This is a genomic window from Streptomyces sp. NPDC054834, assembly GCF_053611185.1.
The window spans coordinates 53,962-216,507 of sequence record NZ_JBSGZV010000015.1 but is presented as its reverse complement, the minus strand read 5'-3'; the positions used below and the strand labels follow the sequence as shown (position 1 = coordinate 216,507).

The following is a 162,546-nucleotide window of genomic DNA, read 5'->3' as shown; positions in this document are numbered from 1 at the left end:
GCCCCACTCCGCCCGCCGCCCCCCGGTGCGAGATCGCGAGGTCCCCGGGACAATGGTCCGCACTCCCCAGCAGCGGGCCTGTACCGGCGGTCGCGGGGACCGGCGATCCCGGTCCTCAGAACGCGAAGACGGACCCGTAGGTGTCCTTCACGCACGCGTTGCCGAAGGTGTGCTCGTAGGAGACTCGCTTGCCCTGCCAGACGCCCTCGACCGTGACGACGACGGGGTCGTAGAGCTTGGTGCAGAACACGTCGTCGCGGCTCTTGAGGCTGTTCAGGTCACCGCCGGCACCGCGCAGATCGGCGCATGCCTGGGGGGCGGCCGGGTGCGTGCCGGAGGCCGTCGGGGCACAGGAGAGGGTGACGGCGCGCTCGGGCGTCGCGGTCAGGGCGCTCTCGCCGTGGCCGATGGTGAGCACCAGGGCCGAGGGGGCGTAGAGCGACGACGGGGCGCTGCCCGGTGCGGCGACGGCAGCCCCGGTCAGGGGTCCGCAGACGGTTACGGCCGTGAGGCCGAGGGTCGCTGCCCAGCGCGCGGTGGTCCGCATTGTGTGCATCCTTCCGCTCGAATAGACGGGTCGCCGGCCCGGACCGGTGGGTGCCGGGGCGGCGTGCGCCACTCTGCCGAGTCCGCCGCCGAATCTCACATCGAACCCATAGGTTTCAGTAACCTTGCGTGTTGAAGCAGTGGCGTGAAGTCACGGAGTTCGAACGTTCCAACCCCGGAACTGAGCGGTTCTTGATCGCCTCAAGCAGCCAAGTGGCCGAATTCCATCAGTTCGTTAATAGGCCTGAAACATTCCGGTTCAGCCGTCGGCGCACCTCCCCGTGGCGCCTTGTGTTCATGCTGAAGTCGAGTAATCGTCATTACATGATTACTTCAGAACAGCGAGAGAAGCTGCGCGGCTGGTTCACCGGCCGGCTGCCCGATGACCTCTTCCAGGAACTGGTCGAGGTCACCGCCGACCGCGAGGAGATCACCGTGATCGGCCGCATCCCCGCGCCCCGGCTCAGCGAGGGCGCCTCGGAGGCGGAGCGGGAGGCGGCCGTCCAGGGCCGCGTCCAGGAGTTCCGGGAACGCACACGGGAGGCCCGGATCGCCGTGGCCCGCGAGGCCGAGCACCGGTTCCGCAGGAAGGTGTCCTGGGGAGTGGAGTGCGACGGCGAACGCGCCCTGTTCACGCACGTGGCCGCGCCCGTCATGACCCGTCTGCGCCAGCCCGAGCGCCAGGTCCTCGACACCCTGATCGCGGCCGGCGTCGCACGCAGCCGCAGCGACGCCCTCGCCTGGTGCGTACGGCTGGTCCAGCGGCACACCGACGACTGGCTCACCGAACTGCGGGAGTCGCTCGAGCACGTCCAGCGGGTACGAGCGCAGGGACCGGACGCCGAGGGGGTGGCCGATTCATCCACTGATGACGAAGAAGAAGGATGAATCATCCTCTGGAGCGGATGCCGCCGCTCGGCTTACCGTCGGCAGACCCCTTGAGGGCGGCATCCGTTCCCCGCACACCCCGGCGGCAGCCAACGGCCCGTCCGGACCGCCGCCGCGCCACCCCGCGCTCCACCGCCGTCCCCCGTTGGAGCCCCGTTGTCCTCCCTGCCCGAGCAGTCCCCCACCGCCACGCCCCCGTCCCTCACTGAGGTCGAGCCCTACGGCGTCGAACGCATCCCCGACGCCGACCGCAGCGCGACCCCGCTCGACCTGTTCCGGGTCGCTTTCGGCGGTGCCAACACCTTCTCCACCTGCGTTCTCGGCGCGTTCCCGATCCTGTTCGGGCTCTCCTTCTGGCAGGGGCTCGCGGCCACCCTTCTCGGTGTCGTCGCGGGCGCGCTGATCCTGTGCCCGATGGCCGTGTTCGGCCCGGTCAACGGCACCAACAACGCGGTCTCGTCGTCCGCGCACCTGGGCGTGCACGGCCGGGTGGTCGGCTCGTTCCTGTCGCTGCTGACCGCCGTCGCGTTCTTCTCCATCTCGGTGTGGAGCTCCGGCGACGCACTGGTCGGCGGCGCGCACCGGCTGTTCGGCCTGGAGCGCAGCACGCTGTCGTACGTCGTCGCCTACGCACTGTTCGCCGGGCTGGTCCTCGCCGTGTGCGTCTACGGCTTCCGGTTCATGCTGTTCGTCAACAAGATCGCGGTCACCTCGGCGACGGTCCTGTTCCTGCTCGGCGCGATCGCCTTCGCCGGTGACTTCGACCCGTCGTACGCCGGTGTCTTCACGGCCTCGGCGGACGCCTCGACGCAGTCGCTGTTCTGGCCGTCGTTCATCGGCGCGGCGCTGATCGTGCTCTCCAACCCGGTGTCGTTCGGCGCGTTCCTCGGCGACTGGTCTCGCTACATCCCGGCGGACACCCCGCGCCGCAAGGTCGTGGGCGCCGCGTTCCTCTCGCAGATCGCGACTCTGCTGCCGTTCGTCTTCGGTCTGGCGACCGCGAGCATCATCGCGACGAAGGCACCGAAGTACGTCGACCCGGCCGCGCCCGACTTCGTGGGCGGGCTGCTGGCGATCTCGCCGAGCTGGTTCTTCCTGCCGGTGTGTCTGCTCGCCCTGATCGGCGGCATGTCGACGGGCACCACCTCGCTGTACGGCACCGGACTGGACTTCTCCTCCGTGTTCCCCAGGCTGTCCCGGGTGCGGGCCACGCTGCTGGTCGGCGTGCTGTCCACCGCGTTCATCTTCGTCGGCCGGTTCTGCCTGGACCTCGTGCAGTCCATCTCGACCTTCGCCACGATGATCATCACCTGCACCACGCCGTGGATGGTCGTGATGATGCTGGGCTTCCACACCCGCCGCGGCTGGTACGACCCTGACGCCCTTCAGGTCTTCAACCGCCGTCAGCGCGGCGGCCGTTACTGGTTCGCGCACGGATGGAACTGGCGGGGCATGACCGCCTGGTGGGTGGCGGCGGTGGTCGGCGTGCTGTTCACCGACATCCCGGGCCAGTTCGTCGGTCCGTTCGGCGATCTGGCGAACGGCGTCGACATCAGCCTGCCGCTCTCGCTCGCGGTGGCCGCCGTGCTGTTCCTCGCGTTGCTGCGGTTGTTCCCCGAGCCCAGGGCGGCGTACGGACCCGAGGGCGCGCGCCTGGCCCGTACGGTCGAGGCGCCGGTGCCGCCGATCACCGGTCCCGGCGCTCCGGCGGACGACGTGCCCGCGGACGACGTGCCGGCGGACGACGTGCCGGCGGCGCTCACGGCCGAGGGCGGCCGATGACCGGCTGGCTCGATCTGTCGGTGCCCGTGGTCACCGGGATGCCCGTGTATCCCGGTGACCCGGAGGTCACGGTCTCCCCCGCCCTGCGGGCCCCGGCCGACGGCGTCAACGTCCTGGCCCTGCACCTCGGTTCGCAGTCCGGCACCCACGTCGACGCGCCCTACCACGTGGACGACGCCTGGCCCCGGCTGGACGAGCTGCCGCTGGACCGGTTCGCCGGGCCCGCGGTCGTGGCCGACGTCCGGGGGCTGCCCGCCCGGTCGCCGGTCACACCGGCCCTGCTGGCCCCCGCGCTCGACGCCCTCGCGGCGGCGCCCGGCGCACTGCTGCTGCTCGTCACGGGCTGGTCGGCGCACTGGGGCACGGACGCGTACCTGGCTCACCCCTATCTGACCCCCGAGGCCGCCGAAGCCGTCGCGGCGGGTGGCGCGCGCACTGTGGCCGTGGACGCGCTCAGCGTGGATCCGACTCCCTGGCCGGGCGATCCGCACGCCGGCTTCGGCCTGCCGGCCCATCGGGTGCTGTGCGGGGCGGGCGGGGTGATCGCCGAGAACCTCACCGGTCTGGACCGGCTGGTGGGCGCGGAGGCGGTCGAGGTGTTCCTCTTCCCGCTGCGGCTGCCCGGGGCCGACGGCGCTCCGGTACGGGCGGTCGCCCGAGCCGGCTGACGGCCGACCCGACCGGACCGGACCGGACCGTGAACGGAATCGCCAACTCCGCTGTCTTGACGCGAAGTTGACGATTTCCTCCGGTACGTTGCCCTCCATGACCAATTTCGTACTGGTGGCGGGTGCCTGGCTCGGGGCGTGGGCGTGGGACGAGGTGGCGGTCGAACTGCGCGCCGCCGGCCATGAGGTGCACGCCCTGACCCTGTCCGGACTGGCCGAGAAGAAGGACCTGCCCGCGGGGCAGCAGATCCACGTCCAGGACATCGTCGACGAGGTCGAGCGGCTGGACCTGCGGGACGTCGTCCTGGTGGGGCACAGCTACTCCGGCGTACCCGTCGGGCAGGCCGCCGAGCGGATCGGCGAGCGGCTGCGGCGCGTGGTGTTCGTGGACTCCAACGTGCCGGCCGACGGGGAGTCGTTCCTCGGCGGCTTCCCCAGTGACCACATACGGCAGGCCCTCGACGCGCACGACGGCGTCTGGCCGCCCCTGCCCCCGGCCGCCTACGCGGGCCAGGACCTGACCGACGAGCAGATCCGGCGCATGATCACCGAGGGCACCCCGCACCCGGGCACCACGCTGACCGAACCGGCCGTTCTCAAGCGCCCGTTGGGCGAACTGCCGGCGACGTACATCAAGTGCGTCCGCGACGGACGCGCGCCGCTGCCCGCGGTGGCCGAGCTGCTGAAGAGCGGGCACTGGGAACCGGCCGAGCTGGACACCGGCCACTGGCCGATGTTCTCCCGGCCGCGTGAACTGGCCCGGATCCTGCGGGAGTCGGCCGGAGAGGCCTGACTCGGGCTGCAGTGCCTACCCGCCGGTATCGTCGGCTCGGCGCACGACCGGCGACGAGAGGCGGGACGTACGGATGGCGAAGCACTGGGCGGACTTCCAGTACGAGATCTACCTGAACGGGATGACGGGTGCCGTACCGCGCCTGCCCACCGATCTGACCCGGCTGGAGGAGCTCGCGGAGCACCGGCTGGGCCCCGGTCCGGTCGGCTATGTGGCGGGCAGCGCGGGCGACGGCAGCACGGCGCGGGCCAACCGGGCCGCCCTGGAGCGGCGGCGGATCGTCCCGCGTGTCCTGCGGGACGTGCGGGAGCGGGACCTGTCGGTCGAGGTGCTCGGCCGCGCCCTGCCCGCCCCGCTGGCACTGGCGCCGGTCGGCGTACTGTCGATCATGCATCCGGAGGCGGAGACTGCCGCCGCCCGGGCCGCCGCCGCGCAGGGCGTGCCGTTCATCCTGTCCTCGGCGTCCAGCACGCCCATGGAGCAGGTGGCCGAGGCGATGGGGGACGGCGAGCGATGGTTCCAGCTGTACTGGGGCAAGGACCCGGAGGTGACGAGGAGCTTCCTCGGCCGGGCGCGGGCCGCGGGGTTCACGGTGCTCGTCGTCACCCTGGACACACCGCTGCTGGCCTGGCGGCCACGCGACCTCGACCAGGCGTACCTGCCGTTCGTGCACGGGGTGGGCACCGCCAACTACTTCTCCGATCCGGCCTTCCGGGCGGGGCTCGCCAAGCCGGTGCACGAGGACCCCGACGCGGCGGTGCGGCATTTCCTCGGCCTGTACGGGGACGCCGGCCACACCTGGCCGGACCTCGCTCTCCTGCGGGAGCACTGGGACGGGCCGATCGTCCTCAAGGGCATCCTGCATCCGGACGACGCCCGGCTGGCCGCCGACGCCGGGGTGGACGGGGTCGTGGTGTCCAACCACGGCGGGCGGCAGGTGGCCGGTGCCGTCGCGGCGGCCGACGCGCTGCCCCGGGTCGCGGCGGCGGTCGGCGACCGGCTGACGGTGCTGTTCGACAGCGGCGTGCGCACCGGCGATGACGTCTTCAAGGCCCTCGCTCTCGGCGCGCGGGCGGTCCTGCTGGGGCGGCCGTACGTGTACGGGCTCGGGCTCGACGGGCAGGCGGGCGTGGAGCACGTGATCCGCTGCCTGCTCGCCGAGTTCGACCTCACCCTCGCCCTGTCCGGGCACGCCGGCCCGGCCGGCGTCGGCGCCGGTGACCTCGAGGGACCGGCGTGAACCCTGCCGTCAGCCCGGTGTACCGCCGTCCGGCAGGTTCGCCGGCTCGGCGGACGATCCCTCGGTCCCGGTAACCGAAAGGGAGCCGGGGCTCGCCGACGGCGGGTCGGTCAGCCAGCGCTGTCCGGTGGAGCTGTCGCGGACCTTGACGACGATGTCGGCGCCGGCGTCCTCGCCCGCGCCGGCCAGGGCGAGGGTCTCGTCCCAGCGGGGCAGCAACTCGCCCTGCACGGTGAGGTCGTAGCGCACGTCGTCGCCCCGGTCCGCCTTCTCGTCCGCGCAGGTGCCGAGGACGACCACACCGGCGTCCGCGTGCGAGTCGAGGCACAGGTCGGGGTCGGCGGCGCTGCGCACCAGGCCGTCGGTCTCGTACGTCCACTGCTGGGTGGCCGCCGACGAACACACCGCCAGCAGCACGCTCCCGCCGGCCCTGGGCCTGCCGTCGGTGTCCAGACAGAGCCCGGCGGCGGCATTGCGCAGCCGCGTCCCCCGGGTCGCGTTGGGCAGCTCCGCCGTACCGGGCGGGGAGGCGGAAGTGCCGGGCGTGGCCCGGGAGCCCGTGCCGGGCGCGGTGTCCCGGGCACCCGAGGCGCCCGTCGAGGCGACCGGGTCGGTGCCGTCCCCGCCGTCCGGCAGCAGGCTGATCGCGAGGACCGTCGCGAGCAGTCCGGCCGAGGCCAGGCCGACGCCGGTGAGCAGTGTCTTCGGTGACCGGGCCGCCGAGGAGGCGCGGCGCGCCCGGAGGGGGATCCGCTCCAGCACACGGTGCCGTCCTTCCCCGCCGGGCCGTCCGCCGGTGCGCCGGGAGGTGCCCCGGCCGCGCGGTGCGGCCGAACCGGCCCGGCCCGGGCGGGAGTCGAGGTAGCGGCGGGCGCCCCAGCCGAGCACCGCTTCGGCGAGCAGGAGGCCGGTACCGGCCTCGATGTGGCTGAGCTGCTCGGCGGCGTGCCGGCAGTAGCGGCATTCGGCCAGGTGCTGCTGCACATCGGGCAGCAGGGCGCCGCCGCGCCGGATCGGCACGTCGAGGAGACGGTTGTAGAAGCGGCAGTCCTTGGTGGGCGCCAGTTCCCGGTGGGCGCGGACGCAGCCCTGGCGGAAGGCTTCCCGGGCCTGTTCGAGGGCGGCCGCCGCGGTGTCGGCGTCCATGCCGAGCAGGCCGGCCGGGACGGTGAGCGGTTCCGCCTCGACCTCGGTGTGCCACAGCACGCACTGCGCGAGCGGCACGAGGCCCTGGAAGGACCGCTCGGCGAGGACGCGGTTGTCGGGGATCATGGACTTCGCCGCGCGCATACCGCGGCCCCCGGCCGGTCTCGCCAGGTCCGGCAGCACCTCGGGCAGGCGGTCGTCGGCCGACCACTGTGCGACCGTGTCGCGCACGGCCACCAGCAGCCGGGGCCGCAGGGCGGCGGCCGGCTCGCCCGCCGCCAGCCGGTCCAGGACCCGGTGGAAGGCGGTGGCGGTGACCATGTGGACGACGGTGTCCTCGGCGGCGAGGCAGATGGCCGCGTAGTCGTGGGCCGGTTGCCAGTGCCGTGCCATCAGCAGGGCGACGGACGAGGCGGCCTCTCCATCCGACCTCCCGCGCAGCCGGTCCGCGAGTGACTCGTCGGACTCTCCGGAGACCCCTCCGGGCGGTGGATAGGGAGGACGTGGGGGGTGGGGGGTGGGCACGGAGTGATTCCTTTGATGCGTGTGCGCTCGAGTGGTTCACCCTTGCACAACTCCCCAAAGGCCAACAAGGAGTTCGGCGGCATCGACAGTTTTGGCAGAAAGTCAGGCTATAGGCGTGCTTTCACCTTTCCATGCGCCCCGTGTGAAATTCGCGCACACGCCGGCCCGCCGCGCACGCTCCCGGCGCCCGCCGACAGGTAGTGCACTGGTCATCGGCCCTTCTCGCAAGGCCCCGCGCAGGACGGCGGCTCTGCTGCGCGGCATCGGCCGCCGGCCCCGCTCCTCCCGCCCTCGGCCGGCGGCCCCGGGCCGGCCCGCACCGGCCCGGGACGACTTCCCCTGCCGACGGGGGCGGGTGCCGCAGCGGCGAGCGGTACCGCGGTCGGGTGCCGTGGTCGGGTGCCGTGGTCGGGTGCCGTGGTCGGGTGCCGTGGTCGGGTGCCGTGGTCGGGTGCCGTGGTCAGATCTGCCAGGAACGGAGCCGGTCGGCCGCGCCGTAGACATCGGCCTTGCCGGTCATCAGGTCCCGGGCGAGATCGACGAGCGCGCCGTAGGGCGGGTCGATGCCGGCCCCGCTGACGAACATGTACGCCACCGCCGTCGCACAGGCGAACCGCGCGTTGGCCGACGGCAGCGGCTTCAGCAGGGCGAGGGTGTGCAGCAGGGCGGCGGCCCGCCAGGCCGGGTCGGAGTCCACCCCGAGGCGCGGCGGGTCGACCCGGTGCCGGGCGACGGCGGCGACCAGGGCCGAGAAGTCGTCGATCGTCGGCTGTTCCGGAAGCACTTCCTCGTGGCGCTGGAGCAGCCACGGGACGTCGATATGGAGGACGGGTGACATGGGTCAGGCGGCCTCGCCCCTGCCGGGGGGCTCGTCGTCCGGGAACGCGGCCGCGAACTCGTCGGCGTGCGTGGCGAAGAAGCGGCGGAACGTCTCCGCGCCCTCCTGAAGCGCGCGGTGCCGGGCGATGTCGGCCGCGGCCGCCTCGCGCACCAGGGCCTTCATCGACGTACCCCGCTCCTTGGCGATCCGCCGCAGGTCCTCAAGCTCGCGCTCACTGAACTCCACGTTGAGAGCTGGCATGCCCCAACGGTAGCGCGAGGGTACTTGCGCGTAAATACACGCAGGTCAGATGGCATGTCCAACGGTACCTCCGGGAGCGGAACACCAGGACACCAGGTCTGAATTCCGCCGGTCCGGCGTCGGCCGCGGCGGCAGACTGGCACTCCGGGCGCATACGAAGGGAACCGCCATGACCCTCACCCCCGACGGGGCCCGCCGTCGCGTGGCACAAACGGACTGGGCCGTGCTCGCCGAGGAACTGGACGCGCTCGGCAGCGCGCCCACGGCCGGTCTGCTGACGCCCGCCGAGTGCCGTGACCTGGCCGCCCTGTACGAGAAACCGGAGCTGTTCCGGACCACCGTCGATCTGGCCCGGCACCGGTTCGGCTCCGGCGAGTACCGCTATTTCACGCACGACCTGCCCGCCCCGGTGGCCGCTGTGCGCGCGGCCCTCTACCCGCGGCTGCTGCCGATCGCCCGCGACTGGGCGGCCCGGCTGGACCGGCCCGCGCCCTGGCCCGACGACCTGGACGAATGGCTGGCCCGCTGCCACGCCGCCGGACAGGACCGCTCGGCGCAGATCCTGCTGCGCTACGGCCCCGGCGACTGGAACGCACTGCACCGCGACGTGTTCGGCGAACTGGTCTTCCCGCTCCAGGTCGTCGTCGCCCTCGACGAGTACGGCAGCGACTACACCGGCGGCGAGTTCCTGATGGTCGAACAGCGGCCCCGCGCCCAGTCCCGGGGCTCCGCGACCGTCCTGCGCCAGGGCCACGGCCTGGTGTTCACCACCCGGGACCACCCGGTCCGCACCCGGCGCGGCTGGTCGGCCGGAGCGATGCGGCACGGCGTGAGCACCGTCCGCTCCGGCCGCCGGCGCACGCTGGGGCTGGTCTTCCACGACGCGGCCTGATCCCGGGCTCAGCCCTGGTCCGCCGCGAACGACGCCATCCACGCCAGGGCCGCGTTCCAGTTGATGGCGGTCTCGTTGGTCGACCACGACTGGATGTCGTCGATGTAGCAGAACTGGCCGACGCAGCCGAGGAGTCTGCTCTGTGCGTACGGGTCCTGGATGCTCGAGTTGGCGCCTCCGGCGAGGGTGCCCCTGGGCGGGTTCGGGAGGGCGGGGTCGAGTTCGTGGGCGTACCAGCGGCTGTGCTCGTTGTGGGCGCTGACCTCGCCGTAGCCGGTGACGTAGGAGAGGTTCAGCGCGTTGCGGCCGAGGAGGTAGTCCATGCTCTGGACCGCGCCGTCGCGGTACTTCGCGGCGCCGGTGAGGTCGTAGGCGGTCGCGATGACGTGCGCGTTGTTGAGGATCTGCGCGTTGGAGCCCCAGTCGTAGCGGTTGCCGTCGGGGGCGTACGGCATGCCGTACGGCTGTGACTTCAGGGTCGCCAGGTAGGTGTCGGCGGCCTTGGTCAGCGACCGGCGCACCTTGTCGCGGCCGGGGAGCCTGCTCGGCACGGTCGCCAGGTCCAGACGGCCTGCCGCGGCCGTGCGGCCCCAGTCGAAGCCGAGGCTGCCGAAGATGTCGGCGGTGTGCAGCGGGGAGCCGAGGACATGGTCCGCGAACTGCTTCTCACCCGTGGTGAGGTACAGCTCCGCCGCCGCCCAGTAGAACTCGTCGGTGGCGTCGGTGTCGGGGTAGGCACCGCCGCCGGTGCCGTCGTCCGGGTCGGGGTAGACCTCGGGGTGTGCGAGGGCCGCCACCCAGGCCTTGCGGGCGGCCGTCAGGGCGCGGGAGGCGAAGGCGCGGTCGTAGGGGCGGTACAGGCGGGCGGCCTGGGCGGCCGTCGCCGCCAGGTTGAGGGTCGCCTGGGTGGTCGGGGCGTGCAGCTCGCGCTTCTGCGGGTCGTCACTGGGCAGCAGCGGCAGGCCCGTCCACTGGGCGTCGTGGATCTTGCTGTGCGCCATGCCGGCCAGCGGCTGCCCGTCCGGCACCTGCATCTTCAGCAGGAATTCCAGCTCCCAGCGGGCCTCGTCCAGGACGTCGGGCACCTTGTTGCCGCTCTCGGGGAGGGCGAGGGTGCCGTCGCCGAGCTTCCCGGGCCGACCGGTGCGGGCGTGCAGGGAGCGTTCGTAGGTGCTCAGGAGCTCCCAGGTGGCGATGCCTCCGTTGACGACGTACTTGCCGTGGTCGCCCGCGTCGTACCAGCCGCCGGTGACGTCGAGGGTGTAGTCGCACAGCCCGGGTCGGCAGGGGACGTTCGTGTCGCCCTGGTTGGGGGCGGTGCCCAGGTGTCCGGCGGGCCTGCCGTAACCGGGGCGGAGTGCGTCGCTGATCGCGATGCCGCTGCGCTGGGTGTAGTAGTACTTCAGCGAATCCAGCCGCAGTCGCTCGTAGGCGCCGGTACCGATGTCGAAGGGGCGGCTGGTCTCCCCGTCGGCGACCAGCGTGAAGTCCTTGCCGTGCCCCCGGTAGGCGCCGAAGTCGATCGACTGGACGTTCTGCGCGGAGGACGCGTCGGTGCCGCGCGGCACGGTCCAGCCGTGGGCGACCGTTCTGCCGCCGGCGTTCCTCAACCGCCAGGGGAGCTCAGAGGTGGTGCCGGTGACCAGGGTGGCGTTCTTCGGCCCGTCCGGCAGGTAGGCGACCTGGTTGACGCGGACGCGCGGCCCGGTGTCGGGCTCGTACACCTCCGGTGGCACCCCGCCCAGCAGCGACACGTCGTCCAGGCAGAACCGCCAGGGGTCCGCGCCGCCGCCGACCTGGAAGGCGACCTGGGCCTGGGTGGTGTCGACGGGCGAGGTGAAGGTGTAGGAGTAGCCGTCGCCGGAGCGGGTCAGTTGCGGGCTCGCCTCGTACCAGGTGTCGTACGGGGACACCTGGAGCCCCACGATCGCCCGCGCCACGTGTCCCTCCGGGGAGCCGGACGCCTTGAAGGCGAACCGGTACGACTCCCCCTTGACCAGGGTGATGTCGTTCTGCCCGACGGCGGCGTCCCAGCGGTTCGTCGTGCCGCCGGGCACGTCGGCGCAGAACTGTCCGCCGGACAGGCCCGCGGTGACGTTGCTGGTCGTCCACCACGGCTCGGTGGTGGTGTCGAAGGTGCCGTTCCTGACCTGTTCGACCTCGTCGGCGCCGGCCTGGGCGGCCGGCAGCGCGGCGAGGGCCGCGGCGAGGAGTGCGGTCACGGCGAGCAGGGCGGTTCTGCGTCGTGTCATGTCGGTTCCCCAGAACATGGGAGCGCTCCCAAATACAGGACGCCCGCCATGCTGTGCGAGACATGACATCCCGTCAACGGTCCGGACGGGACGGATTCCCGCCCGGACCCTCGTGACGTACTAGACGTCGAGCCGGGTGATCCGCACCGCCCCCTTCGCCTCGCCCGGGTGGGCGCTGGTCAGGGTGAGCCGGACGCGCGAGCCCCGGGCCGCGTCGAAGGTGATCACCGTCGCGCTGTCCGAGTCGGTCGCCCACTCGACGCTCGTGCCCGTCACCGGCGCGTACGCCGTCCCGTCCCACACGGCGACGTCGACGGAAGCGGGCAGACTGTGCGTCGCGTCGACGGTGAAGGAGACCTCGACCCGGTCGAAGCTCCGGGTGCGGCCGAAGTCGACGGACACCCAGTCCTTCGCCCGGGCCCCGTTGAACGCGGGCAGCAGGGCGGTCGCCGACTTGGCGAAGGCGTTGGACCAGCCGGTGGCCGGGTCGCCGTCGAGCATCGCGGCGGGGAGGGTGTCGGGGCGGCCGGAGTAACTGGCGTCCGCGAGCGGGTGGTCCGAGGGCGCCGGGTGGCCGGGCCGGAAGCCGGGGGCGGGTGTACGGGCCACCGAGCGGGCGGGTGCGGTGCGCACCTTCACCGTGCCCTTGCGCAGGCCGTCGACCCGTGCCGTGACCTTGAGGGTGCCCGCCTCGGTGCCGGACCGCGCGATGGCCAGCGCCTTGCCGTGGAAGGCGGTGCGGGTGCTCGACTGATAGCGCTCGGCGCTCTCCTCGCGGCCGTTGTCGAGCCCGGCGAGGGAACCGCCGGTCACGTCGAAGGCGATGAGGTGCTCGGCATCGGGCACGACCACCCCGTGCGCGTCGACGATGCCGGCCGTCACGAACACCAGCGAACGCCCGTCGGCGGCGAGGGACCTGCGGTCGGCGGTCAGCCGGACCGCGTGCGGCGCGCCGGCCGTGCGCAGCACGTCGGTGGCGACCACCTTGCCGTCCCGCCGGGCCACCGCCTTCAGCTCGCCGGGCGCGTACGGCACCTTCCAGGTCAGGTGCAGCTTGCCCGCGCTGCCGTTCGGGCTGGTGTAACTGCCCGGGTAGGGGCCGCCGGTGAAGGTCTTGTCGTCGCCGGTGGCCTCGGTGGTCTCCAGGTAGGTGCGGCCGTCGGTGGTCTTCTTGGTGTCGAACTCCCGCACGCCCAGGGATTTTCCGTTGAGGAACAGCTCGACGGAGGGCACGTTGGCGTACGCCCAGACCTCCACCGTGTCCCCCGGCTCGTGGTTCCAGGTCATCGGCAGCAGGTGCACCATCGGTTCGCTCACCCACTGGCTGCGGAACAGGTGGTACATGTCCTTGGGGAAGCCCGCGGTGTCGACCGCGCCGAAGAAGGACGCCTTGACCGGGAAGACGTCGTACGGGGTCGGCTCGCCGATGTAGTCGATGCCCGACCACAGGAACTGCCCGGCGAACCACTTGCGGTCCCGGTCCTTCTTGTGACCGTATTCGCCGCTCATCGTCCAGGAGGCGAGGTTGTTGTCGTAGGAGGAGACCTCCCGCCTGCCCGGCGTGTGGTTCTCGCCGGTGTTGAGGCGCTCGGGCTCCTGGTAGCTGCCGCGGGTCGAGGTCTCGGACGAGGACTCCGACTCGAAGAGGAACAGCTTCGGATACCTGGCGTGCAGGGCGTCCACCGACTTGGCGGTGTTGTAGTTGAGGCCGAGCCCGTCCAGCTTGGCGAGCATGAGGTCGGCCGCGGAGCCGGTGGCGGGCACGCCGTGGTACTTGTTCGAGCCGATGACGACCGGCCGGGTGTCGTCCGCCGCCTTGATCGCGCCGATGATCCGGTCCGCCATGGCGAGACCCGCGGTGGAGGTGGAGTCCGGGATCTCGTTGCCGATCGACCACAGCACCACGGCGGGCGAGTTGCGGGCCGCGAGGACCATCTCGGTGGCGTCCTTCTCGCACCACTCGTCGAAGAACCGGCCGTAGTCGTACTTGGTCTTGCCGGTCCTCCAGCAGTCGAAGGCCTCCACCATCATCACGATGCCCAGCTCCTCGCAGACCTCGATCATCTGCGGCGAGGGCGGGTTGTGCGAGGTACGGAAGGCGTTGACGCCCATCGACTTCATGATGGTCATCTGCCGGCGCACCGCGTCGACGCTGATCGCCGCGCCGAGGGCGCCCTGGTCGTGGTGGAGGTCGACGCCCTTGATCTTGGCGTGGGTGCCGTTGAGGGAGAAGCCCTCGTCCGGGTCGAAACGGTAGGCACGGATGCCGAAGGGGGTGCGGTAGGTGTCGGTGGTACGGCCGTCGACGCGGAGTTCGGTCACCAGGGTGTAGCGCTGCGGGGTGTCGAAGTCCCACAGGCGGGGCCGGGCGACGGTGAGCTCGTGGGTCTCGGTCGCCGTGCCGGACACGGCCGCCGTGGAGGACGTACGGGCGACCTGGTGTCCGCCGGGGTCGAGGACCCGTGAGACGACCTGGACGTCCGTGCCGCCGCCGGTCTCGTTCAGCACGTCGGTCCGCACCCGCACGACGGCCCGTTCGGCGGTGATGTCCGGCGTGGTGACGTACGTGCCCCAGCGGGCCACGTGCACGGGGTCGGTCACCACCAGACGGGCCTCGCGGTAGATGCCGCTGCCCGAGTACCAGCGGCTGCTGGGCAGCTGGTTCTGGACCTTGACCGCGATGACGTTCTCGGTGGTGCCGTCGGTGTGCACCAGGCCGGTCAGATCGAGGGCGAAGCCGGTGTAGCCGTACGGGTGACGGCCGGCCTGGGTGCCGTTGCAGTACACGTACGAGTCCATGTACACGCCGTCGAACTCCACCGAGATCCGCTTGCCCGCACAGGCCGGCGGCAGGGTGAAGGCGAGGCGGTACCAGCCGAGGCCGCCGGGGAAGAAGCCGGTGCCGCTGGTCGTGCCGTGCTCGGTGGTCGGGGTCTGCTCGATGCTCCAGTCGTGGGGTACCGCGACCTCACGCCAGGCCGAGTCGTCGTACCCGGGGTCGGCGGCGTTCGCGTACTCGCCGGTCGGGTCGGTGATCCCGCCCGGGTCGACCAGCGCGAAGCGCCAACCGTCACGCAGAGGGACGGTACTGCGCCCCCCTGCGGCATCGAAGGCCTCGGCGGCACCGGACGCCTCGGCGGCCCGGGCGGCCGGTGCGCCGAGGAGCGCGCCGGCCGTCGGGGCCGCCGTGGCGGCGACCAGAACCGATCTGCGAGTGACCGTCATGGCGACTCTCCCTCATCAGGGCCCAGAAGTACTCACAACTGATCGTGAACGAACAGATTCTGACGGGGGGCCACACCGGTCCGTCAAGGGGGCGGGGCCGTACTCCCGCCACTGGGGTCCCTTCGGCGGAAAACGGCTCTTGACGGGGGTGCCGTGCGGTGGCCAGGGCCGCGTCCGCGCGGGAGCGGGACGCACTAGGCTGGAAGCCCGAGGGACGCACCTGTTCACTGTGAGTGTGCGCGATGGAGTGGCGACGATGAGGCCGGTGTATCCGTTCGACGACGCCGCGACGGCACGGGCTGTCGTCGACGACGCGGGCACGGTCGTCGAATGGAACGACGGCGCGCGTCGCCTGCTGGGCTGGGAAGCCTCGGACGTCGTGGGGCGTCCCGTCCTGAACCTGCTGGCCGGCGGGGGCGGATCCCGGTCCCTCACCCCACAGGACGACCGCTGGTCCGGGTCCGTCACGCTCTGCCACAGCAACGGCTCCGCGGTGTCCGTCTGGGTGCTCGCCCATCACCGGCCGCCGGAGGGGAACGGCCCGGGCCACTGGCTCGTGGTCACGCCCCTGAAGGGCGACGGCCCGTACTCCCCCGACGACCCGCTGGAGCGGGCCGAACTCCTCCAGTCGCCCTGTGCCGTCGCCATCTACGACGACCGGTTGCGGCTGCGCCGGATGAACGACGCCATGGCCGACGTGCTCGGGCTGCCGGAGGAGAACGTGCGCGGGCTGCGGGTGCCCGAGATGAGCGGCCGGCCGCAGAGCCTGGACATCGAGCAGCATCTGCACCGCGTGCTCACCAGCGGCCGCGGGGACGATGTGCGGACGTATCTGCCGATCGGCGGTGACGGCCACAGATACTCCTGGCTGGCCCGGATGGCGCCGATCACCGACGACACCGGCCGGGTGCGCGGCGTGTGCGTGGCCGCGCACGACTTCTCCGAGCAGTACCTGGCACGGGAGCGGCTTCAGCTCGTCAACGAGGCGAGCGTACGCATCGGCAGCACGCTCGACGTCGTCCGTACGGCACAGGAACTGGCCGACGTGTGCGTGCCCGCGCTCGCCGACTTCGTCACCGTCGACCTGCTCGACCCCCAGGAATTCGGCGGCGAGCTCCCCGCCCGGGTCACCGCGCCGGTCCGGCTGCGCCGGGTGGCGCACCGGTCCCTGCTGCCGGGCACCCCCGAGGCGGTGACCAAGCCGGGCCAGGTCGAGCTCTACCCCGCTCCGTCCCCGCAGGCCGACTCGCTCGTGGCGGGCCGCACGATCGACGTCTCCATGCCCTCCGACGAACTGGAGCGGTGGCTGACCTGGAACCCGGAGCGCGCCGAGCGGGTGCGGGAGTACGGCATCCACTCCTCGATGTCCGTGCCGATCCGGGCCCGCGGCCTGACCCTGGGGGTCGCGGTGTTCACCCGGTACCGGCGGCCCGAGGCGTTCACGGTGGACGACGTGCTGCTCGCCGAGGAGGTCACGGCCCGCGCCGCCGTCTGCATCGACAACGCGCGCCGCTACTCCCGCGAGCGCGAGACCGCCCTCGCCCTCCAGCGCAGCCTGCTGCCGCGCTCCCTGCCGCGCACGGCCGCCCTGCGGACCGCGTACCGCTATCTGCCCGCGGCGCGCGCCGGGGTGGGCGGCGACTGGTTCGACGTGATCCCGCTGTCCGGGATGCGGGTCGCCATGGTCGTCGGGGACGTCGTCGGCCACGGCATCCAGGCCTCGGCCACCATGGGCCGGCTGCGCACCGCGGTACGCACCCTCGCCGACATCGACCTCGCCCCGGACGAGCTGCTCACCCACCTCGACGACCTGGTGCTCCGGCTGGCGGAGGAGTCGGGCGGCGAGGGCAGCGGCACCGGCGAGGTCGGCGCGACCTGCCTGTACGCCGTGTACGACCCGGTCTCCCGCCGCTGCACGCTGGCCCGCGCCGGGCATCCCGCGCCCGTGCTGCTGCCGCCCGGCAAAGCGCCCCGGCAGATCGACCTGCCCGCCGGGCCACCGCTCGGTCTCGGCGGGCTGCCCTTCGAGTCCGCCGAGCTGGACCTGCCCGAGGGCAGCGTGCTCTCCCTCTACACCAACGGCCTGATCGAGTCCCGCGACCGGGACGGCGAGGCCGGCCACCGGCTGCTGACCGAGACCCTGGCGGGCTACGCGGACTCGCTGGAGGAGACCTGCGACCGGATCCTGAGCGCCCTGCTCCCGGAGGGAGACTCGGCCGACGACGTGGCGCTGCTGCTCGCCCGCACCCAGGGACTGCCTGCCTCCCAGGTGGCGACCTGGGACATCCCCGCCGACCCGGCCCTGGTCGCCCCGATCCGCAAGCAGGTCGTCCAGCAGCTGGACCGCTGGTCGCTCAGCGAGATCGCCTTCACCGCGGAACTGGTGGTCAGCGAACTGGTCACCAACGCCATCCGGTACGGCGCCCGTCCCATCCGGCTGCGGCTGATCCACGACGCGGCCACGCTGATCTGCGAGGTGTCCGACAGCAACCACACCGCCCCGCACCTGCGCCGCGCCAAGACCTTCGACGAGGGCGGCCGCGGGCTGCTGCTGGTCGCCCAGCTCACCCAGCGCTGGGGCAGCCGGCACACGGCTGAGGGCAAGACGATCTGGGCGGAGCTGCCGCTGCACGAGGCTGACCTGTAGTACCAGCGGTGTCAGCGGTGGCAGCGGTCCGGGCGGCTCAGGACGCGGTCAGCCAGGGCCGTACCTGCTTGCGGGCCTCATGCAGCCGGGACTTCAGGGTGCCCAGCGGGATGCCGACGCGCTCGGCGACCTCGGCGTACTCCAGCTGGCAGATGTCGCGGTAGACCAGCGGCGCGACCAGGTGCGGATGCTCCCGCTCCAGCCGGTCCAGCGCCTCCAGCAGGTCCACGCGGGAGCCCGCGATGACACTCGTGGTGCGCGGGTCGACGTGCTCGGCGGGCTCGATGACGACGGGCTGCTCGGCGGCGCGCCGCTTCAGCTCGCGGTACTTCTGCCGGGCACAGTTGGCGACGACGGTGTACAGCCATGTGCTGAAGCGGCTGCGGCCCTCGAAGGTGGAGATCCGCCGGGCGATCTGGAGCAGCACGTCCTGCGCGGCCTCCTCCGCGTCCTCCCGGCAGGGCAGGAAGCGTCCGCAGCGCCGGACGACCTCGGGCCGGACCTCGGCCAGCAGCCGTTCCAGGGCCGCCCGGTCCCCCGCGGCGGCGCGCCGGGCGAGGTCTTCGGTCAGCGCCGCGTCGTACACCGCGGGTCCCCCTTCGAGTCGATCTCCGAGCAGGCATGATAGTCCTATGCACTCCCTCGAGCGGATCGGCCGCTATCGCCTGCAACGTCGCCTTGGCACCGGCGCGTTCGGCACGGTGTGGCTCGCCCACGACGACCAGCTCGAGGCCCCGGTGGCGGTCAAGGTCCTCGCCGAGAACTGGTCCCACCGTCTCGACGTGCGCGACCGGTTCCTGTCCGAGGCGCGACTGCTGCGCAAGGCCGGCTCCGGCCGGGTGGTACAGGTCTACGACATCGGTGAACTGCCGGACGGCAGGCCGTACTTCGTCATGGAGTACGCCGACGCGGGCACCCTCGCCGACCGGCTGGCGGGCGGCCCGCTGCCGGTGCCCGAGGCACTGCGGCTGGCGGCGCTGGCCGCCCGGAGCGCGGCGGCCCTGCACGAGGCGGGGATCGTGCACCGGGACGTCAAGCCGAGCAATGTGCTGCTGCGCACCGCGCCGGACGGCAGTCGCCGGGTGCTGCTGGCCGATCTCGGGCTGGCCAAGAGCCTGGCGCAGGCATCCGGGCTGACCCTGGCCGCCGGCTCGGCCGGGTACCAGCCTCCGGAGCAGGCCGAGCCCGGCATGGGCATCGACGCCCGGGCCGACGTGTACGGCCTGGGCGCGGTCGGCTACGAGCTGGTGACCGGCACGGTGCCGGGCCCGCCGGGCCGGGTCGTACCCCCGCAGCGGCTGCGTCCGGACCTCGCCGACGATGTGCAGCGCGCCCTGATGCGGGCGCTGGAGCCGGACCGGGAGCGGCGCTGGCCCGGCGCGCAGGCGTTCGCCGACGAGCTGGACCGGCTGGCCGAGCGGGTGTCCGTGCCCCCGCGCCGGCGCCGGCTCGACGGCGTGCGCGGGAGGATCGGCGTCCTGACCCTCTCGGTCGCCGCGGTGCTCGCCGCCGCGGCCGCCGCCGGCACGGTGACGCTGCTGCACCAACGCTCCTCGTCGGATTCCCCGGCCGACGAGCTGCGGGTGAAGGACTCCACGGGCCGGATCGTGGCCGAGGTGCCCTCCGGCTGGGGCCGCCAACTGCGCGACGCCGGCTGGGATCCCAAGGACCTCGGTCTGCCCTCCGGGCACGAGCCGGGACTCGCGGTCGCCGACGACCTCGCGAAGTGGCCGGATCTGGACGCTGACGTGGACGGCCTGTTCGTCGGCCTGAGCGAGCACGGCGACGTCACGGCGAGGGTGAACGCCCTCGCCCACAGCGGCTGCCACTACGACGGTGGCCGCGCCTACACCGGCACGGCCTGGCAGGGCCGGGTCCGCAGCTGGAGCGACTGCCCGAGCGGCGGCTCGATCAGCGAGAGCGCGCTGCGCCCGGCGAGCGGCAAGGCCGAGCCTCAGCTGTATGTGCAGATACGCCGAACCGACAGCACCGGCGCCACCGGCGCCACGGACCGCATACTCCGCTCCCTGCGGGTCACCTGACGGGTGGGGAACGGGGAAGAGAACGGGTGAAAAAACCGCGCGGACCGCGAACTTCTCCCGCGGAGCGCGCATCGGACTCTCATGACGGCGCACAAGGCGCCGACGGCACGCGGCCCCACGGCGCGTGCCATGACCAGCAGGAGTGTTGAGACATGGCGTACACGTCCCAGTCCTTGCGTCGCGCGGCCGTGCTCGGGAGCGCGGTCGCCGTGCTGGGTCTTCTGAGCGCCTGCGGCAACGACACCGGAAACGGTGCTCCGCAGAAGGTTCCGGGCAACGCCTCGCCCGCGTCGGACGGGTCGACGGGTGCGACGGACACCGCGGGCGGCAGCGCCCCGGCATCGCCGAGCGCCGCCGCCCCGAGCGGTGGTACGCCGTCCTCGCCGGCGCCGACCGGCAAGGCGGGTACGGGCGGCGACGGCACGGGGGACACCGCCGCGAGCACCCGCTGCCACACCTCCGAGCTGAGCGCCGCGGTGGGCCGCAACAACCCGGGCGCGGGCCAGGAGAACTTCCCCATCGTGCTCACCAACAAGTCCGCCCGGACCTGCACGCTGCGCGGCTATCCCGGCTCCGCCTTCGTGAACGCCTCCGGCACCCAGCTCGGCCCGGACCCCAGGCGTTCCTCCGGCAAGGCCGTCACGGTCACGCTGAAGCCCGGCGGGAGCGCCTGGGCGGGCCTGACCTTCTCCAATCCGGAGATCAGCGGCGCGAAGACGGCGTCCCCCGCCGCGCTCCTGGTCACCCCACCGGACGAGCGGGACCAGCTGAAGGTGAAGTGGACGGCCGGCCCGGTGCCGGTGTCCGGCAACTCCTCGTCCGTCTTCCTGACCGTCTTCAGCCCCGGCACCGGCGCCTGATCCCCTCTCTCCCTCCCACCGCACACACGCCGAGCCCTCGTATCCCCTGATCCGGACCCCGCTGCCCCCACTCCCCCGGCAGCGGGGTTCTTCATGGCCGCGTCCCGACTGTCACAGGACGGAAACAGGTGCCGTCCGCCCCGATCTTTCCGCCGCGAGCGGCCATCGAACCCGTCGACCGCACAGCGAGAAGGCCCCGACGGGGCCGTGACGAGGGAATCGGGGACGAGACATGAGCGGCATCTCACGCAGGCGTCTCATGACCGCGGGAGCGACGGCGGGCGCGCTGGGCGCCCTGTCCGCCTGCTCGGCCGGAGGGCTGTCCGTGGGCGGCGGCTCCGGGAGCGGCCGGAGCACGGCGCAGGCCCGGCCGGTGAAGAAGATCGGCGACGGTTCCACCGCGGACACCGGGGCGCAGCCGCACCAGCCGAAGGCGACGCGGATGAAGCCGGGGACCCGGCCGCCGCAGTTCGTGGTGTTCTCCTGGGACGGCGCGGGCGAGCTGAGCAACGGGCTGTTCTCCCGGTTCCGCAAGGTGGCCGCCGACCACGGCGCCAAGATGACCTTCTTCCTCAGCGGCATCTACACGCTGCCCGAGTCCAAGAAGCACCTCTACCACCCGCCGCAGCACCCGGTCGGCGCTTCCGCGATCGGCTACCTCGCCGACCGGCACATCCACGCCACGCTCCAGCAGGTGCGCTCCGCCTGGCTGGAGGGCCACGAGATCGGCACGCACTTCAACGGGCACTTCTGCGGCGCGGACGGGGTGCGCAACTGGTCGAGCGCCGAGTGGCGCAGCGAGATCGACCAGGCGGTCCGCTTCGTCACCGAGTGGAAGACCAACACCGGCTTCACCGACCTCGACCCGCTGCCCTTCGACTACCGCAAGGAGCTGATCGGCGGCCGCACCCCGTGCCTGGAGGGCCAGACCGCGCTGCTGCCCACGGCGGCCGCACTGGGCTGGAAGTACGACGCCAGTTCCCCCGGCGGGCTCCAGATCTGGCCGGGCAAGGTGCAGGGCGGCCGGATCTGGGACTTCCCGTTGCAGTCCATACCGTTCTCCGGCCACTCCTTCCAGGTCCTCTCGATGGACTACAACATGATGTTCAACCAGTCCGCCGGAAACCCCCTCGGTGACCGCTCGCAGTACGACGCCTGGCGCACCCAGGCCCGTGACACCTATGTGGCGGGCTTCCACCGCGCCTACACCACCAACCGCGCTCCCCTGTTCATCGGCAACCACTTCGAGCGCTGGAACGGCGGCATCTACATGGACGCCGTCGAGGAGGCCACCGGCCGGATGGCCGAGTACGACGACGTGCGCTTCGTCTCCTTCAAGCAGCTCGTGGCGTGGCTGGAGGCGCAGGACCCGGCCGTGCTGCGCAAGCTGCGTACGCTGAGCCCGGGGCAGTCCCCGGTCGGCGGCTGGGAGGAGTTCCTGGGCGGTGCGGGCACGCGGTCGTCGTAGCCCTCTCACCTTCGTCTGTTTTCATGGGGCGCGCACTTGTCGATCACCTCGCGGAGGACCGTCCCCTGAACACCCCGCTGGCCGAGGCCCTGTCCGTCGTCCTGCTCGTCGCCGTGCTCGCCTGGGCGGTCGTGCGGCCCCTCGGGTGGCCGGAGGCGGTGATGGCCGTTCCCGCCGCCGGGATCGCCGTCGCCACCGGCGCGATCTCCCTGGACCACGCCCGGGCCGAGGCGGAACGGCTGGGGCCGGTGGTCTGGTTCCTGGCGGCGGTGCTGGTGCTCGCCCATTTCTGCGATGTCGAGGGGCTGTTCGAGGCCTGCGGGGCGTGGATGGGCCGGCGCGCGGCCGGGCGGCCGGTGGGGCTGCTGACGGCGGTGTTCGCGCTGGCGTCGGTGATCACGGCCGTGCTCAGTCTGGACGCGACGGTGGTGCTGCTGACGCCGGTGGTGTTCGCCACGGCCGCCCGCACCGGGGTTCGGCCCAAGCCGCACGTCTACGCCTGCACCCATCTGTCGAACACGGCGTCGCTGCTGCTGCCGGTGTCCAACCTGACCAACCTGCTGGCGTTCGCGGCGAGCGGGCTGAGCTTCACGCGGTTCGCGGCGCTGATGGCGCTGCCGTGGCTGGTGGCGGTCGGCGCCGAGTACGCGGTGTTCCGGCGGTTCTTCACCCGCGACCTGTCGGCGGCGGCCCCGGGACCGAAGGGGGCCGCCGAACCGCCCGGGCTGCCGCTGTTCGCGCTGGTGACCGTGGTCTGCACGCTGGCGGGGTTCGTGGTGGCGTCCGCGGCCGGCGTCGATCCGGCATGGGCGGCGACGGCAGGGGCGCTGGTGCTCGCCGGGCGGGCCCTGCTGCGGGGGCGGGCGACGCCCGTGACGGTGGCGCGGGCGGCGGCCCCTGGGTTTCTGGCGTTCGTGCTGGCGCTGGGCATCGTGGTGCGGGCGGTGGTGGACAACGGGCTCGCCGACGCCCTCGGTCACGTCCTGCCCGGCGGTACGGGGCTGCCGGCGCTGCTGGGCATCGCCGCGCTGGCCGCCGTCCTGGCCAATCTGATCAACAATCTGCCCGCCGTACTGGTCCTGCTGCCGCTGACCGGGCCGGCCGGGCCGGGCGCCGTGCTGGCGGTGCTGCTCGGGGTGAACATCGGCCCGAACCTGACGTACGCGGGGTCGCTGGCGACGCTGCTGTGGCGGCGGATCGTGCACCAGCACGAACACGACGTGGATCTCGGGGAGTTCACCCGGCTGGGACTGCTCGCCGTGCCGTCGGCGCTCATCCTGGCCGTGGTGGCACTGTGGGGTTCGCTCCAGGTGGTGTGAGACGGATCGTGTGAGACAAGTCGTGCGAGTCAAGTCGTGCGAGACAGGTCGTGTGCGACCTAGGGAGGCCGACCGAATGCGTGTGATCGTGTGGCTGGTGGAAGGCACCTGGCCCGCCTGCGTGGACGCCGTGCGCGCCCACGCCCCCACGGCGTCCGAGGTGGTCCTGCTGCACGTCAGCGGGCCGGACGTGCCGGGCCTCGCGCACGGTGCCTTCGCCGGGCTGCTCGGTCGCGGACGCCCCGACCGGGACCCCGGCACTCGGCTGGAGGACCTCGGCGGCAGCTCCGCGGCCGAGCTCCTCGAGGCGGCGGCCGAACGGCTGGGTCGGCCCTGCGTCCGGCTGGAGCGGTCCGGGCGGGTCGAGCGGGAGGTGGTGGCCGCCTGTGAGGGCGCCGGTCTGCTGGTACTGGCCCGCGACGGCGACCGGGCCCGGCTCGGCCCGCACAGCCTCGGTCCCGCCGCCCGCTTCGTCGTCGACCACGCGCCCTGCCCGGTGCTGCTGGTGTGGCCGGAGGCAGCACCCGACCTGACGACGCTGCCGCCTCCCCCGCCGCCGCATCACCGCTAGGGCCGCTTCACCACGAGCCGCCGCGCGGCCGCTCAGCGTCCGCCGTGCCCCGAGCCGTAGCCGCCATAGCCGCCATAGCCGCCGTAGCCGCCGTAGCCGCCGTGGCCCCACCCGCCGCCGTACTGGCCGTCCCCGTCCCCGTCGCAGTAGTACGGGTTGTAGGCGCACATGTCGGTGGAGCCGGTGCTCGACGGCGTCGGCCGGGCGCTCGACGCAGTGGCCGACGGGCTGGGTTCCGGCGACGGGGTCTTCGGCGCGGACTTGGGCGCGGCCGGAGTCGGGGAGGTCATCAGCGGGGTGTTGTCGGCGTCCCAGTTGACGTTCTGCATCTGGAGGTCGGGCTTGGAGGTGTCCATGGCCCAGCGCTGCACGTCGCTGTCCGCGCGGGTCTTGACCACGAGGGCGCCGGCGCCGTCGGTGGCGGCGGGGGCGAGCGCCAGGTCCGGCTCGCCGCGCGGCACCAGGGCGCCCTGGAGGGTGAAGTCGTAGCGGAGGTTCGTGCCGGTCGCGGCCGTGCACGGGGCGAGCTGGACCGAGTAGCCGAGGTGGGAGTCGAGGCACAGGCCGGGGTCGGCGTCGTTGCGCAGCAGTCCGTCGGTGTCGTACGTCCACTGCTGGCTCGCCGCGGAGGAGCAGGTGGTGAGCTCGGTCTCGGCGCCCTTGACGGCCTTCTTGCCGACGATGCCGACGCACAGTCCGGAGGCGATGTTGTGCAGCCGGCCGCGCAGGGCGCCCTTGGCGGTCTGGCCGGACCCGACCCAGGACGGGTTGGTGGTCTCGGAGCCGGAGTTGGGCTTGCCGGCGTCCTTGCCGCTCGCGACGGGAGCGGCACCGTCGCCGGAGCCGAGCACCGTCCACAGCACCAGCGGCAGCACGACCAGACCGCTCACCGTCGCCACGGCCACGGCGAGGTTGCGGCGCCGGACCCGGCGGGCCGCCCGCAGCGCGGAACGGCGGGAGGCGGAACGCGCGGACGGACCGGGCGCGGAGGCGTCCGAAGCTACCGCGGTGGTGGCGGCAGCGGATTCCGTCCCGGGCGCGGACGCGCGGGAGGCCGTACGGCGTCGGGAGCGGGGCGCGGTCCGGCCGGACCCGTCGGCGGGCTCGGCGCGGCGCGCGGAACGACCGGCGGCGCGCGGCTGACGTGGTTCGGTGCCGGGCGCGGGCGGGGCGGGCGCGAAGCCCTGGCCTGCCACGGGAACGGCTTCCGGGGCCGCGAGGTGCTCGCCGCCCGCCAGGCCCGGTGCCGGCGCGGGCAAGGGATCGCCGCCCACGGCTCCGGGGGCGGGATCGGTGAACGACTCACCGCCGGTGAATGCGGGGGCGGGGCCGGTGAAGGCCTCCTCGCCCGTGAGTCCGGCCGCGATGGCGGCCGCGTGCGCGCTCCCGGCCGGTCCGGCGCCGGGTTCCGGCTCGGCGGCCCGCTCGGCGAGGGCCGCCCGGGCTTCCACATAGGCCGCGGCGCCCCAGCCGAGCACCGCCTCGGCCAGCGCCAGGCCGAGCCCGGTGTTGAACCGGTCCAGCTGGTCGGCGGTGTGCCGGCAGTGCCGGCAGCCGTTCAGATGCTGCTGGAGGTCGGGGTCGACGTCGATGCCGCCGCGCCGGTAGGTCACGTCGAGCATCCGGCTGTAGCGCAGGCAGTCGTTCTGGTCGGAGAGTTCGCGGTGGGCCTGGAGGCACTCGTCGCGCAGCCGTTCCCGGGCGCGCCGGAGTTCCACGCGGGTGCCCTCCTCGTCGAGGCCGAGCAGTCCGGCGGGTATCTCGAGGGGCTCGGACTCGACCTCGGCGTGCCACAGCACGGCGCGGGCGGACTGGGGCAGCCGCTGGAAGGCGCGGGAGATGAGGCGCCGGTGCGCGGGCGGCAGCAGCCGGGCCGCCGCGCGGTCGCCGTCGCCGGTGCCGGGGCGCAGGTCGGGGTGGAGGAGTTCCTGCCGGCCGTCGTTGTCCCACTCCGCCGCGATGCGGCGCACGGTGACCAGGAGTTGGGGCCGCCAGGCGGAGGTCGGCCCCGCCTGTCTGAGGGAGGCGCCGAAGAGCCGGGTGAAGGTCGCCGTGGTGAGCATGCCGGCCGCGCGCGGTCCGTCGGTGCACAGCCGGGCGTAGGCGAAGGCCGCTTCCCAGTGCCGGTCGAGGAGTTCACCGACGGGATGCAGCGCGGGTGTCGCTCCTGTCCACTTCTTCAGCTCCGCGCTCAGCTGCTCGTCCGGGATGTCGAACAGCCGGGGCGGGGTGGGGGAATTCGACAGGCCTGCGTCATTCACGGCTGCATTCCTCCAAGACGCAACAGGGGATTCAATCCATACCAAGGGGTATGCTATCCGGCCCTACGACATGCCCGGGACACCCGTACGGCATTCGACACCTCGAACGTCCGCCTTCGGCAGCTCTTTTGAAGCGTGGGGGGCGTACGGGAGCGGCCTCGCACCCGCGGAGTGCGACACGGAATTGTCTGCTCGCCGACAGGGCACACCTTTGCACAGGCCAGCGGGGCGGAACAAGGGACCCCCGGGTTTTGCGCACAGCCCGCTCGTCCGGGGATTTTGACGAATTGTCAACAGGGCTCTTTTCCGGCTTGTCCCCCTCCCGGCACGGTAATTGCCCGGTACGTGCCCGGCGGGAGCCCGTACCGCTCCCGGAACACCCGGTTGAAGTGGAAGGGACTGGGAAATCCGGACGCCGCGGCCACCCGCTCCACGGTCAGGTCGGTGCCCTCCAGCAGGCGGGCGGCCTGGCGCAGCCGCGCCTCGCGCAGCGCCCGCATCGGCGACCGGCCGGTCTGCCGGGTGAACAGGTGGGCGAATCGGGAGGGTGACAGCGCGACGCTCGCGGCGAGCGAGCGCACGGTGTGCCCGGCGGCGGGGTCGGCGGCGATCAGCTCCTCGGCACGCAGGATCCGGGCGTCGGTTCCCGGCAGCGGCGCCGGCTCGCGCGCTCCGGCCGCCGCGAGCAGCACGACCTCCTCCAGCGCGCACAACGCCAGTTCCCGCGCCGTGCTGTCGTGAGCCACGGCGACGGGGTCGTCCCCGGGCGGGGCGGCGGGCGGCGCCGCGCCGCCGGGCCGGCGGACGTCGGCGAGCATGCGGGCGAAGGCCTGGCCGGCCCGGTCGCGCAGGCCGACGGGGACGGTGGCGACGTACATCCCGTCGGCGACCGCGTACGGCCCGAGCCAGGCCGTCCAGGACGGCCGGGCCTGGCAGTGCACCCACCAGAACCGCCAGTGCCGGGCGCCGGGCGCGACGGCGTAGCGCTGCCGGACGCCGGGGCCGAGCACCACCAGGTCTCCCGCGCCGGGCCGTGCCTCGGCCGCCCCCTGCCGCACCATGCCCTGCCCGCCCGTCGTCCAGGTGAACAGCCAGCTCGCCGCGCCCTCGGGCCGGTGGATGCCGTAGCCGGGTGCCTGGTCGAAACGGCCGGTCACCACCAGACCCGGCGAGGGGTCGGCGGGTACGGCAGTCACAGGCAATCCCTCAGTGGTCACGGGCATCCTCCGGTCGGGCGCTCCGGCCTAGCGTGACACGGGAGATGACCGCACGGACAGAAACGAAGAGGGAGAGGCCATGACAGCCATGGACAACACAGCGCCCGGCACGCCCGGGGTCCGGCGGCAGTGGGCCGGGGAGTTCGAGGAGGCGGGTTACACGGTCGTGCGCGGTCTGTTCGGGTACGACGAGATCGACAGGCTGTGCGCCGAGTTCGCGGCGCTGCACGCGGCCGGCCCGGTGCCCGGGCACTTCGAGCCCCGGACGCCGGTACCGGGTGGCGGCCCGGCCGATCCGCTGCACGCGTACCCGAGGGTCATGCACCCGCACGAGATCAGCGGCCTCGCGCGGGACTTCCTGCTCGACGCCCGGCTGCGCACGGTCCTTCAGGCGCTGCTCGGCGAGGAAGTGCTGGCCGCGCAGAGCATGTTCTACTTCAAGCCGCCGGGCGCCCGGGGCCAGGCGCTGCACCAGGACAACTTCTATCTGCGGGTGGAGCCCGGGACGTGTGTGGCCGCATGGGTCGCCTGCGATGTGATCGACCGGGACAACGGCGGGCTCGAGGTGGTCCCGGGCACGCACCGTATGGACGTGTTCTGCCCCGAGGAGGCGGACGCCGGGCTGTCGTTCGCGCGGGAGTACGTGCCGCCGCCGCCCGGTCTGAGCGCCGTGCCCGTGGACATGGCACCCGGGGACGTGCTGTTCTTCAACGGCAGCCTGGTGCACGGCTCGTCGCCCAACCGCAGCGCCGGCCGCTTCCGCCGCTCCTTCATCGGGCACTACGTGGGCCGCTCGGCCGAGCGGATCGGCGAGCACTACCGGACGCTGTCCATGTCCGGAGACCGGGTGCCGCTGGCGCTCAGCGAGGGAGCCGGTCCGTGCGGTACGGAGTTCCCACCGCACGGACCCCACTGACCGTCAGTGCCCGCTGATCGGGTGCGGGGTGTAGGGCGCCTGGAGCTCTTCGATCTCCTTGTCGCTCAGTTCGAGTTCCACGGCGGCCACCGCGTCCTCGATGTGCCCCGGCTTGGCGGCGCCGACGATCGGCGCGGTCACCGTGTCCTGGTGCAGCAGCCAGGCGAGGGCGACCTGGGCGCGCGGGACGCCCCGGTCGCCCGCGATGCGGGTGACGGCCTCGACGATCGACCGGTCGCTCTCCGGGTACAGCCTGCTGCCGAAGTTGTCGCCGGCGCTGCGCTCGGTGGTGGTGCCCCAGTCGCGGGTGAGGCGGCCGCGGGCGAGCGGGCTCCAGGGCAGTACGCCGACACCCTGGTCGGCGCAGAGCGGCAGCATCTCCCGCTCCTCCTCGCGGTAGAGGAGGTTGTAGTGGTTCTGCATGGACACGAACTTGGTCCAGCCGTGCCGCTCGGCCGTGTACTGCGCCTTGGAGAACTCCCAGGCGTACATCGAACTGGCGCCGATGTGGCGGACCTTGCCCGCCTTGACCAGGTCGTGCAGCGCCTCCATCGTCTCCTCGACCGGCGTGTGGTGGTCGTAGCGGTGGATCTGGTAGAGGTCGACGTAGTCGGTGCCGAGGCGGCGCAGGCTGTGGTCGATCTCCGTCATGATCGCCTTGCGGGACAGCCCGGCCCCGTTGGGCCCGGGCCGCATCCGGCCGTGCACCTTGGTGGCCAGGACGATCTCGTCACGGTCGGCGAAGTCCCGCAGCGCCCGTCCGACGATCTCCTCGCTGGTGCCGTCGGAGTAGACGTTGGCCGTGTCGAAGAAGTTGACGCCCGCCTCCAGCGCCTGCCGGATCAGCGGCCGCGACGCGTCCTCGTCCAGGGTCCACTCGTGGGCGCCGCGGTCGGGCAGGCCGTAGGTCATGCAGCCCAGACAGATCCGCGAGACGTCCAGGCCCGTCGAACCGAGCTTCACGTACTGCATCGTTGCTGCTCCTGCCTTCGGGTCGGTTACCAGAGGCGAGCGTACGTCGTCACGGGCCGCCCGCCGGGGCCCACTTGACGGCGGCCGTGCCCGGGCGTTTTGATCACACACGGGCCGTCACTCCGTGTGCCGGCGCACAACAGCACGCGAGGCGGGGTCGTACCCGCGATTGATGGAGCGGTCATGCCCGCCAGGGGTGGTTCCCGCGCCGGAGGTCTCGGGAGGGCCACCGGCGCCGTCGTGTTCGCCGCCGTCACGGCCCTGGGGCTCGCCGGGTGCGGTTCCTCCGGCGGAGCGCCGGCGTCGCCCTCGACCGGCAAAGCGCCGAAGGCGGTCCGGCTGCCACCGCGCGCCGCGGGCTTCGACTACCAGATCGGCGGCCCCTATCACCCGCCCGCGGGCGTCCGGATCGTCAGCCGCGACCGTTCGGCGTCCCCGGCACCGGGGCTGTACAACGTCTGCTACGTCAACGCCTTCCAGGCCCAGCCCGAGGAGCGCGGCTCCTGGCCCACCGACCTGCTGCTGCGCGACGCGCACGGCAAGGTGGTCATCGACGAGGACTGGAACGAGCCCCTGCTGGACATCCGGACGCCCGCCAAGCGCGAGCGGGTGGCCGAGCGGGTGGACCGCTGGATCGACAGTTGCGCGGCCAAGGGCTTCGACGCGGTCGAGCCGGACAACTACGACAGCTACACCCGCTCCCGGCACCTGCTGAGCGCCGACGACGCGACCGCCTTCATCACCCTGCTGGCACGGCACGCGCACGACCGGCACCTGGCCATCGGCCAGAAGAACACCGCGGAGCTGGCCGGGGACAGGAAGCGGACCGGGCTGGACTTCGCGGTGGCGGAGGAGTGCGCCGAGTACGACGAGTGCGGGACGTACGCGAAGGTCTACGACGACCGGGTCCTCGTCATCGAGTACTCGGACTCCGGCCTGCGCAAGGCCCTCGCGGGGTTCGGCGGGCGGCTGAGCATCGTGCGCCGGGACCGGCAGGTCTCGACACCGGGCAGTGACGGGTACGTGCGCAAGGTGCGGTGAGACCAGTGGTTGCTGCCCGCAGGTGACCGGTCGGCGTGGGAGCGGCCGGATGATCGTATCGGTGCCGCATCCTCGGCGCAGGCGACCGGCGCCCGGCCGGTCACGGCCGTACGGAGGAACCGCCGTGCCGACACGTCCGAGCACGCTGAGGACCCTGGCCGGGGCGGCGCTGCTGCCCCTCGCCCTCGTCTCGCCCGCCTGGGGGCGGCCCGCTCCCCCGCGCGCGGTCGCGGCCGAGCCGCCGGGCACGCTGTGCGCGACCGCCGGGGTGCTGCGCGGGGAGCGCGGCCAGCGGGCCACCGTCAACCTGTGCGCGGGCAACGGCACCCCCACCATGTCCGTCTCCGCCGCGGCGACGTGCGGGCGGGCGGGAACGCGCGTGCGGTACACCTGTCAGGCCTGGGGCACCTGGACGGCCCGGCACGGCAGGAAGACGGCCCTGTCCGGGGAGCTGCCCGGGTCGGTCCAGTATCCGGGCCCGGGGACGTACGACATCTCGGCCACCGTGCGCGTCCGGTCGGCGCCCGCCGGTGTCGACCTGCGGGGTACCGTGCAGGCCACCCTCACCCTCACCGCGCCCCTGCCGAAGGCGACGCACCGTGTCCAGGTCGACCGGAGCACCATGCGGGCCGGCGCCGAGACCACCCTGACATACACGGTCCGGCGCGACAGCGACCAGGGGGACGGCAGCGCGCGCTTCGGGCTCATCGGCGAGCAGGGCACCGGGGTGCGGGTGTCCACCTCCGACCCGCGCTGCGTCAACCCGCTGGTCGGCCGCTACCCGTCGAAGACCCGGCTGGCCCACTCCCTGGACTGCGCGCTCACCGACCTCCAGCCGGGCCACCCCGCCAAGGTGGTCGTCCGGGTGACGGTCGCGGGCACCTGCTCCACGCTGGTGTCCAAGCTGGGCTACTGGATGCCGCGGGGCCAGGACCTCTACACCGGCCGCGTGCTGGCCGGGCCGACGGTCTCCTGCCGTTAGGTCCTGGGATTCTCCAGCAGGTCGAGCGCCCGTTCCCACCGGAACTCGGGCCGCACGCCGTCGTCGCCCGGCTCGCCCGAGTACGGGTCGCCGAACCGGACGCCCATCCCGCGCAGGCGTATCAGGCTGCTCTGGTAGGCGGGGTGGGCGGCCAGGGCGTCGGCCACGCAGGGCAGCACGGCGATCGGCACACCGAGACCGGCGGCCTCGCACAGGGTGCCGAGGGCGAGGGTGTCGGCGATGCCGGCCGCCCACTTGTTGACGGTGTTGAAGGTGGCGGGGGCGACCACGACGGCGTCGGGCGGCGGGAAGGGGCGCGGGTCGCCGGGGCTGCGCCAGGCGGAGCGGATCGGACGGCCGGTCTGCGCCTCGACGGCGTCCGTGTCGAAGAAGCCGCCCATCGCGACCGGCGTCGCGAGGACGCCGACCTCCCAGTCCCGCTCCTGGGCGGCGGTGATCAGCTTGCTGACGTCCGCCGCGATCCCGGCCGCGCAGACGACGAGGTAGAGGAAGGGCTTCCCGGCCTGTTCGGTCATCCGGGCACCCTACTGGAGCGGAAAGGTCAGCCCCCGTTCGGCTTCCGGCCGCGGTCCGAGGATCCTGCGCTCCCCCTCCGTGATGCGGACGTCGTTGATGCTCGCCTCCCGACGGGTCATCAGCCCCCGTCCGTCGAACTCCCACAACTCGTTGCCGTACGACCGCCACCACTGTCCGCCGGCGTCCCGGCACTCGTACTGGAAGCGGACCGCGATGCGGTCCCCGTCGAAGGCCCACAGGTCCTTGCGCAGCGCGTACTCGAGCTCGCGCGCCCACTTGGCGGTGAGGAACTCCACGATCTCCGCGCGGCCGGTGAGGAAGGTGTCGCGGTTACGCCAGACCGAGTCCTCGGAGTAGGCGAGCGCCACGCGCTGCGGATCGCGGGTGTTCCAGGCGTCCTCGGCGGCCTGCACCTTCTGGGCGGCGGTCGCACGGGTGAAGGGGGGCAGGGGCGGGCGGTCGGTCATGGCTTCCTCCTCGCGGAGAACGATCGTTCTCCAGTGTGGCTGCTACCGTAGGAGAACGCTCGTTCTCACGTCAAGGAGAGGTCGGGGAGAGGTCGTACATGGACAGCGCAGCCGCCCGGGAGCGGGTGCTGGACGCCGCCGAGGAGCTGTTCTACGGGCGGGGTGTCCAGTCCGTAGGCATGGACGAGATCCGGACCGCCTCCGGGGTCTCGCTCAAGCGGCTCTACCAGCTTTTCCCGGCGAAGGAGCAGCTGGTCGAGGCGTACCTGGAGCGGCGGGACGAGCACTGGCGCGGGAGGCTCGCCGAGCATGTCGAGCGCGCGGAGGATCCCGCGCAGCAGGTGCTGGCCGTCTTCGACTGGCTGGAGGGCTGGTTCGGCGAGGACGGCTTCCGCGGCTGCGCCTGGATCAACGCGCACGGCGAGCTGGGCGCCACGTCGGCGCGCGTGGCGGCCCAGGTGGGCGCGCACAAGCGGGCGTTCCGGGACTACCTCACCGCTCTCGTGACCCGGGCGGGACTGCCCGCCGCGCTGGCCGGCCCCCTGTTCCTGCTGGCGGAGGGGGCCATGGTCACGGCGGGCATCGAACACAGCACACGGCCGGCGACCGAGGCCCGAGAGGCGGCGAAGCTGCTGCTGACGACCGCCGGGGCCGGTCGCGAAAGCCCCGCCTGACCGCGACACCCGACAGCCACGACCACGGAGCCCAGACCCCGCAGACCGCGGAACTGCTGCGGCGGCCACCCGGGGCCGATCGCCAAAGCCCCGCCCGACCGCGACACCCGACAGCCACGACCACGGAGCCCAGACCCCGGACACGGCGGAGCTGCTGCGGCGGCCACCCGGGGCCGATCGCCAAAGCCCCGCCCGACCGCGACACCCGACAGCCACGACCACGGAGCCCAGACCCCGTGGACCGCGGAGCTGCTGCGGCGGCCACCCGGGGCCGATCGCCAAAGCCCCGCCTGACCCGGGACGCCCGACGGCCGCCGGGGCGGTCAGTCCGCCGCGTCCCGCAGGGTGATGGCGCCGACGGGGCAGGCGCGGGCTGCCTCGCGGACCATCGGGTCGCCGTCCCCGTCCTCCCTGCCCGGGATCAGGGTGCTGTAGCCGTCGTCGTCCTGCGTGAAGACGCCGGGGGCCGCGAGGGCGCACTGCCCGGCGCCGATGCAGGCGTCCTTGTCGATGTCGATGTGCATGGCAGGAGCCTCTTACCAGGTCACGGGGAGTTCCAGCATCCCCTGGATCGTGTCGCCGGGTTTGAAGGGGATGTCCTCCGGCCGGGCGGCGAGCCGTAGCCCGGGCAGCCGCTCGAAGAGGGTGCCGAGCGCGATCTCCATCTCGGCGCGGGCCAGGTTCTGGCCGAGGCACTGGTGGATGCCGAAGCCGAAGCCGACGTGGTGGCGGGCCGGGCGGTGCCAGTCGAGGGTGTCGGGCTCGGCGTAGACGGACTCGTCGCGGTTGATGACCGAGGTGGCGAAGACCACGCCGTCGCCGGCCCGGATGGTCGTCCCCTCCACCTCGATGTCCTCCAGGGCGGTTCGCAGCAGCCCGTCGGCGATCGACAGCAGCCGCATCAGCTCCTCGACGGCCACGGGCAGCAGCGCGGGGTCGGCGCGGAGCTCGGCCAGCCGCTCGGGCTGCCCGAGGAGCGTGTAGGTGCCCAGCGAGATCATGTTCGCGGTGGTCTCATGGCCGGCGACCAGCAGGATGACCGCCAGGGACACGACGTCGGCACGGTCCAGCGTGCCCTCGCGCAACCGCTGGTGGACGAGGTCGTCGAGGATGGCGTCACCGGGCTCCGGACTCTTGGCCTTGCCGTCGATCAACTCGCCGAGGTAGGACTCCAGTTGATCCCGGGCGTCCAGGGTGTCGGCGGGCTCCGGCCCGCGCAGCAGGCGGCGGGACTGCTCCTCGAAGAACTCGTGGTCGGCGTACGGGACGCCCAGCAGGGAGCAGATCACCATGGACGGCACGGGCAGCGCGAAGGCGCCGACCAGTTCGGCGGGCGGCCCCTGGCCGATCATGGCGTCCAGCCGCTCGTCGACGATCCGCTGGATGGCGGGCCGCAGTTCGGCGGCGCGCCGGAGGGTGAAGTTCGGGACCATCATCCGCCGCTGGGTGTGGTGTTCGGGGTCGTCGGCGCCCAGGAGGGCGACCTTGCGGTTGCGGGCGGCGGCGATGCGGGGGGTGGTCACCGGGAAGCCGTGGCGGGTGCGGTCGGAGGAGAGCCGCGGGTCGGACAGCAGGGCGCGGGCGGCGGCGTGGCCGGTGACCAGCCAGGCCGGGCGGCCGTCGAACAGGGTGACGCGGGCCAGGGGGCGGTGCGCGCGCAGCGGGTCGTAGGCGGTCGGCGGGTGGTAGGGGCAGGTACGGTCCTGGGGGAAGGCGACGGGCTCGGGCTGAGCCATCGATGCGGTCGATTCCGTCATGGCGGACCTCGCAGACGAAGGGTGCGGCGTGCCGATCTTCATTAGATGCCCGGGGCATCTATGGGACGACGGCAAGTTCGGCCAGATCGGTGATCCGCGCTTTCTGGCCGAACATCGTGCGTGCGACCGCCGTGATCGGGCCGATATCCGGTTGCGGGTGCCGGGTCGCGGGCCGCACGATCGCCCGCATGTACACCACTGACGCCATCCTGCCGCCGATGCCCGCCGCCGTCCTGCCGGCGCGGGTCCAGCAGCAGCCCGGCCGCCCCCGGAGGCGCGAGCCCGCGCGCCCGTGACGGCCGCGCTCGTCGCCGGCCTGGTCGCGGGGTACGGAGTCGCCGTACCCGTCGGCGCGGTCGCGACCTACCTGGTCTCCCTCACCGCTCGTACCTCCCTGCGGACCGGCGCCTCGGCCGCGCTCGGCGTGGCGAGCGCCGACGGCCTCTACGCCCTCCTCGCCGCGGTGGGCGGTTCCGCGCTCGCGGCGGCGCTGCGCCCGCTGCTCGGGCCGCTGCGCTGGGCCTCGGCCCTGGTGCTGGCGGCGCTGGCGGTACTGGGCGCGGTGACCGCCGTACGGCAGTACCGCGCGCACCGGCTCACCACCCGGCCGGAGAAGACGCCGCCCGGCCCCGGCCGGGCCTACCTCGGCCTGCTCGGGATCACCCTCCTGAACCCCACCACGGTGATCTACTTCGCCGCGCTCGTGCTCGGCACCCGCGCCCAGGACGCCGTACGCCCCCTGGAACAGGGCGTCTTCGTCCTCGCCGCCTTCGCCGCCTCCGCCAGCTGGCAGCTGCTGATCGCGGGCGGCGGCGCGCTCCTCGGCCGCGCCCTGACCGGGCACCGGGGACGACTGGTCACGGCGCTGCTGTCGAGCGTCCTGACCATGGCACTGGCGGTGCGGGCGGCGGTGGCACCGGGGTGACGCGCGACTGGCTCGATCGGAACGCCGGACCGGGACGGCCGCGTTCCGGATCCGGCCGGGTGCACGCGTGGTACGGATGATTCGAGCACCGGCCGGTGTTGAAGCACGGTGCCAGTAGGCCGCAGGACCGTCGAAGGGACGAACGTCATGCCTCTCCAGGGCGAGTACGAGCCCAGCCCGACCCAGTGGGTGCGCGAGCAGGTCGAGTTGTACGAGAGTTCCGGCGGCACCAAGGGGACGACACTGATGGACACGGGGATGCCCGTGATCCTGCTGACGTCCCGGGGCGCCAGGAGCGGCAAGATCCGCAAGACCCCGCTGATGCGGGTGGAGCACGACGGGCGGTACGCCGTGGTCGCCTCGCAGGGCGGCGCGCCCAAGCACCCGGTGTGGTACTTCAACCTCAAGTCCGACCCGCACGTGGAACTCCAGGACGGCCCGGTCAGGCAGGACATGCGGGCCCGTGAGGTCACGGGCGACGAGAGGACCCGGTGGTGGGAGCGGGCGGTGGCCGCGTACCCGCCGTACGCCGAATACCAGGAGAAGACCTCCCGGGAGATCCCGGTCTTCGTCCTGGAACCGGCCGACGGTCAGTGATCCGCCGAAGCGGAGGGGCCGCCGCCGGGGGCCGATTCCGGACCGGGAACGCCGTATTTTAGAAAAATCTGTTTCCGGGAGGCATGGACCGTCTCCACCCGGGCACCAGACGGTCAGGCCCCGCCGCGTTCCCCCGTCGCGGCGGGGCTTTTATCGTGTCTCGCCCGCCGGCCGGTCGGTCACGTCGAGGAAGATCTGGTCGGCCTCGGGGACGGCCTCGGCGAGGGACTGCTTGATGCGTACGGCGACCTCCTCGATCCGCTCGCTGTCCAGGCCGGGCACCAGGTCGATCCGGGCCGCCACGAGCGTCGAGTCGAGGCCCATCTTCATCGTGAAGAGCGCCTCCACGCTGTCGATCTCCGGCTGCTGTGCCAGCAGCGTGCGGATCCGGTCGCTGAGCTCCGGGTCGGCGGCCTCCCCGATGAGCTGGTCGCGGGCGTCGCGGCCCAGCCGGTACGCGACGTACACGAGCAGCACGCCGATCGCGAGCGAGGCGGACGCCTCCCAGACGACCTGCCCGGTGGCCATGTGCAGCGCCATGCCGATGATGGCGAGGGTCACGCCGAGCACCGCCGTGCCGTCCTCGGCGACCACGGTGCGCAGGGCCGGGTCGCGCAGGCTGCCGCCCTGCCGGCGCACCTGGTGCAGCGCCCGGAACAGGGAGGCGCCCTCGGCGAGCAGCGCGACGCCCAGCACGGTCAGACCCGCCACATAACCGCTGAACTTCTCGTTCGCGCCGCTCACGAGCGCCTCGGCGCCCTGGAAGAAGGAGAAGCAGCCGCCCATGACGAAGATGCCGACGGCGGCCAGGAGGGACCAGAAGAACCGCTCCTTGCCGTAGCCGAAGGGATGCCGTGCGTCGGCGGGGCGGCGGCTGCGGCGCAGTGCCGCCAGCAGGAAGACCTCGTTCAGGCTGTCGGCGACCGAGTGCGCCGCCTCGGACATCAGGGCGGGCGAGCCCGCCAGCAGGCCGCCGGCGGCCTTGGCGGCGGCGATCACCAGGTTGGCGGCGAGCGCCACCCAGACGGTGATCCGTGTCTTCCGGTCGGCCTGGTGGTTCCCGGCCCCTGCCCGGTGCGTCTCCTGTCCGGTGTTCCGCTGGGGGTCCCGGCCGCCGTCCCGGTCCGTCGTCCCCCGTGTCCGCTGTTGCGTCTTCTCTTCCGAGGATGTCCCGCTCACCACCGCCGACTGCCCCGGCCGGGGCCGCTCACACCGTGCCGACGGCGGAAATCGGGGAACGCGTTCCCCAGGACGCCCCGTGCGGCAAGGAGGAAACATGGGTGGCGACGGCAACCGCGCCTACGGCCACAAGAGGTTCACCCGGTCCAAGAGCCACTTCGCCGACCGGATCACGGCGGACGGCCGTGACGGCTGGCCGGTGACGGCCGGCCGCTACCGTCTGGTGGTCAGCCGCGCCTGTCCGTGGGCGAGCCGGGCGGTGATCTCGCGCCGCCTGCTGGGCCTGGAGGACGCCCTGTCCATGGCGATCGCCGACCCGGTCCAGGACGACCGCAGCTGGCGCTTCACCCTCGACCCCGAGGGCCGCGACCCGGTGCTCGGCATCCGCTTCCTGGCCGAGGCCTATGACCGGCGGGAGACCGGGTATCCGGGCGGGGTGAGCGTGCCGGCGGTCGTGGACGTGCCCAGCGGGCGCCTGGTCACCAACGACTACCAGCGGCTCACCCTGGACCTCGCCACCGAGTGGACGGCCGTGCACCGGCAGGGAGCGCCGGACTTGTATCCGGCCGCCCGGCGCGACGAGATCGACGAGGTGATGGCGGACGTCTACGAGGACGTCAACAACGGCGTCTACCGCGCGGGTTTCGCCACCCACCAGGAGGAGTACGAGGCGGCGTGCGCCGCGGTCTTCCGGCGGCTGGAGCTGCTGACGGAGCGGCTCGCCCGGCAGCGCTACCTGGTCGGCGACACCCTCACCGAGGCGGACATCCGGCTGTTCACCACACTGGTCCGTTTCGATCCCGTCTATCACGGTCACTTCAAGTGCAACCGGTGGAAGCTGGCGGAGAACCCGGTGCTGTGGGCGTACGCCCGGGACCTGTACCAGACGCCCGGGTTCGGTGACACGGTCGACTTCGACCACATCAAACGGCACTACTACCGGGTGCACACCGGCATCAACCCCACCGGGATCGTGCCGCTCGGGCCGGATCTCGCCGGCTGGCTCGCGCCGCACCACCGGGAGGAGCTCGGTGGCCGGCCGTTCGGCGACGGGACGCCACCTGGGCCGGTGCGCCCGGGTGAGGAGGTGCCGGCCGCGGGGCGGCCCTGAACCGCACACATCGCAACGAAGGAGTGTCAGACGTGGCCAACAAGAAGAAGAAGCTGCCCCTCGCCTACCAGCCCGTCGGCTTCGTACTGAGCTGGGCGGGCGGAGCGCTGGCCGGTATGGCCTTCCGCCAGGCGTGGAAGGCCATCCGGCACGAGGACGACGCGCCCGACGCGCTGGACGAGGACCGCGGCTGGGGCGAGATCCTGCTGGCCGCGGCGGTCCAGGGCGCCATCTTCGCGGTGGTGCGCAGCGCCGTGGACCGCACCGGGGCCAAGGCCATCGAACGCTCGACGGGTGTGTGGCCGACGTCCGAGAAGGGCGGCCGGGACTGACCCGCCGGGGCCGAACCGGTGCCTGACGCTCACACAGGTCCTCAGCCCTGTTTGGGGGCGGTGGGAGGCACCAGGCGCAGGGTGAAGGAGTGTCCGGCCGGGTCGGCGTAGCCGCGTTCCTCGTACGGCCCGGCCGCGTCCTTGGTGTCGATGGGCCGGCCGCCGAGCCCGACCACCCTGCGCTCGGCCTCGTCGAGGTCCTCCACCACGAAGTCCAGGTGGAGCTGGAGGGAGTTCTCGGGGCGCGGCCAGCTCGGCGGGGTCGCGTTCACGTCCCGGCGGAACGCCAGCCGGGCCCCGTCGGCCCCCCCTGATCTCCACCAGGTTGGCGGAGGCGGCCGTCTCCTCGCCCTCCAGCAACTCCTTGTAGAACGCGGCGAGTTTCTCGGGCTCGGCGCAGTCGAGCACCACAACGCCCGCTTTCACCAGTGTCATTGCTTCCTCCGTGGGGTTGAGAGGGACCCTCCCCTGCGGATATCCCCGCCCCGCGGATTCAGTCGGCCACCAGCCACTTCCCGTCGCGCATCAGGTCCCGCCCGTCCAGTTCGTCGGCCTCGCGCCAGGCCTGCACCCGCTGCGGCCGGATCCGGAAGTACAGGTAGCGGGTCTTGAGCCCGCGCGGGTCGAAACCGGTTCTGGCGGCGAAGAGTTCGGCCTCTGCCTCGGACAACTCGGCGGACTCCAGGGTCTCGACGGTCCCCTCGATCATGACGACGTCCCGGGTGGGCCCGATGCCCACCCGTGTCGTGCCGGTGGCCGCGAGATTGCGGCCGGTGGGGCTCGCGGCCGGGGTGGCGACGAGCAGGGCCGCCCCGTCCCAGAGGAAGGACAGCGGCACGAGGTACGGCGCTCCTCCGTCGGCGCCGGCGGTGGCGACCCACGCGTCCACGTCGTGCTCGAGCCTGTGGAGGGTGTCCTGCTTGCGCTGCTCGGCGCTGCGGGCGGGTTGTGGAGTCATGTGCCTTGTGCTCCTCGGGAGTTGTGGGAGTGTACGCGACTCATGAGGTGTGGGCAGTAACTCATATCACGGCCGGGTCACTGTGTAGATCATTTACGCTCTGGGCAGTCTCGTAACGCTTCTCGGCGCAACTTTCCGGCCAGGAAGCGGAGTTCAGTGCGCGGGCGGCCGATCGGGCCGCCCGTTCGCAGGGGCGGGGGGCTCTGCGTTCCGTATCCCGGAAGGACATCTATGCCTGAGGACGTCAGGTTCGGCCTGCCCTTCGACCCCCGTGAGCGAACACCTGGAATGTGCGCGGTCGCGCCATCTGCGGTGGATCCGGGACATGGGCCTGGGACGCGCTACCTCTGACGGGCCGCGAGTGCTTCCAGATCAACACAGCTGAGGCGGCGATGCCGCTCCACTTCCTCGGCCCTCAGCGCAGCAGTCGTGCCCGTCGCGGTCGTTCGCAGCAGGAGCCGGAGCCGGTCGCCTGAGTCCGGCTGCTCGGCGGGGCCGTAGCGGCAGGCACAGCGATCGATTCCGTTGCCAGGACCACAGCTTGAAGGAGACCGGTGTGAAATCTCGAGTCGTAGGTGCTGTTCCGAAGGCGTCCGCCGACAGTTTGCTCCCGGCGCAGCCGAGCGCCCAGCTCCAGCCCACGGAGGCGGGGAACGCCCTGGCCCGCCTCTTGGTGGAACGCATCAAGGGGAGCACGGAGCAGTACCGAAGCTGCCAGAACGCTGCTCAGCGGCGGCTGGACGCACTCATATCCCCCCACTCCAGCACCACGCTGCATGTGGAGGGAGCCCTCCAACTGGCGCAGCGCGCGTTCCTCCCGCCCGACGAGGAGGGCTACGCCAGGTTGAGGCGGCTCGACACCAGCCTGCGCACGATCGAGGCGGCCTTCCCCCAAGTCAGCACCGACATCGAAGTCTGCCGACTGACCTGCGTGATGCTGGAAGGGGCCTGGCGGAGCCGGGCGCTCGCCCCGCCGCGCGAGGAGGAGCAGACGGCCGCCTGCGCCTGCCCGCTGTGCCGTCTGCTGCCCACGCCCCCCGCACGCACGCTGGGTGACTACAGTTGGCGGCAGAGCGCCGGTCATCCCCTCACGGTGAAGACCTGGCCGTACCGCGAGGAACTCGACAGTGTCCTGACCGGTGGCTGGTCCGTGGTCCGGGTGATGAACGACCTCGAGCGAGACCTGGGCCTGCGCCACCGCTTCGAAGACGACATCCTCGTCTTCCACGAATACAAACGGGTGATCGACACCATCGACAGCGCGCGCGTCACCCAGCTCGTCGAAGGCCGCCTGGCCGAGAGTTTCAGCACCAACAGCGCACGGGCCCTGGTCTGCGGACTCTACGCAGCCCACAAGCGATCCGCCGACGAGTACTGGCTCCAGCAGCACCACGCCGGCAACGTCACGCTCCCCCAGACCAACCCGCTCAGCCAGAGCACCTACTCGGCCCTGCAGATGCTGGACTGCCTGTTCTGGCACGTCTCGCCCGACACCGAACTCTGGCAGGAGGAACACCTCGCCTCCCTGCTGCTGTGCCGCGTCGTCGACGACATGGCCGACGTACGAGTCGACGCCCTGACCGGCGAAATCAGCAATTTCTGGCTCGCCGACATACCCACCCACACCAAGGCCCTCTATGCCGCCTGCACCATCGCCCTCATCAAGTACGGCTGCACGCCCGAAGCGCACTCCTCGATGTGGAACACCTGGCTGATGCCCAGCACCATCGTCTGGATGGGGCTCACGGGCCGCCATGCCCTGTGGTTCGACGGCATCACCCAGGGCCTTCCCCCGGCCGAGGCGTGCCCGCTGTGTGACCTTCAGCCCGACGCGTGCACCGGCATCCTCACCCACGGCACCACCCTCGCCATCAGCCCGCGGCCCACCGCGCCGGCCCTGAGCACCCTGACCGCTGAGCTGTCCGCACGCTGCCGAGCCCAGTTCCCCCGGACCTGGCCCCTCTTCGACGCCGAGCTCCACGCCTTCGAAGCACTGCACGGTCCCTGGCGCGGCAATACCGACCGGACATGGGAGATCCTGCGCCGCACCTACATCGCCGCCGTGGAGGCATCCATGGCCGAGCCGTCCCCGGACCGCGCTCGCCAGATCCAGCAGGACGCCGGCGCAGTCGGATGTGAGTACTTCCACACCATGTACGACCCCCGAACCGGGAGGGAGGACACCGCACTGCTCGCCTACATGTTCGGCTGCGCCCACCCGCATTTCCTCTGGAACGCCACAGGATACCGTCCCACGGGCGTCACAGGCGACTGGCTCGACGGCTGACGCCTCGAGTCGCCGTCCGCCGAGCGAGACCGGGTGCGGATGCGTGTGGAGGCCGTCCAGCACTGGATCAACGGCAACCACGAATGGACGCTGGTCTCGGGCCGCTACGCGGCGGCGAAGGAAAGCCCGTCGGCCGCGGAACCGGCCGGACAAGGCTCGTGGACGACCTGCCGGCCGAGTAGGGCAGCGGCGCTGCCCGGTCGGGTTGCCGACCGGGCAGCAGCGTGCTCACACCGGGAACTCGACCGGCAGCCTGTCCAGCCGGGAATCCCAGGTGGAGGCGGTCGTGGTGAGCTCATCCGCCGGCACGGCCAGCCGCAGGCCCGGCAGCCGGTGCAGCAGGACGTCCACCGCAATCTCGATCATGGACTGCCCGATGCTCTGCCCGGGGCACTCGTGCGGGCCCGCGCCGAACGCCAGGTGCGCCTGGTTGCCCTGCACCGAGACACCCGGGTCGGGCCGGACCTCGGGGTCGAGGTTCCCCGGGGCGAGACCGAGAACGAGCAGGTCGCCCTCCTCGATGCGGTGCCCGCCCAGTTCGACATCGCTGGCGGCGAAGCGCCCCGGCAGGACGGCCAGCGGCGGAGAGTTCCACATGGCCTCCTCCACCACCGCCGAGATGTTCAGCTGACCGCTGATCAGCCCGGAGAGCCGGGAGGCGTCGGTCAGGACCAGCTCCAGCACCCGGGCCAGCAGGTTGGTCGTGACGTGTGCGGCGATCAGCACCACGCGCAGGTGGTGGACGACCTCGTCGTGGTCGAGAGCCGCGTGATGCCTCAGCAGGCCGGTGGCGAGGTCGGAGCCGGGTTCGGACCGCCTGCGCTCGGCGAGTTCACCCAAGATCTCCCTGATCATGCCATCGTGCACCACGGCGTCCTCGCCGCCCTTGAGCACCTGGGCGCAGGACTCGACCAGCCGGCGCCCCTCCGCCTCGGCGAGCCCCAGAATGCGGGTCATCACGAGCATCGGCACATAGTCGGCGTAGTCCGCCACCAGGTCGGCGCGGCCGTTGTCCGCGAACCCGTCGATCTGCTTGTTGGCGAAGTGCGTGGCGTGGCGCCGGATGCCGCGGCCGGCAGCATCCTGCAGCACATCGTTGACGGCGCCGCGCAGCCTGCGGTGCGCCTCGCCGTCCTGGGACACACAGTCGGGGCGCCAGCCGAGCATCGGAACCAGCGGAGAGTTCTCCGCGATCCGGCCCTCCCGCCAGTCCCGCCAGTTCCGTGCGTCCCGGGCGAACTGGCGGGGATTGTCGAGCACCCGTCGGCTGTCCCGGTAGCCCAGCACCAGCCAGGCGGGGATGTCGCCCTCCAGCAGCACCGGCGCGACGGGGCCGTGTTCCTTGCGCAGCCGCTCGTAGATGCCGAGCGGGTCGGTGGCCGCCTCGGGCCCGTACAACCGGGCCGGTTCGGCCGAACCGTGGGCGACCGGGCAGCCGCGGGGGGCGTCGGGACTGTCGAGGTTCCGGTCGTTCATCGGGGCTCCAGTGCGACCGCGGAGCGTTCCTGCAAATGACGTATCAGGGCGATCAGTACGTCCCGGCTGGCGGCCCGGTCACGGGCGTCGCACGCCACGACCGGGATGTCCGGGGAGATGTCCAGGGCATCCCGGATCTCCTCCACGGGGTGTTCCCTGGAGTCGGGGAACATGTTCAGCGCGATGACGAATGGGACGCTCTGCCGTTCCATCTCCTCGATCGCCCTGAAGCTGGAGGCCAGCCGGCGGGTGTCCACCAGGACCACCGCGCCGAGCGCCCCTTTGAACAGGCCGTTCCACAGGAACCAGAACCGTTCCTGGCCGGGGGTGCCGAACAGGTACAGCATCAGGCTGTCGTTGAGGCTGATCTTGCCGAAGTCGAGGCTGACCGTTGTCTCCGCCTTGTCGGCGACCCCGATGAGGTGGTCGTCGTCGACGCTGGCCTGGGTGAGGGTCTCCTCGGTGGTGAGCGGCTTGATGTCGCTGACGGAGCGGACCATGGTGGTCTTGCCGGTGCCGAACCCTCCGGCGATCATCACCTTGACCGAGCGGGTGCCCCCGGCGGCGGGCCGGCCGGGACGGTCAAAGCCTTTCAAGTCCACTGAGTACCTCCTGGAGGAGCGCGAGGTCGGGCCCGCGTCCGGCGTGATGCGCCGGGATGGGATCACGGGCTTCAATACGGCCTGCGTCCAGCAGATCCGCCAGCAGCACCGCGAGAATGTTGAAGGGCAGTCCGAGATGGGCGCCGAGTTCGGCGACCGACAGCGGATCACGGCAGCGCCGGAGTATCTCCTCGTGCTCGTGCTGCATGCCCGGCGAGGGGCCGGTGCGGGAGACGACGAGGGTCGCCACGTCGAGGCTCGACGCCGACCCGCCCGGTCCGCTGCGCCCCCCGGTGAGGACGTAGTAGCGCTCGAGACCGGACGGGTCCGTGGGCCGGCGGGGAGCACTCATCCAGAGTGCTCCTCCAGGCGCGGAGTGGTGCCGAGGAGCTCACCCATCCGGCGGGCCAGGTCCCTCATCTGGTGTCCGAGCAGGCCCTGGTCGAGGCCTTCGCGGGCGAGTACGCCGAGATACGTCTCGACACCCGCGCGTACGACGAACAGATGACCGCCGTCGACCTCGATCATCGCGAGCCGCAGCTGTCCCGCGTAGGTGGGGAACTGCTCGGCGACGGGCTGGGCCAGGGCCTGGAGGCCGGCCACCACGGCCGCGAAGCGGTCCACGTCGTCGGGGTCTTCGGCGCCAAAGGAGGTGATGGCCTTGCCGTCGCTGGAGGCCACCAGGGCGAAGCGGATCTCCGGGATGCTCTCCACCAGATCGCGGAGCGCCCAGCTCACGTCGGTTCCCTGTTGCGTCATGTGGACTAGTCGCTCTCTTCGTTGCGGTGCTCGGTGGACTCGCGTCCGGCGGGCTCGCGTGTGGTGTTCGGTGTGTCGGCCTCCGGGAGTTGCCGCGCGGATTCGGCTTCACCGGGTTCGCGGCCCGCCGTGGCGAAGGCTGCCAGGCCCGCGAAGGACGCGTCCGGAGGGACGGCGGTGACGGAGGACCGCTCGGGCCGCGAGGGGGGCTCGGCCCGGTGTCGTTCCTCCGGCTCGCGGCGCCTGCTGCGGCGCCGGGGCAGGCCGCCGGGCGTGGTGTCCACCGCGTCGGCGGGGTCGGCCGGAGCGGCCGAGGTGTCCGGCGCGGTCGCGAGGGCCGGGGCGGCGGTGGATGCCTGGACGGGCGCCGGCGCCGCGGTCGGGACGGGCGCGGCGAGGGGGCTGAAGTACTTGTGCGGGACCACGACGACCACCGAGGTGCCGAGCCAGGGCGAGTCGGCGAAGGTGACCCGGATGCCGTAGCGGCGGGCGAGGGTGCCGACCACGCGCAGGCCGAGGTTGGCGTCCTCCGAGATGCCGCCGAGGCCGGGACCGGCCGCGGTGCCCGCGAGGGACTGCTCGGCCTCGCGCTTCTTCTCCTCGCTCAGCCCCTTGCCGGAGTCCTGGATCTCGATGCCGACGCCGTTCGGCACCTCCTTGCCGGAGACGACGACCGGCTCGGTGGGCGGCGAGTAGCGGGCGGCGTTGTCCAGGAGGTGGGCGAAGACCAGCGTGAGGTGGTCCACCAGACCGCCGTCGACGCCGAGTTCGGGCAGATGGCGCACCTCGACCCGGTGGAAGTCCTTGATCCGGCCGATGCCGCCGCGGACCACGCTGAGCAGTCGCTGCGGCTCCTGCCACTGCCGTCCAGGCCGGTCCGAGCCGCCGAGCACGCCGATGCTGGCGGCGAGCGAGTCCGCCGGGCCGAGCTCCTGGTCGAGTTCCATCAGGCCCCGGGCCACGGCGGGCAGCCGCCCGTGCTCGCCCTGCATCTCGTGCAGCCGGCCACGGAGTTTGCTGGTCAGGATGTGGATACGGTTGCCGATGCTGATGACGGCCTGCTCGGCGGAGGTGGAGCGGTTGAACTCCTCCTCGACACCGATCAGCGAGGTCCGCAGGATCCGGCGCAGGTCGGCCTGGAGTTCGGCGTCTACCTTCGCGCACTGGTTCGCCGTGGGCAGCAGGTCGTCGACGGCGTCACCGGCCCGCAGCCGCATCAGCGCCTCGGGCAGCTGCTCCTCGGCGAGTCGGGCGATCGCGTCCCGCTGGTGGGCGAGTTCCTCCTGCCACGCCTCGGCCCGGTCGGCGAGCTGGGCCTCGTAGGACCTGGCCGCGTCGGCGATCCGCTGCTCGTACGCCCGTGCCTGCTCGGTCAGTTGGGTGTCGTAGGCGGTCTGCTGCTCGGCGAGGCGCGCGTCGTACCCGGCGGACTGCTCGGTCAGCTGTGCCTCCAGGGAGGCGCGCTCGGCGCTGAACTTCCGTTCCAGACCGGCGACATGCTGCTGCCACTGCAAGGAGTGCTCGGCCTGCGAGGTGCGGAAGTCGCCCTCAGCGCGGCGCAGTTGCCGCTGGGAGCGGATCAGCAGCCGTACGCACACGGAGCCGGCGACGGTCGCGGCGGCACCGGCGACGGCGGCGGTGACGCGCTCCGAGCTCATGAAGGTGGCGGCTACCGTTCCACCTCCTGAGGCCAGAGGCATCAGCCACCAGCTGTACCAGGCGACAGGGGCCCGCGCCGCCGGTGGCGGAGTGGCGAGTTCCATCTGCATCCTTCGAAAGGGAACACGGTTCGAACAGGGGGGTGTGCACATCAACTCGCAGTGCCGGATGGGAGCTTATCGGGTTTGAAGCCGAAAGGATCAACCTGACGGTCGCGCGGAAGTGAGGGTTCAGTCACTCTCCGACAGGAAGGAGCGAGGTGGATTCCTGGACAGGTGTCCAGCTATCGTGGACACCTGTCCAGCACTTGTCGCAGCAGAGATGAAGGAGCCCACTGGTCGTGGACATCGTGGCGAGAACACTGGTCGGCCTGGTGGCGGCCCTGCACGCGTACATCCTGGTGCTGGAGATGTTCCTGTGGCAGAAGAAACCGGGCCGGGCGCTGCACGGCTTCGACGCCGAGATGGCCCGGGCGACCGCGCCCATGGCCGCGAACCAGGGCCTTTACAACGGCTTCCTCGCGGCCGGTCTGGTGTGGGGGCTGGTCGCCGCCGACCCGACGGGCTCCGGCGCGCAGGTGTTCTTCCTGTGCTGCGTGGTCGTCGCCGGCGTGTTCGGGGCGGCCACGGCCAATCGGCGCATCCTGTTCGCCCAGGCACTGCCCGGCGCGCTCGCCCTGGCCGCCGTGCTGGCCGCCCGGTGACCCGGCCCGCGCCCGAGGACCCGCGGGCCGCCCGCACCCGGGCGCGGCTGCGCGCGGCCCTGCTGGCGGAGTGCGCCGAGCGGCCGCTGGCGGAGGTCGGCGTGGCGGCGCTGGTACGCAGGGCCGGGGTGGGCCGGGCCACGTTCTACGTGCACTACGACGGTCTGGAGGCGCTGGCCGTCGACGCCTGCGCGGACGTCGTACGGGAGGCGGTCGAGGCCTTGCACGCCTGGCGCGGCCGGCCCGACCCGGTGCACGCCCCGCCGGCCCTGCCGGCGTTCTTCGCGGGCCTCGCCCCGCACGCCTCCCTCTACCGCACGCTGCTCACCCCGGGCGGCGGCGGACCGCTCGGGCACGTCCTGCACCGGGACCTCAGGGCCCGCAGCCTGGCCGAGCGCGAACGGGCGGGCGCGGCCGACGCCCCGCTCGTCGCCTCGGCCGTGGCCGCGACCTTCGCCGGCGTCCTCGCCGACTGGCTGCACGGGCTGCTGGAGGCGAGCCCGGAGGAAGTCGCCGACCAGGTCTGGCAGTTGCTGGTGGCCCTGCACCGCAGCCGGTGACGGCTCACTGGCAGGCCAGCCCGTTCTTCGCGAGCGGCCAGGCCTCCACGCCGCGGGACGTGCGGACGTACGCCTTCGCCTTGTCGTCCGTGAGCCACAACTGCCGGTCGTGGTAGCGGTATCCGGTGTCATGGGCGTCGGCGGGCAGCCGGACATCCCCGTCGTAGGGGGCGGAGAGCAGGGCGCCGGCCTCGAACAGCCCGTCGGGGTCCCGGACGTACAGGGCGGCGCCCGGCCCCCGGCCGAGTGCCAGGAAGTGGGCGCTCTGCCAGTCGCAGTGTTCCGCGCCGGCGGAGCTGTGGACCTTCGTGACCGGTACCCGCTTGCCGGTCCGGTCCGTCCAGATCTCGAACTGCCAGGAATCCGTGACGGGCGCCGGGAGTTCGGCGGGGTCGCAGGAAGCGCTGGTGTCCGGGCCCCAGCCGGGCCGGTTCTTCCGGTCCTTGGCGACCACGACGGCCACCTTGGTCCGGCCGCCGACGTCGTAGGAGTACAGGACGCGGTCGGCCTCCTCGCGCTCGACGCGGTAGCCGGAGCGGGGGACTTCGGGAACGTAGATGTCGAAGTACGCCTTCAGGCCCTCCTCGGGCGTGCCCCCGCCGTCGCCCTTGCTCCAGCCGTCGCCCCTGGCACGGTCGAAGACCTTCCCGTCGCACTCGAGCGCGTCGACGGCGTTCAGCGGACCGCTGTAGGGCGTCGCCGGAGGCGTGCCCCCGACCACGACGTCCTCCCCACCATGACCGCACGCGACCGCCGTCGCGGCCGTCAGTACCGCCACCGCCACGAGCCCTCCGCGCATCGCCGCCCCCATTCCCTGGCTCCTTTTTCCGCTCCTGCGACGCCACGGCGTGCGGAAACGTTCAGCGGGCCGTCTGGAACGTCCGCCGGTACGCCTGCGGTGACACCCCGATCGCCGCGTGCAGATGCTGACGCAGGGAGGCGCCGGTGGCGAAGCCGACCTCGCCCGCGATCTGGTCCACGGACAGGTCGCTGGACTCCAGCAGGTGCCGGGCCCGGACCACGCGCTGCTGGATCAGCCAGCGGCCGGGGCTGAGGCCCACCTCGTCGCCGAAGCGGCGGGCGAAGGTGCGCAGGCTCATCCGGGCGTGGTCGGCCAGATCGGCGAGGGCGAGGGGTTCGCCGAGGCGTTCCAGGGCCCAGGCGCGGGTGGCGGCCGTGCTCGCCGCACCGGAGTCGGGGACCGGCTGCTCGATGTACTGGGCCTGGCCGCCGTCCCGGAAGGGCGGGACCACACAGCGCCGGGCGACGGTGTTGGCGAGTTCGCTGCCGTGGTCGGAGCGCACGAGGTGCAGGCAGATGTCGACGCCGGAGGCGGCGCCCGCCGAGGTGAGGAACCGGCCGTCCTCGACGAAGAGCACGTCCGGGTCGAGGGTGACGCGCGGGAAGAGTCGGCGGAAGCTGTCGGCGACCTGCCAGTGCGTGGTGGCCCGGCGCCCGTCGAGCAGCCCGGCGGCGGCGAGCACGAAGGCGCCGGTGCAGATGGAGACCACGCGTGCGCGCTCCGGGATCCGGGCGAGCGCGGCGGTGACCGCGTCGGGCAGTTCGTCCGGGATGTGCGTCGACGGGATGGCCGTGAGGATCACGGTGTCGGCGGTGTCCAGGATCTCGGGGCCGTGCTCGACGGTGACCGAGAAGTCCGCGTTGGTGCGGACCGGTCCGCCGTCGACCGTGCAGGTCAGCACCTCGTACCAGCCGTCGGCCGCGCCCAGGATCCGGCTGGGAATGCCCAGCTCGAAGGGGTAGACGCCGTCGAGGGCCAGGACCACGACCCGTTCCTTGCTCCGCTCACCACGCATGGCACGATCCTATCGGATGTTGGCCATCATGCCATTTCCCGGGCGGGCGGAGCCGGGCAGGCTGGTTCACCATGAGCGATGTGAACACGATGCGTGCGATCAGTCAGGACGTCCTCGGCGGGCCCGAGGTCCTCAAGGAAGTGGAGCTGGCGCGGCCCGCGCCGCGGCCGAACGAGGTGCTGGTGCGGGTGCGTGCCGCCGGGGTGAACCCGACCGACTGGAAGCACCGGGCCACCGGCGGTTTCCTGGGCCAGCCGCCCTTCGTGCTGGGCTGGGACGTCTCCGGCGTGGTCGAGGCGGTCGGCATCGGCGTAGCCGCCTTCGCGCCCGGCGACGAGGTCTTCGGCATGCTGCCCTATCCGTTCGGCCACGGCTCGCACGCCGAGTACGTCACCGGCCCGGCCCGCGCCTTCGCGCACAAGCCGGCCTCCGTGGACCACACCCAGGCGGGTGCCCTGCCGCTGGTCTCCCTCACCGCCTGGCAGGCACTGGTCGAGACGGCGGACGTGCGGCCCGGCCAGCGGGTGCTGATCCACGCGGCGGCCGGCGGCGTCGGCCATGTGGCCGTGCAGATCGCCAAGGCACGCGGTGCGTACGTGATCGGCACCGCGAGCGCGGGCAAGCACGAGTTCCTGCGCTCCATCGGCGTGGACGAGGCGATCGACTACCGGGAGACAGATTTCGCCGAGGCCGTGAAGGACGTCGATGTGGTGCTGGACACGATCGGCGGCGACTACTCGACGCGTTCGCTGCGCGTGCTGCGCCCCGGCGGGGTCGTGGTGTCGATCCTGCCGGTCGGCTCCGACGACTTCGGCCAGGAGGCCGAGCGGCTCGGCGTACGGGCGGTCCGGATGCTCGTCGACGCCTCGCGCAGCGGCATGAAGGCGATCGCGGAGCTGGTGGAGGAGGGGAAGCTGCGCGCCACGATCGCCGGGACCTTCCCGCTGGCCGCTGCCGCCGAGGCGCACGCGCTCGGCGACACCGGCCGGACCACGGGGAAACTGGTGCTGCTGGCCGGCTGACCGCCGGTCGTTCCGGTCGGAAGGACCGGCCGGGTCAGAAGGTGAGTACGGGCTTGATGACCTTGCCCGCCTTCATGTCCTGCACCGCCTGCTCGATGTCCGTGAACGGATAGGTGCTGATCAGGCGGTGCAGCGGGAGCCGTCCGTCCCGTACCAGCCGGACCAGGGCGGGGATGAAGGCCTGGGTCTCGCTGTCGCCGAGGGTCAGGCCTGCGACCCGCTTGCCGCCGAGCATTCCGTTGACGTCCAGGGCGACCTCGGTGCCGAACGGCGGGGCGCCGACGATGACCAGGGTGCCGCGGGCGGCGAGCGCGTCGACTCCCTGGCGCAGGACGCCGGCGTTGCCGGTGGTCTCGACGACGCCGTCGGCGCCCTGGCCGCCGGTGATGTCGGCGAGTGCCGCGGCGAGGTCCTCCTCCCCCGCGTCGACGGTGTGCGTGGCGCCGAGTTCGAGGGCCTGCTGGAGCCGCTCGGCGACCCGGTCGACGGCGATGATCGTGGTGGCCGGGGTGAGGGCGGCGGCCATCACGGCGGACAGGCCGACGGCTCCGGCGCCGAGGACGACGACGGTGTCCCCGGCGGCCGGCCGCAGTACGTTCCAGACGGCACCGACACCGGTCTGCACGCCGCAGCCCAGCGGGGCGAGGGACGCCAGCGGCAGGTCCTGGTCGACCTTCACCAGGCTGCGCTCGTCCACCAGGGCCCGTTCGGCGAACGAGGACTGGCCGAAGAAGTGGCCGCCGAGCGGCTCGCCGTCCCGGCTGATGGTGCCGCTGCCGTCGGCCCGGCGGCCCCCGATGAGGTTCAGCGGCAGCCAGGTCGCGCAGTACGCGGGGTGCCCGCCGTGACAGTTGCGGCACTCGCCGCAGGAGGTGAAGGACAGCAGGACGTGGTCACCGGGCGCGACACCGGTGACCGCGGAGCCGACGGCCTCGACGACGCCCGCCCCCTCGTGCCCGAGTACTCCGGGCAGGGGGAAGGGCAGTCCGCCGCTCGCCACGCCCAGATCCGTGTGGCACAGGCCGGCCGCCACCATGCGGACCACCGCCTCGTGCGGTCCCGGCTCGTCGAGCACGACCTCGGAGAGCGTGAAGGGCGCTCCCCCGGACTCGACCACGGCGGCGCGTGTGGTGATGGACATCGCGTGCACTCCTTTCGGTTCGACGGTGTGGGGGCCCTCAGTCGAGCGAGACGACGACGGACTTGACCTTGGTGTAGGCGGCGAGGGCCTCGGGGCCGTACTCGCGGCCGAAACCGGAGTCCTTGACCCCGCCGAAGGGCACCGCGGGGTCGAGCATCGCCCAGTCGTTGATCCACACGATGCCCGCCTGGAGGCGGCCGGCGATGCGGTGGGCGCGGGCCAGGTGGGAGGTCTGCACGCCCGCGGCCAGGCCGTACGGGGTGGAGTTGGCGAGGGCGACGGCCTCGTCCTCGGTGTCGAAGGGCTGCACGGTCAGGACCGGGCCGAAGATCTCGTCCTGGATCACCCGGGAGTCGTTGGGCAGGTCCGCGATGACGGTGGGCCTGTAGTAGTAGCCGCCGTCGAGGTCGAGCCGCTCGCCGCCGCAGACGATGCGGCCGCCTTCCTCGCGGGCCAGGGCGACGTACTCCTCCACCTTCCTCAGGTGCTTCTCCCCCGTCATCGGGCCGACGACGGTGGCCGGGTCGCGCGGGTCGCCGACCGGCACTCCGGGCACGGCCTCGGCGAGGATGCCGAGCAGGGTGCTGTACACCGGGCGTGCCACCAGCAGCCGGGGACCGCCCATGCAGAACTGCCCGGTGTTGAAGACGAAGCCCTTGATGATCGCGCCGACCGCCTTCTCCAGGTCGGCGTCCTCGAAGACGACGTGGGCGGCGTTGCCGCCGAGTTCCATGGTGACCGGCTTGAGGGCCTCGCCGGCGGCGCCGGCCACGTGCCGGCCGACGGCACTGGAGCCGGTGAAGGCGATCTTGTCGACACCCGCGTGGCGCAGCAGGGCCTCGCCGGCCACCGGGCCGGTGCCGGTGACGACGTTGACCACGCCGTCCGGGACGCCGGCCTTCTGTAGCAGACCTGCCATGTAGAGGGCGCTGAGCGGGGTCTCGTCGGCGGGCTTGTGGACGACCGTGTTGCCGGCCGCGAGGGCCGGGCCGATCTTCGAACCGGCCAGGATCAGCGGGAAGTTGAAGGGGGTGATGGCGGCGACGACGCCGAGGGGTTCGCGCCGGGTGTAGGCGAGGGCGTTGAGGGGGGTGTCGCGGGTGGCGCCGTCCAGGGAGTGGGCGAGGGCGGCGAAGTACTCGTAGTCGTTGGCGGCGTTGGTGATGTCGACCGCGCCGCACAGCGTGATCGGCTTGCCGACGTCGAGGCTCTCCAGGGCGGCGAGTTCGTCGGCGTTCTCGCGGATCAGTTCGGCGACCCGGTGCAGGATCCGGCCGCGCTCGCGGCCGCTCAGTCCGGACCACTCGCCGCCGTCGAAGGCCTCGCGGGCGGCACGGACGGCGGCGTCGACGTCGGCGGCGCCCGCCTCCGGCACGGTGGTGACCACCTGCCCGGTGGACGGGTCGATCACGTCCGTACGGGCTCCGTCGGCGGCCTCGCACCACTGTCCGCCGATGAACAGCTGCCTGGGACCGGAGTCGATGGTGGTCGTCATTGCCACTCCCCAGCGTAGATCGCCAAGATTTCAACAATCAGGATTCCTGTTGGTCCGCAGTCTCATTACAGACAGGATTCCTGTCAATGGTCTAGGGTTCACGCATGGTCGGTACACGCATACGCCCGTCATTGCTCTACATGGTCAAGCAGGTGGAGCTCGTGGTGCGCGCACGTCTGGACGAGCTGGTCAAGCCCGCGGGGATCACGGCCCTTCAGTACACGGCCCTCACCGTCCTCGAACGGCACGACGGGCTGTCGGCGGCACAGCTGGCGCGCGACTCGTTCGTCACCGCGCAGTCCATGGCCGACCTCGTCCGGTCCCTGGAGAGCCGGGGGCTCGTGCGGCGGGAGCGCAATCCGCGCAACCGGCGCGAGCTGCTGATCCTGCTCACCGACGCCGGGCGCGAGCTGCTCGCCGGATTCGCGGATCCGGTGCGGGAGCTGGAGGAACGGATGGTCGCCGAGCTCACCGCCCACCAGGAGGAACAGTTCCGTCAGGCGCTCTCCAAGGCCTGGCAGGCGCTGTCGTAGCCCTGACGCTTCGTCACCCTGTCGCGCACACCACAGGAAGACGCGCGCCAAAGTCGAAGACATATGTCAATCGAACATGCTCAAATTCCCTCTATCGAGGGTAACTTGCTGGGCGGGGAACAGATGACCCGGCACGGGTGGGAGGTGACGTCGGCATGCACCAGGGACCCGCACCACTCACCCGGCACCTGCGCATCCACCAGGACCGCGGGCACACGGTGCTGGAGTTCCGCGGCGAGATCGACATCGCGGCGGCCACGGAGATCGCTCCGTACCTGGACCGGGTGACGGACCGGCCCGGCGCCCGGATCGTGATCGACCTCGGGCACATCGAGTTCTTCGACTGCTCGGGCCTGCGTCTGCTGCACCGGGCCCGCAGCCGGGTGCTGGAACGCGACGGGCAGCTGCACCTGGTGTGCACCCACCCGCTGACCCTGCGCGTCCTGAAGGTCACGGGGATGGCGCGGCTGCTGCCGCCGCGCCCGACGCTGGACGAGGCCCTGGGTCAGCCCGAGGCCACGTCCGGCACGCTGTGACCCCGGCTACTCGCTTCTCGGCTCGTCGAACAGGGCGCTGACGGACTCACCGTTGTGGATACGGCGCACGGCCTCGGCGAGCGCCGGGGCGATGGACAGGACGCGCAGCTTGGCCGTGTACTCACCGTGTCCGTTCTGGGGGACCGGCACGGTGTTGGTGCACACGATCTCCAGTACGTCCGGCTGCTCGGTGAGCCGTTTCAGGGCGCCCGCCGCGAACAGCCCGTGCGTGCACGCCACCCGGATCGAGCGCGGCCCCAACTCCCGTAGCCGGTCCAGGAGTTCCAGCACAGTACTGCCCTTGGCGATCTCGTCGTCCAGCACGATGACATCCCGTCCGGCCACGTCACCGATGACCGAGCTGATGCTCACCCGGTCGTCGGCGAACCGCTGTTTGGCGCCGGCGGCCACCTGCGCGCCGATCAGCCGGGCGAAGGCGGCGGCCTCCTTGGCGTTGCCCAGGTCGGGCGAGACGACGGTGGTGCGCGTCAGGTCGTACCGCCGGAAGTGCGCGGCCAGTTCACGCAGGGCGTGCAGGTGGTCCACCGGGACCGAGAAGAAGCCGTGCACCTGGGGGGCGTGCAGCGTCATGGCGAGCACCCGGCTCGCGCCGGCCGCCACCATCAGGTCGGCGACCAGGCGGCCCCCGAGGGAGATCCGCGGGGCGTCCTTCTTGTCGGAGCGGGCGTAGGAGTAGTGCGGCATGACGACCGTGATGCGCGCGGCGGACGCGCCGCGCGCCGCGTCGCACATCAGCAGCAGTTCGACGAGGTGCTCCTGCACCGGCCTGACCAGCGGCTGAATGAGGAAGACGTCCCGCTCCCGGCAGTTGGCCTGGAGCTGCACCTCGAGACAGTCGTTGGCGAACCGGCTGACGCGGGTCGGGCTGAGCGGCACACCGAGGTGGGCGCAGACCTCCTTCGCCAGGTCGGGATGGGCACTTCCACTGAAAACGGAGATGTCTCGCACGATCCGCTCCTCGCATGATCATTACGGGCCGCGGCTCATGCTACTGACCCAGCCCGCCTCACCACGGCACGAGTGTTCCGTCCCACGAGAAGAAACCGCCGCTCGGACCGTCGTCCGGCAGCAGCGCCAGCCGTACGGCCCCGCGCGCGCCCTCGGCCGGATCGCCGCCCGCGGCGGCCACCCCCGGGACGAGGTCGGTGGCCCGCCGCCCGGGGGCGAGGGCGTTGACCTTGACGCCGTCCCCGGCGAGTTCCTGGGCGTACAGCAGGGTGAGCATGTTGAGTGCCGCCTTGGCGGAGCGGTAGGCGCCGGAGCCCGGCCGGCCCGGAGCGAACTGCGGGTTGGGGCCGGTGCTCCAGGTGAACGAGGCGGGGCCGCTGGAGACGTTGACGACACGGGGGTGCGGGGAGCGCCGCAGGGCGGGCAGGAAGGCGTTCGTGACGGCCACGACACCGAGGACGTTCGTCTCGTACGTCCGCCGGAAGTCCTCGATGCCGGTCCCGGAGGGCGGGTCGAGACTGACGTTGATGCCCGCGTTGTTGACCAGCACGTCCAGGTGGCCGACCTCGGCGGCGGCCCGCGCGACGCTGCCGGCGTCCGTGACGTCCAGGGCCAGCGGTCGGGCGCCCGCGCCGATCTCCTCGACGGCCCGCCGTCCGCGCCCGGCGTCCCGGGAGGCCACGTACACGGAGAAGCCCTCGGCCACCAGCAGGCGGGCGATGTGCTTGCCGATGCCCTTGTTGGCACCGGTCACGAGTGCTGTGCGATCGTTCATACGAGCCACGGTTCCGCGACCGCGGCCGTCCTGCCAGGGACACCCTGTACCAGGCAGCGTCGGGAGGCAGCATGGCGAGGCAGGAACTGGCCCGCTTCCTGCGGGACCGCCGGGCGGCCCTGCGCCCGGAGGAGGCCGGGCTCCCTCCGGACGGCCCGCGCCGGACGCCGGGGCTGCGCCGCGAGGAGGTCGCGGCGCTCGCCCACATGTCCGTCGACTACTACACGCGCCTCGAACAGGCCCGCGGCCCCCGGCCCTCCCCACGCATCCTGGACGCGCTGGCGGAGACACTCCGGCTGACCCCGGCCGAGCGCAGCCACCTCTTCCGCCTGGCCGGATCGGCCGCGCCGCCCGGCGCCGGTCCGGTACGGCGGGTACGGCCGCACGTGCTCCGCATGCTGGAGCGGCTGCCGGAGACCGCCGCGATCGTCACCGACGCGTCGTACGGCCTGGTCGCCCGCACCCCCCTGGCGAAGGTCCTGCTGGGCGGTGGTCCCGGCGCCGGAACGACGAACCTGGCCCGGCGCCGCTTCCTGGGTGAGGGGCGGACGTACGAGAGCGCCGGCGCCGAGGAGTTCGGGCACATTGCGGCCGCCCGGCTGCGCCGCGCCGCCGAACGCTATCCGCACGACCGGCAACTGGGCGTGCTGCTGGCGGAGTTGCACGCGGGCAGCGAGGAGTTCCGGCAGCTCTGGGCGGCTCATCCGGTGCACGCCCCCGGCCACCGCACCAAATGCCTCGACCATCCGGTCCTGGGCAGGCTCCGGCTCAACTGCGACGTGCTGCTCGTCCCCGAGGACGACCAGGAGGTGGTCCTGATCACCGCGGATCCCGGCTCACCGTCGGCCCGCGTCCTGCGCCAGGTCGCCGCCACGATGTAGCCCCCGACCTCAACGCGCCGGTCTGGCCGAGCATTTGCCGGGCATGCGCACTGTAGGAAGGAGGACCGTCGCGATGACGACTTCCCTCACGCGCCTGCCCCGGCGCATGCCCGGCTGGGCCAAGGTGGTGACCGCGTTCGTGCTGGTGCTCGTGGTGCTGTTCGCCGGGATCCGGCTGGCCGTACTGCCGGGCATCAAGGACCTGTTCGGCACCGAGACCCACGACCGGTCCGGACCCGCGCTCCTGAAGTCCATCCAGGACATGAGCCGTTACGACGCCGCTTCCGGCAACTTCCAGGTCGTCGTGGACCTGGAGAAGAACGCCAAGTACCTGCCCGACGCGATCCGCGGCACCCGCACCCTGTACGTCGGGGCGGGCACCGTGGAGGCCTACGTGGACCTCGGCCAGGTGGGCAAGGACGATGTGACGGTCAACGGCGACCGCACGTCGGCCACGCTCCGGCTGCCGCACGCGCGGCTCGGCAAGCCCGCCCTCGACCCCGACCACTCGTACGCCGTGTCCAAGCAGCGCGGTCTGCTCGACCGGCTCGGCGACCTGTTCTCGGACAACCCCAACAGCGAACACGCCGTGCAGGAACTCGCGGTGAAGCACATCGGCACCGCGGCGAAGGACAGCGGGCTGACCACGCGGGCCGAGACGAACACCACCGACATGCTCCAGGGCCTGCTCGGCTCCCTCGGCTTCAAGGAGGTGCACGTGTCGTACGGGACCTGACACGGCCCCTCGGGCGGACTCACCCGCCCAGCACGCCCGGCAGGGTGAGCACCCCGAGCAGGGTCGTGCCCAGCAGCAGCCAGGCCACGTAGTCGCCGACGTGGCCCGACTGCAACCGGCGCAGCGGCCGTGCCCAGTCCGGGGCGGCGGCCCGGTCCGGCCGGGTGACGGCCAGCGCGGCGAGGCCGAAGGCCAGCAGTGTGGAGAGGAGGCCCAGCAGAATGCCGGCCGGGGTCCACTCCACGGCGGCCGTGGCACCGCCCGGCGCGGCCTCGTCGACGGCCCGGGCGACCGCCTCCGCGAAGCCGGGGACCACCCCGACGGCGAGGGCCGCGGCGAGCAGCACCGCGGGGACGGCGGTCATGGTGTCGGGGACCCGGCTCAGCCTGCCGCGGGTCTCGGGCTCCTCGTCGGAGCCGGTGGTCTCGTCCTCGGGGACGTCCCGGGGGCGGGGCCCGAGGCCCAGGAACACCCGCGCGGCCACCCGCAGCACCGCGCCGGCGGTCACCGCGGACGCGGCGACGTACAGCACGGTGAGCGGGCCGCCCACGGCCTCCTCGGTGACCGACTTGCCGAGCGCCGTGCCGAACGGCGGCAGCCCGGCCAGGCCCAGCGCGCCGGCGGTGAACATCACGCCGACCGCGCGCAGCCGGCGGGCCCGGCCGTGCAGCGCGTGCTCGTCGACACTGCCGTATCGGTCGAGGAGGATGCCCGCGCAGGCGAACAGCGCCGCCTTCACCCCCGCGTGCCCGAGGACGTACAGCGCGACCCCGTGGTCGGCCTCGCGGGTGAGCGTGCCGACGCCGACGAGGAACAGCCCGGTGTGGGCGATGGTCGAGTAGGCCAGCAGCCGCTTGATGTGCCGCTGGTACCAGCACATCACCGCGCCGACGGCCGCCGTCACCGCGCCGAGCACCACCAGCGCCCGTTCCACGTCGGCGGGCGGGATCCCGCCCGGCCCGGAGAAGACCGTGCCGTAGACCCGCCACACGCCGAAGACGCCGAGCTCGACCATGACGCCGGACAGCAGCATGCACACGGGGGTGGGCGCGACCGCGTGCGCGTCCGGGAGCCAGAACTGGAAGGGAACGGTGGCGGCCTTGACCAGCAGCCCGGTCATGACCAGCACGAAGGCGGCGAGGACGAGCGCGTCGGGCCGTCCGTGTGCGGCGGCGGCGCCGAGGCCGCGCCCGATCTTCGACATGGCCAGCTCACCGGTACGGGCGTACAGCAGGCCGATGCCCATCAGCAGGGCGTACGCGCCCAGGGAGTTGATGACACCGAAGGTGACCGCGCCCTGCACGGCCTTCGGGTCGTCGATCCGGTAGCCGGTCAGCGCGTAGGCGACGACGCCCATCAGCTCGAAGAAGACGAACGCGTTGAACAGGTCGCCGGCGATCGCGAACCCGCACATGCCGCCCTGGAAGAGCAGCATCAGCGCGGGGAAGGAACCGGCGTGGTGAAGCGGGGGCTCGTCGAAGTAGTGCCAGGAGTACACCAGCGCCGCCAGCGTCAGCACGGAGACCAGCGCGGCCATGCCGAGCCCCGGCCCGTCCCCGGTCAGGACGATGCCGACGCTCTCGCCGCGCACGGGCACCCAGCCGCCCACCCACTCGACCAGCGGCGGGGAGGAGACCGGCAGCAGCACGAGCGCGAGCACGGCCGTGCCGCCGGAGACCACACAGGCCACGGTCTCGGCGGCGAGCCGGGGCAGGCGGCGGCCGGTGGCGACGAGCAGGGCCGCGCCGAGCAGCGGTACGGCGACCAGCAGCGGCAGCAGGTGGTGCATCAGCCGCGCAGCTCCCTGAGCTCGTCGGGGTCGACCGTGCCGTGCCGCTTGGCGATCTGGATGACGAGCGCGAGCAGCAGCGCGGTGACGGTGGCGCCGACGACGACGTCGGTGAGGGCGAGGGCCTGCACCACCGGGTCGACCACGGGCCGCGAGCCGGGCGCGATGTCGGAGAACACCGGGGCCGTGCCGCCGCCGCGGTAGCCGACGGCCAGCAGCAGGACGTAGGTGGCGGCCTGGCACACCGACAGACAGCCGACGGCGTGGATCAGGTTGCGGCTGGTGGCCAGGCCGTAGCAGCCGGTCAGGAAGACCCATACGGCGACCAGGTACGGAAGGACGTGCAGCACGGCGGTCACAGGGATCTCAACTCCCGCTCTCCTCCTCGATCTCGACGGCCTGGTCCAGGAAATTGGCGAGCAGCACGACGACCGCGCAGGAGACCTCCATGCCGATGGCCGCGTTCAGCAGGGGGACGGTGCCGCCGGAGGACAGCGTGTTGAACGTGCCGTACGGCAGCAGCGTGTTGGCGAGGAAGGCGGTCCCGGCGAGCAGGCCCGCGAGGCCGAGCACAAGGTAGGCGGAGGCGGCGAGCGCGTCGGCGACCTCGAACAGGGCGACCGGGCGAACGCGTTCCAGGGCGCGGTAGTCGGCGCCGAGGTACAGCAGGTGCAGGGCGGTCGCGGCGACCACGCCGCCCTGGAAACCGCCGCCGGGGCTGAGCTGGCCGTGGGCGATCACGTAGAGGCCGCAGAGGAGGGCGACGGGCACCACGACCAGGGCATAGCGGCGTACCGGCATCGCCACGTCGGCGGGCTCGGGCCGGGCCCGGTGCTCGTCCCGGGTCTGGCGCAGCAGGACCACGACGCCCAGCACGGCGCCGAACAGGATGGTCATCTCGCCGAGGGTGTCGTAGGCGCGCTGGTCGAAGTTGACGGAGGCGATCGTGTTGGCGATGTGCCGGGCGAGGGAGGCGTGCACGGCCCGCTCGCCGTACGGGTGCCGGCGCCCGCCGAAGGCCGGCAGGTCGAGACAGGCGGCGACGAGGAGAGCGGCGAGGCCCGCGCCGCCCACGGCCAGCAGCCACAGCCGGGCGCGCCGGGTCACCGGTCGCCGTCCTTCGCCCGGGGCCGCCGCCGCACCTTGCGCACCGACAGCATCACCAGCAGCGGGGTCAGCGCGGAGCCGACGGCCAGCTGGGACAGGCCGACGTCGGGGGCCTGGAGCACGGTGAACAGCACGGCGAGCAGCACCCCGAGGACGGACAGCACCAGGGCCTGCCGGGCCGGGTCACGGGTGACCACGGCCGCGGTCGCGGAGGCGGCCACCAGCAGCAGGGCGACGACGATCACCGCATCAGCCACGCCGCACCCCACCTTCCCGCCGCGAGCCATCCCCGACCTGGACACGCCCGCGTCGGACAGCGCCCGCCACCGCCACGGCACACCCGGGCCGCCGCCGGACGGCGACCACATGCCGACCGTGCCACGCGACGTTCCCATCAGCCACGCCGCACCCCCCGCACCCCGCCGGACAACGCCCGGGAGGCAACCAGATTGCCGCCGATCAGCAGGGCGCCGATGACGAGGAGTTTGACCATGGCGCGGCTCGGTCCGGTGGCCGCGCACAGGACGGCCACGACGACCGCGCCGAGGGCCGCGGCGGCCCAGGTCGGCCCCCAGGCCCGCGGCCGGTCGTCCTCGAGTTCGTCGCTGAGCAACCGGGCGAAGACCAGGGTGCCGACCGGGCCGAGCAGCGCCAGCAGCAGGGCCAGGTCGACGTACGAGGTGCGGCCGTAGCCCTGGGAGAGGAGCAGCAGACAGGGGCAGACCGCCGAGGTGATCAGGTTCTGGGCCATGACCCGGCGCCGCAGCGGGCCGGTGGCCACGCCCCACAGGGCCGCGCCCGCTCCGGCGGCGAGCAGGACGGCCGCCGCGAGGATCCAGCCGTTCACCGCCACACCGCCCGTCGCGCGGCCCGCGCCGCGAGGGCCGTGACGGCCGCCGCGCCCGCGCCGACCGCCCACTCCAGGGGATAGACGGTGCTGATCAGCACCAGCCAGAGCAGGAGGAGCCCGGCCCACCAGGCGAGCCACTCGCCGACAGCGAGGAGAGCCGTACGCCGGTTCACACGCCACCTCCTCGGGCCGCCGGTTGATGGTGCGTCAGACGAGGCCCGTTCGCCCGGCATTCGCCGTCCGCCGTCGTTTGTTGTCGTTTGCTGCTGTTTGTGGCATCCAAGCACCGCCGGGACCGGAGCAGGCGGCGGCGCGCGGGTCCCAGCCCGGAGTGCCCCGGGAGCACGCCCGGAAACCGCCGGGCAGGCGCGGCCCGGGTGCCACGGGGACGGCATCCCCGGACGGTTCGCGGGTAACCGGGCTACTACGCAGCGAAGTTGAAGACTGGAGGACCGGATGGGTATCACTGCCGCACGCCTGCGCACCCTCAGGACGGGCCGCGCACGCACCGGCCGGGACAAGGCGAGGGCGGACCCTGCGGCCAAGGCCGAGCACCACGCCCTGCCACTGCCCCTGCGGCTGTTGGCGATGCTCGTCGCCTTCGCCTTCATGGTGGCGTTCGCCGTCGCCCTGGCGCGGCTCACCCTCCAGCCGTCCCCGGCGTCGGTGTCCCTCACGCACACCAATCTGCACCCGGGCCGTTCCCTGAAGGCCTATCTGGACCAGCCCGAACTGCGCGACGCGGTGAAGCAGATCGGCGGGAACGTGCTGCTGGGCGTCCCGTTCGGCGTGCTGGTCCCGGTCCTCGTGCCGAGGGCGCGCGGGTTCCTGAAGGTGCTGCTTCTGACCGCGACCGTGATGCTGCTGGTGGAGCTGGCGCAGGGCACGCTGGTGACCGGCCGCGCCTTCGACGTGGACGACGTCATCCTCAACACCACTGGGGCGCTGGTCGGTTACCTGCTCCTGGGGCGGCGGCTCGGGCGGGCGGTGCACAAGCGCGTGCGGAAGCAGTGATCGGCCTGAGTTGGACCGTACCAGCCTATTGACGATCACTTACCTCATCCCTTAAATCAAGTGTCGACACCCCTCACCCCCCACGAGAGGAGAGTCGTGGCCTCCCCACGCCTGCTCCGCAGATGTCTGTTCGCCGCCCTGTCGGCCGTCCTGGCCGCCTCCGCGGCCGTCGGCCCCGCCCGGGCGGACACCTCCGGCACGGGTGCGCCCGCGTCGGGTGCGCCGGTCGCCGCCGCCGTCGCCTTCTCCGATACCTTCGACGGGCCCGCCGGCGCCGCGGTCGACTCCTCGAAGTGGCAGACCGAGACCGGTGACAACGTCAACAACCACGAGCGGCAGTACTACACGTCCGGGACCAAGAACGCGGCCCTCGACGGACAGGGCCACCTGGTCATCACCGCGCGGCGCGAGAACCCGGCCGGCTACCAGTGCTGGTACGGCAGCTGCCAGTACACCTCGGCCCGGCTGAACACCTCCGGGAAGTTCAACGCGCAGTACGGGCACGTGGAGGCCCGTATGAAGATCCCGCGGGGACAGGGCATGTGGCCCGCGTTCTGGATGCTCGGCACCCCCGTCAACTGGCCGGACTCGGGCGAGATCGACGTCATGGAGAACGTCGGCTTCGAGCCCTCGACCGTGCACGGCACCATCCACGGCCCCGGTTACTCCGGCTCGGGCGGCATCGGGGCGGCCTACTCCCTTCCCAACGGCCAGGCCTTCGCGGACGCCTTCCACACCTTCGCCGTCGACTGGGCACCCGACTCCATCACCTGGACGGTGGACGGGAACGTGTACCAGCGGCGCACGCCCGCCGACCTGGGCGGCAAGACGTGGGTGTTCAACAAGCCGTTCTTCCTGATACTGAACCTGGCCGTGGGCGGCTACTGGCCCGGCGACCCGGACGGCTCCACCGCGTTCCCGCAGCAGCTCGTGGTGGACTCGGTGTCGGTGACGACCGGCAGCACCGGGACCGGCTCCGCCATCCGGGGCCTGGCCGGCAAGTGCGTGGACGTGGCCGGGGCGAACTCCGCCAACAGCACGCCCGTCGACCTCTACGACTGCAACGGCACCGCCGCCCAGCAGTGGACGGTCGGCAGCGACGGCACGATCCGCGCGCTCGGCAAGTGCCTGGACGTCACCGGCGGCGGCACCGCTGACGGCACGACGGTCCAGCTCTACGACTGCAACGGCAGCGCCGCCCAGAAATGGGCCGTCTCCTCGGCGAACGACATCGTGAACCCACAGGCGAACAAGTGCCTGGACGTCACCGGAGGCAACTCGGCCAACGGCACCAGGCTGCAGATCTACACCTGCAACGGCACCGCCGCCCAGAAATGGACGATCGGCTGACCCGTACGGCTGAGGCCTGTCCGGCGGACCGCCGGGCAGGCCGTAGTCCGGACAGGCCTAATGCGCCGCCCAGGTGAACTTGCCGCCGCCCACCCAGCGGACCACGTCCGGGTCGTCGAGGTCGTGGACCGTGATGCCGTACGCGGCGGCGGCTTCCAGAACGTCGGTGACGGCGTGCGCCTCACCGACCACCTGACCGTCTATCTCCACGATGCGGAAGGGCGGATCGCCCGGCTTCCCGCGCATCACTCCGTGCACCAGGATCCGCGGGTGGGACATATAGGGCACTGCTTGTTCGGTCATGCAATTCAGCGTAGAACGCGCGGCGCCCCGACGTGTCGTCCGCGACCGCCGCCGGGCAACGCGAGGACGGCCGTCTCAAGGGCGCCGCCAGTCGTCGCTCCCGAGGTGCGAGCCGGCCATCGGGCCCATCCGGAGCATGCCGCCGTCGACAGCCCAGGAGGCGCCGGTGACGTAGGAGGCGTCCGGGCCCGTCAGGAAGGCGATGACGGCCGCGACCTCCCGGGCGTCACCCGGCCTGCCGAGCGGCACGCCGGGGCGGCTCTCGGTGTGCGGGTCCGTGTCCTCCTGGCCGGTCATGGGCGTGGCGATCTCGCCGGGGGCGACGGCGTTGACCGTGATGCCGTACTCGGCGAGTTCCAGCGCCATGACCTGGGTGAGCAGGCCGAGGCCGCCCTTGGCCGCGCAGTACGGGGCCGCGCCCACCCGGGGCTGGTGTTCGTGGACGGAGGTGACGTTCACGATCCGGCCGCCGTCGCCCTGCCGGATCATGTGCCGGGCCGCGTGCTGCCCGCACAGGAAGGGGCCGAGCAGGTCGACGTCGATGACCTCGCGCACCGTGTCCGGCTCCAGGTCGAGGAAGGGCGTCGAGGTCCCCGTACCGGCGTTGTTGACCAGGATGTCGAGCCTGCCGAGCCGGTCGCACAGCTCGTCGACCGCGCCGGCCGCGCCGGGCAGCCGGGTGAGGTCCATCTGCGTCACGACGGCCCGCTGCCCGGCGGCGCGCACCTCTTCGGCGGTCTCCTCCGCGCCCTTGAGGTCGGTGTGCCAGGTGATGCCGATGTCCACGCCCTGCCGGGCCAGGCGGACGGCGGTGGCGCGGCCGATGCCGGAGTCGGCGCCGGTGATCACGGCCACCGGGGAGCGCGGTGCGGCGGGAGCGGTCATGACAGGCCTCCTCCACGTGGGGCAGGTGGACGGAGCACCGCAGTACCCGGGTGCGGACCGGGCAAACCGGCAGGCCGCCGTGCGGCCCCGGCGCCGCTGGGGAACCCTGGAGGGGCACGCGAGGAAGGGGAGGTGGCATGGAGCCCGTCGAGGCACTGGACCGGATCGCCTTCCTGCTGGAGCGGTCCCTGGCGCCGACCTACCGGGTACGTGCCTTCCGTACGGCCGCCCGGGTGCTTACCGGACTGCCTGCCGAGGAGGTGGCCGAGCGGGCGTCGGCGGGGACGCTGGAGTCGTTGAAGGGTGTCGGCCCGAAGACCGCGCAGGTCGTGCGCGAGGCGCTGGCCGGAGAGACACCGGGCTATCTGCGCAAGCTGGAGGGCGAGGCGGAGAGCCCGCTCGCACGGGGCGGCGAGCGGCTGCGGGCGCTCCTGCGCGGCGACTGCCATCTGCATTCGGACTGGTCCGACGGCGGCAGCCCGATCGACGAGATGGGCCGGGCGGCGGCCGGGCTCGGCCACGAGTGGGCGGTACTGACGGACCACTCGCCCCGGCTGACGGTGGCACGCGGCCTGTCCCCCGAGCGGCTGCGCGAACAGCTGCGGGTGGTGGCGGAGCTCAACGAGACCTGGGCCCCGTTCCGGCTGCTGACCGGCATCGAGTGCGACATCCTCGAGGACGGCTCGCTCGACCAGGAGCCGGAACTGCTCGACCGGCTCGACGTGGTGGTGGTGTCGGTGCACTCCAAACTGCGCATGGACGCCCGGTCGATGACCCGCCGCATGGTGGCCGCCGTCCGCGACCCGCACTCGGACGTCCTCGGCCACTGCACCGGACGGCTGGTGACCGGACGGGGACGGCCGGAGTCGGAGTTCGACGCGGACGAGGTGTTCGCCGCCTGTGCCGGGACCGGCACGGCCCTGGAGATCAACTCCCGCCCGGAGCGGCTGGACCCGCCGCGGCGGCTGCTGCGGCGGGCGGTCGAGGCGGGTGTGCTGTTCTCCGTCGACACCGACGCGCACGCGCCCGGTCAGCTGGACTGGCAGATCCACGGGTGCGCGCGGGCGGAGGAGTGCGGGGTGCCGCCCGAGCGGGTGGTGACCACCTGGTCCATGGACGAACTGCTGGCCTGGACGAGGGAGCGCCGGACGCCGTCCGGCGTGGCGGGTTCCTGACGTGGTACCCGTGCGGCACGAGACGCACCAGAGAGACCCCAGAGACCTAAGAGACTCCAGAGGCTCCAGAGAGAAAGGTCCCCGGATGGACCGTGCCCGTGCCGCAGTCTTCGACGTCGACGGAACGCTCGTCGACACCAACCACCTGCATGTCGTGACCTGGTGGGAGGCCTTCCGGCAGGCGGGCCACCGCGTGCCCATGCACGCCGTGCACCGGGCCGTCGGGCTCGGCTCCACCGACCTGATCGCCCATCTGCTGGGCGACGCCCGCGACAAGGACCGGGACGGTGAGCTCAGCGCCGCGCACAAGGCGCTGTACGGCCAGTACTTCGACCGGCTGCCCGCGCTCCGGGACGCCGGGGAACTGCTCAGGCGCCTGCACGGGGACGGCTGGGCGGTGGTCCTGGCCACCTCGGCGAGCGGCGCGGAGCTGGGCGCGCTGCGCCGGGCGATCGACGCGGACGAGGCCATCACGGCCACCGCGAGCGCCGACGACGTGGAGCGGGGCAAGCCCGCGCCCGAGCCCGTCGAGCACGCGCTGGAGCTGGCCGGGGTGCCCGCGGAGCGAGCGGTGTTCGTGGGCGACACGGTGTGGGACATGCGGGCCGGCCGGCGGGCCGGGGTGCGCTGCGTGGGCGTCCTGTGCGGCGGCATTCCCCGCGGCGACCTGGAGGAGGCCGGCGCGGAGGCGGTCTACGACGATCCCGCGCACCTGCTGGCGTCCCTGGGCGGCAGTCCGCTGGCCTGAGCACGGCCCGGGCCCGGATTCCGGTGCTGAGGAACGGCGATCTTGGGATACCCGCATCGGATGACGAGCGTGATGCAGACTCCCCGGCAGGCGCTGCGCCGGGGCGCGAGAGGTGTAGGCGGGTCCACACGGGCGGCCTGGCGCGGCCCGGGCCGGGAACGGGACCTGCTGGTGCAGTCCCTCAAGGCCGCCGGGGCCGCGCTGCTGGCCTGGGTCCTGGCGAAGGACGTGCTGGGCGACCCGCTGGCCCTGATGGCGCCCTGGGTGGCGCTGGTGATGGTGCAGGCCACGGTGTACAGCTCGCTGCTGCAGGCCGCGCAGCAGCTCTCGGCGATCTGCACCGGCACGCTGCTGGCCTCGGCGGCGCTGGCGCTGACCGGGAACACACTGGGCGCGCTCGCCGTGTCCCTGCCCGTGCTGATGCTGCTGGCGAACTGGTCACGCTTCGGCGACCAGGGGATCTACGGCGCCACCACGGCGGTGTTCACCCTGGCCGCCGGCAGCGTGACGGCGGCCTCGGTCGGGCACCGGGTGGGACAGGCCGCGCTGGGCGCGGTGATCGGGGTGGCCGTCAACGCGTTCGTGCTGCCGCCGATCCACCTGCGGGACGTGCGGGAGAACCTCGCGGCGCTGGCCCGTGAGGCGGGCGACATGCTGTGCGCGATCGCCGCCGGTGTCCGCCACGGGGGCTGGGACGCCGATGCCGCGGCCGACTGGTCGCACCGCTCGGCCCGGCTCGAGCAGCGGCTGGAATCGCTGCGCTCGGCCCGCGGCTGGAGCCGGGAGAGCCTGCGGTTGACCAACCGCACCCTGCGCGCCCTGCGCCGGGTCCCCACGGACATTCCGCCGGAGGAGGAGGACGAGCGCTGGAGCCGGGTCACCGGTCATATGCGCGCCCTGACCCGGACGCTCGTGGTCGCCGCCGACGACGGCCGTACGGCCACGGCTCCGGACCCGGCGCTGCTGGAGCCGTACGCGGACCTGCTGGAACTGATCGCCCGGGCGTGCCACGCGGAGAGCGGCCGTCTGCTGGACGGACGACCCGACGCGGCTTCCGCCGGATGCGCCGGCCGGGATTCCGACGGGGATTCCAACGGGGATTCCGGCGCCCGGCAGGACGACGCCGAGGAGGCGCGGCGGGAACTGCGTCGGCAACTGGAGGAGGGCCTGCGGGAGCACGCGGGACGGGAGGCGCCCCGGGCGGCGGTCCTCGGCTCGCTTCTGCTCCAGGCCGAGAACCTGTGGGCGGAGACCGTTCCCCACCCCGTCGGCGAGTCCGGACAGTGACACACATCACCCCACAGGACAGCACACATCGGAACAACCACCGGTGGTTCCCCGTTGAACCAACCGTGGGTGTGGATGGGACAGTGTCCCCGGGCCTCACCTTTTGCCCACAGGGACGATCGTTCGGCTGAAGCCCTGTGGAGCCTTTCGCCGAGAGGCGACCGCCATCCGCGCCCACACCTTGGCTGCCCCGACCGGTCTTCCCCCGTCCGGTCGGGGCTCTCTCATGTCCGGCTCCGTCATGCCCCACCGTCGACGAAGGCCCGCAGATCCGCCGTGAGCCGCTCGCCGTGGGTGAAAGGCAGGCCGTGGCCCGCGTTCTCGTAGACCTTCAGCGTGCCGTCCGGCACGAGCCGCGCCGAGCGGGCGCCGGTCACCTCCAGCGGCGCCGAGAAGTCGTGCGTGCCGTGCACCACCAGCACGGGCATCCGCAGCTTGGGCATCTCGGCGGTGACGTCCACCGCGACGGCCAGATCCTGTACGGCGATCGACGCGTGCGGGGTGGTGGCCAGGCAACGGTCGACGATGTGGCGCCGGAAGGCCGGCGACACCTCGATGCCGGGCAGGCCGATGCCGAAGAACGGGTCGGCTCCGTCCTCGTAGAAGCCCGCCCGGTCGCGCCGGTAGACCTCGTTGGCGGCGCGCGCGTCGGCGGGGTCCACACCGTCCGGGTTGTCGGCCGTCCGGACCACTCCGGGCGCGATGCCGCTGACGAGGGCGACCCGGGCCACCCGGTCGTCGCCGTGCCGGGTCAGGCAGCGCACCACCTCGACGCTGCCCAGCGAGTGACCCACCATCGTGACCTCGCGCAGGTCGAGGTGGTCGAGGAGCCCCCGCAGGTCGTCGGCGAGGCTGTCGAGGTCGAACCCGCCCCACACGTCGTCGGAGCGCCCGTGTCCCCGCCGGTCCATGCTCACGCACCGGTAGCCCGCCGCCGCCAGCGGCAGCATCTGGAACTCCCACAGCTCGTTGCCCAGCCAGGCGCTGTTCACGAAGACGATCACCGGGCCGGCGGCGGGCCCGTAGTCGACGTAGTGCAGGCGTACACCGTCGACGGGGCTCTCGAAGTACGGCATGGAACGTCCTCCTGGAATCCGGTGGGGTGGGTACGTCCTCGATGGTTCCGGCTCCGGCGGCCGGGGTCGATTACCTCACGCGTAATGACCGGCGACCGGCCGCGTGCATGGCCGGCGAACCGGGTACTCGGACGGTCCGGCCGTCAGCCGCCACCGAGAGGAGCCGAAGGTGAGCAGCGCAGCGGGGAGCAAGGTCGTGGTCACGGGCGCCACCGGCAACGTAGGTACGAGCATGGTGCGCCTGCTGGCGGAGGATCCACAGGTCGAGTGGGTGCGGGGGCTGGCCCGCCGGACGCCGGAGTGGATGCCCCCGAAGACCGAGTGGTCCCGGGTGGACGTGGCGTCGGAGCAGGCCGATCTCGCCGAGCGGTTCGCGGGGGCCGACGCCGTGGTCCACCTGGCGTGGGCGTTCCAGCCGACGCACGACCCGGCGAAGACCTGGCGGACCAACGTACTCGGGAGCATCCGCGTGTTCGAGGCGGTGGCCGCGGCGAGGGTGCCGGTGCTGGTGCACGCCTCGTCGGTCGGCGCGTACTCGCCGGGACCGAAGGACTACGCGGTGGACGAGTCGTGGCCGACGCACGGCTGGCCGGACGCCGCGTACTGCCGTGAGAAGGCCTACCTGGAGCGGGCCCTGGACATCTTCGAGCGCGACCACGCCGATGTGCGGGTGGTGCGGATGCGCCCGGCCTTCCTCTTCAAGCGGGAGTCGGCGAGCGAGCAGCGCCGGATCTTCGGCGGCCGCTTCCTGCCGGGCCCGCTGGCCCGCCCCGAGCTGATGCGCTTCCTGCCGGACGTACCCGGTCTGCGGGTGCAGGCGCTGCACACCGACGACGCGGCCGAGGCGTACCGCATGGCGCTGCACTCGCCTCAGGCGCGGGGCGCCTACAACCTGGCGGCCGAACCACCGGTCGACGCCGAGCTGCTGAGCGGGATGCTCGGCACCCGCCCGGTACGGCTGCCCCGCACCGCGGCGCGGTCCGCGCTCGCCGCCGCCTGGGGGCTGCACCTGGTGCCGGCCTCCCCGCACCTGTTCGACGCGGTGCTGCGGCTGCCGATCATGGACTGCACGCGCGCGCGTACCGAACTGGGCTGGCGGCCGGAGCGCACCGCGACGGACGTGCTCCAGGAGTTCCTGAGCGGGCTCCAGCAGGGCGCGGGGGCCGGCACCGAGCCGCTGCGGGGCCGCAAGGTCGGCTGAGGTTTCGCAGGTCAGAGTGCTGGTACTCGTGTATTCCGCGCGGCTGCCCCGCGCATCGACCCGAGGGGAGGACGCCATGGCCGACGACCGCCACGAAAAGCCCGGGGAAGCCCATCCCGTGCCGCGGGACCTGCCGGACCAGCAGGCGCGACCGGACGAGGACCCTTGGGAGGTGGCGCCGGGCGAGGGGCTCGACGACACCGCAGAGGAGGACGTGCCCGACACCGACGAGGCCGGGACCGGACGGCAGGGCGCGCCGCGCTCGGGGACGGAGCAGACCGAGCATCCCGTGCCGGACGAGCCCTCGGCCTGAGCCACGGCCGTCGGCCGTGCAGCCCGAGCCGTCGGCCGTGCAGCCCGAGCCCGCGGCCGTGCAGCCCGAGCCCGCGGCCGTGTCCTCACGCGTCGGGTGCCCGTTCCCGCAGTGCCCTGCGCCAGGCCGGCAGCCGGTCCTCGGCGGTCGGCTCCTCGCGTCGGCCGCCGCGCGCGAAGAAGTCGGCCAGGGGCAGGATCGCCGCGCCCACCGTGACCGCGTCGGGGCCGAGCCGGCCCAGGTCGATGGTGACCTTCTCGGCCGGGTGGCGCAGCGCGTACGTGGTGGCGTGCCGGCGTACAGCGGGCAGGAAGCGGGCGCCGAGCTGGAGCCCGGCCCAGCCGCCGATCAGGATCCGCTCGGGCTGGAACAGGTTGATCAGGTCGGACAGGCCGGCGCCGAGGTACTCGGCGGTCTCCTCCAGGACGGCGAGTGCGAGCGGGTCGGCGGCCGTGCCCTCGGGCGGGTAGGCGGCGGCGAGCATCGCGGTGAGCGCGGTCTCCTCGTCGGTGCCCTCCGGCGGGCGTCCGCCCTCCTCCCGCCAGCGGTCGAGCAGCGACTCGGCGCCCGCGTAGGCCTCCAGGCAGCCGGGCGCCCCGCAGCGGCAGCGGCGCCCGCGCACCCGTACCGTCAGATGCCCCCACTCGACGGCCCGGCCGTGCTCCACCTCCGGCGTGACGAGGCAGGCACCGACGCCGGAGCCGAACAGCACCACGATCGCGTTGCGGGCGCCGCGCCCGGCGCCGAACCACATCTCGGCCTGACCGAGGGTCTTGGCGCCGTTGTCGATGAAGTACGGAACGGTGTCCGGGAGTTGGGAGCCGGAGCGGAGCAGTGACTCCAGCGGTACGGCGTCCCAGCCGATGGTCTGCCCGTGCACCACGGCGCCCCGGTCGGCGGTGCGCTCCACGATGCCGGGGACGCCGACCCCGACGCCGAGCAGCCGCTCGGGAGCGGTCCGCGCGCCCGCGAGGACCTCGGCGACGCCGTCGCGGATGTGTCCGACGATGCCGTCGACGTCGTACCCCTGCCGGGTCAAGGGGCGTTCGGCGCGGGCGAGTTCGGTGAGGGTCAGGTCGAACAGCTCGACGCGGACGCGGGTCTCGCCGACGTCGACGCCGATCATGTGGCCGCTGTCCGGGGCGACCCGCAGCAGGGTGCGGGGGCGTCCGCCGTCGGAGTCGACGCTGCCGGCCTCCTCGACCAGCCCGTCGGCGACCAGGTCCGCGACCACGTTGCTGACCGAGCCGGAGCTCAGCCCGGTCGCCGGGCCGAGCTCGAAGCGGCTGAGGGGGCCGTCGAAGTACAGCCGTTGCAGCACCGCCGTGCGGTTGCCCCGTCTGAGGTCGCGTACCGTGCGCCCGTTCCGCCCCGCCATGTGGCTCCTTCCGAACCCTGTCCGATCTGCAACATACCCTTGCGGACGGGGCTGGCGCGACATTCGTCAACCCTTAGTTCATGTTGTGAGCTAAGCGCGCGCCGAGAGGGCTCAGGAAGGCGGAGCCGCCTCCTGGATCTCGTCCAGCGCGGCGACGAGCTCCGGGGCGACCGCCTCCTGCACCCAGCGCTCGCGCTCCTCCCCCACCGCCCGCGGAACCGTCTCGGTCAGCATGATCAGGTAGAGGTAGGCGCGGTAGAGGGCGAGCCGGAGCCGGGCCGGGCCGTCGAGCTCGGCCGCTCCGCCGGCCTCGCGGTAGCCCGCGAGGAACGCCTCGTCCCGGGTGATGTCGCCGAGCAGGGCGAGCGAGACGAAGTCGGCCAGGGGGTCGCCCCAGAACATCCGCTCGCCGTCGATGAGGCCGCCGATGCGGACGTCCCCGGCCGAGCGGTCCAGCAGGATGTTCCCCTGCCACAGGTCGAAGTGGACGGGGCGCGGGACGGTGACCTCCTCCAGCGTGCCGTACGCGGCGCGGGCGGTGCGGGCCACCGCGTCGGCGGGGCGGGGCAGGCGGGCCGCGTAGTGGCGGGCGTCGTCGAGGATCGCCTCGAACATCGCGGTGAACGCGGTCCGCCAGTCCTGGGCGAGCGGGCCCAGGGCGCCGGAGGGATAGCCGAAGCCCGGCCCGCGCAGCCGGTGCAGACGGGCGACCTGGCGGCCCAGTTCCCCGCGCAGTGCCGGGCGTTCGGCCTCGGTCACCGATCCGTCCCAGGGTTCGCCCGGGCAGAGCGTCATCAGCAGGTGGGCCACGCCGGTGTCGCCGCCGGCGGCCACCACGCTCGGCGCGGTGACCCCGGCCTCGGCGGCCACCCGGCAGAACTCCGCCTCGGAGATCAGCAGCCGGGACTCGTAACGCAGGCCGGGCGCGGTGGGCGCGATCTTCAGCACGTACCGGCTGCCGTCGGTGAGCCGCAGCTCCTCCACGGTGTTGTACGTGCCACCGCCCAGCGGGCGCACGCCGGCCAGCAGGCCGGACGGAATGCGGGAGCCCTCCAGCACCAGCCGGGCCCGTTCCCAGGAGTCCACCACCGTGCGCCCGCCCCTCCCCTTCGGGCCAGCCGGCCGCGTACACGTCCTCGACGTAACGGCCCGCTGCCACCAGCGTGTCGAGCCACTGCCCGGCCGCCGGCTCGTCGGCACCGGGCATGCGGTCCCGGTACAGCGTACGGAACGCCTCGCGGACGCCGGGTGCCATCCGCGAGCCGTCGCCGCAGACGCACACCCGGGCTCCGGCGCCCAGCAGCTCCCAGACCTCGTCGGCCTCGGCGGCGACGCGGTGCTGCACGAACAGCATGCCGCCCTCGGGTGCCGCGCCCGCGCAGACGCCGGACGAGCACCGGACCGTGGGCCCGCATGAGTATGACCTGCTGGTTCGGGGTGCGGCCGGGTCCGGTCGCGGTGATGTCGACGACGGGGACGCCCGGGAGGGGGCCGGGGGCCTCCGGGTGCGGCGTGGTGGGGAGCATGGCGCGACAACTGCCTTTCGCGGTGCGGGTGGTACTGCGCACCAGCGTGCTCTGCCGGTGACCTCGGCCGTTACCGCGGGACTTCACGATCGTGCAGTCGAATTCCTCGGGGAGGGCTTGCGCGGGCCCTCAGCCCGGGAGTAGGCGTACCCGGCCGTCGGGGAGTTTGCGCCACCAGTGCTCGTAGCGGCTGTAGGCCCTGGGCTCACGGCGGGCCAGCAGGGCGGTCAGCGAGCGGGCCTCCTCGGCGAGTCCGTCCCAGGCGGTGGAGGTCAGTTCGTGGAAGGCCGTCGCCTCTACGCCGCCCTCGACCGGCCGCCACACGCCCGCGACCCGGCCGTCGACCAGCAGTGTCGGCAGCACGTCGCCGTTGACGCGGATCACCACGCGGCGCAGCTCCTCGGGAATCACCCGGGTGCGGTCGGCGTGGGCGAGGAGGACGCTGTCCCACATCCCGAGCAGGCGGGGCGGCGCCGGTGTGTCAGCGGGCGGGCGTGGGGCGCCGGGAACGTCGAACAGGACGGTGCCGTCCGCCCCTTTCAGCTCCTCGACGGCGTCGCCGAGCGCGCGCAGGGCCTGCCGGACCGGTCCCCGGGGCAGCGTGCCGAACTGCGCGATGTCCGCCAGGGACGCCGGTCCGAACGCGGCCAGGTAGCGCAGGACGAGCTGCGCGAGCGCCCGCGGCGCCGCTTCCGGCGCCGTGGGCGGCGGCCCCGTCGGCGCCGCGACGAACGACGACCGGGCGCCGAACGACCAGGGCGCGCCGGTCGCGACATGCAGCAGCGTCGCGTAGGCCTTCAGCCCCCACCAGGCCCCGGCCTTCTTCTCGGCTCCGAGCCGCTCCTCGAGCCATCCCTGCAACTCGGCGGCGGTACGCGGCCGTTCGGCGAAGGCGAGCAGCTCCGGGAGCAGTTCGTGGGCGTCCGCGGGGGTGAGCCCCGCCGCCGCGAAGCGGTAGCCGAGCCGGGAGGCGTACAGCGTCTGCTGCATCGCCTCCCGGAACAGCCGGTGGTCGCCCCCGTGGACGGCGTGCAGGGTGATCCGCATCAGGGTCGCCTTCACCACGGTGCGGTCGGCGAAGGCGGCGTCCAGCTCGCCCGGGTCGAATCCGTCGACGCGGTTCCACAGCGCCACGTAGGGCGAGGCGGGATGCTGGGCCTGGAGCGCGACCACGCGGCGCACGGCGTCGCCGACGCCCAGCGGCTCACGCCTCAGCAGGAGTTGACGGGCGAGCGTCCGACCCGCTGGGGCGCGCGACCAACCGCGCGAAACAGATCACCCGCGCCTACGCCTCCGGCGTGCCCGCGACCAGGGTGGGGCCGCCGGAGGCGAAGGGCACGGAAGCGGAGTACACCCCGCTCCACAGGCGAACACCCGCTAGCGCCGAACACCACGGGCAACTGACGGCCGACGCTGCCCGCCGAAGGCGCGACCGACCACGCGGAACCGATCACCCGCGCCTACGCCTCCGGCGTGCCCGCGACCAGGGTGGGGCCGCCGGTGGCGAGGGGGGCGGAGCAGGCGGTGCCCGCTCCTTCCGGGGCGCCGAAACGGGCCAGGGTGTGCCAGACCATCTTCAGGTCCTGCACTGGGTACCGGCCGGTGCGGGCGGCGTCGCCGATGATGCGCGGGTCGAGGACGCCGTGTTCGGCGATGGCCGCGCCGAGGTCGGCGTACTGCGGGCCCCGGTAGTCGGCGTGGCGGCGCAGTCGCGGCACGGTCAGCCGGTAGCCGGGGTGCCATTCCAGCGGGCAGGGCAGGCGGCGGGCGGCGGCCTCGACGGGCGTGCCCCGGTAGCTCGCGTCCAGGACGAGCGCCTCGACGTCCCGGGCGAGCAGCACGCCCCCGTGTACATGCGCCTCGATGTAGTCGTTCAGCGCGTCCTGCTCGTCCGCCTCCGCCAGGGCGAGGAGCGACATCCCGGCCGCCACTCCGAAGTCGGCGGGCTCGGCCGCGCTGTCGGGGTAGCAGAAGGTGGCCCGGGCCTGCGCCTCGGCCGTCAGGCGGAAGTGCGAGGAGCCGAAGCGCGGGGCGGCGCCGACCACTTGCCGGCGGAAGTTCAGCGCGCCGTACACGGGGCGCTCCGGCGGGGGCGCGCCGTCGTAGGAGCCGCCGAAGATGCGGCTCTCCCAGCGCCAGCGGTCGCCGCCGGGGTGCGCGGTGAGCCCGCCGTTGCTGGTGCCGGTGACGAACTGCGAGTGGTACGCGCCGTCCCGGGCCAGCGCCTGTAGCAGGGGCAGGCCGCCGGAGAGCCGGTCGGGGTGGAAGTTCAGGGTGATGCGCAGATCCGGGTCGAGGGCGGGTCCCGATGAGCGTGCCGCGACGTGGCCCAGCGCGGCATGCGCCGACCGCGCGAGCGCGTACCCGAAATCCATTGGCTTCCCCTCCCACGGCCTGCCTACCCTGGCGGCCCCAGATACCTAGTGCCCCTAGGTTTCTGCCTACTTGCCACGTCGACACACCAGGAAGCCCCTATGAAATCACTCACCGAGCAGGACATCCGCGACTCCTTCGTCAACTGCTCGAAGGGCGAGGCGAAGCGGCTCGCGCTCCCCCGCGATCTGGACCGACGCCCCTGGGACGACCTGGACTTCCTCGGCTGGCGGGATCCCGGCGCCCCCGACCGCAGCTATCTCGTCACCGAGCGGGCCGGCGGGCTGATCGGCGTCACCCTGCGCTTCCCCTCCTCGCAGCGCGGGTTCCTGCACCGCAGCATGTGCTCGCTGTGCCTGACGACCCATCGCGGGGGCGGCGTGTCCCTCATGACGGCACGCAAGGCGGGCGCGGCGGGCCGTGAGGGCAACTCGGTCGGCCTGTACATGTGCACCGACCTGGCCTGCTCCCTGTACGTACGCGGGAAGAAGGTCCCCCACTCCGGGGCACGCTTCGAGGAGAGCCTCACGCTGCACGAGCAGATAGCCCGTACGACGGGCCATCTGGCCGCCTTCCTCGACAAGCTGTACGCCTGAGGTCAGGCCTCCCCGACGGCGAGGACGATCTTGCCGCGGTTGTCCCGCCGCTCCAGCCGCTCGTGGGCGGCCCGGGCCTGCTCGAGTGGCAGGACGGTCTCGACCGGCACCCGGTACGTCCCGTCCGCGACGCGCTCGGCCAGCTCCCGCAGATCGGCTCGCGGGTCGTAGCCGTGGACCTGGCGGTCGGTGAGCTGGAAGCCGAGGATCGAGGCGTTCTTCGGGTAGAAGTCGCGGGTGTCGACGGTGCTGGGCTCCAGCGCGACGTTGGCCAGCGCCACCACCCGTCCGCCGTGCCCCACCTCGCGCAGGCTGCGGGCGAAGGCGGCGCCGCCCACGGTGTCCAGGACGATGTCCGCGCCGCGCCCGCCGGTGATCCGCAGCACCTCCTCGACCTCGGCGTCGCCGGGGTGCGCGGAGGTGTCGACCGTGGTGTGCGCGCCGAACCCACCCGCCCAGGCGGCCTTCGCCGGCGATCCGGCGAGCGCGACGACCCGGGCGCCGGCCGCGGCGGCGATCTGCACGGCCGCACTGCCCACTCCGCTCGCGGCGGCCTTCACCACCACCGTGTCCTCCTTGCCGACCCGGGCGAGGCGCCGCAGGCAGTACCAGGCCGACAGCCAGGCGATCGGCAGCGCGGCCGCGGTCACCAGGTCCACGCCGTCGGGCAGGGCCACCACCTGCCCGACGGGCACGGCGGCCAGTTCGGCGTAGAAGCCGGGCGCGGTGCCGGCGTCGAGGGCCACCACCCGCTGCCCGACCTCCAGCCCGCTCACCCCGTCCCCCAGCGCGGCGACGGTCCCGGCCGCCTCTGCGCCCGGAATCAGCGGCGGCCGCCCGGCCCGGTGGTACGCCCCTGACCTGACCAGGGCGTCCGCCCGGTTCACACCCGCCGCGGCGACCCGTACGAGCACCTGCCCGGGGCCCGCCACGGGATCGGGTGCCTCGACCGGCACCAGCACCTCGGGTCCGCCGAACTCGTCGATCCGCACCGCACGCATACCGCACCCGCTTCCTGCCGCAGCCGCCGAGACGGCCGACACCGGTTCATGTGGTGTCACCCTGCGACACCGTATGAACCGGTGTCAAGACGGGTTAGGATCGTTCGCATGACCAGTGCGTCCGACCCGGTGCTCGCGTTCCCCTTCGTCGGGGGCCGCCCCTGCCTGGACTTCGTCGCCACGCTCGGCAGGCGGCACGCCACCCCCGTCGAGCGGATCCCGGACACCGCCGCACTGGCCCGCTGGCTCGAGGAGGCACGGCTCACGCCCGACGAGGGGCCCGTACGGGTCACCGGCGACGACCTGGCCGGGGCCCGCCTTCTGCGCGAGGCGCTCCACCGCGTCCTGCGGGCGGCGATGGCCGGCGACGAGCCGGACCCGGCCGACGTGGCGCTGGTCAACGAGGCCGCGGCCCGCCCCGACCTGGCCCCCCAGCTGGGCGCACGGCGCTGGACGGCCCGGCACCCGGCGTGCGCCGCGCTGGCGACGGTGGCCCGGGATGCCGTCCTGCTGGTGCGCGGACCCCTGGTCGAGCGGGTGAAGGAGTGCGGGAGCCCGGACTGCTCGCTGCTCTTCCTGGACGACTCCCAGGCCCGCCGCCGCCGTTGGTGCTCCATGGAGCGCTGCGGCAATCTCGCCAAGGTCGCCGGCTACCGCTCCCGCAACCGCGCGGCCGTCACCCGCTGAGGCCAGAGCCCCTCCCCGACGGCCGCGGCACGATGTGGGCCCCCTTGCCACTCGGCGGATCCCTGTGTTCGATGAGCCACCTGAACGGGAACAGGGGCAAGCGATGCAAGTTGTACGTGAATGGACGGCGCCCCTGTCGCGCTTCGTGCGGCGCCGGCGCGACCCGGTGGTCGTGCAGGCCCTGCGGTCGGCCGTCGCGGCGTCGATCGCCTACGTCATCGCGCTCCGCCTCAGTCCGGAACCGGCACCGCTGACCGCACCCCTGACCGCGCTGCTGGTCGTCCAGGTGACCTTCTACGCCACGCTCACCAACGGCATCCGCCGGGTGAACGCCGTGGTCGCGGGGGTCCTGGTCGCCATCGCCTTCAGCCTGCTGGTGGGTCTGACCTGGTGGAGCCTGGCCTTGCTGATCGTGGCCGCGCTGGCCGTGGGGCACCTGGTACGGGTCGACGAGTACGTGGCCGAGGTGGCGATCAGCGCCATGCTGGTGCTCGGCGTCACCACCATCGGGTACACCGCCTGGGCCCGGATCGTGGAGACGCTGATCGGCGCGGTCGTCGGCATGGGCTGCAACCTGCTGCTGGCTCCTCCGGTGTGGGTGGGCAAGGCCGGGGAGTCCATCGAGGGCCTGGCGCGGCGGCTGCGGCGGCTGATGCTGCGGGTGGGCGAGGAGGCCGCGACCCAGACGCCGCTGGAGGAGACCACCGCACGGCTGTACGAGGCACGCCGGCTCGACCATGAGATCACCGAGGTGGACGCGGAGCTGCGGCAGGCCGAGGACAGTCTGCGGCTCAATCCGCGGGTGAAGGAGGGCCTGCTGCACCGGGTGGTGCTGCGCACGGGACTGGACACCCTGGAGATCTGCACGGTCGTGCTGCGGGTGCTGGCCCGCTCCTTCACCGACCTGGCCAAGGCCCGCGACCCGGAGACGCTGTTCACGCCGGAGACGGGCGCCGCGGTGCAGCAGCTGCTGTCCGAGATCGCCGACGCCGTGGTCAGCTTCGCCGTGCTGGTGACCACCGACCTCAGCCGCAGCGCCGAATCGGCGGAGGCCCGGCTCACCGCCGAGCTGCACACGGCCGCGGCCACCCGGGACAAGCTGACCCTGGCGCTGAGGGCCGACGCCGAGCGCGACCCCCGCAACTGGCACCTGCTCGGCGCCGTGCTGACCGAGGTCAACCGGATCATCGACGAGCTCGACACCGAGCACCGCTCGCGCCGTCTGCTGGAGGAACTGGACCGCGTCTCCCACGAGCAGCGCGCCCGGATGCCGCGCCTGACCCGGCTGCGGGAGCGCATGGGGGTGCAGCAGCAGCTGCACCGGAACCGTCTGGGGGCCGGCAGGCGTTTCCCGTGAGAAGAGCAATCGAGGGGACTCCAGGGTGAGGGGGGCGTGCGGATGACAGGCACGGCCGTACGGATCGACGGGAACACGCTGCGCCTGCCGGGCGGAGTGGCGGTGCGGTTCGTGCGCACCCTGCGGCTGCCGGAGTCGGGCACCCATCCGCTGCCGCCGGGCCTGGGCGAGTTCCCGGTCCGGCGGATCGCCGACCCCGCCAACAACGCGGACACGGTGCCCGAGGAGTGGCGGGCACGCGGCGGCGTCATGCTGCCGGTGTATCTGCGCGAGGCGATGTGGCTGAGCTTCGCGGGCACCACGGAACCGGCCGCGCTCCAGGTCGGGGTGGGCAAGGTGTGCGCCGTGTCGGGCGAGCCGTTCGGCGACCGGCTCTCCCGCGACCCGCAGAACTACCTCGTCCTGCCCCGCCAGCCCTGGCTGGACGGCATCAACTCCGGCAACGGCACGGTCCGCCAGTTCGTGGCGGTGCCGCTGGGGCTGGGGGCGACGGTGGAGGGCCAGGTCACCGGCGAGGAGGTGTGGGGCGGTATCCAGCTGCGGTCGTTCCCGCTGCGGGAGGATCGCCTCGCCGAGTGGCGCGAGGAGCAGCGGGCCCGGCAGGAGCGGACGCGGGGGTACGGCGCCGCCCCGGCGGGCGCGATCCCCATGGCCCCGGCGGCCGCGCCGCCCTCGGCCCCGGCGGGGCGGCCCCGGAGGACCGCGGCCATGGGGCTCGGTGTCGGCGGCTCGATGCGTCAGGAGGTCTACCGGGACGACCGGCCGCTGACCGACTGGTCCGGGGAACCGTCCGGACGGGTGTTCGTGCACCTGGTCACGCCGCCGGAGTGGCGGCGCATCACGGGCGAGGCGCCCCCGCCGTCCCCGGTGGACCGGGCGGCGTACACACGGGCGGGACTGCCCTGGTACGACTACTACGACCAGGACGCCGAGGACCTCGCCCCCGCGGACGCCCTCGAGCCCGTCAAGCCGGTCGGCGACTGGCTCGGCGACGATCTCGACCCCTGGCAGCAGCCGTCGCCCGGCCAGGTGCAGCAGCTGAAGGACACGCCTGGCCTGCCGGTGGAGGACGGCGAGTGGTAGCCGCCGGCACCGGCGCGTCCATTGCACCTCGCGCAACCGGCGTTGCCGTTCTTGCACTTGAGGGGCGGTCCGCGCGAAGGTGGCCGTCACGGCCGGGACAACCGACGACCTGAGGTGCGGGCAATGGACAGTGGTGCGCAGAGGGCGCGCGGCGGCTTGAGCAGACGCCGGTTCGTCGGGGCCGCGGCCGGGGCGGCCGCCGTGGTGGCGGTTCCCTCGCCCGCCGCGCCCCGGGCGGACGCGCCCGCACCCGGGGGAGGTACGGTCACCGCGCGGCCGGAGCGCGGTACGCCCGAGCGGTCACCGCGCCCGCTCCACCTGGGCACGTACACCTCCGTCGACGGCGGCGGCACCGGCATCGGCCTGGCCTCGTACGACCCTGCGACGGGCCGGATCACCGGTGCCGGGACCGTCACCGGAGTGGCCGATCCCTCGTACCTCGCCGTGCATCCGGACGGCCGCACCCTGTACGCGGTCGACGAGCGGACGGACGGCGGGGTGACCGCCGTGCGCCTGGCCGACCGGAAGGTCCTCGGCACCCGGAGCACAGGCGGCGCGGCACCCTGCCATCTCTCCGTCCATCCGGCCGGGCGCTGGCTGCTCAGCGCCAACTACGGGTCCGGCAGCGTGGCCGTGCACCCGATCGACACGACGGGCGCCCTCGGGGAGCGCACCGATCTTGTCACGCACTCCAGCCCCTCCCCCGGTCCCGGCCAGCAGGGCCCGCACGCCCACCAGGTCGTCACCAGCCCCGACGGCGGCCACGTCCTCGCCGTCGACCTGGGCACCGACACCGTCTACAGCTACCGCCTGGACACGGCCGCGGGCACGCTCACCGAGGTCGCCCGGGCCCATGCGCGCCCGGGCGCGGGCCCGCGCCACCTCACCTTCCATCCGGACGGGCGGCACGCCTACCTGGCCAACGAGGTCGACGACACGGTCACGGTGTGCGCCTACGACCCCGGCACCGGCCGCCTGACGATCGGCACCCCGCAGTCCACCGGCACCGGCGCGGGCACCAACTACCCGGCCCAGCTCCTGGTGACCGCGAACCGCGCGTACGCCTACCTCGCCAACCGCGGCGACAACAGCCTCACCCGGTACGCCGTCGAGGCGGACGGCGCCCGGCTGCGCCTGATCGACACCGTGCCGGTGGGCGGGGACTTCCCCCGGCAGATCGCCTTCTCACCGGACGGCGGGCTGCTGTTCGCGGCGAACCAGCGGTCGGGCACGGTGAGCGTCTTCCACGTGGACACCGGCAGCGGGGAACTGCGGCTCGCGGGTGAGCCGTTCGCCTCACCGGTCGCCGTCTGCGCGCTGCCGCTGTAGGCCGCGCGGGCAGACGGCGGCGCTCGCCCGGTACAGCAGGGCGTGCACGCGCTCGGTGAGCCGGCCGAGGTCGTCGGCGGGCGCGTGGAAGGGCAGCCGTACGTCGCCGTGGCCGCGGGCCCGCTCGATGCGCAGCGTCAGTCCGTGGCGGTCCACCGCGAGGGGTGTCACGCGGGTCGCGGCGTGCAGGCTGTCGGGGTCGACGAGCCGGGTGAGCCGTTCGACGGCGTCGGGGTGGGCGTCGGCGAGGTGGGTCAGCAGCCGGGCCTCGGCCGGGGCGAGCGGGTCGGGAGTCGCGGCGGCGAACTCGTCGAGGCCGACGAGCACCGCGCCGGAGGACCGGCGAAGCACCACCCGGGTGGGCCGGAACGCCAGGCGGCCGTCCTCGGCGGCGAACCAGCCGGCCAGCCAGACGCGGGCACGGATCCGGTGGCGCACGGGGACGGGCGCGACGTCGGCGAACTCCAGCACGGCGGACGGCTCCCCGCGCGGCGCGCAGACCGCCGCCGCACGCAGGGCGCTGTCCTCGGGCACCCGCAGCAGCACCCGCCCGTCCTCGTCCACGGTGTGCGCGCCGACGAGCTCCTCGCGCCCGCCGTCAGCCGTCACCGTGCAGGACCACGCCACGGCGAGCACCGAGCGGGCCTGTTCCGCCACGCCGGGCGCGGCCGTCCAGCTGTCACCCATCCCGCAACCTCCTTAGGTAAGCCTTGCCTAACCTATCGAAGATCGGGGTGCGCGCCAACCGCGCGCCCGCCCCAGCTCACGTGATCAGACCGAGCAGCGCCCGCGCGCACAGGTCCCGCACCTGTTCCCGGGACAGGTCGAATCCCCGTAGCCACTCCAGGCAGACCGCCGTGGTGAAGGCCAGCCAGCCGCGTACCGCGAGGCGGAGGTCGGAGCGCTGCGCGAAGCGCGGGCCGAACTCCGGGTCCGCGGCGAGGGCGGCCAGGATCTGGCGCTCCTGGGCGGCCAGCGCCCGCTGGTAGACCCGGCGCACGTCCTGGTCGCCCGCCGCGTCGGCACGGTGGAACGCGCGGTAGCCGTGCGCGTGGGTCTCGACGTACTCCAGGAAGGCGTCGAGACCGGCGGTGAGCTGCTCGCGCACCGGCACCCCGGGCACGGCCTCCGTCATCCGCAGCATGCGTTCGCTCTCGCGCTCGACGACCGCCGCGAAGAAGTCCCTCTTGGTCGGGAAGTAGTGGTACAACAGCCCGCGCGAGACTCCGGCGATCTCCGCGACCCGTTCGATCCACACGTCGCCGTAGGCGCACTCCGAGAACAGCCGCGCACCCACCGACAGCAACTGCTCGCGGCGCTCCTGGGTGCTGAGTCGGCGACGGGCGCCCCCACCCTGGTTCGCGGCCATGACCGCACCTTACTTGACGCGGGTTCAACAACCGGATCAGACTGGAAACGCCTTATTGAACCCACGTACAACATGAACCCACGTACGACCTGAACCCACGCACGACAGGAACCCACGCAACACGCTCAACCGATGGCTTGGATCAAGGGAGACCGCGTCATGGCGGAGACGGGCAGCAGGACGACGGGCGGGGCAGCGCTGCCCAAGGGGTTCCGCGGTGCCGAGCAGGGCTGGCCGGAGCTGGAGCGCATCCCTCATCCGCCGCACCGGCTGCCGCTGCTCGGCGACGTCCTCGGTGTCGACCGGCGCACACCGCTCCAGGACTCGATGCGGTTCGCCCGCCGACTGGGCCCGATCTTCCGGCGCAAGGCGTTCGGGAACGAGTTCGTGTTCGTGGCGGGCGCCCGGCTCGCGGCCGATCTGGCGGACGAGGCCAGGTTCGCCAAGCACGTCGGCCTCGGGGTGGCCAATCTGCGGCCGGTCGCCGGAGACGGGCTGTTCACGGCGTACAACCACGAGCCCAACTGGCAGCTGGCGCACGACGTCCTGGCCCCCGCCTTCAGCCGTGAGGCGATGGCCGGCTACCACCCGATGATGCTGGACGTGGCCGGCCGGCTGACCGAGCACTGGGACCGGGAAACGGCGGCCGGGCATGCCGTGGACGTGCCCGGCGACATGACCAAGCTGACCCTGGAGACGATCGCCCGTACCGGGTTCGGGCACGACTTCGGCTCCTTCGAACGCAGCCGGCTCCACCCCTTCGTGACCGCGATGATCGGCACGCTCACCTACGCCCAGCGGCTGAACACCGTGCCCGCCCCGCTGGCCCCGCTGCTGCTGCGCGGCGCCACCCGGCGCAACGCGGCCGACATCGCCCTCCTCAACCGCACCGTCGACGACCTCGTACGGGCCCGGCGCCGGGCGGGCGCGGACGGGGCCGGGGACCTGCTGGACCGGATGCTGGCGACGGCGCATCCGGAGACCGGGGAGCGGCTGTCACCGGAGAACGTCCGCTACCAGGTGATCACCTTCCTGGTCGCGGGCCACGAGACCACCTCGGGTGCCCTCTCCTTCGCCCTGTACTACCTCTCCCGGCACCCCGAGGTGGCGGCCCGGGCCCGCGCCGAGGTGGACCGCGTCTGGGGCGACACGCCGGCGCCCGACTACGACCAGGTCGCCAAGCTGCGGTACGTGCGCCGGGTACTGGACGAGTCGCTGCGGCTGTGGCCCACCGCGCCCGCCTTCGCCCGCGAGGCCCGGCAGGACACGGTGCTGGCCGGAGAGCACCCGATGCGCCGGGGCGCGTGGACGCTGGTGCTGCTGCCGATGCTGCACCGCGATCCCGAGGTGTGGGGTCCGGACGCCGAACGCTTCGACCCGGACCGGTTCGACGCGAAGGCCGCGCGGGGGCGGGCCCCGCACGTCTTCAAGCCGTTCGGGACCGGGGCGCGGGCGTGCATCGGCCGCCAGTTCGCGCTGCACGAGGCGACACTCGTCCTCGGCCTGCTGCTGCGCCGCTACGACCTGCGCGCCGACCCCGGCTACCGGCTGCGGGTCTCCGAACGGCTGACGCTGATGCCCGAGGGGCTGCGGCTGCGGCTGGAGCGGCGCCCCGTACCCGCCCCGGTGACGGCCCGGGACGCGGACGGCCCGGCGTCAGCGCCGCGCTGTCCAGTGCACGGGGTGGGTGACTGACTCCGGCAGCCGGGTGCCGGCACTCCCCCGGGCCGCCTCCAGCTGGGGCTGGGTCAGGAAGAACGCGCCGGTCAGGTCGGCGTCCGTGAGATCGGCGTCCCGCAGGTCGGCGCCGATCAGGTCCGCGCCGCGCAGATCGGCGCCGGTCAGGTCGGCGGCGATGAGATAGGCGCCGCGCAGGCTGGCGCCACGCAGGTCGGCCCCCTTCAGCCGGGCGCCGATGAGGTCCGCGCCCCGGCGGTCCTTCTTCTTGCCGCCTTTCCCGCCCTTCCCGCTCTTCCCGCCCTTCCCGCCCTTGTCGCTCTTGTCAATCTTGTCGCTCTTGTCGCCGAAGTCCGCCCGCACCAGGTCGCTGGTGCGCAGCAGCAGGACGTTGACCTCCTGCCGGTGGGCGGCCACGTCCAGCGCGGCCAGTTCGTCGGGGGTCTGCCGGGTCAGCCGCTCGGTCTTCTCCAGCACCTCGCGCAACTCGGCGTGCACCGGGCCGGCGGCGGACAGGCCCAGCGCCTCGGTGAGGTACCAGAGCAGTTCATGGAGCTGCCGGACGACCGGGAACACGTCGAACATGCGCCGGGCCTGCTCGCGGGAACCCGCGCGCCAGTCCTGGCCGCCGAAGGTGACCTGGGAGACCTTCTGACCGGCGCCGAAGCAGTCGTAGACCGTGCAGCCGGTGAAGCCCTTGTCCCGCAGCCGGGTGTGGATGCCGCAGCGGTGGTCGCCCTGGAGATTGGGGCAGGGCTGCCCGGCGGCCTTGTCGAGCGCGAAGTCCGCCGAGCGTGCGAAGGACAGGGCGACACAGCACAGCCCGAAGCACGAGGCGCAGTCACCGCGCAGTTCCGACCGGCCGACTATCTGATCTGGCATGCCGTACAGCCTACTGAGCTGCGGGGCAGCCCTTGCCATGGCCCACGACGGCACGCTCGCTCGCTCGTCACCCCATCGTCGCCGCTCCGAACTCACCGATGAGTTTCCGGGGTTGTGGGCGTCTACTCATCCAACGGAAAACAAGCTCGGCTACCACTGAGGTGACAGCCGGCACCGGACAGGAGCCGAACGCATCGAGGAGCGACCTCATGTGCAGCCATCAGCCGCCGTGCCCCACAGCCGACAGCCCCGACCACCGCACCGCCGTGATCACCTCGGCCCACCCGGAGCAGGGCTGGAGCCTGCTGTGCAACGGCACCATCGTCTTCGACGACACCGGTGAACTCCTGCCCGACGGCCGGACCGTGCACCCGCGCCGCACCCCGGGTCCGCCGGCCCTGGCCGCCTGAGCGTCACGTCACTCGGGGAAGGCGGGCAGGTCGAGGCGGGCCAGACGGTCGGGGTCGGCCAGGATGTACATGCCGGTGATCCGGCCGTCGGCCACGGTGAGGGCGGTGACGGACACCGCACGGCCCTCCGGCGCGGTGACGATCCCCAGCGAGCCGTTGACCAGCACCGGCCGTGCGAAGACCGCGAACCGGGAGAACAGCGCCGCCTGTTCGGCCACCGCCTTCGCCCCGTGCACCACCTTGGAGGCGGCCGCGCCCCGCACCAGGGCGCCCGCGTCGGCGCGCAGCACCACGTCCGGGTGGAGCAGGGCGAGGAGCGCCTCGAAGTCGCCGCCCCGGGAGGCGGCCAGGAAGGCGTCCAGCACCTGGCGCTGCCGGCCGAGGTCGGGGTCGGCGGAGGGGGCGGCGCCCTGCACGCGGCGGCGGGCCCGGCTGGCCAGCTGGCGGGTCGCGGCGGGGGTGCGCTCCACGATCGGCGCGATGTCGTCGAACGGCACGGCGAACATGTCGTGCAGGACGAACGCCAGCCGCTCGGCGGGCTCCAGCGTCTCGAGCACCACCAGCAGGGCCAGCCCCACCGAGTCGGCCTGGAGCACCTCCTGCTCGGGGTCGAGGGTCGTCAGGGGCCGGATCACCGGGTCCGGCACGAACGCGCCGGCCATGTCGTCGATCGGCTGCTCGCGGCGGGCGGTGCGCGAGCGCAGCATGTCGAGGCAGACCCGGCCGACCACGGTGGTCAGCCAGCCGCCCAGATTCCTGATCTCCTCCGGGTCCGTCCGGCCGAGCCGGAACCAGGCCTCCTGCACCGCGTCCTCGGCCTCGGCCGGCGAGCCGAGCATGCGGTAGGCCACGGCGTTCAGATGCCCGCGGTGCTCCTCGAAGCGGTCGGCCAGGAGCTCGGTGTCGTTCATGTCGTCCCCGTTCGGTCTGTGAGGGCGGGCTACCTGGCGAACAGTTCGAAGGCCACCGCCGGCTTGCCGCCGAAGCGTTCGCCGGTGGCCGTGGCGTTGGCGGTGAGGAAATCCCGGGCGTACTCCTCGGGGTCCTCGTCCGTCAACGCCTCTATGTAGGTGCGGTGTTCGAGCAGGGAGCGCACGGCGCGCTCCAGGCCCGGCGTCGCGTCCACGGCGTGGGTCGGCGACACGGAACCGGCGACGGCCACCCAGCGGACCCCGTTCCAGGGCTCGAGGCCCCGCTCGGCGAGTTCGGGGAAGATCCACCGGTTCCCGGCGTCGGCCGCCGCGTCCAGCGTGGCCCGGCCCACGGCCACATGGTCCGGGGTGTTCCAGGCGACGCCGCCCCAGGTGTCCCGGTGGTTGAGGGTGATCACCAGCTCGGGCCGGTGGCTGCGGATCGCGGCGGCGATGTCCCGGCGCAGCGCCGTGCCGTACTCGACGACGCCGTCCCGGTGGTCGAGGAACTCCACGGCCGAGACGCCCACCACGGCCGCGCTCGCCCGCTGCTCCCGTTCCCGCAGCGGGCCGCACTCGGCGGGAGCCACGGTGTCGATGCCCGCCTCGCCGCGGGTCGCCAGCACGTAGGCGACCTCACGGCCGTCGTCGGTCCAGGCGGCGACAGCCGCGGCGCACCCGTACTCGAGGTCGTCCGGGTGCGCCACCACGGCGAGGGCGCGCCGCCAGTCGGTCGGCATGGGCTTCAGCTGGCTGGTCTCCGGCTCGGTCATGGGCGCAGACTATGCCGCCGGGCCACCCGCGCAACCGCTTTTGTACCGGGCCTCGATGAGCGCCGGGCGTCACACCTCGTCGCGGGCCATCGCCAGCAGCCGGTCCAGTACGCGGGGCGCGCCGGCCCGCAGGCCGTCGTGCTCGAACTCGTCGGTGACCCAGGTGCGCAGGCCCCGGATCGCGCGGGCGGTGCGCAGCGAGTGGGCGGTGTCGACGTACATGTCGTCGTGGTAGACGGCGGCGACGGCCGGGACCTCGTTGGCGGCGAGGCACGCGGGGTCGTACAGGGCCGGCCAGTCGGTGCGGGCGGCGAGCAGCTCGGCGGTCTCGCGCAGGGGGCGCAGGGCGGGGTCGCAGTCGAAGGTCCAGGGATGGACGGTCTCGCCGGTGAAGAGCAGCGGCGCGTCGCCCGCGAGCGCCTTGGCCGCGTCGAACTGCGGGAACTCGGCGCGCACCCGTTCCGCGGCCCAGGCGGTGGGGCGGTCGCCCTGGCCGTAGCACGCCTCGTGGACCAGGGCGTACAGCGGGTGGCCCGCGTACGACAGCTGGCCCTGCACCTCCTCCTGGAAGGCGTCCGACAGCTCCCAGCCGTGCGGGGTGCGGACGAAGGCGTGCTCCAGGAGGTGGTGCAGGCGGTGGCTGCCGTCGCCGGTGCCGAGAAGGATGCCGAGGGACTGGAAGGCCTCGACGGTGAGGCGGTAGCCGTTCGGCAGGACCACGTCGTGGGTCAGCAGGTGGTCGGCGATGCGGCGGGCGCCTTCGACGTCCTGCGGGTAGCGGTCGTAGTGCGCGGTGACCTTGCGTTCGACACGCGGGTAGGCGGCCCGGTAGACGTCATCGGCGTGCGCGTCGAGGGAGGGCAGGCCGCCCGTGATCACGGCGGTGCTCAGGCCCTCCGGCGCCAGGGACAGGTACGTCACCGCGCAGAAGCCGCCGAAGCTCTGGCCGAGGACCGTCCACGGGGCGCCGCCGGTCAGCCGCCGGCGGATGAGCTCGCAGTCGCGGACGATCGAGTCGGCGCGGAAGAGGGCGAGGTGGCCGGCCTGTGCGTCGGGGCCGCCGCGCAGCGGGAGCGTCTGCCGGTTGAGGGGGGTGGAGTGCCCGGTGCCGCGCTGGTCGAGGAGCAGGACGCGGTGGTCCTCCAGGGCACGGCCGAGCCAGGCCTGCTTGCCGACGAAACGGTTCGCCCCGAAGCCGGGGCCGCCCTGGAGGTAGACCAGCCACGGCAGGTCCCCGTCCGCCTTGTCGCTCGCGACGGCCTCCCGGGCGTACAGCTCGATGGTCTCGCCCGCCGGATCGGTGTGGTCCAGGGGCACGGTGAAGCGGTGGTCGGTGAGGACGACGCCGGGCTGGCGGTAGCTGACGGTCAACGAATCTCCCGGGACGGACGGATGGTCGGTCCCAGTCCAGCACATGTCCATGCGCCTTCCGACCCCCGGGATCATGGAAAGTTACTGAATCGGGAATCAGCGGGCCGGTGGGACCGCGGGGATCAGCGGGCGGCGAGACTGGAGCGCCGCACCACCAGTTCCGGCTGGAGCACCACCCGGCGGTGCTCGTGCGTGCCGGGGCCGCTCCGCTCCTCCGTCTCCTCCAGGAGCAGTTCCGCGGCGAGGGCGCCCATGGTGACGGCGGGCTGCCGTACGGAGGTGAGCGGGACGGCGGCGGCGGCCGCGAACTCGATGTCGTCGTAGCCCACGATCGCGAGGTCGTCGGGGACGACGACCCCGGCCGCGTACATGGCCTGGAGGACGCCGAGGGCCAGCAGGTCGTTGGCGCAGAAGACGGCGGTCGGCCGCTCGGCGAGGCCGAGGAGGCGGGCGCCGGCGTCCCGTCCGGCGGCCACGTCGAGGCGTTCGGTGGGCAGCTCGCGCAGCGCGTCGGGGCCGAGTCCGGCCTCCGCGAGGGCGTGCAGGGCTCCGGTGCGGCGGTCGGCGACCTGGTTGAGGCCGGGCGGGCCGCTGACGTACGCGATGGAGCGGTGCCCGGCGTCCACCAGGTGCCGGACGGCCAGGGCGCCGCCCGCGACGTCGTCGACGGAGACCGAGCACTCGGTGGTGCCCTCGGCGACCCGGTCGACCAGTACGAAGGGGATCCCGTGCCGCCGGAACATCTCGATGTTGCGCCCGGTGGCGTCGGCCGGGGTGAGCAGCACGCCGCGCACCCGCTGTTCGGCGAAGAGGGACAGGTACTCGGCCTCCTCGCCGGCGCTCTGCGCGCTGTTGCAGACCATCACACCGAGCCCGGCCTCCCGTGCCGCCCGTTCGGCGCCGCGTGCCACGTCGACGAAGAAGGGGTTGCCCATGTCGAGGACGAGCAGGCCCATGATCCGGCTGCGGCCGGCGCGCAGCTGGCGCGCGGACTCGCTGCGGACGTAGCCCAGCCGGTCTATGGCGGACTGCACGCGGGCGCGCGTCTCCGAGGCCACCGTGTCCGGACGGTTGATGACGTTGGACACGGTGCCCACCGACACTCCGGCGACGCGGGCGACATCCTTGATACCCACCGACTGGGCCATCGGGCGGGGACCTCCAGTGAGACGAGGGGGCGGCGGGAGGGCCTTCACATTACCGTCAAGCCGCCGCACATCCGACCGGGTCAGGCGGGCAGGGCGAAGTCGACGACGTGCAGCGCCGAGGGGGTCGTACCGCTGGACTTCTCCTGGTACATGAACGACAGCGTGTTGTCGGCCTTCACCCGCAGCTCGTCGATCACGACCTCCCCGAAGGCGTTCAGGCCGCCGCCGTCGTACAGCAGCGTCCAGTCCGTGTACCCGGAGGCCTCCGAGGCGCCCGCGATCCGGCCGTAGGGGAGGACGGCGTAGGCGTTGTCGTACTTGTCCAGGACCAGCTTGGTGCGCTGGCTGCAGTTCAGCGGGATGGGGATCTCGGTCTTCTGCCAGCTGCCGGAGGAGTTCTTGCGCAGGTGGAAGGCGCGGCCGTTCGCGATGCGGTCGGCGACGTAGTCCGTGGTGCACTGGCCGAAGCGGCCGGGGACGTAGGAGATGATCGCGTGCGGCAGGCCGGTGGAGTCGGTGGCCTGGCTCTCCTGGTTCATCAGGGAGTGGTCCGGGCCCAGCGAGTCGACCACCAGGCCGGCGTCCGTGACCGCCACCGTGTCGGAGGTGCCGGTGGTGCCGACGACCGTGCCCGCGTCGTCGCGCCAGGTGCGGCCCCGGTCGGTGGAGTACACATAGCCGGTGTCGTGGTTGGTGATGCCGCCGCTGTCGCACATCACGGCGGCGTTCTGCTCCCGCCAGGTGAAGAAGGAGTGCAGACGGCCGTTCACGTCGTAGTCGATGCCGTGCAGGTACATGTTGCGGGCCGTGCTGGAGCCGTGCGAGCTGGTGTAGGTGCCGGTGGAGCCGCTCCACTCCCCCAGCGCGGTCCAGGCCGACCCGTCGTACTCGGCGAGGGCGTTGCGTCCGTTGCCCGAGACGCCGACGCGGTAGCTCAGCTGGAGCCTGCCCTCGGGGGTGGAGACGAACTGGGGGTACGTGAACCGGGAGGTGAGCGCCGGCCCGTCGAGCGAGGTCTGTACGGCACCGAAGACGGACGAGGTCCACGCGGTGGATGCCGGGTTGTCGAGGAGTCCGGCGGCCGACTTCACATAGAAGAAGCCGTCGCTGTGCGAGTCCATGTTCAGGTGCAGCCGGCCGTCGGTCTTCGAGACGCCCATCGAGATGACGTTGTGGGAGTCGTCGCTCTTGAGCTGGTGGGAGAGGGTGACCGTCGACCAGGTGCTCGCGCCCAGCGCCCGGCGGGCGACGACCGCGTTGCGGGTGGCGGTGTACCAGGCGGCGTACTGGTGGCCCTTGTAGGCCAGCAGGCCGTTCTTCTGGAAGGAGTTGTTGTTGACCAGGCCGTCGTAGGAGACGAAGTAGACGGCCTGGGCGTCGAGTTGTGTCGTGCCCTTCTTGGTGACGGAGGGGCCGGGGGACGCGGCCCGTGCGATGCCCGGAGTTGCCATGGCGGCCAGCATGGTGGACGCGAGCACGGTTCGTCTTCTCATGGATGCGGCTCCTGAGGGCGGTCAGGCGAGGTGGAACACCTCGGTGAGCGGTTTCATCGCTTCGTCGGGCCGGGCGCCGTCCAGCGACTCGAAGAACGGCGCCATCTCCGCCTGCCAGCGGGCGTTGACGTCCGTGGCCTCCATGCCGGCCCGGGCGGCGGCGAAGTCCTCGGTCTCCAGGTAGCCGACGAGCAGTCCGTCGTCGCGCAGGAAGAGCGAGTAGTTGTGCCAGCCGGTGGCGGAGAGCGCCTCGAGCATCTCCGGCCACACGGCGGCATGGCGTTCGCGGTACTCGGCGAGCCGGTCCTCGCGGACCTTGAGGAGGAAACAGACGCGCTGCATGAAGTACCGCTCCCCTGCTAGAAGTTGAACTGGCCGATGTTCTTGGCGTCGAACACGGTCGGCTTGCCCAGGACGATCACGCCGTCCTTGCCGATGGTGTACGTGGTGTCGCCGGCCTTGAAGGTCTCGCCCTCCTTGCCGGTGATCTGCCCCGACGCCAGGGCGACGGCGGTACGGGCGGCCAGGTCGCCCAGCCTGGCCGGGTCCCACAGCTCGAACGCGTCGACGGTCCCGTTCTTGACGTACTTGCGCATGTCGTTGGGGGTGCCGAGACCGGTCAGCTTGACCTTGCCCTTGTATTTGGAGCCGGAGAGGTACTGGGCGGCGGCCTTGATGCCGACGGTGGTCGGGGAGATGATCCCCTTCAGGTTCGGGTGCTCCTGGAGGAGGCCCTGGGTCTGCTGGAAGGACTGCTGGGCGTCGTCGTTGCCGTAGGCGATCTTGACGAGCTTGACGTTCTTGTACGTGGGGTCCTTCAGCTCGTCCTTCATGTAGCCGATCCAGGTGTTCTGGTTCGTCGCGGTCTGCGCGGCGGACAGGATCGCGATCTCGCCCTTGTAGCCGATCTGCTTCGCCAGCAGCTGCACCTCGGTACGGCCCAGGTCCTCGGCGCCGGCCTGTGAGACGAAGGCGTTGCGGCAGCCGGGGTTGGTGTCGGAGTCGTAGGTGACGACCTTGATGTCGTTCGACATGGCCTGCTTCAGCGCGGTGCACAGCGCGCCCGGGTCCTGCGCGGAGACGGCCATCGCGTTCACCCGCTGCTGGGTGAGGGTGTTGACGTAGCTGACCTGGCCGGAGGTGTCGGTGGCGCTGGACGGGCCGACCTCCTTGTACTTCGAGCCCAGTTCGGTCAGTGCCTTCTCGCCGCCCTTGTCGGCGGAGGTGAAGTAGGGGTTGTTCACCTGCTTGGGCAGGAAGCCGACGGTCAGGCCCTTCTTCGTGGCGGCGTTCGGGTCGGCCTTGCCGGCGGTGGCGGCGGCGGCGTTGTCGTCCTTGACGTCCTTCTTGGTGGTGCCGCCGCAGGCGGTGAGCGCGAGGGCGAGGGAGGTACCGGCGGCGAGGGCCGCGCAGGCACGGCGGAGGGATGACTTGCGCATGGCGGAGGTCCTTTACGTCCTTGACGAGGGAGGAGGCGAGGGAGGAGCGGAGTTACGGCGTCGCTGTCGAGGCGGCGGCTCGGCGGCCTGCCCTCGCGACGGAGATCTGGCGCGCGACCCGGGGGCCGAGCACGGAGATGACGAGCAGCACGCCGGTGACGACGATCTGCGACTGCGCGGAGACGTTGAGCAGGCTCATCACGTTCTGGAGCGCGCCGAGCAGGAACACACCCGCGATCGCACCGCCGAGCGTGCCCTTGCCGCCGTCGAAGTCGATGCCGCCGAGCAGGACGGCCGCGACGACGGAGAGTTCGAGCCCGGTGGCGTTGTCGTAGCGGGCGCTGGCGTAGTGCAGGGCCCAGAAGATGCCGGTGAGGGAGGCCATGAGGCCGGTGACGGTGAACAGGATCAGCTTGGCCCGCTTCACCCGGATCCCGGCGAACCGGGCGGCCTCCTCGCTGGCGCCGACCGCGAACAGCGACCGGCCGAACGGGGTGGCGTGCAGCACGACCACGGCGATCGCGAGCAGCACCAGGAAGGGCAGGAAGGCCTGCGGCAGGAAGCTGGTGCCGACGCGTCCGGCCGCGAAGTCCAGGTACTGCGTGGGGAAGTCGGTCACCGCGTCCGAGCCGAGCACGATCTGCGCGATGCCCCGGTAGGCGGCGAGGGTGCCGATGGTGACGGCGAGGGACGGCAGGCCGAGCCTGGTCACGAGCAGGCCGTTGACCAGCCCGCAGACCACCCCGAGCAGCAGGCAGACCGGGATGATCGTCTCGATGGCCATGCCCTCGTTCCACAGCTTGCCCATCACCGCGCCGGACAGCCCGGCCGTCGAGGCGACGGACAGGTCGATGTCCCCGGCGACGACCAGCAGGGTCATCGGCAGGGCGATGAGCGCGATCGGCAGGGTGTTACCCAGGAGGAATGACAGGTTGAGGGCGTTGCCGAAGCCGTCGACGAAGCCGAACGACAGCAGGAGCAGGACGATCAGGAGCGCGCCGACCACCGTGTCCCAGCGAATGGCGCGCGTCAGGCGGTCAGGCATGGCGGGCGTTCCTCTTCTTCAGGGCGGAGGCCAGGCGCAGTGCGACGATCCGGTCGGCCGCGATGGCGAGCAGCAGCAGGACACCGTTGATGGCGAGCACCCACACGGAGCTGACCCCGAGGGCGGGCAGCACGCTGTTGACGGAGGTCAGCAGCAGCGCGCCGAGCGCGGCTCCGTAGACGCTTCCGGACCCGCCGGTGAAGACCACCCCGCCGACCACGACGGCGCTGACGACGGTGAGTTCGTAGCCGTTGCCGGTCCCGGAGTCGACGTTGCCGAACCGGGCCAGGTACATGGCGCCCGCGAGTCCGGCGAGGCCGCCGCAGAAGGTGTAGGCGGCCAGGATCCGCTTGCGCACCGGGATGCCGGCGAGGCGGGCGGCCTCCGGGTTCGAACCGAGGGCGTACAGCTCGCGTCCGCTGCCGAAGTGTTTGAGGTAGTACGCCGTCGCCACCAGCACCGCCAGCGCGATCAGCGCCGGCCACGGCACCGCGGAGATGCCGCCGGAACCGAAGTCCACGAAACCGCCGGGCAGGTCGGCCGCGGTGATCTGCCGGGAGCCGACCCAGATGGAGTCGACGCCGCGGATGATGTAGAGCGTGCCGAGCGTGACGACCAGCGCGGGAACCTGGCCGAGGCTGACGAGCAGACCGTTCAGCAGGCCGCAGCCGATGCCGAGCAGGACCGCGAGGACGGTCGCGACGACCGCGTTCCCACCGCCGTGCAGACAGGTGCCGGCGGCGAACGCGCTGATGCCGAGCGTCGAACCGACGGACAGGTCGACGTTGCGGGTGATGACCACCAGCGACTGGCCGGTGGCGACGAGGACCAGGATGGTCGCGTTGAGGAGCAGGTCCTTGATGCCCTGCTCGGACAGGAACTCGCTGTTGCCGGCCTGCGTGACGGCGACCATCACCAGGAAGACGACGAGGATGGCGAGTTCGCGCATCTTGAAGACACGGTCGACCAGCCGGGTGCCGGTGGACTTGGCCACCTCGGCGACAGGGGTTTCTTCGGGAGCGGCCACCGTCATGCTGCGGCCCTCCCCGTGGCTGCGGCCATCACGGTTTCCTCGGTGGCGTCGGAGCGGGGGATCTCGGCGGTGAGCCGGCCCTCGTGCATCACCAGCACGCGGTCGGCCATGCCGAGGATCTCGGGCAGGTCGGAGGAGATCATCAGGACGGCCACCCCGTCGGCGGCCAACTCGCTGAGCAGACGGTGCACTTCGGCCTTGGTGCCGACGTCGATCCCGCGGGTCGGCTCGTCGACGATCAGCACCTTGGGGCCGGTGGCCAGCCACTTGGCGAGGACGACCTTCTGCTGGTTGCCGCCGGACAGGGTGGACACGGTGTCGGCGATCCGGGCGTACTTCACCTGGAGCCTGACCGCCCAGTCGAGGGACCGGCTGCGTTCGGCGCCCCGGTCCATCAGCCCGGCCTTCACCGTCGTCCGCAGTCCGGTCAGGCCGATGTTCCGCTCGATGGACATGTCCATCACCAGGCCCTGGGCGCGCCGGTCCTCGGGGACGAGGGCCAGCCCGGCGGCCATCGCGACGGAGGGCGCGCCGTTCGTCAGCTTCCGCCCGGCGACCTCCACCTCACCCGCGTCCCACCGGTCGACGCCGAAGACGGCTCGCGCGACCTCCGTGCGTCCGGCGCCGACCAGCCCGGCGAGACCGACGATCTCACCGCACCGCACCTCGAAGGAGACGTCGGTGAAGACGCCCTCGCGGGTCAGCCGGCGCACGCTCAGGGCGACTTCGCCCGGCTCGACGTCCTGCTTCGGGTAGAGCTCGTCGAGGTCGCGGCCGACCATGCGCCGTACCAGATCGTCCCCGGTCATGCCGTCGACCGGTTCGCTCGCGATCCAGGCGCCGTCCCGCAGTGTGGTGACGCGCTCGCAGATCCTGAAGATCTCCTCCAGCCGGTGCGAGATGAACAGCACCGCGGCGCCCTGCTCGCGCAGGGTGCGGACCACGCCGAAGAGACGGGCCACCTCGCTGCCGGTCAGGGCGGCCGTCGGCTCGTCCATGATCAGTACACGGGCGTCGAAGGAGAGCGCCTTGGCGATCTCCACGATCTGCTGGTCGGCGATGGACAGCCCGCGGGCCGGGCGGTCGGGGTCGAGGACGACGCCGAGCCGCTTCATCAGGGCGGCGGTCGCCGCGTGGGTGGCCTTGTGGTCGATGCGGCCGAGGGCCCGGCGGGGCTGCCGGCCCATGAAGATGTTCTCGGCGATCGACAGGTCGGGGAAGAGCGTGGGCTCCTGGTAGATCACGGCGATACCGGCGTCGCGGGCGTCACCGGGGCCGTGGAAGACGACCGGCTCGCCGTCGAGCAGCACCTGCCCGGCGTCCGGTCGGTGCACCCCCGCGAGGGTCTTGATCAGCGTCGACTTGCCCGCGCCGTTCTCACCGGCGAGGGCGTGCACTTCGCCGGGGAACAGCTCCAGGGAGACGTCCCGCAGGGCGCGTACGGCACCGAAGGACTTCGAGACACCCTTCAGCGCCAGCACCGGGGCCGGTCCCGTGTCGGACGGGTGGGTCATTGGAGGCTCCTCGACGACGCCGGCGGGGCGGCCCTCACGGCGTCGTGAAAGGTTTCAACTGGATGGCGGGGACGTTAGGCATGGCAGACATGTCACGTCAATGGGTAGCGCTCGAAAAGATTTCGATAATACAAGGTCACGCCCGGATCACGGAGAACGGGCCTGGACGCAGGGGTTGACACACCCTCGGGGGCCCCCTAGCTTCCCGTCCTGAATCGTTTCACACTGAAGCCTCTCTGGCCCGATGTCACAGGAGCCCGAAGTGACCGACCTCGCCGCGGTGAAAGCCGCGCTGAAGACCCAGGCAGTCGAGACGCCGTCGTGGGCGTACGGGAACTCGGGGACCCGTTTCAAGGTGTTCGCCCAGGCGGGCGTGCCCCGGACACCGCAGGAGAAGCTGGACGACGCGGCGCAGGTGCACGCGGTCACGGGCGTGGCCCCGACCGTCGCGCTGCACATCCCCTGGGACAAGGTGGACGACTACGCCGCCCTGGCCAAGCACGCCGAGGACCGTGGGGTGAGGCTCGGCGCCGTCAACTCCAACACCTTCCAGGACGACGACTACAGGCTCGGCAGCATCTGCCATCCCGATGCGGCGGTGCGGCGCAAGGCGGTCGACCATCTGCTGGAGTGCGTCGACATCATGGACGCGACGGGCTCCGCCGATGTGAAGCTGTGGTTCGCGGACGGGACCAACTATCCCGGCCAGGATGATCTGCGCGAGCGGCAGGACCGGCTGGCCGAGGGACTGGCGGAGGTGTACGGGCGGCTCGGCGACGGGCAGCGGATGCTGCTCGAGTACAAGCTCTTCGAGCCCGCCTTCTATTCGACGGATGTTCCCGACTGGGGGACCGCGTACGCGCACTGTCTGAAGCTGGGGCCCAAGGCGCAGGTCGTGGTGGACACGGGGCATCACGCTCCGGGGACCAACATCGAGTTCATCGTGGCCACGCTGCTCCGGGAGGGGAAGCTCGGCGGGTTCGACTTCAACTCGCGGTTCTACGCGGACGACGACCTGATGGTGGGGGCGGCGGATCCGTTCCAGCTGTTCCGGATCATGTACGAGGTGGTGCGCGGCGGGGGGCTCACCTCGGAGGTGGCCTTCATGCTGGACCAGTGCCACAACATCGAGGCGAAGATTCCGGCGATCATCCGGTCGGTGATGAATGTCCAGGAGGCGACGGCCAAGGCGCTCCTGGTCGATCGGGGGACGTTGGCTGCGGCTCAGGCGTCCGGGGATGTGCTGGAGGCGAACGCCGTATTGATGGACGCGTACAACACCGATGTGCGGCCGTTGCTTCGGGAGGTGCGGGAGGAGATGGGGCTGGACCCCGATCCGCTGGGGGCGTATGCACGGTCCGGGTGGGCTCAGAAGATCGTGGCTGAGCGAGTGGGTGGTCAGCAGGCCGGTTGGGGTGCGTGAGCGTCTGCCGAACTCTGTTCGTCGCGGACTGCGGGCCGTTTGTGGCTGGTCGCGCAGTTCTCCGCGCCCCTGACGGGGCGCGCCTCCTCACGTACGTCGAAGAAGTTAGGACCTCCTATGTCGCCCCACCCCGAAGCCTCCGCCCTGCTCGCCCGGTCCCACCGGCTCGGCTCCGATCCCCGGAACACCAACTACGCCGGCGGCAACGCCTCCGCCAAGGGCACCGACACCGACCCCGTGACCGGCGGGGACGTGGAGCTCATGTGGGTGAAGGGATCGGGCGGCGATCTGGGCACGCTCACCGAGACCGGGCTGGCCGTGTTGCGGCTGGATCGGTTGCGGGCGCTCGTCGACGTGTATCCCGGAGTCGAGCGGGAGGACGAGATGGTCGCCGCGTTCGACTACTGCCTGCACGGCAAGGGCGGGGCGGCTCCCTCCATCGACACGGCGATGCACGGACTGGTGGACGCGCCGCACGTGGATCATCTGCACCCGGATTCCGGTATCGCGCTGGCCTGTGCGGCGGACGGGGAGAAGCTGACCGCCGAGTGCTTCGGCGACACGGTGGTGTGGGTGCCGTGGCGCCGGCCGGGCTTCCAGCTGGGGCTGGACATCGCGGCGGTCAAGGAGGCCAATCCGCAGGCCGTCGGGTGCGTGCTCGGCGGGCACGGGATCACCGCGTGGGGCGCCACGTCCGAGGAGTGCGAGCGGAACTCGCTGCACATCATCCGTACCGCCGAGGCGTTCCTGAAGGAGCGCGGCAAGGCCGAGCCCTTCGGGGCGGTCATCGAGGGGTACGAGGGACTGCCCGAGGGCGAACGGCGGGAGCGGGCGGCGGCCCTGGCGCCGTACGTCCGGGCGATCGCCTCCCGGGACAGGGCGCAGGTCGGGCACTTCGACGACAGTGCGGTGGTCCTCGACTTCCTCGCACGGGCCGGGCATCCGCGGCTCGCCGCGCTGGGGACGTCCTGCCCGGACCACTTCCTGCGGACCAAGGTGCGGCCGCTCGTGCTGGACCTGCCGCCCACGGCTCCCCTGGACGAGGCGGTCGCGCGGCTGAAGGAACTCCATGCGGAGTACCGCGAGGAGTACGCCGCCTACTACCGCAGGTATGCCCTGCCCGACTCCCCCGCCATGCGCGGCGCTGACCCGGCGATCGTGCTCGTGCCGGGTGTGGGCATGTTCTCCTTCGGCAAGGACAAGCAGACCGCGCGGGTGGCCGGCGAGTTCTACGTCAACGCGATCAATGTGATGCGGGGCGCCGAGGCGGTGTCGGCGTACGCGCCGATCGAGGAGTCGGAGAAGTTCCGTATCGAGTACTGGGCGCTGGAGGAGGCCAAGCTCCAGCGGATGCCGGGGCCCAAGCCGCTGGCGACCCGGGTGGCGCTGGTGACGGGCGCGGGCAGCGGGATCGGGAAGGCGATCGCCCACCGGCTGCTGGCCGAGGGGGCGTGTGTCGTGGTCGCCGACCTCGACGCCCGGAACGCCGCCAAGGTCGCCGAGGAGCTGGGCGGGGCGGACAAGGCAGTCGCCGTGACCGTGGACGTCACGTCCGAGGAGCAGATCGCCGGGGCCTTCAAGGCGGCGGTGCTCGCCTTCGGCGGCGTGGACCTGGTGGTCAACAACGCCGGCATCTCCCTCTCCAAGCCGCTGCTGGAGACGTCGGCGAAGGACTGGGACGTCCAGCACGACATCATGGCCCGCGGTTCGTTCCTGGTGTCGCGGGAGGCGGCCCGGGTGATGACCGCGCAGGGGCTGGGCGGGGACATCGTCTACATCGTCAGCAAGAACGCCGTCTTCGCGGGGCCGAACAACATCGCCTACTCCGCCACCAAGGCCGACCAGGCCCACCAGGTGCGGCTGCTCGCCGCCGAGCTGGGTGAGCACGGGATCCGCGTCAACGGGATCAACCCGGACGGGGTGGTCCGCGGCTCCGGGATCTTCGCGGGCGGCTGGGGTGCGCAGCGGGCCGCCGTGTACGGGGTGGAGGAGGAGAAGCTGGGCGAGTTCTACGCACAGCGGACCATCCTCAAGCGGGAGGTGCTGCCCGAGCACGTGGCGAACGCCGTCTTCGCGCTCACCGGCGGGGACCTCACGCACACCACGGGACTGCACATCCCCGTCGACGCGGGTGTGGCGGCCGCGTTCCTGCGGTGAGCGCCGCCCTGAAGTCGTACGCCGCGGTCGACCTCGGCGCGTCCAGCGGGCGCGTCATGGTCGGCCGCGTCGGCCCCGGCTCGCTTCAGCTGAGCGAGGCGCACCGTTTCCCCAACCGGCCGGTGCGCGTGCCCGAGGGACTGCGCTGGGACGTGCTCGGGCTGTACGCGGGGCTGCTGGACGGGCTGCGGACGGCCGGCGCCGAGTGCGGGGGGCGGCTCGATTCCGTCGGTATCGACAGCTGGGCGGTGGACTACGGCCTGCTGGACGCCGACGGAGCCCTGCTGGGCAACCCCGTGCACTACCGCGACGCCCGTACGGAGGGCGTCGCGGAGAAGGTGCGGGCGAGCGTGCCCGCCGCCGAGCTGTACGCGGCGACCGGCATCCAGTACGCCCCCTTCAACACCCTGTACCAGCTGACGGCCGCCCGCTCGACGGCCCAACTGGGCGTCGCCGAGCGGCTGTTGCTCATTCCGGATCTGCTGACGTACTGGCTGACCGGTGAGCAGGGCACGGAACTGACCAACGCCTCCACCACCCAGCTCATCGATCCCCGTACGCGCGACTGGTCGCACCAGGTCGCCGCCCGGCTGGGCATCGACCTCGGCCTGTTCGCCCCGCTGCGGCAGCCGGGGGACCCGGCCGGGATGCTGCGGGCGGAGGTGCTGGAGGAGACCGGGCTGGCCGGGCCGGTGCCGGTGACCGCGGTCGGCTCGCACGACACCGCCTCCGCGGTGGCCGCCGTACCCGCCGAGGGCGAACGGTTCGCCTACATCTGCACCGGCACCTGGTCGCTGGCCGGGCTGGAGCTGACAAGTCCGGTACTCACCGAGGAGAGCCGGGCGGCGAACTTCACGAACGAGCTCGGCCTGGACGGCACGGTCCGCTATCTCCGCAACATCATGGGACTGTGGCTGCTCCAGGAGTGCGTACGGGCCTGGGGGAACCCGGATCTCGGCGGGCTGCTGCGCGAGGCGGCCACCGTGCCCGCGCTGCGGTCGGTGGTGGACGCGGGGGACGCCGGTTTCCTGGCGCCGGGCCGGATGCCGGAGCGGATCGCCGAGGTATGCCGGGCGTCCGGTCAGCCGGTGCCGGAGACCCGGGGCGAGGTGACGCGCTGCATCCTCGACTCCCTCGCGCTCGCCCACCGGCGGGCCGTCGAGGACGCCCAGCGGCTGGCCGGGCATCCCGTCGACGTGGTGCACGTCGTCGGCGGCGGCACCCGCAACGCGCTGCTGTGCCAGCTCACCGCCGACGCCTGCGGGCTGCCGGTGGTCGCCGGGCCCGCGGAGGCGGCCGCGCTCGGCAACGTACTGGTGCAGGCGCGGGCGCACGGGCCGGCCGGTGACCTCGCCGGCATGCGGCGGCTGCTGGTGCGTACGCAGCCGCTGACGCGGTACGAGCCGCAGGGCGACCCGGCGCGGTGGCGGCGGGCCCAGGCCCGGCTCGCCGCGCCGTGAGCCGGGGGACTCCCCCGGCCTTGCGTCGCCCATTACGCTGCACTCGTCCGATGACCGACCCCAAGGAGCCGCGATGCGTGTCGCCCTGTTCCTGACCTGTGTCAACGACACGCTCTATCCGGACACCGGCCGGGCGGTGGTGAAACTGCTGACCAGACTGGGCGTCGAGGTCGACTTCCCGATGGCCCAGACGTGCTGCGGGCAGGCGCACTACAACACCGGCTACCGCCATGAGGCCGAGCCGCTCGCACGGCATTTCTCCGATGTCTTCCGGGAGTACGAGGCGATCGTGACGCCCTCCGGGTCCTGCGGGGCGATGGTGCGGGAGCTGTATCCGCGCATGGGCGAACGAGCGCGCGCCGAGGGACGCGGGGACGCGCTCGCGGCCGTGCTGGCGCCGGTGGTGCCGAAGACGTACGAGCTGACGGAGTTCCTGGTGGACGTGCTGGGGGTGACGGACGTCGGGGCGTACTATCCGCACCGGGTGACGTACCACCCCACCTGTCACGGGCTGCGCGGCCTGGGTCTCGGGGACCGCCCCTTGCGGCTGCTCCGGGCCGTGAAGGGGCTGGAGCTGGTGGAACTCCCGGGTGCCGAGGAGTGCTGCGGCTTCGGCGGGACGTTCGCGGTGAAGAACCCCGACGTCTCGGCTGCTATGGGCGCGGACAAGGTGCGAGGCGCCGAGTCCACCGGCGCCGAGGTGCTGTGCGCGGCCGACAACTCCTGCCTGATGCACATCGGCGGGACCATGACCCGGCTCAAGTCGGGCGTGCGGCCGGTGCACATCGCGGAGATCCTGGCGAGCACGGAGGAGGAGCCGGCGGTATGAGCGGGACGTATCTGGGAATGCCTGCGTTTCCGGAGGCCGCGCGGGAGGCGGTCGGCAATCGGACCCTGCGCGGCAACCTCCGGCACGCCACCCACACCATCCGCGCCAAGCGGGCGAAGGCCGTGTCGGAGCTGTCCGACTGGGCGGAGCTGCGCGAGGCCGGCAAGCGGATCAAGGACCATACGCTCCGTCAGCTGGACCGCTATCTCGTGCAGTTGGAGGAGTCCGTCACGGCGGCGGGCGGCACCGTCCACTGGGCGGCCGACGCCGACGAGGCCAACCGGATCGTCGCCGGCCTGGTCAAGGCCACCGGCGAGTCGGAGGTCGTCAAGGTCAAGTCGATGGCCACGCAGGAGATCGGACTCAACGAGGCGCTCGAGGCCGAGGGCATCCGCGCCTACGAGACCGATCTCGCCGAGCTGATCGTGCAGTTGGGCAAGGACCGGCCCTCACACATCCTCGTCCCCGCCATCCACCGCAACCGGGCCGAGATCCGGGACATCTTCCGCAGCGAGATGCGGGAGTGGGGCCGCCCGGCCCCCGAGGGCCTGACCGACACGCCCGCCGAACTCGCGGAGGCGGCCCGGCTGCACCTGCGGGAGAAGTTCCTGCGGGCCAAGGTCGGCATCTCCGGCGCCAACTTCATGGTGGCGGAGACCGGCACGCTCGTGGTCGTCGAGTCCGAGGGCAACGGCCGGATGTGCCTGACCCTGCCCGAGACGCTGATCTCGGTGGTCGGCATCGAGAAGATCGTGCCGAGCTGGCGGGACCTGGAGGTCTTCCTTCAGACGCTCCCCCGCTCCTCGACCGCCGAGCGCATGAACCCGTACACGAGCATGTGGACCGGTACCACCGACGAGGACGGCCCGCGCACGTTCCACCTGGTCCTCCTCGACAACGGCCGCACCGACACCCTCGCCGACGAGGTCGGCCGCCAGGCGCTGCGCTGCATCCGCTGCTCGGCCTGCCTCAACGTCTGCCCGGTGTACGAGCGGGCGGGCGGCCACGCGTACGGCTCGGTCTACCCCGGCCCCATCGGCGCGATCCTCAGCCCCCAACTGAGGGGAACGTGGAGCGAGATCGACGCCTCCCTGCCGTACGCGTCCTCCCTGTGCGGCGCCTGCTATGAGGTCTGCCCGGTCGCCATCGACATCCCCGAGGTGCTGGTGCACCTGCGGGAGCGGGTCGTCGAGGGCGGGGCGGTGACGCGGGAGGGCAACAAGGTGGTGCTCCAGCCCGCGAAGGGGCACGCCGCCGAGCGCGCGGCGATGCGGGCGGCCCGCTGGGCGTTCACGCATCCGGGCGCCCTGCGTACCGGGCAGCGGCTCGCCTCGCGCACCCGCCGCCTCCATCCACGGACACTGCCCGGCCCGGGCAGGGCCTGGAGCGGCACCCGTGATCTGCCGGCGGTACCCGCGGAACCGTTCCGCGACTGGTGGCAGCGCACCAACGGCGGAAAGGGCGGCGCCAAGTGAGCAGCAGGGAACGGATCCTGGGCCGGGTGCGGCGCGCGCTCGCGGACGCGGGACCGGACGACAGGCCGTATGAGCAGGCGGTTCAGCGTGACTATCTGCGCGAGCACGGGGACCGCGGCGTCGAGCGGACGGTGGATCTGCTGGCCGAGAACCTGGCGGACTACCGGGCGCTCGTGCACCGGTGCACCACTGACGAACTGGCCGGCGTCGTCGGCCGGCTGCTCGGCGAGCGGGGTTCGCGGACGGTGGTCGTGCCACCGGGACTGGCCCCGCAGTGGCTCTCACGGACCAAAGCCGAACAGCTCGCGGATCTGGCCGAGAGCACCCCGCACGAACTCGACCGGGTCGACAGCGTGGTCACGGCCTGCGCCGTGGCCGTGGCCGAGACCGGCACCCTCGTCCTCGACGGCTCCCCCGACCAGGGCCGTCGGCGCATCACCCTCGTCCCCGACCACCACATCTGCGTCGTCCGTGTCCCCGACCAGGTCGTCGCCTCCGTCCCCCAGGCCCTCGAACGCCTCGACCCCACCCGCCCGCTGACCTGGATCTCCGGCCCGTCGGCGACCAGCGACATCGAACTGGACCGGGTGGAGGGTGTGCACGGGCCGCGGGTGCTGGAGGTCGTGCTGGTCAGCCGCTGACCGGGCGCCGCGGGGTCACCGCGTCGGGGAGACCGGGGAACACCTCGTCCGTCTCGGCGCGGCGCAGCGTGTTCATCCGCGAGGTCCCCACGGAGTACTGCCGGATCAGGCCCGCCTCCCGCCGCACCTTGAAATGGTGCGTGGCGGTCGACTTGCTGACCGGCAGGTCGAAGCCCCCGCAGGCGATGTCCTCGGTCGATGCGGCCAGTTGGCCGACGATGCTCCGGCGTACCGGGGCGACGAGGGCTTCGAGCACCTTGGCTCGGCAACGAGGCGGCGGGCGTCGAACTGGGCATGCCCGCGCTGAAGATACGGACGTACACCATCCTGGAGATCACCCGGGACCCGGTGCGGATGCGCCGCGCCACCGCCTTCGTCACCTCCGGCCTGCGCACCGGCACCCTGCGTCCGGTCGTGGACCGCCTCTTCCCACTGGAGGAGATCGTGGCCGCTCACCGGCACATGGAGTCGGGGACGCGGCTCGGCAAGATCGTGGTGACCGTGTCGCACTGAACGGTCCCGCTGGGCCGTCGGCACAGGAAGGCACGTGACAGCACCGCTGAACAAGCGCTTAGATAGGAGCCTGGACCCGACGCCCGACCTCGCACCCGGAGGCCCCGTTGTTCACATCCGTCGACGACGTCTCCGCCCGCCTGGCCGAGACCGGCTACCTGGCCTCGCCCGCCGTCGCCACGACCGTCTTCCTCGCCGACCGGCTGGGCAAGCCGCTGCTGGTGGAGGGCCCGGCCGGGGTCGGCAAGACCGAGCTCGCCAAGGCCGTGGCCGAGGTCGCGGGGGCGCGGCTGGTCCGGTTGCAGTGCTACGAGGGCGTCGACGAGTCGCGGGCGCTGTACGAGTGGAACCACGCCAAGCAGCTGCTGCGCATCAGCGCGGGCCGCGACGAGACCTGGGACGAGGCACGCACGGACATCTTCAGTGAGGAGTTCCTGCTGCCCCGGCCCCTGCTGACGGCCATCCGCGGCGACGAGCCCAAGGTGCTGCTGATCGACGAGACCGACAAGGCGGACGTCGAGGTGGAGGGGCTGCTGCTGGAGGTGCTCAGCGACTTCCAGGTGACCGTGCCCGAGCTGGGTACGGTCACCGCGACCCGGCGCCCGTTCGTCGTGCTCACCTCCAACGCCAGCCGCGAGCTGTCGGAGGCACTGCGCCGCCGCTGCCTCTTCCTGCACATCGGCTTCCCCGAGGAGGAGCTGGAGCGGCGCATCGTACGGCTGAAGGTGCCGGGGCTCGACGAGGCGCTGGCCGAGTCGGTGGTGCGGGTGATCGGCGCGCTGCGCGCCATGGACCTGCGCAAGGTGCCCTCGGTGGCGGAGACCATCGACTGGGCGCGCACACTGCTCGCGCTGGGCGCCGGCACGCTCGACGAGACCGTCGTACGCGACAGCCTCGGAGTCGTGCTCAAGCACCAGGACGACATCCTGAAGGCCGCCGCCAAACTCGACCTGGACGCCCTGTGAGCACCCCCACCGGGGTCACCGACCGGCTGACCGGCCTGGTCGGGTCGCTGCGCGCGCACGGCGTGCGGATCGGCACCGGCGAGACCGTGGACGCCGCCCACGCGGTGGAGGCGCTCGGCCTCGCGGACCGGGAGCTGCTGCGCGAGGGACTGGCGGCGACCCTGCTGCACGGCACGGGACAGCGGGCGGTGTTCGACCCGGTCTTCGATCTGTACTTCCCGCGCGGCGTCGGCGGCCCGGACATGGCGGCCCCCGCCGACCGCGAGGACCTGCGCGACCGGCTCGCGGACGCGCTCGCCGACGACGACCGCGCGGCCATGGCCCGGCTGGCGGCCGAGGCCGTCGACGCGCTGGGCGGGTACGGGAGTTCGCCGGAGTCGGACGGCTGGTCGGCGCACCAGACCCTCGACCGGCTGCGCCCGCAGACCCTGCTGGCCCGGGTGCGGGCGGGCGTGCGGGAGCGGGAGGGGCGGGCTGGCTTCGCCGACCGGTTGCTCGACGACGAGATCCGCCGCCGTATCGACGCCTTCCGCGCCCTCGTCGCGGCGGAGGCGCGGCGGCGGGTCGCCGAGCGGCGCGGCCGGGAGCGGATCGCCCGGCGGGCGGTGGCGCCGACCGCCGACCGGGTGGACTTCCTGTACGCGGGCCGGGACCAGCTCGCCGAACTGCGCCGGACCGTACGGCCGCTGGCCCGCAAGCTGGCCACCCGGCTGGCCGCGCGCCGCCGCCGGGCCGCGCGCGGCACGATCGACCTGCGCCGGACCCTGCGCGGGTCACTGTCGACGGGCGGCGTGCCGATGCGGCCGGTGCTGCGCCGGCGCCGTCCGGTCCGGCCGGAACTGGTGCTGCTGTGCGATGTCTCGGGCTCGGTGTCGGGCTTCTCGGACTTCACGATGCTGCTGGTGCAGGCGCTGCACGACCAGTTCAGCAAGGTGCGGGTGTTCGCCTTCGTCAACCGGCTCGACGAGGTGACCGGGCTGCTCGAGCACGGCGCCGCCGACCCGGAGGGTCTCGGCGCCCGCATCCGTGCCGAGGCCACCCTCACCGGCTGGCACGGCAGCAGCGACTACGGCGTGGCACTGGGCGAGTTCGCGGAGCGGTACGGCGACGCGGTCGGCCCGCGCACCACCGTGTTCGTGCTCGGTGACGCCCGCACCAACATGAGCGACCCCAACCTGGCCGCCGTACGCCACGTCGCCGGACGGGCCCGCCGGTTCTACTGGCTGAACCCCGAACCGCGCCCCCAGTGGGGCACGGGCGACTCGGCCGCGCCCGCCTACGCGGAGCTGGTCGAGATGCACGAGTGCCGCACGGCCGGGCAGCTCGGGGGGCTGATCGGGCGGCTGCTGCCGGTGTGACACCGCGGTGAGCCGGCCGGCCGTGCGAGGGCCGGAGCGGACGAGGGTCACGGCCCTCGCGGCGGGCGCGAGGGCCGTGACCAGTCTGCCGCCGGGTCATTCATGGCGCCGCGCCGCCTCCACACCCGCGCGGCGCTCCCGCAGCGGCACCCGGCCGCGCCCTCAGGCAGCCCGTGCGCCGCCGCCCGACCCGCATCGGGTGCCGGCACCGTCCGCTACGTCCCCGATGCCTTCGCGTACTCCGTCGCCATCTGCCCGGCGAAGTCGTACACGACGACCGGTTCGTCACCGACCACCCAGGCGTCGTGGCCGGGCGGGGACACGAAGACGTCGCCAGGGCCGATCTCGGCCTCGCCGCCCTCCCCGTCCATCCGCACGCGCATCCGCCCCTGCACGACATAGCCGTTGTGGTGGACCTGGCAGCTCGCGGTGCCCGCGATCGGGCCCACGGACTCCGACCAGCGCCAGCCCGGTTCGAAGGTGCCCACGGCGAAGTCGAGCCCCGTGAGGTGCACCACTTCGAGGTGGCCCCGGGGGAAGTCACGCCGCTCGTCGGGCTTCTCGACCGTCTTCACTTCCAGCATGGCCATGACGATGTCCTACCCTTCCGGCCGCTCACCACGGCCGGGGCCGGCCCGTCGCCACCCGGCGGCCACGTCGGCCCCGTCACGGCACACGACGACCGGCCCCCACCACTTCATCGTCGGCCCCGCGACCCGGCTCCGCCATCCGGGGGACGGGCCCTACGGCCGGTCCCCCTCGGGCGCGGCGGCGGCCCTGGCCTGCGCCAGGTAGTTGTACGCGGAGGCACGGGAGATCCCGAGGCGTCCGGCGACCTGTTCGACCGCACGGCGCACCGCGAACACGCCCCGTTCGTCGAGGCCGCGGAACAGCTCCAGGCGCTGCGCCCGGTCCAGCTGGGACCAGCCGGCGTTCTGCCGCAGCTGGTGGGCGTCGACGATGGCGTCGACCACCGCGTCGATGTCGTCACCGAAGGCGGTGGTCGGCGGCTCGGCGGTGTCCGTGCCGGTGCCGGCGAGGGCGCCCAGCAGGGTGTGCGCCTGGGTCAGCGCGGTGAGGTCGAGGTTCACGCACAGCGCGCCGAACACCGCGCCGCCGGAGTCCCGGAGCAGCATCGTGGAGGACTTCACCAGCTTCCCGGCCGGGGTCCGCGTGAGGTAGTTCAGCTCGTCGGCCGCCGCGTCGCCGTGGGCGACCATGCGCATGCCGATCTCGCTCATCGCCCCGCCCACCGCGCGCCCGGTCACCTCCCCGGCGATGGCGACCACCGACTTCTCCGGCCGCCGGTAATCGTGCAGGACCACCTCGCAGACCGGGCCGAAGGTCGCCACGATGCCGTCGACGACCGGACCCAGCGCGGCGATGATCGCGTCCCGCTCCGCCTCGGGGGGCACGTCGGCCATCGGGACTCCTTCGCTCGGCGGTGCCTGACGAGACTACCCGTCCAGGCCGTGTACGGGGAGTCCAGCCCCGGGAGCCGGGGAGGCCGCCGCGCGGCCGGCCTCGCCCGCGTGACGCCGTACCGCGTACACGCCGTAGGCGTAGGCCGCGTCCAGGACGAAACAGGCCACGTAGAAATAGTGCATCAGCGCGGTCTCGTGGCGCGGCACCGCATCGGGGTCGGTGAGCAGCGTCAGAGAGGCGCAGGCGGTACCGACGAGCTTGGTCAGCGCGATACCCAGGGACTGGCCGCGGATGCTCCGGCGGGCGGCGAGCATTCCCAGGAACATGGCCGACATCGCCACGTTGCTGCCGAACGCGGTGATGGCGCCCTCGCCGTTGTCGAACTGCTCGGAGGCGAAGTTCATGCCCGGATAGGCGAGCAGCAGCACGGCGGCCAGTGCCGGCAGGAACAACCGGCCGGGCAGGTAGGGGAATTCGGCCCGGCCGAAGCGGACGACGGTGTAACCGATGGCGAGGTCGAAGCAGAACCACACGATGTTGATCACCTGCATGAGACCGGACTGAGGCCGCACGAAGGAGAACATGAACTCCCAGCTGAGATTGGTGGCGAACGCCACCACCGGCATGCCGAAGGTCCGCTCCCGCAGCCCCGTACGGATCAGCAGCACATAGGCGACCGTCCAGAAGAGACCCGTTCCGAGAAGAAACGCCGTGTGCAACGCCCGCATGGTGACCCTCCGTCAGGTGGCGCGCTCCGGTGCGCGCCGGCGACTACTCTGGCACGATGCCCCTTACCGACGTGCTGTCGACGGCCATGGACGACACCGGGGATCCCTCGCTGGAGCCGCTGCCCGCGCACGTCGCCGAGTTGCTGCGGCACATGGCCGCCCCGCCCCGGCTGGTCGCCCACCTCCGGGCGGTGCACGACGTGGCCGTACGGATCGTCGGCTGGGTCCAACAGGACTGCCCCGGCCTGGAGTTCGACCGGGACGCGGTGCTCTTCGGCGCCGCCACGCACGACATCGGCAAGACCCTGTACCCCGCCGAGCTGTCGGGCCCCGGCGCACGGCACGAGGCGGCCGGGCGGGAGCTGCTCCTCGCGCACGGGGTGGACGCGGAACTGGCCCGGTTCGCCGGGACGCACGCGTCGTGGGCCGAACCGGGCATCCGCGTGGAGGACTTGCTGGTGAGCCTGGCCGACAAGGTCTGGAAGAACAAGCGTGTCACGGAGCTCGAGGACCTCGTCGTGGCACGGCTCGCCGAAGCGGGTGGCCGGCCGCCGTGGGAGGCGTTCCTGCGTCTGGACTCCTTCCTCACCGACGTCGGCGAGGACGCCGACCGGAGACTGGCCTACCAGGCGTCCCACCCGGTCCGGTGACCCGTACGGGCGGCCACGGCGTCCCCCGCTACCAGGACCGCGCCGCCCGCAGCAGCTGGTCGCGGACGCGCGGCACGTCCGGGTTCTCCGCCGGGCCGGGGCGCTGGACGAGGAAGCCCGTGTTGATGGGCGGGTCGTCGGGTTCGTGGAGCGGGACGAGCGCGCCGGAGGCGAGCTGGTCGAGGCAGAGGTAGCGGGGCAGGACGGTGAAGCCCGCGCCCGCGGCCACGGCCGCCAGTACCCCCCGCAGATCGGGCACGGTCACGGCGGCGGGGCAGGAGAGCCGCCGGCCGAAGGCGTGGCGCCAGTAGCGGCGGGCGATCGGAAGGTCTTCCGCGTATGTGATCAGGGGCACGGAGTGCAGGACGGCGGGCCCGTCGACGGCCAGCCGTTCCTTCACCCGCCGGGCCCACACGGGGGCGGCGACCAGGACGAACTCCTCGTCCGCCAGCGGGACCGCGCTCAGCGTGCGGCCGCGCGGCCGGGAGGTCGCGATGACCAGGTCGTGGTGGCCCGCCCGGAGTTCGTCGAGCAGCGGGTCGGTCAGTCCGGTCGCCACGCGCAGCCGTACGCCTTCGGCCACCAGCGGCGCCAGGGCGGGCAGTGCGCGCGTGCAGAGGAGTTCGGCCGGCCCGGCCAGATGGACCGGGTCGGCCGGGCCGCCCGCCGCGGGGTCCGGCCCGGCGACGGCGGCGAGCTCGTCGAGGGGCGCGGCGACACGGGCCGCCAGCTCGTCCGCGACGGCCGTCGGCACGACGCCCCGCGGCAGCCGCTCGAACAGCTCCCGCCCGGCCTGCCGTTCCAGCGCGCGCATCTGCGTGGTCACCGTCGGCTGTGACAGCCCCAGCAGCCGGCCGGCGCCGGTGAAGGAGCCCGAGCGGTAGACCGCGAGGAAGGTGCGCAGGAGGTTCAGGTCGAGGGAGGTGCTGTCCACGCTCCCGAGTATCCCCGCGCCACCCATAGGTTTTCCAATGCCAGGCATTGGATCCTTCATTGGATGCTTATGGGTCCGGTGGCCTACGTTCGAGGAACGTCAGTGACCTTCCTCCCCCGGAGCGACTCATGTCCAAGATCCTTTTCGTGATGACCGGCGCCGACCACTGGACCCTGGCCGACGGCAGCAAGCACCCCACCGGCTTCTGGGCGGAGGAGGCCGCCGCCCCGTACCGGGCGTTCAAGGAAGCCGGTCACGACATCGTCGTCGCCACCCCGGGAGGTGTGGTCCCGACCGTGGACGCGGGCAGCCTGGCCGCCGAGGTCAACGGGGGCCAGGACAACGCCGACGCCGTCCGGCGCACCCTCGAAGAGATGACCGAGCTGCGCTCCCCGGTCCGGCTGGAGGACGTGCGGCTCGACGACTTCGACGCCGTCTTCTACCCCGGCGGCCACGGCCCCATGGAGGACCTGGCGGTCGACGCCGGATCCGGCCGGCTGCTCGTGGACACGCTGCGGTCGGGCAAGCCGCTGGGCGTGGTCTGCCACGGTCCGGCCGCCCTGCTCGCGGCCGTCACGGCCGACGGCTCCAACGCCTTCGCCGGGTACGAGGTGGCCGCGTTCACCAACGCCGAGGAGACCCAGGCCGGTTTCGCCGGCAAGGCCAGGTGGCTGCTCCAGGACCGCCTGACCGAGGCGGGCGTGGTGGTCCGGGTGGGCGAGCCGTGGGCGCCGAACGTGGTGGTGGACCGCAACCTGGTCACCGGCCAGAACCCGGCCTCCTCCGCCCCGCTCGCCGTCGAACTGCTGAAGCGGCTGGGCTGAACGCCGGGCCGAACGACGTTCGCCCGAGGGGACGTCGACCGGTGTAGCGTGTGATCCATTCGCCGGGTCGGCAGGGGAGGCGGACGTGACGGCAGCGGAAGGCGATCGTCCGCCGTTATGGGGCACCCGCGCCCAGCGCGTCTTCCTGGTCGTCCAGACCCTGTCGGCCCTCGGTGACTCCTTCGCCTACGTGGCGATCCCGCTGCTGGTGCTGCACAGCACCGGCTCGGTGGTCCAGATGGGCGCGGTCACCGGGCTCACCGGCCTCGCCTCGATCCTCACCGGGCCGTTCGCCGGCGTGATCGCCGGCCGGGTCGACCGCAGGCGGCTGCTGATGGTCAGCGACACGGCGCGCTGTCTGCTGTACCTGCTCGTCCCGGTGGTGTGGGCGTTCGCCACCCCGGTGTGGCTGATCTACACGGTCGTCCCGGTCGCCGGGGTCTTCTCGATGCTGTTCCAGGTCACCTATGTGGCCGTGGTGCCGGCGCTCGTGGGGCCGCGGCAGATCTCCCGGGCCAACGGCCGGCTCTACGCGAGTTGCGCCGTCGCGGGCGTCGCCGGGCCGGCGCTCGCCGGTCTCGTCGCCTCCTCGGCCGGGCCCGCCACCGCCATCGGCATCGACGCCGCGACCTTCGCGATCTCCGCCCTCGGCATCCGGTTCGTCCGGTTCGGCACCACGGTGCGACCGGCCGCCACAGCCGAACGCCGTCGTCCGCGCGGGGAGTTCCTGGCCGGCGCCCGCTTTCTGTGGGGGCACCCGGTACTGCGCCCGCTCACGGCCCTGCTGTCCGTGCTGACCTTCCTGACGTACGGTCTGACGGACCTCGTGGTCTATCTGGTCGAGCACGAGCTCGGGCACCCGGACGCGACGGTCGGCTATGTCCTCGCCGTCGGCACCGTCGGCACGTTCGCCGCCTCCTCCGTGGCCGCTCGCCTCCGGCGGCGCCTGGGCTTCGGGGTGAGCTGGATCGGCGCCTTCTCCGTCGCGGGCCTCGCCGTCGCCTGCCTGGGCGTGACCCGGACCGTCCCGGTGGTCGCGGCGCTGGTGACGGTCCAGCTGATGTGCACGGGCATCGCCGGCATCTGCTCGATGTCACTGCGCCAGGAGCTCACGCCGGCCCATCTGCTGGGCCGGGTCACCTCGTCGTTCCGGACCATCCACTCGGCCCTGGGCCCACTGGGCGCGGCCGCCACCACGGCGGCGGCGGCCGGTCTGGGCGTCACCACGGTATGCCTGTTCACCGGATCCGCCGTCCTGCTGGTGGCGCTGACCGGAGCCGTGACCGGCATCCTGCGGCCGGAGGCCGCCGAGCCCCGGCTGGAAGAGACAGCGTGATCACCGCGGCACTACGGCCGACCTACCGATGAGCCCGGGGCGCGCCCCCACCGGTGCCTCTCCGCGCCGCCGGTGACGGCGCCCACCGCACGGGCGACCGGCGCTCCGCCGTCCGGGCCGGACCGGCGGGCGTGCGGATGCCACCGAGCCGCACGTCGTACGAGACCGGCGAGGCGCCACCGCGAGGAGGGCGGCCCGCGGCCATGGGACCAAGGGCCCCGGAGGCGCTTCAGCTCGACTCGCGCACCACCAGCCGGCACGGCACCGTGTGCACACCGGGTTCCGGCTCCGCGTCGATCGCCTGGAGCAGCAGCAGGGCGGCGATGCGGCCGATCTCGGGCAGGTTCATGTCGATCGTGGTGAGCGGCGGACGGCAGGCCAGCGCCATGGTGTCCCAGTTGTCGTAGCCGACCACCGCGATGTCGCCGGGCACGTCCTTGCCCCGCTCGCGCAGCGTGTCGGCGACGCCCCGGGCGATCTGGTCGTTGCCGCAGAAGACGGCGTCCGTGTCGGGGGCGGTGCGCAGCAGGGCGTCGGCGGCGCGGCGGCCCCAGGCCTCGCTCCACTCCCCGAAGTGCACGCGGCCCGTGGCCAGGCCGAGCCGGGCGTTCTCCAGGTGCTCGACGGCGTGCCGGGCGCGGTCGCGGGCGGCCTGGTGGTGCTCGGGTCCGGTGACGTGGGCGATCCGGGTGCGGCCGGTGGCCAGCAGGTGCTCGACGGCGAGATGGGCGCCGCCGTGGTCGTCGGTGACGACGGAGGTGTCGGCGGGGTCGGTGGACGGGGCGAGCGCGTAGACGACGGGTATCGAGGGGTCGAGGCCGGTCAGCGGCGGGCGCGGGTCCGTGCGGCGGCCGGCCACGATGATGCCGTCCACCCGGCGGTCGGTGAGGGTGGCCAGGTGGTGCTGTTCCCGGATGGCATCGCCCCGGGTATCGCACAGCAGCACGGAGATCTTCCCGGCGCCGAGCGCGTCCTCGGCGCCCAGCAGCACGGGCGTACTGAACCGGCCGATGCCGTCCGTCGTCATCAGGCCCACCGTCCAGCTCCGGCCGCTGTGCAGGCTCTGGGCGTGCTGGTTGGGCCGGAAGCCGAGCGCCTCCACCGCGTCCAGCACCCGCTGCCGCGTCTCGGGTCGCATCCGGCCGCCGCCGTTGAGCGCCTTCGACGCCGTGCCCACACTGACGCCCGCCAGCGCGGCGACGTCGGCGAGCCGGGCCCGGCCGGCGAGGGGAGAGCCTGGAGCAGAGGTCACGGGCAAACCTTTTCCTGGGTGACGCGGACGCCTGACATGGTGACAGTTGACCAGCGTACCTGCCAAGCAGCTGGGAAACGGAGAAAACTCCTGCCGTGACTCTTGACCGGCCTCCCGCACTGCTCTCTACTTTCACGTCGAGAAAACGGTTGCTCAAAATGGTTGCGCACGGTGGTTCCGTGCCGCCACCCACCGACCCCGGAGAGCCATGCCCCGCACACCCTCCGCCCCGTCATCCCCCTCCGCCGCGCCCTCCCCCACCGCCGTGCCCTCCCCCACCGGCCCGGTCCGTCCCGGCCCGGACGCCCACGCCGCGCTGCGCCCCGCGGCCACCCGCGTCGACGCCGGCTTCTGGCACGGCCGCCGCGAGACCAACGCCCGTGTGTCCCTCCCCCAGGGCCCCGGCCTGCTGGAGTCCGCCGGCAACCTGCACAACCTGCGACTGGCGGCCGGCACCGTCGAGGGCGAGTTCCAGGGCGCCTACCCGTTCGTGGACACGGACGTCTACAAGTGGCTGGAGGCGGCGGCCTGGCAGCTGGCCGACGACGGCTCGGCGGGGCTGGCGGCGGATGTGGAGCGGATCGTCTCCCTGGTCGCCGCCGCCCAGCAGCCGGACGGCTACCTCAACACCTGGTTCCAGCTGGTCAAGGGCGGCGAGCGGTACCAGGACCTGCGCTGGGGCCACGAGCTGTACTGCGCGGGCCATCTCATCCAGGCGGCCGTGGCCCACCACCGGACCACCGGGCGCACCGAACTCCTCGACGTGGCCCGGAAGTTCGCCGACCACATCGACTCCGTCTTCGGCCCGCCCGGCAGCGGCAGGCCCATCGACGGCATCGACGGCCACCCCGAGGTGGAGACCGCCCTGGTCGAGCTGTACCGGGAGACCGGTGAGCGCCGCTATCTGGATCTGGCCGGCTACTTCGTCGACCGCCACGGCCACGGCCTGCTCGGCGGCGAGGCCTACTGCCAGGACCGCGTCCCCGTGCGCGAGGCGACGAACGTCGAGGGGCACGCCGTACGGCAGTTGTACCTGCTGGCCGCGGCGGCCGACCTGGCCACGGAGACCGGGGAGCCCGAACTCCGCGCCGCGAACGAACGGTTGTGGCGGGCCATGACCACCACCAAGACCCATCTCACCGGCGGTCTCGGCGCCCACCACGACCAGGAGGACTTCGGCGACCCCTACGAACTGCCCAACGAGCGTGCCTACTGCGAGACCTGTGCCGCGATCGCCTCGGTGCAGTGGAGCTGGCGGCTGGCCCTGCTCACCGGGGAGGCCCGCTACTCCGACCTGATCGAGCGCACCCTCTACAACGGCTTCCTCGCCGGTGTCTCCCTGGACGGCGAGCGCTGGCTGTACGTCAACCCGCTCCAGGTCCGCGACGGCCACACCGACCCCGGCGGCGACCAGTCGGCCCGCCGCACCCGCTGGTTCCGCTGCGCCTGCTGCCCGCCCAACGTGATGCGGCTGCTGGCCTCCCTGGAGCACTACCTGGCAAGCAGCGACGAAGGCGGCCTCCAGATCCACCAGTACGTCGACGGCGACTACGCCGCCGAGGGCGTCACCGTCCGCTGCGAGACCGACTACCCCTGGCACGGCACCATCGCCCTCACCGTCGAGGAGACCCCCGCAGGCCGCCCCTGGACACTCTCCCTGCGCATCCCGCAGTGGTGCCGTGACCACCGGGTGCGCTGCGGGGACGAGACGTACGACTCCCCCGTCACCGACGGCTGGACGCGGCTGACCCGCACCTGGTCCCCCGGCGACCAGGTCGTCCTCGAGCTCGGCCTGGAACCCCGGCTCACGGCCGCCGACCCCCGGGTGGACGCCGTACGCGGCTGCGTGGCGATCGAGCGCGGGCCGCTCGTGTACTGCCTGGAGCAGGCCGACCACCCCGGCGGCGGACTGGACGACGTCGTCGTCGACACCACCCGCCCGCTCGCCGTGAAGCACCGCCCGGACCTGCTCGGCGGCGTCACGACGGTCGTCGCGGCGGGCCGGCGACGGCACATCCCCCACACAGGCTGGTGGCCGTACGCCACCGCCGAAGGCTCCCCCGGAACGGACGGCGAGCCCGTCGAACTGACCGCCATCCCCTACTACGCCTGGGCCAACCGCGAAGACGGCAGCATGCGCGTCTGGCTGCCCACCTCCTGAACGACCCTCCTACGACAACGAGGTCAGCCCCGTGATACCCACCCGCCGCACCCTCCTCGCCGCGACAGCCGCCGTCAGCGCCCTAGCCTCCCTCACCGCCTGCGGAGGCGGCTCCGACAACTCGGGCTCCTCCAAGGCATCCGGTGGGACGTACACCTTCTGGGACCCGTACCCGCAGTTCGACGCCTCCTCGCCCTGGGGCAAGCGGGTCACCGCGTGCGGCACCCAGGCCGGGGTGAAGCTCAAGCGGACCGCCTACGACACCACCGACCTCGGCAACAAGGCGCTGCTGGCCGCCCAGCAGGGCAACGCGCCCGACGTGATGCTCGTGGACAACCCGGTCGTCTCGACGCTGGTGGAGGCGGGGATCCTCAACAAGACCAGCGACCTCGGCATCGACACCAAGTCGATCCAGAAGAACATCATCGGCGCGGGCACCATCGACAGCGCCTCCTACGGCGTCCCGATCGGCGCCAACACCCTCGCCCTCTACTACAACAAGAAGGTGCTGTCCGCGGCCAAGGTCGACCCGGCCTCGGTCAAGGACTGGAACTCGCTCGACGCGGCCCTGAAGAAGGTGAAGGCGGCCGGGAAGAAGGGCATCACCTTCTCCGCGATCAACACCGAGGAGGGCAGCTTCCAGTTCCTGCCGTGGTTCTGGGGCGCGGGCGGCGACCTCACCGAATTGAACTCCGCGAAGGGCACGGCCGCGCTGTCCCTGTGGCAGAACTGGGTCGACGAGGGCTACGCGCCGAAGGACGTCCTCCAGAACACGCAGACCACCAGCTGGCAGGAGTTCGCGACCGGCACTTACGCGTTCGGCGAGAACGGCACCTGGCAGCTCGGCAACGCCGACAAGGCGGGCTTCGCCTACGGCATCCTCAACATCCCCGCACAGAACGGGGGTTCGGCACCGGTACCGACGGGCGGCGAGTTCGTCACCGTCCCCGTGCAGAAGGACACCGCGCGCTACGACGTCAGCAAGAAGATCGTCACCTGTCTGACCAGCTCCTCCAACCTGCTGGCCACCGACACCACCCTGATGTACGTCGCCCCGACCGCCGCGGTGCAGGCCCAGCAGGTCGAGAAGAACCCGGAGCTCAAGCCGTGGGTGTCCGCCGTGGCCGCCGCCCGTGGCCGCACCAGCGGCGGACTGGGCTCCAAGTACCCCACCGTCTCCCAGCCGATGTGGACCGCCGTCCAGTCCGCCCTGTCCGGCGGCAAGAGCGCCCAGGCCGCCCTGGACACGGCCCAGGCGAGCGCCCAGAAGGGCTAGGCCCGCGACATGACCATCGCCCGAGTCGACCGGCCGGGCCGGGCCCCGGCCACGCCGAGGACGAACGGCTCCGCCCGGCCACCGCTGGAACGCCGGCAGCGGCGCCGGAGCCGGCTGACCGCGCTCGCCTTCGCCGCCCCGCTGATCGCCTACCTCGCCGCCTTCTACGTCTATCCCCTCTACCGCAACCTCGACCTGAGCCTGCGCGACTACACCGTGAGGTCCTTCGTGGCCGGGGACGCGCCCTTCTCCGGCTGGGACAACTTCCACAAGGTGCTGGACGACCCGACGTTCGGTCCGGCGATGCGGCACACCATGGTCTTCACCTTCGTGTCGATCGCCTTCCAGTACGCCATAGGGCTCGCCCTCGCGGTCTTCTTCAACCGGCACTTCCGGCTCTCCGCCACGCTTCGCGCCCTGTTCCTGATCCCGTGGCTGCTGCCGCTGATCGTGTCCGCGTCGACCTGGTCATGGATGTTCAACAGCGAGTCCGGCGTGGTGAACTACTTCCTCCACTTCCTCGGCATGGACCCGGTGGGCTGGCTCACCTCCCCGGACTGGGCGCTGACCTCGGTGATCGTCGCCAACATCTGGATCGGCATCCCGTTCAACCTGGTCATCCTCTACAGCGGGCTTCAGAACATCCCGGCGGAGCTGTACGAGGCGGCGGCCCTGGACGGGGCGAACGCCTGGCAGCGGTTCCGGCGGATCACCTTCCCGCTGCTGCGCCCGGTGTCCGCGATCACGCTGCTGCTCGGGTTCGTCTACACCCTCAAGGTGTTCGACCTCATCTGGATCATGACCAAGGGCGGTCCCGGGGACGCCTCCTCCACCCTGGCGACCTGGTCGTACCAGCTCGGCTTCGGCACGCTGCTGCCCAAGTTCGGCCCCGGCGCGGCGGTCGGCGACATCCTCATCCTCATCGCGCTCGTCTTCGGTCTGCTGTACATCCGGGCCCAGAGGAGGCAGGAAGCGTGAAGTCCCCTACGCATGGCCGCCGTTACACGGCCATCGGGCTGGTCCTCACCGCGCTGATGCTGTTCCCGGTGTACTGGATGCTGAACGTGTCCCTCACCCCGCAGCAGGACATGCGCAAGGACCCGCCCGACCTGTTCCCGCTGCACCCCACGTTCGAGGGCTACCGGGCCGTCCTGGACGACCAGTTGCCGTACCTCGGCACCAGCCTGCTCATCGGGCTCGGCACCGTCGCGCTCACCCTCGTCATCTCCGCCCCCGCCGGCTACTCCCTGGCCAAGCTGCGCCCGCGCGGCGGCGGCGCGCTGAGCCTCGGGCTGCTGATCGCGCAGATGGTCCCCGGCATCGTCATGGCGATGGGCTTCTACGGCATCTTCCTCGACCTGGGGCTGCTCAACTCCTGGTGGGGACTGATCGTCGCCGACTCCACCATCGCCGTGCCGTTCGGCGTGATGATCTTCACCGCGTTCATGTCCGGTATCCCCGGCGAGCTGATCTCCGCCGCCCGGATCGACGGCGCCGGCGCCTGGCGCACCTTTCAGTCGGTCGTGCTGCCGCTGAGCCGCAACGCGATCGTCACCGTCTCGCTCTTCGGCTTCCTGTGGGCCTGGAGCGACTTCGTCTTCGCCAACACCCTGGACGGCGGCGGCGACTGGAAGCCGATCACCCTCGGCATCTACCGCTACATCGGCAACAACAACCAGGAGTGGAACGCGATCATGGCCACCGCCGTCGTCGCGTCCGTCCCCGCAACGGTCCTGCTGGTCCTCGCACAGCGTTATGTCGCCGCGGGTGTGACCGCGGGCGCCGTGAAGGACTGAGCTCCCTCCCTTTCCTCCCCTCCCTTCATGAGGAGAACCCCCTTCCATGAGCCGCACGAGACTCTCCGGACGCCTGACGGCCGTCGTGGGCACGGCCGTCCTCACAGCCGCGCTCGCCACCCCCGCCCAGGCGGCCCCCACCGCCGCCACCACCCTGGTGGTCGCCGCCGACCAGACCCTGCGCCCGGTCACCCATGTCGCCACGGGCAGCCTCTACGGCCTGGCGGACTCCACGACCCCCGCCGACAGCCTGGTCACCCCCCTCAGCCCGAACACCTTCGTGCAGATGGCCCCCGGCGGCTCCCAGCTGCCGAACGGCGAGCCCAAGCCGGCCGGTGACGCGCTCGCGGTGGCCGCCAAGGCCGCCCGGGCGGGCGCCAAGGTGGTCGTCCGCATGCCGGACTGGTATCCCAACTTCCCCTACAAGTGGGTGAGCTGGAGCGACTGGCTGTCGGCGGTCGACAAGCAGGTCGCCTCCGTGCGGTCCTCCGGTGCCACGAACATCGCCGCGTACGAGCTGTGGAACGAGCCCGACTGGACCTGGGACACCACCAACGCGGGCGCGTTCGACGCCGGTTGGGCACGCACGTACGAGGAGGTCCGCGCCAAGGACACCAAGACGCCTGTCCAGGGCCCGAGTTACTCGGCCTGGAACCAGTCCTGGATGAGCACCTTCCTCACCGACGCCAAAGCCAGTGGCACCGTGCCCGACATCATCGCCTGGCACGAGCTGCAAGGCAGCAAGGACATCGCCGCGCACGTCTCGGCGTACCGCGCGCTGGAGAGCAGCCTCGGCATCAGCCCGCGGCCGATCGCGATCGAGGAGTACGGCACCCCGAGCGAGGTCGGTGTGCCCGGCTCGCTGGTCGGCTACGTCGCCAAGTTCGAGCGGGCCGGCGTGCACGACGCCGAGCTGGCCTTCTGGAACCACTACGGCACCCTCGGCGACAGCCTCACCGACACCGGCGCCTCGCCGAACGGCTCGTACTGGCTCTACAAGTGGTACGGCGCCATGTCCGGCAACATGCTGGTCACCACTCCCCCGGCGCAGACCGGCATCGACGGCGCCGCCTCCCTCACGAGCGACGGCAAGCAGATCAGCGTCGTCTTCGGCGGCGGCGCCGGGTCGAGCGCCGTCACGGTCAAGGGCCTCGGCTCCCTGTCGGCGCTGAGCGGCAAGGTGCATGTGAAGCTGGAGTACACGCCGTCCAAGGGCCGTACGACGGCGGTGTCCGGCCCGGTCACCGTCTCGGACACCGACTACACGGTCTCGAACGGCCAGATCACCGTCCCCGTGACGACGAACGCCACCGACGGCTACCACCTGACGATCACCCCGACCGGCACCGCGTCCTCCCTGGCCGGGACCTACCAGATCGCCAACCGGAACAGCGGCCTCGCCCTGGACACCCAGGGGTCGGGGACGGCCCAGGGCACCACGGTCGTCCAGGCCACCACCGGCACGGGCACCACCCAGAACTGGACCCTCACCTCCGCCGGCTCCGGCCTCTACAAGATCTCCAACAACGGGAGCGGGCTGCTCCTCGGCATCAAGGACATGAACACCGCCGACGGCGGCACGGCCCTGGTCTGGGGCGACAACGGCACCGCCGACCACCTCTGGCAACTGCTCCCGTCCGGCGACGGCTACTACAAGATCGCCAACTACAACAGCGGCCTCCTCCTCGGCGTCGACTCGATGAGCACCTCCCCCGGCGCCCAGGTCCTCCAGTGGGACGACAACGGCACCGCCGACCACCTGTGGAAGCTGACGGCGCGCTGACGCCCGCCCCCTCCGACCGGGGTTCCCGCGCCTGATGTCGGCAGGCACGGGGACCCCACCCGCGTGAGCCCGCCCACACTCCGCGGCCGTCCTTGCCACCGCGGCCGTGACCGCCGGGCTCTACGCCACCACGTCGCACCACGGCGGCAGGAACACCTCCGGCGTCCGGAGCGCCCCGTCCCCCGTCCTCCCCGACGGCTACCACCGGGTCGACGACCGGCGGCTCGGCGTCTCCTTCCCCGTCCCCGACGGCTGGAAGGCGGGCCCGGGCGCGAGCGACGAGGTCACCTTCACCGACATCGAGGCCAACACCAAGGTCAACTACCCGACGTACCGGAGGCTGCGGATGCGGCGGACCGACTTCCGGGGAGAGCCGGCCGTGGTGTGGGAGTTCACCTTCCGGGGCCGCGCCCGGGTCCTCCGTGCCGCCGACCTCGGCTACGGCCGGGAGGGCGGCCGGGAGGGCGGCCGGGAGGGCGGCCGGGAGGGCGGCCGGGAGTACGACCTCTACCTCTCGGCCCCCGACGCCCGGTGGGCCACCTTGCGCCCCGTGCTCGACACCCTCCGGGACGGTTTCACCACGACCGGCCGACCGCTCGGGAAGGGGCGGTGGTGTCCGCGCGGGAACGGGGTGGCAGGGACTAGGTTGGGCGGCATGAGCAACCTTGACCGCGCGCCCGTACCGAGCGTGTGCGGTGGCCGCGGATTCGTCGTCGCCGAGCCCGTCCGCGAACTGCTGAGCCCCCGACGCGTCAAACTCGGCGAGTCGACCGAGGTGCGCCGGCTGCTGCCGAACCTGGGCCGGCGCATGATCGGCGCCTGGGCGTTCGTCGACCACTACGGGCCCGACGACATCGCCGGCGAACCCGGCATGCAGGTCCCGCCGCACCCGCACATGGGCCTCCAGACGGTCAGCTGGCTGCACGAGGGCGAGGTGCTGCACCGCGACTCGACCGGCAGCCTCCAGACGATCCGCCCCAAGGAGCTCGGGCTGATGACCTCGGGCCGGGCGATCAGCCACTCCGAGGAGAGCCCGAGGTCGCACGCCCGCTTCCTGCACGGCGCCCAGCTCTGGGTCGCGCTGCCCGACGCCCACCGCCACACTGAGCCGATGTTCGAACACCACCCGGTGCTGCCCACGGTCACCGCACCCGGCCTGACCGCGACCGTCCTGCTCGGCGGCCTGGACGGCGCCACCTCCCCCGGCACCGCGTACACGCCGATCGTAGGCGCCGACCTCGCGCTCACCCGGGGCGCCGACGTCCGGCTGCCCCTCGAACCCGACTTCGAGTACGGCGTCCTGGCGATGTCCGGCGAGGTGCACGTCGACGGCGTGCCCGTGCTGCCCGGCTCCATGCTGTACCTCGGCTGCGGCCGCACCGAACTGCCGCTGCGGGCCGAGTCCGACGCCGGAGTCATGCTGCTCGGCGGCGAGCCCTTCGCCGAGGAGCTCATCATGTGGTGGAACTTCGTCGGGCGTTCGCAGGACGACATCAAACAGGCCCGCGAGGACTGGATGAGCGGGTCGAGATTTGGGGAAGTGAAGGGGTACGACGGGGACCGGTTGCCCGCACCCGGGCTGCCGCCTGTGCCACTGAAACCACGGGGTCGAGTGCGCTGAGCCGGCATTTTCCACGCAAGGAAGCCATACATCGGGACGAGGAGAACCTCATCCCACCCGGTTTACTCGACCCACGCGAGCAAACGTCCCTCACACGCCCGACTGGCTCCGCTCACGCTTCCCGCACCGCTCTCACCACCACGTTCTCGAACTCGCGCCACCACTGGCCGACGGAGCGCCCTTCGCTTGGCCGGCGCGAAAACCCACCGCTTCGGAACGATGCTGACCGCAGTCATGGGGTTCCCACAAAAGCGGTCGGTGCAGCTCAGCGCCGGTGCGGCCTACCGATTCGAGTGCAACAGGCGTGGCGCCACCGCTGGATCGAGGGACCGTTTACTCAGCCGCGAAACGGCCGGAGCGCTCCATCCCGCGGCTGCGGCGTCCGTAACCGAGCGATGCCGCGACGTTGCGCCCGGCGAGCACCCCCTGACGACTGGCATGCTGCGCTGTCATCCCTGTCACCTCACCAGGGCGGGTCAGATCAGGCACGGCGGCGGCATCGCCACAGGCAAACACCTCGGGGTGACCGGGCACCTCGAGGGTCGGGCTCACCACGAGCCTGCCCCTGTTCACCTGAAGACCGGTTCCCTGCAGGAGGGGGTCGGGGCGGACGCCCACGCACCAGACGATCGACTTCGTCGGCACGAACTCCCCGTCGGTGAGGTGAACGCCCTCAGGAGTGGCCTCCCGCACGGAGGTGTGCATGCGCACCTCGACACCGCGACGCCGCAGTACCCGGTCCAGCGGACCTTCTGCCCCCTCAGTTCGCGCTGTCCACCGGCGATCGCCTTGGTGAACAGTGGGCCCTGGGCGGCGATTTCGGTGCCGGTGTGCCCGGCACCGACCACGACGAAGGTGCATCGGGCATCGCGTTCGGCGGTGTCGCTGCCGGCGGCGGCGAGTTCCATCTGCCTGAAGACGTGGTCCCGCAGGTAGAGGGCTTCGGCCACACCACGAAAGCCGTGGGCGTACTCCGCGACACCGGGAACGGGGAGCAGCTTGTTCACGCTGCCGACCGCGAGGATCAGCCGGTCATATCCGAGAGTCCGCCTGGCGCCCTCGGGGTCCGTGTAGAGGACCTGCCGCTCCTCCAGCGACACCGAATCCACGGTGCCGAGCACCAGGCGGACCCCGGGCAACGTCGCCGGCAGCGATACGGTCACGCGCCGCGGGTCCACCCGCGGCTGCGGCCACTTCGGGCAACAGCGGGAGGTAGAGAAAATAATCCGTCCGGTTCAAAAGGACGATCTCGATGTCGTGGGCACGTTTTGGCAACGCACGTACCAGCGAACGAGCGGCCTGATATCCGGCGAACCCGCCACCGACGATCACGACGCGAGTCGGCTGACCCATTTCCTCCACCCTCTCCCGACAGGACGTATTTCGGCGCCGACCACCGTTGAGGTGCCCCTCATTGGCGCTGCTTCCGGTCATATACGTGCGAACGGCTACGGCTTGAGGGCTTCCAGCAGGACGGATGCGTCCACATAGACTTCGAGACTCACGATGCGGCCGCTGCGCACCTGCCAGATGTGCACCTCCCTGGCATCGAACGGCTTGCCGGTGGCGCGGACGGCGCCACGGGTCCGGCCGGTCTGGACGACCCGTTCCCCTGCCCGGTAGAGCGCCTCGGTCTCGACCTCACTGTGGATGGCGCTCGATACGGCTTGGTAGAACTTCTGGAATCCGGCGAGACCGGAGTACGAGCCGCCCCACGGCAGCTCCTCCGTCTGGTAGACGGTGATGTCCGGGTCCGCCAGGGAAGCGCCGGCCGGGTTCGTCCCGTTGATGAAGTCGTAAACGGCACGGACCACGGCGAGGTCGTCCGGCGACTCGTCGGTCAGAGGCTCGGCCACGGAAGGGCTCCTTCAGTCGGTTTCGGCACTGCTGTAGAGAGAGTCCGTGCGCGACGGGGGTCCTCGCTTCAGTCATCCGACTGCGACGGGCGATGCGGGACGCGTCGTCGAACCGGGTCTGCATGAGGCGACCGCCTCCGGCGGCACATGATCGTGCGCCGAACCAGGGCACGCAGAGCACTGGTCTTATGACACTGCTGCGGTAGCGATGGCCCTGCCATCGGGCCGAACGTCCCCGTGTCCGAGCGCAGTTGGATGATCATGCGGCTCCGCTGCCCGGAGGCCCAGTCTGAGGCAAGCACCTCGCGCGCACGGGAGGCGCACGAATTGTTCGGAACCGCCGACACGGCGAGAGGGTAAGAGCTGCCGGGCTTCGCTCCGCTACGGCATCGGGGCGTACTGACCGAGGCGACCCGCGAGGCGATCATGCGCAGACCACCGCGGGGGGTTTCAGTCATATGACGGAGGCGGCTTTCCCTGACCACCCGCATCCTGAACAGGAACGATACGCCCGCAGCGAGTCCAGCCGTCGGCTCGGGGCCAGGGCCGGTGGCAACACGCCCTCAGCGCAAGGAGTGATTGACTGATGAGCACCATGCGTGCTGTTCGAGCCCACAAGCGGGGCGGTCCGGAGCAACTGGTGTACGAGCGCGCGCCACGCCCCGAACCAGGTGCGGGTGAGGCACTCGTCGCCGTCCACGCCGCTTCCATCACCAACGGGGAGCTCTCCTGGGACGCCACCTGGACCGACAGCTTCGACGGGACCGGCCGTGACCGGACACCGGTCGTCCTCTCGCACGAGGTCAGCGGGGTCGTGGCCGAGCTCGGTCCGGCGGTGACCGGCCTCGCCGTGGGAGACGAGGTATACGGGCTGATCCCGTTCACACGTGATGGTGCCGCCGCCGAGTACGTCACCGTTCCCGCGGACGCGCTGGCAGCGAAGCCGTCCCGGCTGGACCACGCCGACGCGGCGGCCGTCCCGCTGGCGGCCCTCACGGCCTGGCAGGCGCTGGTCGGCCATGCCTCGCTGGCAGCCGGACAGCACGTCCTGGTCCACGGCGGGGCCGGAGGCGTCGGCTCCTTCGCCGTGCAGATCGCCGCGGCACTCGGCGCGCGAGTCACGGCGACCGCTTCCGCACGGGACCTGGAATTCGTCGCGCGGCTCGGCGCGGACCAGGTCCTCGACTACGCCGACGACCGCTTCGAGGACCACGTGGACGAGGCCGACGTCGTGCTGGACACGGTCGGCGGCGACACACAGGCCCGCTCGTGGGCGGCACTCCGCTCCGGCGGGACCTTGGTGAGCATCGTGCAGCCCCCCGATCCGGCCGACGCCGCCTCGCGCGGAGCACGCGGGGTGTTCTTCGTCGTCGAACCGGACCGTACCGCTCTGGAGGCCGTCACCAAGCTGATCGACGACGGGCGCCTCACTCCGGTCGTGGACCGTGTCGTCCCCCTGTCCGAGACGCGTACTGCCTATGAGGCCCTGGAGACGCAGCATCCCCGTGGGAAAGTCGTCATCCGTGTGAACGGCGACAACGGCGTCCGCTGATCGGGAGGTCCTCGGTCACCGGGTCGGCAGCCCCGGTGACCGTTTCGTTGTGCCCGTCACGGCGGTCAGGGCCGCGTGTGCCCGTGCCACACCCGCTGCGCAACTGAGATACAGAGCGGCGAGCGCCTCATCGCCTATGCTCTCCAGCAGATCCCGCGGAGCCAGCCCGCTCTGGGCGGCGGCACGGTTCAGAAGAGTGGCCAGGTCACCGATCGCGCGGCACTCGATGAAGCCGGCGCAGGCGCGTGCGACATCCGGCACGCACGAGCAGCCCTGGGTTCCCTGTCGTGTTGTGCGGTTCTCGTGGACGCTCATGAGCATTCCTTCCACGGCCCCTGAAGGACATCGCCTGTTCGAGAGGGGCGCACCGAGCGCCCATTTTGGGTACGAGACGGCCGTGGGGCCGACGGCAACCGCGTCAGCCGTCGTGGCGTACAGCGTCGAGCACGATACGCAGGACCGCCCGCGGGTGGGACACCATGACGGCGTGCGAGGAGTCCACGTACTCGACGTGGGCATGCGCGCGCTCGGCCATGAACCGCTGACCCGCGGGCGGAATGGCCTTGTCGTTCAGCGTGACGAGGTCCCACGACGGGATGGTCTTCCACGCCGGATCGCCGGACATCTCGGTTTCCGCGGTGTAGGACAGGGGCCTCTGTGTGGCGGCCATCACCGAGGACTCGGTGGCGGACACGTCGGCGGCGAACACCTTCCGGAAGTCCTCGGGCTTGATGTAGATGTCCGCGTCCTGGCCGGCCGGCGCGGACGGGTTCGGAGCCGGGCGCGTGAGGGTCGTGTCGGGACCGAGCAGGGAACCGGGGTACTGGTGCGGATCGAGTACGGTCGCGAGGCTCTCCCCGTTGTCGGGTACGAATGCCCCCACGTACACCAGTGCCTTGACGTTGTCGACTCCACGGGCCGCATTGGTGATGACCGCACCACCGTAGGAGTGCCCGACCAGCACGATCGGTCCGCTGACCGTCCGCAGAATCGAGCGCACGTAGTCGGCGTCGCTGGTGAGACCGCGCAGCGGGTTCGGCGCCGCGACAACCGGGTAGCCGAGACGCTGAAGATCCTCGATTTCATCTCGCCGATCCCCAGACGGTAAGTGGGCAGGCGCATGACGGACTTCCGTCATGTGACTGTCCCTCCTCAACCACGTACGGAACCCCGGACGACGGCGGGGCGTCTTTCGCACGGTGCGGCCGCGTGTGCTGATCTGTTGCCCCAGTGGCGCAGGGGATTGCGGATCACAGTGGCGGCACGCATCCGTTCCCGCGCAGCACGCGGGCCAAGGTGAGGACGTCCGGGCCAGGCGCAACGGCGCAGAGTGTGGAAGCCACCGCGAACCGGACGACGGCCGGTCAGGAGGCTCAGCGAGGGCCTGCTGCGTCCGAGTGGCGAAGGGGACGTCCACATCTGGCCGCGCTGCCCGCGGCACAGCGGGAGGAGGAGTCCGCACATCCAGCTGGTGGGGAGATCGGGGCATCGCGCTCCTGTACGCCCGACCTCACGCGCATACGCTCCTGGATCGCCGACACCTACGCGCTGGTCCCCTGCGAATCGGAAGGGGAAGCCATCGACTGGGAGGCCTTCTTCGAACGCGTCCTGCATGACGGAAACGACGAGGCCCGCGGGGGGGCGCACGCTAAGCGCTCCGCTGCAAGTGCCGTGATGTGCCGTCGTTCGGCTGCGGCGCCGTCGAACCTGGTCGCGCAGTTCCCCGCGCCCCTTTGGGGCACTGCCGAACCGCAGCCGACTTCGCTCGACACGCTTAGAGCGCGCCCCCGCTCTGCCCGGCATGCGCGCTGGGCGCCGCCAGCGGCCGGCACCGGGCACCGCTCCGTCCCCTGTACCGCTTCGCGAAGTCCCGCGGCCACGGCCTCCCGTCCCCGCGCTAACGTGGCCTGGACCACCCGCAAGGGCAGCATGTCCGCAGGTGGCGAGGGCGAACACGGACGGGACGGTGGCAGGTGGCACAGGACGGGTATCGGCTCATCGGGCGGCACACCGAGCTCGCGCGACTGGAGCAGGTGCTGGCGGCTCCCGCGCACTACGCGTTCGCCGTACTCCGCGGTGAAGCCGGTACGGGCAAGAGCACGCTGCTCCAAGCCGCCGTGACCCTGGCCGACGAGGCGGGCTTTCGCGTCGTGAGCGCCTCCGGTGTCGAGGCGGAGGCCCAGTTGCCGTTCGCCGGACTGCACCAGCTGCTCCTACCGCTTCTCCCCTACGGCGCCCGGTTGCCCGACGCACCCCGCTCGGTCCTGGAACAGGTCGCGGGGCTGCGCACGGGGGCGGCGCCGGGCGTGGCGGAGGTCGGCGGCGCGATGCTCTCCCTCATCGCCGCGGCAGCCGACGACCGGCACCTGTTCTTCGCGGTCGACGACGCGCACTGGTTCGACACGGAAAGCGCCCGTGTCTGCGCCTTCGTCATGCGCCGGGCCGGGGCGGTCGGCGGCCGGGGCGTGCTCACCGTACGGGCGGACATACCGTCTGCGTTCGACGACACCGGGCTCGAGGAGATCGAGATCGGAGCGCTGGGCGGGCAGGAGGCGGCCGCGCTGCTGGAGCGCACGGGCAGCCATCTGGACCCGCTCGCCCGCGAGCGGGTGCTGCACTGGGCCGAGGGCAACCCGCTCGCACTCGTCGAGCTCTCGAAGACAGCGGGACGCGTGCCCGCCTCCCTGTCCGGGCAGGCAGCTCCGCTGCCCCTCACGCGACGGCTGGAGAGCCTGTACGGGCACCGGATCTCCGAACTGACTCCCTCCGCACAGCATGCTCTGCTGCTCGCCGCCCTCGACGGCCTGTCCTCGGTGGCCGGGCCACGCCGCCCGGCACTGGAGCGGCGGCTGGGCGATGTCGACGAGGCGATCGGCCGCGGACTCCTGGTGGTCGACCCGGTCACCGGCCAGCTCGGCTTCCGGCACCCGCTCGTGCGTTCCGCGGTCGTCCAGCTCGCCACGCCCAACCGCCGAAGGGCGGCCCACGCCGAACTCGCCGAGCTCTATCCGGACGACCAGGAGCGGCGGGCGCACCACCTCGCCGAGGCGACGGTGGACCCCGACGACAAGGTGGCCGCGCTGCTGGAACGGGCCGCCGAGGCGGCGACCAGGCGCGGAGCCTCGTCCGTCGCGGTGAGCTGGCTGGAGCGGGCCGCGCAGCTCAGCGAGAGACCGGACCAGCGCTCCCGGCGGCTGGCCGAGGCGGCCTTCGTCGCCGGGCAGTCGGCCCAGCTCGAACGGGCGCAACAGCTGTCGGAGATCGCGGGCGCAGGCACCGCCGAAACCGGCACGATCATCGTCGAGTGCTACGCGGCCCTGTACCGGGACGGCGAAGTACGCACCACGCACCGGAAGGTCGTCGGCGCCCTGGAACGGCTGGACCCCGTGCGGGACAAGCCGGTGGTGGAGCGACTGATCAACCTCTTGCTGGTCATCTCCCTCTTCGCGGCCGACACCGCCACCTGGAAGATCACCGAGTCCTGTGTGGACCGCTTCTGCGACCCGGCCGAACCCGGAGGTTCGGCCAGCCTCCTCTACCGCGACACGTGGGGCGACGTGGTCCGCCGGGGCGCCGACGGCGTGGAGCGGCTGCGCCAGGAGTTCGTCCGCGCCACGGCCGACCGGCCGTGGGATGCCATGCGCCTGCTGGTCACCGCCTACTACCTCGACGCACTCGACGAGTTCCGCGGCCCGCTCACCCGCATGGTCGCCCGGGAGCAGGAGGCGGGCGCCGCCGGGAACGCCATGACGTTGCTTCAGGTCGTGATGCTGGACCACATGGGTGCGGGCCGCTGGGCGGACGCCGAGCAGACGGGCCGCCGCGGTCTGGAGCTGACCGCCCGGCACGGCTACACACTCTTCGCCCATCAGTTCCGCGCCTTTCTCGCGATGGTCGCGGCCTGCCGCGGCGACACCGACACCGCGGACGGTCAGCGCAGGGCGGTGGAGGCATGGGCCGGGCCACGCGGAATCGGGTACCTGACCCAGTACGCGGATGCCGTCGGCATGATGGCGGCGCTGGCTCGCTCGGACCATGCGACCGCGTACCGCTTCGCCACCCGCATCACGGCACCCGGCGAGTTCGCGCCCCACATCCAGCAGGCGCCGCGCACACTGCTGGATTTCGTCGAAGCAGCCGTACGCAGCGGACACCTCGACGAGGCCCACCGCCACGCGCAGGCAGCCCTCGCCGCCGGGCTGCCCGCCCTCTCCCCCCGACTGGCGCTCGTCACAGCGGCGGCCCAGGCCATGACGGCACAGGACCAGGCAGCCGGCCTGTACGAGCACGCTCTCGCAACTCCGGGTGCCGCCCTGTTCCCGTTCGAGACCGCCCGCATCCGCCTCGCCTACGGTGAGCGACTGCGCCGCGACCACGAGACGAGGGCGGCGCGGGAGCAGCTTGAGGAGGCCCTGCGGGTCCTCATGGAGCTGGGTGCGCTCCCGTGGGCCGAACGGGCCCGTGCGGAGCTCGCCGCCGCCGGGGCCGCCTTCGGCGCCAGGGGCGAGGGATGGCAGACGCTGACCGTGCAGGAGCGGCAGATCGCACAGCTCGCGGCGACGGGACTGACGAACAAGGAGATCGGCGCGAAGCTTTTCCTGTCACCCCGTACGGTCAGCTCCCACCTGTACCGCATCTTCCCCAAACTGGGGATCACCAGCCGCGCCGCACTGCGCGACGCCCTCGACGCCGGCACACGCGCCGCCCAGCCCGACGAGGGGTGACGTCGCCTGACGCCCTCCCGCGGCCTGCCCCGCGCACCCGCCGGAGGTGCCTACCCATGGAGGGGCCGACGCCGAGACGCGCGGGTACACCGAGCGCGTGGTCGTTCAGTCATGCCCCAACCCCACGGTTTGCGTCATCTGACTGAGCCGACCGGGATGACGCTGAGGGCACCTTGGAGAGCACCACAGGAGACCGCAGCAGGCGGTCCTCCGTCCCAAGGAGGCTCTCATGACGGATCAGCGCACCCCCGTCGTCCTGATCCACGGGCTGTGGCTGCATTCCTCCTCCTGGCATCCCTGGGTGGAGCTGCTGCACGCCGAGGGGTTCGCCCCGCTCGCGCCCGGCTGGCCCGGCGAACCGGACAGCGTGCCCGGCGCGCGGTCGCGTCCGCAGGCCGTGGCCAGGGCCGGTATCGACGACGTCACCGAGCACTACGCGTCCCTCATCAAGGCGCTGCCTGTCCAGCCCGTGCTGATCGGACACTCCTTCGGCGGTCTGATCGCCCAGAAACTGCTCGGTCTGGGGCTCGGGCGGGCCGCGGTGGCGATCGATCCGGCGCCGGTCAAGGGCGTCAGGCCGCTGCCGTTCACGCAGCTGCGCTCGGCCTCCCCTGTTCTCCGTAACCCGGCCAACCGGTCCCGGGCGGTCTCCCTCACAGCGGCGCAGTTCCACTACGCGTTCGGCAACGCGATCCCGCGGCAGGAGTCCGACGCCCTGTTCGAGGCGTACGCCGTCCCCGCCCCGGGCCGCCCCCTGTTCGAAGCGGCGTTCGCCAACTTCACCCGGCAGTCACCGGCCGCCGTCGACACCGGCAACACCCGCCGTGGCCCCTTGCTGCTGATGTCCGGCCAGCGGGATCACACCGTGCCGGACGTCGTCACCCGCGCCGCCTACAAGCTGTACGGCGACTCGACGGCGACGACCGACCTCAAGCAGTTCCCGGACCGCGGCCACTCCCTGGTCGTCGACCAGGGCTGGTCGGCCGTCGCTGACTGCGCGCTGGGCTGGCTGGCGCGCAATGGCATCACCGGCCGGTCCACCGCCGGCCTGTGACCGTAGGGCTGCGCCCGCTGTTTCACCCCATCGAACCCCGTTCACCACCGCACATCGAACAAGCAAGGAAGACCATCATGGACCTGCACCTCAAGGACAAGACCGTCGTCGTCACCGGCGCGAGCCGCGGCATCGGACTGGCCGTCACCCGGGCCTTCGTCGACGAAGGCGCCCGCGTCGTGGCCGGCGCCCGCACCACCAGCCCCGAACTCGCCGAACTCGCCGCTACCGGAGCAGTGAGCCCGGTGACCGCCGACCTGGCCACAGCGGAGGGCGTGAACACCCTCATCGAGAGCGCTGTGGAACAGTTCGGGGGCATCGACGTCCTGGTCAACAACGTCGGCGTGGCCCAGCCGCGTCTCGGCGGCTTCGCTTCCGTCACCGACGAACAGTGGCTTGAGACCCTGAACATCAACCTGCTGAGCGCGGTGCGCGCCTCCCGCGCGGCTCTTCCCGCGCTGCTCGCCTCACGCGGTTCGATCGTCACGATCAGCTCGGTCAACGCCTTCCTGCCCGACCCTGGCGTCATCGACTACACGGCCTCCAAGGCCGCCCTGACCAACTTCTCCAAGGCTCTGTCCAAGGAAGTGTCCCCGCAGGGCGTACGCGTCAACACCATCGCGCCCGGCCCGGTGAGCACCGACCTGTGGACAGGTCCCGGCGGCATGGCCGACACCATCGCGACCGCCATGGGCGTCGAACCGCAGGAAGCCGTGGACCAGGCGATCAACAGCCTGGGCGGCTTCGCCACCGGTCGCTTCACGCGCCCCGACGAGGTCGCCGACCTCGTACTGATGCTCGCCGGCGACCGCGCCGCCAACATCACCGGTGCCGACTTCACCATCGACGGCGGCCTCATCAAGACCCTCTGATCGACTCACCGCACCGCCTGCGCCCGCTCACCTCACCCGGTGGGCGGGCGCAGGCATGGCTCCGACCCTGCCCAGGCGGCCCGGCCCGACACGCGCTCGCACCCGTCCACGACCGCACAACGCGTTCGGGTCAATACTGGCCGCATGCGCGTCGGGGCAGTCCACGAGGCCGGTGAACGGGTCACAGCGTGCGATGCGCAGTTGGCGGCCCACGCGGACGTCGTCCGCGACGACGGCAAGTGTGTGAACAAGTGCCGCAAACCACCTGAGCTGCGGTTGGTCATACCCGGACGACTAGGCAGTCCCTCCGTCTTTCCACAGCTGCTGGGGCTCGTCGCTGTTGCAGGTGGTCACCATCACCTGCTTGGCACCGCCGTACGCCGGGGAGGCGATCTCCAGGCAGTGCCCGGTCTCGGTGTTCTTCAGGGTCTTGCCGGCCGCGGTCGTGCTCCCGATACGCCAGTGTTGGTAGCCGGTGCCTCCGACGCCGCCGCACGCTTCCAACTGGGTCTCATAGTTGTTGTCGAAGGGCGCCGACAGGCATTTTCCGCTCGCGCGGTTGACCAGCTCGAACGTGCCGCCGCTGGAGGGGCGCAACGTCCAGGTGTAGGCGTCGCTGGAGGTGCAGGTGCCGGAGTCGGGGTAGACGGAGCCGTCGCCGGACACGCACTGATCGGCGGAGACGTTCCGGAGGCGCGACACTGACCCCGGGGAGAGTGTGGTGTCCCCGGATTCCGTGGACGGCGGCGGCCCCGTCTCGGGGGTGTCCGCCGTACCGGTCCGCACCGGCTGAGCCACGGCCTTCGCGGAGCCGGATGCCCGCGCGGCCGAAGCCGAGGCCTTGGCCTGGGCCTGGGCCGAGGGGGAGCCGGTGGCGGACGACGGCCGGGAAGGCGACGGTGACACGGAGGACGACGGAGCCGGGGAGGACCGTTTCGGGCCGGACGGGGACGAGTCCGGCGGGAGAATGATGGCCGTGATCGTCCCGCCCGCCACGACGACGGGCACGACCAGCAGGCGCCAGCGGCGTGCACGCTGCTTGCGGATGTAGGTGACCTGTTCGGCGTGACCGACCGCCACTCCCCCATGAGAGGCGGTGATGCGCGGCGCTCGGCTGTCACCGGCGGCGCCGAAGCCCGCCGTGTGCAGCAGTGTTGAGAAGAAGGCGCTGCGGCTGCGGCGCTGTGGACCTGACGGGCCGGGGGCGGTCAGTCCTGGGGCGCCCCCGGCTTCGGAGGGTCCACGCGCACGTCTCCGTTGATCACACCGGCGGCCACCCCTCCGCGTGTGGCCTCGATGATCACGTCGCGGCCCGCCGCGAAACCACCTGCGCCGGCCGAAGCGCTGGGGCCGTACTGCCGGACATGCTCGACCAAAGCCCGCAGTTCCCCGACGGCCTCGTCCCTTTCGGGTTCCGGCAGATCCTGGAGCAGGTCCGTGAAACGCGTTTCCCAGGACAGGGACTGTGCGACGCGTACCCGTTCCAGCACTCCCTGCTCGTCTTCGTCGGATGCCCGTGCGAGATCGGCGGCAGTCTGGTCGAGGCGCTGCAATACCGCTTCTTCCCGTTGCCCGCCTCGCCCCAGGAGCCCGGCCACTGTTGTTCTGGTCCCGATCCAGGCATCGGTGCCGACCGCCGTCACGACCGCCGTTCCCCCCGAAGCGGCAAGCCCGACCAAGATTTCCGACAACATCCAGATCCCCTATGACCAGTTGACTGACGCACCTTCAGCCACGCCATTCAACACGCCTCGTCGGGTGGAGAGGGAACGAATCCGACAACCGACCGGGGAGACTGCGCGGCCCGCCCCTCCTGAGAGGACTCCGCACAAGCGGATCAAATCGCCACGCCCCTGCGGGCACCAGTCCGCACCGGCGAGCTCGCCGCACCGGAGGTATTTCCGGCGCCGCGCCGGCAGACGCTGATGCCGCAGGCGTACGTACGGAGCAGCGCCCCAGGCATGACGGTGAACCCCTTGTCGGCAGAGCGCGCGGCACGCGTTCGGGCGGGGTGATGACATCCATGTCGAGCGTGATGGGGATGACCGCAGGACTTCTGCAGGAGCTGGGTCCGGAGCCTGGGCAGCGGGTGCTGGATGTCGGCAGATCGGCGCTCCGGAGGAGGGCTCCTGCCGTGCAGCACCCGTCACAGTGACGGCGCGACTCTGGCGAGCCAGTCGTCGAATGTGGTCCAGGAGATCGCGGGGTACGCCTCGTGCAGTGCCGCGATGTCGACGGCATAGCCCTCTTCGTTGAGGAACGCCCACATGGCGACCATGTCGTCGCTGGACCGACGCCGCAGGTCCAGCTGAGTGTGCACCGCCTCGACCGGCCACGCCAGCGAGCGGGTGAGGGCCGAGGCCATGCGGGCGGGCGAGGGTGCGTCGGAAGCGACCTCGATTCGCCGCCTCAGGTGCACGGCACGGTTGTTGACCACTGCGGCGACCACGGCTCCGAGGTCCTGGCGGGCGGCCTGCTGAAGCGGGCGGTCGACCGGGTACGGCAGGACCAGTCGCCCGGCCCGCAGATTCTCCACGTCCCCAAGCATGTTGTCGTAGAAGTATGTCGGGGCGACGATGGTCCAGTCGTCGCTCTCCTGCCGCAGGGCCTGCTCGATCAGGTACTTGCTCTCGAAGTGGGGAACCCCGCTGGACCTGTCGGCGGAGGCCACCGAGGAGAGCACCAGGTGCGGCAGCTCCACCTGTCGGGCCGCCGCGATGACGGTGAGCCCCTGCTCCACCTCGGCCTGCGGGCCTTCCTCGAACGGTGTCGTCACTGCGAATGCGGCGTCCATGCCGTCAAATGCAGCGACCATCGAGGGAACGTCCCGCAGATCACCGTGGACCACCTCCGCACCCAGCTCCTCCAGGGCATGGGCGCGGCGTCCGTCCGGGTTGCGGACCACGGCACGAACACGCTGTCCGGAATCCAGCAGACTGCTCACCACCGCACCCCCCTGACCACCGGTGGCTCCGAGCACCGCTACGTGCATGGCACCCACCCTCTCGGAAGGATCACGTCGTTCGGTTCCGACTCCCCGCGAACTGCTCACAGCCGTGTGACGGACAGGCACGGGTCGGTGATCCCGTGCGGACAGGCGAGGGCGTCGACGTCCCATCCGGCGCGGCGGGCGCCGGCGAGATAGGCGCTCTCGTAGAAGGCCAGGACCGCCCCCTTCGGGTCGGCCTGACCGCGCGCGTCGTCGTAGCGCAGCACAGCCAGGTGACTGCCCGCGCGGGGGACCCACTCGGCCGCGGCGGGTGTGAGCGGCTCGTGGGTCAGGTGCGCCGGCTCGGGCGCGGTGTAGGAGTAGAAGGCGGGCTCGGCCGAGCCGGCGTCGCCGAACCAGAAGCCGAAGCTGATGACCTCGCGTGAATAGGCTTCACGGGTGACCCGATCGACCTGCGGCGACTGGTCGACATGTTTGTCGGAGAACCGGGTGCAGGCGATGTCGAAGGTGTGCCAGAAATGGTGCACCGCGCTGACCTTGCCCGAGAACCCGGCTGCGAACTCCTCGAGCAGCAAGGCCACCTGGCTCAGCACCTGCCAGTAGCGGTTCGCCCAGACGGGATCGTATGCGGCGTGCTCGACGTCCTCGGCGAACGGCCGTGCCGCATCGGGCAGATCGAACGGATGGGGAAGCGCGATCTCGACACCGACGCCCAGCGCGGCCAGGGCTTCCAGAGTCAGGCGATGGAAGGAGGCGACCGACTGGCCGAGCAGGGAGAAGGCGACCGTGCGGCCTTCCAATGTGGTGACCACCAGTTGGTGATCGACGAAGTCGAAGTCGATGGTGAAGATCTGTGTTCCGTCCACCTGACCCATCGGGCGCGTCGTGATGCCGCGTCCCGTGAGGTGGAAGGCGACGTTCCACCAATGGTTGCGCCGGGGACTCGCAGCGAGGCGGATCTTGCCGACGACCTGCGTGAACCGGTGGATGGTCTCCTTGGTGTCACGCCATTCGGCAAGTGGCATAGGAGGAAACATCTGCTGAGTTCCTTCGCCTGCGGTTCTGGTGAAACCTGCGGTTCTGGTGAGACTGGCCCCGGCCGGAACGTAGAAGATCACCGGCAGGCTGGCGTCGGCGCCGACCGGTTCGACGATGCGGACTCGGACATCGCCGGCACCGTGACCGGCGTCTCGGCTACGTCCGACACGACGACGGGAGCCGCCTGCATGTAGTCCGGCACCTGTCGAGCGCGGTCCACACCGAACTCGTGGAGGACAGGTGGCTTCGCCGTCGCATCGGCGATCTCCTGGGCTGCCGCTTCGAGAACGGGTGCGGTCATGATGGTTCCCCTGCCTTCGCCTGCGGTTTGTCCCTGTGCCCGGTCGGGACATCGCCGTCACGGGCGCGTGGGGCGGCCTCCTCTTACAGCCTGACGCCCGGACCGGGCCATCGCACGCCGAGCCCCGGCCCTGCGGGCGCATTCAGCGGAGCCCACGCCGGAGCGGGCAATGCGATCACGGAGCATCCGGACGAGCACGGGCACAACGGGGAGGGGACGGGTGACCTGGCATCTCGACGCACCCCACCGCTGCGTGCTCTCCCGCCCCATTGTGTTGCGCCTTGTGCCCCTTTACTGTTCGGCTTTGCCTGAGTCTGTTTGATACTGATTGCTCAGGCGGTATGGAGGCCGCAGTGCGGAGTAATCGGATCGATTCGAAAGCTGCGAGACCCGGTCGCCGTCGGTGGTGGAGGGCGGTCCTCGCGACGGCCGCGACCATCGCCCTGGGCACGGGCATGACCGCGCCCGCCACGGCGCGGGACGTCGGCGGGCAGGCAACCGCCGCCGCGTCCGCCGCCGGTCCACGGGCACACACCGTGAGTCTCGACGGCTACTCGTTCCTCGTCGACGGCAAGCGCACCTACCTGTGGTCCGGCGAGTTCCACTACTTCCGGCTCCCGAGTCCGGACCTGTGGCGCGACATCTTCCAGAAGATGAAGGCCGCCGGGTTCAACTCCACGTCGCTGTACTTCGACTGGGGATACCACTCGCCGAAGCCGGGTGTGTACGACTTCAGCGGAGTGCGTGACGTCGACAAGCTGCTCGACCTGGCCCAGGAGGCCGGGCTCTACGTGATCGCACGCCCGGCGCCGTACATCAACGCGGAGGTCGACGGCGGCGGCCTGCCCGGCTGGATGACCACCGAGGCCGGGCACAACCGCAGTGACGATCCGCAGTTCCTGAAGTACGCGGACGAGTGGCTGACCCGGATCGACCGGATCATCGCCCGCCATCAACTGACCAACGGCACCGGGTCGGTCATCGCCTACCAGGTGGAGAACGAGTACTACAACGGCTCGGACGCCGGCCGCTCCTACATGAAGCACCTGGAGGACAAGGCCCGCGCCGACGGCATCACGGTGCCGCTGACCGGCAACAACAACGGCACCTTCAACTCCGGTACCGGCGCCCTGGACGTCGACGGACCGGACTCCTACCCGCAGGGCTTCAACTGCTCGAACCCCTCGAAGTGGAACGGCGTACCCGACATCAGCTACGACCACCCGGACGGCAAGCCGCTGTACTCGCCGGAGTTCCAGGGTGGTGCCTTCGACCCCTGGGGCGGGCCGGGCTACGACAAGTGCGCCCAGCTGATCAACGACCAGTTCGCCGACGTGTTCTACAAGCAGAACATAGCCGTCGGCGCCACCGCGCAGAGCTTCTACATGACCTACGGCGGCACCAACTGGGGCTGGCTCGGCATGCCGGAGAACTACACCTCCTACGACTACGGGGCCGCGATCCGCGAGAACCGCCAGCTAGATCCGAAGTACTACGAGGACAAGCTGATCGGGTACTTCACGCAGGCGGTCGCCCCGCTGACCAGGACCGCGGCGATCAGGGCCACGCCGCCGGACGACTCCGCGGTCGTCGACACCGCCCGGATGAACCCCGACACCAGGACGCAGTTCCACGTCCTGCGGCACGGGAACTCCACGTCCACGGCGGTCGACAAGACCCACATCTCGCTGGACTTCGACGCCCAGCCGTCCGCGGACACCACCTACACCTGGGACGACCCCGACTCCGCGCTGAAGTACACCGGTTCGTGGTCGCACGTGGCCGACACGAGCTACACCGGCGGCGACTACAAGCACACCGAGTCGTTCTCCAACAAGGCCGATGACTCGGTCACCGTCCCCTTCGACGGCACCGCGATCCGATGGATCGGCTCGAAGACCAACAACCACGGCTACGCCGACGTCTACCTCGACGGCACCAAGGTGGCGACGGTCGACGACTCCGGCAGCGAGAACCAGGCGGTGCTCTTCCAGAAGACCGGCCTGGCGGCCGGGGCACACACGCTGAAGATCGTCGTCGACGGGAACCACAGCTCGGGATCCACGGACAACTACGTGTCCATCGACGCCATCGACGTGCCGACGGGCGCCGCCGCCGCGGAACCGACCTACCCGGTCGTGCCGCAGCAGCCGGGCACCGCGATCACGCTCGACGGGCGCGACTCACACGTGATCGTGGCGAACTACCGGCTCGGAGACTCGCAGTTGCAGTACTCGACGTCGGAGATCATGACCCACGCGACCATCGGCAACCGGGACGTCGCCGTGCTCTACGGCGACCCGGGCAGCGACGGCGAAACCGTCCTTCGCTACTCCTCCAAGCCCACCGTGACCACCAGCGGCGGCACGGTCACGACCGCCTGGGACGAGGCCACCGGTGACCTGCGGCTGAACTACACGCACAAGGGCCTGATCCGCATCAGCGTCAGCGGCGGCGGAAAGCGCCCGATGCTGCTGCTCGTCGGCGACAAGGCCACGGCGGAGACCTTCTGGCGTGAGGACACGGCGGCCGGCCCGGTGCTCGTGCGCGGCACCCACCTGCTGCGGACGGCGACCGGCCTGGACAGCGGCCACACCGTGGCGCTCACCGGGGACAACGCCGACGACAAGAACATCGAGGTGTTCACCTCCGCCGACCACGTCACCTGGAACGGCAGGACATTGGACACCCAGGCCACCGACAAGGGAAGCCTCACCGGGAAGATCCCGGTGGCTGCCCCGGTACACCTGCCGACGCTGACGAACTGGAAGCATGCCGAGGAGTCCCCCGAAGCGGCCCCCCGCTTCGACGACTCCAGCTGGCAGGTGGCCGACAAGACGACCACCAACAGCGTCTCCGGCGTCAACTCGCTGCCGGTGCTCTACGCGGACGACTACGGTTTCCACACCGGCAACACCTGGTACCGCGGCCGCTTCCGCGCCACCGGCAAGGAGACCGGCATCCACCTGGTCTCGGACTCCGGCGGCAACGCCCAGGCGTTCTCCGCCTGGCTCAACGGCACCTTCCTGGGCAGCTCCACCACAGGCAGCGCCGACTTCACCTTCCCGGCCGGTTCGGTGAAGTCCAAGGAGTCCAAGGGCGACAACGTCGTCTCCGTGCTCACCGTGAACATGGGGCACGAGGAGGACTACAACTCGACCAACGGCAACAAGGCCGCGCGCGGTCTGACCAGCGCCTCCCTCGTCGGGGCGCCGCTGACCTCGGTCACCTGGCGGCTTCAGGGCGTACGAGGCGGCGAGGACCCGCAGGACACGGTGCGCGGCCCGCTCTCGACGGGCGGCCTGTACGGGGAGCGGGCCGGCTGGTCCCTGCCGGGCTACCCGGACGGCGACTGGAAGCGGGTGTCCCTGCCGGCGAACGACACCCGTCCCGGGGTCTCCTGGTACCGCACCGACGTCAACCTGGACCTGCCGCACGGCCAGGACACCTCGCTCGGGCTGACGTTCACCGACGACCCGTCACGCAAGTACCGTGCCACGATCTTCGTGAACGGCTGGCAGGTCGGCAACTACGTCAACTACCTCGGCCCGCAGCGCACCTTCCCGGTGCCCGACGGGATCCTGGATCCGAACGGCCGGAACAGCATCGCCATCGCCGTGTGGAACCTGGACGGCAGCACCGGCGGGCTCGGCAAGGTCTCGCTCACCGACTACGGCAGTTACGCCTCGTCCCTGCACGTCGCGCAGAACGACAGCCCCCGCTACGACCACAAGAAGTACGCGATGCCGAAGCGCCCGGGAGCGGAGGTCACCCTGGACGTGCCGGACACCGCTCAGTCAGCACAGGCCTTCACGGCCGAGGCGACGGTGCGGGTGCCGAAGGACAGACCATCCGCCTCCCGGCTGACGGCCTCCCTCTCCGCGCCCGACGGCTGGAGCGTGAGTGCCACGGGCCCCACGTCGGTCAAGCGCCTGCGACCAGGCGGATCGGCCACCTTCACCTGGAAGGTCCAGCCGCCGGCCGGGAAGCTGCCATCCGCCTCGGCGCTCACCGCCACGGTGCACTACTCGCAGAACGGACGGCAGGCTGCCGGCGCTGACGAGCGCATCGTCGGCGGTATTCCGCCGGCTCCGCCGGCCGGGAAGAGCGCTGTGAGCGACCTGCCGTTCTTGTCGTCCACGAACGGGTGGGGGCCGGTGGAGCGTGACAGCAGCGTCGGCGAGCAGGCGGCCGGGGACGGCCGTCCGATCGGTATCGCCGGCGTCGGCTACGCCAAGGGCCTGGGCACCAACGCGGTCAGCGACGTCGAGCTCTACCTCGCCGGAAAGTGTTCGCGGTTGACGGCGGACGTCGGTGTCGACGACGAGACAGGTGGTGCGGGAACGGTGACGTTCTCCGTGATCGCCGACGGCAAGACCTTGGTGACCACGCCGACGCTCCGCGGCAAACAGGCCGCGGTGCCGATCGACGTCGACGTCAGCGACGCCCAGGTGGTCGACCTCAAGGTCGGTGACGCCGGCGACGGCAACGGAAACGACCACGGTGACTGGGCGATGCCGACGCTGACGTGCGGCTAGTGCTGTGACCGGACAGGTTCACCGGTTCCCGCCCGGGGGCGGATCCTTGAGGGTCCGCCACCGGGCTGACGGGGCAGGAGGGACAGAAATCGCAGCAGATCGTGCGCCGGTGCAGCTCCAGCGCGGGGCGCTGCCGGCCACCACCCGTCCGGTCGAGCTCGGCAAGCTGCTGACGGCAGCCCGGACGCGAAGGCCCGCGCGGCGATCACGACGGCGTTCGCCTGTGTGGATGCCGCATCGATGACGTGGGCCGGCACCGACGGCAAGGGCGACATCATGGACCTGTACGACGAGTGCCTGGCCGCGGTGCGTGGCTGACCCGCAGCGACCAGCCGGCCCCGAAACCACACCCGTGCCGGATGGCAGCCATGCCGAACGTCGATCGCAGAACGGTCTCTTGCTGCCGGATGGCCGGGGGTGGTGCCGGCCGCGGCTGGCAGAATCACAGCGTTCGATCGCGCGACCGGGGCGGGCGTGACCGACGCGCACGCCCGCTTCCTTCCGCTCGCCGTCCCTCCGCAAGGAACAAGAAAGGCACATGCCGTGGCACACCTGCTTCCCAGGCCCTTACGCACCACCGTCCCCGCCATGGTGCTACTCGTCGGCGCCCTGGGTGTGCTCCCGGGTCCCGCACAGGCCGCGGCCCGGGACGAGGCACTGGGCACGTACAACCAGAGCCGCGGCACCGTCTCCCTCACCGGCCGGCAGTACGGCACCACCGCCGCCGACATCGACGCCGTACTGGTCACGGGCGGCACCTTCACTCTGGGCGACTCCACGGTCACCAAGTCCGGCGACACCACAGACCTCGGCAACAGCCGCATCTACGGCCAGAACGCCGCGGTGCTCGCCGAGTACGGCGCCGCGATCAATCTTTCCGGCAGCGAGGTCGTCACGGACGGGAAGGGCGCCGGCGGGGTCTTCGTCACCAACGACGGCTCGACCCTGTCCGTGACGGGCGGCCGTGTCACCACCTCCGGCAGCTACTCCAACGCCGCCGACGCCAATCTCGGCGCCACGATGAGCCTGCGGGGCGTCGAACTCGCCACGACCGGGGAGCAGTCCGCCGCCGCGGCGGCCACGCTGGCCGACGCCCGGCTCACCCTCACCGGCGGCACCGCCACCGCCACCGGCCCTTCATCGCCCGCCCTCGCCTCCACCGGAACGCTCACCGCCTCCGGCACCACGATCGGCTCGGCAGACGACTACGCGGCCACCGTGGACGGCGCCAACACCCTCACCCTCGACCATGTGACCGCCACCGGCGCGGCAGGCGGCGTCAGGGCCTTCAACAGCGCCGGCGGCACGCTGCGCGGCTCCGCGACGGTGACCGTCCGGGGCGGTTCGCTGGACGCGGGCGGCGGCGACGCCTTCGACGTCGACGGCACCAACGCGACCCTCACCGTCCAGGACGGCGCGGCGATCACCGCCGGCGGCCGTCTCCTCACCGTGCTGAACGGCGGCACGGCCACCCTCACCGCGGTCGGCGAGACGCTGACCGGAGACGTACGCGCCACGGGTGGCGGCAATGCCTCGGTCGCCCTCACGGGAGGAACGGCCCTGTCCGGCAGCGCGACCGGTACGGCACTGGCCCTTGACGCCGGCAGCAGCTGGAACGTCACCGCCGACTCCGCGATCACCGCCTTCTCCGACCCCGGCGGCATCTCCGGCGACACCATCGCCAACATCATCGGAAACGGTCACACTGTCACGTACGACCCCGCTCTCAGCGCGAACGACGACCTGGACGGCCGCACGTACGCCTTGCAGGGCGGAGGCTCACTGCGCCCCGCCTCGTGACCGGGCAGAGCCCCGCGGCGACATCCAGCCCCGCCGGGAGGTTGGCATCACCTCGGCGAAGAAGCGTCGTCTCAGCGCAGTACGGCCGCCAGCAGGTCGGTGCCCAGGGCCGTCAGGTCGGGGAGATCGCCGGCTTCCTCGCGGCCACCTCACTGGGACACGGCTGGGGCGCCCCGGCCGTCGCCGCGGTGTCCGTGATCTGCACCATCGGCGAGATCATCTGTGCCGGCAGCGCCACCGCACTCGTCACCGTCCTCGCCCCGGCCCATGTCCTGGGACGCGCTCCCGCCCGCTTCGAGCTCTCCACGGGCTTCGGTGTCGCCGTCTCCCCGGCGGTCATCACCGCTCTGGCGCCCCACGGCTCGGCCGCCCGCTGGGGCAGCCTCGCCGCCGCGACGCTCCTGTTCGCCGGCGCGGTCGCCACCGAGAAGGATCAGGGAACGCGGCTCAGCGGTCGCTGCCACCCGGCGCGAGCGGGCTCGTGAGCTCGGAGTGAGTGACCTCGGCACTCTCAGGCGGTGGCCTGGGCCGGGCCGAGGTAGGCGACGGTGGTCTGTCCGGCGTGTGCGGCCAGGAGCGCCTGGAGTTCGTCGGCCGCGACCTTGAGGAGGTCGCCGTCGCGGGTGGCGTCGAGGGTTTCGAGGAGGAAGGCGACGTGCGTGGAGTCCTCGGTGACGCGGGTGCGGTGGGCGTCGCGGTGGTTCCAGTGGCGGGTCAGCACGCCGGTGGTGTCCGCGTAGATGATCTCGCCGGGCTTGGGATTCTCCACGGTGCCGGGTTCGCCGAGCGGGGTGAAGGACTCGGTGCCGTCCGCGTGGCGGATGTCGACGTCGCCGGTGACGTGGTCCAGGTCGAAGGCGCCGGCGGGCAGGCCGTGGCGGACGGAGACGGCGTTGTAGGAGTCGACGGCCGGGTTGATGCGCGGCAGGGTGCCCTTCTTGGCGAGGCGGCGGCCGAGGGCGTCGACGCTGGGCCGGACGCGGCGGGGGTTGGTGCCGAAGGAGCGGTAGGCGGTGTGCCAGGCCTCGATGCGGGGGTCGGTCTCGTCGGCGGGGTGCCAGGTGCCGTCGGCGAGTTGCTGCTCCAGTTCCGTCAGCGCGGCGGCGGTGTGCGGCCAGGGCTCGTGGCCGTGCAGGCCGGTGGCGGTGACCAGGGCGATGAGGGTGTCGGGGAAGGCCGCTGCGACGGCGGGGGCGAGGCGGAAGGCGGGCATGGGCGGGGTTTCCGTTTCCTGGGTGCGGGCGGTGAGTACCGGGGTCAGGGCTTCCAGGGGCCGACGCGGTCCAGGCGGCGGAGCTGCTGGCGGGCGGTGGGCACGTCCAGGCCCCGGCCGCGCGCGGTGAGGCGGTCGGCGACGGCGGTGCGGTGTTCGACCGGCTTGTGGTCGTCGTACTTGAACTTGGCCAGCACGTCGGTGACTTCCAGGCGCAGTCCGCGGATTCCGGACAGCATCCGGCCGTAGGGCGGCTGGTCGACCGCGACGGGGGCGTGGTCGCCGTCGGGCTGGAAGTGGGTCAGCTGGCGGCGCAGCAGCTCGGCCTTGGCCTCGGGGTCGTCGACGATGTGGGCGCGGCAGCTGAACTGGACGGCCGCGTAGTAGCTGGTGGGCACGCCGTCCGTGGGCGGGGTGCCGGGCTTGGCGCGCCAGGGGCCGGGGACGAAGGCGTAGTCGCCGATGACGGTGAAGGTGACGTTCGGGTCGTGCTCGATCGCCGTCCAGGCCGGGTTCGGCCGGGCGAGGTGGACGAGGAGGTCGCGGTCGTCACAGGAGAAGTGGGTGGGGACGACGGTGGGCGGCCGGCCGGGCAGGCCGTTGACGCTCAGCTGCCCGAAGTCGTGGCCGTCGGCTATCCAGGTCTGCCATTCGGCCTCGTCGAGGCTGGTGTCCCAGGGCTGTATGAACACGCGGTTCTCCTTGTGCGGTCGAGGTCACGGTCGCGGCCGGGGCGTGGGCCGCGCGGCCGCCGGGGCCGGCTCAGGTCAGGGCGAGGAGGCCGACGGCCACAGCGGCGGTGCCCAGGCCGACGAGCTGGCCGCGCTGGATGCGTTCGGCGAGCACGCCGCGGGCGAGCAGGACGGTGCCGGCCGGGTAGAGCGCGGTGATCACGGCGACCACGGTCAGGTCCCCGCCGCGGGCGGCGAGCAGGAACAGCAGGTTGGCCAGCGAGTCCAGTACGCCCGCGGCCGCCGACATCGTGTACGCGGGCCGCTCGGCGCCCAGCCTGCGGTGCAGCAGCCCCGCCGCGGCCAGAGTGACCGCCGAGGCGACGGCCCGGCCGGTGATCAGCGGCGCCACTCCGCTGTCGGACGGCGCCTGGTGCAGGCAGATCAGCTGAAGGGCGATGGCGGTACCCGCGCCGAAGGCCAGCAGCAGCGCCGTACGCGACGGGCGGCCGGCGCCCGCGCCGTGTCCGGCGCTGACCAGCACCACCGCGGCCAGCGCGAGGGGCAGGCCCACCAGTCCGGCAGCGGTCAGCCGCTCACCCTGGAGCAGTCCGACGCCGACGGGCAGCGCGGCGGATACCAGCGCGGTCACGGGCGACAGCACGTTCATCGGGCCGATCGCCAGGGTGCGGTAGAGCAGGGCGAACGCGGCGGCCGAGGCGATCCCGGACGCGGCGCCCCAGGCGAGAGCGCCGGCGCTGAAGGAAGCGCCGAGCACCGGCCACAGCAGCAGCTCGACCGCGAGACTGGCCGGGGCCGCGACCATCACGGTGCGCAGCACATGGGCCTTGCGGGCGCCGAGGCCGCCGAGGAAGTCGGCGCATCCGTAGGCGAGTGAGCTGCCCAGGGCCAGCAGCAGAGCGATCACAGCACATCCCTTATCATCAGTGGAACGACTAGACCGTACAACGCAACGACCGGCCGATGTCAACCGAACGACCGCGCGGTGCATCGAAGCGGCCCACGGACAAGGCCGGCCAGGATGGAGCTCACATGCCCGAGACGGCCGCGGCCCTGCGGACGGTCGCGCACAACGTCCGGGCGGCCCGCACCCGCGCGGGCCTGTCCCTGGACGAGCTCGGTCGGCGCGCCCAGGTCAGCAAGGGGGCTCTGGTGGCGCTGGAGAAGGCCCAGGGCAATCCCAACCTGGCCACCCTGGTCCGGCTGGCCGACACCCTGGGCATCTCGGTGTCCGCGCTGATGCAGGGACCGTCCGACGGCCGGGTCCGGGTCGTGTCCGCCGACGCCCTCGCACCCCTGTGGACCGGAGAGCGGGGCAGCGAGGCCAGGCTCATGCTGACGACCTCGGGCCCGGCGCCTGTCGAGGTCTGGCGCTGGCGACTGGAACCGGACGAGGAGTACCCGAGCCATCCCCACCAGGCCGGAGTCGTGGAGACCGTCAGCGTCGTCTCCGGCCGGATGACCCTGGTGGTCGACGGTACCGAGCACTCCGTCGAAGCCGGCCAGACCGCCACGTTCGACGGCGACACCCCGCACACCTACCGCGGCGCGGGCGGCGAGACCTGCCACCTGATCATGACGGTCCATCTGCCACCGGGTCCCGCCACCACGGCCTGACCAGGTCTGCGCGGACTCCGTCGGCCGCAGGACTCCGCCGCTCGAAAATAGTAGCCATGTACATAGTAGCCATGTACTGTATCTGTCATGAGCAGCGGTTCCGAAGGAGCCACGCCCGGATTCCTGGTGTGGCGGTTGTCGATGAAGTGGCGGGTCGCGGTCGACCGGGCGGTGGCCCCGCTGGGCCTCACCCACGCCCAGTACTCCCTCGTGGCGTCGCTGTACGGCATGCAGCGCTCGGGGCTGCGGCCCAGTCAGCGCCGGCTCGCCGACCACACCGGCCTGGAACCGCTGTACGTGTCCAAACTGGCGCGCTCCCTGGAGTCCGCCGGGCTGATCGAACGCGCCAGGGACCCCCGCGACCCGCGCGCGGTGCAGCTGGCGCTCACCGAGCAGGGCCACGAGGTCACCGGGCGGGCCATCGAGGTCGTACAGGGGCTGCTGCGGCAACTGCTGGAGCCCCTCGGCGGACTCGGCAGCCCGCGGGCCCGGGAGTTCACCCGCGACCTGGCGACCCTGCTCGACGCACCGCTTGACCCTTTCACCACGAACGGCAACGAGACGGAGCAGTCATGACCACCACCGCACCCGCCGTCGGCCCCCGCGTCATCGCGCTCGCCCACTACGCCTCCCGCGCGGTCCTGGAGCGCACGCTGGCCCCGCACGGCGTCAGCTTCCAGCAGTCCGTCACCCTGCGGCTCGCCGCCGTCGCGGACGGGCCGGTCGAACCGGCCCACCTCGTCGACGGCGTCACCGGCGCCCTGAAGGTGGACGAGGCCGACGTGCGCGGCACGATCGAGGAGCTGATCGCTCTGGGGTTCCTGACCCCCGAGGAGCCGTCCCGCATCCGCATCACGGACGCCGGACGGGAGTTCTACGCCAGGATCTCCGCCGCGACCGGGCCCGTCACCGCCAGGGTCTACGCCGGCATCTCCGAGGAGGACCGGGCCGTCGCGGGCCGCGTGCTCGCCCTGATCACCGAGCGGGCCAACGCCGAGCTGGCCGCCCTGCCCGAATCCCACGTAGTGGAATATTGAACAACAGGGTTCCGTTGTCGGCCTCGAAGGAGGTCACCAGTGGAGTCTCGAGTGGACACGACGTACTACGACCAGGGGACGGCGGCGGAGCGCTGGGAGCGGGCGCGGCTGTTCTTCGACGCCAAGGACTACGCGGGCGCGGCCCGTGTGCTGGCCGGGCTGGTCGAGGAGGTGCCGGAGCAGACCGGTCCCCGGCTGCTGCTGGCACGCTCCTATTACCACTCGGCCCAACTGCACCGGGCTGAGGCCGAGTTGCGCCTCATCGTCGAGCGCGACCCGGTGGAGCACTACGCCCGGCTGATGCTGGGCCGCACGCTCCAGCGGCAGGGGCGGCACGCGGAGGCGGATTCGCATCTGCGGATCGCCTCGGCGCTCGCGGGCGACTTCGAGACCGTCTGAGCAACGCGGGAGGGGCCCGGTTCCGTGCGGAACCGGGCCCTTCGCACGTCAGGCCACGCGGACGGTCCGGCTCACCACCCAGTGATGCCTGCCCAGGCGGCGGGTGCGCGTGAAGCCCTGGCTCTCGAACAGCGACACCGTGCCGTTGTACAGGAAGGACGCGGAGACCGACCGGCCGTCCGCGTCCTCCGGGTAACTCTCCACCGTGCCTCCGCCGAGCCGGGCGATCTCCCCCAGGGCACCTTCGAGAGCGGCGGCCGCGACCCCCTGGCGCCGGTGACCGCGGTGGACGAAGAAGCAGGTGATCCGCCAGTCCGGCAGGGCCGGGGCCCCCTGGAGGTAGGCCCGCTCGTGCTTGATGCGGGGCAGTTCGTCCGTCGGGCCGAACTGGCACCAGCCGACGCAGGTCCCGCCGTCGTAGACCAGGGCGGCGTGGGCGCGGCCCTCGCGGACCCGGCGCTCCTTCTCGGACCGGTTCTGCTCCGGGGTCCTGTCCCGTCCGACCCCCTCGGCATGGAAGGCCATGCACCAGCAGCCGCCCCACACACCCTTGTGCTCCTCGACGAGGCGGGCGAAGTCCGGCCATGTGGCCGCGTCGAGCGGTTTCACCGAGAGCATGGTCGACTCCCAGGATCAGAGCGGCGTCGCCGCGTGCAGGATCAGGAACAGGGTGACCGCCGAGTTCGCCGAGGACATGGCGGAGACCACGGTGCCCACGGCGGCGCCCCAGACGGCGAGGCCCACGGCGGTGAACGCCGGCGGCCAGGTGCGGGCCACGGGTGCGGGGGCCAGCAGGGCTGCCACCCGGCGCGGTACGGGCCCGGTCGCGGCCAGGGCGGCAAAAGCGGGCGCCGTGGTGCCTCGGGAGAGCAGCGCGGCCCTGCCGATCGCGCGGGCGACGGTCCGCCGGTCGCCCACCGCCCGGGCGGCCTCCTCGTCCGCCCAGCGCTCGGCCGTGTAGACGACCGCGGTGCGCAGCGGGCGCAGGAACGGGTTGGCCCGCGCCGCCAGGCGCACGGCGAGGAGGTGGCGGTGGTGGCGGGCGGCGAGGTGGGCGCGTTCGTGCGCGAACAGGGCCCGCCGTTCGGCCGGGGCGAGACCGTCGAGCAGTCCGCTGGTGACGACCACCCGGCCCGGGGTGCCCGGGAGCGCGTAGGCGTAGGGCCTTGTGTCGGTCAGGACGGCGACGGTGGTGCCGGGTGCTCCGGCCAGCGCCCGCCGGGCCCGGCGGGTCACCCGGCGGTGCCGGGCCAGGGTGCGTCCGCAGGCCGCGGCCACCAGGGCCAGGGCGGGGATGGCGGCGCGGCCGGCGATCTCGTCGTGCGGGACGGCCGCCCGTACCTCCGGGTCGGACCAGCCGTCGGGGAGGGGATTGCCGGGCAGCTGGGCGGTGCCGACCACCATCAGCAGGGCCAGGCAGAGCGTGCTGCACACGGCCATGGCGACGGCGACCGCGGTCAGCAGCCGGGTGGCCGTGCGTGGGTGCAGGTGCACCTCGGCGAGCCGGGCGACCGGCCACGCGGAGAGCGGCAGCACCAGCGGCAGGAAGACGAAGACCCCCATGGGGCGTCAGTCTTCCGTACCGCAGGGTCGTTCGGGTGCGGTGTTCCGAGTGTTCACCGAGCCCTGCGCCTCCCGGCCCTCCTGCGCCTCCTGGGCGTCCGCCGCCTCCAGCAGGGCGCGCAGGACCTGTTCGTCGCCGGGCGGCAGGACGGTGACGAAGCTGGCGAGGACGGCCTCGCGGTCCCGTTCGCCGTCGAGGAGGCGGCGCATCCTGAGGGCCGCGAGGCGGGCCACGTCGGCGGTCGGCGTCCATACGAAGGAGCGGCCCCGCCGTTCACGGGAGACGACGTCCTTGGCGAGCAGCCGGGTCAGGATGGTCACGACGGTGGTGTGGGCGAGGTCGCCGCCGAGCCGCTGCCGCACCCAGGCCGCGGTGACCGGTCCCTCCGCCTCGCGCAGCGCGCCGAGGACCTGCCCCTCCAGCTCGCCCTGCCCGCGCCGCCGGGCCCGGCGGTCTTCCCGCGCCATGTCCCGTCTCCCTCCGGCGTCCGCGTGTCGGATCACGCTACTTCACGTCGGCTGCGCTCCCGTACGTCCTGCGCCCACGGCGGTGGGCGATCTCGCCGAGGACGATGTCCACGGCCAGGAAGGCGGCCAGCGGGATGCCGAGCAGCGGGACGAAGTATCCGAGCACGGCGATCGCCGCCATCGCCGGGACCAGGACGTACGGGAGCACCTGCGCCCAGGCACCGCGCGGGATCGGGCGGCCGAAGGCGGAGCCGCGGCCGCGCTGCCACCACATGCGGTAACCCCACAGGATCAGCAGGATCAGGGCGAGCGCGAGCAGCGCCAGCGCGATCTGGTTGACGATCCCGAACAGGATGCCGGTGTGCAGGTCGATGCCCCAGCGGGTCAGCTTGGCGAGCACCGGGTGGTCGTCGAACCGCAGGACGTCGGTGACCTGCCCGGTGGCCGGGTCGACGGCGACCGCGTCCTGCTTCTCCGGCCAACTGCGCTGTACCTGCCGGACCACGTACGCCGTGCTCGCGTCGGCGGGCGGGACGATCTCGACCGGGTCGGTGAGGCCCTTCGCCCGGGCCGCGGCGAGCACCTTGTCGAGGCCGACGCCGTGCTCGGCGTCCCCTCCCGAGGCGGCGGCCGTGCCGTGGCCCGCGTGCTCGCCGCTCGCCGATGCCGAGACCGAGGGGGTGGCCTGGCCGAGGGAGGTGCGCAGTTCGTCGATGTTGGCTCCGGCGTACGTCGACCACGTCAGGCCGGTCGCCGACAGGAAGAAGAAGCCGGCCGCGGCCCACACGCCGACGGTGCCGTGCAGGCCGAGGGTGCGTCGCCGTCCGCTGGTGCCGCGCACCTTGCGCAGGGCACGGCGCCGGGAGAACCACAGCACGAGGCCGCCGCCCGCGATCACCCACAGCCAGCTGGCGGCGAACTCGCTGTAGAGACGGCCGGTGTCGCCGAGGTGCAGGTCGCGGTGGAGTTCGTCGATCCAGGTGCGCAGGGGCAGCGCGCCGGTGGATCCGTACTGTTCGAGCGCGCCGCGCACCTTGGCGGTGTACGGGTCGACGAAGACGGCGAGGGTGTGGTCGGCGTCGACGCCCTCGACGCCGGACAGCAGCACCCTGGTGGTCGCGTCCGCCTCCGGCGAGGGGCGCACGGCGGAGACGGTGCCCTCGGGGTGGGCCTTGCGGGCGGCGGCCACCTGCTCGGAAATGGGCAGCTTGCTCTTGTCGACCGGAACGGTCAGCTCATGGCCGTACACGAGCTTCTCGGCCTGGAACGAGCCCGCGTACAGCAGGCCGGTCACGGCGGCGACCAGCAGGAACGGCGCGACGAGTACGCCCGCGTAGAAGTGCAGACGGAGCATCAGGGGGCGCAGCGGGGCCCAGCGGCTCGGGGAGGGGGCCGGGGCGGGGCGTTGGGGAGCCTCGTCCGTGGTGGTCGAGGGAGCGGTGGACATCGGCGGGGTTCTCCGGGGGCTTGTCTCGCACGGTTGGTGGTCCAGTAGTCGGGGCGTCGGACGGGCCAGTTCCCGGCAAATGAAGTGGCGTCCGTCACACGGGCGGTGCGGGGGGCGTGCCATCCTGGAGTGATGGCATCTCCCTCAGGTCGTACGCCCCTTGCCGAGCGGGTCGAGGAACTCCTCGCCACCGACGGTCCGTTGCCGATCGTGGCGGCCGGTGACCCGGTGCTGCGGCGCGGGACCGAGCCGTTCGAGGGCCAGTTGGAGCCCGCACTGCTGGCCAGGTTCGTCCAGGCGCTGCGCGTCACCATGCACGCGGCACCGGGCGTGGGGCTCGCCGCGCCGCAGGTCGGGGTGGGACTGCGGATCGCGGTCATCGAGGACCCGGCGCCGGTGCCGGAGGAGATCCGGCTGGCCCGTGGCCGGGTGCCGCAGCCGTTCCGGGTGCTGGTCAATCCGTCGTACGAGCCCGTGGGAGAGGGCCGGGCGGCGTTCTTCGAGGGCTGCCTGAGCGTGCCCGGCTGGCAGGCGGTGGTCGCCCGGCACGCCGAGGTACGGCTGCGGGCCGAGGACGAGCACGGGCGTGCGGTCGACGAGCTCTTCACCGGCTGGCCCGCCCGTATCGTCCAGCACGAGACGGACCACCTCGACGGCACCCTCTACCTCGACCGGGCCGAGCTGCGCTCCCTGTCGTCGAACGAGGCGATGGCGCTGCGCTGGCCTCAGCCGACGCCTGAGCGGGCCGCGCGGGAGCTGGGGTTCGACCTGCCCTGAACCACGGCGGCGCGGGAGCGCTGGGAGCTCCGCCCCCAGACCCCCGGGCCTGTGCCCACCCACCACCCGTGCGGGTCGACTGGGAGGCGCGGCCCCCTCTGCCGTCCCACCCGACTGGGAGGCGCAGCCCCCTCTCAGCCCGTCCGGCGTCTGAGGACGAGGCCGTTCAGGCCGACGGGGTCCGGGGCGCAGCCCCGGCGGGGTCGAAGGGGCGGAGCCCCTGGGGACGGGAATGGGCAGGGGCGGCGGGGGCGAGACAGCCCAGGCCCGCCCCCACCGCCCCGCGCGGACATGCTCAGCCCCGGTAGGCCTCCAGCAGCCGCAGCCAGACCTCGCTGAGAGTCGGGTAGGACGGGACGGCGTGCCACAGGCGGCTGATGGGGACCTGGCCGGCGACGGCGATGGTGGCCGAGTGGATGAGTTCGCCGACGCCGGGCCCGACGAAGGTGACGCCGCGCAGGATCTCGCCCTCGAGGTCGACGACCATGCGGGCGCGGCCCCGGTAGCCGTCGGCGTACAGGCCGGCCCCGGCGACGGAGGAGAACTCGACGTCGACGGCGCGGACCCGGTGGCCGGCCTGTTCCGCCTCGGCGAGGGAGAGGCCGACCGCGGCGGCCTCGGGGTCGGTGAAGACGACCTGCGGTACGGCGTGGTGGTCGGCGGTGGCGGCGTGGGCGCCCCAGGGCTCGGAGTCCGGGACGGTCCCGCCGGCGGCGCGGGCGGCGATGGCGGCGCCCGCGATACGGGCCTGGTACTTGCCCTGGTGGGTGAGCAGGGCGCGGTGGTTGACGTCGCCGACGGCGTACAGCCACTCGGTGCCGGTGACGCGCAGGCTGTCGTCGACGTCCAGCCAGGAGCCGGGTTCCAGGCCGACGGTGTCGAGGCCGATGTCGTCGGTGCGCGGGGCGCGGCCGGTGGCGAACAGGATCTCGTCGGCCTCGAGGCGGTCGCCCGAGCCGGTGACGGCCACGACGGTGCCGTTCTCCCGGGTCACCGACTCCACGGACGTGCCGGTGCGGACGTCGGCGCCGATCTCCGTGAGCCCCTCGGCGACCAGTTCGCCGGCGAACGGCTCCATGCGGGACAGCAGGCCCTTGCCCCGGACCAGGACGGTGACCTGCGAACCGAGGGCCTGCCAGGCGGTGGCCATCTCGGTGGCCACGACACCTCCGCCGACCACGATCAGCCGACCCGGCGCGGACTTCCCGCTGGTGGCCTCCCGGCTGGTCCACGGCCGCACCTCGGCGAGCCCGGGCAGGTTCGGCAGCCCGGCACGGGTGCCGGTGCACACGGCGACGGCCTGCCGGGCGGTGAGGGTGGTGAGGCGGCCGTCGGGGCCGGTCACGGTGACCGTGCGGGGTCCGGCGAGCCTGCCGTGGCCGCGGTGGAGGTCGGCGCCGATGCCGTCCAGCCAGCCGACCTGGCCGTCGTCCTTCCAGTGCGAGGTGTACTCGTCCCGCCGGGCGAGCACGGCGGCCGTGTCGAGGGGTCCCTGGACGGCCTGGCTCAGGCCGGGCAGGCGGCGGGCGTCGGCTCGGGCGATGACCGGCCGCAGCAGCGCCTTGCTGGGCATGCACGCCCAGTAGGAGCACTCGCCGCCGACCAGCTCGCTCTCGACGACCGCGGTGGTCAGACCCGCCGCACGGGTGCGGTCGGCGACGTTCTCCCCCACCGGGCCGGCCCCGAGCACGACGACGTCGTAAACGATGGATTCCGTTTCCGTCATGGGCCCAGTCTGGTGGGTGGTGTGCCCGGTGGCCACACGGGTAGGGGGCCGGAATATGTACTCAGCGGGCCGTGTTTTCCCCACGGCTTGCGCCCCCATGTCAAGGAAGAGGTAGACGCATGAGCAGCACCGTGGAGCTCACCAAGGAGAACTTCGACCAGACGGTCACGGACAACGAGTTCGTCCTGATCGATTTCTGGGCCTCCTGGTGCGGGCCGTGCCGTCAGTTCGCGCCCGTGTACGAGAAGGCGGCCGAGGAGAACCCGGACCTGGTGTTCGGCAAGGTGGACACCGAGGCCCAGCCGGAGCTGGCCCAGGCCTTCGGTATCCAGTCGATCCCGACCCTGATGATCGTCCGTGACCAGGTCGCCGTGTTCGCCCAGCCCGGCGCGCTGCCCGAGTCCGCCCTCACGGACGTCATCGGGCAGGCCCGGAAGCTGGACATGGACGAGGTCCGCAAGAGCATCGCCGCGCAGCAGGGCGACGGACAGGGCGACGGACAGGCCGCCGCCGAGTAAGGCACGGGCCGGGCACGTCGCCTAGAACGGATACGTCGCCACGTCCCCGCGCACCGTCGTCCAGCGCACCTCGGTGAAGGCCTCCAGGTTGGCCTCGCCGCCGAAGCGGGCGCCGGTGCCGGACGCGGCGATCCCGCCGAAGGGCGCCACGGCCTCGTCGTTCACCGTCTGGTCGTTGATGTGGACGATGCCGGTGGGAATGCGCTCGGCAAGGTCCAGGCCGCGTGCCGCGTCCCTGGTGACGATGCCCAGGGAGAGCCCGTACGGGCCGTCCGCCGCGAGGGCGGCCGCCTCGTCGGCGGTACGGAACGACCGTACGGGCGCGACGGGGCCGAACACCTCTTGGGCGTAGGCGGGACTGTCGTCGTCGACGCCCGCGAGGACCGTCGGCCGGTAGAAGAGCCGGTCGTGCGTGCCGCCCGCGGCGAGCTTCGCGCCGCGCGCGGTGCTCGCCCCGACCAGGCCGTGGATCTTGGCGAGCTGGCCCTCGTCGATGACCGGGCCGAGGTGCACCTGGTCGCGGTGCGGGTCGCCGACCGCCAGGGAGTCGGCCTTGGCGGCGAGCCGTTCGACGTACTCCTCGTAGAGGGAGGCGTGCACCAGGTGGCGGCCGGTCGTCATGCAGATCTGCCCCTGGTGGAAGAACGAGCCCCAGGCGGCGGTGGAGATCACCGCGTCGAGATCGGCGTCCTCCAGCACGAGCAGTGCGGAGTTGCCGCCGAGTTCGAGGTGCGCGCGCTTGAGGTGGCGGCCGGCCGCCTCGCCGACCGCGCGGCCCGCCGCGGTGGATCCGGTGAAGGAGATGACCGGCACCCGCGGGTCCTCGACCAGGGCGGCGCCGACGTCGGCCCCGCCGGGCAGCACATGCAGCAGGTCCTCCGGCAGCCCCGCCTCCGCGAGGACGGCGGCGAGGGCGAGCCCGCCGCAGACCGCGGTGCGCGGATCCGGCTTCAGCACGACCGCGTTGCCCAGTGCGAGGGCCGGGGCGACGGAGCGTATGGAGAGGATCAGCGGGGCGTTGAAGGGGGAGATCACGCCGACGACGCCGGCCGGGACCCGGCGGGTGTACGACAGCCGGGGGGCCTCGCTGGGCAGGACCTGTCCGGCGGGGCGGGAGGCGAGGGCGGCGGCCTCGTAGCACTCCTGGGCGGCGACGTGCAGTTCGAAGTCCGCCTTGCCGGGGATGGAACCGGACTCACGGACGATCCACTCGCGCAGTTCTTCGGCGTGCTCGGTGAACAAGTCACCGGCCCTGCGCAGCACTTGGGCGCGGACGAAGTGGGGAGCGCGGGCCCACTCCCGCTGTGCGGTGCGGGCCGCCCGCGCGGCCGCCTCGACGTCCTCGGGGGCGGCGAGGACTACCGTGCCGAGCGGGTCGCCGGTGGCGGGCTCGGTCACGGTGTGCTGGATTCCCCGCAGTACACGGGAGTTGACGGACTGCCAGGTCCTGGGTTCGAGCAACGGCATGGCGGCTCTCCGATCGCCGGTGGGCATTTGGTTGAGCGCGCAACATCCTAGTGCGCGATCAGTCGCGCGATCAGTCGCACGCTCAGCTGCGCGATCAGCTGGAGTCCCGCTGGACCACCGACGCACCCAGCACCTTGCGCGTCTCGGGTGCGGCGCCGGGTTCGCGCACCGCGCGGTCGACGAGTTCGGCGAGGTCGCGGCCGGAGGGCAGCTCGATGTGGATCGTGCTGAGCCGGGGGCGCAGCAGACGGCCGAGCATCAGGTCGTCGGACCCGATCACCGCCGTGTCCTCGGGGATGCGCACGCCCTCGTCCTGGAGGGCGCGCATCAGCAGCATCGCGTACTCGTCGTTGTACGCGAACACCGCGTCGAGGTCCAACTCCCGCCATCGCACGGCCAGTCGGGCGGCGGCTTGCTCGTCGTGGGCGAGCGGGAGCGCGGTGACCGTGGCGTCCGTGTCGCGCAGGGCCTGCCGTACGCCCTCCAGGCGGGGCCGGGAGAAGACCTCGAGGCCGGGCTCCTCGGGGACGACGACCCCGATGCGGCGCCGGCCGCGGGCGTGGAGGTGGGCGCCGGCGCAGTGGCCGACGCCGGCATGGTCCATCAGCAGCGCGTGCGCGCCCTCGATCCGCTCGGGGCCGAGGGTGACGACGGCTCGGGCACCGGCCCGCTTGAGCACGGCGACACCCGCGGGACCGAGTCCGGCGCCGGGCACCAGGACGGCGACCGGCCGCAGTTCGGCCCAGGCCCGGGCGGCCTCGTCGCCGTGCAGGCCGACGGTGCCGTACTGCACGACGGTGTAGTCCAAGTGGCCGAGGGCCCACTGGAGTTCGTTGATGAACTGGCCGTAGAGCGGGCCGACGGGGACGGTCGGGGCGGGCATCAGCACCATGCGGCTGTGTCCGGCGCGCAGACTGCGGGCCGCCGCGTGGGGCACGTACCCGAGTTCCTTCGCGGCCTGGTGGACGCGGCGGCGCGTCGGCTCGCTGATCCGTACCGCACTGGTGTTGTTCAGGACGTAGGAGACGGTCGCGCGCGAGACGCCTGCCAGGCGGGCCACATCGGCGCTCGTGGGAACGGAGCGCGGTGCGGGCGACCCGGGCGAGGGCGAGTTCGGTATCTGCACCATGACGTACCGCATCTTGGCAGAAGGCCCGGGGCCGGGGGCGCGCGGGGGAAGGTGGTTCACGGTTGCACGAACCCGGGGGCGGCCACGTCGGCTGCTCGCATAAACTGCCGAACATGTTCGTTACGAACTTGTTCGAGACGAACATGTTCGTTACCGTGAGGGCATGACAGAGCGCCCCGACTCCCCCCGCAGCCGCCGCGAACGTCCGGCCAAGCCCGCCCTGAGCCGGGAGGGCATCGTGGCCGCCGCCGTCGAACTGCTGCGTGCCGAAGGTCTGCGCAAGGTGACCATGCGACGCCTCGCGCAGGAGCTCGACACCGGCCCGGCATCGCTGTACGTCTACGTCCGCAACACCGACGAACTCCACGCCGCCGTCCTGGACGAGCTGCTCGGCACGGTCGGCCCCGCTCCTCGGGAGGGATCCTGGCGGGACCGTCTGGAGCAGGTGCTCACCGCGTACACGATGATGCTCTTCGAACACCCGAGCCTCGCCCGGGCGGCGCTGACGGCCCGTCCGAGCGGCCCCAACTACCTGAACCTGATCGAGACATTGCTGGCGCTGCTCGACGAGGGCGGTGTGCCGCCCGCCCAGGCGGCGTGGGGCGTGGACATACTGCTCCAGCTCGCCACCGCGCAGGCCGCCGAGCACTCCGAGCAGGATGCCTCGCCCACCCACCAGGACGACTGGGACGCCCTGGTCGGGGCCCTGCGCAACGCATCCCCGTGCACCCATCCGCACATCGCGGCGACCGTCGGCGTGCTGCTGGCGGGGCCGCCCCGGGCCCGTATGTCGTGGGCCTTCCAGACGCTGATCAACGGCATCGAGCGGACCGCCGTACCCGAATGACCGCCGTGCCCGAATGACCGCCGTTCCCGAATGAATGAGCCCAGGAGGCCGTCATGTCCGTCCCGCACCACCCCATAGCCGTCGTCGGCGCCGGTCTCGGCGGGCTCACCCTCGCCCGGGTCCTGCACGTGCACGGCATCGAAGCCGCCGTCCACGATCTCGATCACTCCCCCGAAGCCCGCGTGCAGGGCGGCATGCTCGACATCCATGACGACTCCGGGCAGGAGGCGCTGCGCGCCGCCGGTCTGCACGAGGAGTTCCTGACCCTCGTCCACCAGGGCGGGGAGGCGATGCGGATCCTCGACAAGGACGCCCGCGTCCGCATGGAGACGCCCGACGACGGCACCGGCGGGCGCCCGGAAATCGACCGGGGTGAGCTGCGCGGGCTGCTGCTCGGCTCACTGCCCGAGGGCACGATCCGCTGGGGCGCGAAGGTCACCGACGTCCGTCCGCTCGGCGCCGGCCGGCACGAGGTGACGCTCGCCGACGGCGGCTCCTTCACGACCGATCTGCTGGTCGGTGCCGACGGCGCCTGGTCGCGGGTGCGCCCACTGGTCTCGGACGCCCGGCCCGCGTACACCGGGGTGTCGTTCGTCGAAGCGGACCTGCCGGACGCTGACGTACGTCATCCGGTGAGCGCCGACGTGGTCGGCGGCGGGATGCTGTTCGCGCTCGGCGCGGGGCGGGGCCTCCTCGCCCACCGCGAGACCGACGGCAGCCTGCACGTCTACGTCGCGCTCGAAGCGCCCGAGGAGTGGCTGGACGGGATCGACTTCGCCGGCACCGAGGCCGCCAAGCGGGCGGTGCTGGAGCACTTCAGCGACTGGGACAAGAGCTTGCGGGCACTGATCGCGGACGCCGACGGTCCGCTGGTGCCCCGGCGGATCCACGCCCTGCCGGTCGGCCACCGCTGGGAGCGGGTCCCCGGTGTCACGCTGCTCGGTGACGCGGCCCACCTGATGTCGCCGTTCGCCGGCGAGGGCGCCAACCTGGCCATGCTCGACGGGGCCGAACTGGGCCTGGCGCTGGCCGCCCACCCGGGCGACACGGAGTCCGCGCTGGCCGCGTACGAGGAGAAGATGTTCCCCCGCAGCGAGGCCTCCGCGGCGGAGTCGGCCGACAACGGCCTGCTGCTGTTCCGCTCGGACGCACCGCAGGGCCTGGTGGACGCGTTCACCGCCTGGCGCTGAGCCGGTCTCAGCACGGCGGCTGCGTACCCGTCACACGGGCGACCAGGTCCATCCAGCCGGCCTCCAGCCGCTCCATCGGCATCCCGCACTGCCGGGTCAGATGGCTGATCAGGGCGGGGTCGAGATACGCCATCAGCGTCAGCGAGAGCAACTCGCAGTCGGCGTCCGGCAGGATCTGCCGCAGCAGCACCGTGACGTGCGTACGCAGGGCCCGGAACGCGGGGTGGGAGAACCTGCGGGTCGGCTCCGACTGCGCGGCCAGCTGGAGATCCAGCCGCTCGGCCGAGCGGTACAGCACCGCCACGCCGAACGCCCTCAGCCGATCCAGGGGCGGCGCCCCGGGGCCCAGCGGCGGCGGCCCGCCGAGGAAGTCGGCCTGCAACTCCTTGTCCGAGTGGTCGAGCAGCGCCATCAGCAGCCCGGTGCGGTCGCCGAACCGGCGGAAGACGGTCCCCTTGCCCACCTGGGCCGCCGCGGCCACCGCCTCCATCGTGACCCCGGAGACCCCGTGCTCCGCGATCAGCCTGGCCGCGGCCTGAAGCAGCTTGGCGCGGTTGCGGGCGGCATCGGCGCGCAGGCACGGCTCGTCGGGGGCCGGGCCGACCTCCAGCAACTGTGGCGTGTCGACGGGCTCCTCGGACTTCGGGAAGGGCGGCAGGGCGCTGGACATGAAGACAGCGTAAAGCACCAGGAACAAAACTGGACCGCGGTCCGGTTAGGGTGCTAGAAAGCTAACCGGACCCCGGTCCGGATCGTTACAACGATGTTTCAGCCCCCTTGGAGAACCCCCATGTCTGTTCGCATCCTTGCGCTCGTCGGCAGCCTCCGCGCCGGTTCGCACAACCGTCAGCTCGCCGAGGCGGCCGTCAAGCTCGCTCCGGAGGGTGCCGAGGTCGACCTGTTCGAGGGCCTGGCCGACATCCCCTTCTACAACGAGGACATCGACGTCGCGGGCAGCGTCCCGGCCGCCGCCGCCAAGCTGCGCGAGGCCGCCCAGGCCGCCGACGCGTTCCTGCTCTTCTCCCCCGAGTACAACGGCACCATCCCGGCCGTCCTGAAGAACGCCATCGACTGGCTGTCCCGTCCGTACGGCGCCGGTGCCTTCGCCGGAAAGCCCGTCGCCGTGATCGGCACCGCCTTCGGCCAGTACGGCGGCGTGTGGGCCCAGGACGAGGCCCGCAAGGCCGTGGGCATAGCCGGCGGCAAGGTGATCGAGGACATCAAGCTCTCCATCCCGGGCTCCGTGACCCGCTTCGCCGAGACCCACCCGGCCGACGACGTCGAGGTCGCCGCCCAGCTGACCGAGGTCGTCGCGCGCCTGCACGGCAACGTGGGCGTGGCCGCCTGATCCCGGCCACCACACCCTGAAGGGGCCGAAGCCCGTCGGGCTCCGGCCCCTTCGCCACGTCCGCTCCGGCCCCTTCGCCGTGTCAGCCGAGCCCGGCCAGCCGCTCGACGGCCGGTGCGGCGAACCGTTCGATCCACGCGGCCGTCTCGCCGAGGCGCGGGGCCAGGATCACCGTGTCGACGCCCAGCTTCGTGTAGCCCTCGATGTCCCGTGTGAAGGCGTCGAGGTCGCCGGTGGTGGCCGGCTCGCCGGTGTAGGCGATGGTCTTGCGGATGGCGTCGTAGTCGCGTCCGACGCTGTCGCAGTGGCCGCGCAGGACATCGAGCTTGTGCCGGAGTTCCTCCGGTGACGCGGGGATCAGGTTGCAGGCGTCCGCGTAGCGAGCGACCAGGCGCAGCGTCTTCTTCTCTCCCCCGCCGCCGATCATGATCTCCGGGTGCGGAGCGCTCACCGGCGCGGGCACGCACAGCGTCTCGGCGAGCCGGTAGTGCCGTCCCTCGA

The 162,546-nt window shown here is 72.3% G+C and carries 155 protein-coding genes and 5 pseudogenes (1 of these 160 only partly in view); 76 read left to right on the top strand and 84 right to left on the bottom strand.

Translation table 11 applies throughout. The annotated features are described in order from the left end of the window. Positions 1-115: 115 nt before the first annotated feature. A complete protein-coding gene (locus tag ACWGJM_RS22110) occupies positions 116-547 on the bottom strand; it encodes a subtilase-type protease inhibitor (RefSeq protein WP_453413384.1) in 432 nt (143 codons plus the stop codon). A 323-nt stretch (positions 548-870) separates the two neighbouring features. Between ACWGJM_RS22110 and ACWGJM_RS22105 the strand changes: the two genes are divergently transcribed. The 5 genes from ACWGJM_RS22105 to ACWGJM_RS22085 all read left to right on the top strand — a co-directional run bounded on the left by ACWGJM_RS22105 (position 871) and on the right by ACWGJM_RS22085 (position 5,917). Next, a complete protein-coding gene (locus ACWGJM_RS22105; protein WP_453413383.1) occupies positions 871-1,434 on the top strand; it encodes a hypothetical protein in 564 nt (187 codons plus the stop codon). Positions 1,435-1,590: 156 nt separating this feature from the next. Continuing rightward, entirely contained in the window at positions 1,591-3,216 is a 1,626-nt protein-coding gene (locus ACWGJM_RS22100) for a purine-cytosine permease family protein (RefSeq protein ID WP_453413382.1), read from the top strand. After that, on the top strand, positions 3,213-3,884 hold the full coding sequence (locus tag ACWGJM_RS22095) for a cyclase family protein (RefSeq protein WP_453413381.1): 672 nt from the start codon (positions 3,213-3,215) through the stop codon (positions 3,882-3,884). Before ACWGJM_RS22100 ends, ACWGJM_RS22095 begins: the two co-directional genes overlap by 4 nt. A 97-nt stretch (positions 3,885-3,981) precedes the next feature. Beyond that, entirely contained in the window at positions 3,982-4,677 is a 696-nt protein-coding gene (locus ACWGJM_RS22090) for an alpha/beta fold hydrolase (protein ID WP_453413380.1), read from the top strand. Positions 4,678-4,750: 73 nt separating this feature from the next. Continuing rightward, entirely contained in the window at positions 4,751-5,917 is a 1,167-nt protein-coding gene (locus ACWGJM_RS22085; protein ID WP_453413379.1) for a lactate 2-monooxygenase, read from the top strand. A 9-nt stretch (positions 5,918-5,926) separates the two neighbouring features. Here ACWGJM_RS22085 and ACWGJM_RS22080 read toward each other — a convergent pair whose 3' ends face one another. From ACWGJM_RS22080 to ACWGJM_RS22070, 3 genes are all read right to left on the bottom strand, one after another. Next, positions 5,927-7,588 (bottom strand): RICIN domain-containing protein, encoded by a 1,662-nt coding sequence (locus ACWGJM_RS22080; protein ID WP_453413378.1) that lies wholly within the window; start codon positions 7,586-7,588, stop codon positions 5,927-5,929. Between the two features lie 460 nt (positions 7,589-8,048). Beyond that, positions 8,049-8,426: a toxin Doc gene (locus ACWGJM_RS22075; RefSeq protein ID WP_453413377.1), complete on the bottom strand. Its 378-nt coding sequence runs from the start codon at positions 8,424-8,426 to the stop codon at positions 8,049-8,051. 3 nt (positions 8,427-8,429) lie between these two features. Beyond that, positions 8,430-8,669: a hypothetical protein gene (locus ACWGJM_RS22070; RefSeq protein ID WP_361445826.1), complete on the bottom strand. Its 240-nt coding sequence runs from the start codon at positions 8,667-8,669 to the stop codon at positions 8,430-8,432. 169 nt (positions 8,670-8,838) lie between these two features. Between ACWGJM_RS22070 and ACWGJM_RS22065 the strand changes: the two genes are divergently transcribed. Further along, positions 8,839-9,561: a 2OG-Fe(II) oxygenase gene (locus tag ACWGJM_RS22065; protein ID WP_453413376.1), complete on the top strand. Its 723-nt coding sequence runs from the start codon at positions 8,839-8,841 to the stop codon at positions 9,559-9,561. 8 nt (positions 9,562-9,569) lie between these two features. On the opposite strand, the gene ACWGJM_RS22060 is transcribed toward ACWGJM_RS22065, so the two are convergent. Together ACWGJM_RS22060 and ACWGJM_RS22055 are read right to left on the bottom strand one after the other, a co-directional pair. After that, positions 9,570-11,813, bottom strand: coding sequence for a glycoside hydrolase family 9 protein (locus ACWGJM_RS22060; protein ID WP_453413375.1), 2,244 nt, complete (start codon positions 11,811-11,813; stop codon positions 9,570-9,572). Positions 11,814-11,933: 120 nt separating this feature from the next. After that, positions 11,934-15,038 carry a glycoside hydrolase family 2 TIM barrel-domain containing protein gene (locus ACWGJM_RS22055; protein WP_453413374.1) on the bottom strand — a complete coding sequence of 1,035 codons (3,105 nt, stop codon included), beginning with the start codon at positions 15,036-15,038 and terminating at the stop codon, positions 11,934-11,936. Positions 15,039-15,294: 256 nt separating this feature from the next. On the opposite strand from ACWGJM_RS22055, the gene ACWGJM_RS22050 reads away from it, so the two are divergent. Next, complete coding sequence (locus tag ACWGJM_RS22050) at positions 15,295-17,685, top strand: SpoIIE family protein phosphatase (RefSeq protein WP_453413373.1); 2,391 nt, start codon at positions 15,295-15,297, stop codon at positions 17,683-17,685. 37 nt (positions 17,686-17,722) lie between these two features. Here the strand turns inward: ACWGJM_RS22050 and ACWGJM_RS22045 are convergent, their stop codons facing one another. Then, entirely contained in the window at positions 17,723-18,271 is a 549-nt protein-coding gene (locus ACWGJM_RS22045; RefSeq protein ID WP_453413372.1) for an RNA polymerase sigma factor, read from the bottom strand. 46 nt (positions 18,272-18,317) lie between these two features. Between ACWGJM_RS22045 and ACWGJM_RS22040 the strand changes: the two genes are divergently transcribed. From ACWGJM_RS22040 to ACWGJM_RS22020, 5 genes are all read left to right on the top strand, one after another. Beyond that, positions 18,318-19,727 (top strand): serine/threonine-protein kinase, encoded by a 1,410-nt coding sequence (locus tag ACWGJM_RS22040; protein WP_453413371.1) that lies wholly within the window; start codon positions 18,318-18,320, stop codon positions 19,725-19,727. Between the two features lie 152 nt (positions 19,728-19,879). Beyond that, positions 19,880-20,587 carry a DUF4232 domain-containing protein gene (locus tag ACWGJM_RS22035; protein WP_453413370.1) on the top strand — a complete coding sequence of 236 codons (708 nt, stop codon included), beginning with the start codon at positions 19,880-19,882 and terminating at the stop codon, positions 20,585-20,587. A gap of 232 nt (positions 20,588-20,819) precedes the next feature. After that, positions 20,820-22,055 (top strand): hypothetical protein, encoded by a 1,236-nt coding sequence (locus tag ACWGJM_RS22030; RefSeq protein ID WP_453413369.1) that lies wholly within the window; start codon positions 20,820-20,822, stop codon positions 22,053-22,055. Between the two features lie 23 nt (positions 22,056-22,078). After that, positions 22,079-23,374, top strand: coding sequence for an arsenic transporter (locus ACWGJM_RS22025; protein WP_453413368.1), 1,296 nt, complete (start codon positions 22,079-22,081; stop codon positions 23,372-23,374). Positions 23,375-23,450: 76 nt separating this feature from the next. Continuing rightward, positions 23,451-23,945: a universal stress protein gene (locus ACWGJM_RS22020; RefSeq protein ID WP_453413367.1), complete on the top strand. Its 495-nt coding sequence runs from the start codon at positions 23,451-23,453 to the stop codon at positions 23,943-23,945. Positions 23,946-23,977: 32 nt separating this feature from the next. Here the strand turns inward: ACWGJM_RS22020 and ACWGJM_RS22015 are convergent, their stop codons facing one another. Both ACWGJM_RS22015 and ACWGJM_RS22010 read right to left on the bottom strand, forming a co-directional pair. After that, a complete protein-coding gene (locus ACWGJM_RS22015; protein ID WP_453413366.1) occupies positions 23,978-26,206 on the bottom strand; it encodes a ricin-type beta-trefoil lectin domain protein in 2,229 nt (742 codons plus the stop codon). Positions 26,207-26,496: 290 nt separating this feature from the next. Further along, positions 26,497-27,429, bottom strand: coding sequence for a helix-turn-helix domain-containing protein (locus tag ACWGJM_RS22010; protein ID WP_453413365.1), 933 nt, complete (start codon positions 27,427-27,429; stop codon positions 26,497-26,499). Positions 27,430-27,502: 73 nt separating this feature from the next. Here ACWGJM_RS22010 and ACWGJM_RS22005 point away from each other — a divergent pair, with 73 nt between their 5' ends. Next, complete coding sequence (locus ACWGJM_RS22005; protein ID WP_453413364.1) at positions 27,503-28,339, top strand: phytanoyl-CoA dioxygenase family protein; 837 nt, start codon at positions 27,503-27,505, stop codon at positions 28,337-28,339. 3 nt (positions 28,340-28,342) lie between these two features. On the opposite strand, the gene ACWGJM_RS22000 is transcribed toward ACWGJM_RS22005, so the two are convergent. After that, a complete protein-coding gene (locus tag ACWGJM_RS22000) occupies positions 28,343-29,311 on the bottom strand; it encodes an aldo/keto reductase (RefSeq protein ID WP_453413363.1) in 969 nt (322 codons plus the stop codon). Positions 29,312-29,494: 183 nt separating this feature from the next. Here ACWGJM_RS22000 and ACWGJM_RS21995 point away from each other — a divergent pair, with 183 nt between their 5' ends. Both ACWGJM_RS21995 and ACWGJM_RS21990 read left to right on the top strand, forming a co-directional pair. Further along, entirely contained in the window at positions 29,495-30,352 is an 858-nt protein-coding gene (locus ACWGJM_RS21995) for an endo alpha-1,4 polygalactosaminidase (protein WP_453413362.1), read from the top strand. Positions 30,353-30,476: 124 nt separating this feature from the next. Further along, positions 30,477-31,334, top strand: coding sequence for a hypothetical protein (locus tag ACWGJM_RS21990; protein WP_453413361.1), 858 nt, complete (start codon positions 30,477-30,479; stop codon positions 31,332-31,334). Here ACWGJM_RS21990 and ACWGJM_RS21985 read toward each other — a convergent pair. Continuing rightward, a complete protein-coding gene (locus ACWGJM_RS21985; RefSeq protein WP_453413360.1) occupies positions 31,331-31,870 on the bottom strand; it encodes a flavoprotein in 540 nt (179 codons plus the stop codon). The two genes, ACWGJM_RS21990 and ACWGJM_RS21985, sit on opposite strands and share 4 nt — an antisense overlap. Positions 31,871-31,879: 9 nt before the next feature. Continuing rightward, positions 31,880-32,338 carry a nuclear transport factor 2 family protein gene (locus ACWGJM_RS21980; protein WP_453413359.1) on the bottom strand — a complete coding sequence of 153 codons (459 nt, stop codon included), beginning with the start codon at positions 32,336-32,338 and terminating at the stop codon, positions 31,880-31,882. A gap of 98 nt (positions 32,339-32,436) precedes the next feature. Between ACWGJM_RS21980 and ACWGJM_RS21975 the strand changes: the two genes are divergently transcribed. Then, entirely contained in the window at positions 32,437-33,012 is a 576-nt protein-coding gene (locus ACWGJM_RS21975) for a TetR/AcrR family transcriptional regulator (protein ID WP_453413358.1), read from the top strand. A gap of 323 nt (positions 33,013-33,335) precedes the next feature. On the opposite strand, the gene ACWGJM_RS21970 is transcribed toward ACWGJM_RS21975, so the two are convergent. The 3 genes from ACWGJM_RS21970 to ACWGJM_RS21960 are packed head-to-tail and all read right to left on the bottom strand — an operon-like array spanning position 33,336 to position 34,959. After that, positions 33,336-33,536 (bottom strand): ferredoxin, encoded by a 201-nt coding sequence (locus ACWGJM_RS21970; RefSeq protein WP_453413357.1) that lies wholly within the window; start codon positions 33,534-33,536, stop codon positions 33,336-33,338. Between the two features lie 12 nt (positions 33,537-33,548). Then, positions 33,549-34,769: a cytochrome P450 gene (locus tag ACWGJM_RS21965; protein ID WP_453413356.1), complete on the bottom strand. Its 1,221-nt coding sequence runs from the start codon at positions 34,767-34,769 to the stop codon at positions 33,549-33,551. A gap of 58 nt (positions 34,770-34,827) precedes the next feature. After that, a complete protein-coding gene (locus ACWGJM_RS21960; RefSeq protein ID WP_453413355.1) occupies positions 34,828-34,959 on the bottom strand; it encodes a hypothetical protein in 132 nt (43 codons plus the stop codon). A 102-nt stretch (positions 34,960-35,061) separates the two neighbouring features. Between ACWGJM_RS21960 and ACWGJM_RS21955 the strand changes: the two genes are divergently transcribed. Beyond that, complete coding sequence (locus tag ACWGJM_RS21955; RefSeq protein ID WP_453413354.1) at positions 35,062-35,694, top strand: LysE family transporter; 633 nt, start codon at positions 35,062-35,064, stop codon at positions 35,692-35,694. A 147-nt stretch (positions 35,695-35,841) separates the two neighbouring features. Next, positions 35,842-36,291, top strand: a complete 450-nt coding sequence (locus ACWGJM_RS21950; protein WP_453413353.1) for a nitroreductase family deazaflavin-dependent oxidoreductase — start codon at positions 35,842-35,844, stop codon at positions 36,289-36,291. A gap of 113 nt (positions 36,292-36,404) precedes the next feature. Here ACWGJM_RS21950 and ACWGJM_RS21945 read toward each other — a convergent pair. Further along, a pseudogene (locus ACWGJM_RS21945) lies at positions 36,405-37,569 on the bottom strand (cation diffusion facilitator family transporter). Here ACWGJM_RS21945 and ACWGJM_RS21940 point away from each other — a divergent pair. After that, on the top strand, positions 37,568-38,581 hold the full coding sequence (locus ACWGJM_RS21940) for a glutathione S-transferase family protein (protein ID WP_453413352.1): 1,014 nt from the start codon (positions 37,568-37,570) through the stop codon (positions 38,579-38,581). The pseudogene ACWGJM_RS21945 and the gene ACWGJM_RS21940 overlap by 2 nt on opposite strands. A 32-nt stretch (positions 38,582-38,613) precedes the next feature. Next, entirely contained in the window at positions 38,614-38,913 is a 300-nt protein-coding gene (locus ACWGJM_RS21935; protein ID WP_453413351.1) for a DUF4235 domain-containing protein, read from the top strand. 41 nt (positions 38,914-38,954) lie between these two features. Here the strand turns inward: ACWGJM_RS21935 and ACWGJM_RS21930 are convergent. Both ACWGJM_RS21930 and ACWGJM_RS21925 read right to left on the bottom strand, forming a co-directional pair. Beyond that, positions 38,955-39,348 (bottom strand): annotated as a pseudogene (locus ACWGJM_RS21930) (VOC family protein). 58 nt (positions 39,349-39,406) lie between these two features. Beyond that, on the bottom strand, positions 39,407-39,871 hold the full coding sequence (locus ACWGJM_RS21925; protein ID WP_453413350.1) for a pyridoxamine 5'-phosphate oxidase family protein: 465 nt from the start codon (positions 39,869-39,871) through the stop codon (positions 39,407-39,409). Positions 39,872-40,427: 556 nt separating this feature from the next. Between ACWGJM_RS21925 and ACWGJM_RS21920 the strand changes: the two genes are divergently transcribed. Next, positions 40,428-42,158 carry a hypothetical protein gene (locus ACWGJM_RS21920; RefSeq protein WP_453413349.1) on the top strand — a complete coding sequence of 577 codons (1,731 nt, stop codon included), beginning with the start codon at positions 40,428-40,430 and terminating at the stop codon, positions 42,156-42,158. A gap of 228 nt (positions 42,159-42,386) precedes the next feature. Here the strand turns inward: ACWGJM_RS21920 and ACWGJM_RS21915 are convergent, their stop codons facing one another. From ACWGJM_RS21915 to ACWGJM_RS21895, 5 genes are read right to left on the bottom strand one after another with little or no spacing between them, the layout of a single operon-like run. Further along, complete coding sequence (locus tag ACWGJM_RS21915) at positions 42,387-43,634, bottom strand: cytochrome P450 (protein ID WP_453413348.1); 1,248 nt, start codon at positions 43,632-43,634, stop codon at positions 42,387-42,389. After that, positions 43,631-44,236, bottom strand: a complete 606-nt coding sequence (locus ACWGJM_RS21910) for a GTP-binding protein (RefSeq protein WP_453413347.1) — start codon at positions 44,234-44,236, stop codon at positions 43,631-43,633. Before ACWGJM_RS21910 ends, ACWGJM_RS21915 begins: the two co-directional genes overlap by 4 nt. Then, positions 44,217-44,588, bottom strand: a complete 372-nt coding sequence (locus ACWGJM_RS21905) for a DUF742 domain-containing protein (RefSeq protein WP_453413346.1) — start codon at positions 44,586-44,588, stop codon at positions 44,217-44,219. The genes ACWGJM_RS21910 and ACWGJM_RS21905 overlap by 20 nt, the downstream gene beginning before the upstream one ends. Continuing rightward, complete coding sequence (locus tag ACWGJM_RS21900; RefSeq protein WP_307623753.1) at positions 44,585-44,995, bottom strand: roadblock/LC7 domain-containing protein; 411 nt, start codon at positions 44,993-44,995, stop codon at positions 44,585-44,587. The genes ACWGJM_RS21905 and ACWGJM_RS21900 overlap by 4 nt, the downstream gene beginning before the upstream one ends. 5 nt (positions 44,996-45,000) lie before the next feature. After that, entirely contained in the window at positions 45,001-46,758 is a 1,758-nt protein-coding gene (locus ACWGJM_RS21895; RefSeq protein WP_453413345.1) for an ATP-binding protein, read from the bottom strand. A 236-nt stretch (positions 46,759-46,994) separates the two neighbouring features. Between ACWGJM_RS21895 and ACWGJM_RS21890 the strand changes: the two genes are divergently transcribed. Together ACWGJM_RS21890 and ACWGJM_RS21885 are read left to right on the top strand one after the other, a co-directional pair. After that, positions 46,995-47,357: a DUF1304 domain-containing protein gene (locus tag ACWGJM_RS21890; protein WP_453413344.1), complete on the top strand. Its 363-nt coding sequence runs from the start codon at positions 46,995-46,997 to the stop codon at positions 47,355-47,357. Then, positions 47,354-47,917, top strand: a complete 564-nt coding sequence (locus tag ACWGJM_RS21885) for a TetR/AcrR family transcriptional regulator (RefSeq protein ID WP_453413343.1) — start codon at positions 47,354-47,356, stop codon at positions 47,915-47,917. The genes ACWGJM_RS21890 and ACWGJM_RS21885 overlap by 4 nt, the downstream gene beginning before the upstream one ends. A 4-nt stretch (positions 47,918-47,921) precedes the next feature. Here ACWGJM_RS21885 and ACWGJM_RS21880 read toward each other — a convergent pair whose 3' ends face one another. Both ACWGJM_RS21880 and ACWGJM_RS21875 read right to left on the bottom strand, forming a co-directional pair. Then, positions 47,922-48,716, bottom strand: a complete 795-nt coding sequence (locus tag ACWGJM_RS21880) for a hypothetical protein (RefSeq protein WP_453413394.1) — start codon at positions 48,714-48,716, stop codon at positions 47,922-47,924. 61 nt (positions 48,717-48,777) lie between these two features. Continuing rightward, positions 48,778-49,734 (bottom strand): GlxA family transcriptional regulator, encoded by a 957-nt coding sequence (locus ACWGJM_RS21875; protein WP_453413342.1) that lies wholly within the window; start codon positions 49,732-49,734, stop codon positions 48,778-48,780. Between the two features lie 71 nt (positions 49,735-49,805). Here ACWGJM_RS21875 and ACWGJM_RS21870 point away from each other — a divergent pair, with 71 nt between their 5' ends. Continuing rightward, a complete protein-coding gene (locus ACWGJM_RS21870; protein WP_453413341.1) occupies positions 49,806-50,756 on the top strand; it encodes an NADP-dependent oxidoreductase in 951 nt (316 codons plus the stop codon). 34 nt (positions 50,757-50,790) lie between these two features. Here the strand turns inward: ACWGJM_RS21870 and ACWGJM_RS21865 are convergent, their stop codons facing one another. Next, a complete protein-coding gene (locus ACWGJM_RS21865) occupies positions 50,791-51,897 on the bottom strand; it encodes an NAD(P)-dependent alcohol dehydrogenase (RefSeq protein WP_453413340.1) in 1,107 nt (368 codons plus the stop codon). A 37-nt stretch (positions 51,898-51,934) separates the two neighbouring features. Then, on the bottom strand, positions 51,935-53,392 hold the full coding sequence (locus ACWGJM_RS21860) for an aldehyde dehydrogenase family protein (protein WP_453413339.1): 1,458 nt from the start codon (positions 53,390-53,392) through the stop codon (positions 51,935-51,937). A 104-nt stretch (positions 53,393-53,496) separates the two neighbouring features. On the opposite strand from ACWGJM_RS21860, the gene ACWGJM_RS21855 reads away from it, so the two are divergent. Both ACWGJM_RS21855 and ACWGJM_RS21850 read left to right on the top strand, forming a co-directional pair. Continuing rightward, positions 53,497-53,925, top strand: a complete 429-nt coding sequence (locus tag ACWGJM_RS21855) for a MarR family winged helix-turn-helix transcriptional regulator (protein ID WP_453413338.1) — start codon at positions 53,497-53,499, stop codon at positions 53,923-53,925. A 155-nt stretch (positions 53,926-54,080) separates the two neighbouring features. Beyond that, positions 54,081-54,461 (top strand): anti-sigma factor antagonist, encoded by a 381-nt coding sequence (locus ACWGJM_RS21850; RefSeq protein ID WP_453413337.1) that lies wholly within the window; start codon positions 54,081-54,083, stop codon positions 54,459-54,461. A gap of 6 nt (positions 54,462-54,467) precedes the next feature. On the opposite strand, the gene ACWGJM_RS21845 is transcribed toward ACWGJM_RS21850, so the two are convergent. Further along, positions 54,468-55,430: a ribose-phosphate diphosphokinase gene (locus ACWGJM_RS21845; RefSeq protein ID WP_453413336.1), complete on the bottom strand. Its 963-nt coding sequence runs from the start codon at positions 55,428-55,430 to the stop codon at positions 54,468-54,470. A gap of 58 nt (positions 55,431-55,488) precedes the next feature. Further along, entirely contained in the window at positions 55,489-56,205 is a 717-nt protein-coding gene (locus ACWGJM_RS21840) for an SDR family oxidoreductase (protein ID WP_453413335.1), read from the bottom strand. Between the two features lie 71 nt (positions 56,206-56,276). Here ACWGJM_RS21840 and ACWGJM_RS21835 point away from each other — a divergent pair, with 71 nt between their 5' ends. Beyond that, positions 56,277-57,086 (top strand): helix-turn-helix transcriptional regulator, encoded by an 810-nt coding sequence (locus ACWGJM_RS21835; protein WP_453413334.1) that lies wholly within the window; start codon positions 56,277-56,279, stop codon positions 57,084-57,086. Positions 57,087-57,159: 73 nt separating this feature from the next. Continuing rightward, a complete protein-coding gene (locus ACWGJM_RS21830) occupies positions 57,160-57,822 on the top strand; it encodes a DUF4230 domain-containing protein (RefSeq protein WP_453413333.1) in 663 nt (220 codons plus the stop codon). Between the two features lie 19 nt (positions 57,823-57,841). Here ACWGJM_RS21830 and ACWGJM_RS21825 read toward each other — a convergent pair whose 3' ends face one another. The 6 genes from ACWGJM_RS21825 to ACWGJM_RS21800 all read right to left on the bottom strand — a co-directional run bounded on the left by ACWGJM_RS21825 (position 57,842) and on the right by ACWGJM_RS21800 (position 61,741). Next, a complete protein-coding gene (locus ACWGJM_RS21825) occupies positions 57,842-59,611 on the bottom strand; it encodes a complex I subunit 5 family protein (protein ID WP_453413332.1) in 1,770 nt (589 codons plus the stop codon). Then, positions 59,611-59,958 carry a sodium:proton antiporter gene (locus tag ACWGJM_RS21820; RefSeq protein WP_453413393.1) on the bottom strand — a complete coding sequence of 116 codons (348 nt, stop codon included), beginning with the start codon at positions 59,956-59,958 and terminating at the stop codon, positions 59,611-59,613. Before ACWGJM_RS21820 ends, ACWGJM_RS21825 begins: the two co-directional genes overlap by 1 nt. Before the next feature lie 19 nt (positions 59,959-59,977). Further along, entirely contained in the window at positions 59,978-60,718 is a 741-nt protein-coding gene (gene mbhE, locus ACWGJM_RS21815) for a hydrogen gas-evolving membrane-bound hydrogenase subunit E (RefSeq protein ID WP_453413331.1), read from the bottom strand. Beyond that, a complete protein-coding gene (locus tag ACWGJM_RS21810; RefSeq protein ID WP_453413330.1) occupies positions 60,715-60,975 on the bottom strand; it encodes a Na(+)/H(+) antiporter subunit B in 261 nt (86 codons plus the stop codon). The genes mbhE and ACWGJM_RS21810 overlap by 4 nt, the downstream gene beginning before the upstream one ends. Positions 60,976-61,112: 137 nt before the next feature. Next, the gene (locus ACWGJM_RS21805; protein WP_453413329.1) at positions 61,113-61,565 is read right to left on the bottom strand and encodes an MrpF/PhaF family protein; all 453 of its coding nucleotides are present in this window, start codon (positions 61,563-61,565) and stop codon (positions 61,113-61,115) included. Then, positions 61,562-61,741: a hypothetical protein gene (locus ACWGJM_RS21800; protein ID WP_453413328.1), complete on the bottom strand. Its 180-nt coding sequence runs from the start codon at positions 61,739-61,741 to the stop codon at positions 61,562-61,564. The genes ACWGJM_RS21805 and ACWGJM_RS21800 overlap by 4 nt, the downstream gene beginning before the upstream one ends. A gap of 283 nt (positions 61,742-62,024) precedes the next feature. Here ACWGJM_RS21800 and ACWGJM_RS21795 point away from each other — a divergent pair, with 283 nt between their 5' ends. Both ACWGJM_RS21795 and ACWGJM_RS21790 read left to right on the top strand, forming a co-directional pair. Beyond that, on the top strand, positions 62,025-62,582 hold the full coding sequence (locus tag ACWGJM_RS21795; protein WP_453413327.1) for a VanZ family protein: 558 nt from the start codon (positions 62,025-62,027) through the stop codon (positions 62,580-62,582). A gap of 96 nt (positions 62,583-62,678) precedes the next feature. Continuing rightward, the gene (locus ACWGJM_RS21790; RefSeq protein WP_453413326.1) at positions 62,679-63,932 is read left to right on the top strand and encodes a ricin-type beta-trefoil lectin domain protein; all 1,254 of its coding nucleotides are present in this window, start codon (positions 62,679-62,681) and stop codon (positions 63,930-63,932) included. Between the two features lie 57 nt (positions 63,933-63,989). On the opposite strand, the gene ACWGJM_RS21785 is transcribed toward ACWGJM_RS21790, so the two are convergent. Together ACWGJM_RS21785 and ACWGJM_RS21780 are read right to left on the bottom strand one after the other, a co-directional pair. Further along, entirely contained in the window at positions 63,990-64,235 is a 246-nt protein-coding gene (locus ACWGJM_RS21785) for a hypothetical protein (protein ID WP_453413325.1), read from the bottom strand. A 75-nt stretch (positions 64,236-64,310) separates the two neighbouring features. Further along, entirely contained in the window at positions 64,311-65,120 is an 810-nt protein-coding gene (locus ACWGJM_RS21780; RefSeq protein ID WP_453413324.1) for an SDR family oxidoreductase, read from the bottom strand. 137 nt (positions 65,121-65,257) lie between these two features. On the opposite strand from ACWGJM_RS21780, the gene ACWGJM_RS21775 reads away from it, so the two are divergent. From ACWGJM_RS21775 to ACWGJM_RS21765, 3 genes are all read left to right on the top strand, one after another. Beyond that, on the top strand, positions 65,258-66,295 hold the full coding sequence (locus tag ACWGJM_RS21775; RefSeq protein WP_453413323.1) for a PHP domain-containing protein: 1,038 nt from the start codon (positions 65,258-65,260) through the stop codon (positions 66,293-66,295). A gap of 85 nt (positions 66,296-66,380) precedes the next feature. Beyond that, positions 66,381-67,043 (top strand): HAD family hydrolase, encoded by a 663-nt coding sequence (locus tag ACWGJM_RS21770; protein ID WP_453413322.1) that lies wholly within the window; start codon positions 66,381-66,383, stop codon positions 67,041-67,043. 60 nt (positions 67,044-67,103) lie between these two features. Then, positions 67,104-68,330, top strand: a complete 1,227-nt coding sequence (locus ACWGJM_RS21765; protein ID WP_453413321.1) for an FUSC family protein — start codon at positions 67,104-67,106, stop codon at positions 68,328-68,330. Positions 68,331-68,569: 239 nt separating this feature from the next. Here the strand turns inward: ACWGJM_RS21765 and ACWGJM_RS21760 are convergent, their stop codons facing one another. Then, on the bottom strand, positions 68,570-69,406 hold the full coding sequence (locus ACWGJM_RS21760; protein ID WP_453413320.1) for an alpha/beta fold hydrolase: 837 nt from the start codon (positions 69,404-69,406) through the stop codon (positions 68,570-68,572). 169 nt (positions 69,407-69,575) lie between these two features. Here ACWGJM_RS21760 and ACWGJM_RS21755 point away from each other — a divergent pair, with 169 nt between their 5' ends. Beyond that, positions 69,576-70,607, top strand: coding sequence for an SDR family oxidoreductase (locus tag ACWGJM_RS21755; RefSeq protein WP_453413319.1), 1,032 nt, complete (start codon positions 69,576-69,578; stop codon positions 70,605-70,607). A gap of 76 nt (positions 70,608-70,683) precedes the next feature. Beyond that, on the top strand, positions 70,684-70,920 hold the full coding sequence (locus ACWGJM_RS21750) for a hypothetical protein (protein WP_453413318.1): 237 nt from the start codon (positions 70,684-70,686) through the stop codon (positions 70,918-70,920). 85 nt (positions 70,921-71,005) lie between these two features. Here ACWGJM_RS21750 and ACWGJM_RS21745 read toward each other — a convergent pair whose 3' ends face one another. The 5 genes and pseudogenes from ACWGJM_RS21745 to ACWGJM_RS21725 all read right to left on the bottom strand — a co-directional run bounded on the left by ACWGJM_RS21745 (position 71,006) and on the right by ACWGJM_RS21725 (position 76,199). Then, positions 71,006-72,298, bottom strand: coding sequence for an ROK family protein (locus ACWGJM_RS21745; RefSeq protein ID WP_453413317.1), 1,293 nt, complete (start codon positions 72,296-72,298; stop codon positions 71,006-71,008). Between the two features lie 111 nt (positions 72,299-72,409). Beyond that, positions 72,410-73,387, bottom strand: a complete 978-nt coding sequence (locus ACWGJM_RS21740; RefSeq protein ID WP_453413316.1) for a phosphotransferase family protein — start codon at positions 73,385-73,387, stop codon at positions 72,410-72,412. A 28-nt stretch (positions 73,388-73,415) separates the two neighbouring features. Further along, positions 73,416-73,670, bottom strand: a pseudogene (locus ACWGJM_RS21735) (hypothetical protein); the annotation flags it as partial. A 283-nt stretch (positions 73,671-73,953) separates the two neighbouring features. Then, on the bottom strand, positions 73,954-75,006 hold the full coding sequence (locus tag ACWGJM_RS21730) for a winged helix DNA-binding domain-containing protein (protein WP_453413315.1): 1,053 nt from the start codon (positions 75,004-75,006) through the stop codon (positions 73,954-73,956). A 278-nt stretch (positions 75,007-75,284) separates the two neighbouring features. Beyond that, positions 75,285-76,199 carry a DUF3626 domain-containing protein gene (locus ACWGJM_RS21725; protein WP_453413314.1) on the bottom strand — a complete coding sequence of 305 codons (915 nt, stop codon included), beginning with the start codon at positions 76,197-76,199 and terminating at the stop codon, positions 75,285-75,287. Between the two features lie 99 nt (positions 76,200-76,298). On the opposite strand from ACWGJM_RS21725, the gene ACWGJM_RS21720 reads away from it, so the two are divergent. Next, the gene (locus ACWGJM_RS21720) at positions 76,299-76,793 is read left to right on the top strand and encodes an FBP domain-containing protein (protein ID WP_453413313.1); all 495 of its coding nucleotides are present in this window, start codon (positions 76,299-76,301) and stop codon (positions 76,791-76,793) included. Positions 76,794-76,795: 2 nt separating this feature from the next. Here ACWGJM_RS21720 and ACWGJM_RS21715 read toward each other — a convergent pair whose 3' ends face one another. Beyond that, positions 76,796-77,794 carry a quinone oxidoreductase family protein gene (locus tag ACWGJM_RS21715; protein ID WP_453413312.1) on the bottom strand — a complete coding sequence of 333 codons (999 nt, stop codon included), beginning with the start codon at positions 77,792-77,794 and terminating at the stop codon, positions 76,796-76,798. A 108-nt stretch (positions 77,795-77,902) separates the two neighbouring features. Here ACWGJM_RS21715 and ACWGJM_RS21710 point away from each other — a divergent pair, with 108 nt between their 5' ends. From ACWGJM_RS21710 to ACWGJM_RS21695, 4 genes are all read left to right on the top strand, one after another. Next, positions 77,903-78,481, top strand: coding sequence for a CGNR zinc finger domain-containing protein (locus ACWGJM_RS21710; RefSeq protein ID WP_453413311.1), 579 nt, complete (start codon positions 77,903-77,905; stop codon positions 78,479-78,481). Positions 78,482-78,584: 103 nt separating this feature from the next. Next, a complete protein-coding gene (locus tag ACWGJM_RS21705) occupies positions 78,585-79,838 on the top strand; it encodes an FUSC family protein (RefSeq protein ID WP_453413310.1) in 1,254 nt (417 codons plus the stop codon). A gap of 42 nt (positions 79,839-79,880) precedes the next feature. Continuing rightward, positions 79,881-80,921 (top strand): hypothetical protein, encoded by a 1,041-nt coding sequence (locus tag ACWGJM_RS21700; RefSeq protein ID WP_453413309.1) that lies wholly within the window; start codon positions 79,881-79,883, stop codon positions 80,919-80,921. 123 nt (positions 80,922-81,044) lie between these two features. Beyond that, positions 81,045-82,250, top strand: a complete 1,206-nt coding sequence (locus ACWGJM_RS21695; RefSeq protein WP_453413308.1) for a lactonase family protein — start codon at positions 81,045-81,047, stop codon at positions 82,248-82,250. Here the strand turns inward: ACWGJM_RS21695 and ACWGJM_RS21690 are convergent. Both ACWGJM_RS21690 and ACWGJM_RS21685 read right to left on the bottom strand, forming a co-directional pair. Continuing rightward, a complete protein-coding gene (locus ACWGJM_RS21690) occupies positions 82,218-82,937 on the bottom strand; it encodes a DUF2470 domain-containing protein (protein ID WP_453413307.1) in 720 nt (239 codons plus the stop codon). The genes ACWGJM_RS21695 and ACWGJM_RS21690 overlap by 33 nt on opposite strands. A gap of 76 nt (positions 82,938-83,013) precedes the next feature. Further along, positions 83,014-83,619, bottom strand: coding sequence for a TetR/AcrR family transcriptional regulator (locus ACWGJM_RS21685; RefSeq protein WP_453413306.1), 606 nt, complete (start codon positions 83,617-83,619; stop codon positions 83,014-83,016). Positions 83,620-83,778: 159 nt separating this feature from the next. Between ACWGJM_RS21685 and ACWGJM_RS21680 the strand changes: the two genes are divergently transcribed. Next, entirely contained in the window at positions 83,779-85,314 is a 1,536-nt protein-coding gene (locus ACWGJM_RS21680; protein ID WP_453413392.1) for a cytochrome P450, read from the top strand. Here ACWGJM_RS21680 and ACWGJM_RS21675 read toward each other — a convergent pair. Further along, positions 85,276-86,178 (bottom strand): pentapeptide repeat-containing protein, encoded by a 903-nt coding sequence (locus tag ACWGJM_RS21675; RefSeq protein ID WP_453413305.1) that lies wholly within the window; start codon positions 86,176-86,178, stop codon positions 85,276-85,278. The genes ACWGJM_RS21680 and ACWGJM_RS21675 overlap by 39 nt on opposite strands. 209 nt (positions 86,179-86,387) lie before the next feature. Between ACWGJM_RS21675 and ACWGJM_RS21670 the strand changes: the two genes are divergently transcribed. Beyond that, on the top strand, positions 86,388-86,588 hold the full coding sequence (locus ACWGJM_RS21670) for a DUF5999 family protein (RefSeq protein WP_453413304.1): 201 nt from the start codon (positions 86,388-86,390) through the stop codon (positions 86,586-86,588). 8 nt (positions 86,589-86,596) lie between these two features. On the opposite strand, the gene sigJ is transcribed toward ACWGJM_RS21670, so the two are convergent. The 10 genes from sigJ to ACWGJM_RS21620 all read right to left on the bottom strand — a co-directional run bounded on the left by sigJ (position 86,597) and on the right by ACWGJM_RS21620 (position 97,315). Further along, positions 86,597-87,499 (bottom strand): RNA polymerase sigma factor SigJ, encoded by a 903-nt coding sequence (gene sigJ, locus ACWGJM_RS21665; protein ID WP_453413303.1) that lies wholly within the window; start codon positions 87,497-87,499, stop codon positions 86,597-86,599. A gap of 29 nt (positions 87,500-87,528) precedes the next feature. Then, positions 87,529-88,272 carry a PIG-L deacetylase family protein gene (locus ACWGJM_RS21660; protein ID WP_453413302.1) on the bottom strand — a complete coding sequence of 248 codons (744 nt, stop codon included), beginning with the start codon at positions 88,270-88,272 and terminating at the stop codon, positions 87,529-87,531. A 69-nt stretch (positions 88,273-88,341) separates the two neighbouring features. After that, a complete protein-coding gene (locus ACWGJM_RS21655; protein ID WP_453413301.1) occupies positions 88,342-89,643 on the bottom strand; it encodes an alpha/beta fold hydrolase in 1,302 nt (433 codons plus the stop codon). A gap of 122 nt (positions 89,644-89,765) precedes the next feature. Further along, positions 89,766-90,791, bottom strand: a complete 1,026-nt coding sequence (locus tag ACWGJM_RS21650) for a LacI family DNA-binding transcriptional regulator (protein WP_453413300.1) — start codon at positions 90,789-90,791, stop codon at positions 89,766-89,768. Between the two features lie 80 nt (positions 90,792-90,871). Further along, the gene (locus ACWGJM_RS21645; protein ID WP_453413299.1) at positions 90,872-92,284 is read right to left on the bottom strand and encodes a BNR repeat-containing protein; all 1,413 of its coding nucleotides are present in this window, start codon (positions 92,282-92,284) and stop codon (positions 90,872-90,874) included. A 21-nt stretch (positions 92,285-92,305) separates the two neighbouring features. Further along, positions 92,306-92,626 (bottom strand): L-rhamnose mutarotase, encoded by a 321-nt coding sequence (locus tag ACWGJM_RS21640; RefSeq protein WP_453413298.1) that lies wholly within the window; start codon positions 92,624-92,626, stop codon positions 92,306-92,308. A gap of 17 nt (positions 92,627-92,643) precedes the next feature. Further along, a complete protein-coding gene (gene rhaS / locus ACWGJM_RS21635) occupies positions 92,644-93,723 on the bottom strand; it encodes a rhamnose ABC transporter substrate-binding protein (RefSeq protein WP_453413297.1) in 1,080 nt (359 codons plus the stop codon). A 52-nt stretch (positions 93,724-93,775) separates the two neighbouring features. Continuing rightward, entirely contained in the window at positions 93,776-94,768 is a 993-nt protein-coding gene (locus tag ACWGJM_RS21630) for an ABC transporter permease (RefSeq protein WP_453413296.1), read from the bottom strand. After that, entirely contained in the window at positions 94,761-95,801 is a 1,041-nt protein-coding gene (locus ACWGJM_RS21625) for an ABC transporter permease (protein ID WP_453413295.1), read from the bottom strand. The genes ACWGJM_RS21630 and ACWGJM_RS21625 overlap by 8 nt, the downstream gene beginning before the upstream one ends. Further along, positions 95,798-97,315 (bottom strand): sugar ABC transporter ATP-binding protein, encoded by a 1,518-nt coding sequence (locus tag ACWGJM_RS21620; protein ID WP_453413294.1) that lies wholly within the window; start codon positions 97,313-97,315, stop codon positions 95,798-95,800. Before ACWGJM_RS21620 ends, ACWGJM_RS21625 begins: the two co-directional genes overlap by 4 nt. Before the next feature lie 262 nt (positions 97,316-97,577). On the opposite strand from ACWGJM_RS21620, the gene rhaI reads away from it, so the two are divergent. The 6 genes from rhaI (at position 97,578) to ACWGJM_RS21590 (ending at position 105,300) form a co-directional block, all read left to right on the top strand. Further along, a complete protein-coding gene (rhaI, locus tag ACWGJM_RS21615; protein ID WP_453413293.1) occupies positions 97,578-98,738 on the top strand; it encodes an L-rhamnose isomerase in 1,161 nt (386 codons plus the stop codon). Positions 98,739-98,855: 117 nt separating this feature from the next. Further along, positions 98,856-100,895, top strand: coding sequence for a bifunctional aldolase/short-chain dehydrogenase (locus ACWGJM_RS21610; RefSeq protein WP_453413292.1), 2,040 nt, complete (start codon positions 98,856-98,858; stop codon positions 100,893-100,895). After that, on the top strand, positions 100,892-102,355 hold the full coding sequence (locus ACWGJM_RS21605) for a rhamnulokinase (protein WP_453413291.1): 1,464 nt from the start codon (positions 100,892-100,894) through the stop codon (positions 102,353-102,355). Before ACWGJM_RS21610 ends, ACWGJM_RS21605 begins: the two co-directional genes overlap by 4 nt. Before the next feature lie 73 nt (positions 102,356-102,428). After that, positions 102,429-103,184 (top strand): (Fe-S)-binding protein, encoded by a 756-nt coding sequence (locus ACWGJM_RS21600; protein WP_453413290.1) that lies wholly within the window; start codon positions 102,429-102,431, stop codon positions 103,182-103,184. Then, positions 103,181-104,659 (top strand): LutB/LldF family L-lactate oxidation iron-sulfur protein, encoded by a 1,479-nt coding sequence (locus tag ACWGJM_RS21595; RefSeq protein WP_453413289.1) that lies wholly within the window; start codon positions 103,181-103,183, stop codon positions 104,657-104,659. Before ACWGJM_RS21600 ends, ACWGJM_RS21595 begins: the two co-directional genes overlap by 4 nt. Next, positions 104,656-105,300, top strand: coding sequence for a LutC/YkgG family protein (locus tag ACWGJM_RS21590; protein ID WP_453413288.1), 645 nt, complete (start codon positions 104,656-104,658; stop codon positions 105,298-105,300). The genes ACWGJM_RS21595 and ACWGJM_RS21590 overlap by 4 nt, the downstream gene beginning before the upstream one ends. On the opposite strand, the gene ACWGJM_RS21585 is transcribed toward ACWGJM_RS21590, so the two are convergent. Beyond that, entirely contained in the window at positions 105,290-105,556 is a 267-nt protein-coding gene (locus ACWGJM_RS21585; protein WP_453413287.1) for an ArsR/SmtB family transcription factor, read from the bottom strand. The two genes, ACWGJM_RS21590 and ACWGJM_RS21585, sit on opposite strands and share 11 nt — an antisense overlap. A gap of 38 nt (positions 105,557-105,594) precedes the next feature. Here ACWGJM_RS21585 and ACWGJM_RS21580 point away from each other — a divergent pair, with 38 nt between their 5' ends. From ACWGJM_RS21580 to ACWGJM_RS21570, 3 genes are all read left to right on the top strand, one after another. Further along, entirely contained in the window at positions 105,595-105,813 is a 219-nt protein-coding gene (locus tag ACWGJM_RS21580) for a zinc-binding dehydrogenase (protein WP_453413286.1), read from the top strand. A 107-nt stretch (positions 105,814-105,920) separates the two neighbouring features. Beyond that, entirely contained in the window at positions 105,921-106,778 is an 858-nt protein-coding gene (locus ACWGJM_RS21575) for an AAA family ATPase (RefSeq protein ID WP_453413285.1), read from the top strand. Next, complete coding sequence (locus tag ACWGJM_RS21570; protein ID WP_453413284.1) at positions 106,775-108,136, top strand: VWA domain-containing protein; 1,362 nt, start codon at positions 106,775-106,777, stop codon at positions 108,134-108,136. The genes ACWGJM_RS21575 and ACWGJM_RS21570 overlap by 4 nt, the downstream gene beginning before the upstream one ends. Positions 108,137-108,351: 215 nt before the next feature. Here the strand turns inward: ACWGJM_RS21570 and ACWGJM_RS21565 are convergent, their stop codons facing one another. From ACWGJM_RS21565 to ACWGJM_RS21555, 3 genes are all read right to left on the bottom strand, one after another. Beyond that, on the bottom strand, positions 108,352-108,720 hold the full coding sequence (locus tag ACWGJM_RS21565; RefSeq protein WP_453413391.1) for a cupin domain-containing protein: 369 nt from the start codon (positions 108,718-108,720) through the stop codon (positions 108,352-108,354). Positions 108,721-108,879: 159 nt separating this feature from the next. Next, on the bottom strand, positions 108,880-109,560 hold the full coding sequence (locus tag ACWGJM_RS21560; protein WP_453413283.1) for a helix-turn-helix transcriptional regulator: 681 nt from the start codon (positions 109,558-109,560) through the stop codon (positions 108,880-108,882). 33 nt (positions 109,561-109,593) lie between these two features. Further along, positions 109,594-110,289 (bottom strand): transmembrane-type terpene cyclase, encoded by a 696-nt coding sequence (locus ACWGJM_RS21555; RefSeq protein ID WP_453413282.1) that lies wholly within the window; start codon positions 110,287-110,289, stop codon positions 109,594-109,596. 56 nt (positions 110,290-110,345) lie between these two features. Here ACWGJM_RS21555 and ACWGJM_RS21550 point away from each other — a divergent pair, with 56 nt between their 5' ends. Further along, on the top strand, positions 110,346-110,939 hold the full coding sequence (locus tag ACWGJM_RS21550; protein ID WP_453413281.1) for an HD domain-containing protein: 594 nt from the start codon (positions 110,346-110,348) through the stop codon (positions 110,937-110,939). 28 nt (positions 110,940-110,967) lie between these two features. Here the strand turns inward: ACWGJM_RS21550 and ACWGJM_RS21545 are convergent, their stop codons facing one another. After that, positions 110,968-111,900, bottom strand: coding sequence for a LysR family transcriptional regulator (locus ACWGJM_RS21545; RefSeq protein WP_453413280.1), 933 nt, complete (start codon positions 111,898-111,900; stop codon positions 110,968-110,970). Positions 111,901-112,001: 101 nt separating this feature from the next. Here ACWGJM_RS21545 and ACWGJM_RS21540 point away from each other — a divergent pair, with 101 nt between their 5' ends. Both ACWGJM_RS21540 and ACWGJM_RS21535 read left to right on the top strand, forming a co-directional pair. Continuing rightward, positions 112,002-112,697: a type 1 glutamine amidotransferase domain-containing protein gene (locus tag ACWGJM_RS21540; RefSeq protein ID WP_453413279.1), complete on the top strand. Its 696-nt coding sequence runs from the start codon at positions 112,002-112,004 to the stop codon at positions 112,695-112,697. Positions 112,698-112,782: 85 nt separating this feature from the next. Next, positions 112,783-114,033, top strand: coding sequence for an MFS transporter (locus tag ACWGJM_RS21535; protein ID WP_453413278.1), 1,251 nt, complete (start codon positions 112,783-112,785; stop codon positions 114,031-114,033). 229 nt (positions 114,034-114,262) lie between these two features. Here the strand turns inward: ACWGJM_RS21535 and ACWGJM_RS21530 are convergent, their stop codons facing one another. Continuing rightward, entirely contained in the window at positions 114,263-115,285 is a 1,023-nt protein-coding gene (locus ACWGJM_RS21530) for a LacI family DNA-binding transcriptional regulator (RefSeq protein WP_453413277.1), read from the bottom strand. Between the two features lie 208 nt (positions 115,286-115,493). Here ACWGJM_RS21530 and ACWGJM_RS21525 point away from each other — a divergent pair, with 208 nt between their 5' ends. The 6 genes from ACWGJM_RS21525 to ACWGJM_RS21500 all read left to right on the top strand — a co-directional run bounded on the left by ACWGJM_RS21525 (position 115,494) and on the right by ACWGJM_RS21500 (position 123,922). Beyond that, positions 115,494-117,446, top strand: a complete 1,953-nt coding sequence (locus tag ACWGJM_RS21525) for a glycoside hydrolase family 127 protein (protein ID WP_453413276.1) — start codon at positions 115,494-115,496, stop codon at positions 117,444-117,446. A gap of 31 nt (positions 117,447-117,477) precedes the next feature. Next, positions 117,478-118,722 carry a sugar ABC transporter substrate-binding protein gene (locus ACWGJM_RS21520; RefSeq protein WP_453413275.1) on the top strand — a complete coding sequence of 415 codons (1,245 nt, stop codon included), beginning with the start codon at positions 117,478-117,480 and terminating at the stop codon, positions 118,720-118,722. 9 nt (positions 118,723-118,731) lie between these two features. Beyond that, positions 118,732-119,700, top strand: a complete 969-nt coding sequence (locus ACWGJM_RS21515) for a carbohydrate ABC transporter permease (RefSeq protein ID WP_453413274.1) — start codon at positions 118,732-118,734, stop codon at positions 119,698-119,700. Continuing rightward, entirely contained in the window at positions 119,697-120,518 is an 822-nt protein-coding gene (locus ACWGJM_RS21510; protein ID WP_453413273.1) for a carbohydrate ABC transporter permease, read from the top strand. Before ACWGJM_RS21515 ends, ACWGJM_RS21510 begins: the two co-directional genes overlap by 4 nt. A 46-nt stretch (positions 120,519-120,564) precedes the next feature. Further along, positions 120,565-122,301: an RICIN domain-containing protein gene (locus tag ACWGJM_RS21505; RefSeq protein WP_453413272.1), complete on the top strand. Its 1,737-nt coding sequence runs from the start codon at positions 120,565-120,567 to the stop codon at positions 122,299-122,301. A gap of 655 nt (positions 122,302-122,956) precedes the next feature. Further along, positions 122,957-123,922, top strand: coding sequence for a pirin family protein (locus ACWGJM_RS21500; protein WP_453413390.1), 966 nt, complete (start codon positions 122,957-122,959; stop codon positions 123,920-123,922). 375 nt (positions 123,923-124,297) lie between these two features. Here ACWGJM_RS21500 and ACWGJM_RS21495 read toward each other — a convergent pair. Then, a pseudogene (locus ACWGJM_RS21495) lies at positions 124,298-125,275 on the bottom strand (NAD(P)/FAD-dependent oxidoreductase); the annotation flags it as partial. 95 nt (positions 125,276-125,370) lie between these two features. Next, positions 125,371-125,778, bottom strand: a complete 408-nt coding sequence (locus tag ACWGJM_RS21490; RefSeq protein ID WP_453413271.1) for a nuclear transport factor 2 family protein — start codon at positions 125,776-125,778, stop codon at positions 125,371-125,373. Between the two features lie 586 nt (positions 125,779-126,364). Here ACWGJM_RS21490 and ACWGJM_RS21485 point away from each other — a divergent pair. After that, the gene (locus tag ACWGJM_RS21485; RefSeq protein WP_453413270.1) at positions 126,365-127,330 is read left to right on the top strand and encodes an NADP-dependent oxidoreductase; all 966 of its coding nucleotides are present in this window, start codon (positions 126,365-126,367) and stop codon (positions 127,328-127,330) included. Between the two features lie 15 nt (positions 127,331-127,345). On the opposite strand, the gene ACWGJM_RS21480 is transcribed toward ACWGJM_RS21485, so the two are convergent. Both ACWGJM_RS21480 and ACWGJM_RS21475 read right to left on the bottom strand, forming a co-directional pair. Further along, positions 127,346-127,645: a hypothetical protein gene (locus tag ACWGJM_RS21480; RefSeq protein ID WP_453413269.1), complete on the bottom strand. Its 300-nt coding sequence runs from the start codon at positions 127,643-127,645 to the stop codon at positions 127,346-127,348. Between the two features lie 103 nt (positions 127,646-127,748). Then, positions 127,749-128,468: an alpha/beta hydrolase gene (locus tag ACWGJM_RS21475; protein ID WP_453413268.1), complete on the bottom strand. Its 720-nt coding sequence runs from the start codon at positions 128,466-128,468 to the stop codon at positions 127,749-127,751. Between the two features lie 835 nt (positions 128,469-129,303). Here ACWGJM_RS21475 and ACWGJM_RS21470 point away from each other — a divergent pair. The 3 genes from ACWGJM_RS21470 (at position 129,304) to ACWGJM_RS21460 (ending at position 133,980) form a co-directional block, all read left to right on the top strand. Beyond that, on the top strand, positions 129,304-132,054 hold the full coding sequence (locus tag ACWGJM_RS21470; protein ID WP_453413267.1) for a LuxR C-terminal-related transcriptional regulator: 2,751 nt from the start codon (positions 129,304-129,306) through the stop codon (positions 132,052-132,054). Between the two features lie 229 nt (positions 132,055-132,283). Then, positions 132,284-133,108, top strand: coding sequence for an alpha/beta hydrolase (locus ACWGJM_RS21465; RefSeq protein ID WP_453413266.1), 825 nt, complete (start codon positions 132,284-132,286; stop codon positions 133,106-133,108). 77 nt (positions 133,109-133,185) lie between these two features. Next, positions 133,186-133,980, top strand: a complete 795-nt coding sequence (locus ACWGJM_RS21460) for an oxidoreductase (RefSeq protein ID WP_453413265.1) — start codon at positions 133,186-133,188, stop codon at positions 133,978-133,980. Positions 133,981-134,274: 294 nt separating this feature from the next. Here ACWGJM_RS21460 and ACWGJM_RS21455 read toward each other — a convergent pair whose 3' ends face one another. From ACWGJM_RS21455 to ACWGJM_RS21435, 5 genes are all read right to left on the bottom strand, one after another. Beyond that, positions 134,275-135,060, bottom strand: a complete 786-nt coding sequence (locus ACWGJM_RS21455) for an RICIN domain-containing protein (protein WP_453413264.1) — start codon at positions 135,058-135,060, stop codon at positions 134,275-134,277. 128 nt (positions 135,061-135,188) lie between these two features. Next, entirely contained in the window at positions 135,189-135,674 is a 486-nt protein-coding gene (locus tag ACWGJM_RS21450) for a hypothetical protein (protein WP_453413263.1), read from the bottom strand. Between the two features lie 452 nt (positions 135,675-136,126). After that, positions 136,127-136,972, bottom strand: coding sequence for an NmrA/HSCARG family protein (locus ACWGJM_RS21445; protein ID WP_453413262.1), 846 nt, complete (start codon positions 136,970-136,972; stop codon positions 136,127-136,129). 56 nt (positions 136,973-137,028) lie between these two features. After that, a complete protein-coding gene (locus tag ACWGJM_RS21440) occupies positions 137,029-137,967 on the bottom strand; it encodes a DUF5996 family protein (protein ID WP_453413389.1) in 939 nt (312 codons plus the stop codon). Positions 137,968-138,044: 77 nt separating this feature from the next. Continuing rightward, on the bottom strand, positions 138,045-138,269 hold the full coding sequence (locus ACWGJM_RS21435; protein ID WP_453413261.1) for a hypothetical protein: 225 nt from the start codon (positions 138,267-138,269) through the stop codon (positions 138,045-138,047). A gap of 455 nt (positions 138,270-138,724) precedes the next feature. Here ACWGJM_RS21435 and ACWGJM_RS21430 point away from each other — a divergent pair, with 455 nt between their 5' ends. The 3 genes and pseudogenes from ACWGJM_RS21430 to ACWGJM_RS21420 all read left to right on the top strand — a co-directional run. Then, on the top strand, positions 138,725-142,807 hold the full coding sequence (locus ACWGJM_RS21430; protein WP_453413260.1) for a beta-galactosidase: 4,083 nt from the start codon (positions 138,725-138,727) through the stop codon (positions 142,805-142,807). 588 nt (positions 142,808-143,395) lie between these two features. Continuing rightward, the gene (locus ACWGJM_RS21425; protein WP_453413259.1) at positions 143,396-144,607 is read left to right on the top strand and encodes a hypothetical protein; all 1,212 of its coding nucleotides are present in this window, start codon (positions 143,396-143,398) and stop codon (positions 144,605-144,607) included. 128 nt (positions 144,608-144,735) lie between these two features. Beyond that, a pseudogene (locus ACWGJM_RS21420) lies at positions 144,736-145,092 on the top strand (MFS transporter); the annotation flags it as partial. A 26-nt stretch (positions 145,093-145,118) separates the two neighbouring features. Here ACWGJM_RS21420 and ACWGJM_RS21415 read toward each other — a convergent pair. The 3 genes from ACWGJM_RS21415 to ACWGJM_RS21405 all read right to left on the bottom strand — a co-directional run bounded on the left by ACWGJM_RS21415 (position 145,119) and on the right by ACWGJM_RS21405 (position 147,419). Continuing rightward, a complete protein-coding gene (locus ACWGJM_RS21415; RefSeq protein WP_453413258.1) occupies positions 145,119-145,820 on the bottom strand; it encodes a B3/B4 domain-containing protein in 702 nt (233 codons plus the stop codon). Between the two features lie 44 nt (positions 145,821-145,864). Further along, the gene (locus ACWGJM_RS21410) at positions 145,865-146,512 is read right to left on the bottom strand and encodes an FMN-binding negative transcriptional regulator (RefSeq protein ID WP_453413257.1); all 648 of its coding nucleotides are present in this window, start codon (positions 146,510-146,512) and stop codon (positions 145,865-145,867) included. 70 nt (positions 146,513-146,582) lie between these two features. Continuing rightward, positions 146,583-147,419 (bottom strand): EamA family transporter, encoded by an 837-nt coding sequence (locus tag ACWGJM_RS21405; RefSeq protein ID WP_453413256.1) that lies wholly within the window; start codon positions 147,417-147,419, stop codon positions 146,583-146,585. Between the two features lie 125 nt (positions 147,420-147,544). Between ACWGJM_RS21405 and ACWGJM_RS21400 the strand changes: the two genes are divergently transcribed. The 4 genes from ACWGJM_RS21400 to ACWGJM_RS21385 all read left to right on the top strand — a co-directional run bounded on the left by ACWGJM_RS21400 (position 147,545) and on the right by ACWGJM_RS21385 (position 149,565). Continuing rightward, on the top strand, positions 147,545-148,129 hold the full coding sequence (locus ACWGJM_RS21400; protein WP_453413255.1) for a helix-turn-helix domain-containing protein: 585 nt from the start codon (positions 147,545-147,547) through the stop codon (positions 148,127-148,129). 87 nt (positions 148,130-148,216) lie between these two features. Next, positions 148,217-148,705 carry a MarR family winged helix-turn-helix transcriptional regulator gene (locus ACWGJM_RS21395; protein ID WP_453413254.1) on the top strand — a complete coding sequence of 163 codons (489 nt, stop codon included), beginning with the start codon at positions 148,217-148,219 and terminating at the stop codon, positions 148,703-148,705. Then, on the top strand, positions 148,702-149,166 hold the full coding sequence (locus ACWGJM_RS21390) for a MarR family winged helix-turn-helix transcriptional regulator (RefSeq protein ID WP_453413253.1): 465 nt from the start codon (positions 148,702-148,704) through the stop codon (positions 149,164-149,166). Before ACWGJM_RS21395 ends, ACWGJM_RS21390 begins: the two co-directional genes overlap by 4 nt. Before the next feature lie 51 nt (positions 149,167-149,217). Next, positions 149,218-149,565, top strand: a complete 348-nt coding sequence (locus ACWGJM_RS21385; RefSeq protein WP_453413388.1) for a tetratricopeptide repeat protein — start codon at positions 149,218-149,220, stop codon at positions 149,563-149,565. A 48-nt stretch (positions 149,566-149,613) separates the two neighbouring features. On the opposite strand, the gene ACWGJM_RS21380 is transcribed toward ACWGJM_RS21385, so the two are convergent. The 4 genes from ACWGJM_RS21380 to ACWGJM_RS21365 are packed head-to-tail and all read right to left on the bottom strand — an operon-like array spanning position 149,614 to position 153,043. Continuing rightward, the gene (locus ACWGJM_RS21380; RefSeq protein ID WP_453413252.1) at positions 149,614-150,183 is read right to left on the bottom strand and encodes a GNAT family N-acetyltransferase; all 570 of its coding nucleotides are present in this window, start codon (positions 150,181-150,183) and stop codon (positions 149,614-149,616) included. A 15-nt stretch (positions 150,184-150,198) separates the two neighbouring features. Continuing rightward, complete coding sequence (locus tag ACWGJM_RS21375; protein WP_453413251.1) at positions 150,199-151,128, bottom strand: M56 family metallopeptidase; 930 nt, start codon at positions 151,126-151,128, stop codon at positions 150,199-150,201. A 6-nt stretch (positions 151,129-151,134) separates the two neighbouring features. Continuing rightward, a complete protein-coding gene (locus ACWGJM_RS21370) occupies positions 151,135-151,596 on the bottom strand; it encodes a BlaI/MecI/CopY family transcriptional regulator (protein ID WP_453413250.1) in 462 nt (153 codons plus the stop codon). Positions 151,597-151,633: 37 nt separating this feature from the next. Continuing rightward, a complete protein-coding gene (locus tag ACWGJM_RS21365) occupies positions 151,634-153,043 on the bottom strand; it encodes a PepSY-associated TM helix domain-containing protein (protein WP_453413249.1) in 1,410 nt (469 codons plus the stop codon). A 132-nt stretch (positions 153,044-153,175) separates the two neighbouring features. Between ACWGJM_RS21365 and ACWGJM_RS21360 the strand changes: the two genes are divergently transcribed. Further along, on the top strand, positions 153,176-153,820 hold the full coding sequence (locus ACWGJM_RS21360) for a peptide deformylase (RefSeq protein WP_453413248.1): 645 nt from the start codon (positions 153,176-153,178) through the stop codon (positions 153,818-153,820). A 295-nt stretch (positions 153,821-154,115) separates the two neighbouring features. On the opposite strand, the gene ACWGJM_RS21355 is transcribed toward ACWGJM_RS21360, so the two are convergent. After that, positions 154,116-155,546: a dihydrolipoyl dehydrogenase family protein gene (locus tag ACWGJM_RS21355; protein WP_453413247.1), complete on the bottom strand. Its 1,431-nt coding sequence runs from the start codon at positions 155,544-155,546 to the stop codon at positions 154,116-154,118. Between the two features lie 119 nt (positions 155,547-155,665). Here ACWGJM_RS21355 and trxA point away from each other — a divergent pair, with 119 nt between their 5' ends. After that, entirely contained in the window at positions 155,666-156,064 is a 399-nt protein-coding gene (trxA, locus tag ACWGJM_RS21350) for a thioredoxin (protein WP_453413246.1), read from the top strand. A 21-nt stretch (positions 156,065-156,085) separates the two neighbouring features. Here trxA and ACWGJM_RS21345 read toward each other — a convergent pair whose 3' ends face one another. Next, positions 156,086-157,531 (bottom strand): benzaldehyde dehydrogenase, encoded by a 1,446-nt coding sequence (locus ACWGJM_RS21345; RefSeq protein WP_453413245.1) that lies wholly within the window; start codon positions 157,529-157,531, stop codon positions 156,086-156,088. Between the two features lie 94 nt (positions 157,532-157,625). Then, positions 157,626-158,672, bottom strand: a complete 1,047-nt coding sequence (locus tag ACWGJM_RS21340) for a LacI family DNA-binding transcriptional regulator (protein ID WP_453413387.1) — start codon at positions 158,670-158,672, stop codon at positions 157,626-157,628. A 151-nt stretch (positions 158,673-158,823) separates the two neighbouring features. Here ACWGJM_RS21340 and ACWGJM_RS21335 point away from each other — a divergent pair, with 151 nt between their 5' ends. Both ACWGJM_RS21335 and ACWGJM_RS21330 read left to right on the top strand, forming a co-directional pair. Continuing rightward, on the top strand, positions 158,824-159,507 hold the full coding sequence (locus ACWGJM_RS21335; RefSeq protein WP_453413244.1) for a TetR/AcrR family transcriptional regulator: 684 nt from the start codon (positions 158,824-158,826) through the stop codon (positions 159,505-159,507). 53 nt (positions 159,508-159,560) lie between these two features. Beyond that, entirely contained in the window at positions 159,561-160,697 is a 1,137-nt protein-coding gene (locus ACWGJM_RS21330; RefSeq protein ID WP_453413243.1) for an FAD-dependent oxidoreductase, read from the top strand. Positions 160,698-160,704: 7 nt separating this feature from the next. On the opposite strand, the gene ACWGJM_RS21325 is transcribed toward ACWGJM_RS21330, so the two are convergent. After that, entirely contained in the window at positions 160,705-161,385 is a 681-nt protein-coding gene (locus ACWGJM_RS21325; protein WP_453413242.1) for a TetR/AcrR family transcriptional regulator, read from the bottom strand. 102 nt (positions 161,386-161,487) lie between these two features. Between ACWGJM_RS21325 and ACWGJM_RS21320 the strand changes: the two genes are divergently transcribed. Continuing rightward, positions 161,488-162,045, top strand: a complete 558-nt coding sequence (locus ACWGJM_RS21320; RefSeq protein ID WP_453413241.1) for an NAD(P)H-dependent oxidoreductase — start codon at positions 161,488-161,490, stop codon at positions 162,043-162,045. An 82-nt stretch (positions 162,046-162,127) separates the two neighbouring features. Here ACWGJM_RS21320 and ACWGJM_RS21315 read toward each other — a convergent pair whose 3' ends face one another. Then, positions 162,128-162,546: the final stretch of an LLM class F420-dependent oxidoreductase gene (locus ACWGJM_RS21315; RefSeq protein WP_453413240.1), read on the bottom strand. The gene runs 463 nt beyond the window's last position; the window shows 419 of its 882 coding nt (coding positions 464-882); the start codon falls outside the window, past its right edge — the gene reads right to left on this strand; the stop codon is at positions 162,128-162,130.

Excerpts from the sequence above, each read along its gene's own strand:
- ACWGJM_RS22025 (WP_453413368.1), top strand. The coding sequence starts at position 22,079 with ATGGGGCGCGCACTTGTCGATCACCTCGCGGAGGACCGTCCCCTGAAC.
- ACWGJM_RS21970 (WP_453413357.1), bottom strand. The coding sequence starts at position 33,536 with ATGCACATCGACATCGACAAGGACGCCTGCATCGGCGCCGGGCAGTGC.
- ACWGJM_RS21440 (WP_453413389.1), bottom strand. The coding sequence starts at position 137,967 with ATGTTTCCTCCTATGCCACTTGCCGAATGGCGTGACACCAAGGAGACC.
- ACWGJM_RS21750 (WP_453413318.1), top strand. The coding sequence starts at position 70,684 with ATGGCCGACGACCGCCACGAAAAGCCCGGGGAAGCCCATCCCGTGCCG.
- ACWGJM_RS21900 (WP_307623753.1), bottom strand. The coding sequence starts at position 44,995 with ATGACGCAACAGGGAACCGACGTGAGCTGGGCGCTCCGCGATCTGGTG.
- ACWGJM_RS21335 (WP_453413244.1), top strand. The coding sequence starts at position 158,824 with ATGACAGAGCGCCCCGACTCCCCCCGCAGCCGCCGCGAACGTCCGGCC.
- ACWGJM_RS21780 (WP_453413324.1), bottom strand. The coding sequence starts at position 65,120 with ATGACCGCTCCCGCCGCACCGCGCTCCCCGGTGGCCGTGATCACCGGC.
- ACWGJM_RS21515 (WP_453413274.1), top strand. The coding sequence starts at position 118,732 with ATGACCATCGCCCGAGTCGACCGGCCGGGCCGGGCCCCGGCCACGCCG.
- trxA (WP_453413246.1), top strand. The coding sequence starts at position 155,666 with ATGAGCAGCACCGTGGAGCTCACCAAGGAGAACTTCGACCAGACGGTC.
- ACWGJM_RS21355 (WP_453413247.1), bottom strand. The coding sequence starts at position 155,546 with ATGACGGAAACGGAATCCATCGTTTACGACGTCGTCGTGCTCGGGGCC.
- sigJ (WP_453413303.1), bottom strand. The coding sequence starts at position 87,499 with ATGAACGACACCGAGCTCCTGGCCGACCGCTTCGAGGAGCACCGCGGG.
- ACWGJM_RS21975 (WP_453413358.1), top strand. The coding sequence starts at position 32,437 with ATGGACAGCGCAGCCGCCCGGGAGCGGGTGCTGGACGCCGCCGAGGAG.
- ACWGJM_RS21870 (WP_453413341.1), top strand. The coding sequence starts at position 49,806 with ATGAGCGATGTGAACACGATGCGTGCGATCAGTCAGGACGTCCTCGGC.
- ACWGJM_RS21965 (WP_453413356.1), bottom strand. The coding sequence starts at position 34,769 with ATGACGGAATCGACCGCATCGATGGCTCAGCCCGAGCCCGTCGCCTTC.
- ACWGJM_RS21705 (WP_453413310.1), top strand. The coding sequence starts at position 78,585 with ATGCAAGTTGTACGTGAATGGACGGCGCCCCTGTCGCGCTTCGTGCGG.
- ACWGJM_RS21835 (WP_453413334.1), top strand. The coding sequence starts at position 56,277 with ATGGCGAGGCAGGAACTGGCCCGCTTCCTGCGGGACCGCCGGGCGGCC.
- ACWGJM_RS21745 (WP_453413317.1), bottom strand. The coding sequence starts at position 72,298 with ATGGCGGGGCGGAACGGGCGCACGGTACGCGACCTCAGACGGGGCAAC.
- ACWGJM_RS21555 (WP_453413282.1), bottom strand. The coding sequence starts at position 110,289 with ATGCGGGCGTTGCACACGGCGTTTCTTCTCGGAACGGGTCTCTTCTGG.
- ACWGJM_RS21360 (WP_453413248.1), top strand. The coding sequence starts at position 153,176 with ATGGCATCTCCCTCAGGTCGTACGCCCCTTGCCGAGCGGGTCGAGGAA.
- ACWGJM_RS22065 (WP_453413376.1), top strand. The coding sequence starts at position 8,839 with ATGACCCTCACCCCCGACGGGGCCCGCCGTCGCGTGGCACAAACGGAC.
- ACWGJM_RS21775 (WP_453413323.1), top strand. The coding sequence starts at position 65,258 with ATGGAGCCCGTCGAGGCACTGGACCGGATCGCCTTCCTGCTGGAGCGG.
- ACWGJM_RS21475 (WP_453413268.1), bottom strand. The coding sequence starts at position 128,468 with ATGACGGAAGTCCGTCATGCGCCTGCCCACTTACCGTCTGGGGATCGG.
- ACWGJM_RS21450 (WP_453413263.1), bottom strand. The coding sequence starts at position 135,674 with ATGTTGTCGGAAATCTTGGTCGGGCTTGCCGCTTCGGGGGGAACGGCG.
- ACWGJM_RS21485 (WP_453413270.1), top strand. The coding sequence starts at position 126,365 with ATGAGCACCATGCGTGCTGTTCGAGCCCACAAGCGGGGCGGTCCGGAG.
- ACWGJM_RS21445 (WP_453413262.1), bottom strand. The coding sequence starts at position 136,972 with ATGCACGTAGCGGTGCTCGGAGCCACCGGTGGTCAGGGGGGTGCGGTG.
- ACWGJM_RS21415 (WP_453413258.1), bottom strand. The coding sequence starts at position 145,820 with ATGCCCGCCTTCCGCCTCGCCCCCGCCGTCGCAGCGGCCTTCCCCGAC.
- ACWGJM_RS21980 (WP_453413359.1), bottom strand. The coding sequence starts at position 32,338 with ATGACCGACCGCCCGCCCCTGCCCCCCTTCACCCGTGCGACCGCCGCC.
- ACWGJM_RS21725 (WP_453413314.1), bottom strand. The coding sequence starts at position 76,199 with ATGGATTTCGGGTACGCGCTCGCGCGGTCGGCGCATGCCGCGCTGGGC.
- ACWGJM_RS21375 (WP_453413251.1), bottom strand. The coding sequence starts at position 151,128 with ATGGGGGTCTTCGTCTTCCTGCCGCTGGTGCTGCCGCTCTCCGCGTGG.
- ACWGJM_RS21630 (WP_453413296.1), bottom strand. The coding sequence starts at position 94,768 with ATGCCTGACCGCCTGACGCGCGCCATTCGCTGGGACACGGTGGTCGGC.
- ACWGJM_RS21680 (WP_453413392.1), top strand. The coding sequence starts at position 83,779 with ATGGCGGAGACGGGCAGCAGGACGACGGGCGGGGCAGCGCTGCCCAAG.
- ACWGJM_RS21860 (WP_453413339.1), bottom strand. The coding sequence starts at position 53,392 with ATGACGACCACCATCGACTCCGGTCCCAGGCAGCTGTTCATCGGCGGA.
- ACWGJM_RS21480 (WP_453413269.1), bottom strand. The coding sequence starts at position 127,645 with ATGAGCGTCCACGAGAACCGCACAACACGACAGGGAACCCAGGGCTGC.
- ACWGJM_RS22020 (WP_453413367.1), top strand. The coding sequence starts at position 23,451 with ATGCGTGTGATCGTGTGGCTGGTGGAAGGCACCTGGCCCGCCTGCGTG.
- ACWGJM_RS21905 (WP_453413346.1), bottom strand. The coding sequence starts at position 44,588 with ATGAGTGCTCCCCGCCGGCCCACGGACCCGTCCGGTCTCGAGCGCTAC.
- ACWGJM_RS21770 (WP_453413322.1), top strand. The coding sequence starts at position 66,381 with ATGGACCGTGCCCGTGCCGCAGTCTTCGACGTCGACGGAACGCTCGTC.
- ACWGJM_RS21595 (WP_453413289.1), top strand. The coding sequence starts at position 103,181 with ATGAGCGGGACGTATCTGGGAATGCCTGCGTTTCCGGAGGCCGCGCGG.
- ACWGJM_RS21580 (WP_453413286.1), top strand. The coding sequence starts at position 105,595 with ATGCCCGCGCTGAAGATACGGACGTACACCATCCTGGAGATCACCCGG.
- ACWGJM_RS22055 (WP_453413374.1), bottom strand. The coding sequence starts at position 15,038 with ATGACGGTCACTCGCAGATCGGTTCTGGTCGCCGCCACGGCGGCCCCG.
- ACWGJM_RS22090 (WP_453413380.1), top strand. The coding sequence starts at position 3,982 with ATGACCAATTTCGTACTGGTGGCGGGTGCCTGGCTCGGGGCGTGGGCG.
- ACWGJM_RS21435 (WP_453413261.1), bottom strand. The coding sequence starts at position 138,269 with ATGACCGCACCCGTTCTCGAAGCGGCAGCCCAGGAGATCGCCGATGCG.
- ACWGJM_RS21950 (WP_453413353.1), top strand. The coding sequence starts at position 35,842 with ATGCCTCTCCAGGGCGAGTACGAGCCCAGCCCGACCCAGTGGGTGCGC.
- ACWGJM_RS22105 (WP_453413383.1), top strand. The coding sequence starts at position 871 with ATGATTACTTCAGAACAGCGAGAGAAGCTGCGCGGCTGGTTCACCGGC.
- ACWGJM_RS21855 (WP_453413338.1), top strand. The coding sequence starts at position 53,497 with ATGGTCGGTACACGCATACGCCCGTCATTGCTCTACATGGTCAAGCAG.
- ACWGJM_RS22060 (WP_453413375.1), bottom strand. The coding sequence starts at position 11,813 with ATGACACGACGCAGAACCGCCCTGCTCGCCGTGACCGCACTCCTCGCC.
- ACWGJM_RS21320 (WP_453413241.1), top strand. The coding sequence starts at position 161,488 with ATGTCTGTTCGCATCCTTGCGCTCGTCGGCAGCCTCCGCGCCGGTTCG.
- ACWGJM_RS21940 (WP_453413352.1), top strand. The coding sequence starts at position 37,568 with ATGGGTGGCGACGGCAACCGCGCCTACGGCCACAAGAGGTTCACCCGG.
- ACWGJM_RS21915 (WP_453413348.1), bottom strand. The coding sequence starts at position 43,634 with ATGAACGACCGGAACCTCGACAGTCCCGACGCCCCCCGCGGCTGCCCG.
- ACWGJM_RS21390 (WP_453413253.1), top strand. The coding sequence starts at position 148,702 with ATGACCACCACCGCACCCGCCGTCGGCCCCCGCGTCATCGCGCTCGCC.
- ACWGJM_RS21720 (WP_453413313.1), top strand. The coding sequence starts at position 76,299 with ATGAAATCACTCACCGAGCAGGACATCCGCGACTCCTTCGTCAACTGC.
- ACWGJM_RS21645 (WP_453413299.1), bottom strand. The coding sequence starts at position 92,284 with ATGAGAAGACGAACCGTGCTCGCGTCCACCATGCTGGCCGCCATGGCA.
- ACWGJM_RS21560 (WP_453413283.1), bottom strand. The coding sequence starts at position 109,560 with ATGGCCGACGTGCCCCCCGAGGCGGAGCGGGACGCGATCATCGCCGCG.
- ACWGJM_RS21985 (WP_453413360.1), bottom strand. The coding sequence starts at position 31,870 with ATGACCGAACAGGCCGGGAAGCCCTTCCTCTACCTCGTCGTCTGCGCG.
- ACWGJM_RS21695 (WP_453413308.1), top strand. The coding sequence starts at position 81,045 with ATGGACAGTGGTGCGCAGAGGGCGCGCGGCGGCTTGAGCAGACGCCGG.
- ACWGJM_RS21760 (WP_453413320.1), bottom strand. The coding sequence starts at position 69,406 with ATGCCGTACTTCGAGAGCCCCGTCGACGGTGTACGCCTGCACTACGTC.
- ACWGJM_RS22085 (WP_453413379.1), top strand. The coding sequence starts at position 4,751 with ATGGCGAAGCACTGGGCGGACTTCCAGTACGAGATCTACCTGAACGGG.
- ACWGJM_RS21460 (WP_453413265.1), top strand. The coding sequence starts at position 133,186 with ATGGACCTGCACCTCAAGGACAAGACCGTCGTCGTCACCGGCGCGAGC.
- ACWGJM_RS21525 (WP_453413276.1), top strand. The coding sequence starts at position 115,494 with ATGCCCCGCACACCCTCCGCCCCGTCATCCCCCTCCGCCGCGCCCTCC.
- ACWGJM_RS22040 (WP_453413371.1), top strand. The coding sequence starts at position 18,318 with ATGCACTCCCTCGAGCGGATCGGCCGCTATCGCCTGCAACGTCGCCTT.
- ACWGJM_RS21785 (WP_453413325.1), bottom strand. The coding sequence starts at position 64,235 with ATGACCGAACAAGCAGTGCCCTATATGTCCCACCCGCGGATCCTGGTG.
- ACWGJM_RS21505 (WP_453413272.1), top strand. The coding sequence starts at position 120,565 with ATGAGCCGCACGAGACTCTCCGGACGCCTGACGGCCGTCGTGGGCACG.
- ACWGJM_RS21640 (WP_453413298.1), bottom strand. The coding sequence starts at position 92,626 with ATGCAGCGCGTCTGTTTCCTCCTCAAGGTCCGCGAGGACCGGCTCGCC.
- ACWGJM_RS21710 (WP_453413311.1), top strand. The coding sequence starts at position 77,903 with ATGACCAGTGCGTCCGACCCGGTGCTCGCGTTCCCCTTCGTCGGGGGC.
- ACWGJM_RS21765 (WP_453413321.1), top strand. The coding sequence starts at position 67,104 with ATGACGAGCGTGATGCAGACTCCCCGGCAGGCGCTGCGCCGGGGCGCG.
- ACWGJM_RS22095 (WP_453413381.1), top strand. The coding sequence starts at position 3,213 with ATGACCGGCTGGCTCGATCTGTCGGTGCCCGTGGTCACCGGGATGCCC.
- ACWGJM_RS21330 (WP_453413243.1), top strand. The coding sequence starts at position 159,561 with ATGTCCGTCCCGCACCACCCCATAGCCGTCGTCGGCGCCGGTCTCGGC.
- ACWGJM_RS21430 (WP_453413260.1), top strand. The coding sequence starts at position 138,725 with ATGACCGCGCCCGCCACGGCGCGGGACGTCGGCGGGCAGGCAACCGCC.
- ACWGJM_RS22110 (WP_453413384.1), bottom strand. The coding sequence starts at position 547 with ATGCGGACCACCGCGCGCTGGGCAGCGACCCTCGGCCTCACGGCCGTA.
- ACWGJM_RS21895 (WP_453413345.1), bottom strand. The coding sequence starts at position 46,758 with ATGGAACTCGCCACTCCGCCACCGGCGGCGCGGGCCCCTGTCGCCTGG.
- ACWGJM_RS21670 (WP_453413304.1), top strand. The coding sequence starts at position 86,388 with ATGTGCAGCCATCAGCCGCCGTGCCCCACAGCCGACAGCCCCGACCAC.
- ACWGJM_RS21380 (WP_453413252.1), bottom strand. The coding sequence starts at position 150,183 with ATGCTCTCGGTGAAACCGCTCGACGCGGCCACATGGCCGGACTTCGCC.
- ACWGJM_RS21865 (WP_453413340.1), bottom strand. The coding sequence starts at position 51,897 with ATGTCCATCACCACACGCGCCGCCGTGGTCGAGTCCGGGGGAGCGCCC.
- ACWGJM_RS21610 (WP_453413292.1), top strand. The coding sequence starts at position 98,856 with ATGTCGCCCCACCCCGAAGCCTCCGCCCTGCTCGCCCGGTCCCACCGG.
- ACWGJM_RS22000 (WP_453413363.1), bottom strand. The coding sequence starts at position 29,311 with ATGCAGTACGTGAAGCTCGGTTCGACGGGCCTGGACGTCTCGCGGATC.
- ACWGJM_RS21850 (WP_453413337.1), top strand. The coding sequence starts at position 54,081 with ATGCACCAGGGACCCGCACCACTCACCCGGCACCTGCGCATCCACCAG.
- ACWGJM_RS22005 (WP_453413364.1), top strand. The coding sequence starts at position 27,503 with ATGACAGCCATGGACAACACAGCGCCCGGCACGCCCGGGGTCCGGCGG.
- ACWGJM_RS21875 (WP_453413342.1), bottom strand. The coding sequence starts at position 49,734 with ATGCGTGGTGAGCGGAGCAAGGAACGGGTCGTGGTCCTGGCCCTCGAC.
- ACWGJM_RS21565 (WP_453413391.1), bottom strand. The coding sequence starts at position 108,720 with ATGCTGGAAGTGAAGACGGTCGAGAAGCCCGACGAGCGGCGTGACTTC.
- ACWGJM_RS22010 (WP_453413365.1), bottom strand. The coding sequence starts at position 27,429 with ATGCCCGTGACCACTGAGGGATTGCCTGTGACTGCCGTACCCGCCGAC.
- ACWGJM_RS21395 (WP_453413254.1), top strand. The coding sequence starts at position 148,217 with ATGAGCAGCGGTTCCGAAGGAGCCACGCCCGGATTCCTGGTGTGGCGG.
- ACWGJM_RS21960 (WP_453413355.1), bottom strand. The coding sequence starts at position 34,959 with ATGCGGGCGATCGTGCGGCCCGCGACCCGGCACCCGCAACCGGATATC.
- ACWGJM_RS21550 (WP_453413281.1), top strand. The coding sequence starts at position 110,346 with ATGCCCCTTACCGACGTGCTGTCGACGGCCATGGACGACACCGGGGAT.
- ACWGJM_RS21465 (WP_453413266.1), top strand. The coding sequence starts at position 132,284 with ATGACGGATCAGCGCACCCCCGTCGTCCTGATCCACGGGCTGTGGCTG.
- ACWGJM_RS21830 (WP_453413333.1), top strand. The coding sequence starts at position 57,160 with ATGACGACTTCCCTCACGCGCCTGCCCCGGCGCATGCCCGGCTGGGCC.
- ACWGJM_RS21400 (WP_453413255.1), top strand. The coding sequence starts at position 147,545 with ATGCCCGAGACGGCCGCGGCCCTGCGGACGGTCGCGCACAACGTCCGG.
- ACWGJM_RS22035 (WP_453413370.1), top strand. The coding sequence starts at position 19,880 with ATGGCGTACACGTCCCAGTCCTTGCGTCGCGCGGCCGTGCTCGGGAGC.
- ACWGJM_RS21650 (WP_453413300.1), bottom strand. The coding sequence starts at position 90,791 with ATGGCCCAGTCGGTGGGTATCAAGGATGTCGCCCGCGTCGCCGGAGTG.
- ACWGJM_RS22070 (WP_361445826.1), bottom strand. The coding sequence starts at position 8,669 with ATGCCAGCTCTCAACGTGGAGTTCAGTGAGCGCGAGCTTGAGGACCTG.
- ACWGJM_RS21425 (WP_453413259.1), top strand. The coding sequence starts at position 143,396 with ATGGTGCTACTCGTCGGCGCCCTGGGTGTGCTCCCGGGTCCCGCACAG.
- ACWGJM_RS22050 (WP_453413373.1), top strand. The coding sequence starts at position 15,295 with ATGAGGCCGGTGTATCCGTTCGACGACGCCGCGACGGCACGGGCTGTC.
- ACWGJM_RS21675 (WP_453413305.1), bottom strand. The coding sequence starts at position 86,178 with ATGCCAGATCAGATAGTCGGCCGGTCGGAACTGCGCGGTGACTGCGCC.
- ACWGJM_RS21540 (WP_453413279.1), top strand. The coding sequence starts at position 112,002 with ATGTCCAAGATCCTTTTCGTGATGACCGGCGCCGACCACTGGACCCTG.
- ACWGJM_RS21340 (WP_453413387.1), bottom strand. The coding sequence starts at position 158,672 with ATGCGGTACGTCATGGTGCAGATACCGAACTCGCCCTCGCCCGGGTCG.
- ACWGJM_RS21715 (WP_453413312.1), bottom strand. The coding sequence starts at position 77,794 with ATGCGTGCGGTGCGGATCGACGAGTTCGGCGGACCCGAGGTGCTGGTG.
- ACWGJM_RS22030 (WP_453413369.1), top strand. The coding sequence starts at position 20,820 with ATGAGCGGCATCTCACGCAGGCGTCTCATGACCGCGGGAGCGACGGCG.
- ACWGJM_RS21685 (WP_453413306.1), bottom strand. The coding sequence starts at position 83,619 with ATGGCCGCGAACCAGGGTGGGGGCGCCCGTCGCCGACTCAGCACCCAG.
- ACWGJM_RS21620 (WP_453413294.1), bottom strand. The coding sequence starts at position 97,315 with ATGACCCACCCGTCCGACACGGGACCGGCCCCGGTGCTGGCGCTGAAG.
- ACWGJM_RS21795 (WP_453413327.1), top strand. The coding sequence starts at position 62,025 with ATGGGTATCACTGCCGCACGCCTGCGCACCCTCAGGACGGGCCGCGCA.
- ACWGJM_RS21995 (WP_453413362.1), top strand. The coding sequence starts at position 29,495 with ATGCCCGCCAGGGGTGGTTCCCGCGCCGGAGGTCTCGGGAGGGCCACC.
- ACWGJM_RS21545 (WP_453413280.1), bottom strand. The coding sequence starts at position 111,900 with ATGGGTGGCGCGGGGATACTCGGGAGCGTGGACAGCACCTCCCTCGAC.
- ACWGJM_RS21500 (WP_453413390.1), top strand. The coding sequence starts at position 122,957 with ATGAGCAACCTTGACCGCGCGCCCGTACCGAGCGTGTGCGGTGGCCGC.
- ACWGJM_RS21880 (WP_453413394.1), bottom strand. The coding sequence starts at position 48,716 with ATGCGCGGAGGGCTCGTGGCGGTGGCGGTACTGACGGCCGCGACGGCG.
- ACWGJM_RS22075 (WP_453413377.1), bottom strand. The coding sequence starts at position 8,426 with ATGTCACCCGTCCTCCATATCGACGTCCCGTGGCTGCTCCAGCGCCAC.
- ACWGJM_RS21370 (WP_453413250.1), bottom strand. The coding sequence starts at position 151,596 with ATGGCGCGGGAAGACCGCCGGGCCCGGCGGCGCGGGCAGGGCGAGCTG.
- ACWGJM_RS21925 (WP_453413350.1), bottom strand. The coding sequence starts at position 39,871 with ATGACTCCACAACCCGCCCGCAGCGCCGAGCAGCGCAAGCAGGACACC.
- ACWGJM_RS21625 (WP_453413295.1), bottom strand. The coding sequence starts at position 95,801 with ATGACGGTGGCCGCTCCCGAAGAAACCCCTGTCGCCGAGGTGGCCAAG.
- rhaS (WP_453413297.1), bottom strand. The coding sequence starts at position 93,723 with ATGCGCAAGTCATCCCTCCGCCGTGCCTGCGCGGCCCTCGCCGCCGGT.
- ACWGJM_RS21345 (WP_453413245.1), bottom strand. The coding sequence starts at position 157,531 with ATGCCGTTGCTCGAACCCAGGACCTGGCAGTCCGTCAACTCCCGTGTA.
- ACWGJM_RS21600 (WP_453413290.1), top strand. The coding sequence starts at position 102,429 with ATGCGTGTCGCCCTGTTCCTGACCTGTGTCAACGACACGCTCTATCCG.
- ACWGJM_RS21840 (WP_453413335.1), bottom strand. The coding sequence starts at position 56,205 with ATGAACGATCGCACAGCACTCGTGACCGGTGCCAACAAGGGCATCGGC.
- ACWGJM_RS21700 (WP_453413309.1), top strand. The coding sequence starts at position 79,881 with ATGACAGGCACGGCCGTACGGATCGACGGGAACACGCTGCGCCTGCCG.
- ACWGJM_RS21690 (WP_453413307.1), bottom strand. The coding sequence starts at position 82,937 with ATGGGTGACAGCTGGACGGCCGCGCCCGGCGTGGCGGAACAGGCCCGC.
- ACWGJM_RS21660 (WP_453413302.1), bottom strand. The coding sequence starts at position 88,272 with ATGACCGAGCCGGAGACCAGCCAGCTGAAGCCCATGCCGACCGACTGG.
- ACWGJM_RS21825 (WP_453413332.1), bottom strand. The coding sequence starts at position 59,611 with ATGCACCACCTGCTGCCGCTGCTGGTCGCCGTACCGCTGCTCGGCGCG.
- ACWGJM_RS21365 (WP_453413249.1), bottom strand. The coding sequence starts at position 153,043 with ATGTCCACCGCTCCCTCGACCACCACGGACGAGGCTCCCCAACGCCCC.